Source organism: Halomarina pelagica, assembly GCF_024228315.1.
Lineage (GTDB): Archaea > Halobacteriota > Halobacteria > Halobacteriales > Haloarculaceae > Halomarina > Halomarina pelagica.
The window spans coordinates 2,979,666-3,198,617 of the sequence record NZ_CP100454.1; the positions used below are offsets into that span (position 1 = coordinate 2,979,666).

Sequence of the window (218,952 nt, forward strand, 5' to 3'; positions counted from 1 at the left end):
GGTTCTACGAGCGGTACGTCCCCCGGGCGGTGGACCAGCGCAACGAGTACGCCGCGCCGCTGCTCGCGCGCGACCTCTCCGGCCTCCCGCCCGCGACCGTCGTCACCGCCGGGTTCGATCCGCTACGCGACGAGGGCCGCGAGTACGCCGACCGCCTGTCCGACGCCGGCGTCGCGGTGACCGACTATCACTACGAGGGCATGATCCACGGCTTCGTGAGCCTCCCCGACTACCTCGACGCCGCGGACGAGGCGCTCGACGACGTCGCGGCGGACCTGGAGGAAGCGTTCTACTCGGGGTGAGCGGGGCCGATCAGCCCCCGCGCTCGGTGGCCATCGACGCCGCGTCGGCGACGTGCCCCGGGATAGCCACGGCGAGGCGGTAACGGGCGTACGCCCTCGCCCGGGGATCGCCCTCGCCGCCGCCACCGCTCCCACCGCTCGCGGCCGAGTCGATACGGTAGTCGGCGATCCGGATCGTACCGGCGGCCGCACCGAGGAGCCGTCTCTCCAGGGGGCGGTCGACGCGCGCGTCGGCCGTCGCGACCGCGTCGATCGCCGCTCCCCGCGCGCGTTCGAGCGCGTCGAACGACACCCGATCCGCGTCCACGAGCGGATCGGTGCGGTCGACCGCCGTCCGGACGGCGCGGGCGTGGACCAGCCCGCGCGCCGCGGCGAACAGCGAGATCGCGTCGTGATTCCGTTCGGCGGCGTTCCAGCTGTTCGCCACGTGCCACTCGGCCTCCCTCCCGAGGTCGACGAGCGCGCGGGCGACCTGCTGACGGGCCGGCGAGTCGTCGTTCCCGACCGTCTTCGACGGTTCTTCGACGGCGTCGAGTTCGGTCCGCACCGCCCGCCGCAGGCGCGCTCGATTACGCCGGAGCGCCGCCGCGAACGGCTCGCGCTCCGACGCCGGACCGCTCCCGGCGACAGTGAGCCGCCTCGCGTCCTCGAGCGCGTGCCGGAGGTGCGCGCGGTGGCGATACCGCGCCGCGATCGCGTCGGGGTCGCGCCGATCGTCGGGGTCCGGAATGCCCATGCGCTCGACCTGTCGCAGCACCGACCGGAGTCTCGACTCGGCCGCTACCGCGTTGACGAGCAGTCGACCGGGATCGGCGCACGCGAAGCGCCGATCGGCGAAGTACGCCCGACAGTCCGCGCGGGCGGCCTCGGGGTCGACCGGCTCCGCGTCGGCCCCGTCCCGAAGCGCCAGCGCGTAGCCGAGCGCGTGGCCCGCGTGGGGGATCCGCTCGCGGATCCGATCGAGCGCGACGAGCGGATCGTCCCACCGTCGGTCGAGGAACGCGCGCAGGTCCTCGACGTCGATCCGCAGCGAGGACACCTCTCGCGCGGTCGCGTCGTCGCCCCCGGCTTCGACGCCGTCCAGCGCTCGCGCGGTTCGATCGACCACCCGCCGGAGGTGATCGCGACTGGCCGGCACGTGGTCGTCCGCGACGGCGACGTCGCGTCCGATCCGCGGCGGTCGCTCCGCCGTCAGCGCCTCGATCGCCTCGTCTCGGCCACGCGGGACCGGCGCGGGCGTCACCGTCGGGAGTTCGGTCGGTTCGGAGACGGCGTTACAGCCGGCGAGCGCCGCCGCCGAGGAGGCGAGGAGAGCGCGTCTGGTGAGGCGGGGCATGCGTCCGTCCGGACTTCGTGACGCTCCGGCATAAGTTTCCGCCGCCGGGACGTTCGGACGCGGACGGCGGAACCGAGGAACCCCCTCGTCAGGTCCGGCGGAGGGCGTCCCTCACCAGGTCCCGTGGAAGGTGTCGAAGGAGAGCGAGTCGAGGGGTTCGTTCCCGACGGCGATCTCGTACTCGCCGGGGGTGAGCATCGGGCTGTGGAAGCGCGGGCCGTCGTCGGTCGTGATGCGCGGACAGCCGGTGTTAACGAAGGCGTCGAAGCCGAAGTTCCGCAGCCTGTCGGGCGTCACCTCGTCCATCGTCAGGAGGTAGGCGTTCTCGTTCTCCTCGACGATGTCGGTGGCGACCTCCCAGCGCCCCTGGCCGATCTTCGTGCAGAAGATCACGCCCCACGTCTCCGCGTCCATCGCGCGGTGGACCGCGCCGTAGCGCTGCTTGAGGAACTTCTCGGTGTCGGCGACCGTGACGACGTTGTTCACCGGATCCGCGATTACCACCTTCTTCTCGGGGTGCTCCATGGCGAGGCCGAGCGGGTGGAACTTCCCGCCGCCGACGTAGAGCACCTGGTCCGCGCCGACGTCCGCGCTGGCGTAGTTGCAACCGAGCACCTGCCCCTCGTGGGTGAGCCGTTCGTCGCCGCGGCGGGTGTGGACCTCGTAGCCGCGCTCCTCGAGGAAGGTGCGCATCTCGTCGAACCGGTTCATGTGCTGGGCGGTCGTGACGAGGCCGACCTCGGGGTCCTCCTCGGGGGCGGCGAGTTCCGACAGCGCCTCCTCGACGATTGGCGTCACCTCGACGTTCGAGAACAGCGGGACGTAGATGATCTTCTCCGACTCCTTCATCGGCGAGTGGCCGAAGTGGACGAACACGTCCGTCCGGCGCATCAGGTAGGTATCGAGGTCGCACGCGCCGTAGCAGGGCTGTCCCGAGATGAGCACGCGCACGTCGTCCGCGAGCAGGTCGCGCAGGTCGTCGGCGACCGCCGACCCGCGGCGCTTCAGCCCTTCGGGGAACTGGAGGCCGACTTTCTTCGCGTCGCGCTCCTCGACCGCCTCGACGATCCGCCCCAGTTCGTAGTCCCACTCCCGGTCGTGCTTGAGGGCCATGCCCGTGTTGCGGAGGTCGCCCTCGGAGAACTCCGACTCCTGACTCATTGGCGGGAGGAGTGGCTCCGCGCGGTTAACCTGTGTGGTTCGCCCGAGGGGGCGTCAGTCCTCCAGCCAGGCGTAGAGGTCCTCCTTCGGCGCGCCACAGTCCGGACACGCGTCGGGGAGGCCGTCGTCGAGTTCACCGACCTCGCCGCACTCGGCGCAGCGCCAGACGAGGTACCCCTCGCCGAACCCCCGCCCGGGATCGTGTTCGAGGTCGACGTGATCGACCGACTCGTGCGTACTCACGCGGAATCCCTCCTCCGAGAGCCCCCGGATGACGCCGAGTTCGTTGCCGTCCCGGTCGAAGATGGGCTGTCCGGGCTTCACGACGATGGGCGCTGATTCCTGTGCCATACCTCTACGAAGGTGCGGGCGGAGCATCAAACTGATGGGCGGTAGCACCCAACACGATCTGGCCGCGCCGGACGTGCTCCTCCGGAGCGGGGGGACGGCCCCGTGGGGGCCGGGGACGACGCTTCGCGACCTCTTCGGCACACCTAAACCCGCCCGGTCCCAAGGCGGGGTATGAGCATCGAAACCACGCCGGACGCGGAGGGAGAGAACACGCCGGAGGCCGAGGTCACGCGCCTCGCGACCGAGTTCGGCGAGGCGATCTCAGAACTCCCGGCGTACCGGGAGTTCGCCGAGGCGAAGGCGGCGGTCGAGGAGAGCGAGGAGGCCCAGGAGAAGATCCGGGAGTTCGAGGGGCTCCGCGAGGAGTTCATGCTCGCGCGCCAGACCGGCGCGGCGACGAACGACGACCTCCGCGAACTCCAGCGCGCACAGCAGGAACTCCACGAGGTGCCCGTCATGAACGAGTTCCTCCGCGCGCAGTCCGACCTCGAACTCACGCTCCAGGAACTCAACGAGATGGTCTCCGCCCCGCTCGCCATCGACTTTGGCGGGAAGGCCGGCGGCTGCTGCGAGGACTGAGCGGCCGCCGTTCCCGTTCCCGTATCTACCGCCGTCACCGATTCCTTCCCGCGGTTCTCTCAATTTATCGCGCGCGCCGGGAAACATACGTATAGGTTATTTTATATAATCGGAAGTGAGTGTGCGTGTACTGTGGTAATGGTACGGGAGGTGTCGTTCACGGCGACCGACGAACTGCTCGAGTGGTTGGAATCGGAGGCGCAGCGCCGGGCGACGACGCTTCCGGCGACCGTCCAGGGGTTGCTCGCGGAGCGCTACCGCGAGGAGCGACCCCGCGACGAGGGGCGCACCGACGGGACGTCGCAGTACGACGAGGAGGCCCTCTCGGCGCTCACCGAGGAGCTGGAGCGAGCGGGGGGCGAGCGCCCCCCGCTCGAACGCCACCCGGACGTCTGGCACGTCGAGTCCCGCGGAGACGGCAACGAGTACGCCGTGCGCCTGCCGGACGGCAAGTACGCCTACTACCGTCGCCGCGAATTCGCCGCCCGACGGGTCGTCCGGGAGTACGAGGGGGGCGACGCGGCGGACCCCTCGTTCGACCTCGAAGCGAACAACTAACCCCCTCCCGGGAGAGCGCCCGGTATGGTTCACTCCGACTGGGGCGACTGGCTCCTCCGGGCCGTCGAGGACGCCGACCCCGACGGGCTGGCCGCCTGGTACCTCGGGTGCAACGGTTTCGTGCTGAAGGCGAGCGACGGGACGACGATCTTCGTCGACCCGTACCTCGGGACGGGCGACCCGCCGCGGACCGTCCGGATGATCCCCGTCCCGTTCAACCCGACGGACGTGCGCGAGGCGGACGCCGTCCTCGCCACCCACGAGCACACGGACCACGTCCACGGTCCGAGCCAGGCACCCATCCTCGCGGGGACGGACGCGACGTTCTACGCGCCGGACGCGGGCCTCGACGTGGTCGAGGACGAGGGCTGGACCGACGAGTGGGACCTCGGCGACGACCGGTTCGTCGAGGTGACCGAGGGCGACAGCTTCGAGGTGGGCGAGGTGACCGTCCGCGTCGAGGGGGCGAACGACCCCGATGCCGAACACCCCGTCTCCTACGTGATCGAGCACGCGGGGCGGACGTTCTTCCACGGCGGCGACGCGCGCCCCGGCGAACCGTTCGAGTCCGTCGGCGAGCGCTACGAGATCGATCTCGGGGTCCTCGCCTTCGGGAGCGTCGGGATGATCCGGGACAAGGAGACGGGGGAACCGACGCGCACGCGGTGGTACTCCGACGAGAACATGATCGTCGAGGCCGCCGCGCAACTCGACCTCGACCGACTCCAGCCGACCCACTGGGACATGTGGCGGGGGATGACGGCCGATCCGACGGCCCTGTTCGACCACGCGCGGAGCTTCGACGCCCCGCGCCGCGTCGAGATCCGCGAGATCGGCGACCGGACGGACGTCTGACCCCGATCCGGGATCGACACGCATAGATTTAATACAAAATAACGAGACGTTCATCTATTCATGAGTGATGCAGAGACGGACGTCGTCACCGCCGAGGAGGACGGGGTCGCGGTGGAGAAGTCGTTCGCGCCGGACGACTTCCCCGTTCCCGCGATCGCCTTCGTCGTCGAGAACGCGCGCGACGACCGGGCCGTCGTGCGCGTGACCGACGACCTCCCCGACGGGGTGGCCCCCGACGACGTGGGGTTCCACCCCGAGTACGGCGAGGACTGCTGGCGGGTCGAAGACGGCCGGCTCGTCTTCGAACGGGCGCTCGACGCCGCCGAGACGTACACGACGGTCTACGGACTCCGCGACGCCGATCTCGCCGCCGTCGAGCGGTTCCTCGTCGAACCGACCCTCGACGCGCTGGACCCGGCGGAGGCGGATTCCCGCGACGACGCCGGTCACCCCGGCCGCGTCGACGTCCCCCCGGTGGACGCCGAGGCCGTCCTGGGGTCGGACGACGAGGCGACGGACGGCGCAGAGCGGGATCTCGAGAGCGGGGGTGACGACGGGCTGATCGGGCCGCTACCGCTCTCGGAGCCGGGCGTCGCGGGTGACGACGCCGCGGACGGCTCCGACGGCCCCACCCACTCCGCTGCGGGCGGGTTGGCGACGCGGTTGGCCGCCGAACTCGAATCCGGCGACGTGGACGACGGGACGAGGGAGGTCCTCGCGTCGCACCTCGGCGGCGCGACGGGGAGCGTCGACGCCCGCATCGAACGGCTCCAGGCCGACGTGGCCGACCTCCGCGCGTACGCCGACGCGCTTGAGTCCTTCCTCGACGAGAACGGGGACGCCCAGCGGGTGCTCGGTGATCTCCGCGAGGAACTGGCGTCGGTCGCGGAGCGCGTCCGAAGCGTCGAGGACCGGTCGACGGCGACCCGCGACGGCGTCCGGGAAGTGAGCGACAGGGTCGACGACCTCGAGTCGACCGTCGCCGACGTCGAGGCCGACCTCGACGCCTTCGAGGGCTTCCGCGAGCGGGTGGCGAGCGTCTTCGGCGCGGGCGACGGAGTCTGACCGCAACCGTTCGGGTTTTATCTCCGCGGCGTGAGCGTCCGACAATGGCAACCATCAGCGTCGCCGTTCCGCGGAAGGGGCGGCCGCTCGAGGCGGTCCTCGAACGCCTCGCCGCCCGGACCGGCGCGCGAGGGGTGGCCGACGACGTCGTCTCGACGCTCCGGTACGAGAAGGCACTCACGAAGGGCACGCAGACGACCGACGCGCCGGTCTACGACCGACTCGCCGCCTACAGCGACCGCGACGATCCGTACGCCCCGGAGTACACGCTGCTCCGCGACGCGCGCGCGGGCTTCCCGCGGCGCGTCGTCTTCGACTCGCTCACGATCCCGGCGGGCGATCACGACCTCCTGCTGGTCGGCCGCGAGGAGCCGTTCCGCTCGCTCCGCAAGCACGAGTTCGCCCTCGGGTTCGACAGCGCCGATCTCGTGCTGGAGGAAGTGGTCACGCTCGACGCCGACCCGCTCGCGGACATCGAGGCGGTCAACGGTCGGATCGACCCGCGGGACACCGACGTTCGCGTCGTCGGCGGACTCGGAGACACCGTCTACCACACGCTCCTCGCGACGCCCGTCGTAGGCGACGGCGACCTCGACCGTTCGTTCGTCGAGGGGTACGCCGGCCCGCTGTGCGTCTCGCCGCGCTACGAGCGCCTGGTCGAGGCGGTCCTCGGGACGCGCGCGACCGAGGACGTCGAGTTCTGCTACCCCGCGGAGTCGGAGACCGAGGAGGAGGCCATCTCGGACGCGGGGCTCGGCGTGTACGTCACCGTCACCGGGTCGACCGCGCGCGACCACGGCCTCGTCCTCGGCGAGCGGCTCTTCCCGAGCGAGACGGTCCTCCTCGAGAACCGGCGCGAACTCACGTCGGCGGAGGCCGGCGTGAAGGAGCTGTTCTCGTCGGCGGAGACCGAACTCACCGTTCGGTGACCGCCGATGGCCGGACGCGGCGGGACCGTCGCGTCCCGCGACCGCTCGATCACTCCGGCGCGAGCGGTTCGTCGCCGTCCCATCGGTAGAACCCCTCGCCCGCCTTCTTCCCCAGCTTCCCCGCGCGGACCTTCCTGCGGAGGAGGGCCGGGGGGCGGAAGCGCTCGCCCAGTTCCTCGCGGAGGTACTCGAGGACGTGCAGGCGCACGTCAAGCCCCACGCGGTCGGTGAGTTCGAGCGGCCCGACCGGGTGGTTGTAGCCCTCCCGCATCGCCCGGTCGATGGCGGCGGGGGAGGCGACGCCCCCCTCGACCATCCGGATGGCCTCCGCGCCGAGCGCGACGCCGAGCCGCGAGGTCGCGAACCCCGGGAAGTCCTCGACGACGACCGTCCGCTTCCCCACCTCGTCGAGGGTGGTGACCGCCCACTCGCGCGTCTCGTCGCTCGTCCGCTCGGCGACGATCACCTCGACGAGGTCCATCAGGTGCGGCGGGTTGAAGAAGTGCAGGCCGACGAAGCGTTCGGGCCGCGAGACGGCGCTCGCGAGTTCGGTCACGGAGAGCGACGAGGTGTTCGTCGCGAGGACGGCGTCGGTCGGCGCGTGTTCGTTCACCTCGGCGAACACGGACCGCTTGAGGTCCATCTCCTCGGGGATCGCCTCGACGACGAGGTCGGCGTCGCGGACGGCCGCCGCGAGGTCGGTCGTCCCCGTCATCCGAGCGAGCGTCTCGTCCCGGCGGTCGGGCGCGACCTTCCCCAGTTCGACGCCCTTCTCGAGGTTCTCTCGCACCTGGTCGAGTCCCGCCTCGACGAGTTCCGCGTCGACGTCCCGGACGACGACGTCGTGACCCGCCATCGCGAACACCTGTCCGATCCCGTGGCCCATGCTCCCGGCACCCAGTACTGCGACGTGCATACGCCCCCTGACGCGCGGGGGAACAAAGGTGTACGTCGTCCGTGCCTCCGGGTTCCCCGCGACGGAGGGCAGTGGGCGTCCGGGACGCGGTCGACGGAGCGTGAAGCGTTATCGGACGACTCCCCGCCCGACGTTCGGACACGCGGTGAACGGTACCGACGTCGGACACGGACCTATCTCACCCGCCGCGTTCGAGCCGTCCACGGCGACGCGCTCTCCCCGGCCGCGAACGCGACGGCCGCGTTCGGCCCGTTCATCCCGGAGCAGACCAGCGACGGGTTCGACCCCGGCGACTCGGTCGGGTCGGACGCCGATCGAGGGTGAGCCCGGCGCGAAACGTTCACGTAACGGGGGCTGTCCCCCCGTCGGTCGCGACCCGACCGCTGTAAGCTCACCTTCGAGAGAAGCTCCCAACGATGACGACGATGACCTGATGACCGAGAACCGCCGCAGGCAGTCGACTTCCCGGCGATCTGCGCCCTCCCTCGATACGCTCGACGGTAGCCCGGTTCATACCCGCCGTCCGGCTCCCGTCGAGACGAGCGGTGATCCGGACGACGTTCCGCTCCGATCGCGTCGCGTACGTTCCGATTTCTACGCGTCATATCGACTATATTACAATAAGTACTCCGGTCGATGATCGGGTGTGCCACAGCGCACAGACGACCACACATGAGTGACGACAATCGAGGCACGCAGACGGAGCAGGGAGAATCGTACGTTGAAGCAGTCCGCGAGCAGCTCACGTCCCGCCGGAGCTTTCTGGCGGGGTCGGCGGCCGCCGCGGGAGCGGTCGGTCTCGGGGGGGTGGGCGTCGTCGGTGCACACGGCGACGAGCGGAAGAAGGACGATCACGCGAAGAAAGCGATGAAGGACGGGAAGGCCGACGACGGATCGCGTCCGTTCGCGGGCGTCGAGTTCACCAACCAGTTCTCGGGCGGTCGGTCGGTCGTCGTCGACGAAGTGGTCCTCTCTGCGGGCGGCTTCGTCGCCATCCACGACCTCAGCCTCCTGGACGGGAAGGTACTCGAGAGCGTCGTCGGGGTCACGGAGTTTCTCGAGGCGGGCGAGCACCACGAGGTGCGTGCGACGCTGTTCGACGTGAAGGGCGCGGACTTCGAGACGGACCGACTCGAGGCGAGCCAGCCGCTCATCGCGATGCCTCACCTCGACACGAACGGTACCGAGACCTACGACTTCGTCGCCACCGGCGGGAAGCAGGACGGACCGTACCTCGAAGCCGGACAGGCGGTCGTCGATCTCGGGTTCGTCACCGTCGGGGAGGACGGGGCGGACGACTGCGACGGGAGCACGGCGTTCGCGACGATCGACTTCGAGAACCAGGTTTCGGACGGGCGATCGATCGTCGTCGACGAGGTGGTCCTCTCTGAAGGCGGCTTCGTCGCCATCCACGACCGAACGCTCCTGGAGGGGAACGTGATCGGAAGCGTGATCGGGGTCTCCGCGTTCCTCCCGCCGGGCGTACACTACGACGTGCCGGTGACGCTGTTCGAGGTGAAGGGTGCGGACTTCGAGACGGATCGGCTGACGAAGACCCAGCCGCTCATCCCGATGCCCCACCTCGACACGAACGACACCGAGACCTACGACTTCGTCACCACGGAGGGGAAGGAAGACGGCCCGTACGTGAAGGCGGGCAACGCGGTGGTCGACCTGGGGATCGTGACCGTCGACGAGTGACGGTCGCGACCCCGGCCGAATTCGACCTCGCCAGTCGAACTGCACGAACCGCACTCCGTACATCTATCGATCGTTTTCGGCTAATTGACCACTGATGAGAGAACGAGGAGGGCACCACTCACAGTCCGGATGAAGCCGCGTTGGAATGCGGAATATGAGGACGAGTGGCGCAAGTCGCCAGAGGGTTGTAGGCATTCAAGTTACATCGTAACGGGTCAGTGAACGATGAAGAGAAGACACTGTGTAAGTCTCCTCGTTTCGGCAGTAACCGGATGTTCCGCGTTACAGTCAGATCGTACGGATTTCTCCGGAATCAAACGCAACTGCGACTGGGAATCCGGTGAGTCGAGGATCTCAGCTACTTGCGAAATGTTTTCCGGGACTAGCGTTCGGAAGGTCCTTTTGAACGATGGTGGTGACGTTTCGATCGATTGTAAGGCTAAGCTGGATCAGGGAACTATCGAGTTCACCCTGTGGACGCCGACCGAGGAAGTGCTGTGGGAGCAAACGGGCCGCAGTTTCGAGGCGATCCAGCGGGTATCGATCGAACGGAGCGGCACGTATCGATTCGTGATTCAGGGTGCCGAGGCAGTTGGTCAATTCGAACTGTCGTGGACAACGTGACGGAAGTGATTGCTAGATGCGGTACCCGTTCACAGATCGAGTACCTTCCCCACCTGCATCTCCCCTCGAATCGGATCACGTCTGGCGGTTTCTCGCTCGAACAGCACCTCCCGGGATCTCGCCAGTAGCACTCATCAGCACTCCACCCTTCGACGTTCTGAACCGGATGACTAGCCACATTTCATATCGCGAGATAGGGTTTATTCGACGCGCACCCGACGCGGAATTCGGTTGCTACGCGGGCGACAGATGGTGGGGTCGGGGGCACGTCACGTCAGCGTGTAGATGTTCGCCTCGTAGACCCCGCGGACGCGGTCGCCCCAGTTGTGGGTGTAGGTGTCGATGACGTCCGTCGCCACGTCCCCCCGGAGGTACTTGACGATCCCGCGGTCGCCGGTGCGATCCCGCAGGTGGGTCGTGAAGAAGTGCCGGAAGTAGTGCGGCGTCACGTTCTCGCTAGCGCCCCCGCCGGTCCGGTACCATCCCCGGGCCTCCGCGTGGCGCTTTACGGTCGCCCGAACCCGAGGCGGAGTGAGGCGCTCGCCCCAGTCCTCGCGGGTGCTGACGAACAGCGGTTCGGCGGGTGAGCGGGCGTCGGGGCGGATCGCGAGCCAGCGAACGAGCGCCTCCGCGAGTTCCGAATCGACCGGTACGACGGTCGCCCGTTTGCGCTTGTTCGAGGCGGACCGTTCCTCGCCGTTGACGACGGTTCCCCGCGCGGGATCGCTCGCGACGAAGAGCGAGTTCGGCCGGCCGTCGAGCTGCGGACGCGGGGCGACCGAGTACGCCGCTCGGACCGCCGGCTCGTCGAGGTGAACGTCGCGGAGGTCGAGGTTACAGGCTTCGCCGACCCGCATTCCCGTCTTCAGTAGCGTCAGGACGACCGCCCGTTCGAGCGGGTGGGTGACGCTCGCGACGAACTCGCGCATCGCCGGAACGCCGATCTCGCGGCGCTCGGGGTCGGTGTCGATCGACTCGTCCATCTCGGAGGTCACGAGCGCCATCGGGTTTGCGTCGAACGCGCCCGTCTGGGCCATGTACGCGTAGAACCGGTGGACGTACGTCGCGTAGGTGGCGACGGTGCTCGGGGCGTGCTTCCCCCGGAGCGAGTGAACCCAGGCGAGACACTCCCGCTGTCCGGCACTCGCGGGCGTCTCTCCGTCGGCGGCGACGAACGCTTCGAACTGCCGTAGGACTCGCTCGTAGGCCGACCGGGTCCGCTCCGAACGCCCGTGATAGGTCATGTCCTGCAAAAAGTACTCCACGGGGTCTGCGTCCTTCCCGACAGTGTGGTCTCGGCTCATCGCCCGTCGTACCCCTTCCCGCTCCGACGGTCAGACGTGGGTGTCGTCCCCGAGCGCGAGCGCGATGGACGGCGATCGCGGGGCCCGCGATCGGTCCCGTCCTCGCTTCGTCGCCGGCCGCGATCCCGGCGCTGACGTCGAACCCGATCCTCGCCCGATACGTCAGTTCCTGACGAGCGGGCGTCGCGTTCCAGTGACGCCCGCTCGTCCGCGTCCGACTCGACGAGGGCGTATCCGCCGTGTCGACCGCTGTATCGAACGCGTCCCTCGCGCTGAAGCGTCTCGAGGGCATCGTCGAGACGGCCCTCGACGTTGCCCGCGAGGTGAGCGAGGAGATCGTCCCACGAGAGATACTCCTCCCGTCGAAGAAGTTCGAGGAGCGTGGTTTCGAGGCCCTCACTCCGGGGGGTAACGTCTCCCTCAGGGCCTTCCGCCGGATCGAGATCGAACCCCCGCCTCCCGGCCTGCACCATCGTCCTCACGAATTCGCTCTGGCTCATGTCGAGGGCGTCGGCGTGATCTACCCACTCCTCCTTCTGGTAGCGCGGCACGTACGTCTTCACCGCCGTACGATCATCGTCATCGGTCACGACCTGTCTATTCCCGTGAGAGACAATCAGTGTTGTCCTACGCTACTCGATAATGGCCCTTATCCTGCTCAAGTTCACTATCAATCTCGGAAAAATAGTACTCTACTACTGGATATTAGTGAATACGTGGGGCCACGTACGGAGATATCCTATCCTCACGGACGACCCTCGCCTTCGGTTCGGCGGGATGCCGTCGTTCCGTTCTCTGTGTCGCGCTCGAGGTGGGTACGTTCCTGACTGTTATTCGTATTCCTCCTCGGGCCGGTCCGTTCCTGATTGGGGTAGCGATTCGCGTCGTCCGTCGGGACGGTGCGTCGGGGGTGAACGCGACGTTATCGTGCGTCACTCGCTATCCTTTCCTATGGTCGACGAATCCACGGACTCCTCGGACTTCGATCCCAGGGAACACGACGCCCGGGAGGTCGCGAGCGAAACCGCGGACGATCCCGAGCGGTTCCTCTCGTTGATGCCTCACTACTATCGGGGGGAGGTCTCGAACATGAAGTCGCTCATGGACCGGATGGACCTCACCGTCGACTGGGCGATCGCCGTCCTCGTCGCGTTGCTCGCCCTGTCCTTCGAGAGTCCGGATCGGCCGCCGCACCTCCTGCTCATCGGCATGGGCGCGATGACGATGTTCCTCCTGTTCGACGTGCGACGCTACCGGACGTTCGACGCGACGCGGTCGCGGGTCCGCATGATCGAGGAGAACCTGTTCGCCAACGCGTTCGACCCGAGGGGAGCGGAGCGCGCCGAGTGGCGAGGAGAGATGAGCGACGACCTCAGAGCGCCCACGTTGAAGGTAACGACGCGCGAGGCGGTCGCGCGCAGGCTCCGCCGCGTCTACCTGCCGCTGCTCACGGTCCTCCTGATCGCGTGGGCGTACCGAATCACGGTCTTCGTGTCGGGGGAGACGTGGACCGAGACCGCTGCCGTACCGGGGGTACCGGGGACCGTCGTCACGGCCGGCGTCGTACTGTACTACGTCGTCCTCGTGGCGATCGCCTACTGGCCGAAACGGCGCGAGGCGATGGGTGAGTTCCACGATGAACGACCGGGCGAGTGGAAGCGACCGGGGTGACGCGGCGCGGCGTGACCGATGAGTCTCTCCTAATCCCCGGTGTTCTTGCCGACCTCCCCGGTGTACCCTCGACGTTTCCGCGCTCTTGCGAACGACCACGCCGACACGTACACCACATATCGCTATATCAACTTGCACGGGGGCCGGTGGTGTCGGACGGTTCCGGGCCCCGTCGATCGTCTCTGTCTGATAGTTCCCCCGGTCGAACGTCCACGACCGGTGGTCATCGACGGTATCTACGCGGCCCTTCGGTTCCGTAGTCTCCACCGCCGATGCTCCGTGAAGCGGGTAGCTATCGCTCGCAGACGAGCGCGTAGTGATGCGGAGGGAGGTCCACCAGGCGTGCGTCGCCGAACGGTGCGGCGGAGAGTCGGCCCTCCGTTTCCTCGGGGGTCAGCCGGAGGTCTTCTGGCGGACCGCGGGGGGTCCCGGCGACGGACGTCTCTCGCTTCGGGCGGTCGTGCCAGTATTACGAGCGATTGAACGCTCCGGAGGGAGGTCCCGGCGGTCGACGCGCCGCCGTCGGCGATCCCGCGGCGCGGTCAGGTCACGCCGTCGCGTGGTTCGAAGCGCTCGTACTCGCGCTCGTCGAGGACCGCCCTGACGTGCGCGACGGCGTCGACCACGTCCTCGAAGCCGACGTACAGCGGGGCCGGACAGAGCCGGACGACGTTCGGCGGTCGGTAGTCCACGATCACGTCGCGCGCGCCGAGCGCCCGGCTGATGCGGTCCGCCTCGTCGTGTTCGAGGGCGACGTGTCCGCCGCGCCGGGCCGGGTCCCGCGGCGTTCCCACCTCGCACTCGGGGAGGTGCTCGTCGGCGAGGTCGACGAGCAGCGTCGTGAGGGCGACGGACTTCTCGCGGATCGCCTCGATACCCGCCTCCTCTACGACGTCGAGCGCCCCTTCGAGCGGCGCGGCGCTGAGCATCGGGACGGTCCCGATCTGCCACGCGCCGGCGCTGCGCTCGGGGGTGTAGGTGAGTTCCATGTCGAACTGCGTCGCCTTCTCGTGACCCCACCACCCCGCCAGCGCGGGCGTCATGCCGAAGTGCTCGCGATCGACGTACAGTCCCGCGATCGCGCCCGGCCCGGCGTTGAGATACTTGTAGCTACACCAGACGGCGAAGTCGACGTCCCATTCGGAGAGGTGGTGCGGGACGACGCCGACGGAGTGCGCGAGATCGAACCCCGCGACGATCCCCCGGTCGTGGGCCTCCCGCGCGATGCGCTCCACGTCGAGCAGTTGGCCGCTGCGGTAGAGCACCGACGGCAGGAAGACGATCCCCACGTCGTGTTCGTCCATCGCGGCGACGACGTCGTCCTCCTCGACGGTGCGCCCGTCGCGGCTCTCCACGGCGATCAGCCCCTCGTCGGGATCGACCCCGCGCGCGCGCAGCTGGGCGCGGACGGCGTAGTGGTCGGTCGGGAAGTCGAGTTCGTCGACGAGGACGGCGGGCGTCCCCTCCAGCGCGTCGTAGAACGTCCCGACGAGGGTGTGGACGTTGACCGTCGTGGAGTTGGCCGCGACCACCTCCTCGGCGTCCGCCCCCACGACCGGCGCGAGGCGGTCGCCGAGGCGCTCCGCGTACTCGAACCACGGCGGATCGGCGTCGGTCCACCCGCGGATGCCCAGGTCGCGCCACTCGTCGACCACGCGGGAGAGCGTCCGCTCGGCGTCCGTCGAGAGCGGACCGAGGGAGTTACCGTCCATGTAGAGTTCGCCGTCGGGGACGGCGAACCGCTCGCGCAGGCCCGCGAGGGGGTCCGCCGCGTCGCGCCGTCGCGCGTCGTCCCGTTCGGCGTCGAGGGCTCCCATACCACCGCTGTGCCCCCGAGGGGGTTGTGCGTTCCCGTTTCGTCTTCCATCTCGGAGCGTTCATGTCACGGCCGCCCCCGGGTCGACCATGCGCGCGGAACGACCCGACCCGCAGGTCGAGGCGGTCGTCGAGGCGATCGAGAGCGAGGGGATCCCCGAGTGGAACGCGATGAGCGTGGCGTGCGCCCGCCGCGTCGAGGACGAGGTGTTCTCCCCGACGGATTCGCAGGTTCCGGAACTCGCTCTCGTCCGCGACCTCGCGATCCCGGGGCCCGGCGGCGACCTCCCCATCCGCGTCTACCGATCGACCCTCGACGCCCCCGCCCCCGTCGTCGTCTACTTCCATGGGGGCGGCTGGGTGCTCGGCACGCTGGACTCCGTCGACGGGATCTGCCGCGAGATCGCCGCGCACACCGGCTGCGTCGTGGCGAGCGTCGGCTACCGCCTCGCGCCGGAACACCCCTTCCCAGCGGCCGTGGACGACGCCTACGCCGCCGTCGAGTGGGTCGCACGGAACGCGCCCGCGGTCGGGGGCGATCCGGACCGCGTCGCGGTCGCGGGGACGAGCGCCGGGGGGAATCTCGCCGCGGTGACGGCACTGCGCGCACGAGAGGAGCCGATCGACGGGCTGACGCTCGCGGGCCAGCTCCTCCTCTACCCGATCACCGACCGCGCGTTCGACACCCGTTCCTACGAGGAGAACGCAGAGGGGTACCTGCTCACTCGCGCCGACGTGCGCTGGTTCTGGGACCTGTACCTCCGGAGTTCGGTCGACGCGCACAGCCCCTTCGCCGCGCCGCTGCGAGCGCCCGACCTCTCCGGCCTCCCGCCCGCGACCGTCGTCACCGCCGGGTTCGATCCGCTACGCGACGAGGGGGTGGCGTACGCTCGACGGTTGGAGGAGAGCGGGGTGGACGTCGCCCACGAGCACTACCCGGGTATGATCCACGGGTTTCTCAGCGTGACCGACGAGGTGGACGTCGCGAGGGAAGCGATGGAGACGGTCGCGGGGCAGGTGCGCGCGTGGTTCGAGTAGTCGTTCAGTTTCGACGGACTGCGTGACAGTTCCGACACCGCGCTTCGTAGCGCTCCTCCGCGCCGACGAGGATGGTCGGGTCGTCGGCGTGGGCGGGTTCGCCGTCGATGAGCCGCTGGTTGCGCGAGGCGGGTTCGCCGCAGACCGAGCAGATGGCCTGTAGCTTGTCGACGTACTCGGCGACGGCGACGAGTTGCGGGACGGGTTCGAACGGCTCGCCGCGGAAGGTCTGATCGGTGCCGGAGACGACGACGCGACGGCCGTCCGCCGCGAGGTGCTCGCAGACGTCGACGAGGTGCGTCGAGAAGAAGTTCGCCTCGTCGACCGCGACGACGCGCTCGCCGTTGAGGCGGTCTACGAGCCCCCAGACGCCCTCGCCCTCGCTCTCGACCACGGTCGCCTCCCAGTGGTGGCCGTCGTGGGAGCCCACCGTCGTCTCACCGAAGCGGTCGTCGAGCGCGGGGGTGAAGACGGCGACCTCCTGGCCGGCGATCTCCGCCCGGCGGAGGCGACGGAGGAGTTCCTCCGTCTTCCCGGAGAACATACAGCCGGTGATGACCTCGATCCACCCGCTGTTCGTGATCGCGTGCATATCGGCTGGGCAGGGCGCGCTCACAAAGCCGTTTACACTCGCCACTCGTGACGGTGTCTTCTCCGAGAAAGCGACAGACCGCGTCAGTCCGCGCCGCCGGTGAGGTCCGCGACGAAGGGAACGATCTCCTCGGTGTCGCGCGTTCGGTCACTGGCGTACGTGGTGTCGACCGGGCGGGACGCGATGCGTCTGGCGGGTCGCCCGCGCGGGGGTCGCGACCGGCGGCCGCCGTCGGTGCGGGCGGGCGCGATCTCGCGGGGCAACTCGGGAACGAGCGGCGCGTCGTCCTGGTCCGTGTAGTGGGTGTCGGTCATGGTGATCTGCGATGCGGCCGGGGATCCGGCGGCACCTGTTGCGTCTGCGATCGCCTATTCTTCACGATTTATAATAAAGGTTGTCCACGTCGTCGTTCTTGCCGGAGACGGGCTATCGTCGGCGTTCGCGACTATATCATGATTTATAATAGTTTTTTCGAGGTGGCGCGGTTCTCGCTCCGTGGGTGGCCATGTCCGGGTGACGGGTATGTACGCCGTCGACTGCCGCTGCGATCGAGGGACACGCGCGCAGATCGGCCCCGTTCCGATCTTAGGCATCTAAGAAAATGAGGTGGTTTCCATCCCCTCCGACTCTCGTCCGACTCGTAAACTCTACTTCGCGATACGAATACGCGGGATCCGGAGGTAGCGTCACGAACGATCGCGATCCGAGCGGACGTCCGGATCGCTCCCTCCACGTAGCGACAGAAGCGTTATACCGACTGTCTGATGAGCTAACGTATGGGAAACAACCCCGTCGAGGATAATTTCGTCACGCGGTTTCTCCTCGGTCTCGCGGTGATCTTCGCGATGATGATCGGCGGAGGAGCGATCGGTGGGGCCTTCCTCTCGCTCGGTGTTCCATACGGGGATTGGCTGGGGGTCGCGGTCGGATCGGTCCTCGTGTTCGTCGCGTTCGTCGTCCTGTACCGGCGCTACGACGCCTCCTACGACACCGAGTAGCGGGCGAAGAAGTGTACGGCCTCGACCCGCTGGACCGACGCCGAATCGTCTCGCGCCGACCGACCGCCGAGTCGCGGCGCTCCCTTCGTCCCTCGTTTTCGTCCGCGACTCGGCCGTCGCGGAGCTGTGGTCCTCCCCCACTCGCCGGTATCGTACCGGTAGATCGTACCGAAAGGGGGGCCACTTGATCGATCACCCGGACGTGTGTCTGACTCCGGAGTAATTCGACGGCGCTCACTCCCAGAGCCGGTAGAGGTCGTCCCGCGGTGCCTCCCGGATCGTCTCGCCGTCGAGCGTCACGCCCGGCGCGTCGGACGCGCGGACCTCGCCGATCGCCGCCCCCGCGACGCCGCGCTCCCGGATCGCGTCGAGGGCGTCGTCGACGTCGTCGGCCGGGACCGTCGCCACGAGCGCCCCGGACCCGAACACCCGGAGGGGGTCCACGCCCATCGCCGCGCACACCTCGGCCGTCTCCGGGCGCACGGGGATCGCCTCGCGCTCGACGTCCACGGCGACTCCCGAGGCGAGCGCGAGTTCGACCAGTCCCGTCAGGACGCCGCCCTCCGTCGGGTCGTGCATCGCGGTGGCGAGCGGCGCGAGCGCGGTCGCCTCCGGGACGACGCTCACCTCGTCGGCGAACACCCGCGCCGCGTCGAGCGTCGCGCGGTCGACGGCCTCGCCGAGTTCCGCCCCGAAGTCGGCGGCGAGGACGGCGGTCCCCTCGATACCCGCGGCCTTCGTCAGGAGGACCGCGTCCCCCGGTTGGGCACCGCCGGTCGGGACGTACCGGTCGGTCACGCCCATGCAGGTGAGCGAGAGCACGGGGTGATCGACGCCGGGGGCGTGTTCCGCGTGTCCCCCGACGACGCTCACCTCGAGCGCCGCCGCCGCGTCGTCCACCGCCGCGGTGATGGCGTCGAGCGTCTCCGGGTCCGCGTCGGGGAGGAGACAGACGTTCGTCAGCCAGCGCGGGCGCGCGCCGGAGGCGGCCACGTCGTTGCAGGCGACGTGCACGCCGAGCGTCCCGATCCCGTCGCCCGCGAAGGTGATCGGGTCCGAGTTCACGACGAGCGTCGTCTCGCCGAGGTCGATGGCGGCGGTGTCCTCGCCGTAGGCGGGCCCCTGCAGTACCGCGGGGTCGTCAGCGCCGGTTCGCCCGAGCACGAGGCGGGCGAGCGCGTCGGCGTCCAGTTTTCCGACCATGACGGGTCGTCGGGTCGTCGGTCACCTACCGGTTTCCATCCCGGCGTGAACCGGCGGGACGAACCGGCGGGATCGACGGCGGATCGCCAATCAGCCGTCGAGGGGCCGCTCGTCGCCGCGGACGCTGTCGACGAGGACGTCGCCGCCCTCGCGCTCGGCGAGCCAGAACAGCTTGTACGCGTCGGCGTGGCGCGCGAACGCGATCTCCGGCGGATCGAGTGGCGAGTACTTCCTGAGCGTCCACTTGAACACCGCCTCGCGCGCTCGCTCGCGCGCCTGCTCGTCGGTGAGCCCCGTCGGGAGGACGAGCGCGTCCTCGACCGCGCGCGCCTCGACCGTCGGGAACACGTCCGCGCGGAGCGCCAGCCGTCGCACCCGATCGACGCTCACCACGTAGCTCGCGACCCGCTCGCCGAGGACGGGCCGGTCCATGCTCGACTCGGCGTCGTACACCCGGTAGGGGTAGGCGACGCACCCGACGCGACCCGTCGACTCGACGTCCTCGCGGGCCACCGCGGGCGGGATGACGTCGAGATCGACGACCTCGTGGCGGGTTCCGGACGCTCCCGTCGCGTCCACCGCTCCCGTCGCGTCCGCCGTCTCACCAGCCCTCGCGCGGTCGTTCATCGTCGCGTCCGGTCGCCCGTCGTCCGTTCACTCATCGTCGCGCCCGCCGTCGCGCCAGTAGTCCGCGTCCGCGACGTGCGCGCGGATGGCGTCCGCCTCGGTGACGGCGACGGGAGCGGCGTCCCGGCCCCCGTCGGTGACGTAGTCGCGCGACCCCGACGCCCGCTGTCCGACGACCGCCGACAGCGGCTTGTCGAAGACGTCGAACTGGTCGTCGACGCCCGACGGCGGACGGGTCAGCAGCGAGACGACGACGAGCGTCAGCGACGAGAGGATAAACGCCGGGAAGAGGCCGTAGACGCCGACGAGTCCGTAGAGGAACCCCGAACTCTCGGGCGGCATGAGGCCGACCGCGTCGAGGATCGTCGGCAGTTGCGTCCAGGTGATCATCGTCGTCGCGCCGACGAGCATGCTCGACGCCGCGCCCTCGGCGGTGACGCGCTTCCACCACAGCGTGGCGATGACCGTCGGGCCGAGCGACGCCCCGAGACCGCCCCACGCGTAGTCGAGCACGAGCGTGTAGACCGGCGTGCCCTTCGCGAGGAAGGCGAAGCCGATGGACGCCGCGCCGAGGAGGACGGTGACGATCCGCGAGTAGCGCACGAGCTGTTCGTCCGTCGCCTCCTGGTTGAAGAAGCCGTGGTAGACGTCCTCCACGACGGCGCTCGTCGCGACCAGTAGCTGGGAGTCCGCGCTCGACATCATCGCCGCCAGCGCCGCCGCGAGGATGATACCCGCGAGGACGCCGGGGACGAGTTCGAGCGTGAGCAGGGGCATCACCTTGTTCTGCCCGAGGTTCGCGCCCTGGCCGAACACGACGAGGGCGTACAGCCCCACCAGCACCGCGCCGACGTACGCGACGAACATGAACAGCTGAGCGACGAGCGCCGCCAGCCGGACGTTCTTCACGCGGTCGATCCCCATGAACCGCACCATGATGTGTGGGTTTCCGGGGACGCCCAGCCCGATCGCGGCGTAGCTCACGATGGCGAAGACGGCGGCCCATCCGGTCAGCCCGGCGGTGACGCTCGTGAGCGACCCGCTGCCCATCCGCGCGAGTTCCTCGAACGGGAGCCCGTAGTTCGTGAACGCGATCACCGGCAGGATGATGAACGCGACGAGGATGACCGCGCCCTGGAAGTAGTCGGTCCACGCGACGGCGAAGTAGCCCCCGAGCATCGTGTACCCGACGACGATGACGCCGCCGACGAGGATGCCGACCGAGTCGTCGACCCCCGTGAGCACCTGGAGCAGGACGCCCGCGGCGACGATCTGCGCGCCGACGTACCCCCCTTCGAAGAGCATCAGCACGACCGACGAGATGCCCTTGACGTACCCCGTCTCGTCGCCGAGCCGGGTCTCGAAGAACGTGGGGAGCGTGACCGAGCGGACGATCTCCGTGTACTTGCGCAGGCGCTTCGCGATGCCGGCCCACGCGAGCAGGTCGGCGGGGATCATCCCCAGGCCGTTGTAGAACGCGATGATCCCCGAGCTGAACGCGTCGGCGGGGACGCCGAGCGTCAGCCAGCCGCTCATCTCGGAGGCGCGCTCCGAGAAGCCGGTCACGACCGGCCCGATCTGCCGCCCCCCGATGACGTAGTCGCCCACGTCGTCCATGAATCGGGAGGACCAGAGTCCGATGCCGACGAGCACGACGAGGTACGCGCCGAACGTGACGAGCACCCAGGTGCCCGCGGTCCCCGCGATGCCGCTACCTTGCATCGTCCCCCCCGTACTCCCGCCGGAGCCGTCGCTCGCGTCGTCCCTCGAGCACGTAGTACGCGATCAGCATCAGGAAGAACAGGACGTACGGCCCGATCAACCCGATCCAGTCGATGACGCTCATCTGCATACCGCGCCAGTCCGAAACACACCACTAAAAATCACTCGCTTGGTACTGTGAGTTTATCCCGACAGACGCGACGGGCGAACGTTCGTCTCCCCCGACCGGTTCGAGGACGCGCGGTCGGTACTGCCCGGAGGTGCCACGGCCGACCTCGGCGTCCGTCGATCGACGGGCCGGCCGTACCTCCTCGGGATCGCGTCGTAGCCCCCGGCAATGCTTGTTGGGAATACTTCGTAAACACTTAATGCCCAAAAGTAATACGCCGTGACGATGGAGCGCGAACGATTCACGCCGTATCGGTACGACGAGGTCGACCCGGACCACCGCCCGTCGCTGGGCGCGGCGCTGTTGCCGGTGGTCGCCCTCGTCGCCTTCCTGGGGATCGGGTCGGCCCTGCTCGGGCTCGACCCGCACGTCCCGCTCGTGTGGAGCATCGTCTTCGTGGGGCTGCTCGGTCGCTACGTCCTCGGCTGGTCGTGGGACCACCTCTACGAGGGGATCGCCCGGAGCCTGCGGATGGGCCTCCAGGCGATCCTCATCCTGTTCGTCATCTACGGGCTCATCGCCACGTGGATCAGCGCCGGGACGATCCCCTCGCTGATGTACTACGGCCTCGAACTGCTCTCGCCGCGGGTGTTCCTCCCGGTGACGGCGCTGCTGGCCGCGGTCGTGGCCTTCGCCATCGGGTCGTCGTGGACCACGATGGGGACGCTCGGCGTCGCGTTCGTCGGTATCGGATCCGGCCTCGGCATCCCCGCGCCGATGACCGTCGGCGCGATCCTGTCGGGGGCGTACGCGGGCGACAAGCAGTCGCCGCTCTCGGACACGACGAACCTCGCCGCCGCCGTCACCAACACCGACCTCTACGAGCACATCCGGGCGATGCGCGCCGGAACCGCCGTCGCCTTCGGCCTCGCCGTGCTCGGGTACGTCGCCCTCGGTCTGGGATTCGGCGGGTCGATCCCCGCCGGACGGGTCGCCGGGATCCAGAGCGCCCTCGCGGGGACGTACGCGATCACGCCGCTCGCGTTCCTCCCGCTCGCCGTCACCTTCGGCCTCGCGCTCTACGGCGTCCCGGCGCTCCCGACGCTCCTCGCCGGCGTCTTCGCCGGCGTCGGAACGACCGTGCTCCTCCAGGGGCGGTCGTTCGTCGACGCCTGGACCGTCTTCATGTCCGGCACGTCGCCGGAGACGGGGACGAAACTCGTCACCGACCTCCTGGCGAGCGGCGGGCTCTCGGGGTCGGCGTGGACCGTCGCGGTCGTCGTCGCGGCGCTCTCGCTCGGCGGCCTCCTCGAATCGACGGGCGTGCTCGCGGTGCTCGCCCGGCGGCTCTCGCGGGGGATCGAGAGCGCGAGCGGCCTCGTCGTCGCGACGGGCGTGGGCGCGCTCGCGACGAACGCGCTCACCGCCCAGCAGTACATGAGCATCGTCGTCCCCGGGATGACCCTCCGGAACGTCTACGACGAACTCGGCCTCGGATCGAGCGACCTCTCCAGCGCGATCGAGTCCGCCGGGACGCCCACCGGCGCGCTCTTCCCGTGGCACGCCGGAGCGGTGTTCGTCCTCGGCGTCACGGGCGTCGAAACGCTGGCATACGCCCCGTACTACTTCTTCGGGATCCTCTCGCCGCTGGTGCTGTTCGCCGCGGCGCTCCGGGGCATCCGCCCGGCGGCCGTGGGGAGGGAAGACGGGGCGTCGACCGCGGACTGACCCGCCTCACCGCCTCAGTCAGCGTCCACCAGCGGTGATCGCTCGCGCCCCGCTCCGACGAGCGCCCGCAGTACGAGGAGCGCGCCCGCGGTCAGCGCGAGCCTGAACTCGAACGCCAGCGAGATCCCCGCCAGCGAGACGAGGTTCGTGAGGAGGGTGAACCCGAGGAACGCGGGCAGCACCCAGGCGACGAGCGCGCGCCACGGGTCGGCGAGCGCGCCGACGGTCGGCCCCGTCCCGGAGCGGAACTCCTCGACCGCGTCCCGACCCAGCACCCACCCGACGAAGACGACGAACGCGAGCAGGCCGACCGTGAGCGCGAGGTTCGCGAGCGTCCCGGCGAGGAGTCCGAACAGGTCGGGGTTCAGCGCCGTGAGCGAACCCGTCGCCGCGAGGAGCGCGCCGACGCCGAGCGTGGCGGGCCGCCGGTCGACGCCGCGCTCGTCGACGAGGTAGGCGACGGGCGCTTCGAGCATGCTGATCGCGCTCGACACTGCGGCGAGCAGGACGACGACGAAGAACAGCGGCGCGACGAGCGTCCCCGCGGGGAGGGAGTCGAACGCCTCCGCGAGCGCGTAGAACAGCGCCCCCTGGCCGCCGCTGCCCGGCGCGATGCCGGCGGAGAACAGCAGCGGGAAGACGACCAGCCCGGTGAGCACGCCGATCGCCGTGTTCGCCACCGCGATGACGGTGGCGTCGCCCGGGAGGGACTCGTCGCGCCCGAGGTAGGAGGCGTAGGTCAGCATCGACCCCGCGCCGACCGAGAGGGTGAACAGCGCCTGCCCCGCGGCGGGGCCGAGCACGTCGAAGAAGTTGTTCCGGAGCGTCGCGACGTCGAACGCGAGGAAGAACTCGTAGCCGCCGCCCGCCCCCGGCAGAGTGAACGCCCACGCCGCCAGCCCGAGGAGCATGAGGGCGATGGCGGGCATCATCGCCTTCGAGGAGCGTTCGATGCCGTCGCCGACGCCCGCGGCGATGATCGCGCCGACGATCGCGAGGAACGCCAGGTGCGCCACTACCGCCTCGGGACCGAAGGCGATCCGGCCGAAGTACGCCTGCGGGTCCGCGAAGTACGCCCCGGTGACGCTCCCGACCGCGTACCGGAGGATCCACCCGCCGACGACGGAGTAGAAGGTGAGGATGAGCATCGTCGTCCCGACGGCGTAGACGCCGACGAACGGCCACCACCGCGAGTCCGACAGCGCGCGGAACGCCCCGACCGGATCGCGGTGCCCGCGCCGACCGATCACGAACTCCGCGACGAGACCGGGGACCCCTATCAGCGCGACCAGCGCGAGGTAGACGACGAGGAAGGCGCTCCCCCCGTTCTCGGCGGTGAGCCACGGGAACCGCCAGATGTTGCCCAACCCGACCGCGCTCCCGATCGCCGCGAGCACGAACCCCAGGTTGGTCGACCACGTCTCTCGTTCGCTCATTGTCGTCGGATTCAGCGGGACGTATTTGAGTCCCCCGAAATCTGTGTCACGTGTTGTTATAGACCATCATCGTTTCTCGCTGTGATGTGTTTTCGAGTGAGAGGAAGGCGGATGGAGAAACGACGGCCGCGACGAATTCCAACGGGGTCAGTCCTCGCGCGCGACCTCGTACAGCGCGTTTCGAACCGTCCCGTGTTCGGAGGCGTGGGGCCTGCCGTCGGCGTCGGCGTAGCCGTAGTCGAGCATCCGGTTGCGGTTGAGACAGAGCTTCGTGAACTCCGGTCGGAGCAGATCGAAGAGGGCGAATCGCTCCTCCAGTTCGGGGAAGCGCGCCTGGTAGTCCTCGACCGCTCCCCGGACCTGCGTCCAGAACCGGGCGTCCTCGTAGCCGTGATGTTCGGTGAGGATCGCGGAGAGGTAGCGGAAGACGCCGATAAACAGCCCCGCGACGACGAACTGACAGAGTCCCTCCGGCGGCTCCGTCCGGAGCACGGCGTCGAGGTCCGGCGGCAGGTCGGCGAGTTCAGGTATCGGATACTCGCTCACGTTCACGTCGTCCACGAAGTCCTTGACCGCGAGGCGGGTCGGGACGCACTCGTCGTCGAGCACGAGGATGGCGTTCTCGCCGTGCGGGGAGAACGCCGTCCCGTAGCGATACAGGTAGTGCAGCAGCGGCGGGAGGACGACGCCGAACAGTTCGTCGAGCCACTCCTCGACGGAGAGGCCCGACCGCTCGACGAGCTTCGAGACGAAGGGCGTCCCGTCGGCGTCCACGTGGAGCAGCGCGGCGAGCGTCACGGGGCGCTCGTCGTCGCGGACGAGCGACTCGACGCTCTCGCGCCAGACGCAGCCCAGTAACTCGTCGTACTGGTACGGCGACCCATCGATCGCCGCGAAGTCGGGGTGGTCGTAGTTGAGCCCCGCCACCTCGCCCGGCAGGATCAGCTCGCACTCCTCGCGGAGGAACGGGTCGTCGTCGCGGACGCGCTTCACGTACTCGGTGACGAGCGGCGCGGCCTCGGTGCGCTCGCCCGGTAACCCGCGGTAGACGAGCGTGTTGAGGATGCGCATGGGGAGCTTCACGTTGCGCTTCTCGGGGTTCGATACGTTGACGAACGTCCGAATCGACTGCATCGGGAGGTACTCGTCCGGCCCCTCGCCCAGCGGAACGATGTCACCCGCCGCGATCTGCGCCGGGAAGAGCTGGACGACGCTGTTCTCCCACTGCCAGTCGTGGACCGGCAGGAGGTAGTACTCCTCGGGATCGCGGCCAGCGCGTTCGAGTTTCCGGACGAACTCGTCGTACGTCTCTCCCAGTTCCTCGCGGACGAGCGTCCCGTAGTCGAGGTCGGAGACGGCCGCGAACGTCGCCTCCGAGCGCCGGACGGCGAGCCACGAGAGGCGCACGCGCCGCTTGCGCTCGGGGGCGTACCGCCGGTAGTCGTCGTAGCTCCACCCGATGCGGCCCTTGTTGTACGTGATCCACGGGTGGCCGCCCATCTCGCCCTCCAGTTCGGCGTAGCTCAGATCGAGGAGGTCCGCCTCGCGCTCGCGCCGACGCGCCTCGATGTGGGCGTCCGCGAGGAGCGTGTGGTTGTACTCGCGGACGAGGTGGCCGGCCGTCATCCCGTCCATGCCGATGCGCTCGCGCGCGTCGCGGACGAACCGGACGGGATCGGTCGCCGACTCCCACGACTCGCCGTCGTAGCGCTCGACCGAGCCGGGGAGGACGCGGTAGCCGTCGAACAGCCGACGCTCGGCGCGGAAGCGGTAGGACGCGCGGTCGAGCGTCAGGCGGTAGGTGCGGATCTCGCCGCGGTCGTCGTTCCCGTCGCGGTCGTCCCCGTGCTGGTCCTCGCCCTCCTCGCCCGCGCGTCCGACGACGGTCGGGTCGATCAGCCCCTCGTAGGCGAACTCCGCCAGCATCTTCTCGAGCAGGTTCGTCCCGACGGTCTCCCACACGTCGGGGTCGAGCGCGTCCGCGAGTGGTTCGGGCAGCGGGTCGTCGGTTTCGGGGATCTGTGCGTCGGATTCCGTCTCGGGCGTGTGCGCGTCTGACATCTCGGGTTAGTCCTCCTGTATCGGGTGGTCGGTTCGCCCCTCTACGGGGGAGTCTGACAGGAACTGCTCGACGCCGAAGTCCTGGAACACGGTGTCCCGGTCGACGGGATAGACCGCCTCGCCGAGCAGCTGCTCCACGATGACGCTGTTGCGGTAGGTGCCGAGGCCGAGGTCGGGCGCGCCGACGCCGTGGGTGTGGAGTTCGGCGTTCTGGACGAACACCCGCCCGGCCACGTCGTCGAGTTCGACGCGGTAGTCCTCGGTGATCCGGAGGCGGTCGCGCTCGTCGCGGCGGATGCGCGGTTCGAGCGGCGCGAGGAACTCGGGCGTCGGCCGGTGGTAGCCCGTGCCCAGGACGACGACGTCCGCGCCGTGCTCGAAGCGCGTCGCCTCCTGGCGCTGCTCGCAGGCGAGGCGGTAGCGGTGCGGGCCGTCGGCCGACGGCTCGATCCCCCGCACCTCGGTCATCGCCAGCAGGCCCACGTCGGGGTCGCGCTCGATCGAGTGCTCGTACAGGGTCTCGTAGATGCGGTCGTTCGTCTCGGGGTCGATCCCCTTGTACAGCAGGTCCTGCTCGGGGAGCACCTCGTCGCGGGTCTCCTGCGGGAGCGAGTTGAAGTACCGCGCGTACTCCGGCGTGAAGTGCTGGAGGCCGAGCTTCGAGTACTCCATCGGGAAGAAGCCGTCCGATCGCGTGAGCCAGTCGAGGCGGTAGTCGCGCTCGGGCTGGCGTTCGAGCAGGTCGAGGAACACCTCCGCCGCGCTCTGGCCCGACCCGACGACGGTGATCGCGTCGGCGTCCAGGCAGCGTTCGCGACGGTCGAGGTAGGACGCCGTGTGGAACACGTCGGCGTCGGGGAGGTCGCGGAACGCCTCCGGGACGTAGGGGACGCTCCCCACGCCGAGTACGAGGTCGCGGGCGAGGTAGCGGTGGCGTTCGCCCGTCTCGGGGTTCCGGGCGCGCACCTCGAACACCTCGCGCTCGTCGTCGTACTCGACGGCGGTCACCTCTCGCGAGAACCGACAGGAGTCGAGGCGCTCGGCGACCCACCGCATGTACGCGTCGTACTCGCGCCGTGGGATCTGGAACGTCTCGTAGAAGTAGAACTCGTACAGCCGGTCGCGCTCCCGGAGGTAGTTGAGGTAGCTGTGGGGGCTGGTGGGGTCCGCGAGCGTCACGAGGTCCGCGAGGAACGGGACTTCGAGGGTGGTCCCCTCGATGAGCATCCCGCCGTGCCAGCGGAACTCGGGCTTCCGGTCGAGGAAGACGGCGTCCGCGTCGGCGTCCGCGCCGTCGAGCAGCGCGGCCAGCCCGAGGTCGAACGGGCCGATCCCGACGCCCACGAGGTCCCGAACGGGTTCGGCGGCGCTCATCCGAGCACCTCCTCGAACCGCTCGCGCTCGCAGACCATCAGGAGCGCGTCCTTGTCCTCCTCCTCGAACCGGAACTCGCGGACCGGCTCGAAGCCGCAGCGCTCGAAGCAGTGGATCGCCGCCTCGTTGCGCGCGTCCGGTTCGGTGACGATCCGGTCCGTCTCGTGGTGGGTGAACTGGAACTCGGTCATGGCGCGGAGGAGCGGGATCGCGTACCCCCGCCCGAGGTACTCCGGCGGACCGATCAGCAGGTGGATCCCCTGGTCGGTCGGGTCGGCGTCGTAGTACGAGGCGAGCGCGTCGTCTGCCGCCCAGTAGGACTCCCAGTAGCTCATCGGGACGTGATCGAGGCAGCCGACGTACGGCGTGAGGTGGTCGTCGGCCAGCTTCTCGACCAGCGCGTCGCGGAAGCGCGGGAGCGGGTGGTTCAGTTGCCAGTACGGCAGGACGTGGGGCTCGTTGAGCCAGGCGTGGAGCCGCCCGAGGTCGCGGTCGAGCGCCGCCCGCCGGAACGAGATCGTCCGCCCGATCGCCTCCTCGCGGCGCTGGAAGTCGTAGGCCGCGGCCACCGTGGCGCGCGGGTCGGTCATTCGGCGGTCACCTCGGGTTCCGTCACGAGCGGGTTCTCGATCTCGGCGTACACCGACTGGTCGTCGAGCGACCCGACGAGTTCGTCCATGTCGTGGAACCGGGTGAGCAGGTTCGCCTTGCACGGCACCGTCGGCTCCGAGAGCAGGCTCGTCACCAGCGAGGAGGTGGGACGGTCGTACTCGGTCGCCCGCTCCAGTTCCTCGCGGAGAGCGGCCAGCAGGTGGCGCTCGTCCGCGCCCGCCACGCCGAGCGCGTTCGCGACGCCGAAGGCGTTGTTCAGCACGACGTAGTAGCGGATCCGCTCGTCGGCGACGGCGTCCGGACAGATCGTGTCGGCGCGCTCGCCGACGCCCGGCAGGAGCCGATCCACCTCGTCGTACCTCGCCTCGGGGAAGTAGTACCCCTGGTTGTCGCGGTAGTAGAACGCCTCGGGATAGCCGTCGTCGAGCCGAAGGAGGCTGTTCTGCTGGTGGGCCTCGAGGCCGATCCCGCGCTCGAGGTAGAGCCAGAGCAGCGGGCGCACCGAGATCGCGAGGTAGCGGCGGAACCACTCCTCGGCGACGGCGTCGAACGACCGGCCCTCTCGGTCGGCGAGCGCGGCGACGACCGCCCCCAGCCGGGAGCGCCCCTCGCCGATTCGGTCCTGGCAGAGCGCGACGACCGGCGCGACGTTCCGCGCGTCGTCCCCCCGGAAGGGGTTCTCCCGGAGGACGACCTCGAAGCCGGATTCGGGGGCGTCGGTCGCGCCGTCCCCGTCGTTCCCTCCTCCCGCGTCGCGTCCGTCGTCCACGTCGAGGGTGAGGTACGCGGGGTCGCGCACCACGTCGAAGTCGGGGAACTCGCGGGCGAGGTCGTCGCCGAGTGCCGTCTCCAGCAGCTCTGAGACGGCGACCCCGCGGTCCAGTTCGGGGCGCTTGTTCACCCGCCGGGAGTTGGTGATGCGCACGTCGAGCGACCCCTTCGCCATGAACGAGGCGTCGGGGTGATAGAGCGTGCGCACCGACGTGGTGGGGGCGAACTCGCGGCCCACCTCGCCGAGCGGTTCGAGCCGCCCCGCCTCGATCAGCTCGCGCACCGCGGGCCGGTCGAGCAGGCGGCGGGCCTGCCAGGGATGCAGCGGGAGGAGCGCGTCGCCGCTCTCGACGTGCGCCGCGACGAAGTCGTCGGGGACCTCGGGATCCGCGCGGAGTTCGCGCTTCACCCACTCGACGGCGCTCTCGTCGCGCGCCGCGTCGTGGACGACGAGGTCGGGGTCGGCGCGGACGTAGTAGAGCGGGAAGCGCCCGCGGAGTTCCGGGGCGTAGCGCCCCTCCTCGCGGGGGGACATCCCCTGTCGGCTCTTCGGCGTGGGGTGCAGCAGGTGGCCGAAGACGAGCGACTGCTCGGCGTCGAGCAGGTCGAAGTCGAGCCCGTAGAGGCGCTCCTCGTCGTCCCTTCGCGCCTCGACGAAGCGCTCGACGTTCCGGCAGCTGAGGAGCACGCGGCGGAGCAGTTCGTCGCCGTCGCCGTCGCGCGCGAGCGAGAGGTCGCGGACGACGAGCGCGGCGAGCGTCGCATAGTCGCACTCGACCGGATCGCCGCCGCCGAAGCGCGCGCGGGTGGGGCCGTCGAAGAGGTGGCGACCCGTCGGCGATCGGTAGGCCACCGGCGTCAGCAGTTCGACGCCCAGTTCGTCGAGCGCGCACCGGGCCACGAGGCCGCTCTCGGGGGCGTCGATCGGCGTCCCCTCCGCGGCGACGAACTCGCCGCCCGCCTCGCGGAGGTAGCAGTCGAGGAAGGCGGTGCGGGTCGCCTCGCGCGCGACTTCTGCGGCGTCGACGCTCGTCGCCCCGGACGCGGTCGTCGGTTCCTCGCCCGCGCCCGTCGTCTCTCCGGCCTCGCCGCTCATCGGCCCACCTCCGCGGCGTCGAGGTCGCGGCCGAGCGCCGTCACCCGACTGAGGATCCCCTCCGCGTGCTCGACCGTCGTCCGCGGGTTGAGCAGGGTGAACTTGAGGTGGGTTCGCCCGTCGACCTCGGTGCGCGCGAGCACGGCGTCGCCCTCGGCGAGCAGCGCGTCGCGGATCGCCTCGTTGATGCGATCGGCCCGACCGCCGTCGCCGCCGTCGGCGGCTGACGACGGGACGTAGCGGAAGACGACGGCGTTGAGCGCCGGTTCGGTCACCAGTTCGAGGTCCGGATCGGCCGCGATCCGGGCGGCCACCTCGGTCGCGAGGTCGAGGGTGTGCTCGACGAGCGCGGCGAGGCGTCGGCGGCCGAGCGTGCGGAACGCGACGAGCGGCTTCAGCGCGTCGAACCGGCGGGTGGTCTGGGTCGACTTCGAGACGAGGTTCGGGACGCCCGCCGCGTCGTCGCCCTCCGGGTTGAGGTAGGCCGCGTTGCGCGCCACGTGGCGGTAGTCGTCGCCGTCGCGCAGGAGGAACAGCCCGCAGCTGATCGGCTGGTAGAACAGCTTGTGGAAGTCCACCGCAAGGGAGTCCGCCCGCTCGATCCCCGACAGCCGATCGCGGTGGCGGTCGCTGAGCGCGAGCGCGCCGCCGTAGGCCGCGTCGACGTGGAACCAGAGCCCGCGCTCGTCGGCGCGGTCCGCCAGCGCGTCGAGCGGATCGACGCTCCCGAAGTCCGTCGTGCCGGCGGTGCCGACGAGCGCGAACGGCTCCCGGCCGTCGTCGTCGAGGCGGGAGAGCGCCTCGTCGAGCGCCGCGGGCGACAGCCGGAAGTCGTCGTCCGTCTCGACCTCGACGACCGCCCGCTCGCCCAGCCCGAGGTGGGCGGCGGCCTGCGCCGCCGTGAAGTGCGCCGCCTCGGAGGAGAGGATTCTGAGGTCGGCCGCCTCCGGCGGGAGGCCGTCGCGCCGTGCGTCGCGGTCGTGCTCCTCGGCGAGGTGGCGGTTGCGCGCCAGCAGCAGGCCGAGGAAGTTGGACGCCGTCCCGCCGCTCGTGAAGACGCCGTCGGCGTCCTCGCCGTAGCCGAACAGCGCCGCGAGCCGGCCGACGAAGCGCTCCTCGAGCACCGACGCCGCGGGGCTCTGGTCCCAGGAGTCGAGCGACTGGTTCGTCGCGGTCAGCATCGCCTCCGCCGCGAGCGAGGGGACGAGCGGCGGGCACTGCAGGTGGGCGGCGCAGGCCGGGTGCGAGACGTTCACCGAGTCCGCGAGCACGAGGTCAGCGACCTGGCGAACCGTCCGCTCGAAGCCGACGCCCTCCTCGGGGAGACACTCGAGGTCCGCGAGTCGGTCGCGCAGTCGCTCCGGCGAGCGGCCGGAGTAGGGGGCGTCGCCCTCCACGACCGTCTCGACGACGGCCTCTTCGGCGAGGCGCATCGCCGCCCGGTAGCTCTCCGCGCTCCCCTCGCCGCCGAGGAAGAGCGTTTCGGCGGTCGTGCGACCGTCGGCGTACGCCGGGACGCCGCTCATGCGGGTACCTCCGTCGCCACGGCCGCCTCGACCGCCTCGTCGAACCGGTCGGCGATGGCGTCCACGTCCTCGCGCGTGACGATCAGCGGCGGGAGGAAGCGGGCGGTCGCGCCGTGGCGGCCGCCGAGTTCGACGATCAGTCCGCGGTCGAAGCACTCCGCCCGCACCCGCTCCGCGAGGTCGCCGTCGGCGGGGTAGCTCCCGATCCCGTCGGGTTCGGCGGTCGGGTCGACGAACTCGACGCCGAGCATCAGCCCGCGACCGCGCACGTCGCCCACGGCGTCGTGCCTCTCGGAGACGGCGTCGAGGCGGTCGCGCAGGCGCGCGCCCATCGCGGCCGCGCGCTCGTGCAGGTCGTGTTCGAGGACGTACTCGATCGTGGCCTCCCCCGCGGCCATGGCGAGCTGGTTGCCGCGGAAGGTGCCGGCGTGCGCCCCCGGCTCCCACACGTCGAGGCGCTCGTCGTAGACCACGACGGCGAGCGGGAGGCCGCCGCCGACGGCCTTCGAGAGGGTGACCACGTCGGGCGTGATGCCCGCGTGCTCGAAGGCGTACAGCTCGCCCGTCCGCCCGAGGCCGGTCTGGATCTCGTCGACGACGAGCGGGACGCCGTGCTCGCGGGTGATCCGGCGGAGTTCCCGCGTCCAGCCGTCCGGCGCGGGGATCGCGCCCCCCTCGCCCTGGACGAGTTCGACCACCGCCCCGGCGGGGTCGGTGACGCCGCGTTCGGGGTCGTCGAGGAGGCGATCGACGTAGCGCGCAGCGGTGCGCGCGCCCTCGTCGCCGCCGATCCCGAACGGACAGCGGTAGTCGTAGGGATACGGGAGGTGCTGGACGCCCGGCATGAGCCCGGAGACGGGTTCCTTCGGGTCGGTGTCGCCCATCAGGCCCAGCGCGCCGTTGGTCATCCCGTGGTAACCGCCGCGGAAGGCGAGGACGCTCTCCCGCCCCGTGGCGGTCTTCACGAGCTTGAGGGCGGCCTCGACCGCGTCCGTCCCGGCCGGACCGCAGAACTGCACGCGGGCGCGCTCGGCGAACTCGTCGGGGAGGCTCTCGAAGAGCCGATCGACGAACGCCTCCTTCGCCGGGGTGGTGATGTCGAGGGTGTGGAGCGCGCGGCGCTCCTCGAGCACGCGCTCCATCGCCTCGACGGCGACGGGGTGGTTGTGCCCGAGCGCGAGCGTCCCCGCGCCCGCGAGACAGTCGTAGTACTCCTCGCCGTCCATGTCGACGACGGTGACCCCCCGCGCCTCCCGGATGGCGAGCGGCAGGTGCCGCGGGTACGTTCGCGCGTTGGACTCCCGGCGCGCCTGCTGGTCGAGCAGTCGCGCGTTCGACGCCTCGCCGTAGCTCACGCGAGGACACCTCCGCTCGAAACTACCGCGACGGGTATCGTATCTCCGTGTTCCGGCATACGCGTTTTAGGCTAGCCTAAAACACTGAAAAGGGTATCGGTTTTAGGATGGCCTAAAAATTAACGCGCCCCCTATCCGTATGATTCTTACTATCGTGCGCCCCGGCGAAGAAAGATCTCGCGGAGGGCAGTAACGTGGCTCTGACAGCCGGCGCTCGGCGCTTCGTCTAGGTGGGCCTAAAGTCCTTCTACTCCGAACGGGTTCGATCGGGCGGTCGCGGAGGCGAGTAGTCGGTCGCGGAGGTGGGTGGTCGGTCGTCGACGGGACGCGCTCCGCCCCGTAGCGCTCCACCGGTCACTCCCCCTCCACCGGTCACTCCTCGTCCGGGGAGCCGTACCGCCGCGCCCAGAACAGCTGGAGGGGGGCGATGAGCAACGGGACGAGGTAGGCCGCATCGAGGCTCACCGCGCTGACGCCGATCGAGAGGGCGAACACGGCGGGGTTGATCAATCCGCGAAGGGTGAGGAGGCGCTCGGCGCGGGGAGTGATCTCGTCGGCGACGTACCCGCTCGACGCGGCGTACTGCCAGACGGCGGTCATGGAGATCCCCATCGCGATGAAGTTGAGCGCGTAGAGCGTCCACGCGAGGCGCGTGCCGTAGGTTCCGGTGAGTTCCGTCGGGAACGGCATGAACGACACCGAGAGGAGAAACAGGAGGTTGAGATACAGGAGGACGCGGTCGTGTCGGACGATCAGCCGAAACAGGTTGTGGTGGACGACCCAGTAAACGCCGACGACGAAGAAGCTCAGGAGGTAGCTGACGAACAGCGGTCGCATCGCGCGCAGCGCGCCCCCGAGTTCCGACGGGGGGACCTCGGGGACCTCGAACTGGAGGACGAGCAGCGTCAGCACGATGGCGAATACGCCGTCGCTGATGGCGTTGAGCCGATCGACCCCCTCGCCGCCGACGGTCCGCAGGCGTGGCATGTACCCGCGTTCGACGGTCCGAAACTTAAAACGAAATCCGTCCGCGGTACACCTGGTTCCCGGTCCGCGGCGACGGGACGTCGCGCGGTCGAAGAGCGATCGCGGGTGTGCGGGGTCGCCCCGTCGAGGGTCAGTTCGAGGCGAGGTGCGACCTCAGGCGTCCGTCGGGAAGTAGCGATCGTACCACGGGTTCGCCTCCTCGTACGCCGCCGACGCTTCGAGCACCAGTTCGTCGTCGAGGTGACCGCCGACGATCTGCAACCCGACGGGTAGGTCGTCGTCGGTCCACCCCGCCGGTACCGTCGCCGCCGGCTGTCCGGTCAGGTTGATCGTGAAGGTGAACGAGAGCCAGTGGAACAACTCGACCCGGCGGCCGTCGATGGTGGTCGGGCCGGGGCTCCCGACCTCGAATGGCGGGACGGCGAGCGTCGGCGTGAGGACGAGATCGTACTCCTCCGTGAACCGCCGCATCTCGACGTTCACCGCCTGTCGGACCTTGTAGGCCTCGGTGAAGTCCGTCGCGGTCCACTCCGTCTCCAGGATGTCGACCAGGACCGGTTCCATCTCGCCGCTGTGTTCGTGGAGTTCCTTCCGCAGTTCCTTGAGGTCGGTGCTCTGCGCGACGATCGCCGTGAACGCGTCCAGGGGGTCGGGGAAGACGGGCGTCGCTCGCTCGACGGTACAGCCGAGTTCGTCCTCGAAGATCCGCGCGGCCTCCGCGGTGATCTCGCGGACGGACGGATCGACGGCGGCGTACCCCCAGTCCGGCGTGTACGCGACCGTCAGGCCGTCGACGTCCGGCTCCCGTACGGCCCCGAGGTAATCGGTCCCGTCGTCCGGGAGCGAGTGGCGGTCCATGTGGTGGGGACCGGCTATCACGTCGAGCAGCAGCGCGCTGTCCTCGACCGTGCGGCTCATCGGTCCGACGTGTTCGACCGACTCCCACGCGTTCGTCCCGGGGAGTTCCGGATCGCGGTGCTCCGGGAACAGGGGGACGCGACCGAACGAGGCCTTCATCCCGTACAGACCGCAGAAACTCGACGGGATGCGGATCGAACCGCCGCCGTCGGAGCCGAGCGCGAGCGGAACCATCCCCGCCGCGAGCGCGGCTCCGGAGCCGCCGCTCGAGCCGCCCGGCGTCCGATCCGGGTCCCAGGGGTTCCTGGTCGGTCCGAAGACGGCGTTGTCGGTGATCCCCTGGTAGCCGAACTCGGGAACGTTCGTCTTGCCGAGGACGATCCCGCCGGCGTCCCTGATCCGTTCCACGACGACGCTGTCCCGGTCCGGCACGAAGTCCCCGTAGAGTTTCGACCCGAACGTGGAGCGAATTCCCTTCGTCGCGATCAGGTCCTTTATCCCGACGGGCACGCCGTGGAGCGGACCGACGTCGGCACCGTCCTCGATCGCCCTCTCGGCCTCCCTCGCGGCCTCCATGGCCTCTTCGTCCGCCAGGGTGCAGAACGCGTTGAGCGTCGAGTCGAGTCGCTCGATGCGATCCAGCGACGCCTCGACCGCGTCCACCGGGGAGATCGCCCCCTCCCTGATGAGCCGGGCCTGTCGAGCGCCGCTCATCTCGCAGATCTCGTCGGTCGTGAACGAACTCACGATTTCACCGAAGTCCGGCGCTCTTTGATAGTTGGTAGCATTTGTCACGACACTCCTCGTCGGGATCCTTAGCTCTTTCTGCGCTCTCGCGACCGGTCGTCTCGCTCCCGGGTCCGGTTTACCGGCGGCTAGCCTCCGCTCCTCGTCGGCGCACATTCGGGCCGCGATGGCGGCCGAACCGTGGCGGGAGCCCGTCTCCGACTCCATCCGTTCGGCGATCGATCCGCCGCCCCGACCTCCCGCTATCGTTCCAAAAATCTATTTGAGCTATACCTTTACCACGCAGGACACCTATCTGCGGGTATGAGCGAAAGCGAGGCGGAGTCGAGCATTCAGGAGTGCTCTGACTGCGTCGCCCCGGCGGAGGCGTTCTCCATCGTCGCGAACGAGACGCGCCTCTCGATCCTGGAGGCGCTGTGGCGCGCGGAGGAGCGACCGGTGCGGTTCTCCCGGCTGCGCGAGATGGTCGGGATGCGCGACAGCGCGCAGTTCAACTACCACCTCGGGAAGCTGACCGACCAGTTCGTCCGGCGCACGGACGACGGCTACGACCTTCGTCACGCCGGGACGAAGGTGGTGCAGGCGGTCCTCGCGGGGTCGTTCAACGAGCATCCACACGTCGAGCCGTTCCCGGTCGAGGGATCGTGTCTCTGGTGCGGCGGTCCCGTCGAAGCCCGCTACGACGACGAGATGCTCGCCGTCGTCTGCACCGACTGCGAGCGGCGACACGGGAAGTACTCCTTCCCGCCGGGGGGCCTGAACGACCGGACGGACGAGGAGATCGCGCGGGCGTTCGACCAGCGCGTGCGCCACCTCCACTGCCTCGCGGCGGACGGCGTCTGTCCGGAGTGCAGCGGCCGAATGGAGACCGTCCTCGTGAGCGAGGGGGACTGCTGTCTGGGCGACGGACTGCGCGCGGACCACGTCTGTGCGCAGTGCAACCACCGGCTCTGCTCGGCGGTCGGCCTGCGCCTGCTCGATCAGTCCGACGTCGTCGCGTTCCACCGCGACCACGGGATCGACCTCGGAGTGACGCCCTACTGGACGCTCGACTGGTGCGTCTCCGACGAGGCGGTCACCGTCCTGGAGACGGACCCGTGGCGCGTCGAGGTGGCGATCACGCTCGACGGCGAGACCCTTCGGGTCACGATGGACGGTGACCTCCGGGTACTCGGGGTCGAGCGCTGACCTGATCTGCATCCTACAGAAGAGACGTTCAGTACGATCGCCTACAGAAATGGATTTCAGATTACACTTTTGCGTCCGGGGACCGTCTCTCCATCCGTGATGAGATCGCCCCGATCCCCCGTCGGCCGAACCGATACGCCGTACCCACCGATCCCGGAGACGCCGGACGCCCGCACCCTCCTCGTCGCCTTCGCGGTGGCGCTCGCGGTGCCCGTCGCCCTGTGGGTGGTGAGTTACCCGACGCTCGCGGCGCTCGCCGCGGTGAGTTTCTCGGCGGGCGTCGTCGCGGTCCGCGTGGCGGCGGCCCGCCGCCGGAGAGCGACCGGGCGCACGACGATCCGCGTGCCCGGCGTCGGCGTCCGGTTCGACCTGTAATTCGACAGGGGTGACGATAATTATTCCAGAGTAATTCTCGTAATATCATCTTCTCTGGGTTACTTATACGCTATAGCGAATATTGCCGCAAGCTACCGATTCGTGACAGGTGAACGTCACCACTTGCGCACATTCACCGTGCTGTACTATGACATACAGTTATACGATTGAGGTCCGTTGGTGGTTCTGTAGGGCGATTACCGTGCCCGTGTCGTACATCGGCATGATGTATGTACACTCGCCAAAATATACTAGGCGATATTAGGACAAGGCTTTCATCGAGGTCGTCGTGACCTCGAACTAACGGCGCGCACGTTTACCATCGTTCCCGGTTCCGGGCACCCGGGGCGACCAGGGGGTCGTGCATGCGCGGTCGACAATAAAGGCAAAACAATGACACTATCGACACAGACCTGCGTCGTCACCGGCGCGTCACGTGGCATCGGACGGGGTATCGCGATCGAACTCGGCGAACAGGGCGCGGACGTCGTCGTCAACTACCGCTCCTCGGAGGCGGAGGCCTACGACGTCGTCGAGGAGATCGAGGACGCGGGCGGACGGGCGATCGCGGTACAGGCCGACGTGAGCGACCTCGACTCGGTGGAGGGGATGGCCGAGGACGTCGAGCGGGCGTTCGGCGGCGTCGACGTACTCGTGAACAACGCCGGACTGACCGTCGATCGCAAGTTCGCGAACATGACACGGGAGGACTGGGACCGCGTGATGGACGTGAACCTCGGTGGGGTGTTCAACTGTACGAAGGTCTTCTTCGACGACCTGCTCGAGGCCGAACACGGCCGGCTCGTCAACATCTCGAGCGTGGTCGGCCAGCAGGGCAACTACGGCCAGGCCAACTACGCCACCACCAAGAGCGGCCTGTTCGGGTTCACGCGGACGATCGCGCTGGAGATGGCCCGCTCGGGCTCGACCGCCAACTGCGTCGCGCCGGGGTTCGTCCAGACCGACATGCTCGAGGACGTCCCCGAGCGCGTTCAGGAGAAGATCGTCGGCCGGATCCCGCTCGGCCGGTTCGCGCAGGTGGACGACGTCTGCGGGATCGTCCGCTTTCTGGCGGGTGAGGAGTCGAGCTACATGACCGGCCAGATCCTCGCCGTCAACGGCGGCATGGAGTGGTGAGATGAGCCAGGAGGTCCCGCGTACCGAACCCGACGACCCCGTCGAGGAGCTTCGGCGACGGCGCGAGGTCGCCCGACTCGGCGGGGGTCAGGAGCGCATCGACCGCCAGCACTCGAAGGGGAAGCTGACCGCCCACGAGCGCGTCGAGTACTTCCTCGACGAGGGAACGTTCCGCGAGCTGGACGCCTTCGTCGAGCACCAGTCGACGAACTTCGACATGGCGGAGAAGCGATACCCGGGCGACGCGGTCGTGACCGGCCGCGGCGAGGTGAACGGCCGCCCGGTGTTCGTGTTCGCCCACGACTTCACCGTCCTCGGCGGGTCGGTCGGCGAGGCCGTCGCCGACAAGATCTGCAAGGCGATGGACATGGCGATGGACGCGGGCGTCCCCATCGTGGGGTTGAACGACTCCGCGGGCGCGCGCATCCAGGAGGGCGTCGACTCCCTCGTCGGCTTCGCGCGAATCTTCCGGCGCAACACGGAGGCAAGCGGCGTCGTCCCGCAGCTCTCTGCCATCATGGGCCCGTGCGCCGGCGGGGCGACCTACTCGCCCGCGCTGACGGACTTCACCGTCATGGTGGACGACACCAGCCACATGATGATCACCGGCCCGGACGTCATCGAGACGGTCACCGGCGAGCAGATCTCGAAGGACGAACTCGGCGGCGCGCGCCCGCACGCCTCGAAGAGCGGCGTCGCGCACGTCACCTGTCCCTCGGAGGAGGACGCGCTCGACGACGTCCGACACCTGCTGTCGTACCTGCCCGCGAACCACCTCGAGGACCCCCCGCGGGTCGACCCGCACGACGACCGCGACCGGCCGTGCGACGCGCTCGACGACATCGTCCCGAACGCGCCGAAGAAGCCCTACGACGTGACGAACGTCGTGGACGAACTGACCGACCGGGGGACGTTCTTCGAGATCCACGGCGACTACGCGCGCAACCTCGTCGTCGGCTTCGCCCGCCTCGACGGCCACTCGGTGGGGATCGTGGCGAACCAGCCGCGGGCGAACGCGGGGACGCTCGACATCGAAGCGAGCCAGAAGGGCGCGCGGTTCGTGCGCTTCTGCGACGCGTTCAACGTCCCGATCGTGACGCTCGTGGACGTTCCCGGCTTCATGCCCGGCACCGACCAGGAGCACAACGGCATCATCAAACACGGCGCGAAGCTCATCTACGCCTACGCGGAGGCGACGGTCCCGCTGCTCACCGTCATCACGCGCAAGGCCTACGGCGGCGCGTACATCGTGATGGGGTCGAAGGAACTCGGCGCGGACGTGAACTACGCCTGGCCGGGCGCTGAGATGGCCGTCCTCGGACCGCGCGGCGCGGTGAACATCCTCTACCGCGACGAACTCGGCGCGGCCGAGGACACCGAGGCCCGCCGACAGGAGCTGATGGACGAGTACCGCGAGGAGTTCGCCAACCCGTACAAACCGGCCCAGCGGGGCTACCTCGACGACGTCATCGAACCGGCACAGACGCGACGGCGGCTGATCGAGGACCTCGAACTGCTCGACCGGAAGCGGGCGGACCGCCCGCCGAAGGACCACGGCAACATCCCCCTGTAACCATGTCTACGCACACCCACACCAGCGTCGAATTCGACGTCGAGACCCACAGCTGGAGCATCGACATCCGGACGGACGCCGGGGAGACGACGGTGACGATCCCGGAGACGGCCACCGACCGGGAGGCGGCGGCGCTCGCGTGCGCCGTCGGCGCGCACCTCGAGGACGAGCGCGCGGCGGCGGCCGCGCGGGACGACGGGCCTCGCTCCGCCGATCGGTGGGCGCTCGCCGGCCGCTACGGCTGTCGCAGTCGGTCCGACCTCCCGCGATCGGTGGAGCGCGGCGAGGAGTGGAAGATGGCGGGCCGGGCGCGGCGGCTGCGGTAGCTCCCGCCCGTCGCTGCCAACACTTATCACGATACGAACTGCATCACCGCCTCGCGAAGAACACCATGAGCGATCGGAAGACGACACCGAACCGAGACGCACCGTCTCCCTCTCCCGGAGGAGAACCATGATCCGCGTGACAGTCCTCGCCTCCGACGGTACGCCGTCGCGAGAGGCGGCGGGGGGTCGGCGATGAGCGACGTAGCCCTCATCGGTGCGTCGATGACCCAGTTCGGCCAGCGCGAGGAGTGGGTCCTCGAACTCCTCTCGCAGGCCGGCAAGGCGTGTCTCGACGACGCCGGGGTCGCCCCGCACGACCTCGACCACGTCTACGTCTCGAACATGGCGAGCGGCGAGTTCGAGGGGCAGACGGGGGTCATGAACGCCCTCGCGCACGACCTCGGCGCGCTCCCGGCGTACACCCAGCGCGTGGATCAGACCTCCTCCTCCGGCGGCGCGGGGATGTACGCGGCCTGGCAGTCGGTCGCGAGCGGGGCGAGCGACATGACGCTGCTCGTCGGCGGGGAGAAGATGACCCACCGGTCGACCGGCGAGGCGACCGACGTCATCGCCTCGATCACCCACCCCGTCGAGTACAAGCAGGGCGTCACCCTGCCGAGCTTCGCGGGGCTGACCGCACGCCTCTACCTGGACACGTACGACGCGCCGCGCGAGAGCCTGGCGAAGGTCGCCGTGAAGAACCACAGAAACGGCGTGGACAACCCCCACGCGCAGTTCCGGAAGGAGGTCGACCTCGAGACCGTCCTCGACTCACCGATCGTGGCCGACCCCCTCCGGCTGTACGACTTCTGTCCCATCACCGACGGGAGCGCGGCGCTGCTGTTCTGCCCCGTCGAGGTGGCCGAGGAGTACACCGACGACTACGTCCGGATCGCGGGGATCGGCGGCGCGACGGACACGCACGTCGTCCACGAGCGCGCCGACCCGACCACCATGGGCGGCGTCGTCGACAGCGGCGAGATCGCCTACGAGATGTCGGGCTACGGGCCGGAGGACGTCGACGTGGCGGAACTCCACGACATGTTCACCATCCTCGAGTTCCTCCAGAGCGAGGACCTCGGCTTCTTCGAGAAGGGCCACGCGTGGGAGGCCGTAGAGGAGGGCGTCACCGAGCGCGACGGCGACCTCCCGATCAACACCTCTGGCGGCCTGAAGTCGAAGGGCCACCCCCTCGGCGCGAGCGGCGTGGCCCAGGGCTACGAGATCTACCAGCAACTCCTCGGCGAGGCCGGCCCCCGGCAGGTCGACGCCGAGGTCGGCCTCTGCTGTAACGTGGGTGGGTTCGGCAACTGCGTCATCACCACGATCATGGAGGTGGCGGGATGACGATGGAGGCGACTCGCTACGCCGACGGCAGCATCAGCTACCCGAGTCACCCCGTCGGCCCCGACGGCAGCGAGCCGGTCGAGACGGTCGACCTGAGCGAGTACACCGCGACGGTCGTCACGTGGACGACGAGCACCGCCACCCCGCCGGGCGTACGCGCGCCCAATCACCTCGCGATCGTCGAGTTCGACGTGGACGGCGAACCCGTCCGCGCGCTCGGCCAGCTCACCACCGACGAGGTGGACATCGGCGACGAGGTCCGGCCGGTGTACGTCGAGGAACTGCGCGAACCGGGCGCGGGGATCCGCGAGCCGGCGAGCCAGGCGTGGGACGGCTACCGGTTCGAGCCCGTGCAGTAGCGCGTTCCCGGAGGGGCTCCGAGCGCGACGGGGGCGGTCAGCCCCCGTCGCCGTCGTCTCGCGGACGCCGTCCGCTCGACCGGTTCGAGTCGTCCCCGGACGCATCGTCGTCCTCGTCCGGACGGACGTCCCGCCTGATCGCGTCGAGTTCGGCGTCCACGTCGACCTCGGACGCGGCGGACGCCTCCCCGTCGGTCTCGTCCTCGTCGTCCGCCGTCTCGTCGGTCACGGCGATGGAGATCGGGTCGGTCGAGTCGCGTCGCGGTCGTCGGTCGCGGCCACGGTCGCGATCGCGGTAGGCCCGCGCGGTGCGAGCGTCCCGGTCGATCGTGCGCCCGGCGATCGCGTCGTCGATCTCCCGGCGGAGCGCGCGCGCGTCATCGAACAGGGTGCGGGCGTTCTCGTCGGTGGGCCGTCCCTCGAAGGCGTCCTGCAGGTCGTCGAGGACGGCGTCGACGCCATCGAGCGCGCGTCGGCCGGCCGTCGCGACGCGCTCGTTCTCGCGGTCGGTCGCGGGGAGCCCCCGCCCGCCGGCCAGTCGGAGCACGCCGCGCAGGAGTTCGAGCGCGCGGACGTTCGCCTCCAGAAAGGCGATAAGCGTCGGGATGGTGTACTCCTCCGTGAAGCGCACGAACTCGCCGGGACGCGGTGGCGTCGGACGCCGCGGCATAGGATCGCGGGCCGGAACCCCGCGATCAGCGCGTCGCGTCCGTCGCTCGGTCGCGTCCTCCGCGTCGAGTTCCTCGCGGAGGGCGTCGAGCGTGTCCGCGAGGTCGTCGAGAAGCGCGAGGAGGTCGTCCTCTGGGTCGCTCATGGGTGACGTTGGTCGCCGCTCGGCAAACCTGTGTCGACCCGCGGCGTCGTGTAATGCGGTGCGAGTGTCCGGAACCATGCCAGAAGGCTTATTATATCCTCCCTGCGAATATACGAAAGAATAGGTATGACAACGGAGACCGGGGCAGGTGCGTTTGCACAGGCGCTCGCAGCGATGAAGCGCCGCGGGAGCAGTCTGCTCGTCGTCGGTTCGGCCTGCGGCCGGTCGCACCTCCTGGCGTGTCGACGGCTCCTCGGCGAGGACGGGGACGGGGAACGGCGGCGGGTGGTCGTACTCACCGACGGGACGGCCGACCTGGACGCGCGCGTTCCGTCGGACAGCCGCGAGACGGGGACGTTCGAACTCTTCGACCGGCGTCCGGCGGTGCGCAGTGCGGCGGCCGCGACCCCCACCGCACCGGGGCTTCCGGCGACCCTCGGGACGCTCGAAGCGGAGGTACGCGAGTCGATCGACGAGTTCGACGCCGCGACGGGCGGACTCGATCCCGCGGAGTTGCGCGTGTGCGTCGACTCGCTCCGTCCCCTGCTCGAGCGGTACGACGAGGAGGACGTGGTGTCGTTCGTCGAGAGTACGGTCGACGCAACGCTCGAGGTGGGCGGGATGTGTCACGTCCACCTCCCCGTCGACGCGAACAACTCGGTGGTCGAACGCCTCGAACCGCTGTTCGACGCCACCATCGAACTGCGCGAACTACACGTCCCTCCCACCGACGGCGAGGAACCGCGCACGGCGACGGAACAGTGCTGGCACCTCCACGAGGCGGACGTCACCACCGACTGGCTTCCGCTCTAGGCCGACCAAAATCTTTTAGTCTTTAGGCACACCTAATCCGATCGATGGCAGCACCGGCATCGCGCTCGGAATCAGTCGATCGATACGTGACGGCGCACTGTACCTCCCCCGAACGGACGGTCTTCACCGAATCGAAAAACCCGGACGGGTGGATTGCGACCGACCTGATCGTCGACGTGGAACGGTAACCGTCCCCCTCTCTCCCGGCCAGTCCCTCTCTTCCTCCTCCGGAGCGCTCGCGGCGCTCGCGAGCGCGTATCGGTGTCGTCCGCCCCTGACGCGCCTCGCGATCGGTGTCGCTCGCGCTCGGCGAGCGGTCGATAAAAGAACGGGGGTGAACGCGAGGCGTTAGTGCGTCGCTTCCTCGAGCACCAGCGTGTCGTCCTCGAGGTAGTGTTCGATGTGGTGGGCGTCCTCCTCGAGGCCGACCAGGATCTCGCGGAGTCGCTCCTCGGTCGTGTAGTCGCCGAGGTTGTTGGTGAGTTCGATGTGGTCGCGCATCGACTCGATGATGTCCCCGTAGATCGCCAGGTCGTTCTCGAGGGAGGTGCGGATGTCGTAGACGTCCTCGCCCTCGAACTCGACGGTGGCGCGCTCCTCCTGGTTGGACGGTCCCGCGATCGGGACGCCGCCCAGCGCCTGCGCGCGCTCCGCGATCACGTCGGCACCCTCCTCGACGGTCTCGTAGGCCTCCTCGAGGAACAGGTGCATGTCGAGGAACTCCGCCCCTTCGACGTTCCAGTGGTGCTTCTTGAGCTGGTGATAGAGGACGTACGCGTTCGCGAGGTCCGTGTTGAGCGCGTCGATGATCTGCTCCGAACGGTCCTTGTCGATGCGCAGCGCGTTCTCCTCCACCTCGTCCGCCGGCTGTCGTATCGCTTCCTTCTGGGTGCTCATCTCGGTTCTAGCCTCGCGCGCGTCCCACTTAAACCTTGCCGTCGGGAGAAGATTATTTTGGGAAGCCAAAAACAGCTTTCTCGAAAACGCACATCCTTGCTCGTTCGAGAAAACCCTGGCCCGATCTGGGAAGCGGAGTCCGGCCGCTCAGGGTCGAACTCGCGGTCGAGCGCATCGGGCATACGCCCCGTTCGTCGTACCGAACCAAGAATCAGCGCCGTGGCGACCCGCCGCGTCGCGGTCACCCGGCGTGCTGCCGTCGCCGATCGCCGCGCCCACCGGGTCGGCCGGTCGTCGCCCGCCCGCCCGTCACTGTTCGCCGGTTATCGCCCGCCCGTCAGTCCCACACGCCCGTCACCGCCCGTCACCGCCGTCACCGCTCGCCGGTCGCCACCTGCTCGCCGTGGTGCGTCACGACGACGCGCTGTGGGACCTCCCCGCCGAACGTGAACGACGCCTGGTACTCGATGTCGACGATGCACTGGCTACAGGTCGCGTTCTTCATCTGCTCGGGGACGTACGTCTGAACGGGCACGGTGAGCGTCCCGCCTTCGAGGCTGACGTCGCCGAGGCGGGCGCTGTGGCAGGCGTTCTTACCGCTTATGACGCCCGTCACCTTCACCTGGTCGCCGCCGGGGAACGTCACGGAGGCGCTCTCCTTCCCCTGGCCGCAGTTCGACGACTGCGCCTGGAACTGCTCTCCGGTGATCGAGGAGGCTCCCCCGTCGGTGGCGTTCGTGTCGTTCGTCGCGTTCGTCGCGTTCGTGTCGTTCGTGCCGTTCGTCCCGTTACCGCCGGTTCCGTTCGTGTCGTTCGTGCCGTTCGTCGCGTTCGTGTCATCTGTCCCATTCGAGCCCGTTCCGTTCTCGTCGTTATCTCCGCCGGAGTCGTCCCCGCCGAGGCATCCGGTGAGCGCGACCGTCAGGCCGCCCGCAACCGCGCCGAGGACCGTTCGTCGGTTCATACCGCGCGGTCAACGTCCAGCATAAAACCCCTTGCGGCGGATCAAACGGTCGTTGTATGCTATCGACTGCGGGCCCGCATCCCTCGTCGTACAGCGGGCGCTGCCGACGGCCCGTCCGTTACGGCTATGTCGCTGGCGGTCGCCGGACGGCCCATGCACCCGCGCGCCGAGGAGTTCAGGAACTGCGCCCGAGAGCGACACGGCTTCGATCCGGAGGTTCACGAGTTCGAGGACGGAACGAAGACCGCGGCGGACGCCGCGAGGGCGGTCGGCTGCGACGTCGCGCAGATCGCGAGCGCCATCGCCGTTCGCGCGGGCGACGACCTCGTCGTCTGCGTGACGAGCGGCGCGAACCGCGTCGACATGGAGAAGGTCGCGGCCCTCCGGAGCGCGGACCCGTCGGCGACCGGGATGGCCGACCCCGACGCCATTCGGGAGACGCTCGGGTGGTCCATCGGCGGGGTCCCACCGTTCTGTCACGACGAGGCGGTCCCCGTCTACCTGGACGAGACGCTCGTCGATCACGGGACGGTGTGGGCCGCGGCGGGGACGCCCGACGCGGTCTTCCCGATCGCTCCCGAGACGCTCCGGGAGCTAGCGGACGCGGCGGTCGTCGACCTGGCGGAGGAGTGAGGTCGCCCGTTCGGGGACGCCGATCCAGGCGGCGGCCGCGGCGACCGCGAACACCCCGATGGCGACGAGGACGATGATGCCGCTCTCCTGGAGGCCGAAGTAGTACGAGACGACGATGCCCGAGACGACGGCGAGTTCGGCGGCGACGACCGAGAGGGCGAGCGACTGGCGGAAGCTCGTCGCGACCTGCGCCGCCGCGGCGACCGGGACGACGAGCATCCCCGCGACGAGGATGACGCCCATGATCTGCATCGCGGCGACGACGACGAGCGCGGTGAGAACGACCAGCAGGCGCTCGTGGCGGCGGACGTTCACGCCCGCGACGCGCGCCGCCGTCTCGTCGAACGTGAGATAGACGAGCGGTCGGTAGGCGATCGCGACCGCGGCGACCACGATCAGCGTGAGGACGACCAGCAGGCCGACGTTCGCGCGGGTGACGAGCGAGAGGCTTCCGAAGAGGTAGTCGGTGACGCCGACCGAGAGGCCGCCGCTGTCGAGGCTCATCAGGACGGTCCCGAGCGCGAACCCGCCCGACAGGACGATCGCCATCGCCACGTCGCCGTAGGCGTCCGTGTACTCCGCGATGGCCTGCACGAGCAGCGCCGAGAGGACCGCGACGACGAGCGCGGCGGCGTAGGGCGAGACGGGCGCGTCGAGGCTCGCGCCCAGGAACAGGCCGACGGCGACGCCCGCGAACGCCGTGTGCGCGAGCGTGTCGCCGATGAACGCCAGCCGCCGGTGGACGAGAAACGTCCCGACGAGCGGCGCGACGACGCCGACGCAGAGGCCCGCGAGCAGCGCCTGCTGCATGTAGCCCGCGCAGAAGATGTCGCCGCCGATCGCGACGCGGCCGGCGGCGCACGACGCCCCGCCGAACAGCGACAGCGCCCGGTCGAACAGCGTCTCCAGGGGACCGACGACGGCGACGGTGACGACGACGAGCGCCGCGAGGAGCGTCGACGCAGTCACGGGTGATCGTGGTGGAGCCGCCGCTGGTTCGCCCCGTAGGCGTTCGCGAGCGCGTCGCTGTCGGCGAAGCCGTCCGGGTCGCCGTGGAAGAACACCCGCCGGTTGATGCAGGCCACGCGCGAGGCACGCTCGGTGACGACGCCGAGGTCGTGCTCGATGAGGATCACCGTCATCCCGCCGTCGTTGAGGTCGGCTAGGAGATCGTAGAAGGCGTCCCGCGAGTCGGCGTCGACGCCCACCGCGGGCTCGTCGAGCGCGAGCAGGTCGGCCTCCGAGGCGAGCGCCCGCGCGATGAACACCCGCTGGCGCTGGCCGCCCGAGAGGTCGCCCACGCGACGGCTCGCGAGGTCGGCCACCCCGACCGTCGCCATCGCGTCCTCGATCGCCCGGCGGTCGTCCGCGCCGAGGCGACGAAGCCCCGCGTGGGGGTACCGCCCCATGCGAACGACCTCGCGGACCGTGATCGGCAGTTCGTCCGCACCGCGGGTGGTCTGCTGGGCGACGTATCCGATGCGCGTCCCGTCGTCGAACTCGCGGGCGGGTTCGCCGAACAGTCGAACCGTCCCGCGGTCGGGGCGGAGGAGTCCGAGCACGAGTTCGAGGAGGGTGCTCTTTCCCGATCCGTTCGGTCCGACGAGGCCGAGGAACTCGCCGTCCTCGACGGTCAGCGACACGTCGTCGATGACGGGCCGCTCGCCGTAGGCGAACGTGACGGAGTCGACCTCGACCGCGTTCATGCCCCGAGTGCGGTCCGAAGGCTCTCGAGGTTGATCTCTCGCATGATCTCCACATACCCCCACTCCTTCTCCTTCCACTCCTCCCTGTACCCCGCGAGGGCCGTGATCGGGAGCACCTCCGTCGCGTCCGTCTCGGCGACGAGCTGTTTCGCCGCCCGATCGGACTCGAACACCGGCGCGAGGACGTGCTCGATGCCGTCCGCCTCGATGATCTCCTGAGCGCGCCGCACGTCACTCGTCGTCGGGCTGTCGTCCGGCGAGAGGTCGGTCAGCGCGTGGACCGCGAAGCCGTAGCGCTCGCCGAGGTACTGGAAGGCGTTGTGCCCGGCCACGAGGACGGCCTCCTTCGATCGACCGGACAGCGCCTCCTCGAACTCGGCGTCGAGGTCCCGGAGTTCGGCGGCGAAGCCGTCCGCGTTCTCGCGGAAGGTCGCCTCCTCGTCGGGCGCGAGGCCTACGAACCCGTCGCGGATGGTCTCGACGGCGGTCGCCGCCCGGGTCGGGTCGAGCCAGAAGTGGGGGTCCTTGCCGCCGTGGTCGTGCCCGTCGTCCCCCTCGTCACCCCCCTCGCGGCGGGACTCGTTCTCCCCGTGCTCTCCCTCGTGGGTGTCGTTTCCATGGGTGTCGTTTTCGCCCCCGTGATCGTGTTCGCCCTCGTGATCGTGCCCCTCGTCGTGGGACTCGGATCCGTTCTCGTCTTCGTGCGTGTCGTTCTCGTCCCCGTGATCGTGGTCGTGGTCGTGACCGCCGTGTCCGGCCGCGTCGATGAGATCGACGTTCTCGCGAGCGGCGATGACCGCCACGTCGGTGCCGTCCTCCTCCAGACTGCGGACCACGTCGTCGGCCCAGGGCTGGAACCCCTCGCCCATGTAGAGGAACGCCCGCGCCACGCGGACGCGCCGCTGGAGGTCCGCGGAGGGCTGCCAGCCGTGGCCGTGCTGTCCGAACGGCACCAGCGTGCCGACGCCGAGGGCGTCGCCCCCGACGCGGCCCCCGAAGTCCCCGAGCACGTAGAACGACGCCTCGACCTCGTTCCCGTTCGACCCCGCGGCGGGGTCGACGCTTCCGAGACACCCGGCGAGCGCTCCGACCGTGACCGCCGCCCCGGACGCCAGCAGCGACCGTCGTGTGAGTTTCGACATCTGATACTAAAACTAGTGCCGATCTTAATAAAAGGTGCTATCTCGGATGGTGGTGTTGTTATACCGATCGGGGGACGTACCGCCCGCCGATCGCCGCGAGTTTCACCGACCGAGAACGGTCGGCACGTATTTCGGACGCGCCGGTGTAGTCCCACGCGACGAATGGGACTGGAAACGTTGTTCAGCCCGAGGTGCGTCGCCGTCGTCGGCGCGACCGAGCGCGAGGGGTCGGTCGGTCGGGCCGTGATGACGAACATGCTCGACTCGTTCGAGGGCGAGACGGTGCCGGTGAACCCCAACGCCGAGTCGGTGCTCGGCAGGGAGGCGTACCCCGACGTCGCGTCCGTTCCCGGCGAGGTCGACCTCGCGGTCGTCGTCGTCCCCGGCCGGGTCGCGGTGGACGTCGTCCGCGGGATCGCCGAGGCGGGCGTCGAGAACGTGGTGGTCATCACCGCGGGGTTCGGCGAGACCGGGAGCGAGGGCGCGCGGCGCGAGCGGGAACTCCGCGCGGTCGCGGAGGCCCACGACCTCGACCTCGTGGGGCCGAACAGCCTCGGGATCATCAGCACGCCGGTGGGCATGAACGCGACCTTCGGCCCGGAGAACGCCCTCGACGGGAGCATCTCCTTCATGAGCCAGTCGGGCGCGTTCATCACGGCCGTGCTGGACTGGGCGAACGACCGCGGCATCGGCTTCAAGGACGTCGTCTCGCTCGGCAACAAGGCCGTCCTCGACGAGCGCGACTTCGTCGAGGCGTGGGGCGACGACGAGGGGACGGACGTCGTCCTCGGCTACCTGGAGGGGATCACCGACGGCGCGTCGTTCATCCGCAGCGCCCGCGAGGTGACGGCGGAGACGCCCATCGTGCTCGTGAAGTCCGGTCGGACGGAGGCGGGCGCGTCGGCCGCCGCCTCCCACACCGGCACCATCGCCGGGAGCGAGGCGGCCTACGAGGCCGGGCTCGAACAGGCGGGCGTCATCCGCGCCGAGAACGTCCAGGAGCTGTTCGACGCCGCGAGCATCCTCGCGGGGCAACCCCTTCCCGAGACGGACTCCGTCGCCGTGGTGACGAACGCGGGCGGTCCCGGCGTGATGGCGACGGACGCCATCGGCGACTCCGGCCTCTCGCTCGCGTCGTTCGCCGACGAGACGCTCGCCCGCTTCGAGGAGGTCCTCCCCGAGGAGGCGAACATCTACAACCCGGTCGACGTGATCGGCGACGCGCCCGTCGAGCGGTTCGCCGAGGCGATCGAGATCGCCATGGACGACCCGAACGTCGGCGCGGTCTGCGTCGTCACCTGCCCGACCGCCGTGCTCACCTTCGACGACCTCGCGGAGGCCGTCGTCGAGAGGCAGGCCGAGTCGGGCCTCCCCGTCGCGACCTGCTTCATGGGCGGCGAGCGCATCGAGTCCGCGCGGGAGATCCTCGGCGAGGCGGGCATCCCGACGTACTTCGACCCGGCGCGCGCGGTGGAGAGCCTCGACGCGCTGCGGTCGTACGCGGAGATCCGCGAGCGGGAGTACGTCGAGCCGACGACGTTCGACGTGGATCGCGCTCGCGCGCGTGAGATCCTGCGGGGGGCGGCCGACCGCGGCGACACCCGCCTCGGGGTGGAGGCGATGGGGCTGCTCGACGCCTACGGCGTCCCGATCCCCGAGGGCGACGTCGTCTCCTCGCCCGAGGCGGCCATCGAGGTCGCAGAATCGATCGAGGGCGACGTCGTGATGAAGATCGTCAGCCCCGACATCCTGCACAAGTCCGACATCGGCGGCGTCCGCGTCGGCGTCCGGAACAACGACGTCTACGACACCTACGAGGACCTCGTCGCCCGCGCGAAGAACTACCAGCCCGACGCGACGATCCTCGGCGTGCAGGTGCAGGAACTGCTCGATCTCGAGGAGGGCGTCGAGACCATCGTCGGGACGAACCGCGACCCGCAGTTCGGCCCCCTCGTGCTCTTCGGCCTCGGCGGCATCTTCGTCGAGGTGTTAGAGGACACGACGGTCCGGGTCGCCCCCGTCAGCGAACCCGAGGCGGCGGGGATGGTAGACGACATCCGGGCCGCCCCGCTCCTCCGCGGCGCGCGGGGACGCGAACCCGTAGACGAGGGGAGCGTCGTAGAGGTCATCCAGCGGCTCTCGCAGCTCGTGACGGACTTCCCGGCCATCCTCGAACTCGACGTCAACCCCCTCGTCGCGACGCCCGACGGCGCGACCGCCGTCGACATCAGACTCACCATCGACCCCGACGAGCTATGAACCCGATCCTCATCACATCGACCGACGAGAGCACAGGCAAGACCGCCGTCACGCTGGCGCTGGCGCAACTCGCGCGCGAGCGCGGCCTCGACGTCGGCTACATGAAACCGAAGGGGACGCGCCTCCAGAGCGCGGTCGGCAAGACCCTAGACGAGGACCCCCTGCTCGCGCGCGAACTGCTCGACCTCGACGCCGAGATGGCCGACCTCGAACCCGTCGTCTACTCGCCGACGTTCGTCGAGCAGGCCCTGCGCGGGCGCGAGGACGCGACCGCCCTCCACGAGCGCGTGCGTGAGAGCTACGACGGCCTCGCCGCCGACAGGGACCTCGTGTTCATCGACGGCGGCGGGTCGTTCTCGACGGGCGGCGTCGTCGACCTCACGGACGCCGACGTCGCGGACCTGCTCGACGCCACCGCGGTCCTCATCGCCCGCTACGAACAGCCCGGCGACGTGGACGCGGTGCTGTCGGCGGCACGGCACCTCGGCGACCGCCTCGGCGGCGTCCTGTTCAACGCGGTCACCGACGCCGCGTACGACCAGCTGACGACCGACGTGGTCCCCTTCCTCGAGGGGCGGGGGATCACCGTCTTCGGCGCGCTCCCCCGCGTCCAGGAACTCGCGGGCGTCACCGTCGCGGAACTCGCGGACGACCTCGGGGCGCAGGTCGTCACGGCCGACGCGCCGACCGACGCCTTCATCGAGCGCTTCACCGTCGGCGCGATGAGCGCCGACGACGCGCTCAGGCAGTTCCGCCGCACCCGCGACGCGGCGATGATCACCGGCGGCGACCGCTCTGACATCCAGGCGGCGGCGCTCGAAGCGCCCGGCATCAAGTGCCTCCTGCTCACGGGGGGGTTCCGCCCCGCGGGCGCGGTCGTCGGCCGAGCCGAGGAGGAGGGCGTGCCGATCCTGACCGTCCAGACGGACACCATCACGGCCGTCGAGCGGGCGGAGGACGTCCTCCGCCAGGGCCGCGCCCGGAGCGCCGAGACGGTCGACGTGATGCGCGGCCTCCTGGAGGACGGCGCGGACGTGGACGGCATGCTCGCCCTCGCGGAGTGATCGCGGCGGGGGACGGCGGGACGCGGACCCGGCGGAGAGGAGCGTCGACGCGGTCGAGGGGCGGACTCCCCCTCAGGACGCGGTCGACGTCGTGTCCGTCTCCGGGACCGGATCGTCGCCGTCCGCGTCGAGCGGGTCCTCGAGATCCCCGGTGATGGCCTCGAAGCAGTCGGTCGCGGTGACGAGTCCGACGACCTCGCCGTCGTCGACGATCAGCGCGAGTTCCTGGCGCTCCTCCTGGAACCGATCGATCGCGTCGCTGACGACGACCTCCGCGTCGAGCGTCATCGGCGGCGCGGTGATGTCCTCGAAGGTGCACTCGCCTTCCTCCAGCGCGTCGAGTTCGCGGAGGACGGCCGGCGTGTAGACGACCCCCCGGAAGTCGGAGAGCGAGTCGCCGACGAGGGGGAATCGCGCGTGCGGCGACTCGCCGATCGTCCGCATGTTCTCGTCGAGCGAGGCGTCCGCCGAGAGCGCGATCACGTCCTCGCGGGGCACCATCACGGACGTGATGGCCATCCGCTCGATGTCGAGCGCGGCGAGGACCTCCTCCTTGCGCTCCTCGTCCGAGACGAGCCCGCTCAGCCGCTCGCCCATCTGCTTCCGGAGCACGGCGCGACTCGACGCGTCGTCCCCGGCTTCCTCCTCCGCCCAGGACCGCTCGATGGTCACGCCGAACACCCCCAGGAGCGCCTTCGCGATGCGATCCGCGACGACGATGACCGGGTACATGACCCTCGTCCAGATCCAGAGGGGATACGCGCAGTACGTGCAGACGCCCTTCGTCCGCTCGACGCCGAGGTAGGTCGGGGCCTGCTCGCCCACGACGATGTGGAGCATGTTGATGAGGGCGAGCGCCAGGAGGACCGAGAGCGCCGCGTGTCCCCCCTCGCTTCCGCCGACGAGCCCGCTCAACCCGAGCGCCTTCACCGCGGGATCGAGCAGCGCCGCGAGCGCCGGCTCGGCGACGTAGCCGAGCCCGACGCTACAGATGGTGATCCCGACTTGACACCCCGAGAGGTAGATCTCGAGGCGGTCGGTCATCTCCCAGGCCCGTTCGAGCCCGCGGTTCCCCGTGAACTCCTCTCTCGGAAACTGGCGAACCCGCGTCATGGCGAACTCGCTGACGACGAAGAACGCGTTTCCGAGCAACAGCAGGACGCCGACGACCAACCCCCCGACCGTCGCCAAACCGGACATGCCTCTCCCGTCTCGTCCCCTTGCCCTAAGTGTGCTGGACCCGGCGACCGAGCGCCTTTCTTTCGTGTCTGTCGATCCATCAAGATTTATACGTGATCGACACGTTCTGGACGTGATGCCAACGCACACCAGGCGGACGTTTCTGCGAGCGAGCGGCGCACTCGTCGGGGGGATCGCCGCGAGCGGGACGGTCACGGCGGCGACGCGAACCGACCGGTACCTGGTCGACCTCCGGCGGAACGCAGACCTCGGCGGCGTCGAGGTGGTCCACGACCTCCGGCGGATCGGATACGCGGTCGTCCGCGCCTCGCGGTCGGAGGCGGAGGCGCTCGGGACGGCGGTGCCCGACCTCGAACTCCGGCTGAAGGAACCGGAGACGAACGGGCGTGCGCCGCGCGCCGAGGCGGTGACCGCGGCGGACGAACCGCTCTACCCCCTCCAGTGGGACAAGCAGGCCCTGGACGTGGAGGCGGCCCACGAGGTGACGACGGGCGAGGGAACGCGCGTCGCCGTCATCGACTCCGGCGTGGACGCCGGCCACCCCGACCTCGACGTGAACGTCGACCTCTCGCGGAACTTCACCGACGACGGCGCGGGGGCGGGCGTCCCTGCCGGCGGCGACCACGGCACCCACGTCGCGGGGATCGTCGCCGCCCTCGACAACGAGACGGGGGTCGTCGGCACCGCGCCCGCGACGGACCTGATCGACTGCCGCGTGTTCTCGGACGAGGGCGGCGCGTCGTTCGGCGACGTCCTGGCCGCCATCGCGTACGCGGCCGAGATCGACGCCGACGTGGCGAACCTCTCGCTCGGCGCGTACCCCGTGCCGCGTCGCGCCGTCGAGACGGCGGACGGGGAGACGTCGACCTTCGGCTCCTTCTACGGAAAGGTGCTCAACCGGGTGATGACCGCGGCGAACCGCGAGGGGACGCTGCTGGTCATCTCGGCGGGCAACGACGGCGCGAACTTACAGAACGACGTCGGCGAACGGATCGACCTCGACGGCGACGGTGACGCGGAGTACCTCAGCGGCGGCTACTGGATCAGCCTCCCCAACGAGGGCGCGCAGGCCCTAAGCGTGAGCGCGACCGGCCCGATCGGGTTCCGGTGGGGGAAAGAGGGGCTCAGGGAGCCGCCGGAGAGCCCCGCGTTCTACACGAACTACGGGACGAACGCCGTCACGCTCGGCGCGCCGGGGGGCGACGCCGACCTCAGCGCCATCGGGACCGACGCGGCCTGGTACTACGACCTCGTGCTGAGCACGGTACCCGGCGGCTACGGCTGGAAGGCCGGCACGTCCATGGCCGCGCCGAACGTCGCGGGCGCGGCCGCCCTGGTCAAGAGCGCCAATCCCGAGTACGGCGCGAACCAGGTCGAAGCCGCCCTGAAGCGCGCCGCGACCGTCCCGGAGGGGTACGACAGGGCCTACTACGGATCGGGGTTCCTGAACGTCGTCGACGCGCTATAGCCGTCGAAAATCGAGTTCCCTAGGCGTGCTGCTCGATGGCCGAGCGGAGCGTCGCCTCGTCCTGCACGCCGACGAACTGCCGGACCTGCTCGCCGCCGGCGTAGAGCTGGAGCGTCGGGACGCCGCGGATGCCGTGGGCCTGCGCGAGCGCCTGGTTGGCGTCGATGTCCACCTTGACGACGGTCGCCGGGGAGTCGGCGGCGAGCGTCTCGACCGTCGGCTCGAGCATCTTGCACGGGCCGCACCAGTCCGCGTAGAAGTCCACCAGGACGACGTCGTGGCTCGACACCGCCGCGTCGAACTCCTCGCGGCCGTCGACGTGGATCGGCTCGTCGGGGGCACCCCCGCTCGCCCCCCGTACGAGTTCCTCCCGCTTCCGCTCCCGTATCGCGTCCAGTTCGTCGTCTGACTCGCTCATACCTCCTCGTTATCCGGACGACGGCTTAACGCCCCCGATGGTGTGTCCGATCCCCGCACAACCGGACGGTTCGTCGCGCTGACGTTCGGATGCGCTGACGTTCTGACGCGCAGACGCTCATACGCGCTGACGCGACGCTCCGGGCGTCGTGTACAGGGTTCGAGTATACGCGATCGTACAATAGCGGGGGAGTCACTCCCCACCTCGCCGTCGGTTCGGGCAGACCGACGACGAGTGCGTGTTCGAGACACGCGGTGCCGGGCTGTCAGAGGCATCCGGCGATAGTTCATACCCTAGCCAGGTTAATTACTTCACCGCTCGCCCAGTCACGTAATCGCTGAGTTCTACTATATATAATTTTCCCCTGTTTATATTGGTCCCTCGGCGATCACCACAGGATACTTACGTATCGTACCGGTTACATACGGTCGATGGACCGGCAGCCCCCGGCGGCCGTACTCGACCTGCTCGCTCGCCGGGCGGAGTTGCTGGATCGGCTGGTCGAGTCCCCCGCCGAGAAGTCAGACCTCGTCGACGCCCTCGACGTCTCGCGCTCGACGGTCGATCGCGCCCTCCGCGAACTCGTCGACCACGATCTGGTCGAGCAGCGTCCCGACGGGTACCGGGCGACGACCCCCGGGCGACTCGCCGTCGAGTCGTACGGGCAGTTCAGGCGACGCACGGAGCGCATTCGCGAGGCGACCGACGTCCTGCGCGCGCTTCCGCCGGACGCGCCGCTCGAGGCTCGGGCGCTCGCCGGTGCCGAGATCGTCACCCCGACGGCGAACGACCCCGGTCTACCGATCCGGCGGATCGGCGAACTCCTCCGGGAGACGGACGGGGTGCGCGGGATCGCCAGGGCCGTCACCGAGCGGTACGTCGAACTCTACAGGGACCGGATCCTCGACGGGACGACGGTTCGACTCGTGTTCGCGCCCGCGTCCCTCGAACGGTTGCTCGCGAACTACGCCGACGCCGTCGCGGTGGCGCTCGAGACGGGCAGGGTGGAACTTCGCGAGTCCCCCGACTCCGACCTCCCGCCGTTCGGCCTGCGGCTCTACTCGACCGACGAGACGACGACCGTGGGCCTCACGATCTACGACGCGGACGACGACCTCCGAGCGTTCGTTCGCACCGACGATCCGGCGGCGGTCGAGTGGGCCGAGGCGCGCATCGAGCGCGTCTGGACGAACGCCCGCCCGATACCGACGCCGTGAACGGACGTTGTCGTCGACAGTACTGTTAAGACCCCCGGCTACAACGGCAGGAACATGGACGTCACCGCGAACCCGACACCGCAGGAGATCACCTCGCTCGTCGGACGGGAGGTCTACTCCAACAACGGCGTGTTCGTCGGCCAGGTCGAGGACCTCCGCCTCGACCTGGACGGGGAGCGCGTCACCGGTCTCGCGCTCTCGCAACTCAACGGCGAACTGTTCAAGGACCGCGCCCGCGGCGCTCGCGGCGTGCTCATCCCCTACCGCTGGGTTCGCGCCGTCGGTGACGTCGTCCTCGTGAACGACATCGTCGAGCGGCTCAAGGAACCCGAAGAGGAAGCCGCGGTCTGATCTGCGGTCCCCGATCCCTTCTCGCGCTATCGCTCGTCGAGCGGCGTCCACGTCCGCTCGGCGTCTCCGACGTACCGACCGCGCGGTCGGATGAGCCGGTCGGCCTCGAGCTGTTCGAGGCTGTGGGAGGTCCAGCCGCCGACGCGCGCGACGCCGAACGTCGCCGCGAACAGGTCGCGGGGAACGCCGATGCCGTGGAGGAGCAGTGAGGTGTAGAACTCGACGTTCGTGTCGAGCGGTCGGTCGGGCTTGTACTCCGCGAGCAGGTCGATCGCGGTCTCCTCGACCTCGGCGGCGAGCGCGAGGAACTCGCCGTCGCCGTCGGCCTCGTAGAAGCGCTCGGCGGCGGCCGAGAGGACCGCCGCTCGGGGGTCGCGGACCCGGTAGACGCGGTGTCCGAAGCCCATGATGCGCTCGCCGGACTCCAGTCGCTCGCGGAGGTACGCCTCGGCGTCGCCCGTCTCCTCGATCTCGAGGAGCATGTCGAGTACCGGTCCCGGCGCGCCGCCGTGCAGCGGTCCCTTCAGCGCGCCGACGGCCCCCGTGACGGCGGAGACGACGTCCGACCGCGTCGAGGCGATGGTCCGCGCGGTGAACGTCGAGGCGTTCAACCCGTGATCGACGACCGTGTTCAGGTACGTCTCGAGCCCGCGGACTTCGGCGTCGCTCGGCTCCTCGCCGGTGAGCACGTACAGGTAGTTCGCGGCGTGCGAGAGGTCCTCGCGGGGGGCGACCGGTTCCTCGCCCTCGCGCGCCCGCCAGTAGGCCGCGACGATCGTCGGGAAGCGCGCCACGGCGGTCCTGGCGGCCTCCTCCGGGGACTCGTCCTCGCGGCCGAGGTTCGCGCTCGCCGCGCCCATCCGGAGGGCGTCCATCGCGTCTGCCCCGTCCTCCGCGGCCGCCCGGACGACCTCGTAGGATTCGTCCGCGATCTCGCGGCGGGCGGCGAGGTCGGTGCGCAGCGCGTCGAGTTCGTCGGCGTCGGGCAGGCGGTCGTTCCAGAGCAGGAAGAGCGTCTCCTCGTAGGTGGCGTTCGCCGCGAGTTCCTCCACCGGGAACCCCCCGATGACGAGTTCGCCCGCCTCGCCGTCGACGTGGCTCAGGCGCGTCTCCGCGGCGATGACGTTCTCGAGACCGGGAGCGAACGTGTCGTCCGTCATGATGACCCATAGCCGGCGGAGGGATTTAGCCGGTCCCCCTGCGGGGGCGGTTGCCGGTACGTGGGGGGTTCGCGGTCGGCGATACGTCGATCGCCGATGATCGACCGCTCAGAGGGAGTATCGTAGAAAGCCGGAGACACGGCGAGTCTCGACCGGGTGCGGTGTTCGATTCTCCCGGGAGGAGTCGATGAACTCCTGCGATACTCCCTCTCAGCTTCCGTTGGAGTCGCCCGTCTCGACGCCCATCGCGTCGAAGAGCTTCCGTCGGACGGCCTCCTCGGTGAGCGCGAGCAGCGTGTCGCGGTTGTCCTCGCTGGTCTCGATGCCGGTGAAGATGCCGAGGGGGATCTCGACGGTGGCGTCGGTGGAGTGGCCGCGCGCCTCGCCGATGTCGCCGAAGGCGTCGTCGAGCACCGCGCCGATGTTCATCCGGATGTCCTTCGAGCGGGCGGCGAGGTAGATGGTGTCTTCGGTGATGGCGAAGACGGCGGTCGTGGTGATCCCCTCGAGGTTGAGGAGGTGCTGGGCGGCCTGCGCGAGCGCGTCGCGGTCGCGGACGAACCCGGCGTTCGAGACGAGGTGGCTCCCCTTCACGTCGCGGTTGCGGATGGCCTCCGCGAGCACGTCGAGCGTCTCGGGGCTCATGCTCGGCGACTCCACCTGTTCGAGCGTGTCGTGGTCGACGAACGGGTAGAGGTACGCCGCGGCGGTGAGGTCCGCCGGGGTGGTGTCGCGCTTGAAGTCGAGCGTCTCCGCGCGGATGCCGTAGAGCAGCGCGGTCGCGACCTCCTCGTTCAGGCTCAGGTCGAACTCCTGGATGTACTTCGTGAGGATGGTCGAGGTGGAGGAGATGTTGGGGCGGATGTCCTCGAAGCGGGCGTCGTACTCGAGTTCGGGTTCGGCATGGTCGATGTAGATGTCGATGCGGCGGTCGACGGCGGGTTCGGACGCCTGGGCGTGATCGACCAGTGCGACGGTGTCGTAGTCGTCGAGGTCGACGTCGCTACGCGCCACCAGGTCGATACCGAGCAGGTTGACGAACGCGCGGTTCTCCTGGAGGCCGATCTCGCCGTCGTAGACGATGTCCGCCTCGACGTCGTGCGCCTCCGCGATGGCCTTGAGCGCGACGGCGCTCGCGATGGAGTCCGGATCCGGACTCCGGTGGGTGAGGATGGCGAGCTTGCTCGAGGTCTCCTCGAGTATCTCGGCGAGCTTTCCCGTCTTGTACTCGAGTTCGCCGGTCTCGAGCGCGCGGAGCGCGGAGTCCGCGATGACGGTAGAGGGGTTGATCACCACGTCCGCCCCCAGTTCGGCGAGGTCGTCGGCCGACACCGGGTCCGACGCGCGCGCGACGACGAACTGCTCGCCGCCCCGGTCGCGGATGTTCTCGACGGCGGCCATGTTGGCGTCCACGTCGGAGGAGAGGATGAGGACGACGTCGCGGTCCGCGATCTCGTCCACGACGCTCGCCTCGCGGATGTCGGCCGTCCGGGCGTCCATGTCCTGGTCGCGGAGCGCCTCGACGCGCCCCTCGTCCATGTCGAGGATGAGGACGTCCTTCCCCTCCTCCTCGAGGTCCTCGGCCACGGCGTGGCCGACGCTGCCGCAGCCGAGGATGGCGTACGTGGACATGGACGCCATGGTGATGGCGGTACTCATGATATGCTACCCTCTGGCTCCCTCGTACTTCAAATAAGTGGGATCGCGGCGTCTCGCCACCCCTCGCGGACCGGTCGGGATGGGATTGGAACCGTTCGCGTCGCAGTCCGCCGAGCGTCGCGCGTCGAGACGACGGTCCGAGCGCCGTCCCTCGGCGACGAGACCGTCACGATAATCCCAGCTTACCGCGCTCGACGCCGGTGTACGTGCTCCGTAACTAAGCGGCTCCCGTCCGGTCACTCGGATGGCTTGGCGGTGCCGCCGCGTCCACAGACGTGTGCACGACGTCAGGCCGAAGCGGTGATCGCAGCGCCGACGGGCCGCCGAGCGCCCCGAGGTCCGACGGACAGCCCGTCCGTCCGTTCCTGTCTACCGAACCGATGCACCGCGGGGCGATACCCGTTTGCGCGCGCGATCGGGTTGCGTGTTGCTCACGCGCCGCCGTCTGCCATCCGGCGGCGCACTCCTGTCCCCGGAAGACGATCAGAGCGTGGCGTTCCGACGACGTCGCCCGTGCGTGAGCGGCCCAGGGACCGGACGAAAGGAAACGTATATGAATCAACCGCGGTAACTCGAAATCGAGGGCTGATAGCTCAGCCAGGCAGAGCATCTGGCTCTTAACCAGACGGCCGAGGGTTCAAATCCCTCTCAGCCCGTCACCTTCTCGTGCGAGCACTGCGAAGCGTGTGAAGTGACGACGCTGACGGGATTTGAATCAGGGAGCACGCGCGCAGTGGAGCGAGCACGTGCGACCGTGGTTCAAATCCCTCTCAGCCCGCTTTCTCGCGACGAACGGACGTGAGGAGCGTAGAAAGCGCACCTGAAGGGATTTAAACTAGAGAGGGCGCGCGCAGCAAAGCGAGCACGTCCGACCGTGGTTCAAATCCCTCTCAGCCCGCTGTTCGTGCGCGAGCGACAGCGAGCGCCGAACGAGTTCCGGAGAGGATTTGAGGTAGAGAGCGAGTACAGCGAGCGACCGTGGTTCAAATCCCTCTCAGCCCGCTTTCTCGCGACGAACGGACGTGAGGAGCATCGTCACTTCGACGTCTCCTCCTCGGGGTCGAAGGGGTAGCGGAGTCCGGTCGGGTACTCGCTCTCCTCGGTGGTATCGAGCTGTAACGCGATGCAGAAGCGGTCGAAGCCGACTTCGAGCGCGGCGAACGCGAGGAGTTCGACGAGTCCCTCCTCGCCGAACGCGTCCCGGAGGTCGTCGATCAGGTCGTCGGTGATCGCGTGGGGGTCGGAGGCGAAGGCGTCGGCCAGTCGGACGGCGAGCGCCTCGCGGTCGTCGAGCGCGTCCAGATCGGCCGTCCCGCAGAGCACCGCGTCCTCCTTCGATGCGACGTCGTCGGCCACCTCCCGGGTGCGGACCGTCGCGCAGTACGCACAGCGGTTCACGGCCGCGACTCGCAGTCGCATCAGCTCCAGGGTCGCCGCGTCGACGCGCTCGCTCCGCGGGAACGCCTCGAAGACGGCGGCGATTCGCTCGAACAGTTCCGGCCGGTGGGCCATCGCCCCGAAGAAGGCGGCGTCCCCGTACCACCCGTCGCGGGCGTCGCGGAGGAGCGCGCCGACCGCCTCGTCCTCGGCCTCGTGGGGTTCGATGACGTCGATTCGCGAGGGCATAGGCGCGTCCATACGACGCGGAACGACAAACGTGCTACGGCGTGTCACGTGTGCCGCGGCGCGTCAGACGGCACGGAGGTACAGGCGGAACTCGAGGTCGCCGTCGTCGCCAGTAGCGACCTCTGAGGTCTCCTTCTCGAACCGCGGCGACGGCCCGTCCGGCGGCGACTCGTCGCAGAGTCGGTCGGCGACGCGCTGGACCGGGGCGACGGCGTCCGCCGGGGCGTAGAGGCCGACGCCGGCGACGTCCGGTGCGTCCTCGATCGCGTCGACGACCGCCTCGTCCAGCGATTCGACCGTCGCGTCCGGCGGGACGGGAAGCCTCGCGTAGCGTTCGCCCCGGTACCGAAAGGGCGGTGTCTCTGTCTCCGTCTCCGTCTCCATCTTCGTGTCGCGATTCGCCGCCCGTGCGATCGCCGCCGCCAGCGCGTCGGCGCGCGCCGCGGCGTCTTCGGACCACTCCGCGGGCGGCACGTCGGGACGGTGGCAGGCGCGGAGCCGGCCGTCGCCGAGGCGGGAGAGCGCCCCCGCGCCGACCAGGAACGCGAGGGACGCGATCACCTCGTCGCCGTGGGGTTCGAGACCGTCCGGGCGTCCGCTGTCGAGGAGGTGCCGGTCGAGGTCGTCCGGATCGAACGGATCGTCCTCGAACGTCTCCCACACGTCGACGTACACCGCGGCGCAGGCGTCGAGCGACGGGATCCGGGTCGTCTGTGACATGGACGTGCACAGTACTCCGGAGGAGCTGTTAGTCCTTTGCCACCGTTCGCGGGGAGGTTCCGCTATCGTCATATCTCATTTGGACATCACGTACGGCGACGCGGCACAGTGTGCGCGACGACGATTAAGGCTATTTCGATGCTTGTCTATTGATAGCTCGCATCATGGTGGAAACGGTGTTCGAAGTGGACACGGACGAACCGCCCGACGAACAGCCCGACCCCATCGTAAACCGGTGGCATCCCGACGTGCCCGCCGTGGCGACGGTGACGCCGGGGGAGAGCTTCCGCGTCGAGTGCCTCGACTGGACGGGGAACCAGGTCGTGAACGACGACAGCGCGAACGACATACGCGACATGCGCCTGGACCCGAACCACCACCTGAGCGGTCCCTTCGAGGTCGAGGGGGCCGAGCCGGGAGACATCCTCGTCGTGGACATCCTCGACCTCGGGCCGTTCCCCGACCACGAGTGGGGGTTCACGGGCATCTTCGAGCAGGACAACGGCGGCGGGTTCCTCACGGACCACTTCCCGAATGCGAGGAAGGCCATCTGGGACCTGGAGGGCGTCTACACCTCCTCGCGACACGTCCCCGACGTGCGGTTCGCGGGGCTGTCGCACCCGGGGATCTTGGGGACGACGCCCTCCCACGAGCTGCTCGAACGGTGGAACGAGCGCGAGCGGGCGCTCATCGAACGCGGCCCCGAGGACGAGACGGCGGTGAACCACGAGACGCGGGGCGAGGACCCGCCGCTCGCGCTCCCGCCGGAGCCGAACGAGGTGCTGCTCGGGGACATGGACGAGAGCCAGGTCGAGGAGGCGGCCGAGGAGGCGGCGCGGACCATCCCGCCGCGAGAGAACGCCGGGAACTGCGACATCAAGAATCTCAGTCGCGGCTCGCGGGTGTACATCCCGGTGTTCGTCGACGGGGCGAAGCTCATCACCGGCGACCTCCACTTCTCGCAGGGCGACGGCGAGATCACCTTCTGCGGGGCCATCGAGATGGCGGGGTTCGTCGACCTGAAGGTGGACCTCATCAAGAACGGCGTCGAGCGCTTCGGGATCGATCACGCGATGTTCAAGCCGGGGAACGTGGAACCGCAGTTCTCCGAGTACGTCGTCTTCGAGGGGTACTCGGTGGACGAGGAGGGGACGCAGCACTACAAGAACTCCACCGTCGCGATGCGTCGGGCCTGCCTCGACGCCATCGACTACCTGACGAACTTCGGGTACAGCCGCGAGCAGGCGTACATCCTCCTCAGCACGGTGCCCGTCGAGAGTCGCATCGCCGGCATCGTCGACCTCCCGAACACCTGCGTCACCGTCTCGGTGCCCCAGGAGGTGTTCGAGTTCGACGTCGATCCGGACGGCCTCGAAGACGCGCCGAGCGAGGCCCGCGGGAGCGTGGCCGAGCCGTCCTGACCGCCTCGTCACACCCTTTTCGTCGTCGCGAGCGTCGAGCGAACGGACCGAACGGACCGAGAGCGAGCGGAACGCCGAGCGGTGGCGCTCAGTGCCCGATCGCCCAGGGATAGCCGCCGCGCTGACCTCCACCGTGGTCGCCTCCGATCCCGTGATCGTGATCGTGATCGTGACCGCGGGCGTCACCGTCGCGCGCGGCGACGACGTCGTCGATCCGCAGGAGCAGGTTCGCGGCCTCGGTCGCGCCGGCGATGGCCCGTCGCTTGACCGCGAGCGGTTCGACCACGCCCCGTGCGGACACGTCGGCGACCGAACCGTCGGCGGCGTCGATCCCGGCCGTCACCTCGCCCCGGTCGTGGCTGGCCCGCAGGTCGGCCAGCGCGTCGATGGGTGAGGCCCCCGCGTTCTCCGCCAGCGTTCGCGGGACGGTCTCGAGCGCCCCTGCGGCCGCCTCGATCGCCAACTGTTCCCGGCCGTCGAATTCGAGGGCGAACCCGCGGAGGTCCGCGGCCAGTTCGGCCTCCGTCGCGCCGCCGCCCGGGAGCAGGTCGCCGTAGAGGAGCGCGAGGGTCACGACGGTCAGGCAGTCCTCGACCAGCCGGCGCGTCTCGTCGATGGCGTGCTGGGTCCCGCCCCGGAGCAGTAACGACACCTGTTTCGAGTCGGGGTTGCCGCGAACGACCGTCAGATCGCGCCCGGCGACCCGCCGCCGTTCGACGACGCCCGCCCGGCCGAGGGCCTCCGGTGTGAGTTCCTCGACGCTCGCGACGAGGGTGCCGCCGGTCGCCCGGGCGAGCTTGTACATCTCGTCCTGTCGCGTCCGCTCGACGGCGAGGATCCCGCGACGCGCGAGGCGCGACCGGAGCACGTCGTCGATGGCCTGCTGGCAGAACACCGCGTCGGTCCCGGCGTCCGCGATGCGCTCGAGTTGCTCCCGGAGTTGGCGCTCCTCGTGCGCCGCGATGGCGTCGAGCCCGTCCGTCCCCTCGACGGTCACGGCGCGGGTCGCGTTCGCCTGCTTCGCGCCGAGCGGCGCGTCGACGAGCGCGATCCGCGCGTCCGCGAACCGCCGCGGGAGGTGGATCGCGCGGTCGTCGGCCGTCGCGGACGACTCCCCCATGTCGACGACGAGTCCGTCGACGAACTCCGCGTCGCCGGGGCTCCCGCCGGGTACGCCCTGGAGCGTGATGCGGTGTCGGTCGACCTCGCTTCCGTCGCTCACCGCGAGGACCGCGTCGGCGGCGAGGTCGGCGACGCGCGTCGCCTCCGGCTCCGACCACTTCCCGGTGATGGCCGTGCGCGCGACGGAGACGAGCGTCGCCCGGTCGGTCGGGTCGTCCCCGAGCGTCAGCGTCGAGAGCGTCTCCAGCGCCCGGGAGCAGGCGTGGTGGTACCCCGCGGTGACGATCCCCGGGTGGACCCCCTGTTCGAACAGCCCCTCCGCCCCCTCGAGCAGCGCGCCCGCGAGGAGCACCGCGGTCGTCGTCCCGTCGCCCACCCGCTCGGCCTGCTCCGACGCGACCTCGTACAGCAACGACGCCGCGGGGTGTTCGATCTCCATCCGATCGAGGATCGACGCGCCGTCGTTCGTGACGACCGCCAGCCCGTCGGTGCCGACGAGGAGCTTGTCGCGCCCCGCCGGACCGAGCGTCGTCCGCAGGGTGGCCGCGAGCGCCCGCCCGGCCGCGACGTTGGCGCGACGAGCGTCCCGTCCGGTCGTTCGATCGAGTCCACCGCTCCTGAGCCGACGGGGCCAACGCGCACCCCCCTGTGTCATGGTATCACTGGTCTCTCCCGTCCACGCCTCGCGACAAAAATGTAACTGAAACGTCCAATCAGTCGGCGTCGACGACTACCACGTTCCCGCGTCCGTCCTTTTACCGGATACCGTCGATCACGAATCGAACAATCAGCTATTTCGCTGTTGTCAATGAATTGTCCCAAGTGTCCGTGATGAATGCTATCACGGTGCGCAATCGAGGGACGCAATGTCACTGTACACGGAACTCGGGATGGGGCTGGTGTTCGTCGGGGCCGTTCTCGTCGTCAACGGACTGTGGCTGCTCGGGCGGGGATCCGACCGCGACACGGCCGTCCTGAACTTCCTCGTCGGCGGGTTGACGCTGTTCATCGCCCTGTGGTGGGCGTTCGGGGGCGAGGCCTCGCCGGGGACGGCGTTCAACGCGGCGGCGACGCTCCTGTTCTCGTTTACGTACCTCTGGGTGGGGGTCAACGCCTACCGCCGGGCCGACGACCAGCGGTCGCTCGGGTGGTACTGCATCCTGGTCACGGTCGTCGCCGTCCCCACCGGGTATCTCGTGTGGGTGGGCGGCGACGTCGGCCTCGCGCTGCTCTGGTGGATCTGGGCGATACTCTGGGCGACGTTCTGGCTCCTGCTCGCCCTCCGGCGGACCGACTACACGGCTCCGGTCGCCTGGTACACGATCGCCGTGGGGATCGTCACGGGCGCGGCGGGGTACCTGATGGCCGCGGGGTTCTGGCCGTGGGCCCCCGCCTGATCCCGCTCACTCGCTGACCTTGTAGTTGGGTGCCTCGTCGGTGATGACGACGTCGTGGGCGTGTCCCTCCTTCTGCCCCGCCGACGAGACGCGGACGAACCGCGCGCGCTCCTTGAACTCGGGGATGGACGCCGCCCCGACGTAACCCATGCCGGACTGCATCCCGCCGACGAGCTGGTGGAGTTCGCTCGCGAGGCTGCCCTTGTACGGCGTCGCCGCCTCGACGCCCTCGGGGACGAACTCCTCGTCCTCGTCGGCCTCCTTGAGGTAGCGGTCGCCGCCGCCGGAGCGCATCGCGCCGACGCTGCCCATGCCGCGGTACTGCTTGTACTTCTTCCCGTTCATCGTGATGACGCGACCGGGGGCCTCGTCGGTGCCCGCGAAGTACGACCCGAGCATGACGGCGTCCGCGCCGGCGGCGATCGCCTTGATCGCGTCGCCGGAGTAACGGATCCCGCCGTCCGCGATCACCGGCACGTCGTGTTCGCTCGCGACGTCCGCCACGCCCGCGACGGCCGAGATCTGGGGCATCCCCGCGCCGCTCACGACGCGCGTGGTGCAGATGCTCCCCGGACCGATGCCGACCTTCAGGCCGTCGGCGAAGTCGACGAGCGACTCGGCGGCCTCGGGCGTGCCGATGTTTCCGACGACGACGTCCGCCTCGACTCTCCCGGCGATGTCGCGCGCGGAGTCGACGACGTTGCGGTTGTGTGCGTGCGCGCAGTCGATGAACAGCACGTCGGCGCCCGCCTCGTCGGCGGCCACGGCGCGTTCCGTCTCGAAGGGGCCGACGGCGACGCCGACGAGGAGTCGGTCGTCCCCGTCGCGCGCCGCGGCGTCGTACTCGCGGCGCTGGAGGATCCCCTGCATCGTGACGAGACCGGTGAGCCGTCCGTCGTCGTCCACGATCGGGACGCGCTCGATCTTGTGCTCGTACATGAGTTCGAGCGCGCCGCGGGCGGTGACGTCGTCCCCGGCGGTGATCACCTCGTCGGTCATCGCCTCGCGTACCTCGTCGCGCTCGCCGACCTCGAGGTAGGGACGGATGTCGGTACCGGAGATGATGCCGAGGACGACGCCGTCGTCGTCGACGACCGGCGCGCCGGAGACCCCCTCGCGCCCCATCATCGCGTCGACCTCGTGGACGGTCTGGTCGGGGTCCGCGGTGACCACGTCGCGGATGATGAGTTCGTCGGCGCGCTTGACGCGCTCTACGTGTTCCGCGGTCTCCTCGACCTCCATGTTCCTGTGGAGGACGCCGAGACCGCCCTCTCGGGCCATCGCGATGGCCAGGTCGGCCTCGGTCACGGTGTCCATCGCGGCGGAGAGGACGGGGACGTTCAGCCGGACGTTCGTCGAGACGCGCGTGCGCGTGTCGGCCTCGTCGGGTTCGACGTGGCTCTCCATCGGGCGCAGCAGTACGTCGTCGAACGTGAGCGCTTCCGGGACTCGAAGTTTCTCCGAGAAGGGTTCCTCGCGCGGCGTCTTCGCCATGTAAACGGTGATCGATCCCGCTGTAAAAGCGTTGCGAGTGATCGGACGCTACGGTACGCACGTGCACGGGGTACCTCTCGGCCGTCGTCGAGGCGGCCGTTCATCGAGGCGGCCGTCCGTCGAGGGGAGCCGGAACCGTTCGTCGGCGGACCTCGCTATCGGTTCGGGCAATATTCCGTCCCCGGACTATTTGTGGACGTTCGTACGGATTCGTCCCGAGACGCTCGCGAGAACGGGACTCATACGTCGCAGGGGTGGACAAGGATCGGCCCCATGGGCACACGTCTCACACAACGTTTATGTTCGAATCTACGTTTACGTTCGGTATGGACTCCGCAGTTCCCGTCGGAGCGCGTACCGGCTCGATAGCCGTTGATTCCGGTATGGGTACCATTTCGTTTACAGGGAATTTCGCGGGGAAATCCGTCACACTCTGGCGACCTTCCCACGACGTGTTCGGGAACGCGACGGCTCGCCTGCGTCCCCGGTATCGTGACGGACACTACCGTTCGGCCGACGGTGAGGCCCGACACGCCTGACGGATGAGTACGTCACGTCATCCCGTTGCGCTACGCCTCGAGCGGCGCGTGGGTCGCGGGACCCGGTTACTCGGGACGGTCATGGGTCTTCCGCTGGTCGACGGCATCTTCCCCGCGCTGGTGCTCGCCGGCGCGCTCGGTTCGATCACGGGCATCTTCGAGGTCGGCCTGCTGGTGTTCGGCGGCAGTGCGACGCTCGCGGTCGTCCTCGCGGAGATGGAGGGGACGCGCCGCGAACAGGTGCTCTCGGTCCTCTCGGTCGGTGCGGTCATCGTCGCCGTCGCCGCCGCTGAGGCCGCGCTCGCGCCGACGATCGAGCGGCTGATCGACCTCGACACGTTCGAGCGCTTCGCCGCGCTCGTCATCCTCGCGATCGCGGCCAAGACCGCCAGTTCGACCCTTGGGGAGTACCTCCCCAGTCCGGGGACGATCGTCGGTCTCGGCCTCCTCGCCAGCCTCGACCCCGCCGGCTTCGAGCTGGTGTTCAACCCGAACGCGGAGCAGATCACGGCGGCGGCCGCCGCGGCGGCCGTCGGGACCTCCTTCGCGCTGGTCGCCGCGGTCGCCGGACCGACGCTGCGCCGGCTGGTCGACATCGACCGCTTCCGATTCGGGAGCGCCGTCGCGCTGGGCATCCTCCCGCTCACGATGCTCGGGATCGTGAAGACCCAGGCCCCGCTCGCGCTCGCCGTGCTGGGGGTGACGTGCCTGCTCTCGCTCGACCCGACGGACGCCTCGATCGACGGGGCGTCCGAGTCGGTCGAGGGAGGCGAACCGGCCGGTACGTCCGTCGAACCCGCCGAGTCCGTCGACGCCGTCCCGACGGCGGTGGCGGACGACGACGCCCGCGCCCCGGTCTCGTCGGTCTTCGCCGATCCGGAGGCGCGCGGTGCCAGCGCCGCGACGGACGGCGGCGCGAACTCCATCGACGACGACCGCACCTCCGGTCGCGAGCGGGTGCGCGACCCCGAACGCGCCCCCTGGCTCTGAGACCGGGAAGGCTTAGGATGGGGGAAGGCTTAGGGGTACGACGCCCCGTCTCCCTCCATGGGAGCGAACGAGAACCGAGTCGTGCAGGGGCGGATGGTGACCCCGAAGTCCCTCGCCGAGCGTATCGAGGGCGGTGACGTGATGGACGCCGAGGCGATCCGCGACGCCGACCGCGAGTGCCCCGAGTGCGGTGGGAACGTCCTCGCGGTCGGGTACATGCCGTCCGTCCTCGAGTTCGTGACGGGGTACAAGTGCCAGGACTGCGACTGGATGGAGACGGACCGCGAGTGACGACCGTGACGGCTCGGCGTCGAGACCGTCCCGGGAAACCGAAACCGCTTTACGGCATCTGGCCATCCGTGCTGATAGCGGGGACGTGGCCAAGCCAGGCATGGCGACTGACTCCAGAGGCCACGCGCCCGGGACGAGACTCCAGACTGATATACCGAGCGGCGGGCTGATCACCTCGCCGCGTTGACGACCCTCTGGAGTTCCGAGGCGCACACCGGAGATATCAGTCGATCGGGGGTTCAAATCCCTCCGTCCCCACTCCGTATAAAACAATTGCGGAATATTTTGCCTTCACTAACCATAGGTTAGCGATAGGTGCGATTCGGCCTCGGAGGTGGGCCTGATGGCGGGTCGGATGCGAGTCGCCGAGCAGCGGGCCTGCCTCCACTGCGGACGGCACGTCTCACGCGACTTCCGCCGAACCTTCGGCGACAACGAGAACCGCGCCCACCGCTGCCGGAACTGCGACACGCACACCCGCATCGCGCACGGAAGCGCCGCCGGCGTCACTGTCGACATTCCCGATCCAGAGACGTCGCTCGGTCGGCACGGCGACGGCTCCGATCAGGTCGTCGACGATGGGGGTGAGCGGGCGTGAAGAACCGTATCGACTGGCCGACGGTGCAGCGAGGCGGTCCCGGTGGGTACGACCTCGGAGAGCCGTACGCCGTCTACGGAGCCGGCGCGGTCAGAGACTGCCTGGAGGCGCTGGAGGACGACGTCGTCCTCCGGCTGTACCACGAAGGCGACACCCAAGACTATGTCACTGACCACTATCGCACCGCCGACGGCACGCTCTACATGATCAACCCGCGGCACTCGCGCCCGCGGGCGGTCGAGATGAGCGAGGGCGAACTCGGATTCGGCCTCGCGAAGGCCTACATGTACGAGTACCTCCCGCTCGCGAAGTCACATCTCGCCGGCGAACTCCCCGACGGAGGTGATCAGCGGTGAGCGAACGCACCTCGCCGATGCGCCCGCTCACGCGCATCGAGGAACGCTTCGAGGTCGAAGTCGAAGGCGACGCGCGGCCGCTCCCCGAGACGTGGACCGAGCAGCGCCACGAACCCGTCGAACGCGACTGCGACGAAGCCCGCTGGTACGCGATCGCCGTGATCCCCGGCGCGCTCGTCTCCGTCGAGATCGACACTAACACCGAGGAGGTCGTCTCGATTCAGGAACGGACGCCGGCGCTGCAAGTCCTGTACGTCCGTGAAGACGGCCGCAGAGCGTTCCAGCGAGCGTACGAGGCTCAGCGCGTCGACTCCGGGCTGATCCCCGATCCGACACGGTTCGCGAGTTCCGTGGGTGCGCCTGAGCGTCACGGAAGTCAGGTCCCCGACGCTCGCCGGCGGCTCTATCGACAGCGGATCACGGCGTTGTACGACGTCGGAACGGGACTCGGAGAGACGCGTGTCGGCCCGGACGCCGACGACGTCTACGGAGGGTCGCGATGAGGCCGACGATGGACCCCGCCCGACGAGTGTACTACGCCGTCGGTGGCGGGGCGTATCACCTCCGGCCTGACTGTGAGCAACTGCACGACGTCGAACAGGAGCGTCTTCAGGTCGACACCGCCGACGGCTCTGAGCGCAGCGGGCGCACACTGTGTTCGACGTGCGGGTGGGACGATGTGCCGACGCTCGACGACGAGCGGGAGGTGTCGTCATGAGTAGCCGGTTTAGCGCGCTGAACGGGCAGCTGAAGACAGAGTCTCCGCGCGAGTTCCGCTGTGAGATCTGCCGCTCGCGCTGTACTCGGGGGACGACCGGGACGGAGTACGGCCACAAGTATCGCTGTCCTGCCCGCCCCGATCGACTTCCGATCGGCGGCGGAAGCGGTCAGAGTTCCTACTATCTCCCAGGAGGTGACCGATGAGCGCCGAGAGCGATGCCAGCGAGCGCATCGACGTCTCGGTCGGCGATAACGAGACGCTCGGGACTATCGTCGAGGCTACCGTGCGCGAGCGCTTCGCGCTGGCGGACGTCAGCGCCGACTCCGGCGTTCCTGCGGACGCCCTCGCGACGCACGATCTCCGCGTTCACCAGAACGGCGAGAACCCACCCGTGCTCGTCGTTCGTGAGGGGACGCCCATCGAAGTCAAGGCGACCCGCGAGTGGGTCAGCAACGGCGGAAGCGCTCGGACGCGCGGCCGCGTGTGGATCAACGCCGCTACCCACGCCCAGCTCGTCGCGAGCGCCGGGTGGTACGCCGTCGCGGTGTACGAGCCGGTGGTCGGTGACGACGAGGACGACCTCGACGTCGAGGTCCTTGCGGTGCGCCTACTTCCGGCCGTCCTTCTGGATGATCTCCTCGACGAGCCGACAAACTGTGGTCCGAAACACGACATCGAGGCCGCCTACCGCCTCGCCTGGCCGCACGTCATTGACCCCGATCAGGTCGACGATCGGTGCGACGTACGGCGGGTGACCGTCGATCGTGAGGTGGGACGATGACCCGTCGCCGCCGCATCGAGGTTCCCAGTTATCCCGACATCGAGGAGGCGGTCGGCTACAACCCTGCCAGGTTCCTAAAAACGCGCTCTCGCGACGGTCTGGAGAAACACGGTGGTGACACCACCGAACTACACCTCGCCATCTGCGTCATCCGGGGGATCGACGACCTCGGTACCATCAACGCGTGGATCCAGGTCGAGCGCGATCTGTTCGACGGCGGACGCGACCACGTGATGAAGCTTCTGGAGCATCGCCGCGAGATCATCCTCGATCGACTTCGCGACGAGCAGGCCCAGGAGCGCGAGAAGGCCTCCGAGCGCGGACGTTCATCCTCCTCGAGGAGAGAGTCACCTGAACAGGCGGAACGAGAGAGCGGGCGAACTGTGGCCGCTGACGGTGGCGCACTCGATGAGCCGGTCTGTCCTGACTGTACGAGTGCCGTCGAAGCGGAAACCGTCGACGAGCAGCGTGGCTGGTGGTGTCCCGAGTGTACGTCGTTCGTGAGGCCCCTGGAGGTGAGCGACGGTGCCTGAGCGTCACCACGCCGGTGACGGCCGGGACGTTTCGATGGACGACGTCCTCCAAGAGGACGAGGCCGCCCGTGCTCGCGAGGACGTCCTCATGCGCCTCGCGATGGACGGCGACGAGCGGAACGACCAGCTCGTCGAGGACCGTGCAGCTGCCGAGGCTGACGAGCCGGTGCGGGCGACGATCGCCCCCGCCGATGTCCACGCCGCGGCCTGTCGCTGGTGTCGCGAGGAGTTCGAGGACGCCGTCGGAGAGGCCGCGCACGTCTGTCAGGAGCGCATCATCGCCGAGGCGAGTACCTTCGAGGCCGGTCAGACGCTTCTCCGGCCTGCCGTTCACGAGTTCGGCGCGCACGCCCTGTTCTCGCACCCCCGCGACGGCCTCTCGCCGTACTTCGCGGTCGTCAAGGAGTGGGACCAGTGTCTCGGTGAGGTCGAAGAGAGCGACGACCAGGACGACACGCCCGGTACGATCGTCGCACAGTCGGACTCGATCGGCACCTTCGAGGCCTGCGGTGAGACGTGGGAACTCAATCACGAGGAACGGAAGCAGAAGGCGTGGGACGGCAAGATCGCGATGCGCGAGAGCGACGTCGGTGAACGATTCCGGGAGGTGCAGATCGGTGTTCGGGCGGTCGACGACGTCGGACGGAAGCGCATCACCTACCAGTTCCGTCCCTCATTGCCGGACGCGCGCCACGTCGAGACCGGTGAGCGCATCAAATCGATGCCGGAGGACCTCCCCGAGGGCATCCGCGTACAGATCAGCAGCGCGAACGTCGAACCGGAGGAGACGCTGACCGTCCTCCGGGCGCTGATGGATCAGATGGGTATCCGGCGGAGCTACTTCGCCGATCGGAAGCTTCAGCCCAACAGCCGTGTCTACAACCTCGCCGTCTACGCGCGAGTCCGACGCGCGATCTCCGAGTCGAATCTGGTGAACCACGATGGACTGCTCGACCGGCTCGCCGAGCTGTCGAGCCAGCGGCGTGGGAAGGGTGAGTACAAGTGGGACAACGAGGAGATCGTCGGCCACCGCAATGCGGTCGCGATGACGCCCGAGTCCCTCGAGAAGTTCTACGGCGAGCACACCGTCGGGAAGCTTCTCAAGGTCTACCACATGAAGCACGTCGAGAAACAGCACTCCGGCGCGCCGACGTTTCACCCGAAGGTCGAAGTGCAGCACTCGAAGCGCTACAGCCCCTACGACGTCGAGAGCGTCCCGTGGGTAGCCGATCCCGACGCTGATGAAGAGGACGGTGAGCAGTTCGTCCTCGACGACCTCCTTGAGGAGTTAACGGGATACCTCCAGAACGCGCTGCACTGGGCGGGCCTGCCCACCTGGGCCGACGACACTGTCTACATTGAGGACGCGTATTGGACGCCCGAGACGGACGTCGTCGAGGAGGCCGACTCACCCCTCGTCTCTGACCCGACCGATCAGCTTCGGGAGACTGAGGAGGAACTCGTACGCGCCCACTACGCTCGCGAAGACGCCACTCCCGGGGAGCGGGCAGTCCTTCGGTCGGTGACTGACGGTGGTCGCGCGATGCACTACGAGGAACTCGCCGCCGAGAGTGGGACCTCGAAGTCGACGGTCTACCGTGCTATCCAGCGCTTCGACGGGCTCTTCACGAAGCTCGGAGACGGCCGCGTCGACCTCGCTGACGGCGTCATCCGTGACAAGCTGACGGACCTCTTCGTCGCTCTCGAGGATCGCATCGAGTGGATCGAGAGGGGAATCCGTCAGCTCGCCAGCGATACCGCGCTCCTCGAGGAGGACTCGGCGCTCGCGAAGTGGGCGCGCCGTCACGGGGCTGTCCTGAAGGAGGACTACGAGGGCGATCTTTCGGTACAGCTCACCGGCCGCCACTCCGAGCACAAGGTGCGCCAGCTCCTCCGGTCGGGCTACATGGCCGCACGTGCGACCGGCGCGCAGACCGCCGATGCGTTCATCGACGCCGCGTTCTCGTGGACGCTTCGCGACGGATCGACGAAGGTCGGTCAGCGTCCCATCGTTCGCGAGACGGGCGTCGTGAAGGTCCTCGGATCGAGCGTCGAATTCGTGCCGTAGCGGCACGCCAACTGAGTGGCAACACTCTCTGATCGCTCTGTCTTTTATATACTCAATATCGTGAGTGTCATCTATTCATAGGTTTCGGATGGGCTCGCGAGAGCGCAGTCCGATCGTCGATGGAGGCCTTGCCCAGGGAGTGGGAGGGACCCCTTAGGGAGTGTGCCTAAGAGCACAAAGCGAAACAAACAACCGCACCGCCTTGTCCGTCGAGATGAAGCAGCCGAAACAGAGGTGGATTCTTCTGCTAAGCTATTTCCTACAGCCGCGTCGAGATGGCGGGAGAATTAGGGGGAAGCATAACTCGCTTTCCCTTCTTCTTCGCTCATCTTTATCCAATAGACTCGTGAATAGGGGAGGTGGAGATAACTACCGTTATTCCGTTTAATTCGGACCCCATCTACCTTCCCAGAATCAGAGATATTCTTAGCGTCTACCTCTTCTTCGATTACCCCGTTCGGACCTTCATGAGCGATTTCAGCCATGCACTCTATACGGAGGCGCACTTCAATAAGCCACTCCCGTACTTGTTTTCTAAACTACGCGAATACCTCTATTAGATGGTGTCTCTATCTTAATTTTAGGTCCGAGTCGCAAATCGACGACAAGTTAGAGAATAAACGAGATAATCGCTAGTACGATGAAAATAATAATAAGAATGTAGGCAATCCTCATCGAGAACCCCGCAATTCCTCGCGCACCGACAAAGTATGCGATGATTGCAAGAATGATAAAGATCACTGCGAGAGAGGCAAATTCACCTCCACCGAATTGGAGTATAGTTCCAACTACAGCCAGACTCATCGCTCACCCCTCCTCAGCGCGGGAAATGCCCATTGTCTCTTCTGGTAATTCCTTGTAAACTGGCTTTTTTCACGGGCCATGGGTGTATGATAACCGCCAGAGGAGAACAACATGTCGATACATAGGACAGAAGGTAGGACGTAGCGTGTAGCAAGCATGTACGTTGAACGAACATATCGATATTTAATAATAATGTCTTCTACGGCACCCTCCTTCTCTCGATAAAATCCGATAATACTGTCATTCTTCGAAAATTTGTACAATAATGGCCACATCTAGCCGAAAGGCTAACAAGTGTGGGGTTAATCTCTCGCTTTGAGGGCGAAAGCACCGTACTCAAAACCGAATGCAGGGCCTCGGTTTAGCCCGAAATCATCAATCGGATTAAATCAGGCCCAGTATCACCACAGGTGGGGAGTAGGGGAACAACGGGTAGCGGGCAATTCGCCCTCATGCGCGCCAACGCAGAGCTTTTACCCAAATAGTGGTTCGTGTGCGATTCCTAATCGCACCTCTCCTCTGGAATTGCTGCCCGTTTACCGCGACCGACAGATGTCTGCCACGACCCCTGGTCCTGTCAGTTCCCGCCACTATAATAGCGTTTTCGATTGGAAATTTACCCATTCCTAAAACCAAATCAGACCATAGTCGGAAATAGAATATTCGTAACATGTATTCGATCACCGAGACACACTCATTGACTGGTCAATAATACTATACTAGTACTCAATATCTGACCGTCTTGATGGTGCGCCACCTAGGAGGTGATTTATCTGAGGGTGACCACTCGTCGAAGAATAGTGTATGACCGATTAGGACAACCTGATCCTGAGTTCCTTCTTAATATTGTACTACCCGTTGATCGCCGCGCTGTATTAGAATATTGAGGAGGTGTCAGATGAACACTAGTCAGTATTGACGATGTGGCATCGACTCGGCGACTCGGCGCAATCAGGTTAGTCGAGATGATCTAGTGAATACCGGATATCGACAGATCACCGAGAAGGAACTCTAATACCTTCCTACTGAGGCACCATTCTGAAGGGCGTGTCGCCGTTCCTGTAGTCTCTGCCTAAAGAAATGGTTCCTTAGCGGTAAACTGTTGGTGAGGTCCTCCTTTCTCGGATATACTCACGGATAGCACCGTAGATCTTTACTAGCGGGTAGGAGAGAAAGACGAAGGCGATCGACACCATCGCGGCTCCAGCGATACCGTCTTGCTCGGTGAACGGATCGCCGAGCAGATAGTAGAGCACTTCGACGGGAATGAACTCGGGCGGGGCGGACGAGAGAACCAGAAAGAGAACGTTGGTGAGAAGCCCCGCAAAGAATCCGAGTATGCTTAGGAGGACGAATAACTCCCACAGTCCGTGTTTCGCCTGTCGGAAGAGGTACCGCCACGAGTAGCGTCGACGCATGTTCTTATCCCGGTACTACTCCTACTCGTGAATATGTGTGTCGGCGAGGGGTGGCTCGTCGGTGACCAGCGTCAGCGCGACCGTACCCATCCCAACGACGAGCACGATCGTGCCGGCGATGCCACCGAAGACGTACCCGACGGGGATCGCGAGCAGGCCAGCCCACAGTTTGTACAGAGGCGTCCGGTTGATCGCCGGTTCGTCGTCGACCGTGTCGTCGGGCGTCACGTACGTCGGTTTATAATCCGAGAAGTCGCCGCCGATCGTATAGACCGACCAGGCGATGAACAAGAGCGCGGTGTCGAGCTCGAGCGGTGGGGTCGCGCCCACCGCGAGCGCGATCAATCCCCCAAACAGCCCAACGAATAACGGGGATAGGCCGACAAAGCGGTCGACCCATTTCGACGTATCTGGTTCTAGAGTTGTATAGACATCGAGTCGCCACCAATCCACACCAACCCGTTTCGCGAAGGGGTAGGCCGCCGCGACGTGCGTCAACTCATGCGCGACGGCCGCACCGACGATCGAGATCGCGCCCACCGCCGCCGTCTCGATCCCGACCACGATTACACCCCATCCCGTGCACGGATGATGAGCATGTAGCCGAATCCGGTGACGACGAGCATCAGCAACACGACCAGCAGACTCCCGACGGTGGGGGGTGCCGCGGCGATCGTGAAGCCGCCGACGAGGACGATCATGACGATCGGGATGATCGCTTTCCCACTGTATGCGTAGTAGCTCAGGCCCACCGAGCCGAAGACGATGAGCGCGAACAGCGGCAGTCCCAGCGTATCGATGTACGGCCCCGTTGCGGCGTCCCAGAACTTGCCCGACATCCACTGGTCGGCGTAGCTCTGCGCGAGCAGCGTGCGCAGGCTCATGTGAGCGACCTCCCGGAGAGGACCTGTAACAGGTCCAATCCGACGATGAAGTACAGCGGGGCGAAGATGAACGCGACGAGCGCCCCTGGCACCCCGAGGTTCGACAACATGAGCGGCCCGGCGATGACGATCGAGAAGACGCCGACGAGGACGCTCGCCGCGCTGATAATCCCCGCGATGAAGTTATCGAGCGCGGAGCGGTCGGTGCTCACGCTCTGCAAGTTTTGTTCGGACTGTTCGATCTGCTCGTCGCCGCCGACTGTGGGCGAGACTCCGAGCGCGGGGGCGATGCCGGTGCCGCTCAGGAGCGTCGCCGAGGCGTTCAGCAGGACGAGGAAGATGACGATGTTGGTGCTTCGCATGATGAATCACACTCCAATCGGATCGCTTCTCCCGTGGGCGTAGATCACGGCCAGTCCGAGCGCGATCAGGATGAACAGTGCCGAGATCTCCGCTGGCAGCCAGTCGACGAACCAGAAGACGCCCGCGAGACACGGGAGGATAACCGCGCCCGCCGCGGCGTTACTCCGGGAGAACAGCCCGGCGACGACGAACAGTGTCGCGACCGAGATCGTGTGTTTCCAGAACGGTGAGAGCGGCACGCCGGGGCTGTACTTCCCCGCGCCGATCGGGACGGTCGCAGTTTTCGTCTCGCCACCTCGGGTGATCTCGAAGTCGGCCATCCAGGTGGTGTTGGCTTCGCTCGCCGAGAGTGGGAGCGTCGCCGAAAAGTTCCCAAGGGTCTGCTCGGTCGTCGAGTACAGCACGTTGCTGGGGTTGTTCCGCTCGTAGACCGTCACGGTCAGCTCGTCGGTGAGGTCTTTCGGATCGACGTACGTGACGCGAATCGTCTCCGGATCGTCGTCGATGTACGTCGCCGAGTACGAGTACGTCGCGTTCTCGGTCGTCTCGTCGATGGTAAACTCGAGCGTCCCCACCTCGAGGGGGACGACACCGGCGGTGTTCGCAGTGTACGTGCCGAGAACGCGTGTGTCGCCCGCCTCTGACTGGATAACGAGGCGGTATCGGGCGTCCTCTTCGAGGACGACCGGAAAAGCCCCACTTGCGCCGAAGTAGTCACCGGCGACGGTCTGGTACCCGAGGGTGCTCGAGTTGGTGACGGCGACGGCGCGCTTGACGTACAGCCGTGTGTTCTCGGCGTCGTAGCGCCCGGTGTTGTCCTCGAGGACGAACTCGTTTTCAACACTCGCCGCGCTGGTGTTCAGCAGGTAGACGTCGGCCTGGTCGAGTAGCGAGTCGATGATGACGCGGCGGGTGTGCCAGCCCGCGGACTCGACGACGACGATAAAGCGCTCGTCGGTCGGCAACCCGGTCATGGAGACGGTGCCGTCACTCGTCGAGCGGGTATAGACGGTCTCGTCACCGAAGAACTGCACGTCAATCGTTGCGTTACTGATGAGGTCGCCGCTCCGTTCGGCGCGTACCTCGAGGGTCGCTGGCGCGGTGAACGAGAACGTGTCTGAGGTCGCCGTGTGGCCGTAGGTATCGGTGAGCTCGACGTGCCAGGTGTGAGTCCCGCCGGTCAGTCCGTCGACGGTGATCGACTTCGTCCCGCCACTGGTGTGGGTCGTTGTCTCGATGAGTTGGCCGTCGAGATACCAGTCGGCGGTCACGGTGTCGCTGCTTGCGGTAAAATCAGCGTCGTCGATGGCGATCGAGAGGTTCGAGGTCTGCGCGAACGCGCCCCCGCTGGGGGTGGCGGTACTGTTGTCGACGGTCGGGGCGCTGGTCTGTGCGGTGAGCCCCTCGCTATGGATCTCGACAGTGCCGCCGGGCTGCGCGACGCCGTCAATGTGGAGGCGCCAGCGGTCGTAATTCGCCGCCGAGAGATCCGTCGTCTTCGTGCCGCTGGTCGTGTAGGTCGTTGAGTTGACGCTCGTCCACGATCCGCTGCCGCTATCGTAGCCTTCCCAGGTGACGGTCGCAGTGCCATCGATGAGCGTGAGATCGACCTGCCCTGTCTGCGGATTCTCGACCGTGTACTCGGCTGACGTGTACTCGCCACTGCCGCCGCTGAGCGTGAAGTTGTCCATCGGGACGCTCGCGCCGGTGTTCGAGAATGCCTCGAGGCGGATGCCCTCACCGCTGTACGTCGTGTCGGTCGTGCTGACCTGCGCGACCTGCGAGCCATCTTTGTAGGCGGTGGCGATGATCGTGCCGTCGGTCTGCCACTCGATCTCTATCCGGTGTTGCGCGCTCGCAAAATCGTACGTGGTACTCGCGAGCGTCGTCTCCGCACCGTTGTCGTTCTGCCGGATCCGTAGTTCGTTCGCGCCGTCGTTGAGCTGGATGTAGTACCCGGAATCAATATCGGTGTAGCCGAAGCCGACTTTCGCGACGGCCTCCTGCGGGTCGACTTCGATGCTTGCCGTCTCCCCCTGTGAGAAGTAGGTAGACAGACCGTCTCCGGAAGCAGAATAGACATATTGGGTCCGACAGCCGCCCGACGAACAGGTGTTGAGGAACAACTCGCCGCCACTCACAAAGGCGTCTCCCGAAACCGTCGAATACTCCGAGAGATCGTTATCGTTGAAATCGTCGATTACCGGTTGCTCAGTAACGAGCGACGCACTCTCACCAGTCCCCTCGATGGTGAATCCGGTGGTCGTCCCCTGCTGAAAGTCGCTGTCGGTGGTGTGCTCGGCGACGAGTGTCGTGTGAGATGCACTGACGGGCGGGACGCCCGCGAACACGAGCAGCCCGGTAACGACGAGTACGAGCGCGCGCGTCCGACGGCTACTCATCGACGACCCCCACGCCAAGACGCTTCAACGCCTCGCGACTCTCTTCGGGGAGCGCGTCGCGCAGTTCAAGCTCGTCCGGCCCACGGCCGCGCTCCCGGTAGTACCGTCGGCGCTCCGTCATGGGCCCCCCGATAGGAACCGCTCTAACCGGATGGCGTACACGAACACGTAGAGGATGCCGGCGAAGCCGAACAGGAGCGGCCCCCACACGAGCATGATCGCCTGAATGTTCAGCGCAATACTCGGACTCACGGGTGAGTCGGGCGACTCGACGGCGTCGTTCTCCGCGACGACGTCGGTGACACGCTCGATCGCGGGCGCGACCCCCGCGAAGTACGCCCCGAGTGTGAACAACACGAGTACCATGACGATCATCGCTCGGAGCATTAGCGTCCACCTCGTGAGTCGAACACTGAGCCGGCGAGCAGTCCCAGCGCGGCGGCACAGGCGGCGAACAGCGGTCCCCACGTCCACATCTGTAAGGCCCAGCCGCGACCGGTCGCAGCGTTCTCAGTAGTGGTGACGTTCGCGGAGATCGCCATGAAGTCGCCGAACGCCCCGTTCAGGATCCCCCACAGAAATGCGAAACAGAGCATCCCGAAGCCGAAGGGCACCGCGATGCGATAGGCGAGTCCCATTAGAGTAACCCTCCGAAGGGGTCAGAATCACGCTTAGACGACTTCCCCCCTCTGCTATCGGTGTCGCCGAAGGCGTCTCCCAGTAGCTCCTCCGGCGTCGCGACGGGGTTGATGAACGCGCGCGTGAACGGGTCGTCAGCGTCGTCGATCGGCTCGTCGACGACCGCGCTTCCGCTCTCTGGTTCGAACGTGAAGGGTTCGGGCCGGACGGGCGTCTCCCACCGCGGCCGTGTCGGCGTCTCGAGTTTTCCCTCCGGTTCCCACCGGAACACTTGCTCGACAGGCTGATCGAGGCGCTGGTCGGTGTCGGAATCGAGGCGGAACGTCTGGTCCTGGTCGAATCCGGTATCCTGTCGAACGCCAAAGTCCTGATCGAGGCGCTCGAGGGTGTCTTCACCTGTCCGGAGGTCGAACCGTTGGTCGTAGCCTTCGAACAGCCCGCTCCCGGTGCGCTCATCGGTGTCGAGTGGGTCGGTGCTGATCTCTGCGCGGAGCGCCGTCTCTGCCTGACTCAGTCGGTTCCGCGGTGCGTCGAACTCGTCGAGTGCGTCGGTCCTTCCGGCGTCGAGTTCCGGGCGACCTGCGTCGTCGAACTCCCGTGCAAACGACCAGTCCTGTCCAACGGGCCCGGACGACCGGCCACGTCCGCCGCGGTACGGGCGGGTGTCGCGGTCGACTTCGAAGGCGTTGCGGTCGAGATACACCGCGTCCGGATCGAACGTCGGTCCCTCGGGGCGGCTCGGTTGCGACTGTGCCGGATCGACGTCACCGAGGAGTTCGCGCTGGACGGCCCGCTCCGCGTCGGCGAAGTTCCGGAGTTCGAACTGTGCCTGATCGAGCAGCTGCTCGCCGGGATCGATCTCACCGAGGGAGTCGAACGACTCGTCGAGTTCGACGGACGACCGGTCGCGTGGGACGAGGTCGAGCCGGCCGCTCTCGTCCGCGAGGAACTCGCTGATAGCTGTCCGCCCGCGAGCGGTGCCGGCGGAGAGGCGTGGGCGTGCGCCTTGGACGCGGCGGGCGGCCCCGAGCGCGAGTTCCTCGCCGGGCTGAATCGCGAACGAAAGCCCGCGTGCGCCCCGTGGGGAGACTTTGCTCAGGCCGCCGATCAGCCCGTAGGTCGCGCCGGCGGTCGCCCCGGCCCCGATACCGATGCCCGCTAACTCTGCCGCTCGCTTCCGGCTCTCGAACTCGAACGCGCGGCCGTCACCGGTCGGCTCGAGCAGTGAGTCGCGGAGTTGGCGGGCCGGCGTTGATCCGATCAGCGACTCGGCGTTCTCGGGGTTGATCTCGAAATATCGATCGAGTTGCCGCGACGCATACTGCCCGCCGGCGTCGAACACGTCTCCGGCTCGTTCCCCCGCCTCACCCTTCGTTGCGCCCTCGCCGATGTAGAGCGTCGGCTCGATCACCGCCTCGTCGAACATGCGCGCGGTCTGCGGCAGATTGACGAGTTCGACCACGCTACTCGTCGCCGTCCCTGCGGCTGTCCCGGCGAGCGTGTCCCGCCCGCCGAAGAAGCTCGCCACGGTGTCGCCCGCAGTTTGTGAGAACGTCTCAGAAAACCAGTCAGCTTTCTCTTGCACGTCCTCCTCGAGGGGGTCGCCGGTCAGCGGATTGGTCAGTGAGTAATCGCCTGCCTCTTCCGTCCGCTCGACGAGCACCTCGAATGCGTCGCTTCCGTCAGCTCGCTCGACGCTAATCTCGTCGCGCGTGAGGTCGTCGAACTCTGAGAGCAGGTCGTTCTCCGCTTGGAACTCGGCGAGGTCGCTCTCGAACTCGTCGGTCAGGTCGACCGAATAGGTCGTCTCACCGACGAGTCGCCCGCCGCGCCCTTTCGAGAGTTCCGTCTCCGCGCGCACGCGGAGGTCGTCGCTCGGATCGACGTCGATCCCGAACGTCTCCTCGAGGTCGGTCGCGACCGATGTCCGAACCTGCTGTTCGCGCTCACTCGGTGTCAGGGGGTCCGAGCGGTCCTGCCTCGTCTCCCCGGTGAGGTCGCCGAGTGCCTCGTCGAGCACGCTGACGCTGGTCGGGGTCCCCGACTCGTCCCGCTCGACGGCCAGGTCGTCCGTCGAGAGTCCCTCACGGCGCTTCGCGACTTGCTCGCGGATCTCCGCATTGGAGGGGTTGACGTCGAGTGCGTCGAGTCCGCTCGAGGTCAGCGCTGCCTTCAGCGTCTCGCCGGCCCGTTCGATGCGGACCTGGCTCGGCTCGAGGGCGGTCCCCGTTCGCTCGCGGATCGACGCCAGGACGTCGCGTTCGAACTGCCTGGCCTGTTCGGCGACGCCCCCGCTCCCTGCTTCGCTTCCCTGCACCTGGCGACGGAAGCTCTCGGAGGTCTCCTCGAGGCGCGCGAGCTGGTCCTGGCGCTCTGCCGCGAGCGCCTGGTCGTCGGCCTTCGTTTCGGTCGTGCGGGCTTCCTTCCGACGCTTGAGGCGGTCACGCGCGCGGTCGATCCGCTCTTGGACGGAGAGGTTAGCGAGTGAGCTATCGTCGTCACCGAAGTCAATCCCGTCCGAGGACTCGCGCTGTTGGTCCCGTGACTGCGTCTCGGTCTGCTCCGTCATGGACGCGTCGGCCTGCTGGGTGTCGTGGGTTGCGTCGCGCAGTTGCGCCCGCTGGTCGGCCGTAAAGCCGGCGTCACTCGCCTGCATCTGCTCCTGCTCTTGTTCACGCTCTCTCCGTCGCCGAGCGCGGCGGCGACGGGTGCCGTCGGTGAACGCCACTCAGACCACCCCCGCAGATAGCAGGAGCGGCTGGGTGGCCGTCTGCATGAGCGAGATCCCTCCCGAGATGGACCCACCGCCACCGCCGCCAGCGCTCACGCCGATGTAGCAGGCGATCGCGCCGGCCATGAACGCGGCGAGCAGCCCGACCTGCTGTTTCAGATCGCCGAACGTGCGATGTGCCTCAGCCGCCCGGCGGGCGTTATCGGCCGTCCGGCGGGGCGTCTCCGGCGTTCCCGCGTTCTTGAGCAGCGCGACGGTGTGCCGAACGTCGACGAGCGTGCGGCCGTTCGGGACGGTGGTGAAGGGGTTGACGAACTCGATGAGGCGGTTCTGCCCGGTGATCCGGCCGATCACGGAGCGCTCGCGCATGTCTTCGACCGATAGCGTCTCACCGCCAGCGAGTTCGCCGCCGTCGGTCATCGCGCCGTACTCTTCGGCGACCTTCGCGCTCACCGGGTTGACGATCGCCGAGGCGTCCTCGTAGGCGATGCCAAAGTTCTTGCCGAACAGCCGGCCCATCAGCCCCGACGGGTCCTCGTAGTAGTCCTGTTCGTCGTCCTCATCGCCCACGACGACGGCTTTCGCATCGTCGTCGTACTCGCCGGCCTCGAGGACGTACTCGCCAGTCCGGCGCTCGATGAGCAGCCACGTCTTGCCCATTCGAATCCCCGTCTTGACAAGTGCTTTCGCGAAGCTCCCGCGGATCGAGGCGGGAAGCGAGGGCGCGAGTGACAGGAGGACGATCGGGCCACAGACGACGCCGAGGCCGAAGACGGCCACGAGCATGAGCAGGCTCACTGCTCGAACACCTCCGGGTAGCCGCGCCGGAGATAGTTCCGGACGAGCGTCAGCGCCAGCGACAGGGCGATCGCGAGCAGCCCGCTGAGCAGGCCGAGGTCAAGGATAGTCATGACCGGGGTGAGGGTGCTCGTCGCCGCAAGCTCCGCGCGGAAGACGGTGAGCAGGATGAGCGTATTCGCGCCGAGGAGCGTCAGCGTCATGTACTGCACCCCGAGGTCGAACAGTCCCTCTGTTGAGAGGTCAGCCACCAGTTCCGCGACCGTCTCGCCGAACGACATCGTCTCCGCCTCGCTGTCGGGCGTGGATGTCGTTCTCATTCGTCCGCCACCTCGTTGTAACAGACGAGGTCATTCAGCTCGCGCGCGGCGAATATGATCGAGAGGAACAGGATGAACGACACGATCGCGATCGGTATCGTGACCGTTGGAGGGACAGGGGCCTCCAGGAGAGCGAACACCACCAGCGCATGCAGCCCGAGCGCGACCACGGCGGGTTCATCCGCGAGCCGTGCACCAATTGCGCCGAGTTCCCGCTCGGTGCGCTCGGCCGTCGTCAGTCCGTGCACCTCCTTTGCCTCGGGGTCGTACTCGATGTGCAGGACGTCGTCTTGTTTCGACCACTTCGAGATACGCCGTCGGATCACGAACTCGACGACCGGCCGGCCGAGCCGGGCGAGCAGTTCCGCGACCGTCTCGCCGAACGACATCCCCTCCGGATCGCTTCCTGGCGCGGTCGTCGTTCTCATGAGAACAGCCCTCCGAAGACGCCCCCACCGCCACGGCGCGTCTCTTCGACGCGACGGGTGGTGACCTGGTCGGCGATCTTGTCCTGCTGCCAGCCGTCGATCGACCGGCTAGCCCGGAAGAAGAACGCCATGAGCGTACTCTCGAGTTCGACCTTCTGCTTGTGCGTGAGCGCGTACCGACCGTCGGTGATGTCGTTGAGCAGCGCCCGTCGGAGGGTACCCTGGAGTTTCGAATCTTCCGGTGGGTGCATACACTCGACGTACTCGACGATGTTCCGAGCGAGGAACTTCGCCTCTTCCCGATCGGCGTTCTTGACCCGCCCGAGCAGGAAGTCCTGGCTTAGGAGGTTCTGAACCGCAACGGCTGTCTCACGGTTGATCCCCGTAGCGGTGAGTGCCTCGAGGAACTCCGCGGTTTTGAGTGCTTTTGGGTCGTTCGGTGCGGCCATGCTGAGCGCTCCGTTACTGACCGGGCGGCCGGCCTGCGGAGCGCCGTTTTTCGGTGATTGGTCCATATCTGTCGCTATGAGTTATCTGGAAGGCGGTTCTCGGCGGTCGACCCCAGGGGTGAACGCCTGGCGAATGGTATCGCGCGCGTACCGCGTCGCGCCCTGGTCGGGGAGTCGGCCAGTCACGGCCGCCAACCCGAACACGAGCATCAGAATCGCCCCACCGATGCACAGGAACGCGAGGGCGGTGTGCTGAACCGAGACGAGCTTGGTGTCGACGGCCGTCTCGACGTTGAACGCCGAGAGCGCGAGAAACGACCACAGGAGCATCGTCGGAAACGCCCCGAGGCGTTCGTCGAGCCGTCTCGTGAGGGTGACGTACGTCGCGAGGAACGCGAACACGAGGAGGGTCTGGTAGATGCCGAGGAGCATCTACAGCCACCTCGTGAGCAGGGTGACGACGGCGATCCCCGCGAGGGGGACGAGCGCGAACGAGCCGAGTTCGTAGGCGGTGCCGGTCCACCCCCGGATGCGTTCGGCGTCGACGGGCTTGTCCGCGTAGGCGTAGGAAATCGACGCCTCGCCGCCGTCGGTGGTTTTAGCCTTGTCGTACCACGTCACCGCCCCGTCGGCGGTGTCGAAGTCGTAGTCGGTGCCCTCGACGAGCTGGGTGCCGTTGAACACGACCGTCTCGTTGTCGTAATACTTGTATGCGTCAACGTCGACGCTCGTCGCGTTCGCGTAGTCGACGAGGATAGACTCGTTCTCGACGGTGCCCGTCTCGGTCGGGATGTCCTGGTACGCCGCGTGCGCGCCCATGAGCCCGACTCCGAGGGTGAGCGCGACGACGACGAGCGCGAACACTGCTGAGTGCAGTTCGTTCATAAAGGCGAGAAGGGGGGTACCCGAACCGCGTTAGATCCCCCGGATCACGTTGAGGACGAGTGCCGCGACGACGACGATGAGCACGATCGGCGCGAGCTCGAACGCCGTCGCCGTCAGGCTCTCGACCTGTGCACTCGCGTTCGACAGCGGCCCCGACGTCTCGGGGAGGGCGTTGAAGATCTGACCCAGGACGAGCACGCCCACCGCGAGCGTGACCGCGACCTGGACCATCATGCCGAAGCGCCCGGCCATCTGCCCGGACTTCAGCGTCCGTCCCTCGTCGGGGTTGTGGCCGCGAGCGTACGCGCCGGCGCAGTACACGCGGTCGAAAACTGATTCTGAACTGTTGGGCTGAGCCGCCGGGGGCGACTCGATGGCGCTACCTGCCATACCACCGTTAACAATACCCCGCTAGTAATATCTATCGGCTGTATGATAATACAATAGATAGAGCATGAATATTGCATGATTATGGCATCTGAATCGTCTTATCAGGTGTATAGCTAGGCGATGAATATTAATAAGATATTCCCGTCGGTATAGGTGATGGCACAGCACCAGAGAGAGCGGAGCGACATCGAGGAGCTTCGGGGCTTGCTCGAGGGCGCGGTGGGACGCCCGCGACGCGAGCAGCGGATGGGGACGTTCAAAGTCAGACAGAGCGGCGATTCGAAGTGTGTCACGCTGTCCGCGGAACTCGAGTACGTCGACTTTCCGACGAAGGTGGGTGAGCGCGTTACCGTGTGGCTCGTTGAGGACGGAGAGAAACCGTATCTGAGAATCGAGGCCGTCGAACGCCCCGAGGAGGGACGATGAGCACCTACGGACACGAAGAGCCGTCGTCGCGACCGCGACAGGTCATTCATGACGCCCAGCAGTATGCGTGTCGGTGGCATGAACTGTGTGTCCGGGCACATCAGGGCGTCGCTCCGGACGACGTTCCGCTCGAGGCCGCCCGGCGCATGTTCCACAGTGCGGCGATCAACTACTGGAAGCAGATCGAGCGATTCAAACACGAATCGCATATCGCGCGTGCGTGGTCCGAGCGGGTATTGTGGACCGAAGAGGACGGCGGCGACGAGATCTCGGTGACGCTCGACGACATCGGCGAGCACTACCGCTTCCGGACGAAGACCGTCACGGTCGACGCCGGCGACATCACTACCGGGGAGACGCCGACGACGAGCGACGTCGCGGTGTGTCTCACAATCGAGCAGGCGACGCGGCTCGTCGAAGCGCTCGACGAGATGGCCCACCGCCTCGGCTTCGACGCCTCGGTACAGAAGGTCCGCCCGAAGGGCGTCATCGGCGACGCGGAGGAGTACGAATGAGTAGCGGCACATATCACCCCTCCGACGACGAGTTTGTGTCGCCGTGGCAGCAAACCCTGCTCTATAAGCGCTGGCATCAGCGCGTGGCGGTCGGCGGACCGAACGACTTCATCATCTGTATCACGCCGTCGTCGAAAACCGGCGTCTCCGGGACGGGGAAGACGACGCTCGCGACGGTCCTCGCAAAAGAGTTCGATCTGACCGACGACGGGTTCAACGCAGAAGAGAAAGCGACGCTCGACGCGGGCGAACTGGCATACGACATCTTACCCGAGGTCGAGTCCGGATCGGCGCTCATCTTCGACGAAGCCCAGGGCGCGCCGGGAACGGCGTCAGTGAACTCTCGGCGAGGGATGACGTCGGCCGCGCTCGACGCGATCAACGGGATCCTCGCGAACCGGGATAAGCGCCTGACGCTCATTATCGTCGCCCAGCAGCTCTCGATGCTCGACAAGCTGCTCTATCCGATGATCGACGCGTGGCTCTTGATCCGAATCGAGCCGACACAGCCGAACGGGCCGCTCGTCACGCATCACAAAATCTACGTCGAAGACTACGACTTGGGTAGCCCCAAGTCGAAGACGCCCGCGCTCGAGGATCTGAGCTGGCCGGCGCTCTCTCGGCGCGACCCGGATTACCGGACGATGGAGCGTAAGAAGCAGAAAGCGAAACGCAAGCGCTCAGAGGCGGCGGATGAATTACCTGCTGAAATCCCTAAACCATTGCGCGATGAGAAGATCACGCAGATGTACGCCGCCGGCATTTCACAGAAGAAAATCGGGGAAATCTTCGATATATCCCAGTCAATGGTGTCGCAGATCGTTAATAGCTGAGCCGGGAGAAACCACCCGACGACAGGCGGGTTTTCGACTATAAATTAATCACCAGAATAGGGTACAGTACGGGCAGCAATCAGGGAGAGCCGACGATCGGTAATGATAATCGTGAGACCTCGTGTCTCGCGCCGGTACTGTTACCTATGATTACGTGAATGTCTGACTGTGATACCGGTAGAGTTCAGCTCGCGCGACGCCGCGAGCACGATTCGGACGAACCCGAAGTTCCGCGGGTTCCTCGCCGACGCGGACGACGCACGGACGACCACGGTGCTCCTGAAAGAGACGACACCCGCGCCGGCGGTGAGCGAGATCGAGGGCGAAGCGGCCGACAGTCGCGCCTACCGCGCGGACCAGTACGGCCAGGTCGACCTGACCGCAGAAGAGCGAAAACGGATCGACTTCACGCGCACGAACGTCCCGACTGCTCGGAGCGCGAAGGCGATCGCGCAGGGCAAGGGCGTCGACGACTGGCTCGCGTACTTCGATCCTGAACTGACGGTTGACGAGCACCGCGACGTGTTCGAGCGCGCGGTTCGAGAGGACCGCGGCGACTACGGCGGGCGTGAGCGGCTCGACGAGCGGGAGGTCGACCGCCGGCTCGCGCATGGCCACCAGGAGCGACAGGCGAGTGAGCGCACGCGCGCGAAAGACTTCGCGTTCGGTGGGGATCGTGAAGCACAGGCGTTTCTCAGGGATGAGGGACCGCTTGGCGACGTCTTCGACATCGGGTTCGAGCGGACCGCTGGGGGGCTCTCCGGATACGGCGAAGACTTCGAGCGCCTCGAGGACGTCCACGAGGGACGCTCCTTGCGCGCGCGAACACTCGACGAGATGAACGACGCGCCTCGGACGCGCGACCCGTTTCAGTGGTCGAACTCCCCCGAGCGGTGGGACTACCCTGGCATCGACACGGTGCAGCCCGAGCGGTTACACGCGGCGCGGTCGCGACGAGCGCGCACGCTCGACGAGAACGAGTTCGCGCCGGTTGCCGATACGAAAGAGCAGTGGGCGCACGACCCCGACCGGCTCGACTGGCCGGGCATCGATACGCCGCGGTCGTACGGCGCGACGATGGACACGCCAATCCCCGAGTCAGACCGGGGAGTGCCGGGGAGCCGTGATCGACACCCCGGCGCAGGGCTCGTCCCCGATCGGGTGCTCGACGAGCAGCTCGAGGGGACGGGCCTCGCCCCCGAGGACTTCGTTCCTGGACTCGGGCTCGAGCGCGAGGAAGACGTCGAAGAACGCGTTCGATCGCGGGGGACGCTCTTTGGGTTAGCCCCCGACGACGAGATCGACCTGGCCGACGTCGACCCGCGCGCACGGAGCGACCCACTCGGCGAGCTCGTCGACGATCGCGACCGGCAGGGTGCGCTCACCGGCTTCGGCCTCGAGGCAGACGCCACGCAGTACCGTGAGAGCCGCCTTGAGGTCGAAGCGGCGAGCGAGTTCGGCATCGATGATCGGACGTCGAGTTCGTTCGGTGTCGGGCGCGACGAGTGGAGCAGCGAGCAAGACACCCTGTTCGGCCCGGAAGTGAACCGCAAGGAGAAAGGGCTGTTTGACTTCTGACGTTCTTTCTGATCACTAGTCCGTAAAGCATATTACATAATCATATGACCATGGCTCATGGTTGAGATCTTCTCGGTGGTCCCTATCCTAGGTCTATTTTTGAATATGTTCGGGGCTAGTCTGATGGTAGCCCCGGATTTTCCTGACCGGCCATTTTTTAACCGCTATCGGAAAATATTATACAAGCATGATAGATGGAATTCGAAGGTTGAACCAGCTCGGTCGAAACTCGTTCCAGTGGGACCAGAAGGAGGAGTCCTAACCGATTCATCTGCTATCGAAGCAATTAAACCATTATTTCCGGAGAGTAAAATGTTCGATGGGTCATTAACAAAGATTTGCGTCAAACAAGTACTCTCATCCAGATCGTCATACTATCCAACCATGTATGGCCTTGGGTCTAACCCCGCCTGCGAATATGAGTTAACATTTGATAATGGATCTAAGACTACTGTAGATCGTAACTTAATACGGGCCATCCACGAGAAGAACCAGAGAAGGTATATAAAATTTGGAGTGTTTACTCTTTTTATTGGGTTTCTTCTCCAACTTATAGGTGTATTAGCAAATGTGCTCTCTTCCCTAAGCTAAATTAGAGCCACTCGACTTTCGCGACTTCCTGACGCTGCATCTCCGGGCTGTAGACCCCGAGGTAGTGCTCGCGGAACGTCTTCCAGTCCTCCCACCCTCCCCACTCCATCGTCATCCCCGGCTCGACGCCCGCCTCGACGAGGAGCGTCCCCCACGTCCGCCGGAGGTCGTGGGGGCCCAGGAACTGCCAGCCGGCGTCGGCCGTCTCGGCCTGGCACCGCTCGGCGGCGAGCTGCACCCAGCGCTCGACCGTCCGCGTGGACTTATCGACGAGCGGCGTATCAGGTCCGGCGTCGCGGACGTCGCCGTACGCGGCTATCGTCGCGTGGAGATCGCGCGGGATGGGTGACTCGCGGTACTTGCTACCCTTACCCTCCCAGACGCGGACGCGAAGCCCGGCGCTCGTGTTGACGACGTCGGTCGGGGTGACGTCGACGATCTCCGAGACACGCAGCCCGGAGCGTGCGCCGAGGCCGAGGGCGATTCGTTGCTCGGTGGTTTTGGTCTGCTCGAGGAGTAAGTCGACTTCGTCGGTGGTGAGCCAGACGCGTTTGCCGTCTCGCTCGTCGTAGTCTTTGAGTTGCATCGTTCACGCTTTGCCAGCTTTCCCGCCAACAGTAGGTGATAGATTGGCAGATATACTAGTTGTTTCGGTGGTCAGGTGGGTGTGAGTGTCGGAGTTGACAGTGGACTCCGACAGGGCAAGCGGAGCAATATGAACCAGCTATCGTCCACTAGGGGGATGTCACAATCGGCTCATCACGAACGCCGCGAATCTGGTTGTTTTGAATAGTGTAGGTGCCCTGTGAGTCAGGGAGCATCACGATACCGTGGCGACACCGCCGCTCGCCGCTCTCGATGATCCAATTACCTGTAATTACTGCTCCAGTAGATGACCCTGCTCCCGTGCGGACGTCGATTCCATTATACCCTGCATCTTTTTGTTGTGAATTATTTCGAAGTCGGCTATCTTTGATTCGACAACGTGGTGAGCTGACGATCGATACACCGTGCTCGTCTGAATGGCGAACCGTCGACTCGTGAAGGCGCGTCTCCGGCGCACGGCGGAGGAACACGCCGTTATACTCTGATCCCTCGATAACGGAGTTCTGGATAACCGTCTTATGGCATGGCCTAAACTCCTCGTCTGATTCGACCGCTATACCGTGGTATCCGGAGGATGCAAACGTACAATGGTTGATCGTTATCCCCTGACAGTTGTTGAGCACGAGAGCACCGTTTTCGCCATTCGAGCGAGTCGTCGTTTGGAGAATACGGCAGTCACGACAGCCATTCGTGACTGCCACCCCATTCCAACGATTTTCAGTACATATCCCATCACGCACAAGCCCATCGCGGACGCCTTGGAGTTTGGTCCCGTCTTCTGAACAATGTGTTGTCTTTACTCCGATTACCCGTGACCGATTGCCTTGACAGTGGATCCCGATTCCTCGTATATCACGAACAGTGACCTCTCGAATAGTCAGGTTGGTCGCATCCTCAACGCCACGAACGCCATACATGACGCCACTATCCTGGTTCTCTCTATTTCCATCGATGGTAAAAGCTTCGATAGTGATTCGCGGCCGGGTACAGTCAAATATTCCTTGAAACTCAGCGTTTGTTTGATCTTGAAGACAGATATAGACGTTCTGCCCGGTGAGCTCCTGTCCTTCATGCGGCGACCATCCTCCGCGAGTTCGGTAGATGCCCTCCTCGAAGTTGACTGTCGCCTCTGGCCCTGCGCGGTCAAGCACCGCCTGGATGTCATCGCCGGGTGAGACTGTGGTTCGAGCATGACTCATACACTGTCGTACAACGTCCATCAATAAATGCGTAATAGGTGGCGTAGGAATTAACCGGAGCAGAGATTTCCGGGCGATTCGCCCATATTCTACGACTAATTAAGCAGGGATAATAACAATTTCATATACTCATTCTAGTTTATATGTTCATACATTGTATATCATATCATATGTAATCTATTTTGTCAGTGCAAAACACTTAACACCCCGTATTAACATTTCAGGATGTCGTTCATGGGACCAGACGTGACCTTTGATGAACCTCCTGAGCCCCGCGAGAGGACAGTGAGGTCAGAACGAGTACAGACTCCTGAACACTACCCGTATCTTCTCTCTCCACAATATTGGGAGAAGCATCATCTTCTTTACACAGGAATCATCGGAACATGGATACTAATCGTTGCTGCAAGTATTCCGATGTTCGTAGAAATGGTGGCGAACGCGCCCGTCTGGTGGGCGGTCGGCCTGCTCAGCATTATTGCTCTCTCGCTGCCGGTATTCTGGATGTTCGGCCTCTATAACATCTTCGTCACCTTCATTGGGTTCTTCTGCGGGAAGAACCCTTCCCGGCGCGATTACCGCGAGGTCAAGGATACACCCGTCGCGATTGTCTATCCGACGTTCAACGACTTTTCGCCGATGCACCTCGATGAATCGCGTCAGCAGGACCACGAGCACACGTACACATACATCGTCGACGATAGCACGGATCCGGACATCATCGCTGAGATTGACGCGTATGCCGCGGCTCGCGAAGGCGTCACCGTCATCCGGCGCGAAGGGCGTGAGGGCTTCAAGGCAGGTGGCCTCAACCACGCGCTTGAACACGTAATCGATGAGCCGTATTTCGCGCTGATGGATGCCGATGAAGTCCTCCCCGATGACTTCGTCTCGGAGACGCTGATGCTCTTCACGGATAGCGATATTGGGTTCGTCCAAGCGAACCACGACTACAACCGTGGGACCGCTACCCGCTTCGGGAAGGCACTCGGTATCGGTGTTGACGTCCACTGGGATATCTATCAACCGCTACGCAACAAGTACGGATTCGTGATGCTGCTCGGTCACGGCGCACTTATTCGCAGCGATGTCTGGAAGGAGATCGGTGGGTTCCCCCATCTTGTCTCCGAAGACCTCGCATTTTCCACACGTGCGCGTGAGTTCGGGTATCGGGGGGTATTCGCTCCCAACGTAACCTGCCTCGAGGACTTTCCGGTGAATTATGACGCGTTCCGGACGCGTCACAAGAAGTGGACGGGGGGGTCAATTGAGTACATCACGAAAGAACTTCCGCGGTTCCTGAAGAGTGAAGAGCCGTCGCTCGTCGAAAAGCTGGACGTCCTCATTCCGACGTTACAGCTGCCGCTTACGGCCGTATTCATGGCCTATCTCTTAGCCGTAGGGGCGCTTGAACTTACGACTGGCACCGTCGTCCCTGTTGGCGTTGCCTCCCCGTGGTTCTTGACTGTTGTGACGATTGTGACGTTGTTGTCGCCCGTCTACTGTTACATTATTGCGCTGTGGAAGCGCCCGCTGAAGCTACTGCATTTTGTTGCGACCAGCACGACCGTCTACTGTTCGGTTGCGGTACTCGCAGTGGCGCACGGAATCAAGATCCTAACGCCGCTGGAGAAGGCGGAGTTTCTGACAACGCCGAAGACGGAAGGCGCGATGATCAACTGGCGGCAGTACTGGCCGACGGTCGCGATGGGCGTGGTCGTCATGGGAATTGCCGCCGATTCCGGGTTGCTGATCGGTGCAGCAGCACTCACCTGGCTTATCGCACCGCTATTAGCGGTCTATAATCGTGAGTCACCGCTCGGTACTGTTGCTCGAGTGGCGTCACTCATCCCACTGGTAGTGATGCTCACGGGAATCGCGTGGGGAACGGCGATGGTCCTTGGGCTCGACCCCAGACTCAGTCTCGCTCTCCAGTAGCCGCGCCCTCACTCATGTTTACTTTACTCGAAAAAAGATTCCGTCAGCTTAACGTGCCCACAAGACAGTAGAAGATCAGTATCTGCGTGAGCTAGGCGTAGCATTCATCGCGATTGTCGATGGATATTCGACGACCACAGGTTTGTCCACTATTGCGATCTTGTTCTGAGTTGAGGAGGGAGCTGATGGTCGCCGTCTCGTCTGACTCAGCGGTGGCCGCATTAGCTGCGGCCCGGTACTCGTCGACGGGATACGGCCGCGGACATACCGTTACATCTCGAGGAACGTCGTATCGGCTAGCGAGCTGCTCGCGCTGGTTTTCGTGTGAGCCTTCTTCTTTCTGGCGCTCGGTTGAGACGCGGATGTAGCTGGCGACGTCCATCGTTGTAAAAGGTACAGCCTACCGAATCATATGTGTTGTGTATTTTCTTATATGTATTAATGTTTTAGAACCACTCCCTTCTACAACGGCAAGAGCGGATGGTGCAGCTACCCACAGAGGTCAGTCACAGATACAAAAACGTAGAAGCGTTATCTCCTCTTCAGATCCAAGGCCAATCCGTGTTATGGGGGAACAAACCAAAGTAATACCCGGGGAAGTACTTACTATTTAGGTTTGAGCCGGTTTGGTTTTAGGAGTCTAAAATATATCACCCAAAAGGACTATTTGGGTGGGGGCGCTATAGAAAGATAGGGACGGCAGCCGGTGCTTGCTGGCTGTAGTATGTCTACAGAAGGTAGCGTAGAGCCCTGCGGCAGAGCTACACTGATGGCACACGAACCTACTTCCCTGTAGGAGGTTCACGCTGGCACAGGAAAGGGCAGTTACCACTGTAGACCGTCCCCACCCCACCTGTGATCTTCCGGACGGGTGGCACACGCAGTGATGGGGGTCCACCCCAGCTGTTCCCGTCCGTACTCTCACTTCTTCTGGAGTGGGGTCTGCCCTCAGGTTGAACGATTATCTGTGCGCATGAAGTAGTTTTGGTATATTCAGCTAGTAGTGACTTATCCTCCTCTATCAGCCCTCTCAAATGAGTGCCATCATCGTTGCGCTCTACCTCCAAGCAACAAGTTTACGCGACGATATTTAGAGGGTAGTATGCATTGTGGGATTCATTTTTTAGTGATGAATAGTTCCTGTGCGGTAATTGATCACTGGTGGTTTACTCGGTTGAATTCGGGATTAAAAAGCTACGCTCTTGTGTAGTACATTGTTGATGTAGAGCTGTCTTGCGATTCTGTAGTGAATCGAGCGAGACTAAAACCAGATCGTTAGGCAGTCAGGCGGTCAGTTTTTGTTCCTGTTCTACCGTAGAGAGCTGTATCAACAATCTCCTACGGAAGAGCGAAAAGCTAAGTGCCGCTACGGCTCCACCGCATGTATGATGCCGTGAGCACAGTAATTTTGAGCGCCCGCTTCTATGCACGTCGTGTTTTGTCCAACGTGCACTGTTCCTTTTAGCGTGATCAAGCATTACGAGTGTGCTTGCCATATGCTACCTCCCTTATCATCACATCTTCCAGAGGTTGTTATGTGAAAAGGCGTTCACTACTTCCCGTGAAACTACCCGTAATTGCAAGACACGTAGAGGTCTTTCATGGAGGGGTACACCGGCGATAAGATAGAGTACGCATTGATTTCCCCATATCAAGATACGAGACTATCTGTAAATGTCTTAGATATACGTAACTCCCACATACCTGTGTACTCGGCTAGTCACTTCTTTCGATAACCTAACCGTGTATCACGCCGTCTCTATCTCCATGACCCTCGACGAACTGGAGTGGGAGGTGGCTCCTCAGAGTGTAGGACTTATTGACCAGATTCACCAGGTCCTGGTCGACGAGGCACCTATGGCGTACAGTGTCGCCGATTTCTTCCGGGAAGCCGGACCTGAAGAGGAAGACGAGGACTCATTCAGACTAATTCGTGCCCTCAGTAATGCGATGGATTGGCAGATTTCACGCCGCCGATCGGAAATCCTTGTCGAGATGGCTCTCGAGACACTCGTGTATCATGAGATCCTCGAAAAACGGATCATGACACGTGGCGAGGTGACCACTGCGTATTACCGAGTGTCGGTCGATTCGTAACTGGTCGTCTTTACCCGGATATCACAGTTCTCTAACTGGGACAGAAGATTCACTGCGTATTCTCGAAACCTCTCTTCGAAGGGTTCAATATCCGAACCACTCGTCGAAACCTAAGATACTGTAATATACATTAGTTGTCACAAATCCCACTACCTGTAGACACAGCGTTTGTACCGGCCACTGCAAGGCGTAAGAGCATACCTACACGTCACGTACATCTGTGTAGAAATATGCCGTTAACATACATTTGGTGACAATCATGAAGGTAGGGGTCGAGGTCGAGTATTGGGTAATCGATGAAGCGGGTGCACTGAGTGATGGACGAGCACTAGCCGATGGACACGAATACGTCGAACCTGAGTTCGTCGCACCGTTGATAGAAATTCAGACGCCGCCTGTTGAGTCCGAGGCGGCGCTTCGAGAGGCCCTGCATTCGATTCTTCGGGGTCTCCTTGAGTCTGCTACCGCACAAAGTAAACACCTCGTACCACTTGGGACTCCGCTTACGCGACACGTGACACCGGCTACTAGTGAACGAGGTCGGTTACTTGAACGAATCTACGGGAGTAGACTGGATCCAGCAAAGCAGTGTGCTGGAACCCACATCCACTTCGACATCGGGAAACCGACCCCACAGTTGAACTTGCTCACCGGGCTCGATCCGGCACTGGCACTCGTGAGTTCCTCACCCTGTTACGACGGTATTCGAGCGATGAGTTCGTCACGGGCCTATGCGTATCGCCGCCGATGTGGCGACTCCTTCACTCAGTTTCGCGACCTGTGGGAGTACACACCAACTGTCGTAGATTGGCAAGCACGTCTCTCTCGATCCTACAAGGATTTTCACGCCCTTGCCGCCGAACGCGGTGTTTCAGACCGCGAGTTTCAGCTGCACTTCCAGCCAGAAAACACCGTGATGACACCGGTTCGGTTCCGCTCACACCCGGCGACAATCGAATGGCGTGCACCTGATACAGCGCTTCCCTCACAAATCGTTGCACTCACGGGGGACATGGTTCGACTCGTCGACCAGACAGCGTCTAAGCGAGTCGAAATCGGTGCCCCCGGTATCTACTCGGACTGTATTCGTATTCCCGAGTTTGAAATCCTAACTCGGCTCACTACGACAGCGATTAGGGACGGTCTTGGTTCTCACGCTGTGACTGATTACCTCGAAATGATGGGGTTCGTGCCAGCTGACTACACCCCGATTTCTACGGAGATCAATTGTCCTTTCCAGATCTCTGAGCAGGAGGCACGACAGATCCGACTTGAGTACGCCGAGCGTCTAGCCCGAGATGTGGAGATCTTAGCGACGGGTGTCACGAGGAGCCAGCCCCTTCGACCAAGCGACTGATGTCTGTAATAAGCTAGTGTTAATTTAGGAGGAGAAGTTATGACCGTCGAAACGGCTTACTCCACCTCGTTAGAGGGCACAGGCCGGGGAAACGGGAGATACGTGTCTTCCCACTTGAGACGACTGGCGAGCGCCTCGCGACCCTGTTCGTTGAGGGCATAGTAGTTCGTACGCCGATCAATCGTGCCCTTCTCTATGTACCCTCGAGTTACCAGTCCATCCAAATTTGGATACAAGCGCCCGTGCGTAATATCGCGTTCAAGTTCCGTTTCTAACTCTGTTTTGATCTCTTGGCCGGAGGGATGATCGAACCCCGAGAGTACGTACAAGAGGTCGCGCTGGAAGCCCGTCAGTTCAAACAGCATTTCAGACAATCTATTTACTAGCCGACTACATTGTTAGTTACTCTAACGTAATAGTATAGAATTGGTAACAGCAAGAACGTGAGAACTTCGAGGTGTAATTCTTAGAGGTGATTATATACTGACCGTGTTGAGCAATTCACACGACTGTAAATCCTCTATAGGATAATCGATGACTTAGCACGTACAATACTTTTCATATTTCATTTAACGTAGCTTGTTGATGCATCATACACCGATTATATCGTCTATCTGATTACACCTGGGACTCCCGAGGATTACCTTCAATCGTCGTAACCCTGCGGATAGCCCCGATTGAGGGTTAAGTCGGTCGTTTCCGGGGATCCTCTTCAATCGTTGTAACCTTATTAGATAGGCTGCAGCCGGCCTACGTCTGTAGGTCGTAACTACTCGCCAGTTGCGGTACAAGCCTGAAGTATCCCACAGAGAGTGGGAGTGAAGAACATAGTCATAATATTAGAATAATAATGAATCAAACACTTAAATCTGCGCTAGTTATCGTCGTCCTCGTGACTGTGGTACTCGGCTCCATGGGCGCGCTGGCGGCGCAGAACGACTCACAGGCTAACGGCAACGGGAACGAGACTGACGGCAACGAGACCGACGGCGACGTCTCCCCAGGCGACGGAAACGGCGGCGGAAGTGATATGTTCGACGTCGAAGATACCGATGACGGTCTCGATATCGAGAGCGACGACGAAGAGATCGAACATAGCGAAGACGGTGACGTCGAAGTCGAGAACACGGAGGACGACTTCGACTACGAGACCGCCAACGACGGTGACGACGTCGACGTCGAGAGCGACGACCTCGAGATCGAGGAGTCCGATGACGACGCCGAAGTCGAGAACGACAACCTCGACTACGAGACGACCGCCGACGGCGACCTGGACTTCGAGAGCATGGACGGTCCCGTGGACCTCGAGTTCGATAGCAAGACCGGTGACGTTGACGTCGAAACTAACGACGACGAGATCGAAGAGCGCGATGGCGATCTCGAGTACGAGAACGCCGACAACGTCGAGTACGAGAATAACGGCGACGGTGACGTCGAGTACGACGACGACAACAACGACATCGAGCAGGACGAAGACCGCCTCGAGGTCGAGGACGGTGACGGCTTCGATGTCGAGAGCGACGGCGAGCGCGCGGAGGTCGAACACAACTAAATAGCTCCCCCCGCTGACCGGAACACCCACGTCCTGATTTTCCGTTGTGGCTATCCTCTCTACAAATACTGGTGACTCCGTTCTTACTCGCTTACTTGGATTCGGAGCTAAAGAGCAACTGCAGTTACGGTTTCACCGCATGTATGATGCCGCGAGAACAGTGATTTCGACTGCCCACTTCTCCAAAAACTGTGTTTCCGACCAAAGACACGTCCACCGCGTTGATCATGACGCGCGACGCTAACTGCTGCTGGATAACCAGGAGGTACCTCTTGATCGCTCTCGAAGTTTTGGGTCGACAGATAGTGCGGAACACGGTCGATAGGGTTGGACGCCCGGCCGCGTCACGCTCTATTTCGCTTGAATACCCCCAGCTAAGTGTCGGGAGGTGTCGACTATTCTTCGACCTGAAGGATCTTGGGGATTTCCTTCGGGGCGTCATTCGGATTCCCGTCACTGGAGCTAGTTTCGGCTACGTGTCTCAGAGAGGGCCGCCGAATCAGTTAATATCTGCCAAATTCATATAAGATCCTGTGACAATGGCAATGGTGGCTGGCACCCTCGATCGACGAGTCGCAGTAGTGCACCCACATCTCCTTGGCCGCGGTGGTGCAGAAGTCCGCGCCGAGGCACTCGCCCGCACGCTCGATGCTCCCCTGTACGCTGGATTCGGCGCTCGCGAGCACATCGACGAGGATGTAGAGGTACGCCTCGCATTCGAAGACTCCTCGCTCAGGCGACTCTGTACATCAAAGATCGTTCGCGATTTCGCTGGGATCGTCGGCTGGCCCGCCGTCGCCGAGCTGCGGACATTTGACGTACTCGTGTTCTCCAATGAAGGTGCAACCTGGTATCCTCCCGGCGTCGACCAGGCCGTCGTCCGCTATCAGGGGAGTCTCGATCAAGCCGCGTACTCGCGAAACGACGACTTCGCAGGCGTAAAACACCGCCTGATGAGCGCACTCAAGCGCCTCACGCTCCCATCGACGAGTGCCTATCCCGACGTGTGGGTGACGCCGTCGACCTGGACGGCGCGCGAGATGGAGCGCTATCTCGGCGTTCGAGCGGACTACATCTGCCCGCCACCGATTGACGTCGACGCGTTCAACCCTCGGCCGCTTGACGAACGAGAAGGGTACTATCTGACCATGAGTCGCCTCGTCGACCAGAAGCACGTCGACGAGGTTATCGCCGCCGTCGAGGAGGTGGGCGCACGGTTAGTCGTCGCCGGCGAGGGACCAGCTCGTGAGCGCCTCGAGGCGCAGGCGAGCGATCGGGTGGAGTTCGTCGGCTGGGTCGACGGTGCAGAGAAGCGCGAGCTGCTCGAGGACGCGAGCGGCTTTCTGTTCGCCGGGCGCGGCGAAGCGTTCGGGATCGTCACTGCCGAAGCGATGGCAGCGGGAACGCCGGTGTTGGCCGTCGCGAGCGGGCACACCCAACACCAGATTCCGCGCGAATGTGGGATCATCGTCGAGCGGGGCTGTCTGGCCGATGCGATTCGGCGATACGAACTCGACGGTATCGAGGGGAGTGCCGCCGAGATCCACGCCCACGCCCGGGCGCTGTTCGACCAGACGCGATTCGAGCAGACGATTCGTGAAGCGGTTGATCTCGCCTGTGAGCGCGCCCAGCTGTCACGCGCGACGCTGGCGACGTCGCCAGCATCTGCGAGCGAGCACCAACAGCGACAATCCCGCGCCAGCAGCGACAACCACTAACGCACCGACGATCAGCGCGATGACCAATGGTGTCAGGGCCATCTCGAGAACGATTCCAATCCCTTGGACAACGAGTGCGACGGCGAAAACCACGAGCGCTGCTCCGACACCGACAGTATGGGACTCGAGCGGCGACATGATCTTGGTACTAACTAACTTATAATCAATACTATTCTCGTACGTTATACCTTTGTGGTTCTCTGAAGCTCATCCGATTCTACGGCACTTACGCACAGAGGGCTGCTAACGTGAACTACCCAGTAGTTCGCCCAGGTTAAGCGATTACGGACGCTATCGCGCAGAGGTGCTAATACTGACTGCGCGTGTCGCAAACGGACGATCATCGACTAGCATCCGAGGACAATCCTCCTTTGGATGGAGTGAAGGCCACTAGCACTGCGTTCACGCTTTACATGCTCCTTGAATTACCCCTCCGTGGTGTTCTTCCCCTGTATTGTTTAAAAGCCATGAATGTACTCCTTAGGTACTTATCGGATGTATTAAATCTGAGGGGGTGGGGAGCGTGTAACATATCTGAGCCGCAGGCTGGCGATGGAATTAAGTGACTGTCATCATGGACGTTCCGGAGAAAAAGAAGGGGGACAACGCAGGTGGAGGTTACGAATGGGTGGAACGTCGGTGTGTTGGCCTCATTACTCAAAATCAGGGGGTGATCATTCTCTCCCTCGGAGAACGGTCGGAAATCGATCCATCATGTCGTATTCGGGATTCGAGATATGCTTCCCCGTCTGCAAGTGTATGCTTGAGCGTGACTGCCGCTCGGGGAGAAGTGTGGCCAGAAAATGAACTCGAACCGCCTATTATCGGGCGGTGACTGGTCGTTTCTTAGGCGCGGACGACGTTCGTCGCGCGCGGGCCCTTGGGGGCCTGTTCGATATCGAACTCGATGTCCGTTCCTTCCTCGAGATCTGCGCCGCCGACATCCTCCATGTGGAAGAACACGTCGTCGTCCGCATCCTCAGTGGAAATGAAACCGTAGCCGCCTGTGTGATTGAAGAAATCAACCGTACCGTTTGCCATTACGAATAATTGTACAGCTAGGCGACGTATAAGGGTTCCGAGAGTCACGGTACCACGACCTGTCATTATCAATTGGAGCACGTACGTACCACCATCTGTCGAAGCTGATCGATACGCGTTGTACGAATGTTGATTGGCCTTGCCATCCTACTAGGCGCATGGCCGGGTTTCCAGACGAGCGACAGCTCGTACTACGAGCGCGATCCCACTTGGAACAATGGACGAATAGTGCCCGGACGGCGGCATACGCTGAACTGTTCGAAGGTGACGAGCCGATCCTCACCGCGGACGAACTCCGGCTCCTCGATGCTCTCGATTCTGAACTGGAACGACGGGGCGGTGACGGTGTCTGGGGGACCGACCAGTACGGACTCCACACGGCGGGGGCCTCCAGTTCGGATACCTCACTTGGAGTGGTCTGTGTCTATCACCCACAGATCACCACAAATTCCGTCCTTCGTGGAGCAGACGAACTCGACGACGAGACCGAAGAACGGCTCAACGCCGCACTCTGGAGATATAGTGAGCGCGTTGCGACGCTCATCGAGGAAGAACTCGACGAGTTCATCCGTCAAACACAGAGCTAACCCTTCGTCGCGTCGGGTTCTACGCTTCATTAGGGCGTCAGTCGTGGTAGCGACTACTGTCTGGTTCGCTCGTGTTCCGGCGCGAAATCTCGCGCCGGTTGCGAACCAGAACGTACGCGATTTACGCCCACCGTTCACGGGGGGATTCCCTCCTGGTCCAAAGATTAGCTTCCGTCGGAGTTGACGGACAATCTTCAACGGGTAGGGGCTGGCGAGGACCGCCGAATGGCGTTTTTAGTCCAATTAGGTAGTATACGGGGCTTCGCTCCCTTACGGCAATCCCCTTCGAACCTGCGTACGATGCCAGTCGAGCGATCTCTATCAACGAGGTGCGCCTCACACTGAGCGGTTCCAGCGTTCCGCGTGCGCACGATTACTGCGAGACCTGAGCAGTACAGCTAGGTAGCCGCGAATACAGACATTGAGGGCGCACTCGTGACGGGCGTGGTCGCGACCAGTGCCGCGGACGACCTCATCGCACGAAGGGCACAGACACGTTACGCAGTAGTACTGCCGGGAACTGTCTTGTGTTCCCCGCCTGTGAAGAATCCAACAACATATCCGAGGGTGGATAAGTACCTTGGTGTACCAAGCATAGACCCCTATAGACGTCGGAGAGATCGTATGAAGTGAGTCACTGTCACCTCCGGGCTCCACTCCTGACTTCATTCGTGGGGATGCGAGGACACAGGTGGGAGGGAGCGGACCCTTAGAGTGATGGGACTCATGTCGCACCGTGGGGTGAATGAGCTCAATTCGTGTGCCACAGGGACACCTCTTCCCTGTTCGTCTATGCTTTTGCGCGTGCGATGCCTCCGGATACCCGATGAGGGGCACTACTCTCCGCGGGCTTCATACGCGAGTGAACCGCGCCGGTCAGAACGTGCCACGAGGTCGTTCGAGACTGCCTCGCCGTCTCGTGATGACGGGAGACGTGATGCGGCTCTCGAACCGCATGACCGCTTGGGAGCGCCGTGTTGAAAAACCGTGCGGCAATGACTCGTTCGCGGATGGGAACACCGCTGGTAGCACCTCAAAACGCTCCCGGTGGAGGGCCGAAACCCCCCCGTCGACACCGGGAGTGCCAGTCTTGAGACCTGCTCGGCTGATGTTGATTCGACAGGTTTGTTGGCGCGCCCAGTCTGGTTTTGACTGGTTGAGGGTGTCCCACTCACTTGTTGACGTCGTACGACTCGACCAGCGCCAGTATGTGCTGTTCCAGTTCACCGCTCACGAGCCGGATGTGATCCGTTCCGCTCTGGTACTCAATCATCCGACACGCTTCTAGTTTCGGGAGATGACTGTGGTGGAGTGCGATCTGAACGCGTCGTCGATAGTCGTCGATTGCGCGCTCCGCGTCTTCGTCCCGAACGCGGTCAGCGACGTGGTCTACCAGCGCGTCGAACGCCATCGTGTGAGTGGTTGCACTGTTCAGTGTCCGAAGGATGGCTCGTCGTTGTCTGTTCGCTAATGCCGACAGCACCATATCGGGAGGGATCGGTTTCTCTCGCTCGGCTGTAGTAGAGGTCATGCTATTCCCCTGGATGCCAGTCGTGCCACTCTCCATTCTCGGTGCATACTCAATACAATAGACTGCAACTCAATGCCCGTTTTCCATGATGCACAATGGGAACGGACGATTCACGCATCCGACTCGGGGGTGAGGAATGTGTGCCAAACGAAGGCACCGATAGCCCGACGGAGTCGTTCCGTCACGGCCTGGTCGGAAATCCCGAGTTCGTCTGCGAGTTCCTTGGTCGTACAGCCCCGTGGGATGTCGTAGTACCCTGACTGCACGGCAAGCACAAGCGCTTCGCGTTGCGGCTCGGTTAAGCCGTACCACGGGCCGGCCTCTGGTTTTGTTGGATTAAATATACGGATGACCTCCAGCGAGACCTGTGCGTCATCGCAATGCGTTTTGAATTCGCCGAGTGCATCGTGGGTAGGGAATCGGAGCTCAAAATCCCACGCCCTGGACGTTCCGGTGGCACTCAGTATCTGGCCCTCGGTCTCGACGATTCCGTGGAAGATGTGGTCCTGGCGAGCATCCCAATCGAGCCTGAAGAGCGTCCGGTCGTCAAATACGTCCACCTCTGCTGCGCTGTTGACCGTCGGATGGCGGTGAACCGTTTCGAGAAAGGAGTCTCGTACCGAGTTGTAGACCCAGAAGAGTGGAACGGTGGTGTCACCACTCGGGACGAGTGTCTCAAGCTCGATCGACGATGCTCCCTCAACACTGAGAATCCGCCCGAGTTCGAAGTCATCGGCCGGAATTCGAAACTCCACAATCACACTCATAACTCACTGGTGGTACCATGGTTAGCCATGCTTGTACAAAACGAGGTGCCATGATACACCATGTCCGTCCAGGGTCGACGGTGAACCACTCGCCCACACCGCGTGTCAGGCCAGTCAACGATCACGTCTGGGCGTTCAAAATCGAGACTTGGTACATCACCCCCGTCGGTTATCCGGCTTCGCGACGAACCGTTCTATATGGCGACCGTGATGGAGTTTACGAGTCCGGCGGATGAGTTTCCGCTGGGGAGTATCTTCGAAACCTTACGGGGGGTGACGGTCGAGTTGGAACGCCTTATTCCACACGATACTCTGATAATCCCGTACTTCTGGGTGCGTGGCGCGGAAGCCGAGGACATCGAAGCCTCGTTCGAATCTCACGCTGGCGTGACCGGTATCCGGCTTATCGATAACGTCGATGACGAGTATCTTATGCGTGTCAAGTGGGAGCGAGAGTACGTTGGGGTCCTGAGCGCCCTCGGCGAGTCCGACATCGCCCTTCTCTCGGGGATCGGGACGAAAGACGGGTGGCACTTCGAAGTACGGGGCGAAAGTCAGGAGGCGATCGGCGAGTTTCGAACCTACTGCCAGGAGCACGATATTCCAATCAAGATCACCGCTCTCCACGCGCTGACTCCGATGCAGGGAGACGGATATGAGTTGACAGCCACTCAGCGAGAGGCGCTCGTGTTAGCCTATCAACGGGGGTATTTCGATTCGCCCCGTGAGTCATCGCTAGAAGAGGTCGCCGAGGAACTCGGCATCACCCAGCAGTCACTATCGTCTCGACTTCGGCGCGGCCATCGACGCCTCATTGGCGGGACACTCATCCCGCCGTAGAATCGATCGAGCGATTTTCCGATGGCCCTATAAAAACCTCCTGTATAATCAGCGGCCTCACTGATCTGATTCAGACCATTCTAGTGACACAGGATGACGAGGGAGCCGACTGGCGTGGGGTTGGAGATCGTCGAGTATCATCCAGAATCGGAGATGTATCGCGCCCAGTACGATCCGGGTACGACCGCTGCAAGCACGGCCGTTGTCGCGGCGCTGGCAGACGTGTTGGACACAGACCCCGCTCAACTAGACCCACTCTATGCGACCGTCGACACCGACGCATTGACTGCGCTCGTACGCGTTCGAGACACCGCGAACGGGGAGATCCGCGTGACATTCACGCATGGGAAGTATGCGATAACCGTATCCAGTTACGGCGTAGTTGTGATCGCTCCTAGAGGACACGAACGAACCAGCGATCAGACCGCAGGAGTTCCCCGTAAATGACGCCCGGAGAGACGTCGCTCACGTCGAAGGAGGAGTTGAATGCCGAACTGATAGCGCTCCTTCGTCGAGCGTACGAAAACGGTATCAACGTCGAAGGCGGGTGGGAGTGTCGGAACGGCGTCGAGCACCCAGACTGGGACGTGATAATCACTGAAGTGAGCAAGAGCGAGGAGTCCACGTGAGCCACATCAGTGAGTGTGCTGTGCCTGGCTCACTGTCTCAGGTGCATGACCGAGAAAACTGATTCACTCGCCCCAAATCGGAGTCCAGATCGAGATCAGCCTCAGAGGGTTCAGGAGGCACGTTCGAGTCCTCATCAGCTTCTTCTGAAACAGTGCCATCTGCCCCTAGATAGACAGCCATTGCCACGGAGTGGTGTCGGAGAGGTCCAGGCTTAACGTAATGAGTGAACTGCTCTCAATGGATCTCTCTCCTAACGATGCCTCGTCTCTTCACCATGGTTCTTGAGGACCACAATTGGGAGGAGGCGACCAATAGTACGGGACTCATCGACCAAATATACGGGGTCCTTCTCAACGAGGCACCCGCGGCGTACTGCGTCGATGATTTCTTCCGGGAACTTGGGCCAGATGGGGAAGGGAATGGCGAGTCGTTCAGACTTATCGATGCTCTCACGGACGCAATGAATTGGCAGATCACGCGGCGACGATCGGAACCCCTCGTGGAGATGGCCCGTGAGACGCTCGTCTACCACGATATGCTCGAAAAGCGAGTATCGGTAGCCTCGTGAACGGTCATCACCACGAGAAATCGTAGCTAGTCTGGATTGAAATATGGAGCACCGCGGGAACATTCTCGACAGGATACAGAGCGTAGATGGTCCAATAACTCGTGCCGTTTGAACGGATCATGGAATAATGAGCTGAGAGATATTCAGAGGTATACCGTCTCTGTCAGGGACATCGAGGCTGTACCGGCCGTTGCAAGGCGCAAGGGTATACCCATACGCGGCGTTCTCCGACACATAATATGAGTTATCCACATATCTGGAGATAATCATGAAGGTAGGCGTCGAAGTCGAGTATTGGGTGATCGACGAAGCGGGGGCACTGACTGATGGACGAGAACTGGCCGAGACGCACGAATACGTCGAACCCGAGTTCGTCGCACCGCTGATCGAGATCCAGACGCCGCCCGTCGACTCCGAGGCGGCGCTTCGAGACGCCCTGCAGTCGACCCTTCGGGGCGTCCTTGAGTCGGCGACCACGCAGAACAAGCGCCTCGTACCGCTCGGAACCCCGCTCACGAGACACTCCTCACCCGCTACTAGCGAACGAGGTCGGTTGCTCGAACGGATCTACGAGAACGGACTCGACCCTGCAAAACAGTGTGCGGGGACCCATATCCACTTTGACACCGAGAGGGCGACCCGACAAATGAACCTGCTCACCGGGCTCGATCCCGCGCTGGCACTCGTGAGTTCCTCACCGTGCTACGACGGTATCCGGGCGATGGATTCGTCCCGAGCCTATGCTTACCGCCATCGATGCGGCGATTCGTTCGTCCAGTTTCGCGACCTGTGGGAGTACACGCCCAGTGTCGCCGATTGGCAGGTACGACTCGCCCGGTCGTACGGGGAGTTTCGAACGCTCGCTGTAGAGCGCGGCGTTACGGACCACGAATTCCGGCAGTACTTTCAGCCGGAAAACACCGTGATGACGCCGATTCGACTCCGCTCTCAGCCGCCGACGGTTGAGTGGCGTGCACCTGATACAGCGCTTCCCTCGCAGGTCGTTGCGCTCACGAGTAACATGCTCCGACTCGTCGAGCAGACGACGTCCAAGCGAGTCGAGATCGGTGCACCGGGCATCTACTCGGACCGGATCTGCGTTCCCGAGTTCGAAACCCTCACGCAGCTCACCACGGCGGCGATCAGGGACGGCCTCAATGCCCCCGCCGTGACGAGCTATCTCGAAGCGATGGGCTTCGTGCCGGCGGAATATATGCCGATCTCCGCGGAGATCAGATGCCCTTCGTTGCTCTCCGAGCGCGAGGCACGACGAATCCGACTCGACTACGCCGACCGTCTGGCCCGAGATGTAGAGGCGTTGGCAACGGGCGTCACGAGGAACCAGCCGCTTCGACCACTGGGCTAACAGACACGGTTCGAACGCCCATCGATCAGTGATGCAGCAGTGAACGGCTCTGCCGTACCACGCTTGGGGCTACTCGCCTTTCACGTATTGAGGACGGTGACCGCTGATTTCTGCGTCGGAACACATGCCCGACAGCACACCGGTCACTGACGCTGTCACAATGTCGCCTACTACAGCCAGGGAGCGTCGCTCTCGGGGAGATACTCGTCCAGGAAGCCCTCCGCGGTCTCATACGAATCGAGCCATCCGCGAGTATCTGAAGCGCCTCTGCGCGCGTCTCACTGAACGAGGCGACGCTCTCCACCTCTGGTGTAGCTCACAGCTGCCGTCACCTGTTATCCTCTATCCATCGACAAAATTCGTCGAATTGGTTCGCTTTAGCATCTCCAGCGATGGCATGGAGCATTCCGTCTGTGACACGGTGATGGAGGGGAATAACCACTGACCGTCGGTCAAGGCCATCCGGGTGTTCCCATCTTAAAAGGGCGTAGTCACCGTTAGTACGGACCCACCAGAAGTTCCCGGTAGTCACGAGGGCTCGAATAATGTCGTGACCCGAAAAGTCGTCCCTAGTCATTACTACCCTCCCTGAAGAACATCCGGGAGGTCCTCACCAGGCCTGTTATCATCGGGAGCGATACCGGCATCTAGTAACTCCGCGTCGGTGGGAGAGTGTCCTTCGTCGTTGAGGAGGGCAATCACCCCGTCAAGGTCCCTGAGAGCGTCGACGCGGGTACGCCCTTGACTCGTCACCTCCTGATCTTCGTCATAGGCAACCCACCAGCCGCTCTCTTCTCTTTCGAGTGTTATACGTCGAGTTATACCCATGTTGCCCCCTTCCATCTCGTTCTGTGCCGTACTTTCACCCAGCGAACCGATCTTATCGTACCTCTACTCATCACATCTGCGTCAGCCGCTGATGACCATAGGTTCTTCGCACGTGGTGAGGTCAACTACCCCACCCTAAGCACCTTCGGCGCTTTGAGGGTGGGGCTTGTCCGTGAACTCGGCCTCGAACCCGTCTGGGTAGGCGGTAAATCCGCCCTTCGGCTTCAGCGTTCCAGACTTTAGGGCGAGCTGACTGTCGCCCGTCCGCCGAGACGACTGTTGGCCTCGACGAACGTACCGCATACCGATGTTTTTCGCCGCGTTGTAGTCCGCGTTCGCTTCCGACCCGCACTTCACGCACCGGAAGTCGTTGCGCGACGGGCGATTCTCGTCCGCCGTGAATCCACACTCGGCACACCGCTTCGACGTGTACGCCGACCCAACTTGCTTCACCGAGATACCGACGGCTTCGGCTTTGTACTCGACGTACTCGTAGAGCGTTCGGAACGCCCACTTGTGACCCCACGATGCACCGGTACGGTCGCGGATATGGGTTAGGTTCTCGAACGCGATTACGTCACAGTCGTAGCGGAGTGCTTCGTCTATCAGCGCGTTCGATGCCCGGTGGAGAACGTCACGGACATAACGAAGTTCCCGACCACTCGACTGAACGAGCGTCCGGTGGGCGCTTCGCGTGCCGGTCTGTTGCAGGCTAGCGCGTACTTTCTCGAACTCGCGGAGGTTGTGGGTCAGCTCCCGCCCGCTGAAGAAGTAGGCGGTGCTGGTGACGGCGAGGTTTTCGATACCGAGGTCAACCCCGAGAACCGTTCCGTCCTCGGCGGTGTTCCGTTCGGTATCGTTCTTGTACCGGCGAAAGCCGATGTGCAAGAAGAACTCGCCATCTCGGGCGGTAAGCGTACTTTCCGTAACGCTCCATTTATCCGAGTCGAGATACTGACGCTGGTAGCCATCGTCGGCTTCAGGAAGGTCGAGCGGGCACCGAACCCGACTTTCCGTTGTAGAGAGGGACACGGTATCGTCATCGAACACCGTCATCGTCCGCGTATCGTACTTCACGGTTGGCGCGGTGAACGTCGGCTTGCTGACCTTCTTACCCTTCGACCGGCGTTCGATACAGCCGGTGATGGCTTGTGCGGCTTGGTGGGTGGCGAGAATCGTATGCTGACTACCGAGGTCAGTATCTTCGCGCACAGAATCGTAGGCGAGGGGTTGCACGTCGCTCTTAGTGTTGCACCGCCCCCACGCGAGGTCTGTGGCGATTTGGCACCCCCGTTTCCACTCGGTGATGGTATCTTCGAGCAAGTCGCGTTGCTCGCCGTCTACCGAGAGGCGGGTGATTGCCGTCCGACGCACGTAGTCGTCTGCCACATATTCAATGCGGATCCGTGGCTATTTATATGACGAAAAATCCCAGCTATACGAACGCGCTCCTCCCCTCCCTACCGCTCACTTCGCTCGCGCTTGAGGAAGGGGACCCCGCGCTACCGTTTAGTTGAAGCGATGTACCGGTGTGAACTACCCCGACCTACTCCCTCGGCGCTTCGTGCCTCGGTCCATGAGGTCGGGGTACTCAAGGAGCTTCGCCCCTTTGAACGCGAAAATATCACGATTTTCGCGTCTTCCTGCTGCGGCGTCGGAACTTGCAGGGACCGTCCCCACAGTGGTTCCAAACTCCACGGGCGGTATCTCTCGCTGGGTGGTTCGGAGTGTCCCACCCCGACCGGTTCGTGCCCGCGGATCCGGATCGGCCGAACGCATGGACCCTCCGATTCGTCGTCATCAGAGTGCCGAACAGTCACGGGTCGCGATGGTCGACGACAGGGTGAAACGTCTGGCCGGGATATTATAGACAGGGAAAACACGGCCAGGATCGGTGGCGAAGCAGGCGGGCGCGATCGATCTGCGAATCGAGCCATGTCACTTATCACTCGAACTCACCAAGACGGTCCACGCGCTGTCTCACGTTCGAGGCCCGACACCCCACAATAGCCAACAATGGATAGAGAACATTCCAAGCAGACGGTAGAACTTCGAACGATCGACGGAATCGACGTGCTAGTCAACACGGATCCGAGAGAGATCTTTATCGACCTTTCGACGTCGAACCCTCGCTACATTCGTGTCCAGGAAGGTGACCGTATTCAGGAGGGTGACGTCAGCACGCGAACGCCGGCTGAGATGGCCGGACCGCTGCTCACGAACTGGCGTATCGAGTCGGTCGCGACCGAGACGGTAACGGGAGCAGATGTCGACACGGGTGAGACGCGGGAGTGGGATCGAGAACAGCTGGTACAACGCCTCGTCGCCGGCGAATTCAGCGCAGAACTGACGACGTTCGATCGGGTAAGCGTGACCGAGATCGAGGAATGGCGAGCGAGCCATCCGGTCGACAGCACCGAAGAGGTAAAACCATACGTGATCGCAGTTGCGTACGGGAACAATGGAGAGAAGTTCACACAGCTGTACGCCGCGACCGAAGCTGGTGACTGGGACTCGCTAGAGGTGGTACAGCAGGATCCCCGCATCCAAAATTTTAACGAAGAGTTGCGGAAACGCTTCGACGACGCTGTGGAGAGGACGCTTGAGGTTGAACAGCGATTTCACTAAGTCGAGGGGCAGCTCACGACCGATTCAATCATCGTCTCATGGAATAGATCTAAGAATCCCTGTAACGTCTTCCCAGTCCTAAAGCCGCGTCAGGATCGAGACCGAACTCGCGTAGGTCCTCCTCATTGACGGGATCGCTGCACCGACTGCTCAAGCACGTCCATTCATCAATGTAAGCCGGCATTTGAAGGTCTGGTCCCCCGCCAAAGCTCTTACGTAACAGATCGCTCCATTTCTAGAGGGTGTAACTTAAACCTAGAATGTTTCGCCCAGTCCGTGCGAGAACGGAGGTTCCCGCGTGGTGGTGTGAGATTCTCTGGCGATACTTCTTGCGCAGTAGGAGAGCAAGACGATAATACTAAGTGGGCGCTTGCGTAGTGCGGAACTGCGAGTGAGGATCGTCGGTGTTCACGGCGATCTCTCACCCCACCTGTGTATACCCGTAAGAGACATGTTAGGGCGACTGTGTCGGTTCGCTGTTGATCGAAGTTTACCCCCGCTCTGGCACAGCGAGCGGGGGTGAAATGTCAGAGGTTGTCGGTTCGGTACATTCCCACCTGTGTCATGGGGCCCGTACTGACGGACGCACGGACGTCACGCGCGGGGTATGACGCCCCACGGCGACATATGAATATTACGCCGTTCACAGTTAGTTATAGATATTATACAATCGTAAATAATCAGATAACCAAGCCTCCTCTAGTCTCGTTTATTCGTGGCGATCAACGTAGCGCTTAAGACGAGACGGAATAGGAAACTGGCCAGAACAGTCTACCGCTCTTTTCTCTCGTTATCCCCGGAGATGCAAGCGCCACATGCATTAATATACGTTAAAATAAATTTTAATGAACTTAATCAGTTCTCACTTCTTACGCTCTACGGTAGCTAACGCCGTATGCGAGACATCACAGCCAGTATTGTTGATCAGGGCAGCCGAGAGAGCGCGGGCGATATACCGAGGATGCTTGCGAAGCACGGCCCTGGGGACGTGAAGCGGCAGTGCCGCTGATCTACATCCCCTTCCGTCGAAGGGCCGCACCATGCACGATACAGCGATGGCATCACTATCACTGCAGGTTGGGGTGATATCCCCTCCCGGGCACGGAAAGTGGGATATCGAACACGGGTGTCACACGCAAGGCCTGAGACCCTACGGCGACAGGTATGCATCGTCTCTCTCATAGTTAGTTAATAGCAATATAGATCAAGAAGATACTGCACACAGAGACAAATCTGGCTTGCTGTTCTGGTGGTATCTACGATGAGATGCGGGAATCTGCTCGTCTTATGGGTATCTTTGTTCGCCGTTCTCTTGTGGCGATGGCGATCTGCGGAGTCATCGTATGAAGACCGTATTAACAATAAGGTTCGTTGATGGATAGATCAGCTGATGACGCTCTTTGACCTCACTGGATTCCAGCGCGATCTCCTGTACGTCCTCGTTGGACTCGAACATCCATCCGGCCAACGGATCAAGACCGAACTCGACTCAGTTTCTGAGTACGAGCCCTCTGATGCACGATTATATTCCAATCTCGATGTCCTCGTTCTACAGGGCTATGTGGAAAAGGAGACCGCGGATCAGCGGACAAACTCCTATGCCCTCACTGAGCAGGGCTATGAGGCACTTGCCGCTCGGCAGGAGTGGAAAGACACGTACCTCCCGTTTACATCACCGATTCAATCTTGATTGATGGAAGACCGATGGGGCTGCACGCAGGACGATTCACTTCACTCCCCTCCCTTAGCTGTGTCGAGGAACCAAAGAGACAGGGCACGCCTCTCACTAGGGCTAGGAGGTCATGGCCAAGCTCGATTGCTCATGGCGCACCGGCAAGGCAGGTGCGCCGAGAGAACGCCGCAGAAGGAACGATCTGCGTGCATTCCGGCTCCGTCACGTCCTATGAACACATCATCACGTTCAGCGAGGGGTTTTCTTATATGAATACAGAGAGAGCTTCGAATAATGGTACGGCAAGCAAAGATCAGTAAGCAGGCCTTAATGGACGCCGACGCAGGGGAGCGTGACGATCTGTTAATAGAGCAGTTTGGCCTCTCGCAGGCCGATCTGTCTCGCTTTCGGTCACAGCGGGTCGGGAACGCTGTTTACACGGCGGCGAAGTGGCTGGTTGACCATGACTTCCCCCGGCAAATTACCACGCAAAATCTCGCGGCGATGGTGTATGAGAAGTGGGATCGGCCCGAACAGCGCAAATCCTACGTGTCAGATGCGCTCCGCCGACGATACAACAATGACCAGCGACAAGCAGAGATCTATTATGACCTCTCACCGCCGTATATCCACTTTCTCCGCGATGAAGTCGGAGCATATGACGGCAACCTTCTCACCGTCCGAAACCGCTATTCGTCCTTCACCCCGAGTAACTCGGACTATCTTCGGAGTATTCGGTTACCTCCCATTATTGACTTCGAAGCAGCCCGACTACTCGGTGTCTATGCTGTTGACGGTAAATTTCAGACCCAGGGAAACGGCCAGCAGGTATTGCTGATTGAGGGAGGACGGGATGATGAGGCGTGGTATGAGTGTCTCCGTGAGAAGATCGCGGACGTCCATAACCTGAGCGTGAATCGGTTTGCCCACCACGATATCTTTCGCAAACCAAACAAAGAATACGAATACGCCCGGCCTCGGATCAAGCTTCAATCACAAGCGCTGACCACCTGGCTCCGTGATGATGTCGGGCTTGCGCTCAGGGCCGGTCATCGACAGCTCCCATCTCCCCCCGGGTTTGCGGAGACCCCAGCGCAGCAACGAGGACTTCTTGCCGATGCGCTCGCCGGGATGGGTCGAATTGATCGTGGCCGGCGCTATGAAACGCGCCGAACAGAACGGACCCTCCTCACGGAACTTCATTCGCTGGCCCACACGTTGGGATTCGACCCCAACCTCGTTGAGGGAACGACCCAAGATGGCACACCCGTACAGAAGCTCGTCTTTAATAAAGCCGATATCCGAACTCTGTTAGACCAAGGGTTGCTGTGGAATCCACGGCATCGACAGGCGATCAATGTCTGATTCACATCAAGGTTCTGTTATCTGAGTGTCCTTCAGCTTCTTTCGTGGTTAGGGCCAGGCCTGTGGCCCGCGCCATTAGCGATGTTGAACGACCGAAAAATAATATCAAATTGATATATTGGTGTACTCTGTCATCGATTCTCGTCAATCCACTGGCACCAGGCGTCGAACTCCTTCCTCCACACTGCTGAGCAATACTCTGTAACGTTCCGGTTCGGATTCGGTCGTGCATCGGGACCGTCACCGTCCGCTTTTCGTCCGTCTCTGGATGTGTGTACTTGAGAATGACGTGGCTCCCGCGCTGGCGGTCTTTCCGATAATTGTGGTGGGTGAGGACCTTCACGATGTCCTCGCCCGAAAAGTCTCGCGAGACCACGTCTCAGGCGTCGAACCAGGGGGCGTCCGGTTCAGGGGCTGGCGTGTCGTCTTCGCGTGCTTCGCGCGTCAGATCGACTGCCTCATCAAGGTTGTCGAGCGCCTCCTCGCGCGTCGAACCTTGGCTGGCGACACCGATCTCCTCGTCGATCGCCGACCACCACCCGTCTTCTTCCTCGATGAGGCGGATCTCCCGGCGGACCTCGGTGCTCATACTACTTGATAGGCCTGACCCCCCGATAAGCATTCGGCCGTTACTTCTCGTCGCGTTCCAGCTCCGACGCTTCGAGATCACCTGCCAAATACGCTCTGCCCTTTTCCGTAAGCGAGTAAAACCCACCCTTTGGATACTCCTTTTGAACGAGCCCTACCTCAAAAAGAGGCTTCAGTCGTCTATTCACTGTTGAATAAGAGATCTCGACGTTGTGCCGACTTCGGAGGTTATACTCGATAGCCCGCGGAGGAAGTGCGAGATTACAGTCCTGGAGGAACTCCAGAATCGTATCATCGCTATCTGTCATCCAACTCGTTCGCGGGCGCATTAGCCCGTTTTCTCAATAAGACCGTTTAATTATATCGTAGCTCTGATTGTTTGGCAATGTACGATGCATTCCATGGCGACGTAGATTGCCAAAGTTATAAGTGGTCTGAACCAAAGAGTGCGACGGAGAGCTACACGCGGGCCTGACTGTCTCCAGGTCCAGAATCAAAAGCGGACCCAGTGGTGGAGCACTGGTTCGCGGTGGCTCCCGTAAACACAGTACGGAAGCAAGATGTACGCCAACCCACTGGAGCAAAAAGGCTCCGACCGACACGACGCACAGCACGACCACTGTCCTCTCTGTGGGGCGCGGACCACAGGATTCGAAGCGCGCGGTCCCTCGACGCACCACCGTGTCCCCTGCGGCCACCGCGTCGACTCACTCGCCATCAATGAGATCGCGAGCTACGGCGGTGAGTCCGCATGACGCGGTTCACTTTCACCCGCAAAGGAGCACCGACGACCACGAGCCGACCCTCACTCACGCCACCCGAACCCGTCGGAATCGGTGTTAAAACACTGCTTGGACAGGTCAGAAACAGGCACTTTCACTTTCACCGTCCGTCCAAGAATTCGGGCCTTTATCCGAGCGTCCGTCGGCAGACGGTGATGGCAGGGACGATAACGATCCGATTGGAGGACGAGACCGACCGATGGCGGTGGGTCTGTCCGGTCGGCCATCGGCAGTGGGAGCCGACGAACCACCACTTCTGGTGTGCCTCGTGCGCCCGCTCGTGGGGTGAGGGCGTTGAGCCGGAGTTCGACGAACTGCGGGACTTGGCGACGGGGCGGCTCGTCCATCGCGACGAGATTCGGCTGCTGACGTCCGTTGGACCGTACGACGACGTGGTCAGGGAGGGATCGGCATGAGCGCGCTCGACTGGCCCGCCGGGTTCGACCGCACACCAGCGAAGGAACGAACGCGGAACAACCGCTACGAGGCGACGCTCCGCCAGTCCATCGACGACCTCGGTGACGAGCTGGCGCGCGTCGGCGTCGACGACTGGCGGCTCTCGACCGGTGCGCAACACCAGACGCGTAACCCGAACCTTCCGTACGCAGATGCGAATCCGGACGATCCGGGGGCCGTCGTCAGGTGGTCGATGGACGGCGAGCAGTACGCCGTCGCCTGCGACGCCTATTCGCGACTTCGCGACAACGTGCGGACGCTCTACCTCTACGTCCGCGAGAAGCGCAAGATGGAGCAGCGCCCCGTGCGAACCGGTGAGTCTGAGTTCGCGAACGCGCGTCTCCCATCGGGAGATGACGTGGTCGCGACCGAGCCGGCTCCGCACGAGGTTCTTGAGGTCACCCCCGACGCCGATCCCGAGGCGGTGCGTGCCGCCTATCGAGAGCGGGTGAAGGAGGTCCACCCTGATCGCGGTGGATCCACAGAGGCGTTCCAGCGCGTGCGGAGTGCGAAAGAGGTGTTGCTCGATGGCGAGTGAGAGCGAAACAGAGGTTCACCGGATCTGGCGCTGCCGGGCGTGTGGACGGGTGCGACACGTCGACGACGACGGTCACTGTACCGACTGCCAGCGAGCGGTGCTCGTCACTGTCGGCGACCACTCGGTCGCTCTCGAGGAAGAGATCGCATTCGTGAAGACGGGTTTGAAACGGACACACGGTCGTGACGAGCGATATAAGTCCGCAGTCCGCGAGCGGTGTTCGCGAAACGTCACCTCGGGGTGGTGTCTATGAGCGACAAACCCCGCCAGAGGGACCTCTCGCCTACTGAAGCTGCAGAACGGTTCATCGCTCGCCGAGAGAAGCGTAACACGGACATGACGGTCCGCAGTTACGCGAACCGGCTCCGCGAGTTCGTCAGGTGGGCTGCAGAGAACGACATCGAGGCGATGAGGGAGCTTGATGGATGGTGGCTCGACGAGTACGAACGCCACCTCGAAGCGAAGGACAACGCCCCGGCGACGATCAAGGGAAAGATGTCTTCCCTCGATCAGCTGCTCAAGTACTGCGCGTCGATCGAAGTAGTCGATAGCGATCTCCCCGATAAGCTGGAGATACCGAAACTATCGAAAGACGAGGAGACGAGCGATGCGAAGCTTGACGCTGACGATGCGCGGAAACTCCTCTCGTTCTTCCGAGAATCCGTTCGGCACCGCGCCACGGTGCAGCACGTGATTTTGGAGCTGATGTGGCACGTCGGCGGCCGTATCAGTTGTTTCCGTGCTCTCGATCTCAGCGATTGGAAGTCGGACGAACGAAAGTTGGAGTTCCGGCATCGTCCGCCTACGCGTCTCAAAGACGGGGACGAACACGAGCGCAACGTCGTCGTTCCCGAGGACGTCGCGGAGGTTCTCGACGTCTGGATCGAGCGTAGTCGCCCGCGGAAGCGTGACGAGCACGGTCGGAGACCGTTGTTTACTACGGTTCAAGGCCGGGCCTCGGGTACGACGTTCCGGTGCTGGGCGTATCAGGCCACGCAGCCGTGTCTGTATACTGGGTGTCCGCACAATCGACGACGCGCTTCGTGCGAGTTCACGGAACGCCAGCATTCCAGTAAGTGTCCGTCGAGTCGTGGTCCCCACGCGATTCGAACGGGTTCGATCACGTGGCAGCTCAACAACGGCCTCTCGTACGTGAAGGTCGCGAAGCGCGTCGCGGCCTCGCCCGAGACGATCCGGCGGTACTACGACAAGCCGGACTACGACGAGGAGTTGGAACGGCGGCGTCCGGACACGGAGAAACTCGACATCCTCACGAGTTCGTTCTGACCATGATCACCGTTATCGATAGCCGATACGAAGAACCGACAGAATCCCCGAAAACCGCCAAATCGGGGCCCTCCGTCCCCATCTCCTGTCGCGAGCAACTCCGCGAGCGACGGCGATGACACCCGGAGGATTTGAATCAGGGAGCGAGCGTGAGCGAGCGACCGCGGGCGGTCGAGACGAGCGAGGGCGAACTCGGGTTCTGCTCACTCCTCAAACTGGCTCAACTAGACAGTGCCGATAGCTGGTTACTGGCATCCGAGAGCGGAATACCGAAGAGGATCACGAATATTAGTTAACTGACATCATAGTGTCTGACTCCGTCTCGATGCAGCGATCTCCTCCGTGCTGCCGACGAGAGAGTAGACTCGTTTACTCCCATCGGATTACGTGGCGGAGCCACGCTGTGTCCGTCGTTCGGCCTGTTCACTCTGTAACGCTCTCGACGATGATCTCGTCCGCTTCGAGTTCTTCGAGAACCGCTCCGAACCCGCCCACCGTGACGGATCGATCTCCGGTGTCGACTACGAACGCGGCCTGTTCAGCCAAGTGGAAGAGGGAAAGCGGTTCGTCAACGACCGGTTCGCCCGCGTACTGTATCGTCGTGACGACGCCGGAGATCTCGCATGGTCTCCTCGTTTCGACCCACCGGCCACGCACCCGGACGTTCACGCTCTGCTCCTCCCGAAGGTACGGTTCGATCATCCTGATACAGCTGCGGATCTCGCTGAGTACGACGGGAAGTCGAACGTCCGGATCCGCGTAGATCGGTTTCGCGACCTCCGACAGCCCGGCGAGGTAGAACCACAGCAGGTACTCGTGGAGCGGGTCGTCGACGAGGAACCCATACTCGTCGGACGATCCGACGTTCAGCGCGAGTCGCGCCTTCCGGTGATCGACGAGCGCGACGAACGGCTTTCCCTTACACGGCACTGTCTCGCGCGCTTCGGCACACGCCGCCTCGAAGTCAGCTTCGTCGAGCACTATGTCCTCGTCCGGCCGCGGGTGGATCACGATCCGAACGTAGACGTGATTCTCATGGGCGGCCGCGAGCGCCGGCCTGAGTTCGAGGAACTGGGGCGGCGTGACCGCGAGCAGAATGTACTGGTCGGCCGTTCGAACGTCGCGCTTGGTCCGTTCGAAGACCGTCTCGAACCGTCGTACGACGGTTAGCTCGTGGTCGTGGGGCTCCGACTGGTGCCAGCGGTCCTCGATCTCCCCGATGGCCGCTTCTAACCGTCCCACGTGGGTCCTGATGTTCGCGAGCGCCTCCGTGGGATCCTTCGCGCGGGCGTAGAGCCGATCCTGTTTGTACGTGGTGACGTAGCCGTCGTCCTCGAGTCCACGGAGGACGTCGTAGATGCGCGGACCCGGAACGCCGCTCGCGGTGGCGAGGTCGCTCGCCGACGCCGATCCCAGTTCGAGCAGCGTCACGTAGGCGTCGGCCTGGTACGGCGAGAGGCCGGCGCCCCGGAGTACGGTGATGAGTTCGGCGGTTTCCATCTGCCTGCTCCTACGGAGCGTAACGACAAAACCTCACGCGAGAGAGGAGACCCGACATCGCTGTTGGCTCTACGCGGCGGTAACCGCTGCCGCGATGAACCACCAGTTGGTGCCGGCTGTGGGTTCCCGTGCTTTCTGTTCGCTCTTCGAGAGATCTCGACGGTGTTTCCAGGCCATTGCAGGAGAGGGTGGGGGAGCAGGGGAGATAAGAATTGCCAATTTTCTTAACAATTGCCGTTGTAGGACAACGCCCGTTGTTCCTCGCGGGATTGGGATCTGACTCGACACGAACCGCACCGCAGTGACGGGCCCGCTACGAACCGGCGGCGGCGGTTCGTTCGGTTGTCAATCCCGCGGCGAGCGCGCTAACGAGCAGTTCCTGGACCCGGTCGTAATACCCCTCGTCGTACTCCCGGTACTCGTCTCTGTGGAGTACCATCAGCCCGATCGTCCCGATCAACCCGAGGACCGTGACCGGGTCGTGGTCCGCGATCAGTCCGTCGCTCCGTTCCTGAATCGATTCGACGTACGGGACGATTTCGGCCAGTCCCTCCCGCTGAATCTCTTCTAATCGCTCCGCCGAGACGTCGTCGCGAAATATCCGTCTGTAGGTCTCATCGCCGATCATCTGCTGGACGAGCGGGTTGCTCTCGGCGAACTCCCTGTAGCACCGGCACAACCGTTCGAACTCCTCGCGCGGATCGTCGATGCCCGCCAGTTCGTCCCGAAGGCTCCGGGTGAAGGCGTCCGTCTCACGCTGGAGGATCTCGAGGTACAGGTCGGCCTTCGAGTCGAAAAAGAGGTAGAACGTGCTCTTCGCGATCCCGACCGGTTCGGTGATGTCCGCGACGTTCGTCTTCTTCGGCCCGAACGCGAGGATCTTCTCGCGGCCGACCTCGACGAGTTCCTCCCGGATGCGGTCGCGTTCGTCGTCGCTGAATCCGTGCATAGGTCACGTTCGCTGTGAAACTCAATAAACGAGACGATCACTGTTCATGACCTCATGAACATAAGACGTATGTAGTCACAAAGTCAGAGTACGGGTATGGCGGCCATCGAGGTGACAGACCTGACGAAGGACTACGGGAGCGTGCTCGGCGTCGATTCGCTCTCGTTCGCCGTCGAGGAGGGGGAGGTGTTCGGCTTCCTCGGCCCGAACGGGGCCGGAAAGACGACGACGATTCGAACGCTCCTCGGATTGCTCGCGCCGACGTCCGGAACCGCGAGAGTGCTCGGTGCGGACGTCCGCGACGAGGACGCGCTCATCGAGGCGAAGCGACGGATCGGGTACCTGCCGGCTCGCCTCGGGTTCGACGAGGAGGTGACCGGCGAACGGGTCCTCGACTATCACGCGGCGGTGAAGGGCGACAGCCGGCGGGACGAACTCCTCGAGGTGTTCACGCCGCCCGTCGAGCGGCCGATCCGGGAGTACTCGACCGGGAACAGGCGGATGCTCGGGATCGTCCAGGCGTTCATGCACGACCCCGACCTCGTCGTCATGGACGAACCGACGTCCGGGCTCGATCCCCTCAAGCAGGAGGAGTTCAACGAGTTCATCGGGAGCGAACGCGAGCGCGGAACGACGATCTTCTTCTCCTCGCACGTGTTGAGCGAGGTTCGGCGCGTCTGCGACCGCGTCGGGATCCTCCGCGCCGGACGGCTCGTCGGACTCGAGGACGTCGAGACGCTGCTCGATCGGGGAGGAAAGCGCGTTCGCCTCCGTACCACCGACGGCGTGCGTTCCGAACTCACCGCCCTCGACGGCGCGTTCGACGTCGCGACCGTCGGCCCGGAGGTGCAGTTCACCTACGCCGGCGACTACAACGCGTTGCTCCGCGAACTCGCGTCGCACGACGTGCTCGACGTCGAGATCAGCGAGCCGCCGCTCGAAGACGTGTTCATCCACTACTACGGGACGGGTGGCGCGGAGGAGGCCGGCCGCGAGGTGACGCCCGATGCTTGAGACCGCCCGGTACGAGGCGGGCCGTCGCGTCCGCGGTACGGCGGTCTTGACGGCCGGTATCAGCGCCCTCTCTGCCTTCTTCGTGTGGTACTTCACGGAACTCGAGGGCGTGGAGATGGACGAGATGCTCGCGGAACTCCCGCCCGCGATGATCGAGGCGTTCGGTATCGAGACGCTCGCCACGATCGAGGGGTTCCTCGCGGCTGAACTCTACAATTTCGTCTGGCTCCTGGGGCTCGGACTGTACTTCGCCTACTCCGCGGGAGGGATCGTCGCGAGCGACATCGAGCGCGGCCGGATGGACCTGTTGCTCTCGTTTCCCGTCTCGCGATCGCGCTTGCTCGCGGAGAAGTTCGCCTCGCTGCTCGTTCCGGTCGTCGCGCTCAACGTCGTCGTCGGGACCGTCGTCTACCTGCTGACGCTCGCCATCGGGGAGTCGATCGATCCGGTCGCCCTCGCGATGGTCCACCTCCTGTCGATTCCCTACTTCCTCGCGTGCGCCGGAATCGGCGTCGTCCTCTCGGTGCTCTTCGATCGCGCGGACGTCGCGAAGCGGGTCGCCCTCGCGCTCGTGTTCGTCCTCTTCCTCGTCGAATCGGTCGTCGCGAGCGCGGGCGATCTCGAGTGGATCCGGTACGTCAGCCCGACGCACTACTACAGCCCGACGCCGATTCTCGTAGATGGGACGTACGAACCGGCCGATACGGGAGTCCTGCTCGCGGCGTTCCTCGCCCTCCTGTTCGTCGGCCAGCTCCTGTTCCGACGACGGGACATCTAGCGGTCCCCACGACGACGCTTCTCGCGACCGTGGCGGCGTGGTGGATTCGTCCGCGAAACTGGACCTCCGTCGCACCGCGCTCTTCCGGCAGACGCCATGGCACCGATCCGTAGGCCTGCCCCCCGAATGAGCATTCGGTCGTTACTCCTCTTGATGGAGTTCGCGCGCTCGCCGAGAGACAACGACAGCGCTTTGGATTCCGCTTTCGGATCGGGTAGCTGGAATGGCCACTATCGTCACGGGATCGCTTCCGGCGGAGGAGTTCGCGCTGCGCGAATCCCTCTCGAGACTTTCCGGCGCAGAGTTCGAGGTCGAGCAGATCGTAGAGAGCGGCGAGGAGGCCGTGATGCCGCTCCTCTGGGTGCGCGGCGCCGATCCCGAGGCGGTCAGCGAGGCGTTCGAAGCGGATCCGAGCGTCGCGGACCCGTCGCTCCTCGTGAACGTCGACGGCGATCAGTTCTACCGGATGGAGTGGACCGAGCGGGTGCAACTTGTGTTGCAGATGCTGACGGACTCGGAGGCGACGGTCACCGACGCCTACGGCGCGGGCGAGACCTGGTACCTGCGGGTGCTGTATCCGACTCGCGATTCGCTCTCCCGGACGATCGACTACTGTGAGGCCAACGGCCTGACGTTCGACGTCGACACGATCCGCGAACTGGAGGGCGAACCGGCCGGCCGGTACGGACTCACCGAGGCGCAGTACGAGGCGCTGACGGTGGCCGCCGAACGGGGGTTCTACGACGTTCCGCGCGACGTCACGCTGAAGGAACTCGGCGACGAACTCGGCATCTCGCATCAGGCGCTGTCCGAGCGGATACGGCGGGCGACGCTGGCGCTCGTCGAGGATACGCTCCTGATCGGGCCGGAGTCGGAGGAGTAGGCGGGCAAACGGGGCGGCGTGTCCGATCAGGCGCGCGTCGAGCGGGACGCGGCTCGATCAGTCCGGCCCGCGGCGATCGATGGTATCGATCGTATCGGTCGATGGCGAGTGCCCGCCGGGATCGACGGGGAGGCCGGCCGTTGCAGGCACGGTTCTTACTTCCCGATCGGTCCTGCGGGTAGTACGATGGATCCGTCCCCGTCGGACCTGAAGGAACGCATCGAAGCCCAGCGAGGGGAGATCGACCGACTCCAGCGGAAAGTCGACGTGCTCGCGTCGGCGCTCGACGTCGCGTTCGGCGGTACGTGCTACGACTGCGACGGGATGGTCGTCCGGAAGGACAACACCCTCGTGTGTACGGCCTGTCGCGCTATCCAGTCCGCGTGACCCACGTTCGTCGACGGCACCGCCACCGCGCTGTGGTTCTCTCCCGCGCGTCCGGGCGGACGCGCGAGGCGGGCATCGACGTTCCCACAGGAATAATCATGGTGAACTCTTTAGCGGACGGCCGTCGTACTCGTGACGATGTTCGTACACGTATACCAGTACCAGCACGAACAGGTGCAGGACGGGCGCCGGACGGCCGGCGAGTCCCAGACCGAGGACTCGGTAAACAAGGACGCCGAGGAGTACTTCGGCGAGAGCATGGCGGATCTCGACGTCGAGACGTGGGAGACCGTCGAGTACGAGGGCGATCCGATCCAGCGGCGGGCCCTCACCCTCGACGACGTGGTCGCGGTCTCGGTCCCGAGGGAACCGGCCGACGACGACGATCCCGACCTGCCCGGCCGGACGCTCCAGGTCCGCACGGGCGGCGGCGAGACGTTCATCCCGCAGGCCGAGATCGTCGAGGTGCAGGACACGACCCTCGAGGAAACCTGAACGCGAGCCACCGCGGCCGACGGGGCGAACGGCGGGTCGTCCCCACTCGGGGTCGACGTCTCGCCTGGGCCCCCTCCGGATCACCGGGGACCGGCCCGCCGGCGTGCGAAGACGTGTAACTGTGCCGACCGATGGGGTCGGAACCGCTACCCGACGAACCTGTAGTATCGAGCGAAGTTCGTCATCGAGAATGGAGAATCTTATAGTAGTAACCGGGTAACGTTGATCCAATGAATTACAGAAGTGTCGCCGAGTTTAACGAAGATATACGTCAATTCGCTCGAGAATTACACGATGGTATTGATTTAGTGGTCGGAATACCGCGGAGTGGACTATTAGCTGCGAACTTACTTTGCCTGAATTTAAACGTCCCGATGACCGACGTCGACGGGTTGTGCGAGGGGCGGATACTGAAGACAGGGTACCGACACGACGGTGGGTCGGGTACGTTCTCCGACGTGGATACGGTACTCGTCGTCGACGACTCCGTCAGTTCGGGGAGACAGATGACGGAGACGAGGAGCCGACTCGAGGAGTTCGACTTCCCGTTTCGGATCGAGTACGGGGCGATCTACATCTCCTCGAAGGGCTATCAGTACGTGGACCACTGGGGTGAGGTGGTCGGCAAGCCGCGGGTGTTCGAGTGGAACCTGCTGCACCACCCGATGTTGAAGAACGCGTGCGTCGACATCGACGGCGTGCTGTGCCGCGATCCGACTCCCGAGGAGAACGACGACGGCGCGAACTACCGCGAGTTCCTCACCGGCGTCGACCCCTACGTCGTTCCGACCGAGCGGATCGGTTGGCTCGTCACCTGTCGGCTGGAGAAGTACCGCGAGCAGACCGAGGCGTGGCTGGCGGAGCACGGCGTCGAGTACGACGAACTGGTGATGATGGACCTGCCGAGCAAGGAGGCGCGCCGGGCCGAGGGTAACCACGCGGAGTACAAGGCGGAGGTGTACCGGTCGACCGGCGCGACCTTCTTCATCGAGAGTTCGCACCGACAGGCCGTCGAGATCGCGGATCGGGCGAGGAAACCGGTCTACTGCTACGAGGCGAACCGGATGATCCACCCCGGTACCGTCGCCAGGACGTACGACAAGAGCAACGAGTACCTCGCGCGCTTCCTCAGCAATCCGATTTCGTTCTCGCTGGCAGCCAGCAGATACGTGATCGCCAAGGGGACCCACACGATGAACCTCCTCTCGTATAAGTACCGCGACGACTGACCGGCGACCTCACGCTATCCGGCGGCCTCACACTATCACGCGCCGGAGAATGTCACCGAATAGTGACTTCCAGAAAGCATTTACCGGGACGGGCAGAATCGAAAACCGTCGGCGCGTGAACGATGTGCCCACATGCCATGCTCGGGGCACTCGTTCGCGTCCACGATGCCCCCGCACGGTTCCCGCGAGGCATCGCGTGGCGGCACTCCGTACCCGGGACGATCCCGGTCATTGACTCACCCCTGGATCGCGCCGCCGTCGGATCGCCGCCGCCGACGCACGCTCCTCCACTCCTGCTTCGGCGCGACGTTCGAGACGTGACTGTACGGAAGACTTACAACACGTACGGAGAATGAGTCTACCGCGATGAAGCGAATCCTCTCGAGCATCGGTATCGGTGCCGCGACGGTCGATACGGTCCTGCCCTCCGCGACGTTGACCGCCGGCGAACCCGTCGAGGCGCGGGTCGACGTGCGCGGCGGTTCCACCGAGCAGGAGGTCGACAGCATCTACTTCGCCCTGCTCACCCGCTACGCCACCGACGAGGGCTACTCGACCGGCCTCGTCCACAAGTTCACACTCGCCGAGTCGTTCGCGATCGCCCCCGACGAGGAGCGGTCGTTCGACGTGACGATCGACGTTCCCCCCGAGACGCCGGTGACGCTCGGCCGGACGGACGTGTGGGTCGAGACGGGACTCGACATCAAGCTCGCCGTCGACCCGGACGACACGGATCCCGTCGAGGTACACCCCGGCCCGCGCATGCGGACGCTGTTCGACGCCGTCGAGGACCTCGGGTTCACGCTCCGCACCGCCGAGTGCCGTGCCGCACCGGGCGGTCTCTTCGGCGGTCGCCGGTTCGTCCAGGAGTTCGAGTTCCGCCCGACCTCCGGTCCGTTCGCCGGAACGCTCGACGAACTCGAAGTGGTCTGTCTGCCGAGCGCCGACGCGCTCGAGGTGCGCCTGGAGATCGACCGCCGCGGCGGCCTGTTGAGCGAGATGATGGACGTAGACGAGCGCATGGCGAGCCTGACTGTCGGCGACGAGTCGGTCTCCGACGTCCGGTCGCGCCTCGAATCGATCGTGGCGAACCACGCGTGAGCGCGGAACGGGCGGAACGGGCGGAACGGACGAGCGCGGGGCGGTAGTCGGTCGCGCACTCCGTCCGCTTTCCCCTTCGCCTTCCACTTTCACCGCGCTCTGAACAGCTACAAGCCCCCGGAGGACGCAGGGGCGTACATGAGCGGTGCGGGGCTTCCGGGAGCGCCGACCGGGGACGAGAAGCGGGTCGTCCTGCACGTGGACGTCGACTGCTTCTACGCGGCCTGCGAGCGACGGCGCGACCCCGCCCTCCGGGGGAAACCCGTCGTCGTCGGGATGGGCTACGAGGCGGGCGCGGCCCACGGCGCGGTCGCCACCGCCAGCTACGAGGCGCGCGAGCACGGCGTCGAGAGCGCACAGCCGATCTCGCAGGCGCTCGAGGCGCTCCCCCGCGCGGCGACCGCGCCCGCCGACCACGACGGACCCGTCGGTCACTACCGCCCGGTCGACATGGCCTACTACCGGGAGGTGAGCGACGAGATCCGCGCTATCCTCCACGGGATCGCCGACGTGGTTCGCGAGGTGAGCATCGACGAGGCGTACCTCGACGTGACCGACCGCGTCGGGTGGCACAGCGTCGAGATCCTCGCGCGGAGCCTGAAGCGGCGCATCGACGAGGAGGTGGGCGTCACGGCGAGCGTCGGCGTCGGCCCCAACATGAGCGTCGCGAAGGTCGCCTCGGATCACGACAAGCCCGACGGACTCGTCGTGGTCCCGCCCGGCGAGGTGCGCGAGTTCCTCGCGCCGCTCCCGATCGACGAACTCCACGGCGTCGGCCCCGTCACCGCCCGCGAACTGCGCGCCGCGGGAATCGAGACGGCCGGCGACCTCGCGAGCGCCGATCGCGGGGCGCTCGTCTCGCGCTTCGGCGCGCGGGGCGGGACGATCCACGACCACGCGCGCGGACGGGACTCCCGGCCCGTCGAACCCGTCGGGAAGCCCAAGAGCCTGTCCAGCGAGTCTGCGTTCACCGAGGCGACCGACGCCTTCGACGCGGTGTGCGAGCGCCTGCTGCGACTCGCGGAGGAGGTCACGGAGCGCGCGGCGGCCCGCGACGCCCTCTACAAGACCATCGGCATCAAGGTGGTCCGGCCGCCGTTCGACGTGAACACGCGCGAGCGGTCGCTCTCCGGACCGGTCGCCGACCCCGACCTCGTCGAGTCGGTCGTGCTCGATCTCGCAGAGGAGTTCGAGGGCGAGACGGTGCGAAAGCTCGGGGTGCGCGTCTCGAACCTCACCTTCGGCGAGAGGACGCAGGCCCCCCTCGACGCGTGGGAGGGCGACGGATCGGCGGGCGCGGGCGTCGATGCCGACGACGGACCGATCGATGGGGATGACGGATCCGGACAGTCGACGCGCGACGACGAGCGATTCGGCCGCGATCGGGCGACGAGGGTCCCACGGGGACAGACCAGCATCGTCGACTTCACCTGAACGCTACGTTCACGTTCGCCAAGGTTTTTGTTCGGTCGTCGTGGAGGGCACCCATGGCAGTCCCCGCCCGAACTCGTCGGTTCGCCCTGTTCTTCCTCGCCGTCTGCGTCCTCTTCGCGGGCGCGGGCACCTGGTTCGCGACGCACGACAAGGACTACACGTACACCTTCGATCGCGCCGAGGAGGAGGTCCCCAGGTACGAGGGGAACGTCGAGTACTACGACGGCCTCACTCCCGAGCAGCGACGAGCGGTCGACGCCGCCGTCGAGGGGGAGGTACAGCGATTCGAGCACCGCGAGGAGGTACCCGGGACGGTCGTCCGGAAGGGGGAGACGTACTACGTGTTCGAGATGACCGCGCGCTTCGACTACGCGAACCCGGGGACGTTCGTCCCGATGCTCGTCGGACTGAGCGGACTCGGACTGATCGTCCTCACGATTCGACGCGACATCGTGTCGAGGGGTCTTTAGAGCGGCGCGCGCAACGATAGCCATGAACCACCTCGCGCCCGCGGGCGAGGGAACCTACCGCCTCCCGCGTCACGCCCACGTCGTCGTCTACACCGCCCGCGACGACGGCGAACTCGTCACCGTCTACGACTGCGGCGCGGCGCAGAAGCCGCCGGCCGCGCAGTTCATCGGCCACCTCGTACGCGTGCAGGCCGAGGCTCGAACCGACCAGTCGCCGACGGGCTACGTCGTCCGCCTCCGGGAGGGCGGCGTCCTCGAGGAGCAGGCCGACGGCGAGTGGGTCATCCGCCCCGCCTCCGACGACCGCTGACCCCACCTACGCCGACTCCGATCCCTCGGGCGAGTCCGGCACGCGGTCGCGGAGTTCCGTGCGGCGGATCTTCCCCGTCACGGTCTTCGGCAGGTCGTCCACGAACTCGATCTCGCGGGGGTACTCGTGGGCGGCGAGTTCGTTTCGCACGTGCTCCTGGATGTCGGTCACGAGGTCGTCGCTCGGTTCGTAGTCGGCCGAGAGGACGACGAACGCCTTCACGATGTTGCCGCGCTCCGCGTCGGGCCTGGGGACGACGGCGGCCTCCGCGACGGCGGGGTGCTCGCCCAGCGAGGACTCCACCTCGAAGGGACCGATGCGGTAGCCCGCGCTGATGATGACGTCGTCCGCGCGCCCCTCGAACCAGAAGTAGCCGTCCGAATCGAGGTGGCCGAGGTCGCCCGAGAGGTACCAGTCGTTCAGGAAGCAGTCGGCGGTCTTCTCTGGCTGCTCCCAGTACTCCGCGAAGAAGCAGGGGAAGTCCCCGCGCTCCGCGATGACGCCCGTCTCCCCCGGCGGGAGTTCCTCGCCCGTCTCGGGGTCGACGATCGCGGCCGTCACGCCGGGCAGGGGCTTGCCCATGCTCCCCGGGCGCACCTCCATCGTCGGGTAGTTGTTGATGATCATGTTGCCCGTCTCGGTCTGGCCGTAGGTGTCGAGGATGGTGACGCCGAGGGCCTCCTCGCCCCACTCGACGACGCCCGCGGAGAGGGGTTCGCCGATGGAGAGGGCGTGTCTGATCTCGACGTCCGTCCCATCGAGCACCGAGGCGTTCTCGCGGAGCATGCGGTAGGCCGTCGGCACCGAGAACAGGACGGTGATGGGATACTCATCGAGGAGGTCCGCCCACTCCTCCGGGTCGAACTCGCCCCCGTAGGTGAACATGCTCGTCCCCCAGAACCACGCGCCGAGCGTGTTGATCGGCCCGGTGAGCCAGCCCAGGTCGCCCGTCGACCAGTAGAGGTCGTCCTCGCGCACGTCGACGGCGAGCTTCTGGGTGGCCGCGACGCCGGCCACCCAGCGGTGCCTGTGCAGGACGCCCTTCGCGCGGCCGGTCGTCCCGGAGGTGTAGTAGAGGAGCGCGTTGTCCTCGCCGGAGGTGTCCGCGACCTCGAACTCGTCGCTCGCCGCGGCAGTGGCCTCGCGGAAGTCCACGTCGCCCTCTCGCCCCTCGCCGACGACGATCACGTGCTCGACGCTCGGGACGTCCTCGAGCGCCTCGGCGACGGTGTCGCGGTTGTCGCCCGTCGTCACGACGACCCTGGCGTCGCAGTCCGCGAGGCGGTAGGCGATGCCGTCCGGCCCGAAGCGCTCGTTGACGCTCCCCCACACCGCACCCGTCTTGAGCGTCCCGACCATCGCCGCGTAGTGCTCGGGGATGCGGGGCATGTACGAGAAGACGCGGTCGCCGCGGTCGATCCGTTCCGCGAGCACGTTCGCGAAGCGGTTCGACCGGTCGCGGAGGTCGCCGAACGTGATCGTCTCGCGCTCGCCGTCCGTCCCGGCCCACTCAAGCGCGACGCGGTCGGGATCGGCCGCGGCGTGTCGGTCGCACACCTCGTGGCCGACGTTCAACGACTCCGGGGCGTCCCAGTCCGCCTCCGCGTAGACGTCGTCCCAGGTGAACTCGTCTCGATCGTCGACCGGGTCGAAGGAATCCCAATCCATGGGTGTGAATCAGTGGCATCCGCCTTAGTGATTCGCCCCCGGTATCGACCGAGGCGATGCGCGGCGGGGCGACGAGCGGTGGGGCGACGCGCGGCGTCCCCCACCACGACATCAAGTGTCACGCTACGCGCTAGCGCGAGTCCCCAACGACTTAACTGTCCGTCCCTCCTAGATCGCACGTGAGTGACGAAACAGGGCGTCGGAACCTCCGAATGCCCAACAACAACGAGTTGTTCGCCGTCGTGACTGAGCACCTGGGAGGGAACCACGTCCGCGTCCGCTGTGAGGACGGCAAGACGCGGCTGGGTCGGATCCCCGGTCGGATGAAGTACCGCGTCTGGATCAACGAGGACGACGTAGTGCTCGTCGAACCCTGGGACTGGCAGGACGAGAAGGCGAACATCGAGTGGCGCTACACCGGACAGAGCGCGGACCAGCTCCGGCGCGAAGGCCACATCGACTGATCCTCCCCGGGCATTCGCGAGACGGCTTGCTCCATCCCCGTACGGTTTGAGCGCGGTTTCCGACTCGGCTACTCCGTCGCGCCCGTTCGGTCCTCCAGGAGCTCCTGCATCCACACGGCGACTCCGTGGTCGCTCCCGCGAGTCCACACGGCCGTCTCCTCCTGTACGCCGGGGAGGTGACTCTCCTCGATGGCGCTGGCCAGGACGGCGCGACGATCGACGGTGACGAGTCGCCCCGGCCACTTCTCGACGACTGGATCGACGCGTTCGAGCCCCGACGAGACCGTGACCTGGGCCCCCGGAACCGCCTCCTCGACGCGCTCTCGGAGGTCTTCGGACGCGACTTCCACGACGATCGCCACGCCGCGGCCGTCGGCCGCCGCCAGTCGATCGAGGATCGTCGGATCGAGGGTGGAGTCGGCGGCGACGAGGACGTGGACGTGTTCCTCGGCGTCGTCGAGCAGCGTCGCCACGCGGTCGCTCACGTGCTCTGCGTTCGTGACCGACCACACGCCCGCCTCCTCGCCTACCTCCGTCGATTCCACCCCCTCCAGCGCGGTCGCCGCCGCGTCGATCCGGGAGGTGTAGTTTCGTCGGAGTACGTCCAGCGCCTCGTCTCTCGGGACCGCCCTGTACTCCCGGGGGTCGGACTGGTGGATGTCCACCAACCCCCGCCGGTGGAGCCGTTCGACGGTGTCGTACACCCGCGACCGCGGGATCTCAGAGAGCTTGCTGATCTCCGTCGCGGTTCCCTTCGGAATGCGAGTGAGCGCGACGAAACACCTCGCCTCGTACTCCGTCAAGCCTAGTTCCTCCAGGGCCGCTACCGCTTCGCGTTCGCCCGACATGCGTCCCGATTGACGTAGGAAAGCATACTACTGACGCCTGCGGGACGGCATCCACTCATGACGGCCGCGTTCCGGGGGATCGAACCGACGGGGTGACGTTCACTCGAACACTGAGCCGTGCTGGAGCATCTCGTCGATCAGCGCCGAGTGCCCTCGGCGTAGGCGCTCCGAGAGCGCCTGGTGGGAGACGCCGAGTTCGTCGGCGACGTCCTCGAGCGTCACCGAGCGCGGAACGTCGAAGTACCCCCGTTCGGCGGCCGTCACCAGCGCGCGGTACTGCTCGTTGGTCAGCCCGTACCTGCTCGCGGGTCGGTTGTCGGCGTCCCGGATCTGAACCACGTCGAGCGCGATGTCCATCTCGTCGCAGAACGACAGCGTTCGCTCGATCTCCTCTCGCTCGGGATAGAGCAACCGGAGCGACCAGCCGTGTCGCGACGCGTGCGCCCTGAGGACGACCGTCGGTGAGGCCGAGAGGATCCTGAACGTGAGTCGCGTCTCGTACTCCCACTCGATCCGATAGAGCCACTCGTTCTCGGCGGTCGCCAACCGCGACCAGCGGTCGACCGTCGGATCGGAGTCGAGTGCGGTCTCCAGTTCGATCTCGTCGGTTGCACGAGCCCACACGAGTGGCATGATCTCGTCCGTCTGCACGCTGCGTTCGCACACGAAGCGGGCCTCGGGAAGCTCCTGCAGCGTCGCCTCGAGCGCAAGATCGTCTACGGGTATGCGGCTCTCGATGATCGTCGTCATGGTGGTACGGTACGTACGGGCGCAATCCGCGCACGACGGACGGACCGCGTATGCGTTAGCCCCGCGCGCGGCCGGATCGCGTCGTCTCAACGGATCCGACTGTGCCTCGCCCCTGTCGCTATCGAGCACTATCCGGCATCGACACATAGTCGTCCCGTGACCAGTCTGGTAGTGACACTTCGGTTGTTACTGTCGTAACGACGATCGAGTCAGCGTGTCGGAAGACGGCCGTCGAACCCACGGCGTCCGCCGCGCGTCTGACGGACGGTTATACCGCCTCGCGCGAACGCACGAACATGAGCGAGACCGAGACGATCACCGTCGCCGAAGTGAGCGATGGCGCGGGGAGCGCCGGCGATCCCGGCACCACGGTGGAGATGCCGGCGGTAGAGGTGCTCACCGGCCGCGGGTTCGTCACGGGAAAGTCCGGGTCGGGGAAGTCGAACACCGCGAGCGTCGTCATCGAGAAACTGCTCGATCGGCAGTTCTCGCTCCTCATCGTCGACATCGACGGCGAGTACTACGGGCTGAAGGAGAAGTACGAGATCCTGCACGTCGGCGCGGACGAGGAGTGCGACATCCAGGTCGGCGCGGAGCACGCCGAGAAGATCGCCGACCTCGCGCTGCGCAACAACATCCCCATCATCCTCGACGTCTCGTCGTTCCTCGACGAGCGCGAGGCGGCGGCGCTGCTGACGGAGGTCGCGAAGCAGCTGTTCGCCAAGGAGAAGAAGCTGAAGAAGCCGTTCCTGCTCATCGTCGAGGAGGTCCACGAGTGGATCCCCGAGGGCGGCGGTCTGGACGAGTGCGGGCGCATGCTCATCAAGATCGGTAAGCGCGGGCGCAAGCACGGGCTCGGCATCACGGGCATCAGCCAGCGCCCGGCCGACGTGAAGAAGGACTTCATCACGCAGTGCGACTGGCTCGTCTGGCACCGCCTCACCTGGCGCAACGACACGAAGGTGGTAAAGCGCGTCCTCGGCAGCGAGTACTCGGCGGCCGTGGAGGACCTCGGCGACGGCGAGGGCTTTCTCGTGACCGACTGGTCCGAGCAGACCCGGCGCGTGCAGTTCCAGCGCAAGCGGACCTTCGACGCGGGCGCGACGCCCGGGCTCGACGACTTCGAGCGCCCCGACCTCAAGTCCGTGAGCGCCGACCTCGTGGGGGAACTGGAGAGCATCACCGAGGAGCAGGACCGCCGCGAGGACCGCATCGAGGAACTGGAGCAGGAACTCCTCGAGAAGGAAGAGCGCATCAGGATGCTAGAGCAGGATCTCGCCGACGCCCGCGACCTCTCGCGGATGGCGGACCAGTTCGCCGCCGCGCTGTTCGATCACCCCGGACGGTCACGTATGCGCATCGAATCCGAGCAGTCCACGCTCGAGGAGCATCCCGGCGTCGAGTACCGGAACGGACGCGCCGCCGCGAACGGCGTGAGCGCCGGAGGCGACGAGGGGAGCCGCGACGGGCGATCGGACGCGAGCGGCGGGACCAGCGCGACCGACCTCGCCCCCTGGCCGGAGCAGTCGGCGGGAAGCGGAGGGGGTGACGGAGACGGAGGCGGTGACGGCCATCGGAACGGCACGGGTGACGTGAACGGCCGGAGCGGCGGCGCGGACGACGCCTCGGGCGCGCGTGTCCGCGACCGATCGGTCGTCGAGCGACTGCGCGAACGCCTCGAATCGATGGACCCGACGACCCGCTCGATGCTCGCGCGCTACCGCGAGCGCGGTCCGCTGTCGCCCCTCGACGCCCACGTCGCCGCGGGCGGCTCCGGCGATCGGACCGTCGCCTACAGCCGCAACGGCGAACTCAGGGAGGTGGGGTTCATCGAGCACGCGGGACGCGGCGAGTACGTCTACGTCCTCCCCGACCTCGTCGCGCGCGAGTTCGACCACCGGCTGTCCCCCGAACAGTTGGACGAGCGGGTCGAGCGGATCGAGCGGTACCTCGTGGGCGGTCCCTGGCCGGCGGAGTAAGTCTCGGATGCGCCGGTGGACTCCTCTCTCGACGACTCCGAATGGTCCAACGGTCCCGCGGACTCGACACCGAGAACCTCGAGTCCGACCCTTCGCCAGACCATGACGGACGGACGTACTGTCGGCGAAACGTTCAGCCTTCCGCGATCGTGAACAGGGATCGGGAGCCGTCGAGCAGATCGCTCATCGTCTCGATCCGACGATGCGGGGACGGTTCCGGATCGTCGATCCCGTCCGCGTCCAGCCATATCGAGCGCACGCCGGCGTTGTGTGCTCCGGTGACGTCGCTCCCGAGCGAGTTTCCGACCGTGACCGCTCGGTCCGGTTCCGTACCCAGCCGATCGAGCGCGGCGCGAAACGGTTCCGGGTCCGGCTTTGGAGCGGTGTCGTATCCGGCGTAGACGATCGTCTCGAAGCGGTCTGCGATGCCCAGCGCCTCGATCTTCTGGCTCTGCCACTCCGGCGGTCCGTTGGTGACGAGCGCGAGTGAATAGTCCGGTGAGAGTACGTCGAGTGCCTCCTTCGCTCCGGGCAACCACCGCACGTTCGTCTGATCGCGTTCCTCGGCGTAGGCGGCCGCGACCTCCCGACCGACGCTCTGACTGTATCCCGCTCGTTCCGCGAGCGCGGCGAAACATCGCCGACGGTTTTCGAGCCCGCTGTCGCTCTCGGCGACGAAGTCGTCGAAGATCTCGTAGTAGTCCTCGGCGGTGAAGAACGGGTCGCGACCGATCGCCTCGAACGCCAGCGAGAGGATCTCCTGCCCGGAACGGCGATACGTACAGAGCGTGTCGTCGAGGTCGAACAGTATCGCCTCGATCGGGTTCCCCATGACGGAGACGTACTACGTCGAGCGATTAAAGACTCGGTGTTCGGCGCGGTAGAGTCGGGCAGGAGTTCGGATGGAGCGGTTTTTCCCGCCGCCGGACGAGACGCGGTCATGGAACTGACGCTGTTCGGCCCCCTCCGGGGCGTGACCGGCGCGAAGACCGTCGAGGTCGAGTTCGGGGGCGGGACCGCCCGCGACGCGCTCTGCGCGCTCGTCGATCGCTACCCCCGCGCCCGGGACCAGTTGTTCGACGGGGCGGGCGACCTCCGCCCGAGCGTCCGGCTGACGCGCGACGGCGAGCGCGTCGATCCTGACGACGCGCTGGCGGCCGACGAGTCGCTCACCGTCTACCCGGCGATGCGCGGGGGGTAGGGATCTAGAGGTCGTACTGTTCGCGCACGAGGTCGGCGAGGCCGCGCTCCTCGAGCACGTCCATCGGCGCGAGCAGGGTCAGTTGCACGACCCCCGGCAGGCGGGCGATCTCGACGCCGCCGGTGAAGGTACAGCGCCCCCGAACCTCGCCGACGCTCATGTCGAGGAGGTCGCTCGCGCGCTCGAAGGCGTTGTCCGTCGCGTCGTTGATCGTCGCGCCGCTGCCGATCACCTGGATCGGCCCGAGGTCGTCGAGGTCGACGCCGTACTCCTCGGCCAGCGCCTCGCCCCGCTCGCGCTCGTCGGCGTCGATCGGCCTGGCGATGTGGGGCAGGTCCTCGACGTTCGGCAGGAGGAGCGGGCCGTCGACGTCGAGGCCCTTTATCACCTCGACCTCCAGTTCGGTCCACCCGCTCACGTCGGTCGTGTGCAGGGAGAGTTCGCCGTCGCCCTGGTTTGCGTGGAGGTCGCCGACGTAGAGGCCGCCGCCGTCGACCTTCACCGGGCAGATCAGCACCGCACCGGCGCGGACCTCGTTCGAGTCCATGTGGCCGTCGGTCCGGTTCGCGAGTTCGGACTCGTCCGCGAGTCCCCAGTCGTGCTCCGCGCCGACGAGGAACTGCCCGAAGTCGCCCGCGTTGTGCGAGTCGGGGAGTTCGACCGGCGGCGTCGTCCCGATGTTCCCGACGAAGGGACGGAGGTGGCCGATCGCGCCGGGCATCTCCGCGGGCTTGTAGAGGAGGATGGGATGCTGGCGGGAGTTCTCCGGGAGCGCCATCAGCTCCTCGGCGTCCTCCGCGAGCGCGTCCGCCCCTTCGGGGCCGACGGTGAGCCCGATCGTGCGGTCGTCGTCGAAGACGACGGTGTAGCCGTACTCGAAGCCGAACGAGGAGGCGTTCGCGCCGCACTCGGCGCACCTGATCGACTCCTCGCCGGCCCCCTCGACGACCGTCTCCGGCCACGCCGCGCCGCACTCCGGACAGCGGTGGTCCACGAACGGGTCGTCGCCGAACGCCCCCTCGCGCTCGGCCATGCTGCCCGTGCTCGTGGCGACGCTCGTCACCTCCACGTCCCTGATGCGGACGGCGATGGCGTCGCCTACCTCCGCGCCCTCGACGGCGATCGGTCGGGTCACCTCGTGGCCGCCGCGGAACGAGGGCGTTATCATCGGCCCCCAGCACCCCGGCGGCGTGTGCGTCCGCACCGTCCCGCCGTCCGCGACCGTCCCCGCCCACTCCTGATCGGGGCCGACCAGCCCCAGCGTGAACTCGTCGACCGTCAGTTCCTGTCGTACCTCTCGCTGTGCCATGACGTTCGTGGGGTTGGTTCCCGCGGACCAAAAGGGTGCGCACGTCCGCGAGGCGCGGGGCGCGTCGGGATTACGCCACGTCGCGGAGTCACCGGCGTCCTCCAGTCAGATACCGGAGACGAGATCGCGCAGGGCGGCCTCGGGGTCGTCGGCCTTCGCGACGCCGCTGGCGAGGAGGACGCCCTCGCTCCCCAGTTCCCGGGCGGCGGCGAGGTCCTCGCCGGTCGAGATGCCCGCGCCGCAGAGCACCGGCACCGACTCGTCGACCGCCGCGGCGGCCGCGACGGCGTCCTCGACGACGTCGGGGTCGGCCTGACTCACCGGCGTGCCCGTGCCGATGAGTTCCGGCGGCTCGACGGCGACCGCGTCCGGGCCGAGGGCGGTCGCCGCGCCGACCTGTCGGGGGTTGTTCGCGCAGGCGACCGTCTCCAGCCCGGCGCGCTCCGCGGCGCGCAGGCCCGCGTCGACGGCCGCGAGCCGAAGCCGTCGCTCCGAATGGTTGATCAGCGTCCCGACCGCGCCCGCGTCGGCGACCGCCTCGGCGAGCGTGCTCCCGGTGTGGCTGCCGTGCTCGACGCCGTCTACGTGCTGGGCCCACGTCTCGACGCCGGTCTCGGCGACCGCGGAGAGGTGGGCCGCCTGCGGGGCGACGGCGATTCTCGCGTCCGTGTCGTCGGCGACGGTCGCGGCGGCGGCGGCGACCGCGACCGGGTCGCAGGGGTACGCCTTGAGGTTGACGAGGACGAACATACCCGGAATCGGTTCGGCAGGCGGGAAATAGCTACTCCTTCCCGTCGCCGGCACCGCTTTGCCGTCGTCCGGCGTCCGGGCCGCATGGATCCCCACGTCAGCCTCGTGACGCTCGGCGTCTCCGACCTGGACCGCTCGATCGAGTTCTACCGCGACGGACTCGGCCTCCCGATGCGAGAGCGAACGGAGGCGGACGTCGCGTTCTTCACCACCGAGGGGGCGTGGTTGGCGCTCTATCCGGTCGAACTACTCGCGGCTGACGCGAACGCGGCGGTCCCGACCGGGGGCGGCGGGTTCGGGGGGATCACGCTCGCGCACAACGTCGCGTCGCGGGCGGACGTGGACGCGGTCGTCGAGGAGGCCGAGACGGCGGGTGCCGAGGTCGTGAAGTCGCCGCGGGAGACCGACTGGGGCGGTTACGCGGGCTACTTCGCCGACCCGGACGGCTACCGCTGGGAGGTGGCGTGGAACCCGCACTTCGAGATCTGAAGGAGAGCGCCCGCGTCTCAGTCCTTTCGCTTGACCACGTCGCCGAGGGTGTAGGATCCCGTCGAGGCACCGCCCTCCCACTCGGTGTCGTCGTCGGTGGGGCCTTCCGTGAGCGAGATGTCGAGCTTCCGTTCGAGCTTGCGCCGGATGTCGTCGCTCGGGAGCATGTCCCCGCGTTCGAGCTTGCGGACGAGGCTCGCCTTCTCGTTGAGCTGCTTCGCGAGTTCCTCCTGCGTCAGCCCCGACGCCTCGCGGGCCCCCCGGATGCGCGCGTCGTAGTCCTGGGCGATCTCCTCCATCTGGTCGAACATGTCGCGCCGACGGCGGCGCGTCCCGCCGGAGGACCCGGACGATCCCGACCCGGACCCGGACCCGCCCGATCCCGAGGACCCCGTGGAGTACTTGGTGGAGGCGCTCCCGGACGACTGGGTGCGGACCTCGGTCCCGAACTGCGCGCAGTCCGAGCAGACGTCGATCTCCGCCCCCTCGATCTTGACCGTCTTCGGCGACGAAGTCTCCGCTCCGCACATCTCACACTGAGCCATGGGGGGTCTTTGCCACGCCACCGTATAAATCGTGCGCCCCGACCGCTCAGTCCAGCGCGCGCATCGAGTAGTAGAACCGCTGTAGGGCGGTGACGTGCCCGACGACGGCGAAGAAGGCGAGCAGCCACCCGACGACGGTCAGCCCCGACAGCGTGCCGGTGACGAACGCCGCGAGTACGCCCGCCAGGCCGATGAGCGCGAGGCGGTCGGCCCGCCCGACGAGCCCGCCGTAGACGCGGTCGAGGCCGACGGCCTGCGCCTGCGTGCCGAGGTAGGAGGTCATCAGCACGCCCGTCACCGCCGCGAGGCCGATCGCCCACCGCCCGACGCCGGCGGCGAGGCCGACGAGCATCACGATGTCCGCGTAGCGGTCGAGCACGTGATCGAGGAGGTCGCCGGCGGGCGAGGCGGTCCCCAGTCGACGCGCGAGCGCCCCGTCGAGCAGATCGAGCCACCCGTTGAGGAAGACGAGTACCGCCCCGATCAGGTAGAGCAGCGGCGCGTCGCCCGCGAACGCGAACGCCGCGCCCGCGGCGATCGCCAGCCCCATCGCCACGACGCTCACCGCGTTCGGCGTCAGGCCCAGCCGCTCGGAGACGTTCACGAAGGGGTCGAGCGCGCGGTTCGCCACGGGTCTGAGCTGATCGAGCGTCATAGGTAGTCGGTGAAGTCGACCTCGCCGGCGCTCGGTTCGCGCTCGCCCGCGACGACGGCCTCGATCTCGCGGGCGACCGCCTCGGGCGGCAGGTCGGTCGTGTCGATCTCGTACACCGCGTCCGCGCCGTGGTGCTCGACCGCCTCCGCGAGGATCACGTCGAGCGCCTCCGCCTCCGCGTTCTCGCGGGCCTTCGCCGGCGGCTCGCCCCGCTCGGTCAGCCGTCGCTCCACCTCCGCGGGGCGACAGCGCAGCACGACCACGCGGTCCGCGTCGAGGCGGTGGGCGAGGTGCGATTCGAGCAGGGGGCCGCCCGCCCCTCGCTCGTTCGCGCGCTCGTCGACCCACGCCGCGAGCGCGTCGAGGTCGGCGTAGAGGCTCCCCCTGTCGGGGTCCTCGCCGGCGTGGAACCCCTCCTCCCGGATCGCGTCGTTGAGGTGGAGCACGTCGAGCGGCGACGACACGAGGTCCGTCGCGGTCGTCTTTCCCGTTCCGGGGGTGCCGGTGACTGCGACTCTCATACGACGCGGTTCACGACCTCGACGGCGCGTTCGGTCTCCTCTCGCGTCCCGCAGGTGATCCGGATGCACCCGGGCAGCCCGAAGCTCGAGCAGTCGCGGACGATGACGCCCTCGCGCTGGCAGGCGTCGGCGACGGCCGCCGCCGGGGAGGCGTCCGTCCCGCCCGCCGTCGAGCGACGCCGCGGCTCGCCGTCCTCGTCCCCCGCGCCGTCTTCGTCGCGCTCACCGACCTCGACTCCCTCGACCCCCTCGCCGACGTCCGCGAGCACGAAGTTGCCCGCGCTCTCCCACGTCGGGGCGTCCAGGTGCTCGTACATGTACTCGCGCGCCCAGCGGACGGCCTCGACGCTGCGCTCCACGTGGTCGTCGTCGTCGAGCGCCGCCAGCCCGGCGCGACAGGCGAGCTTGTTCACCCCGAAGGGCGTGTTCACGCGGGCGTAGGCGTCCGCCCACGCCCCGGGCGCGAGCAGGTAGCCGAGCCGGAGCCCCGCGAGGCCGTAGGCCTTCGAGAACGTGCGGAGGACGGCCACGTCGTCGCGTTCGCGGACGAGGTCGACCTTGCTCGGGGCGTCCGTGAACTCGCCGTAGGCCTCGTCGACGACGACCAGCGTCTCCTCGTCGGTCCCGTCGGCGATCTCCGCGACCCCGCCGATCGAGATCTCGGTTCCGAGGGGGCTGTGCGGGCTGGTGAGGTAGACGATCCGCTCGCCGTCGTAGGCGTCGAGTATCGTCCCCGCCGTCTGCGCGAAGTCCTCGGCCTTCCGGATTCGGTAGGCGCGCGCCGTCCCGTGGTGGTAGCGGGCGCTCATGGCGTAGTAGGCGAAGCCGGGGTCGGGCACGAGGACGCGGTCGCCGGGGTCGAGCAGGGCGCGGTGGAGGTAGTCGATCGCGCCGTCCCCGCCGGGGGCGAGCCACACCTGGGCGGGCGCGACGTCCCACCGGGCCGCGAGCCTCTCGATCAGGTCCGCGTGGGAGGCCTTCGGGTAGGTGTTGATCGAGTCGGCGGCCTCGCGGACGGCCGCGACGGCCTTCGGACTCGCGCCGAGGGGGTTCTCGTTCGAGGAGAGCGCGATCAGGTCCCCGGGGTCCACCCCGAGTTCCCGGGCGACCTCCTCGTTCCCCCGCCCGGCCTGGTAGACGCTGTGGGCGGAGAGGTCGCGCGGTTGCATACTCGGAGACTGCGGACGCGCCGCCTTAAGCGTGCTCAAGCGGCGTCGGTCCGTGCCACGCACGCCCGACGGTCGTTCGCGGAGCGGCGTGCAGTCGACAGTATCTTCCCCGGGCCGTTCATCGATCCGGACATGTCTCTCGTCGACACAGTCGCCTACGTGGTCCACCTGTCGTTCGCCGGGCTGTGGACCGGCACCGTCCTCTTCGTCACCGCGGGCGTCCTCCCGCTGGCGCTGCGCGGCGAGATCCGCCCCGAACCCCTGGAGTACCTCACCGGCCGCCTGACGACAGTCTCGCGGGCGAGCGCCTTCTTCCTCTTCGCCACCGGCGGCCACATGGCTGGGCAGGGCTACACCCTCCCCCTGCTGCTCGAGACGCCGCGGGGACACCTCGTGCTCGCCATGGTCGCCCTCTGGTTCGCGCTCGCGGCGCTCGTCGAGGTCGGGGCCGCGCGGATGCGCAGCGGCCTCCGGGCGAAGAAGGTCCGGACGCCCGCCCGCGACGCGAAGCCCTTCCTCCAGGCCGGGTCGGCCGTCGCGGTCGGCCTGCTCGTCGTCGCCGGAACGCTCGCCGGCGGGCTCCCGTTCTAATCTCCCCCGACTACCGCCTCCCGCATCTTTACGCCCTCCTGATGCGACGCGACCGCATGGACGCAGAACCGCGGTACGTGGAGGTCCCGTCCGGCGAGACGATCGCCTACAGGGCGCGCGAGGGCGGCGAGGTGCCGGTCGTGCTCCTGCACGGCAACATGACCTCCTCGGTCCACATGGACGTGCTCTTCGAGCGGATGGACCCGCGCTACGCGCTCTACGCGATCGACCTGCGCGGGTTCGGGGCGTCGAGTTACGGGACGCCGATAGACTCGCTCGCCGACTTCGCGGCGGACGTGGCGGGCGTCGTCGACGCGATCGGCCTCGATACGTTCCACCTGCTCGGCTGGTCGACCGGCGGCGGGGTGGCGATGGAGTACGCCGCCGCCCACCCCGACCGCGTCGAGCGGATCGTCCTGGTCGCCCCCGTCAGCACCCGCGGCTACCCGATCTACCGCAAGGACGAGGACGGGCAGCCGACCGACGAGCCCCTCACGACGCGCGAGGAGATCGCCGCCGACCCGGTGCAGGTCGCGCCGGTCCAGCGCGCCTACGACGAGGCCGACCGCGACGCGCTGAGGGCGATCTGGGAGGCGCTCATCTACACGCACGAGACCCCCGACGACGAGCGGTACGAGCGCTACGTCGACGACATGCTCACCCAGCGCAACCTCGCGGACGTGGACTACGCGCTCGCTCACTTCAACGTCAGCGACCGGGAGAACGACTACGGCGAGGGATCGGGCCGGGCGGCCGACGTGACCCAGCCGACGCTCGTCCTCCGGGGGGACCGCGACCTCGTCATCACGGCGGAGATGGCCGCGGAGACCGTCGAGGACCTCCCGAACGCGCGCCTCGTCGAGTTGGAGGACTGCGGACACTCGCCGTTCGTCGACGCGCCCGAGCGCGTCGTGTCCGAGATCGAAGGGTTCCTCTCGTCGCCCTAGGGAATGTGGATCCTCCCTAGGGGATGTGGATCTCGTTTCGGAGCGTCCCCACGCCCTCGACCTCGACCTCGACGGTGTCGCCGTCCGAGAGCGGGCCGACGCCGGCCGGGGTGCCCGTGGAGATGACGTCGCCGGGCAGCAGCGTCATGTAGCGGGTGATCTCCTCGACGAGTTCCGGGATGGAGAAGATGAACTGATCGCGCGTGGAGTCCTGCCTGAGTTCGCCGTTGAGTCGGAGGCGGACGTGGGCGTCCTCGGGGACGGCCTCGGGCTTGGCGATGACGGGGCCGATGGGGGCGGCGTTGTCGAAGGCCTTGCCGCGAACCCAGTTCTGCTCGATCCGCTGGTCGTCCCGGTTGGAGATGTCGTTGAGGCAGGTGAAGCCCGCGACGACGTCCATCGCGTTCTCCGCCTTGACGTTGCGACACCGCTCGGCGATGACGACGGCCAGTTCGGCCTCGTGGTCGATGCGCTCCTTCCCGGCGGGCAGCGTGATGCGCTCGCCGTGGGCCGCGACGGTGGTGGGCGGCTTGAGGAACAGCATCGGGCGCTCGGGGACCTCGCTGTTCGTCTCCGCCGCGTGATCGGCGTAGTTCAGCCCGATGCAGACGATCTTCGTCGGCTCGCACGGCGGGAGGATGTCGACGTCGTCGGCGGCGAAGGTCTCGTCGCCGAAGGTGAGCCGCCCGCCGTAGTTCTCGCGGGCGACGATCTCCTCGCCGTCGGTGCCGGTCCACTCGCCGCGGCGGACGTTCCCTGCCGAGTCGCGAAAGCGAACCACTCGCATGACACTCCCATTCAACCGAGACCCGATAACCCTTCGGACTTCCGGCTTCCGGGGGCCGCGTCTCCGGTATCCGAACCCCGACTCCCGATCCTGCCCCCCGCTCTGTCCCCCGGCCCTGACCTCCCGACCCCGATTCCCCGGCCCTACCTCGCGGCGGACGACCAACAGTATAAGTGGCTCTCGCGAGATACTACGTCCGTCATGGAGCTAACCTGGCACGGTCATTCCACCTGGTACGTCGACGTGGACGGGACGACGATGCTGATCGACCCCTTCTTCGACAACCCGAAGACGTCGCTCTCGCCCTCGGACGTGGACGACCCGGATTACCTCCTGCTCACGCACGGGCACGCCGACCACATCGGCCACGCCGGGGAGTTTTCCGACGCGACCGTCGTCGCCACGCCCGAACTCGCCGCCTACGTCGAGGACGAGTTCGGTCTCGCGGACGCCGTCGGCGGGATGGGCATGAACGTCGGCGGCACCGTCGAACTGGGCGACGCCTACGTGACCATGCACCGCGCTGACCACACCAACGGCGCAAACACGGGCTACGAGCACGGCCTCGGTATGCCCACCGGCTTCGTCGTGAGCGACACGAAGCCCACGCAGGTCGCCGACAGCGAGTCCACGACGTTCTACCACGCGGGCGACACCGGCCTCATGACCGAGATGCGCGACGTGATCGGGCCGTTCCTCGAACCGGACGCCGCGGCGGTGCCCATCGGCGACCACTTCACGATGGGACCGTGGCAGGCCGCCATCGCCGTCGACTGGCTGAACGTCGACCACGCGTTCCCGATGCACTACGACACCTTCCCGCCGATCGAGCAGGACCCGCAGGACTTCGTCCGCGAGGTGGCGGCGACGGGGAGTTCCGCGGAGGTCCACGTCCTCGAGGCCGACGAGCCGTTCGATCTCGGCGAGGCGCTCGGCCGCTGAACGTGGCGGCACGCGGCACGCGTCCCGCCGCCCCGGACGCGCTCGGCGTGTAGCTTTAATAGGATCACCGCCGTCGTTCCAGGCGCTTATGCCCGTTAGAACATCCGAAGCGCAGTGGGAGGGCGACCTCCGCGGCGGCAGCGGCACGATGTCGCTCGGCAGCGGTGCCTACGAGGGCGAGTACAGCTACGTCTCCCGGTTCGAGGAGGGCGAGGGGACGAACCCCGAGGAACTCATCGCCGCGGCCCACGCGGGCTGCTACTCGATGGCGCTCGCGAACGCGCTCGCCGGGGACGACCACGAGCCGGAACGAGTGCACACGCAGGCCCACGTCCACCTGGAGGGCACCGAGATCACGCGCATCGTCCTCGAAGTAGAGGCCGAGGTGCCCGGCATCGACGAGGGGACCTTCACGGAGTACGCGGAGGACGCGAAGGAGAACTGCCCGGTCTCGAAGGCGCTGGCCGGCCCGGAGATCGAACTCGAAGCGACGCTCCTGTAGGCGGGACGATAGCGATAGCCCGCCTTTCGGTGATCGCGCCGGCGGCGGCCCCGTCGCGGTCAGGGGTCGTAGCGGGCGCGGAGCACGAACGTCTCCCGGCGCTCCTGACCCCGCTCGACGCGGAACCCGGCCTCCCTGACGAGTCGCACCGCCTCGGCGAGCGAGAAGCGCTCGCTGGTGGGGGGCCCGTCGGACCCCTCGCCGTTCGCCGACCAGTCGCCGACGCCGAGGAGTCCGTCGGGGGCGAGCACGCGGGCGAGTTCGTCGAGCGCCGCCTCGCTCGCGAACTCGTGGAAGGTCATCGTCGAGTACGCGCCGTCGAGTTCGCCGTCGCCGAACGGGAGGTCGCTCACGTCCGCGACGACGAACGAGACGTTCTCGGGGGCACCCTTCTCGCGGTAGTAGTCGTGCATCGACGCCTGGACGTCCACCGCGTAGAGCGTTCCGACGTAGGGGGCGACGTCGTCGGTGTAGAAGCCCGTCCCGCTCCCCAGGTCGGCGACCGTCTGGTCGGTCGCCGGGTCGAACAGGGCGAGCAGTTCGTCGACCGAGAGGTACCGGTAGCGCGACGGGTCCTCCAGGTCGTCGGCGCGGTCCACGTCGAACGTGTGAAAGCCCATGTACCACCTCCGGGCGGGATCCGTATAGCTCCGTTCGTCGTCCGCGGGACTGATCCGTGGCGCGAGATTGATGGGGCTCGGCGGCTATCCCCCCTGTATGGTATCCATCGTTCCGCCGACCGAGCGCGCCTGCGAGCGCTGCGGCCGCCGCGACGTCTGGGACGCGGCCGTCGAGAACTGGGTCGTCCGCGACGAGGAGGGCGATCCCCACTGCCTGCACGAGTGGGACATCAACGGGCAGTACAACCCCGTCGGCGAGTGATCCCATGCCGACCGCCTACGTCACCGCGCCGCCGGAGTTCGCCGACGAACTGGCGACCGCCCTCGTCGAGGAGGAACTCGCCGCCTGCGTCAACGCCGTGCCGTGCTCCTCGACCTATCGCTGGCAGGGGAGCGTCGTGGAGGACGACGAGGTCGTCCTGCTCGCCAAGACGACCGCGGAGCGCTACCCCGACCTCGAGGCGCGGGTGGTCGAACTGCACCCGTACGACGTCCCGTGCGTCGAGCGCTTCGAGGAGTCGGCGCTGCTCGGCCCGTTCGCCGACTGGCGGGCCGAGAGCGTCCGGTAACCATGCGGGGCCGGAGCCCGGATCACGGGGTTTATTACCGTCAGTGGGAGTGTCAGAATGTGAGCCGACGACGAGGTGCGCCGTTTCGGAGGCCAGTCGATGCTACGTAACTCGCTCTGTCGGGACCTGACGGGCCAGTTCGTCGGCTGCGACGAGCGGCCCGACCGGGCGACCTGTAGCTTCCACGACGAGCCGTGCTGCATGGGCGCGGGCGACGTGATCCAACTGGAGGTCGAACGCGTCGACGGCGTCTGGGCGACGCTCTTCCACCGGTGTGAGCACCACGCGGTCCCGGTGTTCCCGCGGGAACACACCCTCTGCGGGACGCCGCAGGTGCTCGTCGCGACGCGGCTCGAGCCGACCGGCGCGCACCTCCCCGCCACCAACGAGTACGTCCCGGACGCGCTCACCGTCGGCGCGATCGACATCGTCGACGTCTCGCCGGCGGACGAGGGGCTGCGGCCGCACTACTAGCGTCACCCGTTTCCGTCGATCGGGTCATCGATACCGAGCTACCGATCCGCCCTCCCGAACGCGCGCTCGTGGAGCGCCCCCGCGACGTGCTCCATGAGCGTCCGGAGGTTGATCGCGTCCTCGCGGTTGTACGAGACGAGCGTCTCGAGCGCGTCGTTCGCGCCGCGTTCGTACTCCCGCCAGAGGCGGACCGCGTCGCGCCCGGAGAGGTCCGGGCGGTCGCGCTCGACGCCGACCGCCCGCTCTACGGCCTTCAGCCCGCCCGTGAGGTCGAGCCGACGGCAGGGGTACATGAGGTCGACGTGCGGCGCGTCGAGCGTCAGGTCGAACGCCGTCTCGAGAAACGGGACGTCGAAGCGCTTGCCGTTGAACGTCACGAGCAGCGGCGCGTCGGCGAGCGCCTCCCGGACCGCCTCGCGGGTGAGCGGTCGGCCGACGATCGGGTCGGGGTCGGCGACGAGCGTGAGCGTCTCGTCGCCCCGGTGGACGCTCACTGTCGTCACGTCGTCGCGGGCGTGCGAGAGGCCGGTCGTCTCGATGTCGAAGAAGCACGCCTCCTCGCGGAAGTTCTCGTAGAGCCGCCACCGGTGCGCGCTCGGGAAGGCCGAGTCGAAGAAGCGCGAGTCGCCCGCGTCGAGGCGCTCGCGACCCGTCTCGATGAACGCCTCGATGCGGTCGGCCGTCGTCTCGCCGACCGCGTCGCGCTCGAAGTCGTCCCAGTGGGTGATCCCCCGCTCCCACAGCCCGCGCTCCGTCTTCTCGCCGACGCCGTCCACCGGAATGAAGCTGTTCTCGATCCGCACGCGACGAACGACGGTCAACGGTGACTAAACGTTACGGGATACGGTCACAGAACGGTGATGGAGACGAATGGTTTCACTCCTGCGGGACGGCGACCGGCGCGACGTGGATCTGGCGGGCGACCTCCGCGGGGAGGCTCTGGCGGCCGGCATCGCCCTCGACGGTGACCATCCCGAAGGGGGCGATCTCGACGACCTCGATCTCGGTGCCGGGTTCGACGCCCGATTCGGCGAGGTAGCGCAGTTCCTCGTCGGTTCGGTGGCGGACCCGCCGGACGACGACGCGGTCGCCGACGGCGCACTCGTCGAGGCGGTTGCCCGGGGCGTCCTCGGGCGGCGCGAGGTCCGCGCCGGGGATGGGGTCGCCGTGCGGATCGACCGTGGGGTCGCCGAGCGCCTCGGCGATGCGCGCCTCGAAGCGCTCGCTGATGTGGTGTTCGAGGCGGTCGGCCTCCTCGTGGACGTCCGTCCAGTCGTAGTCGAGCGCCTCCGCGAGGTAGGCCTCGATGAGGCGGTGGTGACGGAGCACCTCGATGGCGACGGTCTCGCCCTCCGGGGTGAGCGTCACGCCCTTGTACTTCTCGCGTTCGACGAGCCCGCGGTCGGCGAGTTTGTCGAGCATGCTCGTCACCGTCGGCGAGGTGACCCCCACGCGCTCAGCGATGGCGGAGGTGGAGACGCGCTCTCCGGTCTCCCGCTGGAGAACGTAGATGGTCTTCAGGTAGTCCTCCATCACGTCACTGAGCATGGGGTCTACTCGGCGGCCGCCCGCTAAAACGGTTCCCCTGTCGGGCGGCGCTCGCTACTCCCGCCCCCCGTCGACCGCCCGCGCCGGGGACTCGTCGGTCGCGGTGCCGGCCTCGCTCCGGCCCTCGTCCTCGCTCCCGTACTCAAGGTCGTCGGTGTAGTGGTCGATGCCGAGGACGAGCGCCACGCCGACGAGCGCGGCGGCGAGGAGCGCGGCGGCGGTGGCGGCGGTCAGCGCCCCGGTCTCGCTCGCGACGTTCGCCACCGGCAGGCGCAGCGCGCCCACCATCAGGCTCACGAGGAAGGTGAGCGTCGCCGCCCGGTAGTGCGCCAGGGCGTACTTGATGACGTGCGCGATGGTGAACAGGCCGACGACCGCGCCGACGCCGAAGACGGCGACGGTGCTCGCCGGTCCCGCGAGCGGGGCGACGTCGCCCGTCCGCGCGAACGCGACGATCCCCGCGACGAGCGCGCTCGGGACGCCGATGAGCGTCCCGTACTGCCCGAGGATGTAGAGGATGAACGACCCGGAGATGCCGGGGAGGATCATCGCCGTGATCGCGACCATCCCCGAGAAGAACAGCACGGGGGGCGTACTCGGGAGCGCGCCGTTGACCGAGGGGTCGGTCAGGAGGAACGCGAAGACGAACCCGGCGACCGCGACGAGGAGGCGTCGCGCCGTGTCGACCGAGACGTGCCTGTAGAGGACGATCGCCGAGGCGAGGATGAGACCGAAGAAGAAGGCGTTCATCTCGGCGGGGTACACCTCCAGGGCGGTCTCGAGCGCCTTCGAGAGCGTCACGACGGCGGTCACGATTCCCGCGCCCAGCACGAGCAGGAACGGGACGTCCATCTCGACGAGTCGATCACGCAGTCGGGCCCGGCCGTCGGCCGTCACGACGCCGGGCACCAGCGCGAGCGCGCGCGGGTCGAGGTTCGTGATGGCGGTGATGAGGCGCTCGTAGATGCCGGTGATGAGGGCGATCGTGCCCCCCGAGACGCCCGGTACGGTGTCGGCGGCCCCCATGAACGCGCCCTTCAGGTAGATCTCTGCCCAGTCGCGAAGTCCCATTCTCACGCTAGGCCGCTCCGGCCAGGGGGATGTGGGTTTCGGCCGGCGCGAGGGCGGACGTGACGGAGACCGTCGGCGCGGGGAGCGACGCGGCGGGCGTCGCGTTGGCCTCGCCCGTCGCGTTCGTCGCGTTCGCCCCCGTCACGTTCGTCCCGGAGGTGGCGTTCGCCCCGTCCGTCGTGCCCGCCGTCGCGTTCGCCCCGGTCGTGGCGTTGCCGGTCCCGGCCCCCTCGGGCGTCTCGACGCTCGACTTCTCGAGGGTCACCCGCACCGGGCCGTCGCGTTCGCCGATCACCTTCGCCTCGCTCACGTCGGCGGTGGCGTTCCACGTGGCGACCGAGGTGTTCCCCTTCCCCTCCTGCGTGAAGGCGACGAACTCGTAGGGGCCGGTCGCGCGGACGCTGACGTTGGTGCGTCCCTGCTCGGGACCCCACTGGTCGTAGCCGGTCGTGGAGTAGGGCAGGGTCATCTCGAAGTTCCCCTGCGCGTCGGTCTGCGCCTGCTGGGCGTAGGTGAACGTCTCCCCGTTCGGCATCTGCATCTGGACCCGCGCGGTCACCGTCGCGTTCGGCGGGCCGTCGCCGGTGACGTTCGCGCCCGGGACGCGCTCGAAGGTCTTCACCCACGGGGTCCCCCGGTGGGCGGACTCGCTTGCGTGGACCAGGCGGTAGTGTTCGAGCGCCGGGATGCGCTTCGTCGGCACCCCGTCGAGGCCGCCGATCTGGGCGGTCCCGTCCTCCCTCACGAACTGCTTCGCCTCGGCCATGCTGTCGAAGAAGCGCACGACGTTCGAGGCGTTGTCCGGCGTGCTCATGACGGTCCGGCCGTTGGAGAGGGTCCGCGGCTCCCAGTCGACGACGGGGACGCGTCCGTCCGGCAGGCGCGGGCTGGCGGCGCTCCCGTGGAACGTGAACAGCCGCACGCGCATGCTCTCGTAGTGACGCTCCTGGTGCAGCGTGACGACCGGCCGGCCGTTCGGGCCGTAGACGTAGGTGTAGAGGTCGGAGAGGCCGACGCCCTGCGTGTCGAAGACCGCGGGCGCGAAGTACTTGTTCGAACTGGTGTCCGCGAGCTTCCAGTCGATCATCACGTACCGCGTGTTCTGCTCGCCCTTCGTGGCGAGTTCGTTCGCGTACGTCTCGTTCGGCGCGAGCAGGAAGTCCGCGGCGTAGGTCGCGCCCTGCTGGAACGGGTTGGCGTTCGGGATGCGCTCGCCCTCGACGGTGATGTAGTGGCCGTAGTCCCACCACGACAGCACGCCGTAGGAGCCGGGGTACCGCTCCTCGTAGTCGAAGTTCTCGACGCGGTCGTACGTCCCATAGTACTTCATCGCCTCGCCGTCCGGGTTGTCGTACCGACCCTCCTCCGGGGTGTTGTTCGCCAGCCACTGGAGGCTCCCCTCCCACTGGGCGACCTCCCCGGGACCGGTGTAGGTCCCGGTCTGCGTGGCCTGGAACACGGGACCGGCGAGCACCGGCCCCGCCGTGAACGGGACGACCAGGATGAGCACGACGCTCGCGACGACCATCGCCTGCGCCGCGTCGACGTTCTTCGCCCGCGAGACGTCGTCCAGCCCGACGAACCGCACCACCTCGCCGACGAGGACGGCGGTGAGCGTGGCGACGGGGACCGCGAGGTAGTAGTCGAAGCGCACCTGCGTGAACGTCGCGAGCGTCATCAGCACGATCCAGACGATGACGAGCAGCCCCTCGCCGCGCGGGTCGTCGTCGAGGAGGTACCGGCCGACGACGACGGCCGCGCCGGTCGCGGCCGCGAAGTACGCGAGCCCGTAGGAACGGAAGAGGAACTCCGCCCACTGATCGCGCGGGACCGGTTGCGCCTCGCCGACGGTGCGGGCCTCGGCGCTCACGTCGAGGCCGAACACGCGCAGGAACTGCCCGACGAAGTAGTCGAACAGCTCCGGCGTCGCGACGGCCATCAGACCGACGACGACGGCGATCGCGCCGAGGATGATCCCGGGATAGAGCAGCGGGGAGGCGTCGCGCGCCTCGAGCCGGCGCGCGAGGACGATCATGACGGCGAGGCCCGCCGCGAGCGCCAGGAGGAGCGCCGGTTGCAGGAGCGAGAAGTCGGTCGCGGTGAACTCGAGGGTGGAGACGCGGATCGAGACGAGGAGCGCCGCCACGACGAGCGTGACGATGCCGGCGATGGCGACGTGCTCGGGGCTGCGGCCGCGGAGGAACGTCGCGAGGAGGTGGACGAGGAAGAACGCCCCGAGGATGGCGACGATGAGGATGCCCGGCGGCCACACCCAGACGTACGTCGCGACGGCGACCCCCGCGAGGGTGGCGTAGAGGAGCGTCCCCCGGAGGGCGTCGAAGTCGCGCTGGACGAACTGCTCGTAGATCGGCTTGTCGCGCTCGGCGACGGCGACGGCGACGACGACGCCGAGGACGGCGAGCGCCTGGAAGAGCGCCTCGGCGGCGTGGTGGTCGGAGAAGCCGACGAGCGAGCGCCAGAGGAACGCCCCCGGCGTGAGCGCGAGGACGATCACCGCGACGACGCCGCCGAGGCGACCGCCGAAGTGCTTCCCGAGGTAGTAGCCGGGGATCGCCGTGAGCGCCCCGATCACGGCGGGTGCGAACAGGAGCGTCACCGCCGTCGCCTCCGTCTGCGGGCCGGGGTAGAACACGCCGACGACGATCGCGGCCGTGGCGACCAGCTGGTCGTAGAACGTCCCGAACTGCCCCGAGGCCGTCCCGTAGGGGAAGTAGGTCCACGGGTCGAACGGCATCGTGAACGGCCAGTTCCGGACGGTGTACGTCGTCGTGCGGAAGTGGTACCAGGCGTCGTTACCGTTGAACAGCACCCGGTCGTTCACGAAGAAGCGCTCCCAGGACTGCACCCGTATCCAGAGCATGTACGCGAGGAGGAGGGCGAGCACGGGGAGGTGGTACAGGTCCTGCACGCGGTCGAGGGCGGCGTCCGCGTCGAACGAAAGCCGGTCCTCCCGCTCCGTGCGTTGACTCATTGAAGTGACGAAGATCCAACGTACGCATAAGCCTTCTGACCTCGTGTCGGCCGTGAAAGGAATCCGGAGCGGCACGTTCGCGGCGCGTTCCGTGACGAGCGTGTCGGGGGGGATTCCGTCGGGAAGGGAAAACGCATTGTATCGCCCGGAAGTGGGGACGGTCATGCGCGTCTCGGTCGTCGTCTGTACGCACACCACCGACCGCTACCCCGACCTCCGCGAGGCCGTAGAGAGCGTGCTCTCGGGCACCTACGAGGACCGGGAAGTCATCGTCGTCAGCGACGGCAGCGAGGCCGTCTACGAGCGCGCGCGAGCCGACTACGGGGAACGCGACGACGTCCGCGTCCACCTGCAGGAGCCGAACCAGGGGCTCCTGGCCGCGCGCAATGCCGGGGCCGCCGTCGCGGAGGGGGACGTGGTCGCGTTCGTCGACGACGACGCCATCGCCGACGAGCGCTGGCTGGCGGAACTCGTCGCGGCGTACGACGCGGACGGCGAGGGAGAGTCGGCAGGCGAGGGAGAGTCGGCGGGGGCCGGTCGCGGGAGGTCCACGCGCGAGCGCGTGCTCGCCGCGGGCGGGAAGATGGTCCCCGAGTGGGTCGCCGGGCGGCCGGCGTTCCTCCCCGCGGAGTTCTACTGGCTGGTCGGCGTCACCCACCGCGGGTTCGCGGACGGCCCCGGCGTGGTGCGGAACACGTTCGGCTCGAACATCTCGTTCCGCCGCGAGGTGTTCGACGAGCTGGGAGGGTTCGACACCGACATCGGCGGCCGGAAGGGCGATAAGCACCTCCAGGGCGGCGAGACCGAACTCTGCGCCCGTCTCCGGGCCGAGTACGGCGCGGGAGTCTACTACACGCCCGACGCGGTCGTCGCGCACAAGATCTTCGACTACCGGACCGACCCGAGGTGGCTCCTCAGGCGGGCGTTCTGGCAGGGGTACTCGAAGCGCGGGATGGAGGTGTTCGTCCCCGAGTCGACGGGCGAGGAGGGCGAGTTCCTCGGCGACCTGCTCACCCGGTTCGTCCCCTCGCGCGTGCGCGAACTCGTCGCCGAGCCCTCCGCGGAGAAGGCCGCCCAGCTGCTCGCGCTGTTCGCGCTGACGGGGGCCGTCGGATTCGGCTACCTCTACGGGTACGCGAAGTGGCACTGAACCGCACGAGTCGCCCCCCGGTCGCCCGCGTCAGTCGTCCTGTTGGGCCGAACTCGATCGATCCCCGCTCGCGATGCCGCCGAACAGCCACTCCCGGACGCCGAGCACGCGGCGGTCACCGCCACCGGCCGGGACGCGACGTTGGGTCTGCGCGTAGTTCACGAGCGCGACGAGGAAGACGCCCCCGACCGTGTTCCCGAGCAGGACGGGGAGCACGAAGTGCCAGAGGACGAGGAGGACGGAGGCACCGTCGTGGAAGACGTAGTAGAACGCGTCGCAGGCCGAGACGACGACGTGGTACAGATCTGCGACGGGGATGCTCAGGAAGATCGTGAAGACGAGGACGAGTCGGGTGATCGTGTCGCGCGAGGCGTGGAGGAGCCACACCAGTCCGGCGACGAGCCAGCCCGCGAACACGGCCTTGAAGAAGAGGTCCCACCAGGGCGTCTCGACCGCCTTGGACGCGAACTCGGCCGCGACGGTCGCCGTCTCCGGCGTCATCACGCCGGTGTGGGCGAGGACGAACGCGCCGAGCGCCGCGCCCGTGAAGTTCGCGACGAGGACGACGCCCCACACCCGGAGCAGCGACGGGACGCTGAGGATCCGCGTCAGCGTGAGCGCCACCGGCGGCAGCGTGTTCTCGGTGTAGAGCTGGTAGCGGCCCATGATGATGTAGATGAACCCGACCGGATACAGGAGGCTCGGCAGCAGGTTCGTTCGGTCGTCCGGGACCGCCGCGGTCAGGACGGCGTGGAGGAGGAACGTGAGCGTGATCGCGAACCCGGCGGCGAGACCGCTGAAGAACAGCTCTCTGGTGGTCGAACTCACCTCGTCGTCGGCGGACGCGACGACCCGCTGGAAGATCTCGTCCGTCGAGAACCGGTCGCGGACGGCCGCTCCGGCGGCCGGCGCGCCGCTCGCCGAGCGGTCGATGGCCTCTCTCACGTCGTCTCCGTCGCGTCCGCTCATGGTGCCGGAACGGCCCGACGGTCGTTCTGTGGATACACGTGGGTCGGGGGAGGGCCCCTACGAAGAAAAGCATCAGCAGAGTGATGGACGCGAGACGGTCGCGAACGCCGATAGGCCGCCGTCCGCCGTCCGCCTAGGTCGCGTCCCCGGGGCGTCCGGCGCTCTCGTGTTTCCAGATGAGGTCGAAGTAGCGGTTCAGGCCGGCGACGAACGCGCCGTTCTCGGTGATGACCGCCTCCCGGAGGTGGTTCGGGACGTCGTCCGCCTGCACGAGGAGGATCGCCGTCCCGTCGTCGTACTCCATGGTGGGATCGGCGAGCGTCCCGCGGAACGGGAGCGCTTCGAGGCTGAAGCGGATCCCGATCTCGGGGTACTCCCGCTCGATGTACTCGACGAGTTCGGCCTGTCGCTCGCGGTTCGGGGGGGAGAGGTTGTCGGGGTGGAGCATGAGGACCCGCACGTCGAGTCCGCGGTCGACGGCGTCGGCGACGGCGGGTTCCACCGTCTCGATGTACTCGAAGGCCTTCGTGAGCACGCGCACGCGCTCGCGGGCCTCGTGGTAGATGCGCTTCGTCTCCGTCTCGCTCGGTTCGCCGACGTCGACGACGTAGAACAGTTCCTCGGCGGCGGTAACCTCCTGGCCGGCGCGCTCGAACCGCGGGCCGAACTCCTCGAGGAACGACTCCCGCTCCGCCTCGACGTCCCGGACGAACTGCTCGTAGGCCTGGCGCTGGTTCTCTTCGGCCCGGTCGAGGATCTCCTCGGGCGACCGCGGGAGGTACTGCTTCGGGCGTCCCGGAATGACCTTCACGAACCCCCGGTCGGCGAGCGAATCGAGCACGCCGTAGACGCGCGCCTTGGGGATGCCGGCCGCCTCCGCGAGGTTCGGGGCCGTCGTCCGCCCGAGCGAGAGCAGCTCGGTCAGTGCGATCCGCTCGTACTCGGTGAGCCCGAGGCGCTCGAACACGTCCGTCTCGCTCATAGTCGCCACACTGTACGGGGGACCGTAAGCGCGCCGATCGGGGACACGCCGCCTCGTCCCAAAGTATTATATTAGATGCTGTCTAGTTACTCGGATAGCGAGTAACCATGGCTGACCAACCCCCCCGCGAAGACGATCGATGCCACCTGGACGACCTGGAAGACGGGTGCGGATGCGCAGAGGTGTGGGAACACCTCTCCGAACAGCGCGAGAAGGCAGAGACGACCCGCCAGGAGACGGCGAGCGTGACGCGATAACGTCGAACTCGGGCGGTCGCAGCGCGCCCCGACGTCGGCCGAGGGGTTTTTGCGGGTCCGTGGACGAGTTGTCCCAATGACCGACTCGCAGGTGTGCGTTCTCATCCCTACTTATCAAGAGGTCGAAACCATCGGCACGGTGATCGACGGGTATCGGGAGCAGGGGTTCGACGACGTGCTCGTCGTCGACGGCCGCTCGACCGACGGGACGCAGGACGTCGCCCGTGAGCACGGCGCGCGCGTCATCGAGCAATCGGGGATCGGAAAGGGACAGGCCGTCCGCGAGGCGTTCGACTACATCACCGCGCCGTACGTGCTGATGGTCGACGGCGACGCGACGTACGACCCGGCGGACGCCCCCGCGATGCTCGAACCGTTGATCGACGGGCGCGCACAGCACGTCATCGGCGACCGCTTCGCGGACATGCGTCCCGGCGCGATGACCCGCTTCAACAGGCTGGGGAATCGGTTCATCAACACGGCGTTCGAGGTCATCCACGGCCGCGACTTCGGGGACATCCTCAGCGGCTACCGGGCGTTCACGCTCGACTCGGTACGACGGTTCGAACTCACCGCCGACGGCTTCACCATCGAGACGGAACTCGCCGTCGAGTGCGTGAAGCACCGCGTCAACACGGCGGTCGTCCCGGTGAGCTACCACCCCCGGCCGGACGAGTCGGACACGAACCTCAGTCCGGTCCGCGACGGCGGGCGCATCATCGTCGCGCTCTACGCGCTGGCGAAGACGAACAACCCCCTCTTCTACTTCGGAAGCGTCGGTCTCTTGCTCGTGATCGTCGGGGGCGTCCTGGCTGGGTACGTCGGCATCGAGTGGTTCACGCGGAACATCTCGCACGAGGCGATCGCGGTCGTCTCCGGGGTCGCCATCCTCCTCGGGGCGCAACTGCTCGCCTTCGGCGTCCTCTCGGACATGGTAGTGGTGGTCAATCGCGAGCAGACGCGCCGCCTGGAGGAGTTGAACGACCGACTCGCGGCGCACTTCGACGAACCGCGACCGGGCGATGGCCGCCGTGACGACCTCGCGGACGCGGAGCGGGAGGACGCGGAACGGGAGGACCCCGGGGACTACGAGCGGCCGCTAGAACGGGACGAGCGAGCGTAGCCGTCCCAGGAGTCCCGACCCGCCACGCTGGCGGCGTTCCTCGAAGACCGGGTGCAGCGCGTTCAGCAGGTCGCCCTCCCGCTCGAAGTGCGTCACCGAGGTCTCGTCGAGCGCCTCGCCGACCGTCATAGTTCCGCCCGACACGTCGTACGGGATGGCCTCGTCGCCGACGGCGGCCCGGACGTCCGCGGCGTCGGCGGGGAACCGCAGGTCCGCCCGCTCGAGTCGCTCGTCGAGCGCGGCGATGCCGAACGCGAGCGTGTCGGGTTCGTCGATGTTGTCGTCGGTCGGGGGTCGAACGCCCATGCGAGGGCACTTGGAGCGACCCCCTCGAAAAACCTGCGCTATCGCGCGTCACAACCCATATGCGCGTCCCGTCCGATGTGACGCCCATGACGGAGTACACCACCGTGTCGATCCCGAAGCCGCTGGCCGAGCGCGTCGAGGAGACCCTCGAGGGGACGAGCTTTTCGAGCACCAGCGACCTGGTCCGGTTCCTCCTGCGGAGCATCGTCATCCAGCACCAGCGGACGGGCGGCCTGAGCGAGGCCGAGTTCGAGGAGATCGCCACGCAACTGCGCGACCTGGGGTACCTACGCGACTGACTCCGTCGGGGGCGTCGCGTCGAGGACGGTACACTCCTGCCGGCGGCCGCCCCGGCTGAACGGTACGACCCGATCCCACGGCGGGACGGCGACGAACACCACCTCGTGCAGGTCGTCCGACTTCTTCAACCCGAGGTGGCCGTCCGGATGCGAGACGAACCGTCCCTGCGTCCGGGGGGTCCCGAGGTCGACGCCGAAGACCGCGCGCACCGACGGGGCCGTCTCCGGCAGGTAGAAGTGCGTAAACACGGGGGTCTCCGGGTCGAGGTCGAGGGGGACCCCGCCGTCGAGCGACCCTGCGGAGGTGACGAGCAGCCCGATCGTCACCGACTCGGGATCACGCTCGCGGGCGAACTCGAGGAGCCCGTCGACCAGTCCGCGAGTGACGTAGATCACACGCCACGATACGATTCCGAACAACTTAAGTTAGTTGACGATTTCCGTTCCGTGAGACAATTTAGGAGCACATTATTTCTAAATTGAACGTGTTAACATCCAGTCTTTTATGACAAAAAATTTAAGATTATGCGCGCCAGTTGGTATTCTGTATGTCCGACAACAGCATCGCGGAATACGTCGCGGAGCACCCGAAGATGGCCGGCGTCCTGTTCACGATCCTGCTGCTGCTCTCGCAGGCGGGATCGGTCATGGCCGGGTTCGGTCGAGCCCACCCCGGTCCGTAATCAGTCGTCAGAAAAGATCGCCGAGGTCCAGCGTAACTGGCCGTCGAAACGTACGTACGTTTCGTCGAGTGAAAGGAACGTCCTGAACTCTTCTTCAGTGAGCGAGAACGTCCGTAGTTCACCCGGGATCAGCGAGTGGGTCTCGTAGCCCCTGATCGTGGGGATGAACGTCGTCCCCATCCCCGCGCCGCCGGTCGGATAGGTCCGGATCGTCACCTCGTAGCGATCGCCCGCCGTCTCGACGGAGCAGAAGACCGGCACGAGGCTCTCGGTGTGCGCGATGTCGACGTTCCCGTCCCCGACGACGAGGTACTGGCCGCCGACGACGCTCTCCTCGCGGGCGACGTCGAGCGCGGCCCGGAGCGTGAACCCGCTGTTGAGCAGGCGCGCCATCGTCCGTCCGACCGTGGTCGCGCCCGTGTTGATGACCGGATCGAGCGTGACGACGCCGCCGATGGCCCCCGCGTCGATGAGCGCCATCCCCTGCTCGTAGGACGAACAGGCGTTGAGGAAGAACGCGTTCATGCCGACGGTATCGAGCGTCCGGGCGTCGAGTAACCCGTCGGAGCACAGGAACCCCCCGTCCTCGATGTGGCCGATGTAGTGGAAGTAGTCGATCTCCGACTCGAGGACCAGGCCGAGTCGGTCGGTCGTCAGGTCGCGGTGGACCGTCACGTCGAAGGGGAGGTTCGACCGCGACCCGTAGACGCCGCTCGCCTCGTCCTGCTCGTCGAGCATCGAGTCGTCGTTGCAGACGACGACGATCCTGAGGTCGCCGGTCTTCGGTCGCTGTTCGAGGCGATTCCTGAAGGCGGTCGTCGACGCCTTGGTCGCCCCCACCGGCGCGTCGGTGCCGACCCAGACCTCCTCCAGCGCCCCCGTCCGTTCGGGCCTGACCAGCCGCGGCCCCGCGAGGTCCCCGGTCGTGCGCACTGACTCGCCCCGGACCGGCTCGCCGCGCATGAACTGCTCGATGGATTCGGCCGACGCGGCGGTCGCGACGGGCGTGTGACCGCTCGGCGTGCGGATCACCGCGAGGTCGGCGACGAGAAACGGGAGCGCCTCGACGCTCGACGGGAACGGCTCGACGTGCGCCGTCTGTTTCCACGGCGGGACGTGCGGTTCGAGCGCCTCGAACGGTACCGACAGGTACGCCTCCAGCCGCTCCGCGGGCGGCTGCTCGTACAGCGCGGCGAAGTCGAGGTCGTAGCGACCGTCGAGGTGGCGTTCGACCCTGTGGCGCTCCGCGAGATCCACGGGGTAGATCCCCTCGGTTCGGGCGAGACAGTCGAGGAAGAAGACGTGCTTGAGGACGCGCTCCACCTCGCGCTCGTACCCGTCGGGTCCGTCGAGCGGATAGGTGAACCCCTCGTCGGTGACCAGCCGCGGTTCATCGCCGGCGACGAGCCGCGCGCCGAGGTAGTACGCGAGCGGTGCGGCGACGACCGCCGCCGAGAGCGTCGGCGGGAGTTCGAGCGTCACGCCCGTCTCGGGTCGCGAGAGGCCCTCCAGGATCGACAGTTCGTCGCCGAGTTCGATCGCCGGCGGGTGCCCCCGGAGCGTCGGAAACGAGCGCTCACACGTGGTCGTCTTCAGCGACGACGACAGGTACGACACCGCGGTCAGCACGTCCTCGGGATCGTCGGTGGTGGTGATGGTCGCGGCGGGGCGCTCGTGGTACGAGCGCGCCCCGACGACCACCTCGCCCTCGCGCTCGAGTTCAATCGAGGTCGAGCCGCTGTCGAGGCGCACCGTACACGGTCCCTCGACGCGGAAGTGGAGCTTGATGGGCGCGCTCAGTTCGACGTGGTAGACGCCGTCGGGGAGCGTTCGTTCCTCGAAGTGCGTCACCTCGTGGACGAGCGCCCCCTCCGGGTCGCGGACGTAGGTCGCCACGGCTTGCGGGAGCGAGACGGCGCTCGTCGTGACGGCGGCCGCCGCGTCGACGGGGAGGGCGATACGGTCGGTGGGGACCGACCGCGGCTCGACGGGCACGGGCGTCGCGAGGTCGCACCGACGGCGCTCGATGCTGTCGGTGATCCGGACGCCGTCGCCGTCGGGCACCGGGTCGATGGCGACGAACGTCACGGCGGCTCACCCCTCACGACCGACGAGACACGCATAGCTATCGGTGCTAACGTCGGTGGAGAATAAAAGCCCTTGCGAGGACGGGGATCTACCCCAGGACGAACTCGCGGACCGTCCTGGCGTAGAGTGCGGGCGCGCGCCGCCTGCTGTTCCTGACCGCGTCTCGGACGGCGCGCGTCGCGTCCTCGTGGATCCCCTCGCCGTGGCCGACCAGCACGCGATCGACCGCGACGTCCGCCAGCTCCGTCGGCGGAAGCGCGCGCAACATCGGGTGGACGCCGAGACGCTCGTCAGACGTGCAGTAGTACGGAGCGGTCCCGAGCGCCTCGGGCACGACGAGCGTTCCGCGGGCCTCGTCGTAGAGGTACGCCTCCCGCCAGACGGGCCAGTCGACGAGTTTGTGAACCCGGTATCCCGTTCCGTCGAGCGTGTTCTCCACGTCGTCGATCGGCACGTCGAGTTCCGAATCGACGTTCGACATCCAGGAGGGACGGTGGACGGCGACGCCGTGACGCCGGGCGATCGTCGCCGCGTCGCGCCTGTGCCGGTCGAGCAGGAGCACCACGCCCCGGACGGTCCCGAGGTCGGAGAGCAGGTCGTCGAGCCCCCGCGCGTCGACCGGGTCGATCACCCACACGCCGTCGTCGTCGGCGAGCGCGTGGCTCGCGCGCTGCATCCGTTCGTCGGGGTAGGCCAGCCACCCGACGCCGCCCTCGAACCGGTCGATCTCGCGGAGGGACGTCGAACCGGATCCTTTCATCGGCATACGACCTCGTTGGTCCGCGGGCGGCATATAGTGTCGGTCGTGCGTCATCGGGAGGGCACGGCGGGCGATCGGCGATGGACCGCACGATGGACCGCACGACTGTTTATCACGCCCGCGACCCAACCTCCGGGGTATGCTCTCGTCCCTTCGCTGGCTCGCCCTCGAGGTGAAGTACCTCGGTCCCGCGGGCGAGTTCTACGAGCGCCACCTCGACCTCCCGCTCGCCGAGCAGCGCGAGGCGGAACTCGTCTTCGACGCGGGCGGGACCGACCTCGTGCTCCGCCGGCCGTCGGGCGTCCCCCGCGGCGGTCTGCACGTCCACTACGCGTTCGCCACGCCGCCGGACCGCTACGACGGGTGGTGGGAACACCTCTCGAAGCGGTTCGACCTCACCGAACACCGCTTCGGGAGCGCCCGCTCGCTGTACTTCTACGACATCGAGGGCAACTGCGTCGAGATCGGTCAGCGCGGCGAGGGCGACCGCGACATCACGGGGATCTTCGAGGTCGTCCTCGAGGTGGAGGACCTCGGTCGGGCGGAGGCGTTCTACGAGACCCTCGGCATGGACGTGACGAGCAGGGGCGAGGAGCGCCGGCGGGTCCGCCTCACGACCGGCGCGTTCGACCTCGAACTCTGGGAGCCGCACCTCGGTCTCGCCGACGCGCGCGGCGGCGTCCACGTCGACTTCGGCGTCGAAGCCGAGGACCCCACGGCCGCCGCGGAGCGCGTCCGCGGGCGGGCCTGCGACGTCGAACCGCTGGCCGAGGGCGTCCGCATCCGCGATCCGGACGGCCACTACCTGACGCTCGTCGCGTGACTCGCTGGACCACCGGCCTGATCACCCAACTCGGTCGGTGTCGACGTCCACGCCCTCGGGCGTGACGACGAGGAAGCGCCGGAAGTGGACGAGCGTGCCGCCCGCGTCGCGCACGTCGCGGGCGAACCCCGACGCGAGTTCGTTCAGGTCGCCCTCCACGGCCAGGACGAGCACCGCACCGCCCTGGACGAGGCGGGTCCACTCGACGGGCGGCGTCGTCCCGTCGAGCACGCCGAGGACGACGCGACCCTCGGGATCCGCCTCGTCGATCTCCCGCTCGACCGCCCGCAGGTCGAGTTCGAAGTCGCTCATGTCAGGCCCTCCGCGGGCCGGCGATAAAACATCCACCGTTCGAGGACCGCCACCTTTTGCTGCGGTCGTGTGGCGGCGACCGCGAAGCGTGTCGCCGCCGACTCCCTGGCAAACGCTGCATTGTGAGACGCGAAGCGTCTCACAGGCTTCCAGAACCGCGGGCGGTTCTGAAAGGATCAAAACCCTCCTCCCCCTCGTCGCGCCTCCGGCGCTCCTCGGGGGTTCGTCACCGGAACGCGGCGCGTTCCGGTTGGCTCACGAGAGTGGAACGCTCGTGAACGTCGGTCCGCTCGTTCGGGCCGTACGTTTATATCGGAGAACGGGACCAGCGTCCGTGTGACGTAACTTCCGTCGCGGGGCGCTCGCGGGTGTGCGACGCCACGCCCCGCGAGCAGCCCGCGGCGTCGCCTGCACGCCCACGTTTTACTGTCGTCCTCAGAACCGCGAAGCGGTTCTGATGGGCTGTCCCAAGAACGACGAAGTCGTTCTTGTGGGCATGGAAGACGCGTTGCGTCTTCCACACTGCACGAGAGCTTCGCTCTCGTGAACGCCGAAAGGCGCGAAGCGCCTTCCGAGATCTCGAAGTGCCTCCGGTCTTCCGACGACTCGTCGGAGTAACGAAGCTGCTCCGAGATGATGAGAGACGCCTCTGGCGTCTCTCGGACCACGCTCCCTCGCGCTCGCTTCGCTCGCGCTCAGTCGCTGGTAAAACCCCGACTAAAACCGCACCTCATCCCCTCGCTGCGCTCGGGGATTCGGCGCGTCCGCTCGTTCGGCCGTCGGCCTCACTCGCGGATGCGGCCGAGCGGAGTGGGACCGCGGGGACGATCGAACCTCCCGGTCGCGACCGCCCTACTCCCGCTTCACGCCCGGGTTCGTCACCGCGCCGTTGGCCGCGGAGTCGAAGTCGCGACCGTACTTCGCCAGGACGCCGGAGGTGTACGGCGGCTCCGGCTGCTCCCAGTCCGCGAGGCGCGCATCGAGTTCCTCGTCCGTGAGGTCCACCTCCAGGGTGCGCTCGGGGACGTCGACGCGGATCGTGTCGCCGTCCTCGATCGCGGCGAGCGGCCCGCCGACGAACGCCTCGGGGGCGGCGTGGCCGATCATGGGACCGCGCGTCGCGCCGGAGAACCGGCCGTCGGTGACGAGCGCCACGTCGTCCTCGTGGCCCTGGCCGACGACGGCCGCGGTGACGCCGAGCATCTCGCGCATGCCGGGGCCGCCGCGGGGCCCCTCGTTGCGGATGACGAGTACGTCGCCGCTCTCGATGCTCCCCTCCTGCACGTAGCGCATGGCGTCCTCCTCGTTCTCGAAGACCCGCGCCGGCCCCTCGTGGCGGTCGGCGTCCTTCTGGGTGACCTTCAGCACCGCGCCCTCCGGCGCGAGGTTGCCCTTCAGGATCTTGATCGCGCCCTCGTCGGCGAACGGATCGGAGACGGGGCGGAGGAAGTCGGCCTCGATCGCGTCGTCGTCCGGGAGGTCGAGTTCCTCCAGTTCCTCCGCGATCGTCCGCCCCGTGACGGTCATCGCGTCGCCGTGGAACAGGCCAGCCTCCAGCAGCCGGCGGATCACGACCGGGACGCCGCCGGCCTCGTGGAGGTCCTGCATGACGCGCGTGCCGCCGGGCTGGAGGTTCGCGATCTTCGGGGTCCGCTTCGAGATCTCGTCGAAGTCGTCGATCGAGAGGTCGACGCCCGCCTCGGCGGCGAGCGCGAGCAGGTGGAGCACGGCGTTGGTCGAGCCGCCCATCGCCACCTGGATAGCGATGGCGTTCTCGAAGGACTCCCGCGAGATGACGTCGGAGGGCTTGCGGTCGTTCTCGACGCAGTCGAGCGCGAGTTCGCCGGCGCGCCGGGCGACCTCGTAGCGCTCCTCGCCCTCCGCGGGCGGGGACGCGCTGCCGAGCGGCGCGAGCCCCAGCGCCTCGCTGATCGAGGCCATGGTGTTGGCGGTGAACATCCCGCCGCAGGAGCCCGCCCCGGGACAGGCGTGGCGTTCGAGGTCGTCCAGCTCCTCCTCGGTCATGTCGCCGTGCGCGTACGCGCCGACGCCCTCGAAGACGTTCTGGACGGTGACCTCACGCCCCTCGTGCTCGCCGGGGAGGATGGACCCGCCGTAGAGGAAGACGGTGGGGAGGTCAGTTCGGATGGCGGCCATCATCATCCCCGGGAGGTTCTTGTCGCACCCGGCGACGGTGACGAGTGCGTCCACGCGCTCGCCGAAGGCGACGAGTTCGACGCTGTCGGCGATCAGTTCCCGGGAGATGAGGCTCGCCTTCATCCCCTCGGTCCCCATCGAGATGGCGTCCGAGATGGTGATCGTGCCGAACTCGATGGGCATGCCGCCCGCCTCGTCCACGCCCTCGACGGCCGACGCCGCCACGTCGTCGAGGTGGACGTTACACGGCGTGATGTCGGCGGCGGGATTGGCCACGGCCACCATCGGTGAGGCGAGGTCCTCGTCGTCGAAGCCCATCGCGCGGAACATCGCGCGGTGAGGGGCGCGTTCCGGTCCCTCGGTGACTTCGCGGCTACGCAGGTCGGCCGGCTTCGCCGGTTTCGACTCCCGGCGTGATTGCTGCTGGCTCATACCACCCGGAACGACCGCGAGGGCTTAAACACCCACCCTCCGTCAGGAGTCGCCGGGAGGTCGATAGCGACGGCGCTGTCGACGCCGGCCGTGACACCCCCGGTCAGTGCGGGCGAATATGGCTCCTTGGAACAAGCTTAATGTACCCCCGTGTCATGGGGGAAGTACAATGTCCCAGACATCGGAGGGCACGTCGGATACCCCGGCGGGTCGAGTTCTTCCAGGGCACGCTGAGTAACTTCGACGAGATCAGCACTGCACAGATTTTCGACACGACGCTGCGCGACGGTGAGCAGTCGCCGCGGACATCGTTCTCCTACGACGACAAGCGGGAGATAGCCGCGCGGCTGGACGCCATGGGCACCCACGTCATCGAGGCCGGGTTCCCGGTGAACTCCGACGCGGAGTTCGCCGCGGTCCGCGACATCGCCGCCGACACGACGGCGGCGGTCTGCGGGTTGGCGCGTGTCGTCGACAAAGACATCGAGGCGGCCATCGACGCGGGCGTCGACGTGGTGCACGTCTTCGCGAGCACGAGCGACGTGCAGATCGAGGACTCCATGCACGCCACGCGCGAGGAGGTCGTCGAGCGGTCGGTCGCGTCCATCGAGCGCGTCCGCGAGGCGGGCATCGAGGTGATGTACTCGCCGATGGACGCCACGCGGACGGACACCGACTTCCTCATCGAGGTGGTCGAGGCGGTCACCGACGCGGGCGTCGACTGGATCAACGTCCCCGACACGTGCGGGGTCGCCACGCCGACCCGGTTCGCCAGGCTCATCGCGACGATCCGGTCGCACACGGACGCGAAGATCGACGTTCACACCCACGACGACTTCGGACTGGCGACGGCCAACGCCATCGCCGGCATGGAGGCGGGCGCGACGAGCGCGCAGGTGAGCGTCAACGGCATCGGCGAGCGCGCCGGCAACGCCGCCTACGAGGAGGTGGTGATGTCGCTGGAGAGCCTCTACGGGATCGACACCGGCATCGACACCACGGGGATCCGCGACCTGGCGCGCATCGTCGAGGAGAAGAGCGACATGCCGATCCCGGCGAACAAGCCCGTCGTGGGGCGAAACGCCTTCGCCCACGAGTCGGGCATCCACGCGGCGGGCGTCATCGAGAACTCGGCGACGTTCGAGCCGGGCGTGATGACCCCCGAGATGGTCGGCGCGGAGCGCGAACTGGTGATGGGCAAGCACACCGGCACCCACTCGGTACGCGAGCGGCTGGTCGAGGCCGGCTACGAGCCGACCGACGAGGACGTGCGAACGGTCACCCGCCGGGTCAAGGACCACGGGGCGGCCAAGGAGCGCGTCACCGAGGAGACGTTCGAGCGCTTCGCCCGCGAGGCGGACGTCCGCCGGCCCGAGCGCGTCACGGAGGGACCCCGCTAGCGATGTCCTCCGACACCGGTCGTCACCGCCGCGAGCGGCGGCCGCGGCGATCGGAGCGCCGGACGGTCCGCCCCCGGCGACAGATTTGCCGCACGGGGAAGGCTTATCCGTCTCGGCTCCCCACGCCAGACAATGACGCGTGGCGCTCACGTGGGTTCGCATCCCGCCGCGAGCGGCGCGTTCGACTCGATCCTCGCGATAATCGTAGGGGCCGCCTAGCCCCTACACCATCCATCCCCCGACGCTACTTGCCGTATCGACTTCGAGCAGCGACGCGCAGTCACCGATGGACGCGAGCACATCACCACACCGAACACGACGCGGAGGAACAGCATGAGTGAACCAGGTTCACGGGCCCAGGCGGCCGCTCAGCCGACGCCCGAAACGGAAGCGACGGAAGCGACGGAGGCGACGGAGGAACGGGAACCGTCGGACGAGGCGGACGGGGCGGACAGCGCCGACGCCGAGTCCGTCGCGGCGGACCAGTCGACGGCCGCGGCGCGCACGACCGGGGCGGCGGCCGTCGTCGCCGCGCTCGAGTCGGCGGGCGTCGAGCACGTCTTCGGCGTGCAGGGCGGGGCGATCATGCCCGTCTACGACGCGCTGTACGACTCGGACATCGCGCACGTGACGATGGCCCACGAGCAGGGGGCGGCCCACGCCGCCGACGCCTACGGACAGGTGACGGGGCGGCCCGGCGTCTGCTTCGCCACGTCCGGCCCCGGCGCGACCAACCTCGTGACGGGCATCGCCGACGCGGACATGGACTCCGATCCCGTCGTCGCGCTCACGGGGCAGGTGCCGACGGACTTCGTCGGCAACGACGCCTTCCAGGAGACGGACACGGTCGGTGTCACCCGTCCCATCACCAAGGCGAACTACTTCGCTGACGACGTCGACGCGGTGGGCGACCTCGTCGCGGAGGCGTTCGCGCTCGCCGGCGAGGGCCGCCCCGGCCCGACGCTGGTCGACCTCCCGAAGGACGTCACGACCGCGGAGACGGAGGCCCGCGAGGCGGAACCGCCCGAGGGAACGCCGACGCCGTCGGCCGACGCCGAGGCGGTCGAGGCGGCCGCGGCCGCCCTCGCCCGCGCGGAGAAGCCGCTGATCCTCTCCGGCGGCGGCGTCACGAAGGGCGAGGCGAGCGAGGAGCTGCGGCGGTTCGCGACGGCGTTCGAGATCCCCGTCGTCACGACCATGCCCGGCATCGGGACGTTCCCCGAGGACCACGAGCTGTCGCTGTCGTGGGCCGGGATGCACGGCACCGGCTACGCCAACATGGCGATCAGCCACACCGACTGCCTGCTCGCCGTCGGGACGCGCTTCGACGACCGCCTCACGGGCGGCATCGAGACGTTCGCGCCGGACGCCGAGGTCGTCCACGTCGACATCGACCCCGCCGAGATCTCGAAGAACGTCCACGCGGACTACCCGCTGGTGGGCGACGCGGGGACGGTGCTCGATCAGCTGTACGACGCGCTGTCGGACGGACCTGCCGAGGCGGCGCGGGCCGGCGATCGCTGGGACGCGTGGCGCGAGCAGTGCGCGACGTGGAAGGAGGAGTACCCGCTGACCTACGACGCGCCCGACGACGAGCCGCTCAAGCCGCAGTTCGTCGTCGAGGCGCTCGACGCCATCACGCCGGACGACGCCATCGTCACGACGGGCGTCGGGCAGCACCAGATGTGGGCCGCCCAGTTCTGGACCTACACCGAGCCGCGCACGTACGTCTCCTCTCACGGGCTGGGGACGATGGGCTACGGGCTCCCGGCGGCCATCGGCGCGAAGCTCGCCGCGCCGGACCGGGAGGTCGTCTGCTTCGACGGCGACGGCTCGTTCCTGATGACGATGCAGGAGCTGTCCGTCGCGGTGCGAGAGAACCTCGACGTCACCGTGATCGTCCTGAACAACGAGGCGATCGGGATGGTCCGTCAGTGGCAGGACGCCTTCTTCGACGGCCGCCGGATGGCCTCCGAGTACGCGTGGATGCCCGACTTCGCCAAGCTCGCGGAGGCGTTCGGCGCGCGCGGGTTCACGCTGACGGAGTACGACGACGTCGCGGACACGCTCGAGGCCGCCGTCGCCTACGACGGGCCGTCGGTCGTCGACGCCTACATCGACCCCGCGGAGAACGTCTACCCGATGGTGCCGAGCGGCGGCGCGAACGACCAGTTCGCCCTCTCGGAGGACCACCTATGATGCGGGGGCCTGCACCCGAAGAGCGCCCCCGTCCGAAGGGTCGGCGCTCCTCGCAGGGAATCCGCGTCGATCCGCACGCGGAGGCGACCCACGAGCCGCGTCGGACCGCCATCTCGGCGCTCGTCTACCACGAGCCGGGCGTGCTGGCGAAGGTCTCCGGGCTCGTCAGCCGGCGGCAGTTCAACATCGAGTCGCTGACCGTCGGGTCGACGACCAACCCCGAGACGGCCCGCATCACGCTGGTCATCGAGGAACCGGAGCCGGGGGTCAGGCAGGTGGAGAAACAGCTCCTGAAGCTCCAGCCGGTCATCTCGGTCCGCGAACTCGGGAGCGACGCCGTCCGGCGCGAACTCGTCGTGCTGAAGGTGCACGGCGACGAGCCCGACAAGGTCAACGCGATAACCCAGATGTACGACGGCCGGACGCTCGACGCCGGCCCGCGCACGATCACCGTCGAGATCACCGGCGACGAGCAGAAGATCGACGACGCGATCGACGCCTACCGACAGTTCGGCATCCGCGAACTCGCGCGCACGGGGCAGACCGCGCTGGCCCGCGGCGACGAGTGGACGACCGACGCCGAGGAGGAACGGTACGAACGGATGCAGCGGACGCAGAACCAGACAGACGTAGACCCAGACCAATCATACCAATGAGCGATACCGCGACGATCTACTACGACGACGACGCACAGTCCGATCACATCACCGACAAGACCGTAGCCGTCCTCGGGTACGGTAGCCAGGGCCACGCCCACGCGCTCAACCTCGCGGACAGCGGGGTCGACGTGGTGGTCGGTCTGCGCGAGGACTCCGACTCGCGCGCCGTGGCCCGCGACGACGGCCTGCGGGTGACCACCGCGAGGGAGGCGGCCGCAGACGCGGACGTCGTGACGATGCTCGTCCCCGACACCGTCCAGCCGGCCGTGTTCGACGAGATAGCGGACGAACTGGAGGCGGGCGACACCCTGATGTTCGCCCACGGGTTCAACATCCACTACAACCAGATCCGCCCGCCCGAGGACGTGGACGTGACGATGATCGCGCCCAAGTCGCCGGGCCACCTCGTCCGGCGCAACTTCCAGGCGGACCAGGGGACGCCCGGCCTGCTCGCGGTCTACCAGGACGCCACCGGCGAGGCGAAGGACGAGGCGCTCGCCTACGCGCAGGCGATCGGCTGCACCCGGGCGGGCGTCATCGAGACGACCTTCCAGGAGGAGACCGAGACGGACCTCTTCGGCGAGCAGGCGGTGCTCTGCGGCGGCATCACGGCCCTCATCAAGGGCGGCTACGAGACGCTCGTCGAGGCGGGCTACAGCCCCGAGATGGCCTACTTCGAGTGCCTGAACGAGATGAAGCTCATCGTGGACCTGTTCTACGAGGGCGGGCTCGCGGAGATGTGGAACTCCGTCTCCGACACCGCCGAGTACGGCGGGCTCACCCGCGGCGAGGAGATCGTGGACGACCACGTGCGCGAGAACATGCGGGAGATACTCGAGGGGGTCCAGAACGGCGAGTTCGCCCGCGAGTGGATCGCGGAGAACCAGGCGGGCCGCCCGAGCTACACCCAGCGTCGGCAGGCCGAGATCGACCACGACATCGAGGACGTGGGCGCGGAGCTGCGCTCGCTGTTCGCGTGGGCGGGGGAGGACGCCGAGACGGAAGAACAGCCGCCGAAACCGTCGGCGGACGACTGAGACGAGACGATGACCGAGACACCACGATCGAATCCGAAGCGACGAACGGACGAGCGAACGCACCGCCCGACGCTGGGTGAGCTGAGCCACACGAACCCCTACACGGACGAGGCGTTCGGCGAGACCATCGCCTACGAGCGCGGGCCGGCCGTGGCCGCCGACGGCGGTCGCGACCCCTCGCGCGAGGGGTCGCGCTCCCCGGGCCGCGAGCGACTCCGGGACGTGAGCCACGAGCCGCCACACGGCGAGGGGGCGAACCGCGTCCACGAGCGCGGCGAGGAAGCCGAGGCCGAGGAGAGACGCGATCGCGGCGGGAGAGAGAACCGCGGGGAGTCCGCGTGACCGTACATAGCGCCCGATCCGTAGGCGTACGACGATGAGTCGGGGGACGCTCTACGACAAGGTGTGGGACCGCCACCGCGTGGGCACGCTGCCGAGCGGGCAGGATCAGCTGTTCGTCGGCCTGCACCTCGTCCACGAGGTGACCAGCCCGCAGGCGTTCGGCATGTTAGAGGAGCGCGGGCTGGAGGTCGCCCGCCCGGACCGCACGCACGCGACGGTGGATCACATCGTCCCGACGGCGGACCAGTCTCGACCCTACGCCGACGAGGCCGCGGAGGAGATGATGTCGGCGCTGGAGTCGAACGTCGCCGACAGCGCCATCGACTTCGACGACCCGACGACGGGCCGGCAGGGCATCGTCCACGTCATCGGTCCGGAGCAGGGGCTCACCCAGCCGGGGATGACCATCGTCTGCGGGGACTCTCACACCTGCACGCACGGCGCGTTCGGCGCGCTCGCGTTCGGCATCGGGACGAGCCAGATCCGCGACGTACTCGCCACGCAGTGTATCGCGCTGGAGAAGAAGCGGGTGCGCCGGATCGAGGTCACCGGCGAACTCGGCGAGGGCGTCACGGCGAAGGACGTGATCCTCGCGCTGATCCGCGATCTCGGCACCGACGGCGGCGTCGGCTACGTCTACGAGTACGCCGGCGAGGCCGTCGAGTCGCTGTCGATGGAGGGCCGGATGAGCATCTGCAACATGTCCGTCGAGGCCGGCGCGCGCACGGGCTACGTCAACCCCGACGCGACGACCTACGAGTGGCTGCGCGAGACCGACGCCTTCCGGGACGACCCGGAGCGGTTCGAGCGCCTTCGCGAGTACTGGGAGTCGATCCGCTCCGACGCGGACGCCGAGTACGACGACGTGTACGAACTCGACGCCTCCGCCCTGGAGCCGATGGTCACCTGGGGCACCACGCCCGGCCAGGGCGTCGGCATCTCCGATCCGATCCCCGACCCCGCGGACCTCCCGGACGGGAGGCGGGAGGTGGCGGGGCGCGCCCAGGAGCACATGCGCGTCGCGCCGGGCGAGACGATGGAGGGTTACCCCGTGGACGTCGCCTTCCTCGGCTCCTGCACCAACGCCCGGCTCTCGGACCTGCGCGACGCCGCGCGCGTCGTCCGCGGGCGCGAGGTCCATCCCGACGTGCGGGCGATGGTCGTCCCCGGCAGCCAGCGCGTGAAGGCCGCCGCCGAGGCCGAGGGGCTGGACGACGTGTTCCGCGAGGCGGGCTTCGACTGGCGCGCCGCCGGCTGTTCGATGTGCCTCGGCATGAACGAGGACCAGCTGGTGGGCGACGAGGTCTGCGCCTCCTCCTCGAACCGCAACTTCGTCGGGCGGCAGGGCAGCCCCGAGGGGCGGACGATCCTCATGAGCCCGTTGATGGTCGCCGCCGCCGCCGTGACCGGCGAGGTGACGGACGTGCGGGAGCTTCCGGAGGTGGCGGTCGCATGAGTTCGCCGTCGACCTCGCACTCGGCCGACGGCGCGGGCGCGGAGCCCGTCCGCCGCGTCGAGGGGACGGGCGTCCCGGTCCGCGGCGACGACATCGACACGGACCAGATCATCCCGGCGCGCTTCCTGAAGGTCGTCACCTTCGACGGCATCGGGGAGTTCGCGTTCTTCGACCAGCGGTACGACGAGGACGATACCCCCCGGGACCACCCGTTCAACGAGGCGCGCTTTCGGGAGGCCTCGGTGCTCGTCGTGAACAGCAACTTCGGCTGCGGCTCCTCGCGCGAGCACGCCCCGCAGGCGCTCATGCGCTGGGGGATCGACGCGGTGGTGGGCGAGAGCTTCGCGGAGATCTTCGCGGGCAACTGCCTCGCGCTCGGCATCCCGACCGTCACCGCCGACGCGGCGTCGATCGAGGCCCTCCAGGACTTCGTCGACGCGCACCCCGACGAACCGATCGCCGTGGACGTGGCCGACGAGCGCGTCAGCTACGGCGACGTGACGGTCGAGGCGTCCGTGGACGAGACCCAACGCACCGCGCTGGTCGAGGGGAAGTGGGACACCACGGCCCTCATGGCCGCGAACGAGGGGGAGATCGAGGCCACGGCAGCCTCGCTCCCGTACGTCGATGACTGACCGGATCGCCGTCGTCCCCGGCGACGGGATCGGGCGGGAGGTCGTCCCGGCCGCCGTCGAGGTGCTCTCCGCGCTCGACGTCGACGTCGAGTTCGTCGAGGCCGAGGCGGGCGACCGCGTCCGCGAGGAGACCGGCGAGGCGCTCCCCGAGGGGACGGTCGAGGTCGTCCGCGAGGCCGACGCCACGCTGTTCGGCGCGGCGGGAGAGACCGCCGCGGACGTGATCCTCCCGCTGCGGGCCGCGGTGGGGAGCTACGCGAACGTCCGGCCCGCCCGCGCCTATCCCGGCGTGGACGCGCTCAAACCCGAGACGGACCTCGTGTTCGTCCGCGAGAACACCGAGGGCGTCTACGCGGGCATCGAGAGCGAGATCGCGCCGGGCGTGACGACGCTCACCCGCGTCGTCACCGAGGACGCCTCCCGGCGCATCGCCGAGTTCGGCTTCGACTACGCCGAGGCGCGCGGCGACGACGTCACCGTCGCGCACAAGGCGAACGTGATGCGCACCACCGACGGGCAGTTCCTCGACGCGGTGCGCGCCGTCGCCGACGAGCGCGGCGCGGCCCACGACGAGGCGCTGATGGACGCGCTCGCGATGCACCTCGTCCTCCGCCCGGAGGAGTACGGCGTCGTGATCTGCCCGAACCTCGCGGGCGACGTGCTCTCGGACCTCGCGGCGGGGCTGGTCGGCGGCCTCGGCCTCCTCCCGAGCGCCAACGTCGGCGACGACAACGCGCTGTTCGAACCCGTCCACGGCACCGCGCCGGACATCGCCGGCGAGGGGACCGCGAACCCCGTGGCGACGGTCCTGAGCGCGGCGATGCTGCTCGAACACCTCGGGTACGACGAGGAGGGCGCGCGCGTCCGCTCGGCGGTCGAGGCCGTCCTGGAGGACGGCCCGCGCACGCCCGACCTGGGCGGGAGCGCGACCACCGAGGACGTGACCGGCGCGATCGTCGGACGGCTGGACTGACGTTCGCCGTTCCCCGTTTTCACGCTGACGCGGCGGCCGACTACGCTCGGCGGAAGAACCATCGACGGCGAAACGTCGAGGACGAACCTTCATACGAACCCGGCGTATACATCGATGTGTAAATGGGTGGAAAGACGATCCGCGTCTCGGAGGAGACGTGGCGGAGGCTCCGCGCCCGAAAGCGGGGAAACGAGAGCTTCGAGGACGTTATCGTCCGCGAACTGGAGGACGACGATCCGCTGGCTGGCTTCGGCACGTGGAGCGATACCGAGATCGACGAGGCCGTTCGCGAGGTGAAGCGGGAGATGGACGAGGACTTCGAGGCGGGGCCGTGAAGGTCCTCGACAGCAGCTACTGCGCCGACTTCCTTCGTGGCCGCGAGCACGCCAAGCAGTACCGACTCGACCATCGGGACGAAGACCTCGTCCTCCCCGTGGCCGGGTTCTACGAGCTATACCACGGCGCGGTGCGGGTCGACCGCGAGCCGGAGACGGTCGATCGGGATCTCCCGTGGGTCGACTGCCTCGATTACACTCGTTCCCACGCGCTCGAAGGTGCACGTATCCGTGCCGAACTCGAGGGGAAGGGTCAGCGCATTCGACACCCGGACATGATGATCGCCGGTGTCGCGCGGTCGCTCGGCGTACCGGTCGTCACTTCCGACGGTGGATTCGACCGGATCGACGGGCTCACCGTCGAGGATCCTCGCGAGATGTACCGGGATGGCGACGGAGCGTGACCGCACGCGCCCGGTCTATTCCTCCCTCTCTCCCTCGCTCGCAGCTTCCCTGACCTCGTCCCACCGTCCGCGGTCCTCCAGGAACGCCTGCAGGCGCTCTGCGTACTCCCCGACGAGCGCCTCCGCCCGCCGGACCTTCTCCTCGTCGAAGCCGCCGCCGCCACCGCCGAGGCCGAGCGCGCTCTTGATGGAGCCGAACAATCCGCCGCCGCCCCCACCGCCGCCGCCGGAGGAACTGCCCGCGCCCGCGCCGCCCGCCCCCATCGGGCCGCGGCTCTCCATGCGCTCCAGTTCGGGAACGACGGCGGGGAGGCTGTCGGTGTTCCCGACGAGGCGCGCCCGTTCGGGGTCCTCGGGGTGCTCCACCTCGAACTCGGTCGCGGTCATGATCAGCCCCCACTGCTGGCGGGTGAACTCGGAGGCCTCGATGCGCTCCTCGAACTCGCGGTCGGTCGCCATGCGCGCGCCGACGATGCGGTCGGTCCAGTCGGTCATAGGGGTCGTTGGATCCGCCGGGGTATCAAACCCCGCGCGTTAGAAGTCGGGGACCCGCGCGTTAGAAGTCGGGGAGGTCGTCGGGCGCTTCGAACTCGGACTCCCAGTCGATGTACTCCTCCTTGAGCACGTCCGAGACGACCTGCCCGAGTTCGGTCAGGCCGGCGTTGATGGCCGACACCTTGCCCCAGGAGTCGAGGTCGGGGTGGAGGTCGCGCTCGCGCCAGTCCTCGGGGAGGCCGGGGGCGTGATAGCCGACCCGGTCGGCGAAGTCGTCCCAGAAGAAGTCGAACTCCGAGACGAGACCGAGGTCGAGGACGATCCCCCACTCCGTCTCGCCGACGTCGGTGTGCTCGCTCCACTCGTTGAACGACCGCTCCCACGCGCCGTCGCGGAGGAACGCCTCCAGTTCCTCGCGGCGGTACTCGTCGCCCATCACGTCCGCGTCCGCGTAGTCGTCCGGGTCGAGCGCGTGCCGGAGTTCGGGGGGGTCGGGGGCCTCCGCGTCGAGACTCATGAATCACCGTAGGGACGCCGAGGGCAAAAGCGTGCGTCAGACCCGCCGCGCGACGACGGCGAGATGATCGTCGTGGAACGGTTCGAGTCGGGCCGTCTCGAGCACCTCGTACCCGTCGAGATCGTCGAGGAAGGCGTCGAAGACGGCCTCGGGGTCCGCGGTCACGTCCTCGCTGCGCGCCTTCACCGCGGCGAGCAGGCGGCCGCCCTCGCGGAGGAACCGCCGGTTCGCGGTCGCGACGCGCGCCTGCCCGCGGGTGGCGACGTCCTGCACGATCGCGTCCACCGGCTCGACGACGTGCGCGTACGTCTCCGGTTTCCGGGCGTCCTTGAGCAGGGGAAAGAGGTTCGGGCGGGACGCGGCGACCGAGAGCAGGTCGCGGGCGGGGCGGGCGGCGAACTCGACCGCGTAGGTCGGGCCGGCGAAGTCGGCGACGTGGCTCACGGTCGTCCCGGAGGCCGCGCCGAGGTAGAGGACGGTCTCGCCGCCCGCGAGGCCGACGTCCATCCCCTTCTCCAGCATCGCGCCGAGCTTCGAGCGGCGGGCGTCCCACAGCCGCCAGTCGCCGTCGGTCGGCTCGCCGTAGACGGGTTCGCCGCGCGTCGCGAGGCGCTCGCGACCGTCGAACGGCCGCCGCTCGACGCCCGCGGGGAGCGACGGCGTCACGCCTCCCGCCCCCGGATACGCTCGATGCGCGCGTCCAGTTCCGCCGCGAGTTCGGGCTTCGGGTCGCCCGAGTAGTAGTCCACCCGGGCGGCGATCGAGAGCTTGCCCGCGAGCGCCCGCGCGGCCGACCCGCGCCGGTCGGGGCGGGTCCCCTTCACGTACTCGTGGACGTAGATGACGCCGTGCTTCGGCGACGGCCCGCGGCCCCGCAGGTGGGCGAACAGCGCGTCCTCCGCGCCCAGCACCTGCACGGTACCGCTCGGCTTCTTCGCCAGCGCGCCGAGGCCGCCCGCGAGGGCGATCAGCCGCGCGGCGAGCACCGGCCCGGCCAGCGTCGAGAGGTTCGGCGCGACCTCCGGCGCGGTCCGCTCGACGTACCCCCTGAGCGCCTCGCTCTCGTCGGCGAGGTCGGCAACCCGCGCCGCGAGCGCGACGAGGCGCTCGTCGGTCGGGTCCGCCGGATCCGCCTCGGCCACCTCGCGGGCGTACTCGACGCCCGTCCCGGCGTCCTCGAAGCGCGTCCCCGCCCACTCGGAGACGCGCTCGGCGAGTTCGTTCGCCACGCGCTCCGAATCGTCCATCGCGCGCACCGCGTGGACGAGCTGGCGGTCGTCGGCACCCTCGCGCTCCCGGACCGCCTCGCGGGCGGCGGTCGTGGTCACCTCGTGGAGCAGGGCGTAGTACTCGTCCTCGTCGGCGGCGAAGCCCGCCTCGACGGCCAGCGCGGGCCAGTCGTCGGGCGCGTCGCTCCGTCCCTCGCGGATGCGTTCGACGGCTCCCGCCTCGTCGCCGGGGTCGAGGCCGTCGAACCATCCCGTCGCGTCGTTCATACCCACTCGTTCCGGGGGAGGGTCGAAAAGGGCGACGGGTTAGGTGCGCCGGCCGCGCAGGAGGAGGCGCGCGCCGAGGACGAACCCGCCTGCGGCCGCGAGCGTCCGCGCCGTCTCCGACCAGCCGGGATCCCGCTCCGCGGCCTTCACCAGCACGTAGCCGTCGTCGGTCTCGAAGAGCTGGCTCGTTCGGCCCCCACTCGGGGCTGCCGACCCGTAGGACGTCGCGACGCCGGTCCGAGCGGCGCGGTAGGTCGCCGGTTCTGCGGATCTCAGCGATTCTCGGTCGGCGTACGCGCCCGCGTCGCGCGCCGTCTCGTTCAGGAACGTCTCGGGGGTGACGCGTTCGAGACCGAGGACGAGCGTCCCGTTCGCCGCGCGGGCGGTCCGTCGGTAGAGTCGCCCGTCGACCACCGTGAACTCCTCGTCGATCCTGACCGAGAGTTCGCCCGACGTGCCGGGATCGAGGCCGCCGGCGGACGCGTTCACCGCGATGCGCCGGCCGCCCGCGAGCGCGCGGTCGACGACGCAGGGGCGGGAGTCGTCGACCGGGTCCTCGCAGGCGAGGTTCTCGACGTCGCGCGTCCGACCCAGTTCGCGGTCGAGGTGGATCGGCCCGTCGGCGAACCGGAGCGTCTCGTCGGTCGCGGTCACCGGCACCGCTCGGTAGGTGACCGACGGCTCGCCGACGTGGAGGACCGCCATCCAGACGGGTGCGGTGAGCAGCGCCACGGCGACGACGAACAGCGCCGCCGTCCGGAGACGCGCGCTCGGCACCCAGCCGCGGGCGAGCACTACGGACGCACCTCCGGTCGACGGCTCCGCGGAGGGGGAGAGCGGGACATATCGGGTATCGGAGGCGGGATCGGGCATAGGTCTTCCCGGCCGCCGCGTCACCGGAGGTGGTCGAGCACCGGCCCGTCGAACCGTCCCCGCCGACTGACGACGACCTCGTGTCCCAGCCCGTCGAGGCGCTCGAACGCGCCGTCGGGGAGCGCGTCCGCGGTCCGGCGGAACGCCCGCCCGGCGAAGAAGGGATCGCGCGTCCCGCCGATCACGAGCGTCGGCGCGTCGATCTCGCGGAGGCGGTCGCGCGCGTCGTGTGCGAGGCAGGCCCGCGCCGAGACGTCGAAGTCGATCGCGGTGGGCGGGATCCGCGAGAGCGCGTCGTAGGGGTAGGTCGCCGCGCGCAGCAGGCGGCGGAGCGGGCCGACGGCCACGCTCTCGACGCCCGCGCGGTAGATCCGCCCCCACTCGCCCGCCGCGGCCCAGGCGCGCCAGCGCTCGACCGTCGCGCGGCCGCGGGCGCTCAGGCGGTCCGCCGCCAGCCCGAGGACGACGCGCGCCGCGAGGTCGGGCCGGTCGGCGGCGAGGTGCTGGACGACGAACCCGCCCATCGAGAGCCCGAGGAGGTTCGCCGGGGCGAGGTCGCCGGCGACGAGCGCGGGGGCGAGGGCGGCGGCCATGTCGCGCGTCGTCGTCCCCGCCGGCAGGCCCGCCGGCCGGCTGAGGACGTAGACCGGTCCCGGGTACCCCCGGCGGCGGAGGCGCGCGCCGAAGGCGGCGACGGCTCCGGCGAACCAGAGGGCGTCCGTCACGCGAAGCAGGGGATCGTTGAGGCCCGTGACGACGACGAGCGGCGGCGCGTCGCTCGCGCCGGCCGGCGGGCCGACGCGGACGAAGGGGTGATCGCGCAGTTCGCCGAGGCGCACGTCGAGCATTCGCTACCGGACGTGAACGGGCGAGCGGAGAAAAGTGCGCCGACGGCGGTGATCTCGAGGGTCGCGTACCGCCGGACGTTGACGTTCGCCGCTCAGAGGACGCCGAAGCCGAACATCGGGCCGAACAGGAGGTGGAGGCCGACGCCGACGAGCAGCGCCGGGATCGTCGTGTAGACGCTGGCGACGACGGCGGCCTTCTTGTCGATGGCGATGAGCGGGAACAGCGCGTCGCCGTCCTGGCTGATCGCGTTGGCGGTGAGCGCGGAGAACGGGATCGCGCCCTGCGAGTAGGCCGTGGCGAGGACGATCTGCGGCCCGCAGCCGGGGATGAGCCCGACGACCGCGCCCGCGATCGGCGCGAGCAGTCCCGCCGCGGCCGCGACGGCGGCCACGTCCAGGTTCAGCAGCGCGACGGGGTACTCATACAGCAGGTACGCCGCGAGCACCCACACCGTCACGAAGGAGGTCTCCATCGCCGCGTGAGTGAGCGTCTCGGTCACGTTGTCGAACGTGTCCCGCCCGCGGCCGACGTGCCCGTGGCCGACGTAGCGCCGCCCGACGAAGTAGAGGTAGAACGACAGGGCAGTGCCGGTGATGCCGAAGACGGTGAACGCCCCGGCGTAGTCGAGACCGAGGCGGATCGGCACGTCCGGCGCGCCGCGAGCGAGGTAGAGTACGCCCGCGACGAGCGCGCCCGCCGCGGCGACCCACCAGAGGCCGAGCGCGACCTCGCTCAGGCGGGTGAGGAGTGGCGACTCGCGCGTCGGGGCGTCGACCTCGCAGCACTCCGCGGCCTCGTAGTGGTGGACCTTGCTCCCGCCGGGCGTCGGGAGGCCGCCGTTGGCGACCGCGCCCCCGTCGGTGACCGTCGGTCGCAACCGACTGACGGCGCGGTCGATGCGGTCGACCCCGAGCCCGATCGTGTCGACGGCGTAGCCGGAGACGACCGCGGCGACGAACGCGATGGCGTAGGCGTACAGCCCCGCCTCGGGCGCGAGCGCGAGGATGACGAACGCCGAGTCGCCGGCCGTGGCGATGAGCGTCGCCACGACGGTGCCGAAGCTCACGGTGCCGCGGACGTAGAGCGGCATCATCACGATCGCCCCGCCGCAACCGGGGGTGAGCCCCATCAGCGCGCCGACGAACGGCTGGGCACGCTCGTGCTCGCGGAGCTTCTGGATGAGCCGTCCGTCCGTCCTGTACTGCACGTAGCTGAACAACAATACGGTGACCGCGACGAACGCGCTGACCTGCACGAAGCCGTCACGCACGGAGGCGACGAAGATGTCGACGACCGCGTCAAGCATCGGGATCACCACCCGACCATGGTTTAGACATATCTAAAAATTGGTTTAGCACCATCGACTAAATAGTTGGCGGTAACCTACTCCTTTGCGACAGGATGGGCGGTCGCCCCCGTAACACCGGACCGAAAGACTGTTATCGCGTTTCGAGATGGGGTCGAACCCGATCGACGAAACCTGCACCGTCATAACGTCCCGCACGAAGGGGGAGACATGACGGAAGCGTACCTCGTCGGGGCGGGTCAGTCGGACTACGGCTCGTTCCCGGAGGAGAGCTATCGGTCGCTGTTCGCGACGGCGTACGGGGCCGCGCGCGACAGCGTTCCGAACGGGATCGAGTCGGCGGAGGTCGACGAGGCGTACGTCGGGACCCTGGGAGTCGGCGGGCGACAGCTCGGCCTGCCCGGGCCGGCCGTGACGGAGCACGTCGGTCTGGCGGGCGTGCCGTGCACGCGCGTCGAGAACGCCTGCGCCGCGAGCGGCTACGCGGTCCGGCAGGCGGTCATGGCGATCAGGTCGGGCATGGCCGACGTCGTCCTCGCGGGCGGCGTCGAGGTGATGACCGACGTCTCGGGCGACGCCGTCCGGTTCTGGCTGGGCGTCTCCGGCGAGACCGAGTGGGAGCGCCTCTCGGGGACGACGTTCGCGGGGGTCTACGCGCAGATGGCGAGCGCGCACATGGCCGAGCACGGGACGACGGCCGAGCACCTCTCGCACGTCGCGGTGAAGAACCACGCGAACGGCGCGAAGAACCCCCACGCCCAGCTCGGGTTCGAGTGCTCGCTGGAGGACGCGACGAACGCCCCCACGGTCGCCGACCCCCTCACGCTCTATCACTGCTGTCCGACCACGGACGGCGCGGCGTGCGTCCTCCTCGCCAGCGAGGACGTCGTCGACGAGTTCACGGACGAGCGCGTCCGCGTCGCGGGCGTCGGGGCCGCGAGCGACGCGGTGGGGCTGTTCCAGCGCGACACCTACACGTCGATCCCGGCGTCGCGCGCGGCCGCCGAGCGGGCCTACGCGATGGCCGGCGTCGGCCCCGACGACCTCGACTTCGCGGAGGTCCACGACTGCTTCGCCATCGCCGAACTCGTGGCCTACGAGGATCTCGGGCTGTGCGAGCCGGGCGAGGCCGGCGAACTCGTCGCCTCCGGCGCGACCGCCATCGACGGCGACCTCCCCGTCAACACCTCCGGGGGCCTGAAGTCGAAGGGCCACCCCATCGGCGCGACCGGCGCGGGACAGGTCGTCGAGGCGTTCGAGCAGCTCACCGGCGCGGCGGGCGAACGACAGCTCGAGGATCCGAGAATCGGACTCACCCACAACGTCGGCGGCAGCGGCGGCGCAGCCGTCGTCCACATCTTCGAGCGCGAGGAGGACGGCTCCTCGGGAGGGTCGAGCGACCGGGGAGCGCGGGGGAGCGAGAGCGGGGGTGGTGCGGCGTGATCCGCGCGATCCGCGCCGTCGGCGCGTACGCGCCCGAGTTCCGCCTGCCCGCCGGGGAGATCAGCGAGGCGTGGGGTCGGATGGACGCTGCCGGGATCGAGTCGGTGGCGGTCCCCGACGCCGACGAGGACGCGCTGACGATGGCCGCGGCGGCGGCCCGGCGCGCGCTCGACGCCGCCGGCGTCGGCGGCGACGCGGTCGAGCACCTCGCGCTCGCGACGACCACCCCGCCGCTGGCGGAGGAGGAACTCACCCCCCGGCTCGCCTCGATGCTCGGCGTGGGTGAGCGCGCGTCCCTCCAGGCCCACGCGGGGAGCACGCGCGCCGCCACTCGCGCGCTGTTCTGCGCGCCCGCCGACGCGACGGCGCTCGTGGTCGCCAGCGACGCGCCGCGGGGCGAACCGGGCGACGCCTTCGGGCAGGCGGCCGGCGCGGGCGCGGTCGCCCTCCTCTGCGCGCCCGACGGCGCGGCCCGCGCGGTCGCGTCGGGGGAGTACGCGACGCCCTACCCGGGGACGCGCTTCCGGCCCACCGGCGACGAGACGCTCTCCGGCCTCGGCGTGACGAGCTACGATCGGCGGGCGTTCACCGACACCCTCTCGCGGGCCGCCGAGGGCGTCGAGACGGGCGACGCGACGGCCGCCGCGGTGCAGGCCCCCGACGGGAAGCTCCCCTACCGCGCGGCGGGCGCGCTCGGCGTCGAGCGCGAGGCCGTGCGCGCCTGCGCGACCGTCCACGAACTCGGCGATACGGGCGCGGCGAGCGTTCCGCTGTCGCTCGCGCGGGCGCTCGAAGCGGGACACGAGACGGTCGTCGCGGCGGCGTTCGGCAGCGGCGCGGGCGCGGACGTGCTCAGGATCGAGGTCGACGGCGGGGTGCCGGCCGACCTCGCGCTCGACGGGGGCGAGGAGGTGTCCTACGCGCGGGCGCTCCGCCTGCGCGGCGAGATCACGGGCGAGGGACCGGGGACGGGCGCGGCGTACGTCTCGGTGCCGACGTGGCGGCGCTCGATCCCCCAGCGCCACCGCCTCGTCGCCGGGCGCTGTCCCGACTGCGGCGCGCTCGCGTTCCCGCCCGAGGGTGCCTGCTCGGAGTGTGGCGCGCTGGCCGAGTACGACCCCGTCGAACTCCCCCGCGAGGGGGTGATCGAGGCGGTGACCCGCATCGGGCGCGGCGGCGCGCCGCCGGAGTTCGCGGAGCAGCAGGCCCGATCCGGCGGGTTCGGCGTCGCCATCGTCCGCTTCGAGGTCGACGGCGAGACGACCAGCCTGCCGGCGCAACTCGTCGGCGAGGCGGCGGTCGGCGACGCGGTCCGGGCGGTGATCCGCCGGATCTACACGCAGGAGGGGGTCACCCGCTACGGGGCGAAGTTCCGCCGCGCGGAGCGAGCGGCGTCTCCACCCTGACGCGCGCGGTGCCGTCCGGGCGCTCGTCGAGGATCGCCTCGCAGCCGAAGGCCCGGATCGCGGCGAGGTTCGTCCGAACGTGGTCGGTGACGCGCGGGATCTCGAGCACCCCGCCCGAGAGCGCGAGCGCGACGAGCAGTTGATCCGCGAGGTGCGGGTCGACCACCGCACCCGCGTCGTGGAGCGCCTCGAACGCCGACGCCGCGTCCGCCGCGACCGCCTCCGAGGGCTTGCCCCGCTCGCCCAGCGCGCTCGCGCCGACTCTCGTCCGCCCGTACTCCCCGACGAGGAGGATCGAGGAGCCGGGGGAGTCCGCCTCGACGTACTCGACCCGTTCGACCTCGACGGGGAGGGCCGACGCACCGAGGATCTCGGCCGCGGCGGTCGCCTGCCTGTCAGCGACCTCGGCGGCCGCGAGCGACGCCGACGCCTTCGAGTACACCCCGACCCGGCGGAGCGGTCCGCGCTCCGTGAGGCGGATCGGCGCGAGTGCCGAGGGGCGGAGTTCGAGCGTCGCCCGGCCGCCGCCCGCCGGGTAGAAGCCGGTCCGCTCGCAGTCGATCGACGCGTCGAGGCCGTACTCCCGGAGGAGGGGGAGTTTCACCCGGCGGGGGTACTCGATCGGCGGCGACCACGTCACGTCCGTCCCGCCGACCGCCTCGACGGTCAGGGGCGCGTCGAGAACCGCCGCGAGCGGCAGGAGCGCGTCGAACACCAGCGCGACGCTCCCCGCGGTCCCCACGTCGCCCGTGAGGTCGCCGCCGCGGACCGTCCGCGGCGCGAACGTCACCGTCCGCGAGTCGAGTTCCGCCCCCTCCACGTCGGCGTCGCAGGCGGCGGCGAGGAGGGCCACCGCGGCGAGGTGCTGGGGGCGCAGCCCCGGGTTCGGGCGCGCGCCGCGGACGTCCTCGACGCGCACGCGCCGACCCGTGACGGCGGCGAGCGAGAGCGCGGTCCTGACGACCTGCCCGCCCCCGTCCGCCCCGTCGATCTCCACCGTCGCCATCGCTACCGCACGACGGTCACCGGGACGGTCGATCGCTCGACGAGCCCCGCCGCGACGCTCCCGACGAGTTCCTCGTACCGGGGGGTCATCCCGCGGTGACCGACGAACACGCAGTCGGCTCCCCGGCCCGAGGCGAACTCCGCGACGGACCCGACCGGATCGCCGTAGAGCAGTTCCGTCTCCACGTCGTGGCCGCGCTCCCGGGCGTACTCGCGCGCCCGGTCGAGGACGTACTCGCCGCGGGCTTCGGTGTCCGCCTCGTCCTCGACGACGAGGTAGTTCTCCGCGTCGGCGAAGCTAGCTACCGGCGCGTCGGCGGCGTACTCGCGGATCGCCGGATCCACGGCGTAGACGATCGCGACCGACGCGTCGGTCGCCCCGGCGAGGTCGAGGGCGTACTCCAGCGCTCGCTCGCTCTGTTCCGAGCCGTCGATTGCGACGATGAACTGCATGGTGTCTCCGTTCGACCTACGGGCGGTCGAGAGATGACGGTACCGCCGAGGCCCGGCCGCCGGGCGCTTTAACAACTATTTTACGTCGCCGCCCGCTCTCCCCGTGTATGAGCGCAGAACAGCGAGGTGCGCGCAAGTGCGTCTCCTGCGGGATCAACATCTCCGGGACGAACGCCGCCGCGTTCAAGTGCCCGGACTGTGGACGCCAGATCTACCGCTGCTCGAAGTGCCGCAAGCAGAGCAACCTCTATGAGTGCCCGCAGTGCGGGTTCACGGGTCCGTAGCACCATGGGAAAAGTCGCAGCCCGGATGAAAGTCATGCCGCAGAGCCCCGAGGTCGACCTCGACGACCTCCAGGACCGCCTGGAGGACTCGCTGCCCGAGGGCGCGAAGATCAACCGGGTCGACCGCGAGAACGTCGCGTTCGGTCTCATCGCGCTCATGCCGACGGTCATCGTCCCCGACGACGCGGGCGGCACGGAGGCCATCGAGGAGGCCTTCTCCGGCGTCGAGGGCGTCGAGAGCGTCGCCGTCGACGAAGTCGGCCGCATCTGAACGCCCGGAGTCGAACCGTTCGCTTTCTCCCGACCGCCGCGGTCGATCCGCGATCAGAACCCCCGGAGACGGATCGCCCGTCCGCGATGCGCGCGGATTAGCCGGTCTGCACCTCCCCGCGCATCGACTCCGGGTGGTACTCGCAGTAGTAGGCCGCCTCGTCGCCCGTCGCCTCGTAGGTCATCGACACCGTCGCGCCCTTCTCCGAGGCGGACTCTGACGCGGCGAGTTCCTCGCCGTTCGCGTCCTCGACGATGAGTTCGTGTTTCGCCCCGTCGAGGTTCTCCCAGACGATCTCGTAGACGGTCCCGGGGACGAGGGTGAGCGTGGGGTTCGTCTGCCCCTCGATGCTCGCCGGGGCCCGACCGATCCAGCCCGCGGTCTCGCCGCCCAGTCGAACCTGCTCGCCCGCGCCGCCGCCCGTCGCGTTAGTCTGGTTAGTCGCGTTCGTCTGATTGGTCTGATTGGTCTGATTGGTCGCGTTAGTGGCGTTAGTCGCGTTAGTGGCGTTGGTCTGGTTAGTCTGGTTAGTCGCGTTCGTCGCGTTCCCGGTCTGGTTGGTCGCGTTGGTTACGTTCGTCTGATTGGTCGCGTTGGTCTCGTTCCCACCGCCACCGCCGCCCGGACTCGCGCAGCCGGCGAGTCCGACGACCGCACCGGTGAGAACTGCACCGCCCGCCCTGAGGACGCTCCGCCGATCGTACGTATCATCTCGTGTCATACGCTCAACTAGAATGGGAGCCTTCGGACGGAGATATACGTGGCGGCGCGCCGCGCGGGAGGGTGACGGCGGGACCTCGCGGACCGTCGCCGTGCTGTCGGTTCCCGGGGCGACCGTGGAACGCACCTTTTATAACGCTGACCGGGAAAGGTACGGCAAATGCCGAGTTCCAAGGGCCCTCTTCACGGAACCCGAGAGAAGCTGTCGAACGATCCTCGCGAGCGCGGGACGTCCCCGCCCCAGCGCGCCATCCAGCGATACGAGGTGGGCGAGAAGGTTCACCTGAAGATCGACCCCAGCGTCCCCGAGGGGCGATTCCACCCGCGGTTCAACGGACTCACGGGCGAAGTCGTCGGCGAGCAGGGGCGCGCCTTCAAGGTCGAGATCACCGACGGCGGCAAGCGCAAGACGCTCATCGCTCGCCCCGCGCACCTCCGCCGCCAGCGTAACGAATAGATGACGATCTTCAAGGAGATCCTGGACGAAGAGTACCTCACCGTCTCCGAGGCGAAGGCGTTGCTCGCCGGCATCGAGACCGAGCGCGCCGCGGCCGAGGACCGCGAGATGCGCTACGAACTCGCGCGCGCCATCGAGCACGTCAACCGCTTCGCGGAACTTAGCGCCGAGGACTCCCGCGCGCTCGTCGAGGACCTCACGGGGTTCGAGAAGGTCGACGACGAGACCGCTCACAAGATCGCGGATCTGCTCCCGCGCAACCGCGACGAACTGCGCGCCGTCTTCGCCCAGCAGCGCTACTCGCTCTCGGGCGACGAACTCGACGAGATCCTCAACGCGGTCGCGAAGTACGTCTGAAACGGTTCGCCGCGCGTCACGACTCCTCCTCCCCGGGTCACACTTCGATCCGACGGTGCCGATCGCCCGGACCGCCGCGCTCGATCCCGTCTCCCGCGTCGTCCGGCGGTGTCCGGTCGAGCGTTTCTCCCGAAACGGGGCACCGCGACCTACACACCTGTTAAATACGCGCTTCCCGTCATGGTACCTATGACGGACCCCGACAGCGACGCAGTCGCCGTCGTCCTCGATTACCTGCCGCACGGGCGGGCGGACGACGACCGCCCCCAGTACCAGAAGCCGTCGCTCGCGCTCGCGCTCGGCGTCGCGGACTTTCGGCTCTACGAGTGCGTCCTCGCGGAGGGGGCCGACGTCTCCATCGGCGACCGGATCGCGCTCGACGACGACGACGTCGAGAACGTCCGCGAGATCGACTACGACGAACTCTCCGGCGGGGGCCGCTCCGAACTCGAGTACGCCGTCGAGGCCATCGTCGACGAGGACGAGCGGCGGTTCGTGGACCACTACAACGAGGCCCAGCCGATCACCCTCCGGCTCCACCAGCTGAACCTGCTCCCGGGGATCGGGAAGAAGCTCCGCAACTCCATCCTGGAGGAGCGAAAGCGCAAGCCCTTCGAGAGCTTCGAGGAACTCGACGAGCGGGTGAAGGGGCTGCACGACCCGCGCGGGATCCTCGTCGACCGGATCGTAGAGGAGATCCGCGACGAGGACCTGAAGTACCGTTCGTTCGCCAGGTGACCGCGACCGACTTTCTTTCATCGAACGTGACGGGGATCGTACAGCGCTAGGTCATCCCCGCTCGCGACCTCCTCTCACACATGAGTTCAGAGGAAGAGTACCTGCGGCGAACCGACACCGAGTCGCGGTTCGAGTTCCGGAAGGAACAGCGCGCCGCCTTCCGCGCCGACCGGGGGTTGACCGAGGAGACGGTACGGCTCATCAGCGAGGACAAGGGCGAGCCCGAGTGGATGCTAGAGCGCCGCCTGCGTGCCCTCCGCATGTTCCACGAGATGCCGATGCCGACGGGCTGGCCGGGCCAGCCCGACCTCTCGGAGGTCGACGTCGACGAGATCGTCCCGTACATCCGCCCGGACGTGGAGGTGCGCGGGGGCGTCCGCGACTGGAACGACCTCCCGGAGGACATCAAGGACACCTTCGACAAGCTGGGCATCCCCGAGGCCGAGCGCAACTCGCTGTCCGGCGTGGGCGCGCAGTACGAGTCGGAGATCGTCTACCAGAACATGCGCGCGGAGTGGGAGAGCGAGGGGGTGATCTTCATGGACATGGATCGCGCGGTCCGGGAACACCCGGAGATCGTCGAGGAGTACTTCATGACGAAGTGCGTCCCGCCGAGCGACAACAAGTTCGCCGCCCTCCACGGCGCGATCTGGTCCGGGGGGAGCTTCGTCTACGTCCCCGAAGGGGTGACGGTCCAGATGCCGATTCAGGCGTACTTCCGGATGAACTCGGAGGGGATGGGCCAGTTCGAACACACCCTCATCATCGCCGAACCCGACTCCGAGGTCCACTACATCGAGGGCTGTTCCGCCCCGAAGTACGGCGTCTTCAACCTCCACTCGGGCGCGGTCGAGGTGTTCGTCAAGGAGGGGGCGCACGTCCAGTACTCGACGGTGCAGAACTGGTCGAAGAACACCTACAACCTCAACACCAAGCGCGCCATCGTGGAGGCGAACGGACGCATGGAGTGGATCTCCGGCTCGATGGGCTCGAAGGCGACCATGCTCTACCCGGCGACCATCCTCAAGGGGCCGGGCGCGAGCGACAACCACATCACGATCGCCTTCGCCGGGCGGGGCCAGAACATCGACACGGGCGCGAAGGTCTACCACAACGCCCCCGACACCAAGTCCACGATCGTCTCGAAGTCGATCAGTAAGGACGGCGGGCGCACCAACTACCGCGGGCTGGTCCGCATCCCGCGCGGCGCGGTGAACGCGGCCTGCTCGGTCGAGTGCGACGCGCTCATGTTCGACAACGAGTCCGAATCCGACACGATGCCGCACATCGAGATCAACGAGAGCCGCGTGGACGTGGCCCACGAGGCGACCGTCGGGAAGATCGGCGACGAGGACGTCTTCTACCTCCAGTCGCGCGGACTGGACGACGACGAGGCGAAACAGCTCATCGTCAGCGGCTTCATCGAGCCGATCACGGAGGAGTTGCCGATCGAGTACGCCGTCGAACTCAACCGACTCGTCGAACTGGAGATGGAGGGTAGCCTCGGGTAGTCGGACGATCGGGGCGGCTTCCCCGACCCGGATGACAAACGGTTTACCGCGCTCGTAGCGTATCGCCCCCAATGACTGACCCCGCGAGCGCCCGCACGGGCGCGCGCGACCCCGACGCCCTGATCGCCCGCGCCGGCCTGCGCGGCGACCCGAACCGCGACCAGCACTTCCTCGTCGACGACCGCGTGCTCGACCGCCTGCCGGGCTACCTCCCGGAGGGAACCGACGCGAGTCACCTGCTGGAGATCGGGGCCGGGACGGGCGCGCTCACCGACCGGCTGCTCGCCGCCGCGGATCGCGTGACGGCCGTGGAGCGCGACCCGCGGCTGGCGGCCTTCCTCCGCGAGGAGTTCGCCGACGAGATCGACGCGGGCCGGTTGACCGTGATCGAGGGCGACGCGCTCGACGTGGACCTTCCGGCGGACGCCACCGCCTCCGTCTCGAACCTCCCCTACGGCGTCTCCTCGGAGATCGCGTTCCGGCTCCTGCCGACGGGGATCCCCCTCGTGCTCATGTTCCAGCGGGAGTTCGCAGAGCGGATGGCCGCCGAGCCGGGGACGCCCGAGTACGGCCGCCTGTCGGTGACGGCGGGCCACTACGCCGACGTGGCGGTGGTCGAGCCCGTCCCGAGGGGGGCGTTCGACCCCGCGCCGGCGGTCGAGAGCGCCGTCGTGCGCGCCGTTCCGCGCGATCCCGACTACGACGTCCCGGACGACGAGTTCTTCCTGCGGTTCGTGACGGCGGCCTTCACCCAGCGCCGGAAGACGATGCGCAACGCGATCCGGAACACCGCCCACATCTCGAAGCTGGACGACCCCAGGGCGGTCGTCGCCGCCGCGGACGAGGCGCTGATGGGAAAGCGCGCGGGCGAGGTGACGCCCGCGGAGTTCGCGCACCTCTCCAGGCTCGCCTGGGACGTGGGCGAGCCGGCGGAGCGGGAATGACCGACCTGTACGAGCGGCGCGGCGGGGAGCAGGTCTACCAGCCCGCGGAGGACTCGGACCTCCTCGCGCGGGCGGCCGCGCGGCGACTCGGCGGCGACGAGCGGGTCCTCGACGTGGGGACGGGGTCGGGGTACGTCGCGGCGACGGTCGCGGCGGCGACCGGCGCGCGGGTGATCGGCGCGGACGTCAGCCCCCTCGCGGTCCGCGAGGCGCGCGAGCGCGGCGTTCCGGTCGTCCGCGCGGACCTCCTCGATCCGTTCCGGGACGGCGCGTTCGACGCGGTGCTGTTCAACCCGCCGTACCTCCCGACGGACCCCGCCCACGAGTGGGACGACTGGATGGAGCGCGCGCTGTCGGGCGGGCCGGACGGGCGGCGCGTCGTCGACCCGTTCCTTGCCGACGTGCGGCGCGTCCTCCGCCCAGACGGGCGCGTCTTCCTGCTCGTCAGTTCCCTCACCGACGTCGAGACCGTCCGGGAGACCGGGCGCGAGAACGGCCTCGACGGCGAGGTGATCGCGGAGGAGTCGTTCCCGTTCGAACGGCTCGTGGTGCTCGAACTGCGCGCGGTCTGAGTCGCCGTCGGCGATCGAGCGGACCGTACGCCGGATCTGATTACTACTGCGCATTTGCAGAATAAGTAATTATTATCACCGGGGATGCCGTAGCCGGGAGCGATGACCGAGCGTATCGCGACGACGACGGGGCTGTATCCGCTCCCCGATCACGCGAAGTCGACGCTCTCGGACCTCAAGGGTCACCAGAAGGACGACCTGATATCGGGGGACGAGGGCGACGACATCGTCGAGGAGTACGACCGAATTCGAGCCGAGGTAGTAGAGCGCCAGCGGGCGGCGGGCTTAGACCGCATCGTGGAGGGGCAACTGCGCTGGGACGACATGCTCGCCCACCCGCTGTGCGTCCACGAGAACGTGGAGACGCGGGGCATCGTGCGCTACTACGACAACAACAACTTCTACCGCGAGCCGGTGGTGCGCGGCGACCTCTCGTTCAGCGGCGACGTCGCGGCCGACCTCGAGAAGACCGCCGAGCTGGCGGGCGACGAGGCGCTCCAGGCGGTCCTCCCCGGCCCGTACTCGCTCGCGGACCTCGCCACGGACGAGCACTACGGCGACGAGGCGGAGTTCCTCGACGCCGTGGCCGACTTCCTCGCTGGCGAGGTAGAGGCGTTCCCCGAGGTCGAGACGCTCCTCCTCCTCGAACCGTCGCTCGTCGAGCACGCGCCCGGTGACGGGGCGGACGCCCGCGCGAGCGAGGCCGTAGACCGCGTCGCGGGCGCGACCGACGCGGACGTGATCGTCCACGCGTTCTACGGCGCGCTCACGGAGAAGGTCCACGCGCACCTGCTCGACGCCGACGTCGACGCCGTGGGCTACGACTTCGTGAGCGACCACGACCGGAACCTCTACAACATCAACGAGTACGGCACCACGGACGACGTCGCCCTCGGGTTCGTCGACGGGCAGAACACGAAGGTGGAGTCGCCCGACCTCATCCGCGAGCGCGTCGAGTGGGTCGAGGAGAACACCCCCGGGGCGTCGTTCGAGCGGACCTACCTGCTGCCGAACACCGAGACGTTCTACCTGCCGGTGAACCGCTTCGAGGAGAAACTGGACGCCCTCGGCGCGGCCGTCGCCGAGGAGGAGGTGACCGCATGAGTACGAACACGCGAGAGCAGTTCCGACCGCCGAACCACCCCCACGAGCACTTCATCCTGACGACGGTCGTCGGGAGCTACCCCAAGCCCAAGTGGCTGAACCGCGCCCGCGACCTCTACCACGGCGACCTCGACGTGACCGCCGCCGACCGCGCGAGCGACGAGCCCCGCGGGGGCTTCGACGTCGACGTGGACTTCGACGAGCGCAACTGGCAGGAGGCGAAGGACGACGCCTCGCGGCTCATCACGCTCGAACACGAGCGCGCGGGGCTCGACGCGGTCGTCGACGGCGAGATGCGGCGCAACGAGATGGTCGAGTACTTCGCCCACCGCATCGCCGGCTACGAGTTCAACGGTCCCGTCAAGGTGTGGGGGCACAACTACTTCGACAAGCCGAGCGTCGTCGACGCGGTCGAGTACGACGAGACCTGGCTCGTAGACGAGTTCGAGTTCACGAACGAGGTCGCCTCGCGGCCGGTGAAGGTGCCCATCACCGGCCCGTACACGCTCGCCAACTGGTCGTTCAACGAGCACTACGACGACGGGGAGGCCCTCGCCTACGCGCTCGCGGAACTCGTCAACCTCGAGGTCGAGAAGCTGGTCGAGGCGGGCGCGCGGTACGTCCAGATCGACGAACCCGCCCTCGCGACGACGCCCGACGACCACGCCATCGTGGGTGAGTGTCTGGAACTCATCGCCGACGGCATCCCCGACGACGTGCGCCTCGGCCTGCACGTCTGTTACGGCGACTACTCGCGCATCTACCCCGAGATCCTCGACTACCCCATCCACGAGTTCGACGTCGAACTGTGCAATGGCGACTACGAGCAGATCGACGTGTTCACCGAACACGAGTTCACGAAGGACCTCGCGCTGGGCGTCGTGGACGCCCACGTCGCGGAGGTCGAACCCGTCTCGGAGATCAAGGAGAACGTGAAGCGCGGCTTCGAGGTCGTTCCCCCCGAGCGCCTCACCGTCTCGCCGGACTGCGGGCTGAAGCTCCTGCCCCGCGAGGTCGCCTACGGCAAGATGGAGAACATGGTGACGGCCACCCGCGAGGTCGAGGCGGAACTCGACGCGGGCCAGATCGAGGTCGGCGCGCCGGCCCGCGCGGACGACTAGCTCGCGCGTCGGTTACTCGTCTCTCCTCCCGGATCACCACCGCCGACCGCCCGCTCGTTTTTACCCCGCGCTCGCCAAACGCGTACCATGGACTCCCAGGACCTCCACCCGGCCGTCGAGGCGGCCGCCGAGGACATCGCCTCGATGGAGATCCGCGGGGCGGCGGCCATCGCCGCGACCGCGGCGGCGGCGCTGCGCGAGCAGGCCGAGGCGAGCGACGCCGAGACGCCGGAGGCCTTCCGCGCGCAGCTGCTCGGCGCGGCGCGACGCCTCCACGAGACGCGGCCCACCGCGGTGAGCCTCCCCAACGCCATCCGGTACGTCGTGCGTCGGATGGAGGGGGACACCGTCCCCGCGCTCCGCGAGAGCGTCGTCGAGAGCACGACGGCGTTCGAAGCGCGCCTCGAACGCGCCCAGTCGGAACTCGGCCGCGTCGGGGCGAACCGCCTCCAGGACGGCGACACGATCATGACGCACTGTCACTCGACGGACGCGCTCGCGTGCGTCGAGGCCGCCGTCGAGCAGGGGAAGGAGCTGTCGGCGTTCGTGAAGGAGACGCGTCCGCGCCAGCAGGGACACATCACGGCCCGCGCGCTCGCCGAACTGGGCGTCTCCGTCACGCTCATCGTCGACAACGCCGCCCGCCGCTACCTCGACGACGCCGACCACGTCCTCGTCGGCGCGGACTCCATCGCCGCGGACGGGAGCGTCATCAACAAGATCGGCACGAGCGGCCTGGCGGTGAACGCCCGCGAGCGGGGCGTCCCCGTCGTGGTCGCCGCCCAGACGATCAAGCTCCACCCGGAGACGCTGACCGGCCACACGGTCGAGATCGAGACCCGCGACGAGCGGGAGGTGGTCGACGACGAGACGCGCGCCGGGATCGGCGACGTGGCGGTCGCGAACCCCGCGTTCGACGTGACGCCCCCGCGGTACGTCGACGCGATCGTCACCGAGAGCGGCCAGTTCCCGCCGGAGAGCGTCGTGACGCTCATGCGGGAACTGTTCGGCGAGGAGCACCGCGACCCGTGGTTGAACGCGGGCGAACTGTAACCGGGAGAGGGTTTTTGTCGCTGGACGTCGCATGCTGGGCATGCGTCGCGTTCTCTGCGCAGGTCACGTGAACTGGGACGTGACACTCCGCGTCGACGCCCTCCCCGAGCGCGACGGCGAGGCGCGCATCGAACAGCGCCGGCAGGCGGGCGGCGGGAGCGCCGCCAACGTCGCCTGCGCGCTCGCCGGACTCGGGATCGACGCGGCGCTCTTCGGGAGCGTCGGCGACGACGATCCGGGCCGTCTCGCCCGGCAGGAACTCGAGTCCGCCGGGGTGGACTGCCGGCACCTCGTGGAGACGGACGGATCCACCGCGGTCAAGTACCTCGTCGTCGACGGCGACGGCGAGGTGATGGTCCTCGGCAGCGACGGCGCGAACGAGGCGTTCGCGCCCGACGACCTCGCCCCGGGCGCGGTACGCGGGGTCGACCACCTCCACCTGACGGGTCAGCGCCCCGAGACCGCCGCCCGCCTCGCCGACAGGGCCCGCGAAGCGGACGCCACGGTCAGCTTCGACCCCGGGCGTCGATTCCGCGTGCGCGACTACTCGGCGACGCTCGAACGGGCCGACGTCGTCTTCCTGAACGAGCGCGAGGCGGACGCGCTCTCGCACGACGCGGGCGGCCGGCTCGACGCGACGGTCGTCGTCACGCACGGTGCCGGCGGCGCGCGGGTCCGGACGGCCGACGACCGCTATCGTCACTCGGGGTACGACGTCACCCCTGTCGACACGACGGGGGCCGGCGACGCCTTCGCCGCCGGGTTCCTCGCGGCGTGCGACGGCGGTCTCCCCGAGGACGGGCGGGGATACGAGCGGGCGCTGGCGGCGGCGAACGCCTGCGGCGCGCTCGCCTCGACGGTCACGGGCGCGCGCACCGACCTCTCGGCGGACGACGTCCGGACGCTCGTGGCGGGCTGACCCCGACGCGTGTCGCCCAGCGACCGTCGGCTCGACGGCTCCGACGGTCGCGAGCAGTCGCCGTGATCCGCCCCGGGACGCCTACCGCGGCGTCTCGGTCCCCCACTTCTCGATCGCGACGGCGAGTTCGGGGTGATCCTCCGCGTACTCCTCCAGCGGGGTCCCCTCGACGGTGGCGTCGATGGACTGCCGGAGGGCCTTCGCGCCCGCGGCCGTGCCGTCGGGGTGGCCGTGGACGCCGCCGCCGGCCTGGACGCAGATGTTCGTGCCGCAGCGCTCGACGAGTTCGGGGACGAGTCCGGGGTGGAGGCCGCCGGAGGCCGTCGGGAGCACGTCGTTCAGGCCGTAGAGGTCGCCGTAGAGCCACTCGTTGATCCCGACGGTGTCCTCGTTCTCCAGTTTGCCCAGGTCGGCGGTGCCGGTGTGGAGCTGATCCGCCCCGCAGAGGCGGGCGATCTGCGCGAGCACGCGCATCGAGACCCCGTGGCTGGGGACGCGGTCGAACGCGGCGTGCATCGCGCGGTGGGCGTGGATGGCGAGGCCGAGTTCAGCACAGCGCTCGCGGACGGTCTGGACGGCGGCCCAGCCGGTCGTGATCACGTCGACCATGACGTACTCGCCGCCCGCCTCCGCGACCGCGTCGGCGCGCTCGAGCATCGCGTTCGCGTCGGCGGTGACGTTCACGAGGTAGCTCTTTCGCTCGCCGGTCTCCTCCTCGGCGCGGTCGCGGGCGTCGAGGCTCCCCGTGAGCCGGTCGTGGAACGGGTTGAACGACTGGTCGGTGAGGTTCTCGTCGTCCTTCAGGAGGTCGATGCCGCCCACCCACGCGTCGTAGCCCACCTGCGCGTGCTGTTCGGTGGAGAGACCGACCTTCGGCTTCGGGACCGTCGCCGTGATCGGGCGGTCGGGCGCGTCGAAGATCTCCGTGCGGACGCTCGTGCCGAACTGCGGCCCCGGGAAGGAGGTGGCGAGCGGTTCGGGCCACTCGCAGTCGAGCAGGCGGATGCGCTCGACCGCCTTCATCCCCATGATGTTCCCCGCGATGCAGGAGAGTACCTGCGCCATGCTCCCCGGCTCGAACAGTTCCTCCGGGTAGGCGACGCGGATCTCGCTCCCCTCGATCGAGAAGGCCGTGGCGCTGAGGTCGGTGACCGACCCCTCCACCTGCAACTCGGCCCACGTTCCGTTCGAACTCTCGGAGGCGACGCGGCTCGCGGCCGCCTCCATCGACATGTCGGCGGCGGGTTCGACGCGGAACGCGCAGACGAGATCCGAGTCCGCGGGGTCGTACTCCAGGTCGATGAAGTCCTCGTAGGTGATTCCCGGCATGCCCCGTGAGTTCGTCGGGCGGGGTTATAAAGTTCAGAGGGGTGGGGTCGGTCGCGGCGGTGCGGTGGATGCAGCGGGCGCGGCGGGCGCGGCGGGCGCGGCGGGTATTGCGAGCGCGACGGTCAGGTCGCGACCATCACGTCGCTCGCCTTCACGACGGCCGTCACCTCGTCGCCCTCCGCGATGCCGAGGCGCTCGACCGAGCCGCTGGTGATCGTCGCCGTCACCTCGTTCCCGTCGACGTCGACGACGACCTCCGCCATCGGCCCCTGAGTGGTGATCGACCGGACGGTACCTCGCAGGCGGTTTCGGGCGCTGAGTGCCATTGCGAGGTTCGGGTACGCGGGCGGCGGTGAAAAGCGCTCGCGGCTACTCGGGTGACCGTGCCAGAAGCGAGAACGTGAGCGGCGGGTGGTTCGTCCCCTCGGGGAGCCACCACCGCCCCTCGTCGTCCACCTCCATGCCGGGGAACTGCTCGAAGCAGGCGAAAGGGTGCTCGCGGAGGAACTCGACGTCCAGCCCCGAATCGAGCAGCGCGGTGACGATCTCGCCTAGTCCGTGGGCCCACTCGTGGGTCGTGGTGCTGTCGAGCGTCGCCGCCGGGGCGGCGTAGGTGCCGTCCTCCTCGTAGGTGCGCGCGCCGCCCCCGAAGTACGACCAGTCGGGGACGGGCCGTCCCGCCTCCAGTTCGAGGTCCATCAGCACGTGAGCGAACGGATGGATCTCGGCGACGTAGAACGTCCCCCCCGGCGCGAGGAAGCCCGCGACGACCTCGGCCCACCGCTCGACGTCGGGTAGCCAGTTGAGCACGCCGTAGGAGGTGAACACCACGTCGAACGCGCCCGCCTCGTCGAGCGTCGCCGGGAGGTCGTAGACGTCGCACTCGACGAACCGCGCCCGGTCGTCGAGTCCCGTTGCCGCCGCCAGGTCGCGGGCCGTCCCGATCGCCGTCCCGGAGAAGTCGACGCCCGTCACGACCGCCCCCTCGCGCGCCCACGAGAGCGTGTCCAGCCCGAAGTGACACTGCAGGTGGAGTATGCGTGTCCCCTCGCCCACGACGTCGCCCAGCTCCTCGCGTTCGAGCGGGAGGAGCGTGCTCTCACCGGCCAGGAAGGACTCGACGTCGTAGAAGTCCGTGCCCGGGTGGAGCGCCGCGAGTTCCTCCCAGTGGGCGCGGTTGTCCGCGAGGAAGTCGTCCATGCGGGAGGGTCCGTCGCACCCGACAAGTCCCTTTTGGAGGCGTGCGGGGGCGCGTCGGGGCGTCCGTGTCAGGACATCTACCGGCGTTCGCGCCCCGAGGAAGTCACCTCCAGGGGTTCGAGACGAGTTCGCCGTGGACGTCGCTGCCGACGCGGAGCCGACAGTCGCTCCGCGGTTCCGCGACGCACGCGAGGACGTAGCCGTCCTCCCGGTGGCGCGGCTTCAGCGCGCGCGGCTCCCGGCGGTGCTCGATCCGCCCGTCGAGCAGCCGCGCGGTGCAGGTGGCGCACGCGCCGGTGAGACAGCCGAAGGGGAGGGCGACGCCCGCGCGCTCGGCCGCCTCGATCACGGTCTCGTCGGGTTCGCTCTTGATGCTCTCGGTCCGTCCGTCGTTCCATTCGAGCGTGATACGGTAGGTTTCCATGGCCTCGTGGGTGCGCGCGGTCCGTTACTACGTCCCGGCGGACTGGAAGCCCTCGTCCCCCAGTTCGAGTCCGAATTGCACGATGATATTAATCCCTCGTCACAGCCAGACGTCGCTCGTGCAGTCGCCGTCGGGCCAGCGGATCTCGTGGGCGCGGGCGGGGCCGGCCGGCATGTCGCCGAAGTCCACCAGGAAGTCCCGGTCGAGTTCCATCGTCCCCTTTCGCGGGTTCACGTCCGCCTTCAGCATCACCGACCCCTCCTCGCCCTCCTCGGGGTAGAACTGCTCGTCCCACGTGGAGTAGAGCGACGTGGTCCAGTAGAGGCGCTCGCCGTCGAGGCTCAGCTGGAGCATCTGCGGGCCGCCGTGGACGGCGCGCTCGCCCTCGATGGGGTGGCGCGGGCCGAAGTGCCCGCCGGCCCAGATCCGATCGGCGAGCCGCGGGTTCGCCGGGTCCGAGACGTCGTACATGCGGACGTCGCCGTGGAGCCAGTTCGAGAAGAACAGGTAGCGATCGTCCATCGACACCAGCAGGTCGGTCACGAGGCCGGGGACGGGCATGTCCCAGCCGTCGTGCTCGCGGGGTTCGACGTCGATGACCTTGTCGGCGCGCCACTCACCGCCGTCCTCGCGGTGAAAGTGAAACACGTTCGAGGAGAGCGCCGCGCCGACGAACCCGTGGGTCGAGACCGGCGAGTGGAGGAATCGCACCTCGAGCGGGATCATCCCCTCCTCGCCGAGGTCGATGGTCTGCTCGACCGTCCGGTTCTCCCAGTCCCAGACGTGGAGCTTCCGGCCGTACTTGCCCGCCTCCACGTCCTCCAGGTCGAACCCGGGGTAGTAGGTCTTCGGCGCGGCCCACTCCGTGGAGATCATGACGTTGTGCCGGGGCTGGTACCAGTAGTCGTAGTTCATCTCGATCTCGCCCGGGGCGTCCCAGCGCCCCTCGACCTCGAAGTCGTCGTTGAGTTCGAGGAAGCCGCCCGGCAACTCGCCGTCCCTGTCGCCGAGCATGCTGATGAGGATCTTCCCGTCGGGGATGCAGTGGACGGTGTGGGGCGCGCTCAGGTCGTGCTCGAACACCTCCTCGGGCTCGATCACCTTCACGAGTTCGGGGTTCCGCCGGTCCTTCGTGTCGACGACGTGGAGGCGCGAGGAGCGCTGGCCCGGGACGATCAGGTGCTGGCGTTCGAGCCCCTCGACGTGGCACGAGGAGGAACAGGCGTTCCAGCCGAAGTGGTGGAGTTCGTCGCCCCTGTTGGGCATCTCGACGCGGTCGATCACCTCGCCGTAGGTAGAGGAGTCAGGATCCACGTCCACGACGCCGAGGAAGTCCGGCGCGTCCACGTCCGTGCCGACGTAGAGCCCGATGACGTAGGCGACCTCCTCCGGCTCGGACTCCTCGATGGCCGCCTGCGGGGTGACGTAGCCCGGTCCCTCGTGGTGGTGATGGTGGTGCTCGTGGGCGTCGGTTGCAGGGTTGTCAGCATCGCTCATGGTCGGTCGAGGTTTGGCGCACGAGGGGGTGAGGGGTGTGCTTTCGGCACGGATTGCCGGTACGTGGGGCGCTACGTCGCACAGCGGATCGCCCGAAACCGCGCGCTGCTCTCGTCCCACGGCGGAGGTCCGGCCGTCGACCCACTGCCTCCCGATTCGGAGGAGGTGTCGGGTACCGTCGGTCGTGGCAAAGGTTTCCCCATTGCAGCGAACCCCGGGTGCGTAGCCCGTGAGGGCTTTCGAGGTGTCCTCGCCTTCGGTGTTGAGAGAATGGGGAACGGAAAGCCCTCGCGCTCTAAACTCCGGCGGCTCGCTGCGCGCCTCGCCTCACTCCGTTTGGCTCGGGCGCTTACACCGCCGAGGTTCGTTTAGAGCGCTCGCCCTTTCAGTCCGCCAGGACGCAGTCACTTGCGACCGGCGATAGGACGGAGACGAATTCCTCTTACGCTACTCGTACAGCCAGGTCTCGTCGCTTCGCTCGTAGTCGACGAGTTCGTCCTCGTCGAAGAAGAGGTCGATCTCGCGCTCGTTGGACCCCTCTTCGGTGTCCGAACCGTGGATGACGTTCCGACCGAGGTCGAGTCCGAAGTCGCCGCGGACGGTGCCCGGTGCGGACTCGGCGGGGTCGGTCTCGCCCATCATCGTCCGGACCTGCGCGACCGCGTCCTTGCCCTCCCAGACCATCGCCATGACGGGCCCGGAGGTGATGAAGGAGACGAGGTCGTCGAAAAAGGGCTTGTCCTCGTGCTCGCCGTAGTGGCGCTCGGCGAGGTCGCGGTCGATCCGCACGAACTTCGCGCCGACGAGCTTCAGCCCGCGGTCCTCGAATCGGGAGACGATCTCGCCGATCAGCCCGCGCTGGACGCCGTCGGGCTTGACCATCACGAAGGTGCGTTCGGTCTCCGTCATTCCTCGACGTCCTCCCGCGCCTCTGCGGGCGACTCGGTCTCGACGTCCGCCGTCTCGACGTCGGCGTCCGCCATCTCGTCGGCCGTCTCGGCCTCCTCCTCGCTGACGGCGTCCTCTGCGTCCTCGGCCACTTCGAGGTCGGGCGCCCGGTCGACCTCCTCGGCGGTGTCCCGTGACATCCGATCTGTCGTCTCCGCCTCGGGTTCGGGGGCGACCTCGTCCTCGTCGACCTCCTCGACCTCGTCCTGGGAGCCGACGGTCTGCTGCTGGCGGGCGGCGTGTTCGCGCTGTCCCGCGGCGGTCCACTCCAGGTCGCGGGCCTCGCGACCCATGAAGTAGTTCTTCTCGGCCTTCGAGTCCTTGAAGTGCAGCACGGTCCCGTCGTTACGGACGTACATGATGCCCGTTCCGGGCTCGATCTCCTCGCCGCTGAAATCGCAGGTACGCGTCCGGGGCATCACTGACCTCCGATGGAGTCGGCCTCGCGGGCGGTCTCGCGCAGCTGGAGGACGTCGCCCACGCGGACCGGCCCGAGCACGTTTCGCGCGATGATGCGGCCCTGGTTCTCGCCGGATCGGATGCGACACTTGACCTGCATGGCCTCGCCGTGCATGCCGGTCTTGCCGACGATCTCGATGACCTCGGCGGCGGTCGCACCGTCGTTACCCTCTGCGCTCATCTACCTGAGCTCCGAGAGCTTGCCGGCGATGTCGTCCACGTCGCCGCTGGCCTCGCCGGCGTCGACGATGGCCGCGGCCGCGCTGCCGACCTCCAGCCCGGCGGCGTGGCCGATCTCGTCCTGCGTCTCGACGAACAGGAACGGGATCTCCTTCTCGTCGCACAGCTCGGGGAGGTGCATGACGACCTCCTCGGGCTGGACGTCCTCGGCGATGTAGACGAGCGCCGCGTTGCCTCGCTCGACGGCCTTGGTCGTCTCGTTGGTACCTTTCTTTACCGAACCGGTGTCCCGGGCGACCTCGAGCGCCTCGACGGCGTCGTCTTCGAGGTCCGCGGGAACGTCGAAATCAACGTATACTGGCATGATGGATCACGTCCCGCGCGTGGGCTCGCGCTCCCTCGCCTCGTGCGAGGCGGACGGCGTAGCGTCGTCCGATCGCCCTCGCACATACCGACGCGCGTCGGCCTGGGTCCCTGACTGGGAGCATCATCAACCCCACGCGGGCTGTACACCGGAATACTGCCGCCCCACATTTAAGCGCTTCCGAACGCGTTCGACCCGTGGGACAGTGGCACAAGCGCTCTCGCCTCAGTTTTCGGGAGCCGTCACCCGAACCACTTGCTTGCCGATATTCACGCCGTCGAACAAACCCAGGAAGGCGTCGGGCGCGTTCTCTAGACCGTCGGTGACCGTCTCGCGGTACCGCACGACGTCGTCGGCCACCCAGCGCGCGAGGCGCTCGTTCGCCTCCTCGTATCGCTCGACGTAGTCCCGCACCAGTACGCCTTCGACGCGGGCGCGCTTGGTGATGAGTTCCCCGAGCTTCCGCGGTCCCGTCGGTCGCTCCTCGGCGTTGTAGAGGGAGATCTGTCCGCAGACGACGACCCGCGCCCTGACCGCGAGGTTGGCGAACGCGGCGTCCGTGATCGGCCCGCCGACGTTGTCGTAGTAGACGTCGATGCCGTCCGGGCACGCCTCGGCCAGCGCGCCGCGCACGTCCTCCGTCTCGCGGTAGTCGATCGCCTCGTCGAACCCCAGTTCGTCGGTCAGCCAGCGAACCTTCTCCTCGGCACCGGCGATCCCGACGACGCGACAGCCGGCGTGCCTCGCGATCTGGCCGACGACGGAGCCGACGGCACCGGCGGCCCCCGAGACGACGACCGTGTCGCCCGGCTTCGGCTCCCCCACGTCGAGGAGGCCGAAGTAGGCCGTCCGCCCCGGCATCCCGAGCACGCCGAGCGCGGTCGAGATCGGCGCACGGTCGGGATCGACGGGAACGAGCGCGTCCTCGTCCGCCACGGCGTAGTCCGCCCACCTGAGGTTCCCGTTCACCACGTCCCCCTCCTCCCAGTGCGGGCTGTTCGACTCGACGACCTCGCCGACGACGCCCGCGTGCATCGCCTCGCCGACGTCCCACGGCTCGGCGTAGGACTCCGCGTCGCGCATCCGACCGCGCATGTACGGATCGACCGACATGTACCGCGTTCGGACCAGCACCTCCCGCGGACCGGGCTCCGGAACCTCGCGCTCGACCAGCTCGAAACAGTCCTCCGTCGGTCGCCCGTCGGGGCGCTCCGCCAACAGCCACTGCCGATTCGTCTCCGACATGTCCCGCGAGAGGGACGGGGGGACCGTCACGTTGTCGACGGCGGGGGATACCGCCGCCGTTCGCGTCGGGGAGCGGCGTCGACGGAGAGCGACGGACTCGGTCTCCGGGCGACCGCAGGACGGATTATCGCCCGCCACGGACGGTCCTCCATGCTCACCTCCCTCGTGCGCTCGCTCCGGGCCGAGGCGCGGCGGGCGAACGAGCGCCGCCTGCTCGCGCTCGCGGGCGAGCACGACGCCTGCCTCGACGCCCTCCCCGGCGTCCTCGACGCCGGCGCGATCGAGGACGCGGTCCTGATCGGTCACCGCGACGTTCGGGGGCTGACGCGCCACGAACCGCGGCGGGCCGACGAACTGCTCGGGACGACCCGCGAGTGCGTCGTCGTGGACGCCCACGATGAGTGTCGCCCCAACGCGCTCGGCCGCGCGGCGGGCGCGGTCGACGGCGGCGGGCTGCTCGTCCTGCTCGCGCCGCCGCTCGACGCGTGGCCCGACCGGCGCGACCGCTTCGACGAGTCGCTCGCCGTCCCGCCGGACGCCCTCGACGACGTGGCGGGGAACTTCCGCCGCCGGCTCGTCCGCCTCCTGCGCCAGCACCCCGGCATCGCGATCGCGGACCCGGAGACGGGAGCCGTCGAGCGCGACGGCCTGACCGAGCCGTACCCGGCGCGCGAGCGGGGAACGCCCGACCCGCCGCCGCGCCACGGCTTCCCCGACGCCGCCTACCGCGCCTGCCTGACGGACGACCAGGTCGCGGCCGTCCGGGCGTTCGAGACGCTCCGCGACCCCGACGCGGCGGTCGTCCTCGAAGCAGATCGGGGGCGGGGCAAGTCGAGCGCGGCGGGGCTGGCCGCCGGATCGCTCGCCGCGGTCGGGCGCGACGTGCTCGTCACCGCGCCGACGCGGGGGGGTGCCGTCGAACTCTTCGCCCGCGCCCGGGAACTGCTCGACGCGCTCGGTGTCCTCGCGTCGGCGGATGACGGCGACCTCGCGGCGACGGGCGGCGGGCGCGTCCGCTTCGAGCGCCCCGCCCGCGCGGCGAACCTGCCGGGCGACCCGGACGCGGTGTTCGTCGACGAGGCGGCGGGCCTGTCGGTCGCCCTGCTCTCGTCGTTCCTCGACGGCCCGCCGGTCGGGTTCGCCACGACGGTCCACGGCTACGAGGGCGCGGGGCGGGGGTTCTCCGTGCGCTTCCGCGAGCGCCTCGACGCGAGCGACCGCGACGTGACCGACTGCGTGATGCGCGCGCCGATCCGCTACGCCGCGAGCGACCCCATCGAGCCGTGGCTGTTCCGCGCGCTCCTGCTCGACGCCAACCCGCCGGTCGAACCGCTCGTCGAGGGGGCGACGCCCGAAACGGTCGCCTACGAGCGCCCGACGCCCGGGGACCTGCTCGCCGACGAGCACCGCCTCCGGGAACTGTTCGGCCTGCTCGTGCTCGCGCACTACCGGACGGAGCCGAACGACCTCGCGCGCCTGCTCGACGCGCCGAACCTGACGGCGCGCGTCCTCGCGCACGACGGTCACGTCGTGGCGGTCGCCCTGCTCGCCCGCGAGGGTGGACTCCCGCCCGCGGTGCGCGAGCGGGCCTACCGGATCGGGCGCGTCCGGGGAAACATGCTCCCGGACCTCCTGATGGGCCAACTGCGCGACCCGGCGGCGGGCGCGCCGGTCGGCCGACGGGTGGTCCGGATCGCCGTCCACCCCGCCGTCCGGTCGCGGGGTCTCGGCTCCCACCTGCTGGGTCGCGTCCACGCGGAGTTCGGCGACCGCCTCGACTGGTTCGGCGTCAGCTACGGCGCGACGCCGCGACTGCTGTCGTTCTGGCGGGCGAACGGCTACCGCGTCGTCCACCTCTCGACGACGCGCAACGAGACGAGCGGCGAGCGCTCTGCGGCCATGCTCCGGCCCGCTGGCGCGGAGGGCGCGGGGGGCACGAACGGCGCGGCGGACGCAGAAGACGCAGAAGACGCAGAAGACGCAAGTGACGCGGGTGGCGCGGTGGACGCGGCGGACGCGGCGGACGCGGCCGACGCCCTCCCCGACCGCCACGCGCGCTGGTTCCGCGAGCGGATCGCGGGCGTCCTCTCGGATTCGCTCGCGGATCTCGACCCGGACGTGGTCCGCGCCGCGCTCGCCGCGACCGGCGGTCGGGCGGCGCTCGACCTCGGCGACCGCGAGTGGCACCTCGTCGCGGCGGCCGCCTACGGGCCGGGGCAGTTCGACGTGCACCCCGAGCCGTTCCGCCGCCTCGTCGTGCGCGCGCTCACCGACCCCGACCCCGATCCGCCGCTCGACGCCGACGCGGAGCGCCTGCTCGTCCGGCGCGTCCTCCAGGCGCGCGGTTGGCGGACCGTGGCCGAGGAACTGGGGTTCCAGACGCCGAGCGGCGCGCGACGGGCGGCGGGCCGGGCGTTCCGCGCGCTCTGCGAGCGCTACGGCGGGAGCGCCGTCGCCGAGGAGCGGGGGCGATACGAGTGAGCGAGGCGGTCCTGCTCGCCGCGTTCGCGCTGCTCGTCCTCGGGGTCGTCGGGACGGTCGTCCCCCTCCTCCCCGGCGCGCTCCTCTCGCTCGCGGGGGTGTACCTCTACTGGTGGGGGACGGGCTACGCCGACCCCGGTCCGGCGGTGCTCGCGGCGCTCACGCTCGTCGGCGTCTTCGCGGTCGCCGTGGACTACTTCGGCGGGGCCATCGCCGCGCGATCCGGCGGCGCGTCGTGGTGGACGACCGCCCTCGCGGCGACCGCGGGCGTCCTCCTCCTGCTCGTCTCGGGGCCGCTGGGGCTGCTCGTCGGATGCGCCGGGACCGTCTTCCTGCTGGAGTACGGCCGCCACCGGAACCCCCGCGAGGGCGCGAAGACGGCGCTCTACGCGACCGTCGGCGTGCTGGCGTCGGCGGTCGTCCAGGCGCTGTTAGCCCTCTCGATACTCGCCGCGATGGTCGCCGTGGCGCTGTTCTGAGGCGACGGGCCGCCCCGGGAGCACCGTCCGCTCGGGGATCGGCTCCTCCGCCGGCGCTCGCTTCGCGACGAGCCGCTGGAGCCACGACAGGCGCTCGGTCGGCTCCTTCTCGATGCGCTCGTACTCGACGACGACGTCGCCGTCGGCCTCCGCGATGCGGAAGTAGTTGAGCCGGAACGACGGGCGGTAGACCGACGGGAGCCGGCCGAGCCGCGCCGGGACGCGGATCAGTCGCTTCAGCCACGTGCCGGTGTTGACGACCACCCGGTCGTCCCAGCGGAGCAGCGACGCGCGGTGGGTGTGGCCGTAGACGAACGCCGCCGCGTCGGGGTGCTCGGCGAAGACCCGGCGCGCGGCCGCCAGGAACGGTTCGTCGCCCTGCCCGACCTGGAGGCCGGTCGTCAGCAGGCCGAACCGGCGGACGGTCTTCCGCACGTCGCGGTCGAACAGCAGCAGCGGGACCGAGACGACCGCGAGGACGACGAGGAGGACGGCGTTGACCGCGACGAGGAGTTCGAGGAAGACGCCCGCGACGCCGAGGTCGCGGGCCAGAAGCGACGGCTCGAAGATCCGCGTCGGGAGCACGCCGACCGCCTCCAGGACCGCGCCGACCAGGTAGAGGGCGGTCAGGTTGAACAGGAGGAGCAGCGGCGCGACGACGAACCGGAGGTACGGGCTCATCTCCCGGTAGAAGTAGTTCGAGAGGACCCACCGCGGGATCTCCTCCATCGGGGCGACCGACTGGATGTCCCGGGGCCAGTTGTACCGGCTCCGCCCCGAGAGCCGGCCCGCCTGCGCGACGATCCTCCGCACCACGAAGTAGCCGACGGGGTTCGCGTGGGGGTTACCGAAGTCCGGCATCCGGTTGTTCGGGTCGTGCTGCATGCCGTGCTCGATCCAGATCGTCCGGCCCGCGACCTCGCGCGTGACGTGTACCTCCTGTTCGAGTTCGACGTTGTACTCGCGCAGGCGCTCCACGTACTCGGGGTAACACGCCAGTTCGTAGTCGTGGTTCCCGGGGATGACCGTGATCCGGACGTCCTCGCCGGTCTCGCGCAACTGCTCGAACAGCCACGGGTGGTTCTCGACGAGGCGGTCGAACTTCGCGAGCCCCTCGACCTCCGTGAACTCCCAGAGCCCGAACAGGTCACCCAGAACGATCAGCTCGGCGTCGTCGCGTCCCTCCAGTCCGCGCAGGAACTCGGTGAACTCCTCCTCGAAGTCGCACTGCTGGAGCTGCTCGTCGCCGCCGATGTGGAGGTCGCTCACGAAGTAGTAGTCCGTCGTCCCGTCGTCGCGGCGGTCGGTCACCGGACCAGCGTGACGCGCACCGGCGCGCGGAACGCGACGGCCTCGGTCACGCTCCCGAGCGCGACGTGCGTGTCGAGGTCGCGCCCGTGGCTCCCCATGACGACGTGATCGACGCCGTTGGCAACGGCGTAGTCGACGATCTCGCGCGACGGCCGACCGACGACGCTCGCCGTCTCGATCCCGCTATCGTGGTCCGCCGCGACCTCGCGCGCGGTCTCGAACAGCTCGCGCTCGTACGCGTCGGCGCGCTCGTACCACGCCTCGGAGCCGTGGCGCGGCTCCTCGCGGAGGTCGACGTCCTCGCCGTAGTAGCTGTACCCCGGTTCGGTCGGGTCGATGACGTGCAGGACGGTGACGTCCCCGCGCTCCGCCAGCGCGAGTTCCAGCGCCCGCACCGACAGGGGCGATCCGTCCATCGGCACGAGTATCCGCTCGGTCATGGATCGTCGTACGACGGACCGCCACTAAATGTCTCTGTAGTCACACGTTCCGGCAGGTCGTCGGGGCGTGACCGTTCGGCGGGGGAGTGCGTCACGTCGCTCGGACGGAAGGACTGATACCGGCGCGGGCGTAGTCGACGGTATGGCAGCGTGCGCCGAGGACGGCTGCGAGAACGAGGCGGCGGTCCGGCTCTACGTCCCGTGGGCCGAGGACAGGGACGTCTGTCCGGCCCACGCTCGCGCGCTCGTCCAGCGCGACGGCGTCGTCGCGGAGCCGCTCCCGGGGGCCGAGGAGCGCTGGCGGTGAGCAGAGTTCGAGATCACGGCCAGACGGCCATCATCACCTCGTCTACGTACTCGCCCTCGATCCTGTAGTGCTTCGCGCGGACGGCCTCGGTCTCCCACCCGCGGGAGTCGAGGAACTCGATCGCCGCCTCGTTCGTCGAGGGGACGCTGTTGTAGACCTTCTCGTAGCCGTGCTCCTTCGCCCACTCCAGGCCGCGTTCGAGCAGGTGGCTCCCGATGCCGTGACCGCGGTACTCGTCGAGGACGCCGACGGTGAGTTCCGCCGTGTGGCTGAGCTTCTCGATCTCCGGCGCGTTGAGGTGGACCCAGCCGACGACGTCGTCGTTCACCGTGGCGACGAAGAAGATGCGGGACTCGATGCTGTCGTGCCACAGCAACACGTGCTCGTGGTCGACGATCTCCGCGATGCTCTCGGCCTCGATGTACGTCCGTTCCTCGCTGACCGACCGGATCGCCCCGACGAGGCCCGTGAGGTCCGTCTCGCGGGCCTGTCGGATGACGTACTCGACGCCGTCCTCGGAGAACTCCTCCTCCTCGCCGCCGTCGAGGTTCACCCGGAGGGAACCGTCGAGTCGCTCTATCAGCCCGTCGCGCTTCAGGATCGTGACGTGGTGGCCGAACGCCGTCGGGTCCATGTTGAGCGCCTCGCGGGCCTCGTCGTAGTCTACCACGCCGTGGTGCTCGATGTACTCGAAGACGTCCCGCCGGTCGTTGTGGCCGAACTCGAGTTCGTCAGTGAACCTCATGACCAATGGTATCAACTCGCATTATCTTAACGGTTGTCACCGGGGTACCGGTCGGACGGTCCGCCGATCGGATCGGTCACCACGGGGGCGTTCCAGGGGTCCTCGGGCCGGGACCGGGGACTCCCGCGGATCTCAGCGGTTCCCCTCCCCCCGGGGCGGCACGCGCGTGAGGACGCGCGCCGTGTCGCGAACGTCGTGGGTCTCGACGAGCAGCGTCGCGGCCTCGCGGACGGTGAAGTCGGCGTCGAGCGTCGTCCCGTAGCACGCGGCGTACAGGTCGAGCCAGTCGTTCATCGCGCGCTCGAGCGCCGCGAACTCGTCGGGGTGGAACGCGACCGGCGGCCCGTCGCCCGTCCGGGCCTCCACGTACAGCGCGACGGTGGGGCCGAGCCCCTCCCGGAGGTAGCCCACGGCCCGCCGCTCGTCCGGCGGGTCGGGGGGCGGTTCGAACGCCTCGCGTGCGCGCGCCGCGTGCGCGGCGAGCACGTCGATCCGATCGGCGTACGACGAGTCGGTCATCCCTGCTTGAACTCGACGCCCTTCCCGCCGCGCGGATGCTCCCACTCGGTGTCGGCGACGACGGCGCAGGTGCCGCACTCGACGCAGGGCTGGGTGTCGAGGCTGACGACCCGCTCCTCGCTCCCGTTCGTCTCGATCGTCTCCTCGCGGTAGCAGCCGCCGCCGAAGTCGAGCGCGCTGACCGGACACGCCGTGACGGCCGCGCCGCTCGCCGCCCAGGAGTTGTCGAGAACGCGGATGTGCGGGTTACCCACGTCCGTGTCGTAGGTGAGGTCGCCGATGCGGTCGGCCAGGCTCGGCGGCTCGACCTCGTTCTCGTCGGTGATCTCCTCGCCGAGTTCCTCCGCGATCACGGTCGGCAGCGTCACGTAGGGCGTCCGCGTGTCGGGGACGGTCATCGCCATGAACGGCGAGCTGTACAGGCGTTCGAGCCGCCCCCGCGCGGCGCGCAACCCGAGGCGACCGACCGGCGACCGCAGGACGGTGTCCAGCGTGTCGGTCACCGCGTCGCGCTCGCCGAGCGCGCTCGCCGCCCGGTAGCGCCGCGGCCTGAGCTTGTCCATCAGCCCCGTGTCGTGGAGCTTCTCCTCGTACCGCGCGCCCGCCGTCTCCGGCCGACCGCGGAGCTTGGCCTCGGCGAACGCCTCCGCGGCCAGCGCGCCCGCGGTCACGGCGTGGTTCATGCCCTTGATGATCGGTCCCTGGGCCTGCATCTGCCCGCCGGCGTCGCCGACCAGCACGAGCCGATCGCGGTGCGGTGCCGGGTGCGCGACCTTCTTCGAGTCGGGCACGAGCTTCGCCGAGTACTCCAGTTCGCGGTAGTCGTCACCCAGCCACCGGGCGAGCAGCGGGTGGGTGAGCAGGTTGTCGAGCAGTTCGTGGGGCTCCGCGCGCTCCTCTACGAGGCTGTCGAGGTGGAACACCGTCCCGATCGACAGCGACTCGGCGTTCGTGTAGAGGAACCCGCCGCCGCGCACGTCGTCGAAGAGGCTGCCCGAGAAGAGGTGGGCGACGCCCTCGTCCTCGCGCACGTCGAACCGCTCTGCGATGACCTCCGCGGGCATCTCCGCGACGGCCTTCACGCCCTGGAACCACTCCGAGGGGTCCTCCCAGTCCATCAGGCCGGCGTCGCGCGCGAGTTCGCTGTTCACGCCGTCCGCGGCGACGACGAAGTCGGCCGTGATCGGCTCGATCTCGTCGCAGGTCACGCCGACGACCTTCCCGTCCTCGCGGAGCAGGCCGTTGACCCGCACGTCCGTCAGCAGGCCGCCGCCCGTCTCGCGGGTCCGCTCGTGGACGCGGTCGGCCAGCCACGAGTCCATGGGCCGCCGGAGCACCGCGTCGCACCACTCCGTGTCGTGCTCGTGGAGCGACGTGAGATCGAAGGTCTTGACCTTGCGCCCCGAGACGTTGTGGAGGTAGTACTCCGTGACGGGGCGCTCCGCGGCCGCCTCCCGGAAGTCGGGGAAGATCTCGTCGACGGTGTACGGCGCGGACCGCTCGGCGTAGATGAGCCCGCCTGAGACGTTCTTCGACCCCGCCTCGACGCCGCGCTCCAGCACGAGCGTCTCGACGCCCGCGTCCGCCAGCTTCGCCGCGGCCGCGGCACCGCCCGGACCGGCACCGACCACGACCGCCTCGTAGTGCTCGTAGTCGTCAGTCATCGCGACCACCCCCGTCGGCCGCGGCCGCGACGTCCAGTCGCCCGGACTCGACCGCCTCGGTCAGCCGCGGGAGCACCTCGAACAGGTCGCCCTCGATGAAGTAGTCCGAGAACTCCCGGATGCGGGCGTCCGGGTCGGTGTTGATCGCGACGATCGTCTCCGACTCGTCCATCCCGACCTTGTGCTGGACCGCCCCCGAGATGCCCGCCGCGACGTACAGCTTCGGCGCGACCACCTGGCCGGTCTCGCCGATCTGTCGCTCCTCGCGGGTGTACTGCTCGACGTGCCCGTCGAAGTCGTAGGAGCCGGTGACGATACCGCGCGAGACGCCGACCCCCGCGTCCTCGAACGCGTCCGCGAGGTCGACCGCGAGTTCGATGCCGCGGGTCGGGTCGTCCCCGATCCCTCTCCCCACGGCGACGATGACCTCGTGGCCGGTGAGGTCGACCCCCTCCTCCAGTCGGTCGTGGTCGGTCACCCGGACGCGGAGCCAGTCCTCGTCGAGGGGGAGGTCGTGGGCCACGATCTCGCCCTCGCGCTCGGGGTCCGGCTCCGGTACGTCGAAGCTCCCCGGGATCACCGAGGCACCCTGCGGGTGGAACTCCCGGTTGGGGTTGTCCAGACAGAGGATCGTCGAGTACTCGAACCCGGAGAAGTCGGGGCGCTTCATGTGGAGGACGGCCTCGAACTCCTTCTTCTCGCCCGCCACGCCGGTCTTCGCGGGGTTCGAGATGACGGTGTCCTCGATGTACAGCCCCGAGCAGTCGCTCGCCAGCCCGGAGTCGAGTTCGGCCTGCACCTGCGCCGAGAGGTCGCGCCCGTTGTTCGTCGCCGGGAACAGGACGTAGCGCGGTTCGTCGTAGTCGCGCCACTCCTCCGCCGGGCGGTCCTCGCGCCCGTGGGGGTGGCCCGCCCCCCGCGCCATGTCGCAGAAGATCTCCGCGTACGGCTTGTGCTGGAACCGGGCCAGCCGCTCGTCCTCGTAGTGGACGACCACGTCCGCTCCGAGCGCGACGCACTCCTCGGCGTGCTCGCTCACGCCGTCGCCGATGAGCACCGCGACGACCCGCTCGGACTCGGCGTCGGACCCGTCCGCGAGGTACGTCTCGTTGTAGCCGTCCATCAGCTCCCGCGCCTTCCCGAGCATCTCGCGGGAGACGTCGACGAGCGCGCCCGCCTGCGTCTCGCAGTAGACCCACGTGTCGCGGTAGACGCCGCCTTCGAGCGCCCGGACGTGCCGCTTGTCGGCCGTGGGGTGGTCGAGTTCCGGGTACTTCTCCTCGGGCGTCTGCTCGACGGCCTCCTCGGCCTCCTCGTCCTCCTCGCTTCCCGCGATCGAGTCGATGCGGCGCTGGACGAGTCGCTTCACGCTGTCGCGGTCCTGTCCGTCCTGCTCCTCCTCGAGCAACCCCTCGAGGGTCTCCACGTCGTCGATGGACTGGAGCGCGTTGCCCACGTCGGCGGCGCTCATCTCCGCGAGGTCGAGGTCGCCCGCGTCGGCCTCCTCGTCCCCCTCGTACTTCTCGACGCGGCTCTCGATGAGCGCGACGGCCGCGGGGCGGTTCTGCCCCTCCCGCTCCGCGTCGAGGATGGCCTTCAGTTCGACCACGTCCTCCACGTCCTTGATCGCCGGCCCGAGTTCCTGGATGTCGTACTCGCCGGGGTCGAGGTTCGCCACGGTCAGTCACCCCCGGCTTCCGCGGTACCGCCCGCGCCGGCGGCGAACGGGCGCGCTACGTCGAGTACCTCCCGCATCCCCGCCTCGTCGTCGGGGTCGACCATCGTCGCCTCCCGCTCGGCCGGGGGCTTCGGGATGGGATCGACCGAGGAGACGATCGTGGGCGAGCCATCCAGCCCGATGTAGTCCGGATCGAGGTTCAGGTCCACGTGGTCCCACGTCGTGAGGTACTCCTCGTAGTCCCTCGCGCGCTCCCGCGTCTCGGCCCGGAGGTCCTTGAGCGTGAGCCGCTCGCCCGCCGTCCGATAGGACGGCTCGAACTCGGGGTCGGTGACGACGAACGCCGGGAGCGGCGCTTCGACCGTCTCGATCTCCGCGATGTCGCCCTCGACCAGCCGCTTCGCGCGCACCAGGCGCTCGTCCTCATCGACATCGAGCGCGATCACGTGCGTGATGATCGGAACGTCCAGACACCAGCAGGTCTGCGGCCCGGTGTGACCCGTCTCCCCGTCGGCGGTCTTGAACCCCGCGAACACGAGGTCGGGCATCCCGAGCTTTTCGAGCGCCGTGCCGAGCGTGATCGACGTCGCCCACGTGTCGGAGGCGGCGAGTTCGCGGTCCGACAGCAGGTAGAGGTCGTCGGCGTACACCGACTCCATCCCCTCCTGCAGTACCTCGCCGTATCCGGGCGGTCCCATGCTCATCAGCGTCACGTTCCCCCCGTGGCGTACCTTCGTCTGGAGCGCCGCGCGGAGCGCGTGCTTGTCGTTCGGGTTCATCACCGTCGGCGTCTTCCCACGTTCGAGGTGTCCGTCCTCGTCGAACGACACCTGCCCCTCGCGGAAGTCCGGGACGCCCTTCGTGAGTGCTACTATGTTCATTGATACCGCTCACCTATGTAGTATCACTGCCACCTGTTCTTAATAGTTCCTTAGGCGAATGCGAATCAGTGTCACGGTTTCGCCACCGGCGAGGGGAGGTGGTGGGGCGGTGACCCGCGTCCATCGGCGGTGGAGAACGGGGGAGACGAGCGCGACGGGGCTGGCGGGAGCGAGGCGGGGACGGTGACGGGCAGGGAGGAAGCGGGACGACGTCGGACGGGAGGGGGTGCGGAACTCAGAGACGACCGGCCCGCCCCGGGTCGACGTCGATGGCGTCGACGGGACAGACGTCCACGCAGAGCATGCAGTCGATGCACTGGGCCTCGTTCGCCGGATCCGCCTTGAGTTCGCTCTCCGGGTGCCCCGGCGTGTCGACCCACTCGAAGACGTCCACGGGACAGTCCTCGAGGCAGGCACCGTCGGCGAGACAGATGTCGAAGTCGACGGCGACGTGCGTCCCGTGGATGCCCAGTTTCTCGGGTTCCTCGACCGGCCCCCACACCCGGTGACCGTTGTGTTCGTCCACCGCTTCCCGGTTCGTCTCGAACTGCGGATCTATGGCCATTGTTGTCTATGGACAGTGCACGCACGGACTTAATAGTATCCTCGCTGTCGGTTCGGGCCGCTCCGGGGGCGGAGCGGCCCCTGCGATCCGGTTCCGTCGCCGTCTCATCCGACGACGAGCATCTCGTTCGCCCCGCGCTGGAACTCGAAGGGGACCGTCCTCGTCTCGACCGCGTGCCCGTCCGCCCGGAGGGCGTCCACCACGACCGCCACCAACTTGGACCGTTCGGCGTCGAAGCCGTGGAGCGGGAACACGCGGACCTCCTCGCCGACCCGCAGGAGTTCTCGGACCGTGTCGAGGTGGAACTCCGGGGAGAGCCGATCGTCGTAGAGAAACAGGAGGTGTGCCGAGAGGACCGTCTCGAAGGCGTCGTCCGGAAACGGCAACTCGGGAAGCGTCGCGCCGACGTACCGCCCGCCGTGGCGGGCGTAGTCGCGGAGGAACCGCGACGCCGCACGGTGGCGATACGTTTCGAGTTCGGCGACGTCCTCGTAGAACTCCCACCGATAGAGGTCCTCGACGCCGTCGAGGGCGGCCGTCGCGCGCGCCGCGTCCTCGGTCGCGAGCCGTGCCAGTGCGGCCGGCGAGCGACCGTACATCGCGTCGACGCCGACCGCGCGGACGCCGCGGTCGCGGGCCTCCGCCACGAACGAACACGGCCCCGCGGGGCAGTCGAGGACGCGCCGGCCGGCCAGCGCCTCGACGTCGAGGTCGAACATCCGTCGGTACTCGGCGAGCGTCCGCCCGACGAACGCGAAGTCGTCGATCTCGTACCGTCTCTGCGGCGTCATTCGCTTATCTACTACCCTATACGGACATTAATGTATAATTTTACCCGTTATTGGCCACTTATGTTCGCTACTTGCGCCGTCCGACGATCATCCAGTGACGAGCACGGTTGACTTCGACGACCTCCTAACCGGCCGTCTCAGTGGAGGACGGTGGCTCGGGTGGAATCTCGCTCCCACGACACCTCTATCGGGTACCCCCCTCGATCTCCGCGGACTCGAAGGACGCGAAGTTGACGACGACGAACGCGACCAGCAGGAACGCGGCGAGCCCGGCGAACGCCAGCGACAGCCTGCGCCGATCCACCGCCGAGAGGCCGAAGCGGTCGCCGGCCCACTCGGTCGCGAACATCCCCGAGAGCAGCAGTGAGAGGCCGACGGCGGCGATCCAGGCACCCCCTATCAACGACTGCGGGGCGAGCAGGAGGCCGTAGCCGACTATCGCCGCTCCGAGGAGGACGGCCAGAATGGTCACGACGCCGAACGACCCGCCCGACGCGGAGGTGGTACTGGTAGTCACGACGACGGGAAGGACTCGAAGGGCGATAACCGTTGCGCGGCCGGCGTCGTGCCGCGTCGCCGACCGACCGCTCGCCGCCCGATACGCGCGCACCGGAATGTGTCCGGGGTCGGAGAGGTCCGCGGTACGTCTCCGTGACTGGTTCCGGAGGATGAGGGATCGGCCGATCCCCGCCTCCGCGTCGCGGACCTACGGGTGGGCGTAGTACGCCACCACGCGCTCCCCGTCCGACGGTTCCGCGTCGCCCCCTGCCACGCCGTCGATCCGGGCGAACCCGACGCGCTCGAACTGCACCACGTCGTCGGGTTCGTACCCCTGGATGCCGGGTTCGGCGCGCCCCGTCACGTCGCCCTCCATCGTGCGGAGGGTGACGGGCACGCTCCCGTCGGCGGGGACCCAGTGGACGACGGGGACGCCCTCCTCGCGCACGGCGTCGATGTCGTCGCCGGTGAACTCGAAGGCGTCGCGCGTGTGCCGGACGCAGCCGAAGCCCTTCAGCCAGACGCGCTCCCCGTTGGCCGGCACGTCGTCGGGTTCGACGAGGACGCTCCCCTCGACGGGGATGCGCCGCGTCCCCCGCTCGGGGTGGTCCGGGTGGACCGGCGGCTCGCCCGCCTCCGGTCCACCGACGACCTGCTTCTCCACCCCGTCGCGCACGAGAAAGCGGCGGTCGGCCTCGTCGTCGATCAGCTCGCGGTTCCGGGCGTAGATGGCCGACATGGCGAGGTCCACGTCGCTCGTGGAGGTGCCGAGTTCGACGAGGGCGTCCACGACCGCTCGCCCGCGGATCCCGCGCCGGCGCACGCTGGCGAGCGTCGGCGCGCGCGGGTCGTCCCAGCCGTCGAGTTCGCCCCGCTCGATCAGCTCTTTGATCGTGGAGGTGGACATCTTCACGTCGTAGGCGTCGAGCTGGATCTTCCCCCAGTGGATGACCTCGGGGTACTCCCAGCCGAAGTAGTCGTAGACGAACCGCTGACGCTTTGCGGAGTCCTGCAGGTCGATCCCGCGGACGATGTGGGTGATGCCGGTCAGGTGATCGTCGATCCCGGACTGGAAGTCGAGCATCGGCCAGCACCGGTAGTCTGCCGCCTCCGGGCGCGGGTGGGGCGTGTCGACGATTCGGAACGCCACCCAGTCGCGCAGCGCGGGGTTCCTGTGCTCGACGTCGGTCTTCACGCGCAGGACCATCTCGCCCGCGCGGTACTCGCCGTCGACCATCGCCTCGAACTCCGAGCGGACGGTCTCTGCGTCCTTCTCCCGGTGGGGACAGGGTTCGCCCGCGTTCTTGAGATCGGAGAACGCCTCTGCGGAACAGGAGCAGGTGTACGCCCCGCCCAGTTCGACGAGTTCGCGGGCGTGGTCGTAGTAGGTCTCCAGGCGGTCGCTCGCCCGGATCACCTCGTCCGGCTCGAACCCGAGGTAGTCGACGGCGTCGAGGATAGCGTCGTAGGCGTCGAGGTCGGGGCGCTTCGTCTCCGGGTCGGTGTCGTCGAACCGACAGAGCATCCAGCCGTCGTAGCGGTCCTTGTACGTCCCGATGACGGCGGGCATGCGGGCGTTGCCGAGGTGCCACGGCCCGTTCGGGTTCGGCGCGAGGCGCATGCGGATCTCCTCGTACTCCGCCGCGTTCGGGAGGTCGGGAAGCGCTCGCTCGTCCTCATCACCCTCCTCCTCGGCCTCGAGTTCCGCCAGCGCGTCGGGGTCGAGTTCCGCCAGGCGCTCGCGGCGCTCCGCCGCCGAGAGGCCGTTGACGCGCTCGACGACGGGCGCGACGACGCCCGGCACCTCGCTCCCGTGCTCGCGGAACTCGGGGTTCGCGCCCATCAGCGGTCCCATGATCGCGCCCACCTGTGCGTCGCTGTCGTGCTTGAGCGCGTTGTAGAGCGCGCTCCGCTCGGCCGCGCGCTCGACGCGCGCTCGGAGGTCGTCGTCCATTACCGGTACGGTTCGCGCGAGGGATCAAAACGGGCGTGGATTCTCCCGCGACGAGGCGGGGTCACCCCCACAGCCGGAGGCCGTCGTCGGTCCCCACGCCCACGACGATGCGACCGTCGCCGCCGCGGACGCCCGCGAGGTTCGTCCGGACGGCCCCGCCCACGGGGAGCGTCCACGCCTCCCTGACGCCGTCCCCCGTCCGACGGAGCGCGGCGAGCGCCGTGCGGTCCCCCGTCGGCAGGAGGAGTTCGATCCGTCCGTCCCCGTCGAAGTCGCCCGCGAGCGCCCCGTCCAGGTTCCGGGAGCCGATGATGTGGGTCCCGTAGCGCTCGGCGGTGGCGACCACCGACAACCGATCGCCGCGGGCGCGGTAGAACTCCGCCACGCCGCCGACGTGCGGCGTTCTGACGACGGCGAGTTCGGGGACCGCGTCCGGTGCGAACGGCGCGACGGCGAGCTGGTGCCGCCAGCGAAACCCCGTCCCGATCGGTTCGCCCGCGGCGAGGCGCGTCCCGTCCGCGGCGTACGCCGCGACCCGCGCTCCCCGGTCGGCGTCGCTCTCGGTGACGATCACGTCCGGGCGACCGTCGCCGGTCACGTCCGCGAGGATGGAGGCGATCCCCTCGACGACCGCCGGAGGACCGACCTCGATGCGCGTTCGGAGTTCCAGCCCCTCGCTCGCGTCGACGACGGCGACGCTCCCCGCCTCCGTTCCGTCGCCGAGGACGCCGTGGTCGTAGCGGTCGGTCGCCCCCGCGAGGACCGCCACGACGTCGCCGCTCTGTACGATCCGGGCGTCGGGGAGCGCGTCGATCGGGAGGCGCACCTCGGCGTCGGCGTCGCGCCGGACGAGGTCGCCGTCCGCGACGAACAGCAGCGCCCCGCCCTCGAGACGGACCGGGTGGCCGAGCGCGGACGCGCCCTCCGGCGGCACGAGGAGCGTCGGCTCGCCGCCGTCGAGCGCCAGCGCCGGAGGCGTTCCGGGGTCGAGGCGGGCGGGCGACACCGCCCGGTCGCGGCGATCGCCGCCCCGGACCTCGAAGCCCCGTGCCCGGCCGTCGTCGGCGACGACGACCCACAGGCTCCCGCGCTCGGTCGGGGCGGCGACCAGCCACGCCGGGGTCCCGTCGAACGGCACCGCCCGCGGCGTCGCGTCGGGCACCGACCCCGTCCCGTCGAGTACTCGATTCCCGGACGGACGGACGTGCGTGTACGCGAGGTCGTCGCTCGTGCCGGCGGGCGTCACGGCCGAGGGCGGGTCGGTTCGACGGCGTTCACGGTCCCCCCGGTCCCCACGGTCACCGCAACCCGCCAGCGCGAGCGTCCCCGCCAGCGCGAGCAGTCGGCGGCGCGGAACGTGCATACCCCCGGTGGGGTCCGCTTCGGAATGACGGTTCCGCACTAGGGCGTGAGGGGCGAACGGCCACTCGTCCCTCGGCGACGCGACCGCGGTGACGCGGAGTTAACCGCCGTGAAACCGCTCCTCCCGGTTTATGCCTCCGCGGCACTTCACGCCGGTCGTGACCTCCCGCGACCGCGCGCTCTCCCCGCTCGTCGGCGGCGTCCTCGTCGTCGGGATCGTCGTCCTCCTCGCGGCAGTCGTCGCCACGATGGCGCTCGGCTTCGAGGACGCGCTCGTCGATCCGGGCCCGACGGTCGCCTCCGGCAACACCGTCCGGGTCGAACTCAGCGGGGGAGAGGTCGACCACTCCCTCGCGCTCCTCCACCGCGCCGGCGCGACCGTCGACGCCGACGCCCTCACCGTTCGCGTCGGCTCCGGCGACGCGAGCGTCGAGTACCCCCTCTCGTCGATCGACTCCCCCGCGCTCGCCGACGGCCGGTGGGGCCCCGGCGAGCGCGTCGCCCTCGACCTCGACGCCGAGACGGTGTGCGCCGGCGGCGGCGAGACGGCGCACGTCTCGGTCGTCCACGACGCCGGACGGCAGTCGTTCCTCGTGAGCCACCGCGAGGTGCCCATCGAGCGCGGGCAGTTCGTCGTCCGCGACACCGAGGTCGTCCCGACGGCGCGGTACACCGCCGCGGTGACCTTCGTCGGGACGGCGTGGTCGTCGCCCTACTACGACCCGCCGGTGACCGTCCGGGTGACCGTCGGCGACGAACCCGTCCACTCGTGGACGGGCGTCCACGACGCCCAGTCGACGGTGGGAACGTACGACGTGTCCACCCGCGAGGCGGGGACGAGTCTCGCGGTGTCGGCGAGCGGCTACGACGGGTGGGACTGGCGGAA

238 protein-coding genes, 2 tRNA genes and 1 pseudogene (2 of these 241 running past the window's edge) are annotated in these 218,952 nt (G+C 67.4%); 118 read left to right on the plus strand and 123 right to left on the minus strand.

All coding sequences use genetic code 11. The annotated features are described in order from the left end of the window. Positions 1–302, plus strand: partial view of a LipP1 family hormone-sensitive lipase gene (lipP1, locus tag NKI68_RS15465; protein WP_254544003.1) — the final stretch only. It extends 643 nt beyond the left edge of the window; only the last 302 of its 945 coding nucleotides appear in the window; its start codon lies beyond the left edge, outside the window; the stop codon is at positions 300–302. A gap of 10 nt (positions 303–312) precedes the next feature. Here the strand turns inward: lipP1 (NKI68_RS15465) and NKI68_RS15470 are convergent, their stop codons facing one another. The 3 genes from NKI68_RS15470 to NKI68_RS15480 form a co-directional block, all read right to left on the minus strand. Continuing rightward, positions 313–1,638 (minus strand): ATP-binding protein, encoded by a 1,326-nt coding sequence (locus NKI68_RS15470; protein ID WP_254544004.1) that lies wholly within the window; start codon positions 1,636–1,638, stop codon positions 313–315. 111 nt (positions 1,639–1,749) lie between these two features. Beyond that, positions 1,750–2,799: a diphthamide biosynthesis enzyme Dph2 gene (gene dph2 / locus NKI68_RS15475; protein ID WP_254544005.1), complete on the minus strand. Its 1,050-nt coding sequence runs from the start codon at positions 2,797–2,799 to the stop codon at positions 1,750–1,752. A gap of 54 nt (positions 2,800–2,853) precedes the next feature. Then, positions 2,854–3,150, minus strand: coding sequence for a DUF7130 family rubredoxin-like protein (locus NKI68_RS15480; RefSeq protein WP_254544006.1), 297 nt, complete (start codon positions 3,148–3,150; stop codon positions 2,854–2,856). Positions 3,151–3,321: 171 nt separating this feature from the next. Between NKI68_RS15480 and NKI68_RS15485 the strand changes: the two genes are divergently transcribed. From NKI68_RS15485 to NKI68_RS15505, 5 genes are all read left to right on the plus strand, one after another. Continuing rightward, positions 3,322–3,729, plus strand: coding sequence for a YlbF/YmcA family competence regulator (locus tag NKI68_RS15485; protein WP_254544007.1), 408 nt, complete (start codon positions 3,322–3,324; stop codon positions 3,727–3,729). Between the two features lie 138 nt (positions 3,730–3,867). Then, positions 3,868–4,287 carry a hypothetical protein gene (locus NKI68_RS15490; protein ID WP_254544008.1) on the plus strand — a complete coding sequence of 140 codons (420 nt, stop codon included), beginning with the start codon at positions 3,868–3,870 and terminating at the stop codon, positions 4,285–4,287. Positions 4,288–4,311: 24 nt separating this feature from the next. Then, positions 4,312–5,142 (plus strand): MBL fold metallo-hydrolase, encoded by an 831-nt coding sequence (locus NKI68_RS15495; RefSeq protein WP_254544009.1) that lies wholly within the window; start codon positions 4,312–4,314, stop codon positions 5,140–5,142. 60 nt (positions 5,143–5,202) lie between these two features. Then, positions 5,203–6,207, plus strand: a complete 1,005-nt coding sequence (locus NKI68_RS15500; protein ID WP_254544010.1) for a hypothetical protein — start codon at positions 5,203–5,205, stop codon at positions 6,205–6,207. A 44-nt stretch (positions 6,208–6,251) separates the two neighbouring features. Beyond that, the gene (locus NKI68_RS15505) at positions 6,252–7,136 is read left to right on the plus strand and encodes a phosphoribosyltransferase HisG-related protein (protein ID WP_254544011.1); all 885 of its coding nucleotides are present in this window, start codon (positions 6,252–6,254) and stop codon (positions 7,134–7,136) included. A 49-nt stretch (positions 7,137–7,185) separates the two neighbouring features. Here NKI68_RS15505 and NKI68_RS15510 read toward each other — a convergent pair whose 3' ends face one another. Continuing rightward, on the minus strand, positions 7,186–8,052 hold the full coding sequence (locus NKI68_RS15510) for a 3-hydroxyacyl-CoA dehydrogenase family protein (RefSeq protein WP_254544012.1): 867 nt from the start codon (positions 8,050–8,052) through the stop codon (positions 7,186–7,188). Between the two features lie 672 nt (positions 8,053–8,724). On the opposite strand from NKI68_RS15510, the gene NKI68_RS15515 reads away from it, so the two are divergent. Both NKI68_RS15515 and NKI68_RS15520 read left to right on the plus strand, forming a co-directional pair. After that, on the plus strand, positions 8,725–9,753 hold the full coding sequence (locus NKI68_RS15515; protein ID WP_254544013.1) for a DUF7282 domain-containing protein: 1,029 nt from the start codon (positions 8,725–8,727) through the stop codon (positions 9,751–9,753). A gap of 402 nt (positions 9,754–10,155) precedes the next feature. After that, complete coding sequence (locus NKI68_RS15520; protein WP_254544014.1) at positions 10,156–10,377, plus strand: hypothetical protein; 222 nt, start codon at positions 10,156–10,158, stop codon at positions 10,375–10,377. Between the two features lie 269 nt (positions 10,378–10,646). Here NKI68_RS15520 and NKI68_RS15525 read toward each other — a convergent pair whose 3' ends face one another. Both NKI68_RS15525 and NKI68_RS15530 read right to left on the minus strand, forming a co-directional pair. Further along, positions 10,647–11,681, minus strand: coding sequence for a tyrosine-type recombinase/integrase (locus NKI68_RS15525; protein WP_254544015.1), 1,035 nt, complete (start codon positions 11,679–11,681; stop codon positions 10,647–10,649). 206 nt (positions 11,682–11,887) lie between these two features. Next, a pseudogene (locus NKI68_RS15530) lies at positions 11,888–12,271 on the minus strand (DUF5805 domain-containing protein); the annotation flags it as partial. Between the two features lie 361 nt (positions 12,272–12,632). Here NKI68_RS15530 and NKI68_RS15535 point away from each other — a divergent pair. Continuing rightward, the gene (locus NKI68_RS15535) at positions 12,633–13,352 is read left to right on the plus strand and encodes a DUF2270 domain-containing protein (protein WP_254544016.1); all 720 of its coding nucleotides are present in this window, start codon (positions 12,633–12,635) and stop codon (positions 13,350–13,352) included. A 542-nt stretch (positions 13,353–13,894) separates the two neighbouring features. Here the strand turns inward: NKI68_RS15535 and kynU are convergent. Next, positions 13,895–15,169 (minus strand): kynureninase, encoded by a 1,275-nt coding sequence (gene kynU / locus NKI68_RS15540; protein WP_254544017.1) that lies wholly within the window; start codon positions 15,167–15,169, stop codon positions 13,895–13,897. 88 nt (positions 15,170–15,257) lie between these two features. On the opposite strand from kynU, the gene lipP1 (NKI68_RS15545) reads away from it, so the two are divergent. Further along, entirely contained in the window at positions 15,258–16,205 is a 948-nt protein-coding gene (gene lipP1, locus NKI68_RS15545) for a LipP1 family hormone-sensitive lipase (protein WP_254544018.1), read from the plus strand. Between the two features lie 4 nt (positions 16,206–16,209). On the opposite strand, the gene NKI68_RS15550 is transcribed toward lipP1 (NKI68_RS15545), so the two are convergent. Continuing rightward, entirely contained in the window at positions 16,210–16,797 is a 588-nt protein-coding gene (locus tag NKI68_RS15550) for a thymidine kinase (protein WP_254544019.1), read from the minus strand. An 83-nt stretch (positions 16,798–16,880) separates the two neighbouring features. After that, positions 16,881–17,111: a hypothetical protein gene (locus NKI68_RS15555; RefSeq protein WP_254544020.1), complete on the minus strand. Its 231-nt coding sequence runs from the start codon at positions 17,109–17,111 to the stop codon at positions 16,881–16,883. Between the two features lie 462 nt (positions 17,112–17,573). On the opposite strand from NKI68_RS15555, the gene NKI68_RS15560 reads away from it, so the two are divergent. Continuing rightward, positions 17,574–17,795 (plus strand): hypothetical protein, encoded by a 222-nt coding sequence (locus NKI68_RS15560; RefSeq protein ID WP_254544021.1) that lies wholly within the window; start codon positions 17,574–17,576, stop codon positions 17,793–17,795. Positions 17,796–18,029: 234 nt separating this feature from the next. On the opposite strand, the gene NKI68_RS15565 is transcribed toward NKI68_RS15560, so the two are convergent. From NKI68_RS15565 to NKI68_RS15580, 4 genes are all read right to left on the minus strand, one after another. Beyond that, on the minus strand, positions 18,030–18,998 hold the full coding sequence (locus NKI68_RS15565) for an AIR synthase family protein (protein WP_254544022.1): 969 nt from the start codon (positions 18,996–18,998) through the stop codon (positions 18,030–18,032). Positions 18,999–19,088: 90 nt separating this feature from the next. Then, positions 19,089–19,625: a hypothetical protein gene (locus tag NKI68_RS15570; RefSeq protein ID WP_254544023.1), complete on the minus strand. Its 537-nt coding sequence runs from the start codon at positions 19,623–19,625 to the stop codon at positions 19,089–19,091. 27 nt (positions 19,626–19,652) lie between these two features. Beyond that, on the minus strand, positions 19,653–21,347 hold the full coding sequence (locus NKI68_RS15575) for a sodium/proline symporter (RefSeq protein WP_254544024.1): 1,695 nt from the start codon (positions 21,345–21,347) through the stop codon (positions 19,653–19,655). Next, a complete protein-coding gene (locus NKI68_RS15580; RefSeq protein WP_254544025.1) occupies positions 21,337–21,477 on the minus strand; it encodes a hypothetical protein in 141 nt (46 codons plus the stop codon). Before NKI68_RS15580 ends, NKI68_RS15575 begins: the two co-directional genes overlap by 11 nt. A 264-nt stretch (positions 21,478–21,741) precedes the next feature. On the opposite strand from NKI68_RS15580, the gene arcD reads away from it, so the two are divergent. After that, complete coding sequence (gene arcD / locus NKI68_RS15585; RefSeq protein WP_254544026.1) at positions 21,742–23,184, plus strand: arginine/ornithine antiporter ArcD; 1,443 nt, start codon at positions 21,742–21,744, stop codon at positions 23,182–23,184. A gap of 14 nt (positions 23,185–23,198) precedes the next feature. Here arcD and NKI68_RS15590 read toward each other — a convergent pair whose 3' ends face one another. The 9 genes from NKI68_RS15590 to NKI68_RS15630 form a co-directional block, all read right to left on the minus strand. Further along, the gene (locus NKI68_RS15590; protein WP_254544027.1) at positions 23,199–24,620 is read right to left on the minus strand and encodes a sodium-dependent transporter; all 1,422 of its coding nucleotides are present in this window, start codon (positions 24,618–24,620) and stop codon (positions 23,199–23,201) included. Positions 24,621–24,767: 147 nt separating this feature from the next. Then, positions 24,768–26,681 carry an IucA/IucC family protein gene (locus NKI68_RS15595; RefSeq protein WP_254544028.1) on the minus strand — a complete coding sequence of 638 codons (1,914 nt, stop codon included), beginning with the start codon at positions 26,679–26,681 and terminating at the stop codon, positions 24,768–24,770. A gap of 6 nt (positions 26,682–26,687) precedes the next feature. Continuing rightward, a complete protein-coding gene (locus NKI68_RS15600) occupies positions 26,688–28,055 on the minus strand; it encodes a lysine N(6)-hydroxylase/L-ornithine N(5)-oxygenase family protein (RefSeq protein WP_254544029.1) in 1,368 nt (455 codons plus the stop codon). Then, positions 28,052–28,645, minus strand: a complete 594-nt coding sequence (locus NKI68_RS15605; RefSeq protein WP_254544030.1) for a GNAT family N-acetyltransferase — start codon at positions 28,643–28,645, stop codon at positions 28,052–28,054. Before NKI68_RS15605 ends, NKI68_RS15600 begins: the two co-directional genes overlap by 4 nt. Then, the gene (locus NKI68_RS15610) at positions 28,642–30,534 is read right to left on the minus strand and encodes an IucA/IucC family protein (RefSeq protein WP_254544031.1); all 1,893 of its coding nucleotides are present in this window, start codon (positions 30,532–30,534) and stop codon (positions 28,642–28,644) included. Before NKI68_RS15610 ends, NKI68_RS15605 begins: the two co-directional genes overlap by 4 nt. Further along, a complete protein-coding gene (locus NKI68_RS15615; protein ID WP_254544032.1) occupies positions 30,531–32,060 on the minus strand; it encodes a pyridoxal phosphate-dependent decarboxylase family protein in 1,530 nt (509 codons plus the stop codon). The genes NKI68_RS15610 and NKI68_RS15615 overlap by 4 nt, the downstream gene beginning before the upstream one ends. Next, entirely contained in the window at positions 32,057–33,415 is a 1,359-nt protein-coding gene (locus NKI68_RS15620) for a diaminobutyrate--2-oxoglutarate transaminase (protein ID WP_254544034.1), read from the minus strand. The genes NKI68_RS15615 and NKI68_RS15620 overlap by 4 nt, the downstream gene beginning before the upstream one ends. Positions 33,416–33,787: 372 nt before the next feature. After that, positions 33,788–34,402, minus strand: coding sequence for a TMEM175 family protein (locus NKI68_RS15625; protein WP_254544035.1), 615 nt, complete (start codon positions 34,400–34,402; stop codon positions 33,788–33,790). Between the two features lie 153 nt (positions 34,403–34,555). Then, on the minus strand, positions 34,556–36,007 hold the full coding sequence (locus NKI68_RS15630) for an amidase (RefSeq protein ID WP_254544036.1): 1,452 nt from the start codon (positions 36,005–36,007) through the stop codon (positions 34,556–34,558). A 303-nt stretch (positions 36,008–36,310) separates the two neighbouring features. Here NKI68_RS15630 and NKI68_RS15635 point away from each other — a divergent pair, with 303 nt between their 5' ends. The 7 genes from NKI68_RS15635 (at position 36,311) to NKI68_RS15665 (ending at position 42,312) form a co-directional block, all read left to right on the plus strand. After that, a complete protein-coding gene (locus tag NKI68_RS15635) occupies positions 36,311–37,195 on the plus strand; it encodes a DUF7351 domain-containing protein (protein ID WP_254544037.1) in 885 nt (294 codons plus the stop codon). A 99-nt stretch (positions 37,196–37,294) separates the two neighbouring features. Further along, on the plus strand, positions 37,295–37,570 hold the full coding sequence (locus NKI68_RS15640; protein ID WP_254544038.1) for a hypothetical protein: 276 nt from the start codon (positions 37,295–37,297) through the stop codon (positions 37,568–37,570). A 393-nt stretch (positions 37,571–37,963) separates the two neighbouring features. Continuing rightward, the gene (locus tag NKI68_RS15645) at positions 37,964–38,707 is read left to right on the plus strand and encodes a beta-ketoacyl-ACP reductase (protein ID WP_254544039.1); all 744 of its coding nucleotides are present in this window, start codon (positions 37,964–37,966) and stop codon (positions 38,705–38,707) included. Position 38,708: 1 nt separating this feature from the next. After that, positions 38,709–40,280: an acyl-CoA carboxylase subunit beta gene (locus tag NKI68_RS15650; RefSeq protein ID WP_254544040.1), complete on the plus strand. Its 1,572-nt coding sequence runs from the start codon at positions 38,709–38,711 to the stop codon at positions 40,278–40,280. Between the two features lie 2 nt (positions 40,281–40,282). Next, a complete protein-coding gene (locus tag NKI68_RS15655; RefSeq protein ID WP_254544041.1) occupies positions 40,283–40,606 on the plus strand; it encodes a DUF8022 family protein in 324 nt (107 codons plus the stop codon). 192 nt (positions 40,607–40,798) lie between these two features. Beyond that, on the plus strand, positions 40,799–41,953 hold the full coding sequence (locus NKI68_RS15660) for a thiolase family protein (protein ID WP_254544043.1): 1,155 nt from the start codon (positions 40,799–40,801) through the stop codon (positions 41,951–41,953). Further along, complete coding sequence (locus tag NKI68_RS15665) at positions 41,950–42,312, plus strand: Zn-ribbon domain-containing OB-fold protein (RefSeq protein ID WP_254544044.1); 363 nt, start codon at positions 41,950–41,952, stop codon at positions 42,310–42,312. The genes NKI68_RS15660 and NKI68_RS15665 overlap by 4 nt, the downstream gene beginning before the upstream one ends. A 37-nt stretch (positions 42,313–42,349) precedes the next feature. Here NKI68_RS15665 and NKI68_RS15670 read toward each other — a convergent pair whose 3' ends face one another. Further along, the gene (locus NKI68_RS15670; protein ID WP_254544045.1) at positions 42,350–43,126 is read right to left on the minus strand and encodes a DUF7547 family protein; all 777 of its coding nucleotides are present in this window, start codon (positions 43,124–43,126) and stop codon (positions 42,350–42,352) included. Between the two features lie 126 nt (positions 43,127–43,252). Here NKI68_RS15670 and NKI68_RS15675 point away from each other — a divergent pair, with 126 nt between their 5' ends. Together NKI68_RS15675 and NKI68_RS15680 are read left to right on the plus strand one after the other, a co-directional pair. After that, positions 43,253–43,939 carry a DUF7504 family protein gene (locus NKI68_RS15675; RefSeq protein WP_254544046.1) on the plus strand — a complete coding sequence of 229 codons (687 nt, stop codon included), beginning with the start codon at positions 43,253–43,255 and terminating at the stop codon, positions 43,937–43,939. A 44-nt stretch (positions 43,940–43,983) separates the two neighbouring features. Further along, positions 43,984–44,127: a hypothetical protein gene (locus tag NKI68_RS15680; protein WP_254544047.1), complete on the plus strand. Its 144-nt coding sequence runs from the start codon at positions 43,984–43,986 to the stop codon at positions 44,125–44,127. A 160-nt stretch (positions 44,128–44,287) separates the two neighbouring features. Here the strand turns inward: NKI68_RS15680 and dpsA are convergent, their stop codons facing one another. Both dpsA and NKI68_RS15690 read right to left on the minus strand, forming a co-directional pair. Further along, positions 44,288–44,836 (minus strand): DNA starvation/stationary phase protection protein DpsA, encoded by a 549-nt coding sequence (gene dpsA, locus NKI68_RS15685; protein ID WP_254544048.1) that lies wholly within the window; start codon positions 44,834–44,836, stop codon positions 44,288–44,290. A gap of 373 nt (positions 44,837–45,209) precedes the next feature. Beyond that, positions 45,210–45,800, minus strand: a complete 591-nt coding sequence (locus tag NKI68_RS15690; RefSeq protein ID WP_254544050.1) for a hypothetical protein — start codon at positions 45,798–45,800, stop codon at positions 45,210–45,212. Between the two features lie 153 nt (positions 45,801–45,953). Between NKI68_RS15690 and NKI68_RS15695 the strand changes: the two genes are divergently transcribed. Continuing rightward, on the plus strand, positions 45,954–46,433 hold the full coding sequence (locus tag NKI68_RS15695) for a YbaK/EbsC family protein (RefSeq protein WP_254544051.1): 480 nt from the start codon (positions 45,954–45,956) through the stop codon (positions 46,431–46,433). On the opposite strand, the gene NKI68_RS15700 is transcribed toward NKI68_RS15695, so the two are convergent. From NKI68_RS15700 to NKI68_RS15710, 3 genes are read right to left on the minus strand one after another with little or no spacing between them, the layout of a single operon-like run. Then, a complete protein-coding gene (locus NKI68_RS15700) occupies positions 46,395–47,402 on the minus strand; it encodes a metal ABC transporter permease (protein WP_254544052.1) in 1,008 nt (335 codons plus the stop codon). The two genes, NKI68_RS15695 and NKI68_RS15700, sit on opposite strands and share 39 nt — an antisense overlap. Then, positions 47,399–48,139: a metal ABC transporter ATP-binding protein gene (locus NKI68_RS15705; RefSeq protein ID WP_254544053.1), complete on the minus strand. Its 741-nt coding sequence runs from the start codon at positions 48,137–48,139 to the stop codon at positions 47,399–47,401. Before NKI68_RS15705 ends, NKI68_RS15700 begins: the two co-directional genes overlap by 4 nt. Beyond that, the gene (locus NKI68_RS15710; protein ID WP_254544054.1) at positions 48,136–49,281 is read right to left on the minus strand and encodes a metal ABC transporter substrate-binding protein; all 1,146 of its coding nucleotides are present in this window, start codon (positions 49,279–49,281) and stop codon (positions 48,136–48,138) included. Before NKI68_RS15710 ends, NKI68_RS15705 begins: the two co-directional genes overlap by 4 nt. Before the next feature lie 162 nt (positions 49,282–49,443). Here NKI68_RS15710 and acs point away from each other — a divergent pair, with 162 nt between their 5' ends. Continuing rightward, complete coding sequence (acs, locus tag NKI68_RS15715; RefSeq protein ID WP_254544055.1) at positions 49,444–51,540, plus strand: acetate--CoA ligase alpha subunit; 2,097 nt, start codon at positions 49,444–49,446, stop codon at positions 51,538–51,540. Further along, the gene (locus tag NKI68_RS15720) at positions 51,537–52,604 is read left to right on the plus strand and encodes a phosphotransacetylase family protein (RefSeq protein WP_254544056.1); all 1,068 of its coding nucleotides are present in this window, start codon (positions 51,537–51,539) and stop codon (positions 52,602–52,604) included. Before acs ends, NKI68_RS15720 begins: the two co-directional genes overlap by 4 nt. Before the next feature lie 72 nt (positions 52,605–52,676). Here the strand turns inward: NKI68_RS15720 and NKI68_RS15725 are convergent, their stop codons facing one another. After that, the gene (locus NKI68_RS15725; protein ID WP_254544058.1) at positions 52,677–53,804 is read right to left on the minus strand and encodes a CNNM domain-containing protein; all 1,128 of its coding nucleotides are present in this window, start codon (positions 53,802–53,804) and stop codon (positions 52,677–52,679) included. Positions 53,805–53,919: 115 nt separating this feature from the next. Between NKI68_RS15725 and NKI68_RS23600 the strand changes: the two genes are divergently transcribed. Beyond that, positions 53,920–55,272: a S8 family serine peptidase gene (locus NKI68_RS23600; protein ID WP_256562634.1), complete on the plus strand. Its 1,353-nt coding sequence runs from the start codon at positions 53,920–53,922 to the stop codon at positions 55,270–55,272. A 19-nt stretch (positions 55,273–55,291) separates the two neighbouring features. On the opposite strand, the gene trxA is transcribed toward NKI68_RS23600, so the two are convergent. Beyond that, a complete protein-coding gene (gene trxA, locus NKI68_RS15735) occupies positions 55,292–55,690 on the minus strand; it encodes a thioredoxin (protein ID WP_254544059.1) in 399 nt (132 codons plus the stop codon). Positions 55,691–56,121: 431 nt separating this feature from the next. Between trxA and NKI68_RS15740 the strand changes: the two genes are divergently transcribed. Beyond that, a complete protein-coding gene (locus NKI68_RS15740; RefSeq protein ID WP_254544060.1) occupies positions 56,122–56,907 on the plus strand; it encodes a helix-turn-helix transcriptional regulator in 786 nt (261 codons plus the stop codon). 54 nt (positions 56,908–56,961) lie between these two features. Further along, positions 56,962–57,258 (plus strand): PRC-barrel domain-containing protein, encoded by a 297-nt coding sequence (locus NKI68_RS15745; RefSeq protein ID WP_254544061.1) that lies wholly within the window; start codon positions 56,962–56,964, stop codon positions 57,256–57,258. A 26-nt stretch (positions 57,259–57,284) separates the two neighbouring features. On the opposite strand, the gene NKI68_RS15750 is transcribed toward NKI68_RS15745, so the two are convergent. After that, entirely contained in the window at positions 57,285–58,418 is a 1,134-nt protein-coding gene (locus NKI68_RS15750; protein WP_254544062.1) for a citrate synthase/methylcitrate synthase, read from the minus strand. Between the two features lie 210 nt (positions 58,419–58,628). Continuing rightward, positions 58,629–60,077 carry a DHH family phosphoesterase gene (locus NKI68_RS15755; protein WP_254544063.1) on the minus strand — a complete coding sequence of 483 codons (1,449 nt, stop codon included), beginning with the start codon at positions 60,075–60,077 and terminating at the stop codon, positions 58,629–58,631. Positions 60,078–60,659: 582 nt separating this feature from the next. On the opposite strand from NKI68_RS15755, the gene NKI68_RS15760 reads away from it, so the two are divergent. After that, positions 60,660–60,733, plus strand: a tRNA-Lys gene (locus NKI68_RS15760). 379 nt (positions 60,734–61,112) lie between these two features. Here NKI68_RS15760 and NKI68_RS15765 read toward each other — a convergent pair. Further along, on the minus strand, positions 61,113–61,703 hold the full coding sequence (locus NKI68_RS15765) for a carboxymuconolactone decarboxylase family protein (protein WP_254544064.1): 591 nt from the start codon (positions 61,701–61,703) through the stop codon (positions 61,113–61,115). Positions 61,704–61,766: 63 nt separating this feature from the next. Then, complete coding sequence (locus tag NKI68_RS15770; protein ID WP_254544065.1) at positions 61,767–62,423, minus strand: hypothetical protein; 657 nt, start codon at positions 62,421–62,423, stop codon at positions 61,767–61,769. 164 nt (positions 62,424–62,587) lie between these two features. On the opposite strand from NKI68_RS15770, the gene fmdA reads away from it, so the two are divergent. After that, the gene (fmdA, locus tag NKI68_RS15775; protein ID WP_254544066.1) at positions 62,588–63,844 is read left to right on the plus strand and encodes a formamidase; all 1,257 of its coding nucleotides are present in this window, start codon (positions 62,588–62,590) and stop codon (positions 63,842–63,844) included. A gap of 88 nt (positions 63,845–63,932) precedes the next feature. Here fmdA and thsA read toward each other — a convergent pair whose 3' ends face one another. After that, a complete protein-coding gene (thsA, locus tag NKI68_RS15780) occupies positions 63,933–65,621 on the minus strand; it encodes a thermosome subunit alpha (protein WP_254544067.1) in 1,689 nt (562 codons plus the stop codon). 211 nt (positions 65,622–65,832) lie between these two features. Here thsA and NKI68_RS15785 point away from each other — a divergent pair, with 211 nt between their 5' ends. Further along, positions 65,833–66,363, plus strand: coding sequence for an AmiS/UreI family transporter (locus tag NKI68_RS15785; protein WP_254544069.1), 531 nt, complete (start codon positions 65,833–65,835; stop codon positions 66,361–66,363). Between the two features lie 6 nt (positions 66,364–66,369). Here NKI68_RS15785 and guaB read toward each other — a convergent pair whose 3' ends face one another. After that, complete coding sequence (gene guaB, locus NKI68_RS15790; RefSeq protein WP_254544070.1) at positions 66,370–67,857, minus strand: IMP dehydrogenase; 1,488 nt, start codon at positions 67,855–67,857, stop codon at positions 66,370–66,372. A 542-nt stretch (positions 67,858–68,399) separates the two neighbouring features. Between guaB and NKI68_RS15795 the strand changes: the two genes are divergently transcribed. The 10 genes from NKI68_RS15795 (at position 68,400) to NKI68_RS15840 (ending at position 74,734) form a co-directional block, all read left to right on the plus strand. Then, positions 68,400–69,386: a DUF5794 domain-containing protein gene (locus tag NKI68_RS15795; RefSeq protein ID WP_254544071.1), complete on the plus strand. Its 987-nt coding sequence runs from the start codon at positions 68,400–68,402 to the stop codon at positions 69,384–69,386. A 57-nt stretch (positions 69,387–69,443) separates the two neighbouring features. Next, positions 69,444–69,677, plus strand: coding sequence for a DUF5795 family protein (locus tag NKI68_RS15800; protein ID WP_254544072.1), 234 nt, complete (start codon positions 69,444–69,446; stop codon positions 69,675–69,677). 79 nt (positions 69,678–69,756) lie between these two features. Next, positions 69,757–69,935, plus strand: a tRNA-Trp gene (locus NKI68_RS15805). Between the two features lie 85 nt (positions 69,936–70,020). Then, the gene (locus NKI68_RS15810) at positions 70,021–70,275 is read left to right on the plus strand and encodes a DUF7563 family protein (RefSeq protein ID WP_254544073.1); all 255 of its coding nucleotides are present in this window, start codon (positions 70,021–70,023) and stop codon (positions 70,273–70,275) included. After that, complete coding sequence (locus NKI68_RS15815) at positions 70,272–70,631, plus strand: hypothetical protein (RefSeq protein WP_254544074.1); 360 nt, start codon at positions 70,272–70,274, stop codon at positions 70,629–70,631. Before NKI68_RS15810 ends, NKI68_RS15815 begins: the two co-directional genes overlap by 4 nt. Continuing rightward, the gene (locus NKI68_RS15820) at positions 70,628–71,134 is read left to right on the plus strand and encodes a hypothetical protein (protein ID WP_254544075.1); all 507 of its coding nucleotides are present in this window, start codon (positions 70,628–70,630) and stop codon (positions 71,132–71,134) included. The genes NKI68_RS15815 and NKI68_RS15820 overlap by 4 nt, the downstream gene beginning before the upstream one ends. Further along, the gene (locus NKI68_RS15825) at positions 71,131–71,349 is read left to right on the plus strand and encodes a hypothetical protein (protein WP_254544077.1); all 219 of its coding nucleotides are present in this window, start codon (positions 71,131–71,133) and stop codon (positions 71,347–71,349) included. The genes NKI68_RS15820 and NKI68_RS15825 overlap by 4 nt, the downstream gene beginning before the upstream one ends. A gap of 202 nt (positions 71,350–71,551) precedes the next feature. Further along, a complete protein-coding gene (locus tag NKI68_RS15830; protein WP_254544078.1) occupies positions 71,552–72,133 on the plus strand; it encodes a PD-(D/E)XK family putative nuclease in 582 nt (193 codons plus the stop codon). After that, complete coding sequence (locus NKI68_RS15835) at positions 72,130–72,666, plus strand: DUF8129 domain-containing protein (protein WP_254544079.1); 537 nt, start codon at positions 72,130–72,132, stop codon at positions 72,664–72,666. Before NKI68_RS15830 ends, NKI68_RS15835 begins: the two co-directional genes overlap by 4 nt. Then, positions 72,659–74,734, plus strand: coding sequence for a DUF7845 domain-containing protein (locus NKI68_RS15840; protein WP_254544081.1), 2,076 nt, complete (start codon positions 72,659–72,661; stop codon positions 74,732–74,734). Before NKI68_RS15835 ends, NKI68_RS15840 begins: the two co-directional genes overlap by 8 nt. Positions 74,735–75,343: 609 nt before the next feature. Here NKI68_RS15840 and NKI68_RS15845 read toward each other — a convergent pair. From NKI68_RS15845 to NKI68_RS15920, 17 genes are all read right to left on the minus strand, one after another. Then, positions 75,344–75,538, minus strand: a complete 195-nt coding sequence (locus NKI68_RS15845) for a DUF1328 family protein (RefSeq protein WP_254544082.1) — start codon at positions 75,536–75,538, stop codon at positions 75,344–75,346. 1,088 nt (positions 75,539–76,626) lie between these two features. Continuing rightward, positions 76,627–76,956: a hypothetical protein gene (locus NKI68_RS15850; RefSeq protein ID WP_254544083.1), complete on the minus strand. Its 330-nt coding sequence runs from the start codon at positions 76,954–76,956 to the stop codon at positions 76,627–76,629. 21 nt (positions 76,957–76,977) lie between these two features. Continuing rightward, positions 76,978–77,520, minus strand: coding sequence for a DUF3267 domain-containing protein (locus tag NKI68_RS15855; RefSeq protein ID WP_254544085.1), 543 nt, complete (start codon positions 77,518–77,520; stop codon positions 76,978–76,980). A gap of 2 nt (positions 77,521–77,522) precedes the next feature. Then, positions 77,523–77,840 carry a cytochrome c oxidase assembly protein COX16 gene (locus NKI68_RS15860; protein WP_254544086.1) on the minus strand — a complete coding sequence of 106 codons (318 nt, stop codon included), beginning with the start codon at positions 77,838–77,840 and terminating at the stop codon, positions 77,523–77,525. Then, a complete protein-coding gene (locus NKI68_RS15865; protein WP_254544087.1) occupies positions 77,837–78,202 on the minus strand; it encodes a hypothetical protein in 366 nt (121 codons plus the stop codon). The genes NKI68_RS15860 and NKI68_RS15865 overlap by 4 nt, the downstream gene beginning before the upstream one ends. 6 nt (positions 78,203–78,208) lie before the next feature. Then, the gene (locus NKI68_RS15870) at positions 78,209–80,605 is read right to left on the minus strand and encodes an autotransporter outer membrane beta-barrel domain-containing protein (RefSeq protein ID WP_254544088.1); all 2,397 of its coding nucleotides are present in this window, start codon (positions 80,603–80,605) and stop codon (positions 78,209–78,211) included. Beyond that, positions 80,598–80,726 carry a hypothetical protein gene (locus tag NKI68_RS23605; RefSeq protein ID WP_256562636.1) on the minus strand — a complete coding sequence of 43 codons (129 nt, stop codon included), beginning with the start codon at positions 80,724–80,726 and terminating at the stop codon, positions 80,598–80,600. Before NKI68_RS23605 ends, NKI68_RS15870 begins: the two co-directional genes overlap by 8 nt. Further along, positions 80,723–80,992, minus strand: coding sequence for a hypothetical protein (locus tag NKI68_RS15875; RefSeq protein WP_254544089.1), 270 nt, complete (start codon positions 80,990–80,992; stop codon positions 80,723–80,725). Before NKI68_RS15875 ends, NKI68_RS23605 begins: the two co-directional genes overlap by 4 nt. Then, positions 80,992–81,243: a hypothetical protein gene (locus NKI68_RS15880; RefSeq protein ID WP_254544090.1), complete on the minus strand. Its 252-nt coding sequence runs from the start codon at positions 81,241–81,243 to the stop codon at positions 80,992–80,994. Before NKI68_RS15880 ends, NKI68_RS15875 begins: the two co-directional genes overlap by 1 nt. Next, positions 81,243–83,972: a hypothetical protein gene (locus tag NKI68_RS15885; RefSeq protein ID WP_254544091.1), complete on the minus strand. Its 2,730-nt coding sequence runs from the start codon at positions 83,970–83,972 to the stop codon at positions 81,243–81,245. The genes NKI68_RS15880 and NKI68_RS15885 overlap by 1 nt, the downstream gene beginning before the upstream one ends. Further along, entirely contained in the window at positions 83,973–84,773 is an 801-nt protein-coding gene (locus NKI68_RS15890; RefSeq protein WP_254544092.1) for a hypothetical protein, read from the minus strand. It lies immediately after the preceding gene. Beyond that, on the minus strand, positions 84,770–85,093 hold the full coding sequence (locus NKI68_RS15895; protein ID WP_254544093.1) for a hypothetical protein: 324 nt from the start codon (positions 85,091–85,093) through the stop codon (positions 84,770–84,772). Before NKI68_RS15895 ends, NKI68_RS15890 begins: the two co-directional genes overlap by 4 nt. Then, on the minus strand, positions 85,090–85,521 hold the full coding sequence (locus tag NKI68_RS15900; RefSeq protein WP_254544094.1) for a hypothetical protein: 432 nt from the start codon (positions 85,519–85,521) through the stop codon (positions 85,090–85,092). The genes NKI68_RS15895 and NKI68_RS15900 overlap by 4 nt, the downstream gene beginning before the upstream one ends. After that, positions 85,518–85,970 (minus strand): hypothetical protein, encoded by a 453-nt coding sequence (locus NKI68_RS15905; RefSeq protein WP_254544095.1) that lies wholly within the window; start codon positions 85,968–85,970, stop codon positions 85,518–85,520. Before NKI68_RS15905 ends, NKI68_RS15900 begins: the two co-directional genes overlap by 4 nt. 81 nt (positions 85,971–86,051) lie before the next feature. Then, positions 86,052–86,402 (minus strand): hypothetical protein, encoded by a 351-nt coding sequence (locus NKI68_RS15910; RefSeq protein ID WP_254544096.1) that lies wholly within the window; start codon positions 86,400–86,402, stop codon positions 86,052–86,054. Further along, the gene (locus tag NKI68_RS15915; RefSeq protein ID WP_254544097.1) at positions 86,403–86,855 is read right to left on the minus strand and encodes a hypothetical protein; all 453 of its coding nucleotides are present in this window, start codon (positions 86,853–86,855) and stop codon (positions 86,403–86,405) included. Between the two features lie 30 nt (positions 86,856–86,885). After that, positions 86,886–87,245: a hypothetical protein gene (locus NKI68_RS15920; protein ID WP_254544098.1), complete on the minus strand. Its 360-nt coding sequence runs from the start codon at positions 87,243–87,245 to the stop codon at positions 86,886–86,888. Between the two features lie 156 nt (positions 87,246–87,401). On the opposite strand from NKI68_RS15920, the gene NKI68_RS15925 reads away from it, so the two are divergent. The 5 genes from NKI68_RS15925 to NKI68_RS15945 all read left to right on the plus strand — a co-directional run bounded on the left by NKI68_RS15925 (position 87,402) and on the right by NKI68_RS15945 (position 91,188). Then, positions 87,402–87,671 carry a hypothetical protein gene (locus NKI68_RS15925; RefSeq protein WP_254544099.1) on the plus strand — a complete coding sequence of 90 codons (270 nt, stop codon included), beginning with the start codon at positions 87,402–87,404 and terminating at the stop codon, positions 87,669–87,671. Continuing rightward, complete coding sequence (locus tag NKI68_RS15930; protein ID WP_254544100.1) at positions 87,668–88,186, plus strand: hypothetical protein; 519 nt, start codon at positions 87,668–87,670, stop codon at positions 88,184–88,186. Before NKI68_RS15925 ends, NKI68_RS15930 begins: the two co-directional genes overlap by 4 nt. Next, positions 88,183–89,019 carry a P-loop NTPase family protein gene (locus tag NKI68_RS15935; protein ID WP_254544101.1) on the plus strand — a complete coding sequence of 279 codons (837 nt, stop codon included), beginning with the start codon at positions 88,183–88,185 and terminating at the stop codon, positions 89,017–89,019. Before NKI68_RS15930 ends, NKI68_RS15935 begins: the two co-directional genes overlap by 4 nt. Before the next feature lie 168 nt (positions 89,020–89,187). Next, complete coding sequence (locus NKI68_RS15940) at positions 89,188–90,597, plus strand: hypothetical protein (RefSeq protein ID WP_254544102.1); 1,410 nt, start codon at positions 89,188–89,190, stop codon at positions 90,595–90,597. 57 nt (positions 90,598–90,654) lie between these two features. Next, positions 90,655–91,188, plus strand: a complete 534-nt coding sequence (locus tag NKI68_RS15945; RefSeq protein WP_254544104.1) for a hypothetical protein — start codon at positions 90,655–90,657, stop codon at positions 91,186–91,188. 1 nt (position 91,189) lies between these two features. Here the strand turns inward: NKI68_RS15945 and NKI68_RS15950 are convergent, their stop codons facing one another. Together NKI68_RS15950 and NKI68_RS15955 are read right to left on the minus strand one after the other, a co-directional pair. After that, complete coding sequence (locus NKI68_RS15950; RefSeq protein WP_254544105.1) at positions 91,190–91,774, minus strand: tyrosine-type recombinase/integrase; 585 nt, start codon at positions 91,772–91,774, stop codon at positions 91,190–91,192. Between the two features lie 148 nt (positions 91,775–91,922). After that, positions 91,923–92,993: a right-handed parallel beta-helix repeat-containing protein gene (locus NKI68_RS15955; RefSeq protein WP_254544106.1), complete on the minus strand. Its 1,071-nt coding sequence runs from the start codon at positions 92,991–92,993 to the stop codon at positions 91,923–91,925. A gap of 234 nt (positions 92,994–93,227) precedes the next feature. Between NKI68_RS15955 and NKI68_RS15960 the strand changes: the two genes are divergently transcribed. Beyond that, positions 93,228–94,931, plus strand: coding sequence for a glycosyltransferase family 2 protein (locus tag NKI68_RS15960; protein WP_254544108.1), 1,704 nt, complete (start codon positions 93,228–93,230; stop codon positions 94,929–94,931). A 91-nt stretch (positions 94,932–95,022) separates the two neighbouring features. Here the strand turns inward: NKI68_RS15960 and NKI68_RS15965 are convergent, their stop codons facing one another. Beyond that, a complete protein-coding gene (locus tag NKI68_RS15965; RefSeq protein ID WP_254544109.1) occupies positions 95,023–95,313 on the minus strand; it encodes a hypothetical protein in 291 nt (96 codons plus the stop codon). A gap of 1,385 nt (positions 95,314–96,698) precedes the next feature. Between NKI68_RS15965 and NKI68_RS15970 the strand changes: the two genes are divergently transcribed. Together NKI68_RS15970 and NKI68_RS15975 are read left to right on the plus strand one after the other, a co-directional pair. Next, positions 96,699–97,028, plus strand: a complete 330-nt coding sequence (locus tag NKI68_RS15970) for a hypothetical protein (RefSeq protein ID WP_254544111.1) — start codon at positions 96,699–96,701, stop codon at positions 97,026–97,028. Positions 97,029–97,287: 259 nt separating this feature from the next. Continuing rightward, a complete protein-coding gene (locus tag NKI68_RS15975; protein ID WP_254544112.1) occupies positions 97,288–98,385 on the plus strand; it encodes a glutamate--cysteine ligase family protein in 1,098 nt (365 codons plus the stop codon). Between the two features lie 56 nt (positions 98,386–98,441). Here NKI68_RS15975 and NKI68_RS15980 read toward each other — a convergent pair whose 3' ends face one another. Next, positions 98,442–98,750 (minus strand): PadR family transcriptional regulator, encoded by a 309-nt coding sequence (locus tag NKI68_RS15980; protein WP_438267784.1) that lies wholly within the window; start codon positions 98,748–98,750, stop codon positions 98,442–98,444. Between the two features lie 527 nt (positions 98,751–99,277). On the opposite strand from NKI68_RS15980, the gene NKI68_RS15985 reads away from it, so the two are divergent. Continuing rightward, entirely contained in the window at positions 99,278–99,937 is a 660-nt protein-coding gene (locus tag NKI68_RS15985; protein ID WP_254544114.1) for a hypothetical protein, read from the plus strand. 581 nt (positions 99,938–100,518) lie between these two features. Further along, positions 100,519–101,655, plus strand: coding sequence for a glycosyltransferase (locus NKI68_RS15990; RefSeq protein ID WP_254544116.1), 1,137 nt, complete (start codon positions 100,519–100,521; stop codon positions 101,653–101,655). Positions 101,656–102,501: 846 nt separating this feature from the next. Here the strand turns inward: NKI68_RS15990 and NKI68_RS15995 are convergent. Then, positions 102,502–102,696 carry a cold-shock protein gene (locus NKI68_RS15995; RefSeq protein WP_254544118.1) on the minus strand — a complete coding sequence of 65 codons (195 nt, stop codon included), beginning with the start codon at positions 102,694–102,696 and terminating at the stop codon, positions 102,502–102,504. A gap of 158 nt (positions 102,697–102,854) precedes the next feature. On the opposite strand from NKI68_RS15995, the gene NKI68_RS16000 reads away from it, so the two are divergent. Further along, entirely contained in the window at positions 102,855–103,283 is a 429-nt protein-coding gene (locus NKI68_RS16000) for a DUF7539 family protein (RefSeq protein WP_254544119.1), read from the plus strand. Between the two features lie 1,171 nt (positions 103,284–104,454). Here NKI68_RS16000 and NKI68_RS23950 read toward each other — a convergent pair. Both NKI68_RS23950 and NKI68_RS16010 read right to left on the minus strand, forming a co-directional pair. Continuing rightward, positions 104,455–104,850: a DUF7344 domain-containing protein gene (locus NKI68_RS23950; protein WP_438267785.1), complete on the minus strand. Its 396-nt coding sequence runs from the start codon at positions 104,848–104,850 to the stop codon at positions 104,455–104,457. A 74-nt stretch (positions 104,851–104,924) separates the two neighbouring features. Beyond that, entirely contained in the window at positions 104,925–105,581 is a 657-nt protein-coding gene (locus tag NKI68_RS16010) for a helix-turn-helix domain-containing protein (RefSeq protein WP_254544121.1), read from the minus strand. A 198-nt stretch (positions 105,582–105,779) separates the two neighbouring features. Between NKI68_RS16010 and NKI68_RS16015 the strand changes: the two genes are divergently transcribed. The 5 genes from NKI68_RS16015 (at position 105,780) to NKI68_RS16035 (ending at position 108,985) form a co-directional block, all read left to right on the plus strand. Beyond that, positions 105,780–106,421: a helix-turn-helix domain-containing protein gene (locus NKI68_RS16015; protein WP_254544122.1), complete on the plus strand. Its 642-nt coding sequence runs from the start codon at positions 105,780–105,782 to the stop codon at positions 106,419–106,421. A 93-nt stretch (positions 106,422–106,514) separates the two neighbouring features. After that, positions 106,515–106,868, plus strand: coding sequence for a HalOD1 output domain-containing protein (locus NKI68_RS16020; RefSeq protein ID WP_254544123.1), 354 nt, complete (start codon positions 106,515–106,517; stop codon positions 106,866–106,868). After that, positions 106,865–107,050, plus strand: a complete 186-nt coding sequence (locus NKI68_RS16025; RefSeq protein WP_254544124.1) for a hypothetical protein — start codon at positions 106,865–106,867, stop codon at positions 107,048–107,050. Before NKI68_RS16020 ends, NKI68_RS16025 begins: the two co-directional genes overlap by 4 nt. Before the next feature lie 275 nt (positions 107,051–107,325). After that, positions 107,326–107,619, plus strand: coding sequence for a hypothetical protein (locus tag NKI68_RS16030; RefSeq protein WP_254544125.1), 294 nt, complete (start codon positions 107,326–107,328; stop codon positions 107,617–107,619). A gap of 268 nt (positions 107,620–107,887) precedes the next feature. Beyond that, complete coding sequence (locus tag NKI68_RS16035; RefSeq protein WP_254544126.1) at positions 107,888–108,985, plus strand: glutamate-cysteine ligase family protein; 1,098 nt, start codon at positions 107,888–107,890, stop codon at positions 108,983–108,985. A gap of 579 nt (positions 108,986–109,564) precedes the next feature. Here the strand turns inward: NKI68_RS16035 and NKI68_RS16040 are convergent. Beyond that, positions 109,565–109,828: a type II toxin-antitoxin system HicB family antitoxin gene (locus NKI68_RS16040; RefSeq protein WP_254544127.1), complete on the minus strand. Its 264-nt coding sequence runs from the start codon at positions 109,826–109,828 to the stop codon at positions 109,565–109,567. A 120-nt stretch (positions 109,829–109,948) separates the two neighbouring features. Beyond that, complete coding sequence (locus NKI68_RS16045; protein WP_254544128.1) at positions 109,949–111,202, minus strand: RNA-guided endonuclease InsQ/TnpB family protein; 1,254 nt, start codon at positions 111,200–111,202, stop codon at positions 109,949–109,951. A 627-nt stretch (positions 111,203–111,829) separates the two neighbouring features. On the opposite strand from NKI68_RS16045, the gene NKI68_RS16050 reads away from it, so the two are divergent. From NKI68_RS16050 to NKI68_RS16060, 3 genes are all read left to right on the plus strand, one after another. Continuing rightward, positions 111,830–112,441 (plus strand): hypothetical protein, encoded by a 612-nt coding sequence (locus NKI68_RS16050; protein WP_254544129.1) that lies wholly within the window; start codon positions 111,830–111,832, stop codon positions 112,439–112,441. A 1,390-nt stretch (positions 112,442–113,831) separates the two neighbouring features. Further along, on the plus strand, positions 113,832–114,131 hold the full coding sequence (locus tag NKI68_RS16055; RefSeq protein ID WP_254544130.1) for a PadR family transcriptional regulator: 300 nt from the start codon (positions 113,832–113,834) through the stop codon (positions 114,129–114,131). Between the two features lie 276 nt (positions 114,132–114,407). Then, positions 114,408–115,478: a hypothetical protein gene (locus NKI68_RS16060; RefSeq protein WP_254544131.1), complete on the plus strand. Its 1,071-nt coding sequence runs from the start codon at positions 114,408–114,410 to the stop codon at positions 115,476–115,478. 1 nt (position 115,479) lies between these two features. Here NKI68_RS16060 and NKI68_RS16065 read toward each other — a convergent pair whose 3' ends face one another. From NKI68_RS16065 to NKI68_RS16075, 3 genes are read right to left on the minus strand one after another with little or no spacing between them, the layout of a single operon-like run. Beyond that, complete coding sequence (locus NKI68_RS16065) at positions 115,480–115,854, minus strand: type II toxin-antitoxin system HicA family toxin (RefSeq protein WP_368410848.1); 375 nt, start codon at positions 115,852–115,854, stop codon at positions 115,480–115,482. Between the two features lie 3 nt (positions 115,855–115,857). Beyond that, positions 115,858–116,067 carry a type II toxin-antitoxin system HicB family antitoxin gene (locus NKI68_RS16070; RefSeq protein WP_254544132.1) on the minus strand — a complete coding sequence of 70 codons (210 nt, stop codon included), beginning with the start codon at positions 116,065–116,067 and terminating at the stop codon, positions 115,858–115,860. Between the two features lie 40 nt (positions 116,068–116,107). Continuing rightward, complete coding sequence (locus NKI68_RS16075; RefSeq protein WP_254544133.1) at positions 116,108–116,395, minus strand: winged helix-turn-helix domain-containing protein; 288 nt, start codon at positions 116,393–116,395, stop codon at positions 116,108–116,110. Between the two features lie 608 nt (positions 116,396–117,003). On the opposite strand from NKI68_RS16075, the gene NKI68_RS16080 reads away from it, so the two are divergent. The 4 genes from NKI68_RS16080 to NKI68_RS16095 are packed head-to-tail and all read left to right on the plus strand — an operon-like array spanning position 117,004 to position 119,129. Beyond that, on the plus strand, positions 117,004–117,264 hold the full coding sequence (locus tag NKI68_RS16080; protein ID WP_254544134.1) for a hypothetical protein: 261 nt from the start codon (positions 117,004–117,006) through the stop codon (positions 117,262–117,264). Further along, positions 117,261–117,842, plus strand: a complete 582-nt coding sequence (locus NKI68_RS16085; protein WP_254544135.1) for a J domain-containing protein — start codon at positions 117,261–117,263, stop codon at positions 117,840–117,842. Before NKI68_RS16080 ends, NKI68_RS16085 begins: the two co-directional genes overlap by 4 nt. Then, positions 117,832–118,095 carry a hypothetical protein gene (locus NKI68_RS16090; protein ID WP_254544136.1) on the plus strand — a complete coding sequence of 88 codons (264 nt, stop codon included), beginning with the start codon at positions 117,832–117,834 and terminating at the stop codon, positions 118,093–118,095. Before NKI68_RS16085 ends, NKI68_RS16090 begins: the two co-directional genes overlap by 11 nt. Then, positions 118,092–119,129, plus strand: a complete 1,038-nt coding sequence (locus tag NKI68_RS16095; RefSeq protein WP_254544137.1) for a tyrosine-type recombinase/integrase — start codon at positions 118,092–118,094, stop codon at positions 119,127–119,129. Before NKI68_RS16090 ends, NKI68_RS16095 begins: the two co-directional genes overlap by 4 nt. A gap of 423 nt (positions 119,130–119,552) precedes the next feature. Here NKI68_RS16095 and NKI68_RS16100 read toward each other — a convergent pair whose 3' ends face one another. Then, the gene (locus NKI68_RS16100) at positions 119,553–120,629 is read right to left on the minus strand and encodes a TrmB family transcriptional regulator (protein WP_254544138.1); all 1,077 of its coding nucleotides are present in this window, start codon (positions 120,627–120,629) and stop codon (positions 119,553–119,555) included. A gap of 313 nt (positions 120,630–120,942) precedes the next feature. Next, entirely contained in the window at positions 120,943–121,578 is a 636-nt protein-coding gene (locus NKI68_RS16105; RefSeq protein WP_254544139.1) for a TetR/AcrR family transcriptional regulator, read from the minus strand. Positions 121,579–121,674: 96 nt separating this feature from the next. Here NKI68_RS16105 and NKI68_RS16110 point away from each other — a divergent pair, with 96 nt between their 5' ends. The 10 genes from NKI68_RS16110 (at position 121,675) to NKI68_RS16155 (ending at position 129,679) form a co-directional block, all read left to right on the plus strand. After that, positions 121,675–122,592, plus strand: coding sequence for an ABC transporter ATP-binding protein (locus NKI68_RS16110; protein ID WP_254544140.1), 918 nt, complete (start codon positions 121,675–121,677; stop codon positions 122,590–122,592). Continuing rightward, positions 122,585–123,370 (plus strand): DUF2705 family protein, encoded by a 786-nt coding sequence (locus NKI68_RS16115; RefSeq protein ID WP_254544141.1) that lies wholly within the window; start codon positions 122,585–122,587, stop codon positions 123,368–123,370. The genes NKI68_RS16110 and NKI68_RS16115 overlap by 8 nt, the downstream gene beginning before the upstream one ends. Positions 123,371–123,593: 223 nt before the next feature. Next, positions 123,594–124,253, plus strand: a complete 660-nt coding sequence (locus NKI68_RS16120) for a helix-turn-helix domain-containing protein (protein ID WP_254544142.1) — start codon at positions 123,594–123,596, stop codon at positions 124,251–124,253. A 186-nt stretch (positions 124,254–124,439) separates the two neighbouring features. Next, positions 124,440–124,640: a hypothetical protein gene (locus NKI68_RS16125; protein ID WP_254544143.1), complete on the plus strand. Its 201-nt coding sequence runs from the start codon at positions 124,440–124,442 to the stop codon at positions 124,638–124,640. Between the two features lie 138 nt (positions 124,641–124,778). After that, positions 124,779–125,135, plus strand: coding sequence for a hypothetical protein (locus NKI68_RS16130; protein ID WP_254544144.1), 357 nt, complete (start codon positions 124,779–124,781; stop codon positions 125,133–125,135). Between the two features lie 230 nt (positions 125,136–125,365). After that, positions 125,366–126,364: an HAD family hydrolase gene (locus NKI68_RS16135; RefSeq protein WP_254544145.1), complete on the plus strand. Its 999-nt coding sequence runs from the start codon at positions 125,366–125,368 to the stop codon at positions 126,362–126,364. Positions 126,365–126,730: 366 nt separating this feature from the next. After that, positions 126,731–127,465, plus strand: coding sequence for a sporulation protein (locus NKI68_RS16140; protein ID WP_254544146.1), 735 nt, complete (start codon positions 126,731–126,733; stop codon positions 127,463–127,465). A 138-nt stretch (positions 127,466–127,603) separates the two neighbouring features. Continuing rightward, a complete protein-coding gene (gene dinB, locus NKI68_RS16145) occupies positions 127,604–128,899 on the plus strand; it encodes a DNA polymerase IV (protein ID WP_254544147.1) in 1,296 nt (431 codons plus the stop codon). A gap of 53 nt (positions 128,900–128,952) precedes the next feature. Further along, complete coding sequence (locus tag NKI68_RS16150; RefSeq protein ID WP_254544148.1) at positions 128,953–129,369, plus strand: DUF7979 domain-containing protein; 417 nt, start codon at positions 128,953–128,955, stop codon at positions 129,367–129,369. A 22-nt stretch (positions 129,370–129,391) separates the two neighbouring features. Continuing rightward, positions 129,392–129,679 (plus strand): hypothetical protein, encoded by a 288-nt coding sequence (locus tag NKI68_RS16155; protein ID WP_254544149.1) that lies wholly within the window; start codon positions 129,392–129,394, stop codon positions 129,677–129,679. A gap of 6 nt (positions 129,680–129,685) precedes the next feature. Here NKI68_RS16155 and NKI68_RS16160 read toward each other — a convergent pair whose 3' ends face one another. Continuing rightward, positions 129,686–131,347 (minus strand): acetate--CoA ligase, encoded by a 1,662-nt coding sequence (locus tag NKI68_RS16160; RefSeq protein WP_254544150.1) that lies wholly within the window; start codon positions 131,345–131,347, stop codon positions 129,686–129,688. A 179-nt stretch (positions 131,348–131,526) separates the two neighbouring features. Between NKI68_RS16160 and eif1A the strand changes: the two genes are divergently transcribed. Continuing rightward, positions 131,527–131,811 carry a translation initiation factor eIF-1A gene (eif1A, locus tag NKI68_RS16165; RefSeq protein ID WP_256562637.1) on the plus strand — a complete coding sequence of 95 codons (285 nt, stop codon included), beginning with the start codon at positions 131,527–131,529 and terminating at the stop codon, positions 131,809–131,811. A 68-nt stretch (positions 131,812–131,879) separates the two neighbouring features. Here eif1A and NKI68_RS16170 read toward each other — a convergent pair whose 3' ends face one another. Continuing rightward, complete coding sequence (locus NKI68_RS16170) at positions 131,880–132,659, minus strand: TrmB family transcriptional regulator (RefSeq protein ID WP_254544151.1); 780 nt, start codon at positions 132,657–132,659, stop codon at positions 131,880–131,882. A 99-nt stretch (positions 132,660–132,758) separates the two neighbouring features. Beyond that, a complete protein-coding gene (locus NKI68_RS16175; protein ID WP_254544152.1) occupies positions 132,759–133,409 on the minus strand; it encodes a helix-turn-helix domain-containing protein in 651 nt (216 codons plus the stop codon). Positions 133,410–133,705: 296 nt separating this feature from the next. Between NKI68_RS16175 and NKI68_RS16180 the strand changes: the two genes are divergently transcribed. Then, entirely contained in the window at positions 133,706–135,388 is a 1,683-nt protein-coding gene (locus tag NKI68_RS16180) for an ATP-binding protein (RefSeq protein ID WP_254544153.1), read from the plus strand. Between the two features lie 133 nt (positions 135,389–135,521). On the opposite strand, the gene NKI68_RS16185 is transcribed toward NKI68_RS16180, so the two are convergent. Further along, entirely contained in the window at positions 135,522–136,220 is a 699-nt protein-coding gene (locus NKI68_RS16185; RefSeq protein ID WP_254544154.1) for an HAD family hydrolase, read from the minus strand. A gap of 108 nt (positions 136,221–136,328) precedes the next feature. On the opposite strand from NKI68_RS16185, the gene NKI68_RS16190 reads away from it, so the two are divergent. After that, positions 136,329–136,589: a ubiquitin-like small modifier protein 1 gene (locus tag NKI68_RS16190; RefSeq protein ID WP_254544155.1), complete on the plus strand. Its 261-nt coding sequence runs from the start codon at positions 136,329–136,331 to the stop codon at positions 136,587–136,589. Positions 136,590–136,593: 4 nt separating this feature from the next. Here NKI68_RS16190 and NKI68_RS16195 read toward each other — a convergent pair whose 3' ends face one another. Both NKI68_RS16195 and tpiA read right to left on the minus strand, forming a co-directional pair. Then, complete coding sequence (locus NKI68_RS16195) at positions 136,594–137,898, minus strand: acetamidase/formamidase family protein (protein ID WP_254544156.1); 1,305 nt, start codon at positions 137,896–137,898, stop codon at positions 136,594–136,596. A gap of 105 nt (positions 137,899–138,003) precedes the next feature. Continuing rightward, positions 138,004–138,648 (minus strand): triose-phosphate isomerase, encoded by a 645-nt coding sequence (gene tpiA / locus NKI68_RS16200; RefSeq protein WP_254544157.1) that lies wholly within the window; start codon positions 138,646–138,648, stop codon positions 138,004–138,006. An 84-nt stretch (positions 138,649–138,732) separates the two neighbouring features. On the opposite strand from tpiA, the gene NKI68_RS16205 reads away from it, so the two are divergent. Beyond that, the gene (locus NKI68_RS16205) at positions 138,733–139,137 is read left to right on the plus strand and encodes a VOC family protein (protein WP_254544158.1); all 405 of its coding nucleotides are present in this window, start codon (positions 138,733–138,735) and stop codon (positions 139,135–139,137) included. A 17-nt stretch (positions 139,138–139,154) separates the two neighbouring features. Here NKI68_RS16205 and NKI68_RS16210 read toward each other — a convergent pair whose 3' ends face one another. Genes NKI68_RS16210 through hisC form a run of 4 tightly spaced genes read right to left on the minus strand, consistent with a single transcriptional unit; the run spans position 139,155 to position 142,027 of the window. Next, complete coding sequence (locus NKI68_RS16210; RefSeq protein WP_254544159.1) at positions 139,155–139,682, minus strand: multiprotein bridging factor aMBF1; 528 nt, start codon at positions 139,680–139,682, stop codon at positions 139,155–139,157. A gap of 46 nt (positions 139,683–139,728) precedes the next feature. Then, positions 139,729–140,337: a CDP-alcohol phosphatidyltransferase family protein gene (locus NKI68_RS16215; protein ID WP_254544160.1), complete on the minus strand. Its 609-nt coding sequence runs from the start codon at positions 140,335–140,337 to the stop codon at positions 139,729–139,731. Next, complete coding sequence (locus tag NKI68_RS16220; RefSeq protein WP_254544161.1) at positions 140,334–140,858, minus strand: adenylate kinase family protein; 525 nt, start codon at positions 140,856–140,858, stop codon at positions 140,334–140,336. Before NKI68_RS16220 ends, NKI68_RS16215 begins: the two co-directional genes overlap by 4 nt. Next, entirely contained in the window at positions 140,855–142,027 is a 1,173-nt protein-coding gene (gene hisC, locus NKI68_RS16225) for a histidinol-phosphate transaminase (protein WP_254544162.1), read from the minus strand. Before hisC ends, NKI68_RS16220 begins: the two co-directional genes overlap by 4 nt. A gap of 132 nt (positions 142,028–142,159) precedes the next feature. On the opposite strand from hisC, the gene NKI68_RS16230 reads away from it, so the two are divergent. Both NKI68_RS16230 and phaZ read left to right on the plus strand, forming a co-directional pair. Further along, complete coding sequence (locus NKI68_RS16230; RefSeq protein WP_254544163.1) at positions 142,160–142,618, plus strand: CopD family protein; 459 nt, start codon at positions 142,160–142,162, stop codon at positions 142,616–142,618. Positions 142,619–142,674: 56 nt separating this feature from the next. Continuing rightward, complete coding sequence (gene phaZ / locus NKI68_RS16235; RefSeq protein WP_254544164.1) at positions 142,675–143,565, plus strand: intracellular short-chain-length polyhydroxyalkanoate depolymerase; 891 nt, start codon at positions 142,675–142,677, stop codon at positions 143,563–143,565. Positions 143,566–143,581: 16 nt separating this feature from the next. Here the strand turns inward: phaZ and NKI68_RS16240 are convergent, their stop codons facing one another. Further along, on the minus strand, positions 143,582–144,352 hold the full coding sequence (locus NKI68_RS16240; RefSeq protein WP_254544165.1) for a fumarylacetoacetate hydrolase family protein: 771 nt from the start codon (positions 144,350–144,352) through the stop codon (positions 143,582–143,584). Positions 144,353–144,553: 201 nt separating this feature from the next. Between NKI68_RS16240 and NKI68_RS16245 the strand changes: the two genes are divergently transcribed. Both NKI68_RS16245 and NKI68_RS16250 read left to right on the plus strand, forming a co-directional pair. Then, positions 144,554–145,294 carry a metal-dependent hydrolase gene (locus NKI68_RS16245; protein ID WP_254544166.1) on the plus strand — a complete coding sequence of 247 codons (741 nt, stop codon included), beginning with the start codon at positions 144,554–144,556 and terminating at the stop codon, positions 145,292–145,294. A gap of 88 nt (positions 145,295–145,382) precedes the next feature. Beyond that, positions 145,383–145,796: an OsmC family protein gene (locus tag NKI68_RS16250; protein WP_254544167.1), complete on the plus strand. Its 414-nt coding sequence runs from the start codon at positions 145,383–145,385 to the stop codon at positions 145,794–145,796. 59 nt (positions 145,797–145,855) lie between these two features. On the opposite strand, the gene NKI68_RS16255 is transcribed toward NKI68_RS16250, so the two are convergent. Further along, the gene (locus NKI68_RS16255; protein WP_254544168.1) at positions 145,856–146,416 is read right to left on the minus strand and encodes a class I SAM-dependent methyltransferase; all 561 of its coding nucleotides are present in this window, start codon (positions 146,414–146,416) and stop codon (positions 145,856–145,858) included. 97 nt (positions 146,417–146,513) lie between these two features. Between NKI68_RS16255 and NKI68_RS16260 the strand changes: the two genes are divergently transcribed. The 3 genes from NKI68_RS16260 to NKI68_RS16270 all read left to right on the plus strand — a co-directional run bounded on the left by NKI68_RS16260 (position 146,514) and on the right by NKI68_RS16270 (position 147,459). Further along, complete coding sequence (locus tag NKI68_RS16260; RefSeq protein WP_254544169.1) at positions 146,514–146,678, plus strand: HEWD family protein; 165 nt, start codon at positions 146,514–146,516, stop codon at positions 146,676–146,678. A gap of 4 nt (positions 146,679–146,682) precedes the next feature. After that, on the plus strand, positions 146,683–146,985 hold the full coding sequence (cutA, locus tag NKI68_RS16265; RefSeq protein WP_254544170.1) for a divalent-cation tolerance protein CutA: 303 nt from the start codon (positions 146,683–146,685) through the stop codon (positions 146,983–146,985). A gap of 99 nt (positions 146,986–147,084) precedes the next feature. Then, on the plus strand, positions 147,085–147,459 hold the full coding sequence (locus tag NKI68_RS16270) for a hypothetical protein (RefSeq protein ID WP_254544171.1): 375 nt from the start codon (positions 147,085–147,087) through the stop codon (positions 147,457–147,459). 38 nt (positions 147,460–147,497) lie between these two features. Here the strand turns inward: NKI68_RS16270 and NKI68_RS16275 are convergent, their stop codons facing one another. The 4 genes from NKI68_RS16275 to NKI68_RS16290 all read right to left on the minus strand — a co-directional run bounded on the left by NKI68_RS16275 (position 147,498) and on the right by NKI68_RS16290 (position 153,070). Further along, complete coding sequence (locus tag NKI68_RS16275) at positions 147,498–148,262, minus strand: ribonuclease H-like domain-containing protein (protein WP_254544172.1); 765 nt, start codon at positions 148,260–148,262, stop codon at positions 147,498–147,500. A 73-nt stretch (positions 148,263–148,335) separates the two neighbouring features. Continuing rightward, the gene (locus NKI68_RS16280) at positions 148,336–149,007 is read right to left on the minus strand and encodes a metal-dependent transcriptional regulator (protein ID WP_254544173.1); all 672 of its coding nucleotides are present in this window, start codon (positions 149,005–149,007) and stop codon (positions 148,336–148,338) included. A 54-nt stretch (positions 149,008–149,061) separates the two neighbouring features. Then, positions 149,062–150,078, minus strand: coding sequence for a DUF368 domain-containing protein (locus NKI68_RS16285; RefSeq protein WP_254544174.1), 1,017 nt, complete (start codon positions 150,076–150,078; stop codon positions 149,062–149,064). Positions 150,079–150,085: 7 nt separating this feature from the next. Beyond that, positions 150,086–153,070 carry an oligosaccharyl transferase, archaeosortase A system-associated gene (locus NKI68_RS16290; RefSeq protein ID WP_254544175.1) on the minus strand — a complete coding sequence of 995 codons (2,985 nt, stop codon included), beginning with the start codon at positions 153,068–153,070 and terminating at the stop codon, positions 150,086–150,088. Between the two features lie 163 nt (positions 153,071–153,233). Here NKI68_RS16290 and NKI68_RS16295 point away from each other — a divergent pair, with 163 nt between their 5' ends. Beyond that, on the plus strand, positions 153,234–154,220 hold the full coding sequence (locus tag NKI68_RS16295) for a glycosyltransferase family 2 protein (RefSeq protein ID WP_254544176.1): 987 nt from the start codon (positions 153,234–153,236) through the stop codon (positions 154,218–154,220). A gap of 30 nt (positions 154,221–154,250) precedes the next feature. On the opposite strand, the gene NKI68_RS16300 is transcribed toward NKI68_RS16295, so the two are convergent. After that, positions 154,251–155,189: a formate/nitrite transporter family protein gene (locus NKI68_RS16300; protein ID WP_254544177.1), complete on the minus strand. Its 939-nt coding sequence runs from the start codon at positions 155,187–155,189 to the stop codon at positions 154,251–154,253. Positions 155,190–155,322: 133 nt separating this feature from the next. Beyond that, positions 155,323–156,171, minus strand: a complete 849-nt coding sequence (locus NKI68_RS16305) for a TrmB family transcriptional regulator (RefSeq protein WP_254544178.1) — start codon at positions 156,169–156,171, stop codon at positions 155,323–155,325. A 107-nt stretch (positions 156,172–156,278) separates the two neighbouring features. On the opposite strand from NKI68_RS16305, the gene NKI68_RS16310 reads away from it, so the two are divergent. Both NKI68_RS16310 and aglJ read left to right on the plus strand, forming a co-directional pair. Beyond that, the gene (locus NKI68_RS16310; RefSeq protein WP_254544179.1) at positions 156,279–156,428 is read left to right on the plus strand and encodes a DUF8595 family protein; all 150 of its coding nucleotides are present in this window, start codon (positions 156,279–156,281) and stop codon (positions 156,426–156,428) included. A gap of 76 nt (positions 156,429–156,504) precedes the next feature. Then, on the plus strand, positions 156,505–157,551 hold the full coding sequence (gene aglJ / locus NKI68_RS16315) for an S-layer glycoprotein N-glycosyltransferase AglJ (protein WP_254544180.1): 1,047 nt from the start codon (positions 156,505–156,507) through the stop codon (positions 157,549–157,551). On the opposite strand, the gene NKI68_RS16320 is transcribed toward aglJ, so the two are convergent. After that, positions 157,528–157,857: a DUF5789 family protein gene (locus NKI68_RS16320; protein ID WP_254544181.1), complete on the minus strand. Its 330-nt coding sequence runs from the start codon at positions 157,855–157,857 to the stop codon at positions 157,528–157,530. The two genes, aglJ and NKI68_RS16320, sit on opposite strands and share 24 nt — an antisense overlap. An 86-nt stretch (positions 157,858–157,943) precedes the next feature. On the opposite strand from NKI68_RS16320, the gene NKI68_RS16325 reads away from it, so the two are divergent. Beyond that, on the plus strand, positions 157,944–158,156 hold the full coding sequence (locus NKI68_RS16325) for a ribbon-helix-helix domain-containing protein (protein WP_254544182.1): 213 nt from the start codon (positions 157,944–157,946) through the stop codon (positions 158,154–158,156). On the opposite strand, the gene NKI68_RS16330 is transcribed toward NKI68_RS16325, so the two are convergent. Further along, positions 158,145–158,552, minus strand: a complete 408-nt coding sequence (locus NKI68_RS16330; RefSeq protein ID WP_254544183.1) for a JAB/MPN domain protein-containing protein — start codon at positions 158,550–158,552, stop codon at positions 158,145–158,147. The two genes, NKI68_RS16325 and NKI68_RS16330, sit on opposite strands and share 12 nt — an antisense overlap. A 152-nt stretch (positions 158,553–158,704) precedes the next feature. Between NKI68_RS16330 and NKI68_RS23610 the strand changes: the two genes are divergently transcribed. Continuing rightward, positions 158,705–158,839, plus strand: a complete 135-nt coding sequence (locus NKI68_RS23610) for a DUF7503 family protein (protein WP_256562640.1) — start codon at positions 158,705–158,707, stop codon at positions 158,837–158,839. Here NKI68_RS23610 and NKI68_RS16335 read toward each other — a convergent pair whose 3' ends face one another. Together NKI68_RS16335 and NKI68_RS16340 are read right to left on the minus strand one after the other, a co-directional pair. Next, positions 158,840–160,927 (minus strand): hypothetical protein, encoded by a 2,088-nt coding sequence (locus NKI68_RS16335; RefSeq protein WP_254544184.1) that lies wholly within the window; start codon positions 160,925–160,927, stop codon positions 158,840–158,842. It lies immediately after the preceding gene. A gap of 88 nt (positions 160,928–161,015) precedes the next feature. Continuing rightward, positions 161,016–161,693, minus strand: a complete 678-nt coding sequence (locus NKI68_RS16340) for a hypothetical protein (protein ID WP_254544185.1) — start codon at positions 161,691–161,693, stop codon at positions 161,016–161,018. Between the two features lie 133 nt (positions 161,694–161,826). Between NKI68_RS16340 and NKI68_RS16345 the strand changes: the two genes are divergently transcribed. Continuing rightward, positions 161,827–162,510 carry a VOC family protein gene (locus NKI68_RS16345; protein ID WP_254544186.1) on the plus strand — a complete coding sequence of 228 codons (684 nt, stop codon included), beginning with the start codon at positions 161,827–161,829 and terminating at the stop codon, positions 162,508–162,510. A gap of 21 nt (positions 162,511–162,531) precedes the next feature. Here the strand turns inward: NKI68_RS16345 and NKI68_RS16350 are convergent, their stop codons facing one another. Then, on the minus strand, positions 162,532–162,822 hold the full coding sequence (locus tag NKI68_RS16350) for a DUF5779 family protein (RefSeq protein WP_254544187.1): 291 nt from the start codon (positions 162,820–162,822) through the stop codon (positions 162,532–162,534). An 852-nt stretch (positions 162,823–163,674) separates the two neighbouring features. Next, positions 163,675–165,411 carry a dihydroxy-acid dehydratase gene (gene ilvD, locus NKI68_RS16355; protein WP_254544188.1) on the minus strand — a complete coding sequence of 579 codons (1,737 nt, stop codon included), beginning with the start codon at positions 165,409–165,411 and terminating at the stop codon, positions 163,675–163,677. Between the two features lie 155 nt (positions 165,412–165,566). Here ilvD and NKI68_RS16360 point away from each other — a divergent pair, with 155 nt between their 5' ends. From NKI68_RS16360 to NKI68_RS16405, 10 genes are all read left to right on the plus strand, one after another. Further along, positions 165,567–166,811, plus strand: a complete 1,245-nt coding sequence (locus NKI68_RS16360; RefSeq protein ID WP_254544189.1) for a LeuA family protein — start codon at positions 165,567–165,569, stop codon at positions 166,809–166,811. 333 nt (positions 166,812–167,144) lie between these two features. Beyond that, positions 167,145–169,010 (plus strand): biosynthetic-type acetolactate synthase large subunit, encoded by a 1,866-nt coding sequence (gene ilvB, locus NKI68_RS16365; protein ID WP_254544190.1) that lies wholly within the window; start codon positions 167,145–167,147, stop codon positions 169,008–169,010. After that, positions 169,010–169,666: an acetolactate synthase small subunit gene (gene ilvN / locus NKI68_RS16370; RefSeq protein WP_254544191.1), complete on the plus strand. Its 657-nt coding sequence runs from the start codon at positions 169,010–169,012 to the stop codon at positions 169,664–169,666. Before ilvB ends, ilvN begins: the two co-directional genes overlap by 1 nt. Continuing rightward, positions 169,663–170,706: a ketol-acid reductoisomerase gene (gene ilvC, locus NKI68_RS16375; protein WP_254544192.1), complete on the plus strand. Its 1,044-nt coding sequence runs from the start codon at positions 169,663–169,665 to the stop codon at positions 170,704–170,706. The genes ilvN and ilvC overlap by 4 nt, the downstream gene beginning before the upstream one ends. A gap of 9 nt (positions 170,707–170,715) precedes the next feature. Further along, complete coding sequence (locus NKI68_RS16380) at positions 170,716–171,048, plus strand: DUF7989 family protein (RefSeq protein ID WP_254544193.1); 333 nt, start codon at positions 170,716–170,718, stop codon at positions 171,046–171,048. Positions 171,049–171,082: 34 nt separating this feature from the next. Continuing rightward, positions 171,083–172,504 (plus strand): 3-isopropylmalate dehydratase large subunit, encoded by a 1,422-nt coding sequence (gene leuC, locus NKI68_RS16385; protein WP_254544194.1) that lies wholly within the window; start codon positions 171,083–171,085, stop codon positions 172,502–172,504. Next, positions 172,501–173,139 (plus strand): 3-isopropylmalate dehydratase small subunit, encoded by a 639-nt coding sequence (gene leuD, locus NKI68_RS16390; protein WP_254544195.1) that lies wholly within the window; start codon positions 172,501–172,503, stop codon positions 173,137–173,139. Before leuC ends, leuD begins: the two co-directional genes overlap by 4 nt. Further along, positions 173,132–174,112 (plus strand): isocitrate/isopropylmalate family dehydrogenase, encoded by a 981-nt coding sequence (locus NKI68_RS16395; protein ID WP_254544196.1) that lies wholly within the window; start codon positions 173,132–173,134, stop codon positions 174,110–174,112. The genes leuD and NKI68_RS16395 overlap by 8 nt, the downstream gene beginning before the upstream one ends. A 122-nt stretch (positions 174,113–174,234) precedes the next feature. After that, positions 174,235–174,447, plus strand: coding sequence for an antitoxin VapB family protein (locus NKI68_RS16400; RefSeq protein WP_254544197.1), 213 nt, complete (start codon positions 174,235–174,237; stop codon positions 174,445–174,447). Further along, complete coding sequence (locus NKI68_RS16405; RefSeq protein ID WP_254544198.1) at positions 174,444–174,851, plus strand: PIN domain-containing protein; 408 nt, start codon at positions 174,444–174,446, stop codon at positions 174,849–174,851. Before NKI68_RS16400 ends, NKI68_RS16405 begins: the two co-directional genes overlap by 4 nt. 15 nt (positions 174,852–174,866) lie before the next feature. Here the strand turns inward: NKI68_RS16405 and NKI68_RS16410 are convergent, their stop codons facing one another. The 7 genes from NKI68_RS16410 to NKI68_RS16440 all read right to left on the minus strand — a co-directional run bounded on the left by NKI68_RS16410 (position 174,867) and on the right by NKI68_RS16440 (position 180,387). After that, positions 174,867–175,346 (minus strand): DUF5799 family protein, encoded by a 480-nt coding sequence (locus NKI68_RS16410; protein ID WP_254544199.1) that lies wholly within the window; start codon positions 175,344–175,346, stop codon positions 174,867–174,869. 61 nt (positions 175,347–175,407) lie between these two features. Then, the gene (locus tag NKI68_RS16415) at positions 175,408–175,863 is read right to left on the minus strand and encodes a DUF7992 family protein (RefSeq protein ID WP_254544200.1); all 456 of its coding nucleotides are present in this window, start codon (positions 175,861–175,863) and stop codon (positions 175,408–175,410) included. 36 nt (positions 175,864–175,899) lie between these two features. Further along, complete coding sequence (locus NKI68_RS16420; RefSeq protein ID WP_254544201.1) at positions 175,900–176,529, minus strand: fibrillarin-like rRNA/tRNA 2'-O-methyltransferase; 630 nt, start codon at positions 176,527–176,529, stop codon at positions 175,900–175,902. Next, the gene (locus NKI68_RS16425) at positions 176,526–177,359 is read right to left on the minus strand and encodes an NOP5/NOP56 family protein (RefSeq protein WP_254544202.1); all 834 of its coding nucleotides are present in this window, start codon (positions 177,357–177,359) and stop codon (positions 176,526–176,528) included. Before NKI68_RS16425 ends, NKI68_RS16420 begins: the two co-directional genes overlap by 4 nt. A 39-nt stretch (positions 177,360–177,398) precedes the next feature. Next, on the minus strand, positions 177,399–178,154 hold the full coding sequence (locus NKI68_RS16430) for a hypothetical protein (RefSeq protein WP_254544203.1): 756 nt from the start codon (positions 178,152–178,154) through the stop codon (positions 177,399–177,401). Between the two features lie 98 nt (positions 178,155–178,252). Beyond that, positions 178,253–179,080: an alpha/beta fold hydrolase gene (locus NKI68_RS16435; protein ID WP_254544204.1), complete on the minus strand. Its 828-nt coding sequence runs from the start codon at positions 179,078–179,080 to the stop codon at positions 178,253–178,255. Positions 179,081–179,172: 92 nt separating this feature from the next. Then, entirely contained in the window at positions 179,173–180,387 is a 1,215-nt protein-coding gene (locus NKI68_RS16440) for a putative manganese transporter (protein WP_254544205.1), read from the minus strand. 210 nt (positions 180,388–180,597) lie between these two features. Between NKI68_RS16440 and NKI68_RS16445 the strand changes: the two genes are divergently transcribed. Further along, positions 180,598–181,830, plus strand: coding sequence for a thiolase domain-containing protein (locus NKI68_RS16445; protein WP_254544206.1), 1,233 nt, complete (start codon positions 180,598–180,600; stop codon positions 181,828–181,830). Further along, entirely contained in the window at positions 181,830–183,236 is a 1,407-nt protein-coding gene (locus NKI68_RS16450; protein WP_368410958.1) for a zinc ribbon domain-containing protein, read from the plus strand. Before NKI68_RS16445 ends, NKI68_RS16450 begins: the two co-directional genes overlap by 1 nt. Here NKI68_RS16450 and rtcA read toward each other — a convergent pair. Beyond that, positions 183,181–184,242, minus strand: a complete 1,062-nt coding sequence (gene rtcA, locus NKI68_RS16455; RefSeq protein WP_254544208.1) for an RNA 3'-terminal phosphate cyclase — start codon at positions 184,240–184,242, stop codon at positions 183,181–183,183. The two genes, NKI68_RS16450 and rtcA, sit on opposite strands and share 56 nt — an antisense overlap. Before the next feature lie 2 nt (positions 184,243–184,244). Beyond that, positions 184,245–184,694 carry a universal stress protein gene (locus NKI68_RS16460; RefSeq protein WP_254544209.1) on the minus strand — a complete coding sequence of 150 codons (450 nt, stop codon included), beginning with the start codon at positions 184,692–184,694 and terminating at the stop codon, positions 184,245–184,247. 107 nt (positions 184,695–184,801) lie between these two features. On the opposite strand from NKI68_RS16460, the gene NKI68_RS16465 reads away from it, so the two are divergent. Both NKI68_RS16465 and NKI68_RS16470 read left to right on the plus strand, forming a co-directional pair. Then, entirely contained in the window at positions 184,802–184,978 is a 177-nt protein-coding gene (locus NKI68_RS16465) for an HVO_2753 family zinc finger protein (protein ID WP_254544210.1), read from the plus strand. A gap of 4 nt (positions 184,979–184,982) precedes the next feature. Further along, entirely contained in the window at positions 184,983–185,249 is a 267-nt protein-coding gene (locus tag NKI68_RS16470) for an elongation factor 1-beta (RefSeq protein ID WP_254544211.1), read from the plus strand. Between the two features lie 97 nt (positions 185,250–185,346). On the opposite strand, the gene NKI68_RS16475 is transcribed toward NKI68_RS16470, so the two are convergent. Then, entirely contained in the window at positions 185,347–185,970 is a 624-nt protein-coding gene (locus NKI68_RS16475) for a cupredoxin domain-containing protein (protein WP_254544212.1), read from the minus strand. A gap of 159 nt (positions 185,971–186,129) precedes the next feature. Here NKI68_RS16475 and NKI68_RS16480 point away from each other — a divergent pair, with 159 nt between their 5' ends. The 10 genes from NKI68_RS16480 to NKI68_RS16525 all read left to right on the plus strand — a co-directional run bounded on the left by NKI68_RS16480 (position 186,130) and on the right by NKI68_RS16525 (position 194,745). Further along, positions 186,130–186,426 carry a 50S ribosomal protein L21e gene (locus NKI68_RS16480; protein WP_254544213.1) on the plus strand — a complete coding sequence of 99 codons (297 nt, stop codon included), beginning with the start codon at positions 186,130–186,132 and terminating at the stop codon, positions 186,424–186,426. Next, positions 186,427–186,783 carry an RNA polymerase Rpb4 family protein gene (locus NKI68_RS16485; protein ID WP_254544214.1) on the plus strand — a complete coding sequence of 119 codons (357 nt, stop codon included), beginning with the start codon at positions 186,427–186,429 and terminating at the stop codon, positions 186,781–186,783. Positions 186,784–186,972: 189 nt separating this feature from the next. After that, on the plus strand, positions 186,973–187,521 hold the full coding sequence (locus NKI68_RS16490; RefSeq protein WP_254544215.1) for a DUF655 domain-containing protein: 549 nt from the start codon (positions 186,973–186,975) through the stop codon (positions 187,519–187,521). Between the two features lie 80 nt (positions 187,522–187,601). After that, on the plus strand, positions 187,602–189,032 hold the full coding sequence (gene sufB / locus NKI68_RS16495; protein ID WP_254544216.1) for a Fe-S cluster assembly protein SufB: 1,431 nt from the start codon (positions 187,602–187,604) through the stop codon (positions 189,030–189,032). Between the two features lie 71 nt (positions 189,033–189,103). Continuing rightward, positions 189,104–189,976: a 16S ribosomal RNA methyltransferase A gene (locus tag NKI68_RS16500; RefSeq protein ID WP_254544217.1), complete on the plus strand. Its 873-nt coding sequence runs from the start codon at positions 189,104–189,106 to the stop codon at positions 189,974–189,976. Further along, a complete protein-coding gene (locus tag NKI68_RS16505; RefSeq protein WP_254544218.1) occupies positions 189,973–190,548 on the plus strand; it encodes a HemK2/MTQ2 family protein methyltransferase in 576 nt (191 codons plus the stop codon). The genes NKI68_RS16500 and NKI68_RS16505 overlap by 4 nt, the downstream gene beginning before the upstream one ends. A gap of 102 nt (positions 190,549–190,650) precedes the next feature. Continuing rightward, entirely contained in the window at positions 190,651–191,652 is a 1,002-nt protein-coding gene (locus tag NKI68_RS16510) for a 5-methyltetrahydropteroyltriglutamate--homocysteine methyltransferase (protein ID WP_254544219.1), read from the plus strand. After that, positions 191,649–192,773: a methionine synthase gene (locus NKI68_RS16515; protein WP_254544220.1), complete on the plus strand. Its 1,125-nt coding sequence runs from the start codon at positions 191,649–191,651 to the stop codon at positions 192,771–192,773. The genes NKI68_RS16510 and NKI68_RS16515 overlap by 4 nt, the downstream gene beginning before the upstream one ends. A gap of 87 nt (positions 192,774–192,860) precedes the next feature. After that, positions 192,861–193,826 carry a ribose 1,5-bisphosphate isomerase gene (locus NKI68_RS16520; protein ID WP_254544221.1) on the plus strand — a complete coding sequence of 322 codons (966 nt, stop codon included), beginning with the start codon at positions 192,861–192,863 and terminating at the stop codon, positions 193,824–193,826. A gap of 40 nt (positions 193,827–193,866) precedes the next feature. Continuing rightward, positions 193,867–194,745 (plus strand): ATP-dependent ribose-1-phosphate kinase, encoded by an 879-nt coding sequence (locus tag NKI68_RS16525; RefSeq protein ID WP_254544222.1) that lies wholly within the window; start codon positions 193,867–193,869, stop codon positions 194,743–194,745. Between the two features lie 81 nt (positions 194,746–194,826). On the opposite strand, the gene rbcL is transcribed toward NKI68_RS16525, so the two are convergent. From rbcL to NKI68_RS16575, 10 genes are all read right to left on the minus strand, one after another. Beyond that, complete coding sequence (gene rbcL / locus NKI68_RS16530) at positions 194,827–196,074, minus strand: type III ribulose-bisphosphate carboxylase (protein ID WP_254544223.1); 1,248 nt, start codon at positions 196,072–196,074, stop codon at positions 194,827–194,829. A 122-nt stretch (positions 196,075–196,196) separates the two neighbouring features. Then, positions 196,197–196,400, minus strand: coding sequence for a TOBE domain-containing protein (locus NKI68_RS16535; RefSeq protein WP_254544224.1), 204 nt, complete (start codon positions 196,398–196,400; stop codon positions 196,197–196,199). 43 nt (positions 196,401–196,443) lie between these two features. After that, a complete protein-coding gene (locus tag NKI68_RS16540) occupies positions 196,444–197,274 on the minus strand; it encodes a class I SAM-dependent methyltransferase (RefSeq protein WP_254544225.1) in 831 nt (276 codons plus the stop codon). 103 nt (positions 197,275–197,377) lie between these two features. Then, positions 197,378–197,698, minus strand: a complete 321-nt coding sequence (locus NKI68_RS16545; RefSeq protein WP_254544226.1) for a 2Fe-2S iron-sulfur cluster-binding protein — start codon at positions 197,696–197,698, stop codon at positions 197,378–197,380. Between the two features lie 99 nt (positions 197,699–197,797). Then, positions 197,798–199,195 carry a selenium-binding family protein gene (locus NKI68_RS16550; protein WP_254544227.1) on the minus strand — a complete coding sequence of 466 codons (1,398 nt, stop codon included), beginning with the start codon at positions 199,193–199,195 and terminating at the stop codon, positions 197,798–197,800. A 447-nt stretch (positions 199,196–199,642) separates the two neighbouring features. Further along, on the minus strand, positions 199,643–200,104 hold the full coding sequence (gene ndk / locus NKI68_RS16555) for a nucleoside-diphosphate kinase (protein WP_254544228.1): 462 nt from the start codon (positions 200,102–200,104) through the stop codon (positions 199,643–199,645). Next, the gene (locus NKI68_RS16560) at positions 200,101–200,562 is read right to left on the minus strand and encodes a 50S ribosomal protein L24e (protein WP_254544229.1); all 462 of its coding nucleotides are present in this window, start codon (positions 200,560–200,562) and stop codon (positions 200,101–200,103) included. Before NKI68_RS16560 ends, ndk begins: the two co-directional genes overlap by 4 nt. Beyond that, positions 200,562–200,783, minus strand: a complete 222-nt coding sequence (locus NKI68_RS16565) for a 30S ribosomal protein S28e (RefSeq protein WP_254544230.1) — start codon at positions 200,781–200,783, stop codon at positions 200,562–200,564. Before NKI68_RS16565 ends, NKI68_RS16560 begins: the two co-directional genes overlap by 1 nt. Next, a complete protein-coding gene (gene rpl7ae, locus NKI68_RS16570; RefSeq protein WP_254544231.1) occupies positions 200,784–201,146 on the minus strand; it encodes a 50S ribosomal protein L7Ae in 363 nt (120 codons plus the stop codon). 225 nt (positions 201,147–201,371) lie between these two features. Beyond that, positions 201,372–202,391 carry an NADP-dependent oxidoreductase gene (locus NKI68_RS16575; RefSeq protein WP_254544232.1) on the minus strand — a complete coding sequence of 340 codons (1,020 nt, stop codon included), beginning with the start codon at positions 202,389–202,391 and terminating at the stop codon, positions 201,372–201,374. Between the two features lie 150 nt (positions 202,392–202,541). On the opposite strand from NKI68_RS16575, the gene tmcA reads away from it, so the two are divergent. Then, entirely contained in the window at positions 202,542–204,872 is a 2,331-nt protein-coding gene (tmcA, locus tag NKI68_RS16580) for a tRNA(Met) cytidine acetyltransferase TmcA (protein ID WP_254544233.1), read from the plus strand. Next, entirely contained in the window at positions 204,869–205,351 is a 483-nt protein-coding gene (locus NKI68_RS16585) for a DUF456 domain-containing protein (protein WP_254544234.1), read from the plus strand. Before tmcA ends, NKI68_RS16585 begins: the two co-directional genes overlap by 4 nt. Here NKI68_RS16585 and NKI68_RS16590 read toward each other — a convergent pair. Next, entirely contained in the window at positions 205,304–206,662 is a 1,359-nt protein-coding gene (locus NKI68_RS16590) for a metallophosphoesterase (protein WP_254544235.1), read from the minus strand. The two genes, NKI68_RS16585 and NKI68_RS16590, sit on opposite strands and share 48 nt — an antisense overlap. After that, positions 206,659–207,102 carry a universal stress protein gene (locus NKI68_RS16595; protein ID WP_254544236.1) on the minus strand — a complete coding sequence of 148 codons (444 nt, stop codon included), beginning with the start codon at positions 207,100–207,102 and terminating at the stop codon, positions 206,659–206,661. The genes NKI68_RS16590 and NKI68_RS16595 overlap by 4 nt, the downstream gene beginning before the upstream one ends. A 142-nt stretch (positions 207,103–207,244) precedes the next feature. On the opposite strand from NKI68_RS16595, the gene NKI68_RS16600 reads away from it, so the two are divergent. After that, a complete protein-coding gene (locus NKI68_RS16600) occupies positions 207,245–207,409 on the plus strand; it encodes a DUF8014 family protein (protein WP_254544237.1) in 165 nt (54 codons plus the stop codon). Positions 207,410–207,422: 13 nt separating this feature from the next. Here NKI68_RS16600 and NKI68_RS16605 read toward each other — a convergent pair whose 3' ends face one another. From NKI68_RS16605 to NKI68_RS16650, 10 genes are all read right to left on the minus strand, one after another. After that, positions 207,423–208,154 carry a GNAT family N-acetyltransferase gene (locus NKI68_RS16605; protein ID WP_254544238.1) on the minus strand — a complete coding sequence of 244 codons (732 nt, stop codon included), beginning with the start codon at positions 208,152–208,154 and terminating at the stop codon, positions 207,423–207,425. 132 nt (positions 208,155–208,286) lie between these two features. Beyond that, entirely contained in the window at positions 208,287–208,673 is a 387-nt protein-coding gene (locus tag NKI68_RS16610; protein WP_254544239.1) for a DUF8055 family protein, read from the minus strand. Beyond that, the gene (locus NKI68_RS16615) at positions 208,670–210,337 is read right to left on the minus strand and encodes an FAD-dependent monooxygenase (RefSeq protein WP_254544240.1); all 1,668 of its coding nucleotides are present in this window, start codon (positions 210,335–210,337) and stop codon (positions 208,670–208,672) included. Before NKI68_RS16615 ends, NKI68_RS16610 begins: the two co-directional genes overlap by 4 nt. Then, the gene (locus tag NKI68_RS16620) at positions 210,330–212,015 is read right to left on the minus strand and encodes an electron transfer flavoprotein subunit alpha/FixB family protein (RefSeq protein WP_254544241.1); all 1,686 of its coding nucleotides are present in this window, start codon (positions 212,013–212,015) and stop codon (positions 210,330–210,332) included. Before NKI68_RS16620 ends, NKI68_RS16615 begins: the two co-directional genes overlap by 8 nt. Before the next feature lie 2 nt (positions 212,016–212,017). Further along, positions 212,018–212,896, minus strand: coding sequence for an electron transfer flavoprotein subunit beta/FixA family protein (locus NKI68_RS16625; RefSeq protein ID WP_254544242.1), 879 nt, complete (start codon positions 212,894–212,896; stop codon positions 212,018–212,020). 235 nt (positions 212,897–213,131) lie between these two features. Further along, positions 213,132–213,461: a 4Fe-4S dicluster domain-containing protein gene (locus NKI68_RS16630; RefSeq protein WP_254544243.1), complete on the minus strand. Its 330-nt coding sequence runs from the start codon at positions 213,459–213,461 to the stop codon at positions 213,132–213,134. A gap of 104 nt (positions 213,462–213,565) precedes the next feature. Continuing rightward, complete coding sequence (locus tag NKI68_RS16635; protein ID WP_254544244.1) at positions 213,566–214,252, minus strand: class I SAM-dependent methyltransferase; 687 nt, start codon at positions 214,250–214,252, stop codon at positions 213,566–213,568. Positions 214,253–214,436: 184 nt separating this feature from the next. Beyond that, positions 214,437–214,769 carry a hypothetical protein gene (locus NKI68_RS16640; RefSeq protein WP_254544245.1) on the minus strand — a complete coding sequence of 111 codons (333 nt, stop codon included), beginning with the start codon at positions 214,767–214,769 and terminating at the stop codon, positions 214,437–214,439. 189 nt (positions 214,770–214,958) lie between these two features. Continuing rightward, positions 214,959–216,704, minus strand: coding sequence for a glutamate--tRNA ligase (locus tag NKI68_RS16645; protein WP_254544246.1), 1,746 nt, complete (start codon positions 216,702–216,704; stop codon positions 214,959–214,961). A 61-nt stretch (positions 216,705–216,765) separates the two neighbouring features. Further along, entirely contained in the window at positions 216,766–218,067 is a 1,302-nt protein-coding gene (locus NKI68_RS16650) for a hypothetical protein (RefSeq protein ID WP_254544247.1), read from the minus strand. A 157-nt stretch (positions 218,068–218,224) separates the two neighbouring features. On the opposite strand from NKI68_RS16650, the gene NKI68_RS16655 reads away from it, so the two are divergent. Further along, positions 218,225–218,952, plus strand: partial view of an archaellin/type IV pilin N-terminal domain-containing protein gene (locus NKI68_RS16655; RefSeq protein WP_254544248.1) — the 5' portion only. 307 nt of this gene lie beyond the right edge of the window; 728 of the gene's 1,035 nt are visible here — the first part of the coding sequence; its start codon is at positions 218,225–218,227; its stop codon lies off the right edge, out of view.

Coding starts and splice junctions, on each gene's coding strand:
- NKI68_RS15470 (WP_254544004.1), bottom strand. CDS start 1,638: ATGCCCCGCCTCACCAGACGCGCTCTCCTCGCCTCCTCGGCGGCGGCG.
- dph2 (WP_254544005.1), bottom strand. CDS start 2,799: ATGAGTCAGGAGTCGGAGTTCTCCGAGGGCGACCTCCGCAACACGGGC.
- NKI68_RS15480 (WP_254544006.1), bottom strand. CDS start 3,150: ATGGCACAGGAATCAGCGCCCATCGTCGTGAAGCCCGGACAGCCCATC.
- NKI68_RS15485 (WP_254544007.1), top strand. CDS start 3,322: ATGAGCATCGAAACCACGCCGGACGCGGAGGGAGAGAACACGCCGGAG.
- NKI68_RS15490 (WP_254544008.1), top strand. CDS start 3,868: ATGGTACGGGAGGTGTCGTTCACGGCGACCGACGAACTGCTCGAGTGG.
- NKI68_RS15495 (WP_254544009.1), top strand. CDS start 4,312: ATGGTTCACTCCGACTGGGGCGACTGGCTCCTCCGGGCCGTCGAGGAC.
- NKI68_RS15500 (WP_254544010.1), top strand. CDS start 5,203: ATGAGTGATGCAGAGACGGACGTCGTCACCGCCGAGGAGGACGGGGTC.
- NKI68_RS15505 (WP_254544011.1), top strand. CDS start 6,252: ATGGCAACCATCAGCGTCGCCGTTCCGCGGAAGGGGCGGCCGCTCGAG.
- NKI68_RS15510 (WP_254544012.1), bottom strand. CDS start 8,052: ATGCACGTCGCAGTACTGGGTGCCGGGAGCATGGGCCACGGGATCGGA.
- NKI68_RS15515 (WP_254544013.1), top strand. CDS start 8,725: ATGAGTGACGACAATCGAGGCACGCAGACGGAGCAGGGAGAATCGTAC.
- NKI68_RS15525 (WP_254544015.1), bottom strand. CDS start 11,681: ATGAGCCGAGACCACACTGTCGGGAAGGACGCAGACCCCGTGGAGTAC.
- NKI68_RS15535 (WP_254544016.1), top strand. CDS start 12,633: ATGGTCGACGAATCCACGGACTCCTCGGACTTCGATCCCAGGGAACAC.
- kynU (WP_254544017.1), bottom strand. CDS start 15,169: ATGGGAGCCCTCGACGCCGAACGGGACGACGCGCGACGGCGCGACGCG.
- lipP1 (WP_254544018.1), top strand. CDS start 15,258: ATGCGCGCGGAACGACCCGACCCGCAGGTCGAGGCGGTCGTCGAGGCG.
- NKI68_RS15550 (WP_254544019.1), bottom strand. CDS start 16,797: ATGCACGCGATCACGAACAGCGGGTGGATCGAGGTCATCACCGGCTGT.
- NKI68_RS15555 (WP_254544020.1), bottom strand. CDS start 17,111: ATGACCGACACCCACTACACGGACCAGGACGACGCGCCGCTCGTTCCC.
- NKI68_RS15560 (WP_254544021.1), top strand. CDS start 17,574: ATGGGAAACAACCCCGTCGAGGATAATTTCGTCACGCGGTTTCTCCTC.
- NKI68_RS15565 (WP_254544022.1), bottom strand. CDS start 18,998: ATGGTCGGAAAACTGGACGCCGACGCGCTCGCCCGCCTCGTGCTCGGG.
- NKI68_RS15570 (WP_254544023.1), bottom strand. CDS start 19,625: ATGAACGACCGCGCGAGGGCTGGTGAGACGGCGGACGCGACGGGAGCG.
- NKI68_RS15575 (WP_254544024.1), bottom strand. CDS start 21,347: ATGCAAGGTAGCGGCATCGCGGGGACCGCGGGCACCTGGGTGCTCGTC.
- NKI68_RS15580 (WP_254544025.1), bottom strand. CDS start 21,477: ATGCAGATGAGCGTCATCGACTGGATCGGGTTGATCGGGCCGTACGTC.
- arcD (WP_254544026.1), top strand. CDS start 21,742: ATGGAGCGCGAACGATTCACGCCGTATCGGTACGACGAGGTCGACCCG.
- NKI68_RS15590 (WP_254544027.1), bottom strand. CDS start 24,620: ATGAGCGAACGAGAGACGTGGTCGACCAACCTGGGGTTCGTGCTCGCG.
- NKI68_RS15595 (WP_254544028.1), bottom strand. CDS start 26,681: ATGTCAGACGCGCACACGCCCGAGACGGAATCCGACGCACAGATCCCC.
- NKI68_RS15600 (WP_254544029.1), bottom strand. CDS start 28,055: ATGAGCGCCGCCGAACCCGTTCGGGACCTCGTGGGCGTCGGGATCGGC.
- NKI68_RS15605 (WP_254544030.1), bottom strand. CDS start 28,645: ATGACCGACCCGCGCGCCACGGTGGCCGCGGCCTACGACTTCCAGCGC.
- NKI68_RS15610 (WP_254544031.1), bottom strand. CDS start 30,534: ATGAGCGGCGAGGCCGGAGAGACGACGGGCGCGGGCGAGGAACCGACG.
- NKI68_RS15615 (WP_254544032.1), bottom strand. CDS start 32,060: ATGAGCGGCGTCCCGGCGTACGCCGACGGTCGCACGACCGCCGAAACG.
- NKI68_RS15625 (WP_254544035.1), bottom strand. CDS start 34,402: ATGCCACGCCTGCGGACCGTCGGCGGCGAGGGGGTCGATCGGCTCAAC.
- NKI68_RS15635 (WP_254544037.1), top strand. CDS start 36,311: ATGAGCGAAAGCGAGGCGGAGTCGAGCATTCAGGAGTGCTCTGACTGC.
- NKI68_RS15640 (WP_254544038.1), top strand. CDS start 37,295: ATGAGATCGCCCCGATCCCCCGTCGGCCGAACCGATACGCCGTACCCA.
- NKI68_RS15645 (WP_254544039.1), top strand. CDS start 37,964: ATGACACTATCGACACAGACCTGCGTCGTCACCGGCGCGTCACGTGGC.
- NKI68_RS15650 (WP_254544040.1), top strand. CDS start 38,709: ATGAGCCAGGAGGTCCCGCGTACCGAACCCGACGACCCCGTCGAGGAG.
- NKI68_RS15655 (WP_254544041.1), top strand. CDS start 40,283: ATGTCTACGCACACCCACACCAGCGTCGAATTCGACGTCGAGACCCAC.
- NKI68_RS15660 (WP_254544043.1), top strand. CDS start 40,799: ATGAGCGACGTAGCCCTCATCGGTGCGTCGATGACCCAGTTCGGCCAG.
- NKI68_RS15665 (WP_254544044.1), top strand. CDS start 41,950: ATGACGATGGAGGCGACTCGCTACGCCGACGGCAGCATCAGCTACCCG.
- NKI68_RS15670 (WP_254544045.1), bottom strand. CDS start 43,126: ATGAGCGACCCAGAGGACGACCTCCTCGCGCTTCTCGACGACCTCGCG.
- NKI68_RS15675 (WP_254544046.1), top strand. CDS start 43,253: ATGACAACGGAGACCGGGGCAGGTGCGTTTGCACAGGCGCTCGCAGCG.
- NKI68_RS15680 (WP_254544047.1), top strand. CDS start 43,984: ATGGCAGCACCGGCATCGCGCTCGGAATCAGTCGATCGATACGTGACG.
- dpsA (WP_254544048.1), bottom strand. CDS start 44,836: ATGAGCACCCAGAAGGAAGCGATACGACAGCCGGCGGACGAGGTGGAG.
- NKI68_RS15690 (WP_254544050.1), bottom strand. CDS start 45,800: ATGAACCGACGAACGGTCCTCGGCGCGGTTGCGGGCGGCCTGACGGTC.
- NKI68_RS15695 (WP_254544051.1), top strand. CDS start 45,954: ATGCACCCGCGCGCCGAGGAGTTCAGGAACTGCGCCCGAGAGCGACAC.
- NKI68_RS15705 (WP_254544053.1), bottom strand. CDS start 48,139: ATGAACGCGGTCGAGGTCGACTCCGTCACGTTCGCCTACGGCGAGCGG.
- NKI68_RS15710 (WP_254544054.1), bottom strand. CDS start 49,281: ATGTCGAAACTCACACGACGGTCGCTGCTGGCGTCCGGGGCGGCGGTC.
- acs (WP_254544055.1), top strand. CDS start 49,444: ATGGGACTGGAAACGTTGTTCAGCCCGAGGTGCGTCGCCGTCGTCGGC.
- NKI68_RS15720 (WP_254544056.1), top strand. CDS start 51,537: ATGAACCCGATCCTCATCACATCGACCGACGAGAGCACAGGCAAGACC.
- NKI68_RS15725 (WP_254544058.1), bottom strand. CDS start 53,804: ATGTCCGGTTTGGCGACGGTCGGGGGGTTGGTCGTCGGCGTCCTGCTG.
- NKI68_RS23600 (WP_256562634.1), top strand. CDS start 53,920: ATGCCAACGCACACCAGGCGGACGTTTCTGCGAGCGAGCGGCGCACTC.
- trxA (WP_254544059.1), bottom strand. CDS start 55,690: ATGAGCGAGTCAGACGACGAACTGGACGCGATACGGGAGCGGAAGCGG.
- NKI68_RS15740 (WP_254544060.1), top strand. CDS start 56,122: ATGGACCGGCAGCCCCCGGCGGCCGTACTCGACCTGCTCGCTCGCCGG.
- NKI68_RS15745 (WP_254544061.1), top strand. CDS start 56,962: ATGGACGTCACCGCGAACCCGACACCGCAGGAGATCACCTCGCTCGTC.
- NKI68_RS15750 (WP_254544062.1), bottom strand. CDS start 58,418: ATGACGGACGACACGTTCGCTCCCGGTCTCGAGAACGTCATCGCCGCG.
- NKI68_RS15755 (WP_254544063.1), bottom strand. CDS start 60,077: ATGAGTACCGCCATCACCATGGCGTCCATGTCCACGTACGCCATCCTC.
- NKI68_RS15765 (WP_254544064.1), bottom strand. CDS start 61,703: ATGCCCTCGCGAATCGACGTCATCGAACCCCACGAGGCCGAGGACGAG.
- NKI68_RS15770 (WP_254544065.1), bottom strand. CDS start 62,423: ATGTCACAGACGACCCGGATCCCGTCGCTCGACGCCTGCGCCGCGGTG.
- fmdA (WP_254544066.1), top strand. CDS start 62,588: ATGGTGGAAACGGTGTTCGAAGTGGACACGGACGAACCGCCCGACGAA.
- thsA (WP_254544067.1), bottom strand. CDS start 65,621: ATGACACAGGGGGGTGCGCGTTGGCCCCGTCGGCTCAGGAGCGGTGGA.
- NKI68_RS15785 (WP_254544069.1), top strand. CDS start 65,833: ATGTCACTGTACACGGAACTCGGGATGGGGCTGGTGTTCGTCGGGGCC.
- guaB (WP_254544070.1), bottom strand. CDS start 67,857: ATGGCGAAGACGCCGCGCGAGGAACCCTTCTCGGAGAAACTTCGAGTC.
- NKI68_RS15795 (WP_254544071.1), top strand. CDS start 68,400: ATGAGTACGTCACGTCATCCCGTTGCGCTACGCCTCGAGCGGCGCGTG.
- NKI68_RS15800 (WP_254544072.1), top strand. CDS start 69,444: ATGGGAGCGAACGAGAACCGAGTCGTGCAGGGGCGGATGGTGACCCCG.
- NKI68_RS15810 (WP_254544073.1), top strand. CDS start 70,021: ATGGCGGGTCGGATGCGAGTCGCCGAGCAGCGGGCCTGCCTCCACTGC.
- NKI68_RS15825 (WP_254544077.1), top strand. CDS start 71,131: ATGAGGCCGACGATGGACCCCGCCCGACGAGTGTACTACGCCGTCGGT.
- NKI68_RS15830 (WP_254544078.1), top strand. CDS start 71,552: ATGAGCGCCGAGAGCGATGCCAGCGAGCGCATCGACGTCTCGGTCGGC.
- NKI68_RS15835 (WP_254544079.1), top strand. CDS start 72,130: ATGACCCGTCGCCGCCGCATCGAGGTTCCCAGTTATCCCGACATCGAG.
- NKI68_RS15845 (WP_254544082.1), bottom strand. CDS start 75,538: ATGAGTCTGGCTGTAGTTGGAACTATACTCCAATTCGGTGGAGGTGAA.
- NKI68_RS15850 (WP_254544083.1), bottom strand. CDS start 76,956: ATGCGTCGACGCTACTCGTGGCGGTACCTCTTCCGACAGGCGAAACAC.
- NKI68_RS15860 (WP_254544086.1), bottom strand. CDS start 77,840: ATGAGCCTGCGCACGCTGCTCGCGCAGAGCTACGCCGACCAGTGGATG.
- NKI68_RS15865 (WP_254544087.1), bottom strand. CDS start 78,202: ATGCGAAGCACCAACATCGTCATCTTCCTCGTCCTGCTGAACGCCTCG.
- NKI68_RS15870 (WP_254544088.1), bottom strand. CDS start 80,605: ATGAGTAGCCGTCGGACGCGCGCGCTCGTACTCGTCGTTACCGGGCTG.
- NKI68_RS23605 (WP_256562636.1), bottom strand. CDS start 80,726: ATGACGGAGCGCCGACGGTACTACCGGGAGCGCGGCCGTGGGCCGGAC.
- NKI68_RS15875 (WP_254544089.1), bottom strand. CDS start 80,992: ATGCTCCGAGCGATGATCGTCATGGTACTCGTGTTGTTCACACTCGGG.
- NKI68_RS15880 (WP_254544090.1), bottom strand. CDS start 81,243: ATGGGACTCGCCTATCGCATCGCGGTGCCCTTCGGCTTCGGGATGCTC.
- NKI68_RS15895 (WP_254544093.1), bottom strand. CDS start 85,093: ATGAGAACGACATCCACGCCCGACAGCGAGGCGGAGACGATGTCGTTC.
- NKI68_RS15900 (WP_254544094.1), bottom strand. CDS start 85,521: ATGAGAACGACGACCGCGCCAGGAAGCGATCCGGAGGGGATGTCGTTC.
- NKI68_RS15905 (WP_254544095.1), bottom strand. CDS start 85,970: ATGGCCGCACCGAACGACCCAAAAGCACTCAAAACCGCGGAGTTCCTC.
- NKI68_RS15910 (WP_254544096.1), bottom strand. CDS start 86,402: ATGCTCCTCGGCATCTACCAGACCCTCCTCGTGTTCGCGTTCCTCGCG.
- NKI68_RS15915 (WP_254544097.1), bottom strand. CDS start 86,855: ATGAACGAACTGCACTCAGCAGTGTTCGCGCTCGTCGTCGTCGCGCTC.
- NKI68_RS15920 (WP_254544098.1), bottom strand. CDS start 87,245: ATGGCAGGTAGCGCCATCGAGTCGCCCCCGGCGGCTCAGCCCAACAGT.
- NKI68_RS15925 (WP_254544099.1), top strand. CDS start 87,402: ATGGCACAGCACCAGAGAGAGCGGAGCGACATCGAGGAGCTTCGGGGC.
- NKI68_RS15930 (WP_254544100.1), top strand. CDS start 87,668: ATGAGCACCTACGGACACGAAGAGCCGTCGTCGCGACCGCGACAGGTC.
- NKI68_RS15935 (WP_254544101.1), top strand. CDS start 88,183: ATGAGTAGCGGCACATATCACCCCTCCGACGACGAGTTTGTGTCGCCG.
- NKI68_RS15945 (WP_254544104.1), top strand. CDS start 90,655: ATGGTTGAGATCTTCTCGGTGGTCCCTATCCTAGGTCTATTTTTGAAT.
- NKI68_RS15950 (WP_254544105.1), bottom strand. CDS start 91,774: ATGCAACTCAAAGACTACGACGAGCGAGACGGCAAACGCGTCTGGCTC.
- NKI68_RS15955 (WP_254544106.1), bottom strand. CDS start 92,993: ATGAGTCATGCTCGAACCACAGTCTCACCCGGCGATGACATCCAGGCG.
- NKI68_RS15960 (WP_254544108.1), top strand. CDS start 93,228: ATGGGACCAGACGTGACCTTTGATGAACCTCCTGAGCCCCGCGAGAGG.
- NKI68_RS15965 (WP_254544109.1), bottom strand. CDS start 95,313: ATGGACGTCGCCAGCTACATCCGCGTCTCAACCGAGCGCCAGAAAGAA.
- NKI68_RS15970 (WP_254544111.1), top strand. CDS start 96,699: ATGACCCTCGACGAACTGGAGTGGGAGGTGGCTCCTCAGAGTGTAGGA.
- NKI68_RS15975 (WP_254544112.1), top strand. CDS start 97,288: ATGAAGGTAGGGGTCGAGGTCGAGTATTGGGTAATCGATGAAGCGGGT.
- NKI68_RS15980 (WP_438267784.1), bottom strand. CDS start 98,750: ATGCTGTTTGAACTGACGGGCTTCCAGCGCGACCTCTTGTACGTACTC.
- NKI68_RS15995 (WP_254544118.1), bottom strand. CDS start 102,696: ATGGCAAACGGTACGGTTGATTTCTTCAATCACACAGGCGGCTACGGT.
- NKI68_RS16000 (WP_254544119.1), top strand. CDS start 102,855: ATGGCCGGGTTTCCAGACGAGCGACAGCTCGTACTACGAGCGCGATCC.
- NKI68_RS23950 (WP_438267785.1), bottom strand. CDS start 104,850: ATGGAGAGTGGCACGACTGGCATCCAGGGGAATAGCATGACCTCTACT.
- NKI68_RS16010 (WP_254544121.1), bottom strand. CDS start 105,581: ATGAGTGTGATTGTGGAGTTTCGAATTCCGGCCGATGACTTCGAACTC.
- NKI68_RS16015 (WP_254544122.1), top strand. CDS start 105,780: ATGGCGACCGTGATGGAGTTTACGAGTCCGGCGGATGAGTTTCCGCTG.
- NKI68_RS16020 (WP_254544123.1), top strand. CDS start 106,515: ATGACGAGGGAGCCGACTGGCGTGGGGTTGGAGATCGTCGAGTATCAT.
- NKI68_RS16025 (WP_254544124.1), top strand. CDS start 106,865: ATGACGCCCGGAGAGACGTCGCTCACGTCGAAGGAGGAGTTGAATGCC.
- NKI68_RS16030 (WP_254544125.1), top strand. CDS start 107,326: ATGGTTCTTGAGGACCACAATTGGGAGGAGGCGACCAATAGTACGGGA.
- NKI68_RS16035 (WP_254544126.1), top strand. CDS start 107,888: ATGAAGGTAGGCGTCGAAGTCGAGTATTGGGTGATCGACGAAGCGGGG.
- NKI68_RS16040 (WP_254544127.1), bottom strand. CDS start 109,828: ATGGAAGGGGGCAACATGGGTATAACTCGACGTATAACACTCGAAAGA.
- NKI68_RS16050 (WP_254544129.1), top strand. CDS start 111,830: ATGGATAGAGAACATTCCAAGCAGACGGTAGAACTTCGAACGATCGAC.
- NKI68_RS16055 (WP_254544130.1), top strand. CDS start 113,832: ATGACGCTCTTTGACCTCACTGGATTCCAGCGCGATCTCCTGTACGTC.
- NKI68_RS16060 (WP_254544131.1), top strand. CDS start 114,408: ATGGTACGGCAAGCAAAGATCAGTAAGCAGGCCTTAATGGACGCCGAC.
- NKI68_RS16070 (WP_254544132.1), bottom strand. CDS start 116,067: ATGAGCACCGAGGTCCGCCGGGAGATCCGCCTCATCGAGGAAGAAGAC.
- NKI68_RS16075 (WP_254544133.1), bottom strand. CDS start 116,395: ATGCGCCCGCGAACGAGTTGGATGACAGATAGCGATGATACGATTCTG.
- NKI68_RS16080 (WP_254544134.1), top strand. CDS start 117,004: ATGGCAGGGACGATAACGATCCGATTGGAGGACGAGACCGACCGATGG.
- NKI68_RS16085 (WP_254544135.1), top strand. CDS start 117,261: ATGAGCGCGCTCGACTGGCCCGCCGGGTTCGACCGCACACCAGCGAAG.
- NKI68_RS16090 (WP_254544136.1), top strand. CDS start 117,832: ATGGCGAGTGAGAGCGAAACAGAGGTTCACCGGATCTGGCGCTGCCGG.
- NKI68_RS16095 (WP_254544137.1), top strand. CDS start 118,092: ATGAGCGACAAACCCCGCCAGAGGGACCTCTCGCCTACTGAAGCTGCA.
- NKI68_RS16100 (WP_254544138.1), bottom strand. CDS start 120,629: ATGGAAACCGCCGAACTCATCACCGTACTCCGGGGCGCCGGCCTCTCG.
- NKI68_RS16105 (WP_254544139.1), bottom strand. CDS start 121,578: ATGCACGGATTCAGCGACGACGAACGCGACCGCATCCGGGAGGAACTC.
- NKI68_RS16110 (WP_254544140.1), top strand. CDS start 121,675: ATGGCGGCCATCGAGGTGACAGACCTGACGAAGGACTACGGGAGCGTG.
- NKI68_RS16115 (WP_254544141.1), top strand. CDS start 122,585: ATGCTTGAGACCGCCCGGTACGAGGCGGGCCGTCGCGTCCGCGGTACG.
- NKI68_RS16120 (WP_254544142.1), top strand. CDS start 123,594: ATGGCCACTATCGTCACGGGATCGCTTCCGGCGGAGGAGTTCGCGCTG.
- NKI68_RS16125 (WP_254544143.1), top strand. CDS start 124,440: ATGGATCCGTCCCCGTCGGACCTGAAGGAACGCATCGAAGCCCAGCGA.
- NKI68_RS16130 (WP_254544144.1), top strand. CDS start 124,779: ATGTTCGTACACGTATACCAGTACCAGCACGAACAGGTGCAGGACGGG.
- NKI68_RS16135 (WP_254544145.1), top strand. CDS start 125,366: ATGAATTACAGAAGTGTCGCCGAGTTTAACGAAGATATACGTCAATTC.
- NKI68_RS16140 (WP_254544146.1), top strand. CDS start 126,731: ATGAAGCGAATCCTCTCGAGCATCGGTATCGGTGCCGCGACGGTCGAT.
- dinB (WP_254544147.1), top strand. CDS start 127,604: ATGAGCGGTGCGGGGCTTCCGGGAGCGCCGACCGGGGACGAGAAGCGG.
- NKI68_RS16150 (WP_254544148.1), top strand. CDS start 128,953: ATGGCAGTCCCCGCCCGAACTCGTCGGTTCGCCCTGTTCTTCCTCGCC.
- NKI68_RS16155 (WP_254544149.1), top strand. CDS start 129,392: ATGAACCACCTCGCGCCCGCGGGCGAGGGAACCTACCGCCTCCCGCGT.
- NKI68_RS16160 (WP_254544150.1), bottom strand. CDS start 131,347: ATGGATTGGGATTCCTTCGACCCGGTCGACGATCGAGACGAGTTCACC.
- NKI68_RS16170 (WP_254544151.1), bottom strand. CDS start 132,659: ATGTCGGGCGAACGCGAAGCGGTAGCGGCCCTGGAGGAACTAGGCTTG.
- NKI68_RS16175 (WP_254544152.1), bottom strand. CDS start 133,409: ATGACGACGATCATCGAGAGCCGCATACCCGTAGACGATCTTGCGCTC.
- NKI68_RS16180 (WP_254544153.1), top strand. CDS start 133,706: ATGAGCGAGACCGAGACGATCACCGTCGCCGAAGTGAGCGATGGCGCG.
- NKI68_RS16185 (WP_254544154.1), bottom strand. CDS start 136,220: ATGGGGAACCCGATCGAGGCGATACTGTTCGACCTCGACGACACGCTC.
- NKI68_RS16190 (WP_254544155.1), top strand. CDS start 136,329: ATGGAACTGACGCTGTTCGGCCCCCTCCGGGGCGTGACCGGCGCGAAG.
- NKI68_RS16195 (WP_254544156.1), bottom strand. CDS start 137,898: ATGGCACAGCGAGAGGTACGACAGGAACTGACGGTCGACGAGTTCACG.
- tpiA (WP_254544157.1), bottom strand. CDS start 138,648: ATGTTCGTCCTCGTCAACCTCAAGGCGTACCCCTGCGACCCGGTCGCG.
- NKI68_RS16205 (WP_254544158.1), top strand. CDS start 138,733: ATGGATCCCCACGTCAGCCTCGTGACGCTCGGCGTCTCCGACCTGGAC.
- NKI68_RS16210 (WP_254544159.1), bottom strand. CDS start 139,682: ATGGCTCAGTGTGAGATGTGCGGAGCGGAGACTTCGTCGCCGAAGACG.
- NKI68_RS16215 (WP_254544160.1), bottom strand. CDS start 140,337: ATGACGCTCGATCAGCTCAGACCCGTGGCGAACCGCGCGCTCGACCCC.
- NKI68_RS16220 (WP_254544161.1), bottom strand. CDS start 140,858: ATGAGAGTCGCAGTCACCGGCACCCCCGGAACGGGAAAGACGACCGCG.
- hisC (WP_254544162.1), bottom strand. CDS start 142,027: ATGCAACCGCGCGACCTCTCCGCCCACAGCGTCTACCAGGCCGGGCGG.
- NKI68_RS16230 (WP_254544163.1), top strand. CDS start 142,160: ATGTCTCTCGTCGACACAGTCGCCTACGTGGTCCACCTGTCGTTCGCC.
- phaZ (WP_254544164.1), top strand. CDS start 142,675: ATGGACGCAGAACCGCGGTACGTGGAGGTCCCGTCCGGCGAGACGATC.
- NKI68_RS16240 (WP_254544165.1), bottom strand. CDS start 144,352: ATGCGAGTGGTTCGCTTTCGCGACTCGGCAGGGAACGTCCGCCGCGGC.
- NKI68_RS16245 (WP_254544166.1), top strand. CDS start 144,554: ATGGAGCTAACCTGGCACGGTCATTCCACCTGGTACGTCGACGTGGAC.
- NKI68_RS16250 (WP_254544167.1), top strand. CDS start 145,383: ATGCCCGTTAGAACATCCGAAGCGCAGTGGGAGGGCGACCTCCGCGGC.
- NKI68_RS16255 (WP_254544168.1), bottom strand. CDS start 146,416: ATGGGCTTTCACACGTTCGACGTGGACCGCGCCGACGACCTGGAGGAC.
- NKI68_RS16260 (WP_254544169.1), top strand. CDS start 146,514: ATGGTATCCATCGTTCCGCCGACCGAGCGCGCCTGCGAGCGCTGCGGC.
- cutA (WP_254544170.1), top strand. CDS start 146,683: ATGCCGACCGCCTACGTCACCGCGCCGCCGGAGTTCGCCGACGAACTG.
- NKI68_RS16270 (WP_254544171.1), top strand. CDS start 147,085: ATGCTACGTAACTCGCTCTGTCGGGACCTGACGGGCCAGTTCGTCGGC.
- NKI68_RS16280 (WP_254544173.1), bottom strand. CDS start 149,007: ATGCTCAGTGACGTGATGGAGGACTACCTGAAGACCATCTACGTTCTC.
- NKI68_RS16285 (WP_254544174.1), bottom strand. CDS start 150,078: ATGGGACTTCGCGACTGGGCAGAGATCTACCTGAAGGGCGCGTTCATG.
- NKI68_RS16290 (WP_254544175.1), bottom strand. CDS start 153,070: ATGAGTCAACGCACGGAGCGGGAGGACCGGCTTTCGTTCGACGCGGAC.
- NKI68_RS16295 (WP_254544176.1), top strand. CDS start 153,234: ATGCGCGTCTCGGTCGTCGTCTGTACGCACACCACCGACCGCTACCCC.
- NKI68_RS16300 (WP_254544177.1), bottom strand. CDS start 155,189: ATGAGCGGACGCGACGGAGACGACGTGAGAGAGGCCATCGACCGCTCG.
- NKI68_RS16305 (WP_254544178.1), bottom strand. CDS start 156,171: ATGAGCGAGACGGACGTGTTCGAGCGCCTCGGGCTCACCGAGTACGAG.
- NKI68_RS16310 (WP_254544179.1), top strand. CDS start 156,279: ATGGCTGACCAACCCCCCCGCGAAGACGATCGATGCCACCTGGACGAC.
- aglJ (WP_254544180.1), top strand. CDS start 156,505: ATGACCGACTCGCAGGTGTGCGTTCTCATCCCTACTTATCAAGAGGTC.
- NKI68_RS16320 (WP_254544181.1), bottom strand. CDS start 157,857: ATGGGCGTTCGACCCCCGACCGACGACAACATCGACGAACCCGACACG.
- NKI68_RS16325 (WP_254544182.1), top strand. CDS start 157,944: ATGACGGAGTACACCACCGTGTCGATCCCGAAGCCGCTGGCCGAGCGC.
- NKI68_RS23610 (WP_256562640.1), top strand. CDS start 158,705: ATGTCCGACAACAGCATCGCGGAATACGTCGCGGAGCACCCGAAGATG.
- NKI68_RS16340 (WP_254544185.1), bottom strand. CDS start 161,693: ATGCCGATGAAAGGATCCGGTTCGACGTCCCTCCGCGAGATCGACCGG.
- NKI68_RS16345 (WP_254544186.1), top strand. CDS start 161,827: ATGCTCTCGTCCCTTCGCTGGCTCGCCCTCGAGGTGAAGTACCTCGGT.
- NKI68_RS16350 (WP_254544187.1), bottom strand. CDS start 162,822: ATGAGCGACTTCGAACTCGACCTGCGGGCGGTCGAGCGGGAGATCGAC.
- ilvD (WP_254544188.1), bottom strand. CDS start 165,411: ATGAGCCAGCAGCAATCACGCCGGGAGTCGAAACCGGCGAAGCCGGCC.
- NKI68_RS16360 (WP_254544189.1), top strand. CDS start 165,567: ATGGGGGAAGTACAATGTCCCAGACATCGGAGGGCACGTCGGATACCC.
- ilvB (WP_254544190.1), top strand. CDS start 167,145: ATGAGTGAACCAGGTTCACGGGCCCAGGCGGCCGCTCAGCCGACGCCC.
- ilvN (WP_254544191.1), top strand. CDS start 169,010: ATGCGGGGGCCTGCACCCGAAGAGCGCCCCCGTCCGAAGGGTCGGCGC.
- ilvC (WP_254544192.1), top strand. CDS start 169,663: ATGAGCGATACCGCGACGATCTACTACGACGACGACGCACAGTCCGAT.
- NKI68_RS16380 (WP_254544193.1), top strand. CDS start 170,716: ATGACCGAGACACCACGATCGAATCCGAAGCGACGAACGGACGAGCGA.
- leuC (WP_254544194.1), top strand. CDS start 171,083: ATGAGTCGGGGGACGCTCTACGACAAGGTGTGGGACCGCCACCGCGTG.
- leuD (WP_254544195.1), top strand. CDS start 172,501: ATGAGTTCGCCGTCGACCTCGCACTCGGCCGACGGCGCGGGCGCGGAG.
- NKI68_RS16395 (WP_254544196.1), top strand. CDS start 173,132: ATGACTGACCGGATCGCCGTCGTCCCCGGCGACGGGATCGGGCGGGAG.
- NKI68_RS16400 (WP_254544197.1), top strand. CDS start 174,235: ATGGGTGGAAAGACGATCCGCGTCTCGGAGGAGACGTGGCGGAGGCTC.
- NKI68_RS16410 (WP_254544199.1), bottom strand. CDS start 175,346: ATGACCGACTGGACCGACCGCATCGTCGGCGCGCGCATGGCGACCGAC.
- NKI68_RS16415 (WP_254544200.1), bottom strand. CDS start 175,863: ATGAGTCTCGACGCGGAGGCCCCCGACCCCCCCGAACTCCGGCACGCG.
- NKI68_RS16425 (WP_254544202.1), bottom strand. CDS start 177,359: ATGAACGACGCGACGGGATGGTTCGACGGCCTCGACCCCGGCGACGAG.
- NKI68_RS16435 (WP_254544204.1), bottom strand. CDS start 179,080: ATGCTCGACGTGCGCCTCGGCGAACTGCGCGATCACCCCTTCGTCCGC.
- NKI68_RS16440 (WP_254544205.1), bottom strand. CDS start 180,387: ATGCTTGACGCGGTCGTCGACATCTTCGTCGCCTCCGTGCGTGACGGC.
- NKI68_RS16445 (WP_254544206.1), top strand. CDS start 180,598: ATGACGGAAGCGTACCTCGTCGGGGCGGGTCAGTCGGACTACGGCTCG.
- rtcA (WP_254544208.1), bottom strand. CDS start 184,242: ATGGCGACGGTGGAGATCGACGGGGCGGACGGGGGCGGGCAGGTCGTC.
- NKI68_RS16460 (WP_254544209.1), bottom strand. CDS start 184,694: ATGCAGTTCATCGTCGCAATCGACGGCTCGGAACAGAGCGAGCGAGCG.
- NKI68_RS16465 (WP_254544210.1), top strand. CDS start 184,802: ATGAGCGCAGAACAGCGAGGTGCGCGCAAGTGCGTCTCCTGCGGGATC.
- NKI68_RS16470 (WP_254544211.1), top strand. CDS start 184,983: ATGGGAAAAGTCGCAGCCCGGATGAAAGTCATGCCGCAGAGCCCCGAG.
- NKI68_RS16475 (WP_254544212.1), bottom strand. CDS start 185,970: ATGACACGAGATGATACGTACGATCGGCGGAGCGTCCTCAGGGCGGGC.
- NKI68_RS16480 (WP_254544213.1), top strand. CDS start 186,130: ATGCCGAGTTCCAAGGGCCCTCTTCACGGAACCCGAGAGAAGCTGTCG.
- NKI68_RS16485 (WP_254544214.1), top strand. CDS start 186,427: ATGACGATCTTCAAGGAGATCCTGGACGAAGAGTACCTCACCGTCTCC.
- NKI68_RS16490 (WP_254544215.1), top strand. CDS start 186,973: ATGACGGACCCCGACAGCGACGCAGTCGCCGTCGTCCTCGATTACCTG.
- sufB (WP_254544216.1), top strand. CDS start 187,602: ATGAGTTCAGAGGAAGAGTACCTGCGGCGAACCGACACCGAGTCGCGG.
- NKI68_RS16500 (WP_254544217.1), top strand. CDS start 189,104: ATGACTGACCCCGCGAGCGCCCGCACGGGCGCGCGCGACCCCGACGCC.
- NKI68_RS16505 (WP_254544218.1), top strand. CDS start 189,973: ATGACCGACCTGTACGAGCGGCGCGGCGGGGAGCAGGTCTACCAGCCC.
- NKI68_RS16510 (WP_254544219.1), top strand. CDS start 190,651: ATGACCGAGCGTATCGCGACGACGACGGGGCTGTATCCGCTCCCCGAT.
- NKI68_RS16515 (WP_254544220.1), top strand. CDS start 191,649: ATGAGTACGAACACGCGAGAGCAGTTCCGACCGCCGAACCACCCCCAC.
- NKI68_RS16520 (WP_254544221.1), top strand. CDS start 192,861: ATGGACTCCCAGGACCTCCACCCGGCCGTCGAGGCGGCCGCCGAGGAC.
- NKI68_RS16525 (WP_254544222.1), top strand. CDS start 193,867: ATGCGTCGCGTTCTCTGCGCAGGTCACGTGAACTGGGACGTGACACTC.
- rbcL (WP_254544223.1), bottom strand. CDS start 196,074: ATGCCGGGAATCACCTACGAGGACTTCATCGACCTGGAGTACGACCCC.
- NKI68_RS16535 (WP_254544224.1), bottom strand. CDS start 196,400: ATGGCACTCAGCGCCCGAAACCGCCTGCGAGGTACCGTCCGGTCGATC.
- NKI68_RS16540 (WP_254544225.1), bottom strand. CDS start 197,274: ATGGACGACTTCCTCGCGGACAACCGCGCCCACTGGGAGGAACTCGCG.
- NKI68_RS16545 (WP_254544226.1), bottom strand. CDS start 197,698: ATGGAAACCTACCGTATCACGCTCGAATGGAACGACGGACGGACCGAG.
- NKI68_RS16550 (WP_254544227.1), bottom strand. CDS start 199,195: ATGAGCGATGCTGACAACCCTGCAACCGACGCCCACGAGCACCACCAT.
- ndk (WP_254544228.1), bottom strand. CDS start 200,104: ATGACGGAGACCGAACGCACCTTCGTGATGGTCAAGCCCGACGGCGTC.
- NKI68_RS16560 (WP_254544229.1), bottom strand. CDS start 200,562: ATGCCCCGGACGCGTACCTGCGATTTCAGCGGCGAGGAGATCGAGCCC.
- NKI68_RS16565 (WP_254544230.1), bottom strand. CDS start 200,783: ATGAGCGCAGAGGGTAACGACGGTGCGACCGCCGCCGAGGTCATCGAG.
- rpl7ae (WP_254544231.1), bottom strand. CDS start 201,146: ATGCCAGTATACGTTGATTTCGACGTTCCCGCGGACCTCGAAGACGAC.
- NKI68_RS16575 (WP_254544232.1), bottom strand. CDS start 202,391: ATGTCGGAGACGAATCGGCAGTGGCTGTTGGCGGAGCGCCCCGACGGG.
- tmcA (WP_254544233.1), top strand. CDS start 202,542: ATGCTCACCTCCCTCGTGCGCTCGCTCCGGGCCGAGGCGCGGCGGGCG.
- NKI68_RS16595 (WP_254544236.1), bottom strand. CDS start 207,102: ATGACCGAGCGGATACTCGTGCCGATGGACGGATCGCCCCTGTCGGTG.
- NKI68_RS16600 (WP_254544237.1), top strand. CDS start 207,245: ATGGCAGCGTGCGCCGAGGACGGCTGCGAGAACGAGGCGGCGGTCCGG.
- NKI68_RS16605 (WP_254544238.1), bottom strand. CDS start 208,154: ATGAGGTTCACTGACGAACTCGAGTTCGGCCACAACGACCGGCGGGAC.
- NKI68_RS16610 (WP_254544239.1), bottom strand. CDS start 208,673: ATGACCGACTCGTCGTACGCCGATCGGATCGACGTGCTCGCCGCGCAC.
- NKI68_RS16615 (WP_254544240.1), bottom strand. CDS start 210,337: ATGACTGACGACTACGAGCACTACGAGGCGGTCGTGGTCGGTGCCGGT.
- NKI68_RS16625 (WP_254544242.1), bottom strand. CDS start 212,896: ATGAACATAGTAGCACTCACGAAGGGCGTCCCGGACTTCCGCGAGGGG.
- NKI68_RS16630 (WP_254544243.1), bottom strand. CDS start 213,461: ATGGCCATAGATCCGCAGTTCGAGACGAACCGGGAAGCGGTGGACGAA.
- NKI68_RS16635 (WP_254544244.1), bottom strand. CDS start 214,252: ATGACGCCGCAGAGACGGTACGAGATCGACGACTTCGCGTTCGTCGGG.
- NKI68_RS16645 (WP_254544246.1), bottom strand. CDS start 216,704: ATGGACGACGACCTCCGAGCGCGCGTCGAGCGCGCGGCCGAGCGGAGC.
- NKI68_RS16650 (WP_254544247.1), bottom strand. CDS start 218,067: ATGCACGTTCCGCGCCGCCGACTGCTCGCGCTGGCGGGGACGCTCGCG.